Origin of the sequence: Amycolatopsis jiangsuensis (genome assembly GCF_014204865.1) — a bacterium.
Taxonomy (GTDB): domain Bacteria; phylum Actinomycetota; class Actinomycetes; order Mycobacteriales; family Pseudonocardiaceae; genus Amycolatopsis; species Amycolatopsis jiangsuensis.
Genome location: NZ_JACHMG010000001.1, coordinates 7,099,553 through 7,329,411, shown reverse-complemented (window position 1 = coordinate 7,329,411; position 229,859 = coordinate 7,099,553). Strand labels below are relative to the sequence as shown.

Below are 229,859 nucleotides of genomic sequence, written 5' to 3'. Positions count from 1 at the left end.
GCTCCTGACCGGTGGCCGAAAGTGCCTTGCCATACACCGAATGCGCGTGTGCCGCGCCCACGACCTCCGGCCGGGCCTGATGCACCGTCGAATGGATGACGAACGCCGCCTCGTTGAGCAGGTACTCACCCTGCACGACCTGCCCGTCCTGGTCGACCAGCAGCAGGTTGCTCACCTTGACGTGCTTGAACGGCACCCCGAACGGGTTGACCCAGAAGTAGTCCGGGAACTCCGGATCGCGCGCGGTGATGTGCCCGGCCACGCCCTCTTCGAAGCCGAACCGGCCGAAGATCCGCAACGCGGCGGCCAGCCTTTCCTTGCGGTGCCTGCGTTCCGCGGCCGGATCGTCGAACTGCGGTGGCACCGTGGAACGGTAGTGCCCGACGCGCTGCGCCTCCGGGATCGGCACGAGGTCCTCGTGCCGCAGCGGTTCGGCCGGGCTCATGCCGCGGAGCCGGCCGGTTCGCTGTCGGCAGGCGCGTCCTGCGACGCCGGGCCCGCCGGCTGGGCCGGCACACTCAGGCCCGGGACGCTGAGCCCTTCGACCCCGCGGACCGCCTCGAACGCCGCCTCGATCGACTCGGCGAGCGTCGGCGAGACCTCGTCGTCGATGTCGAGCTTCGCCACCGCGACCGCGGCGTCGGTCGGGAGCGTGTCGTCGCCGAAGGACACGTCGGCCCGGATGGCACCCTTGAGCGCCACCGTTTCCTCGTCGGTCAGCTCGCGGTTCAGGACCAGGGAGAACTTGTACCCCATCGCTGCCCACCTCAATTCCGTCACTGCTGGACAATGGTCGTTCGGCCGGCGGTCACGGACGCTAACCACCGGCCCCGCGGCGGCGCAAGCAGCGCGTTCAGCCGGGCCGGGTCCGCAGCTGAACACGGGTACGTTTGGCGGGAAAACCCCTTCCCGGAACGGAGAAACCATGTCCGCACCCCGATTCGAGGACGGCCTGTGGTGCCGCCGGTACCGCGAGCGCCCGGACGCCGTGGCGCGGCTGGTCTGCTTCCCGCACGCGGGCGGCACCGCCCCCTTCTACCGCCCGGTCCCCTTCGCGCTGCGCTCGGCCGTCGACGTCGTCGCGATCCAGTATCCGGGCCGCCAGGACCGCCGCGGTGAACCGCCGATCGACGACCTCGGGGTGCTCGCCGACCGTCTGCACGAGGTGCTGCGCGCCGAACCCGAGCTGCCGCTGACCCTGTTCGGGCACAGCATGGGCGCGGCCGTCGCGTTCGAGGTGGCCCGGCGGTTCGAGGCCGAGGGCACCCCGGTCGCCGGGTTGTTCGTCTCCGGCCGCCGCGGCCCGGCGACCGGTCGCGAGGAGGTCGTGCACCGAGGCGGGGACGAGGCGATCCTCGCCGAGATCAAGCGGCTCGACGGTTCGGCCTCGCTCGTCCTCGACGACGAGGACCTGATGCGGGCGGCGCTGCCGGCCCTGCGCGCGGACTACCGCGCCGTGGAGACCTACCGCTGTGCGCCCGGGGACACCGTGTCCTGCCCGATCGTGGCGCTCACCGGCGACGCCGATCCGAAAACGCCGGTCGCCGAGGCGCGGGAATGGGAACACCACACCACCGGCGGTTTCACCATGCAGGTGTACGCCGGCGGACATTTCTTCCTGACCACCGAAATGCCGAAGATCATCGCATTGCTGGACAACCATTTCTCCGGAGCGCCGGCAGTTCCCTGACCGGGGTGTCCACCTGCGGCGCGGCCGCGGCTGAACGCCTCTCGCGCCCACGCCGGGCGCGAGAGGCGCCGCTCCTACTCCGCCGCCTTCGTCCGCATCGTCCAGCGGAAAACCGGCTCGGTGCGCGGTCCGGGGATCCGCTCGAAGTGCTCGTAGCCACCGAGGTGCGCCACCTTGACCTTGTCCTGCGACGCGGTCACCGCGCAGACCCGGGCGGCGCCGGGAATGCTGTCCGGACCCCCTTCGAGCGTGCCGGCGACCGTGCTTTCCACCGCGTTCTCATAGCCGATGTCCGTCATGACGAAAACTCCTCGGATAGGTTTCTCCACCCAGTGCGGAACAATTCCCCCCAGGCCGCGAGAATATCGCACAGATCACACCGAACCGGCCGCTCCGGCTGAACGTCCCGCACCGCTGCTGCGTTCGGCTCATGACAAAAGTCATGGCCGCAACGATGCGGCTGCTCACTACAGGACGCCGCCCCGCCCGGGCACGATGGGATCCGGAGCAGACCCGAGGGAGTGAAGTGCCCGACGAAGACGAGGTGCGCGCGCAGCGCCGGCCCGGCGGTTCGACGCCGCGGTGGGCGCAGGGATGGCGACGGCTCGCGCTCGCCTCGGGCATGCTCATCTACCCCGTCGTGGCCGCCGTCGCGGTGGCCCAGCACGCCCGGCGTCCCCAGGACGAAGCACTCGGACTGCTGATCGTGGCCTGCTTCTGCGTCTGCTACGTGCTCGCCGCGATCGCCGCCACGCAGCTGGCCTGGCGGCGGTTCCGGTGGCTGCAGGCCGGGACCGCGGCGCTCTTCCTCGCGGCGCTGCCCTTCGCCCAGGCCGAAGCCTTCTTCCTCGGTGCGGTCGTCGTGGCCGTCGCCACGTACTTCCGGGGCAAGCGCGCGCTGCCGTACGCCGCGGTGGCGACCGTGGCCGCGGTCGTCGTCCCGTGGGCGGTCCGTCCGTGGCACAGCGATCCGGGCTGGCTCGAGGGCATCATGATGGCCAGCACCGTGCTGATCGTGTACGCGTTCTCCGAGACGGTGCGTGCCAACGGCGCGCTGCTGGAGGCCCGCGCCGAGGTCGCCCGGCTCGCGTCCGTGTCCGAACGGACCAGGATCGCCAGGGACCTGCACGACCTGCTGGGTCATTCGCTGACCGCCATCGCCATCAAGACCGACCTCGCGCACCGCATCGCGGCCAAGGAGGAATCCGGCGCGGTCGCGGAGATCGCGGAGATCGGCAAGCTCTCGCGGCAGGCGCTGACCGACGTGCGCGCGGCCGTGTCCGGCTACCGCGACGTGACGCTGACGACGGAGCTGGCCCGTGGCAAGGAACTGCTGCGTGCCTCCGGTATCGCGGCCGACCTGCCCACCGCGAGCGAAGTGCTCGACACCGCCCAGCAGGAGCTCTTCGGCTGGGCGGTACGCGAGGGCCTGACCAACGTCGTCCGCCACGCGCACGCGAGCCGGTGCACGGTCGTGCTGTCGTCGTCGGCGGTCGAGGTCGTCGACGACGGCGGCGGGATCGGCGCGCCCGAACCGGGCAACGGGCTGGCGATGCTGCGCGAACGCGTGGCGCTCGCCGGCGGCACCGTGCACGCGGGACCGACGGGAAACGGCTGGCGCCTGCGGGTGTCGCTGGAACGGAAGGCGGCCACCCCGGCATGACCACCAGACTGCTGCTCGCCGACGACCAGGAACTGGTCCGGGAGGCGCTGTGCTCGCTGCTGAGCCAGGAGGACGATTTCGAGGTCGTCGCCGCGGTCGGCCGCGGCGACGAGGTCGCGTCCGCGGCGTCCGCGCACGAGCCGGACGTGGCGCTGCTGGACATCGAGATGCCCGGCCTGGACGGGCTGGCCGCGGCCGCGGTGCTGCACGAGCAGCGGCCGGACTGCCGGATCATCATGCTCACCACGTTCGGCCGCGCGGGCTACCTGCGCCGGGCGATCGAGGCGGGCGCGGTCGGGTTCGTGGTCAAGGACTCCCCCGCCGACGTGCTCGCCGACGCCATCCGCCGGGTACGCGCCGGGGAACGCGTCGTCGATCCGGCGCTGGCCGTGGCCACCCTCGCGGCGGGCGAGTCCCCGCTGACCGCGCGGGAGCGCGACGTGCTCATCGCGGCCCGCTCGGGCGCGAGCATCGCGCAGATCGCCTCGCGCCTGTACCTGTCCGACGGCACGGTGCGCAACTACGTTTCGGCGGCCACCACCAAAACGGGGACGCGCAACCGCATCGAGGCCCTGCGGGTCGCCGAGGAACGGGGCTGGCTGTGACCGAGACCACGCATTTCCACACCATCACAACCGCGGTGCAAAACGGACATATTGGAGATAGTTTGACATACCAAGGGTGTGCCTCGTAAACCCTTGACACGACTGGGTGAATCAGTAATTCTGAATTCGCGAGCGGCAGCACTGCCGACCCTTCTGGCCAACTGTTCTGGGGGACATATGGCTGAGCGGTTTTTCGCGGCCGGTACGGCCGCGCCACGGGCTTCGGGCCCGTATTCGTCACCACCACGCCGGGCCCGATCGTGCCCGGCTTTCCGTGCGACATCGTCGACTCCTCTTCGGGTTCTCACCCGCGTCACCGTCCCTTGCGGACGGTTCGGGCAACGTCCGGGGCTCGTGCGCCACAGGGCGCACGAGCCGGGTCCGGTTCCGGCCGGGAAGCCTTAGCCGTTTCCCCGTTGTTCGTTTTTCGCACCACTTGTTCTGCCGCCTGTCCCGGGGCGAAGTGGTGATGTCTTCCTGCCCGCGGCGCGGCGGGCAGACCCGATCCGACCTTTTCTGGGGAGTTGAATCGCTTGACCAGCGCTCATGATTTCGCCCTGCCCGAACATCCGCGGCCGGTCCACCTGACCGATGTCACCGCCACTGTCACCGCCACCCGCGCGCAGGTGCCCGTCGCCACCCTGCTGCCCGCCGACTCGCCACGCCGTGGCGGCGCGGACCCCGAGCACGTCGCACGGCTCGCGGCGATCGACGGACCGCTGCCGCCGATCCTGGTGGACCGCCACACGATGCGCGTCATCGACGGCACGCACCGCCTGCTCGCCGCGGCCGCCAACGGGCACGCCACGATCGCGGTCGAGTACTTCGACGGCACCGCCGAGGACGCGTTCCTGCGTGCGGTGCGGGCCAACGTGACCCATGGCCTCCCGCTGTCCCAGGAGGACCGTCGCACGGCCGCGCGGCGCATCGTGTCGACCCATCCGCACCTGTCCGACCGGGCCATCGCCGACGTCGCGGGACTGAGCGCGAAGACGGTCGCGATCGTGCGGCGCGGACTCGGCGACGCCACCAGCCAGCCGGCCGCCCGCGTCGGCCGCGACGGCAAGCTGCACCCGCTGGACAAGGCCGCGGGCCGCAACCGCGCCGCCGCCCTGATCGGCGAGCACCCCGACGCTTCCCTGCGCGAGATCGCGCGCCGGGCCGGCGTGTCCCCGGCGACGGTGAGCGACGTGCGCAAACGCTTGGCCTGCGGTGCTCCGCCCGCTGGTACCACCGCGCCCGTACCTCCCGCAACCGCACATCCCGCCGGGGACACCGCAGCTGTGCCCGCACCAGCTCCCGCGGTACCGGCGCCCGCCCCGGTGGCAGTGCCGGAGCTCCGGCGTCCGGACCCCGGCCCGCTGCTGGCGAAGCTGGTGCGCGATCCGTCCCTGCGCGGCAAGGAGGACGGCCGCCAGCTGCTGCGGTTGCTGCACCGCGGTGCCGCGGCCAAGAACGAGCTGTCCACTCTCGCCACCGCGGTGCCCTCGCACTGCGCCGAGGTGGTCCACGGGCTGGCGCGGCACTACGCGGAGATGTGGCTGGAGTTCGCCCAGCAGCTCGGCTGATCCCTTCCCCTCCCGGCCCCGAGGAGCCGTCATGGCACAGGCCAGTTTCCAGCGTCCCGTCTCCCCCACCGAATGGTGGTTCCTTGGCCACCCGCCGGAGCTGTCCGCCGCCGTGCAGATCGTGGTGGAGGGCGCCGGCGAGCTGACCGTGGCGCGGCTCGGCGAGGCCGTGGCGGTCGCCTCGGCGGCCTGCCCCGGCTCCCGGCTGGTGCGGGACGGCCGGCAGTGGGCCGACAGCGGGATGGCCCCTCCGGTGCGGGAGGCCGGCCACGCGGAGCTGCTGGCACCGTTGTCCGGCAGCACCTGCGAGGTGCTCGTGGTGGAGGGCGATCCGCGGTCCATCGTGTTCCGCGCCGACCACGCGGTGATGGACGCCAAGGGGGTGCTGACCTGGGCGGCCGACGTGTTCCGCGTGCTGCGCGGCGAGGATCCGCTCGGCGCGCCGGATCCGGTGAGCGACAAGGAGGTCTTCGACGGACTCCCGGAGACCGACGACCTCGCGATCCCGGAGTACGCGTGTGCTCCGGTGCTCGGCGCGCTCGAGCCGACCGACCACTCGCGCGCGGTCACCGGCCGCCGCAGTGTGCAGGGCACCCACCCCGGCCTCGCGGCGAAGCTGGCGACAGTGCTGGTTTCGGCCGCAGGTCGGGAGTCGGGCGTGTTCCACATCCCGGTCGATCTGCGCCATCTCGCCCCCGGCACGCGCAGCACGGCGAACCTCTCGACCGGTTTCACCCTGGAAGTCCGCGCGGACGAGGACGCCGAGAGTGTCCACTCGCGACTGCTCGCCGAACTCGCCGCGGGCGCCGCGGTGCGCAAGGCACCGCCGGCGAGCCTGCTGGAGATGCCGCTGGAGCAGCTCAACGAAGTGCTCACGACGATCGACCGGCGGGCCCGTGAGCGGGACGCTTTTCCCAGCCACGCCTCCCTTTCCCACGCCGGCCGGGTCGGCGCGGACACCTGGCACAGCCCGGGGTTCACCGGTCGCACCGCCTACCTGATGTCCCGGCCGAACCCCGGCGGCGCACCGGACTTCAACATCCTGGAAGTCGGTGACCGGACCGAGATCACGCTGTCCTGGTGGGACGGACCGGACACCGCGGACCGGATCGAGGGCCTGCTGGACCGTGTCGTCGAAGGGCTTTCGCCGGACCGGCACTGGCCCGGCAACGAAACCGCGGTGGTGCAGGACGTGCAAACCGATGTGGTGACCCGCGTCCTGCGTCAGGCCGAGCTGACGCCGGACGCGATCGCCGTGTCCGGACCGGACGGCGACCTCGGCTACCGCGAATTCACCCACCGCGCCGAGGTGATCGCCGCCGCGCTGCGCGATCGGGGCGTGGGCCAGGAGACGCTCGTCGGGGTCGTCGGCGACCGATCGAGCGCCGCGGTCACCGCACTGTGGGGCGTACTGCGTGCCGGAGCGGCGTACCTGCCGATCGACGCGCACCACCCCGACGGCCGGATCCGTGCCGTCCTCGAGGATTCCGGCGCGCCGGTGTGTCTCGTCGAACGCTCCCGTGACCATGGTTTCGCGCCCCCGGGCTGTGCCACCGTGGTCATCGAGGACCTCGACTACACCGCGGACCCGGACGTTCCCGAACCGGCGCCCGCCGACGACCAGCTGGCCTACGTCATCTACACCTCCGGCTCCACCGGGAAACCCAAGGGCGTCGAGATCGACCACGGGGCGCTGCGGAACTACGCGCACTGGGCCGTGCGCGAGTTCGCGCTGGACGCGACCACCCGGGCCCCGCTGCTCGTGTCGCTCGGCTTCGATCTGGCCGGCAACACGCTTTTCCCGCCGCTGCTGGCCGGTGGCGCGATCGTCACCTGCCCCGGCGAGATCAGCAACGAGCTGCTGGAACGGCTGCTGACCACGTCCGGGGCCACCACGCTCTCGCTGACCCCGTCCCATCTGGCGCTGATCAACCGGCTGGGCGTCACGGCGTCCGGTTTCCGCACCCTCGTGGTGATCGGCGAACAGCTCACGACCGCCGTCGCCCGGCGCGCGCAGGAGGTGTTCGGCCCGGAGTGCGTGGTCATCAACAGCTACGGCCCCACCGAAGCGACGGTCATGATGACCGTGCACCGCTTCGACGCGGTCACGGACACCGACGCGGCAGTGCCGATCGGCGTGCCGGTCGACAACAACACGGTGGTGCTGCTCGATCCGCACGGACGGCCGTCGCGCTCCGGCGAGCTGCTGATCGGCGGACGGCAGCTGGCCCGCCGTTACCGAGGCCGTCCGGACCTGACCGCCGAACGCTTCGTCACCCTTGCCGACGGCCGGCGCTACTACCGCACCGGCGACCTGGCCCGCATTCTACCCAGCGGTGAGCTGGAGTTCCTGGCCCGCACGGACGACCAGGTGAAGGTGCTGGGCCACCGCATCGAACCGGCCGAGATCGTGGCGGCGCTGGAAACCCATCCCGCGGTGCGCCAGGCCGTGGTGGTGCCGCGGGCCAGCGGTGAGCAGAAGGTGCTGTGCGCCTACGTCGTCGGCGATCCGGTCGGCACCGACACGGTGCTGGCCCATCTCGCCGACCGACTGCCCCGCTACATGCTCCCCGCCGCGACGGTGTTCGTCGACGACATCCCCCGCACGCTCAACGGCAAGGCCGATCCGAGCGCGCTGCCGAACCCGTTCCCCGGCACCACCGAGGCGGTCACCCACCATCCGCTGACCGCACGGGTCGCCGGGATCTGGGCCGGACTGCTGGGCATCCCCGCCGAGCGCATCGCACCCACCGCGGATTTCCATGAGCTGGGCGGCAATTCCCTGCTGTTCCTCGCCATGCTGGCCGCGCTGACCCGCGATCTGCTCGGCGAGACCCGGCACGACCTGATCACAGCCGAGCTGCCGCGCCTGGTCCGCGATCCCACCCTCGACGCCGTCACCGCGGTGGCGAAGGACCTGCTGGCCGCACCGCCCGTCGACGGCCTCCCGGAAACCTCCGGCCCGCGCCAGGAACACGCCGTGCCGGGATGATCCGCAACAGCACCGGTCGGCCCGCCGGCGGGAGCTGGAGTCACGACCGAGACAGTGCGACTCAGCCCTGATCGTGCGAGCGCAACTCCTGCGCCAGCGCGCCGCGACGTTCGGGCTCAGCACCGGGATCGCCATGGCCGACTGGGCGATCAGGCAACCATCCGGGAGCCCGGGGTCGGCGATGCGCTTCAGAGTGACGTCGAAGAACGCGCGAACCGCGGCGAGAGGATCCGAAGCCGCACACGAGAGGGCGGCTTCGTACCTGTCGCCATAGCGTGTGGCGTAGCGGTCCAGGCAACGCTGGAAGAGGGTGTCCTTGTCACCGAGCGAGGAGTAGAGCGAGCTGCGATTCAGGCCGGTCGCGCGGGACAGGTCGTCCACCGAGGTGTCGGCGTAACCGGCGCGCCAGAGCACTCGGCAGGACCTCGGCAGCAACCCGGTTCGCGAGCTGCTCCTGCGCGACCTCGCGGGGTTCACGCACCACTGGGTCGACGCGGACGGCGTCCGGCTCCACGCCGTCGAAGGCGGCCGGCCGGACGGCCCGGCTGTCGTCCTGCTCGCCGGATTCCCGCAGAACTGGTGGGCCTGGCGGAAGGTGCTGCCCCGCCTCGCCGGTCGGTTCCACGTCCTCGCGATCGACCTGCCGGGGCAGGGCCACTCCGAACGCCCGGAACGCGGCTACGACACGCATACCGTCGCGGCGCACGTCCAGGCCGCCGTCGAAGCCCTCGACGTGCCGAATTACTGGTTGGTCGCCCACGACATCGGCGCCTGGGTCGCGTTCTCCCTCGCCCTCGGTTTCCCGAGCCGGCTGCGCGGAGTCGCGCTGCTCGACGCCGGAATCCCCGGCATCACGCTCCCCGAGACAGTCCCCACCGACCCGGACCGGGCGTGGAAGACCTGGCACTTCGCGTTCCACGTCGTGCCCGGCCTGCCCGAGACGTTGCTCGCCGGCCGCGAACGCGAGTACGTCGACTGGTTCCTGAACGCGAAGACTCTCTCCCCCGGCAGCTTCGACGAAGCCGACATCGACCACTACGCGGCGGCCCTCGCCGCCGATGGTGGCCTCCGCGCCGCTCTCGCCTACTACCGCGACGCCGCCGAGTCAGCGCGCAAGAACCGTGCGGCGCTCGAACGGCAGCACCTGACCGTGCCGGTCCTCGGGATCTCCGGCAGTCACGGCTCCATTCCGGACATGGCGGCCGCCCTCAGTCCCTGGGCCGAGCACACGACCGGAGTCGTCGTGTCCGGCGCCGGGCACTTCATCCCCGACGAGCAACCCGAAGCCGTCGCCGCCGCGATAGCCGATTTCGCCGAGGGCGCCTGAAGGAAGCCGCGGCCCGGGACAGGGCCGCGACTTCGGAACGGAAAACGGTCAGGCGAACTGGATCCCGCCGTCGATCATGACCGACTGGCCGGTCATGTAGTCCGAATCGGGGGAAGCGAGGTAGGACACGTAACTCGCGACGTCCTCCGGCACGGAGACCCGGCCGAGGTGGATCAGGTCCGAGTACTTCGCGATGGCCTGCCCCTTCCGCAGTCCTTCGGATTCGGCCAGCTTCTCGTCGATGAGGTCCCACATCGCGGTGCCGACGATGCCGGGGCAGTAGGCGTTGACGGTGATGCCGTGCTTGGCCCACTCCATCGCCGCGGCCTGGGTGAGCCCGCGGACCGCCCACTTGGACGCCGAATAGTGCCCGAGCATCGCGAACGGCCGGTGCGCCACGATCGACGCCGCGCCGATGATCTTGCCACCACCGCCCTGTTCGATCATCCGCTTCGCGGCGGCCTGGTAGCACAGGAACATGCCGCGGGCGTTGACCGCCAGCATGCGGTCCCAGTCCTCCGGAGTGATCTCGAGCAGCGGCAGCACCTGCGCGATACCGGCGTTGGCGACCATCACGTCCAGCGAACCGAGCGCGCCGGCGGCCTCGCCCACCATGCGGGTCACCGCCTCGGGCTCCGACACGTCCGCGGTCACCGTGCCCGAACGCCGTCCCGCGCCCCGGATCTCGTCGGCCACCGCGGTCAGTTCGGCTTCGTTCGCGGCGATGTCGTTGACCACCACGTCGTGCCCGTCCTTGGCCAGCCGCAGCGCGATCGCCTTCCCGATCCCTCGTGCGGCCCCGGTGACGAGGACGTTCTTGCTCATGCGATGACTCCTTTGTGGTCGCAGGGCTTTCCCCGGAACATAGGGGTGCCCGGCCGCGACCGGAGCCGCCTCGCTGTCTCAGTTTGAGACAGCGAGTTCAGCCTCTCTCCTCTGCTTCCAGTTCCTCGAGGAAATCACCGAGCTGGGCCATGGTCGGGTACGACGCCCGGGCTCCGGGCCGGGTCGCCGCCAGCGCGCCGGCTCCGGAGGCCAGTCTGGTCGCGGCCAGGAGATCCAGTCCACGCGCGAGACCGTAGCCGACCGCGCCGGCGAACGCGTCGCCACTGCCGGTGGTGTCCACCGCGTTCACGCGCACAGCGGGCACCCGGGTGTGCTCCCCGGCCTCGAACAGCACGGATCCCTGGGCTCCCAGTGTCACGATCGCGCGGCGGATCCCGGCGCGGTCGAGGGCAGCCGCCGTCTCCGCCCAGCCGTCCGGGACGTCCCGGCACAGCTGCGCCAGTTCGTGGCGGTTGACGATGACGACGAAACAGTCGCGGAGAAGTTCGTCCGGCACCGCCCGGTAGGGCGACAGGTTGAGCACCACCTTCGCGCCGCTCGCCGCCGCGTGCCGGGCACACGTCGTGACCGTGTCGAGGGGCACTTCGAGGGCCAGCAGGACCACGTCCGCCTCGACGACCGCGGCACTGACCTCGTCGGTGGCGGTCAGCCGCGCATTGGCGCCCGGGACGACGACGATCGCGTTCTCGCCGGTGGCATCGACGCTGATGAACGCAGATCCGGTCGGTTCGTCCCGGCACACCAGCACGCGGTCCGAGACGATTCCGAGGTCCCGGAGGTCCGTCCGGACCGTGCGCGCCGCGTCGTCGTCGCCGGTCATCGCGACGAGTTCGACCTCGCCGCCGAGCAGGCGCGCGGCGGCCGCCTGGTTGAAGGACTTGCCGCCGGTTCCGGCACGGGCCGAATCGGCCAGCACGGTCTCACCCGGTTTCGCGATCGCCGGGACGCGCAGCGAATGATCGAGGTTCACCGAACCGACGCTGACGATACGACCTGTGCTCACGAGGAACTCCTGACCGGGGCGGCCTTCGCCTCCGCGGAAACGGGGCGCGGGATCGCGAACGACGCGGCGAAGGCGGCGAGCAGGAAGACCGCGCTGCCGATCGCGGCACCGGTGTATCCGGCCGCGGGAGCCGAAGCGGACGGGGTCGCCGCCGCCTGGACCGCGTAGATGACCAGGAAACTGAGGCCGGCGCCGATGTTGAACGCCCCGGTGTTCAGCCCGGGAAGGGAACCCGGCCGGTCCGCCGGGCTGAGGACGACCCCGAGCCCGTTGAGCATGATGTTCGCCATGCCCGCGTACAGCACGCCGACCCAGACGGCGATGACGAACAGGAACACCGTGGAGCTGCCGCGCACGCCGAAGGCCAGCGCGATCATGCCCACGACCGTGCCGAGAATCCCGATGCGGAGCATGCTCTTGTAGCCGAAGCCGGCGGCGAGCCTGCCGGCGAACGGTCCCATCACCAGCCCCGCGACGGCGTACGGCGTCAGGACGAGAGCAGAAACCGTTTCGGCGTCGAGCCGGAAGCCGAGTGCACCGTCCTGGGCGAGGGCCGGGAGGACGCCGTTCATGATCGCGAAAACGCCACCCAGGGTGAGCGTGGTCGTGCCGATCAGGGCCCAGGTGGACCGTTCCCGCAGCTGGGCGATCGGGACCAGCGGAGCCGCGCTGCGTCCCTCGGCCAGCCAGAACACCGCGAAAGCCACGGCTGCCAGCACCGCGGTGCCGATCGCGATCCACCAGTTCGCGTCGCCGAGCTTGCCCATCTCGTTGACCGCGACGAGAGCCGCGCCGACGGCGACGACCAGAAGAACCGTGCCGGCGACGTCGAGACGACGGCGGTCCTCGGCGAAGGACTCCTCGCTCAGGAAACGCACCAGAACCGCCGCGGCGACGGCCACCGCCGCCATGGTCCAGAAGATGGCGTGGAATCCGTGATGGGTCACCAGATAACCACCGAGGAGTGCGTCGAATCCCGCGATTCCGCCGTTGACCGCGGTCACCACTCCCATGAGCGTTCCGTATTTCTTCGGCTCACGTACCTCGGCACGCAACATCACCAGCGCGATCGGAATCACCGGTCCGGAGGCACCCTGGATCACCCGGCCGGCGAAAAGCACCTCGATATTCGGCGCGAGCGCTGCGAGCACACATCCCGCCGCCGTGATCAGCAGCGCGGCACACAGAACCCGGCGCCGGCCGGCGATGTCGGCCAGCCGGGGCAGGAAAAGCGCGAACATCGCGGCGGCGGTGAAGAACGCGGTCTGCGTGGTGGCCACGGCGCCCGCACTCACCTGCAATTGCTCCTGAATGGACACGAGTGCCGGGCTGAGCATGCTCGCGTTCAACTGGAAAGCCAGACATGCGGAAAGCAATGCCACCATCAGTATCGTGGCCGGCGATCCGGTCCGGGTTCGGTTCACTGACATCATTGTCGGTACTTTCGTTTTCGCTGAAAGAGATGCTAGACTTGTCCTGACTCGGTAAATGGATTCGACGGTGAGGTAATGGCGGTTTCACTTCGGGATGTTGCCGACGCCGCGGGCGTCTCGATCGCGACCGCCTCGCGCGCGCTCGGTGGCAAGGGGCGGGTGTCGGAGGCCTCGATGCGCCTCGTGCGCGAGACCGCGGACCGTCTCGGCTATCGGGTCAACGCGCTGGGCAAGGCGCTGCGCGAAGGGTCCGACGGGGTCGTCGGCATCGTGGTTCCCATGGTCAGCAATCCGTTCTACGCCTCCCTGGTGCACGAATTCGAGGACCAGCTCTCGAGCCGTAACCTGAAATTGCTCATCGCGGACTCGCACGGCGAACTCGACCGCGAGGTCGAACGGCTCGAAGCGCTGGCGGGCCGCCGGGTCCGCGGAATCTTCGTCGTCCCGGCGTACTTCGACCGGTCCCGCCCCACCATCACGAAGATCGCCCGGCAGCTGCCGCTGGTGCAGGTCGACCGGCGGGTCGAGGACGACGCGACGCTGACTTTCGTCGGCGTGGACAACGCGGACGGCGTCGAGCAGATCCTGCGGCACGTTTCCGGGCAAGGAGCCGGCACGGTCGTCTTCGTCGGCGCCGATGACCGGACCTCGGTGGGCCGGGAGCGCGCCCGGGCTTTCTCGCGGGGCGTGGAGCAGTTCGGCCTCACCGCGCAGCGGCCGGTGATCGACCGGTACCTGTTCGAATTCGGCCTTTCGGCGGCGAACCGGCTGCTGCGCCGGTCGAAGCTGCCGGACGCGGTGATCGCGGGCGACGACCTCATCGCGACCGGACTGCTCGCCGGGTTCGCCCGCCACGGCGTCGCGGTCCCGGACGAGCTGCTGATCACCGGTTTCGACGGCACGATCCTCGCCGACATCTGCAATCCGACCCTGACCACGGTGGCGCAGCCGATGGCGAAAATCGCCGAGGTCGCGGTCGCGCACCTGATGCAGCAGATCGACGACGCCGGCGCCGCCGGGCCGCACGTCCGGCTGCGCGCGACCCTGCGGCCGGGCGGTTCGACCGGGCGCCGCCCGGCGCGGCCCGCTGCACACAGCGCTACTTGAGGTTCGCGACGGCATCGCGGACCAGCTGCCAGAACTTCGGCACGTCCAGCGTGATCGCGATATCGGCGTTCGGCTCCTTGCCCAGCATATCGTGCAGGTCGACCGCGGTGGCCCCGGAGGTGAACTCGCCCCGGGTCTCCACGTCGACATGGCTGCGCCGGATGCTCGCCACGGCGCGGTCGATCGCGATCGCGACCGTGATCGGGTCGTGCAGCGGCCCCTCCGGCATTCCTTCGACCGCTTCGTAGGTGCTGCAGAAGAACCGGAGCAGTTCGACACCGAACGCGCCGGTCTCGTTCCCGATCGCGCCGATCGAATCGATCACCTCGCGCGTGATCAGGGCCTGGTGGGAAATGTTCAGCCCGACCATCGTCAGCGGCAGGCCGGATGTGAACACCAGATCGGCCGCCTCCGGGTCGACCCAGGCGTTGAACTCGGGGTAGGCGCCGACGTTGCCACGCCCCGTCGAGCCGCCCATCCAGATGATCTCCTTGATCTTCCCGCGGAGATCGGACCGCTGCTGCAGCAACGTCGCGATGTTGGTGAGCGGTCCCGTCGGGATGAGGGTGACCGGTTCCGCCGCGTTTTCGAGGAGGTCCGCGATCAGCTCGACCGCGCTGCGCTCGTCCAGCGGAACCGTGGGAGTCGGCAGGACGGGACCACCGAGTGCGTTGGCACCGTGGATCCAGGTCGCCGGAGTGAGCTCTCGCCGCAGCGGTTTGTCGGCGCCGGCGGCAATGGGCACCCCCTCGACACCCGCCACGGTGAGCGCGACGCGCGCGTTGTGCGTGGTGTGTTCCAGGCGGCCGTTCCCGCCCACGGTGGTGACGCCGAGCAGGTCGATCGCCGGAGTGCCGGCGGCGAGCCAGAGGGCGAAGACATCGTCATGACCGGGGTCGCAGTCGATGATGACCGGAGTGGGCATGCTGCTCCTCTGCAGTGTGTAAACGTTTCCATCGATGTGGAAACGATTACACTCGTGACGGGACTTGTCAAGGGACGGAAGAGCGCCCGCGGCGGTCCTGGCTGCCGGTTAGAGTGCGTTGTGCACCTTCGGACCCTGCGCTCCTTCGTGGTGCTCGCCGAGGAGCTGAACTTCACCCGCGCAGCCGAGCGGCTGCACGTCGCGCAGCCCGCGTTGAGTCAGCAGATCCGCGGACTGGAAAGGGAACTGGGCGCGCAGCTCGTGGACCGGGGGCAGCGGCCGCTGCGACTGACCGAGGCCGGCAGCTACCTGCACACCGAAGCGTTGCGCATCCTGGCCACCTGTGAACAGGTCGCGCTCGGGACGCAGCAGATCGGGGCCGGCGAACGGGGCTGGCTCGCGATCGGGTTCACCCGCTCGTCGATGTACAGCGTCCTGCCACCGGCGCTGAAAGCGTTCCACCACGCGTTTCCCCAGGTCGAGCTGAAACTGTTCGAAATGGTCACCGAGGAGCACGCGGACGCGCTGCGGGAAGGACGGATCCACATCGGGATCGGCAGGCAGCCCGCCCCGATTCCCGGGTGCGCGACCCGGCTGCTGCTGCGCGAGCGCCTTTCGGTCGTCCTCGCCCCGGACCATCCGGTCGCCGACGCCGGCGAGATCCGGCTCGCCGACCTCGCCGAAACCCCGCTGATCCTCTATCCGCAGCACCCTTCCGCGCAGTTCGCGCGGTCGGTCGAAGCACTGTTCCGCGACGCCGGGTTCGTCCCGTTCGTCGCGCACCGGACGTTCGAGATCCAGACCGCGATCGCACTGGTCGCCGCCGGGCTCGGGATGACCTTCGTCGGTGATTCGGTGGCCGCGCACGGCCGTCCGGACGTCGTCTGCCGGCACGTGGCCGGGCTGGGCACGGTCAAAGGGACCAGCACGCTGGCCGCGACGTACCGCTCCGCCGATCCGTCCCCGCACCTGCGGGCGTTCCTGGACTGCCTGCCCGACGTGGGCACCATAAGTTCCGGCGAATAGTACGAGACGATCCTGGTCTTGGACCGTACCGGCGGCGTCTTCCTACCATCGGAGCACCTTCCCCGCCGATGATCGCTGAGGTCGACGATGACTGATCGGATCGAGAAGACGACGATCAAGAAGCTGTACCTGCGCTTGATCCCGCTGCTGTTCGTGATGACCTTCGTCAACTACCTCGACCGCATCAACATCGGTTTCGCCCAGTTGGAAATGGGCGAGCAGCTGAAAATCGACCCGGCCGCGTTCGGTTTCGCCGGGAGCATCTTCTTCCTCGGATACATGGTGCTCGAAGTGCCGAGCAACCTGGTCCTGCACCGGGTCGGTGCCCGCCGCTGGATCGCGCGGATCCTGCTGACGTGGGGCGTCGTGTCGGCGCTGACGGCGTTCGTCTTCGACGACACGAGCCTGTACGTGATGCGGTTCCTGCTCGGCGTGATGGAGGCGGGTTTCCTGCCCGGCGTCGCGGTGTACGTGGCGCAGTGGTTTCCCGTGCGACATCGGGCCCGGGCAGTCGGCGGGTACATCATCGGCAGTTCCGTCGCTGCGGTGGTCGGCGGGCCGCTGTCCACGGCACTGATGACCTACGCCGACGATCTGCTCCGGCTGGCCGGCTGGCAGTGGATGTTCCTGCTGGAGGGCGGCGCCGCCGTCGTGCTGGGACTGTGCGCCCTGCGCTGGATGACCGACAAACCGGCCGACGCGCGATGGCTCGACTCGCGGCAGCGGGCGTGGCTGGAAACGACGCTCGAGGGCGAGCGAGGTGACCAGACGCGGGTCCCGGTGCGGCGGGTCGTCGGCGACAGCCGGGTCTGGAGTCTCGCGATCCTGTTCGGCTGCGCGCTGGTCGGCATCTACGGATTGCTGCTGTGGCTGCCGCAGATCATCAAGAGCCTCGGCGACCTGAGCACCCTGCAGGTCGGTTTCCTCTCGGCGATCCCGCCGTTGCTCGGGGTCCTGGGCACGTTCGTCGTCAGCCGCAGCTCCGACCGCACCGGCGACCGCAAGAAGCATCTCGCGTTCGTGTACGGGATGAGCGCGGTCGCGATCGCCGCCAGCGCGTACGTGCCGAACCCGGTCCTCGCGTACTCCTTGTTGTGTGTGACCGGGCTGTTCATCTACGCGGGGAACCCCCTCTTCTGGAGCCTGGCGTCCTCGTTCCGCACCGGTGCCGCCGGTGCGGCGACGGTCGCGCTGATCAACACGATCGCGCAGTTCGGCGGGCTGGTCGGCCCCTGGAGCATCGGGCTCGTGCGCGACGCGACCGGCAGTTTCCGCCTGGCTCTGCTCACCATCGCCGTCTTCCTCGTCGTCGCCACGGTGCTCGCGCTGCTGATGCGCGTGCGAGGCAAGGACGGCAGCACGCCCACCTCGAAGCTGGAACACGGAGAACTCCCGGCATGATCATCGACTGTCACGGCCACTACACGACCGCGCCGGCGGAACTGCACGCCTGGCGCAGGCAGCAGATCGACGGTGGCGCGCCACCGCCCCCGGTGTTCTCCGACGACCTGATCCGCGAGACGATCGAGCCCCACCAGATGCGCAGGCAAGACGAACGCGGCATCGACCTGACGATCTTCTCGCCGCGGGCGGCGAGCATGGGACACCACCTCGCCCCGGTGGACGAGAACGAGCAGTGGTCGCGCGTGTGCAACGACCTGGTCCACCGCGTGTGCGAACTCTTTCCCGGCCGCTTCGCCGGGGTCTGCCAGCTCCCGCAGGCACCCGGGGCCGGTCCCGCGGACTGCGTGCCCGAACTCCGGCGCTGCGTGGACGAACTCGGCTTCGTCGGCTGCAACCTGAACCCGGATCCCTCCGGCGGCGACTGGACGGGGCCGCCACTGACCGACCGTGCGTGGTACCCGCTTTACGAAGCCCTCGTCGAGCTCGACGTGCCCGCGATGGTGCATGTGTCCTCTTCGGACAATCCCAACGCGCACACCACCGGCGCGCACTACCTCAACGCCGACACCGCCGTGTTCATGCAGCTGCTGTCGGGCGACCTGTTCCGGGATTTCCCGGATCTGCGCCTGGTCCTGCCGCACGGCGGCGGCGCGGTGCCGTACCACTGGGGCCGCTACCGCGGTCTCGCGCAGAACCTGGGCCGGCCACCGCTGGCGGAGCACCTGCTTCGCAACGTCTTCTTCGACACCTGCGTCTACCACCAGGCCGGCATCGACCTGCTGACCCGCGTGCTGCCGGCCGGGAGCATCCTGTTCGCCTCGGAAACCTTCGGCGCGGTCGAGGGCACCGACCCGGAGACGGGACACTCGTACGACGACACCCGCAGATACGTCGAGGCGGCACCGTCGCTCGGACCGGCCGAACGCGACCGCGTCTTCGAGCGCAACGCGCGGTCGGTGTACCCGCGGCTGCCCGCCCAGCTCGAACTTTCCCACTCCGCATGAACCGAGGAGCACCGTTGACCATCGGCTGGCGTCGCCGCCCCTCCCCCGAACCGGTCGCGTCGGACGTCGTCGCTTCCGCCGCGGGACTGGCCGTTTCCCTGCTCAGTGACAACATGGCGCGCGTCTCGGGCGCCGTCGGACTGCGGCACCGGCACGACGGCACACCGATGGCGGGCACGGCGGTCACGGTCCGCACCCGCGCGGGCGACAACCTCGCCGTCTACCGCGCGTTCGACCACTGCCGTCCCGGGGACGTCCTGGTTGTCGACGGCGGTGGCGCCCTCGACCAGGCACTGATGGGCGACATCATGACCAGCTTCGCCGAGCGCCGTGGGCTGGCCGGAGTCGTGGTCGACGGCGCGATCCGCGACGTCGCGGCGATCCGGCAACGGCCGTTTCCGGTCTTCTCCCGCGGGGTGACGCACCGCGGGCCGCACAAGAACGGTCCCGGTGAGGTCAACGTGCCGGTCTCGATCGGCGGGATGGTGGTGCACCCCGGCGACCTCGTCGTCGGCGACGAGGACGGCGTGCTGGCGATCCCGGTCGCCGACGCGGCCACCGTGATCGCGGGCGCCCGTGCGCAAGCGGCCAAGGAGGCGGGAGCGCTGGCGGCCATTGCCGAGGACCGCTACGACCTGTCGTGGGTGACCGCTCGCGAGCAGCTGATGCGGGACGGCTGAAGCCGCCCGTCAGCTGGTGACCCACGCCTCCGGTTGGCCCCGCGCGCCACGGGTAACCGGGACGGGTGAAGGGCACCGAAGATCGGCTCCCCACGATCCGGGATTTCCCCGAGCTCGTGGACACGTTCCGGCAGGCCGGCGAGAAGGGGCTGTTCGTCCGGTGGTCGCGGGGGCCGGAGGCGGACCTGCGGTCCGGGCAGGAAAGCCGTGACGGGCTCACCGGAGCGGCGTTGCCCGGCCTCTCGGCCAACTCGCTGAAGCGGGAACCGTGGTGGCGCGACCGTTCGGCCCGGCTGTGGCTGGCCCGCCGGCTCTACGACTATCAGCATCTGCGTGATCTGCGCGGCCCGGGTGTGCGGCCGTGGCTGCTGCGGGGCCGGGAACTGGCCCGTGGCCCGGACAACGAGCCACTGGTCGTGTGCGAGGAGCCGATCGCCTGGATCGCGGACGACGTACTGCGGGAAGCGCGACGGCTGGTGCGTGACCAGGGTGCCCGCGAATGGGGACCGATGGACCGGCGACCGTGAGCACATCACGGTCCCCCTCACCACCGCGCCACGCGCACCACGGTCCCCCTCACCACCGCGCCACGCGCACACCACGGTCCCCCTCACCCGCTCGTGCCGCTCACTTCCAGTACTGCCCAGACGACTTTGCCGCCGGTCCATCTCGGGCTGCATCCCCACACCCGGGACAGCTGAGCGACCAGTTTCAGGCCCAGGCCGCCTCCGGCGTTCGCCAGTCGCTCCCGCAGGACCGCCGGGCGGGGATCGTCGTCGGTCACCGCGACTGTGCATCGGTTCCGGCGCAGTTCCAGCCTCAGCCTCGGGGTCGAATCGGTGTGCTGCAAGGCGTTCTCGACGAGTTCGGTCACCACTGACTTCGCGTCGTCGATGAGGCCCGGCACGGCCCAGTCCTCGCAGATCTCCCGCACGGACTCGCGGGCGCGCACCGCCGCGCCCGTCGAGCGCGGGATCTCCCGCTGCACCCGCAACTGGGGCGGCCGGTCGAGCACCGCGGCGGCCCCGTCCACCGAGGCCTCGACACGAGTCAACCGGTCGACCGTACGGTTGCGCAGCAGCGCGCGATGGTCCGGGCGCTCCGACACCACCGCGAACGGGACCGCCGGCCAGTCCCCGATCCGCAGGGCGACCAGGGCGAACACACTCGTCAGCGCCGGGTCGTCGATCTCCAGCTCCGAGATGTCGGCGATCAGCGCGTCCGCGTCGACGGCGCTCTTGAGCAGACCGTCGCGCAGGTCAGGGTAGGACCGCAGGTCCAGGTGGCCGGCCGCGCGAGCGAGAACGAACTCGCCCTGCTGGGTGCGGCTGACCCGCAGCCGCGGCGCACTCATTCGGACTCCTCTTCGATCGCAAGGAGAAACCTCCGCAACGTGTCCGCCGCGTCCGTCCACTCGCGTTCCGAGTCGGCGACCCGCTCGGCCAGCCCCGGACCACCGGTCCGCAGGTGCTGTCGCATCCGGCGGCTCAGTGTGGCGCGTTCGTCGAGAGACCGCAGCGCCGTACCGAGAGCCCGGCGCAGTTCCTGGTCCTGCGCGAAGAGCAACGCCTTCGCCGACCAGGCATGGCCGATGTGACACCGGTACTGGCCGGGCCCGAGTTCGGTCAACGTCCCACCGCAGTCCGGGCAGGTGAACTCACTCGGCGTCGTCTCCGGTGGCAGGGCCCCCAGCTGCACGCCCGCCCGGGCGATCCGGTCGTCGAGCAGCAGGTGCGGAGGCGGTTGCGGGAGCACGCCCGGATCGACGGGCACCCGGCTGAGCTTGTCGAGCGCGGGGGCGATCTCTCCGGCAGGCAGCACCTGGTCGGTGTCGACCAGCTCCAGCGCGGCCCGCGGCATGCCGGGGTACATCGCGTCGGCGGGATCCTGGACGATCGCGAGCCCACCGAGCGCGGTCACCGCGTGGAGACCGGCGGCGCCGTCGTCGAGAGCGCCGGAAAGGATCACTCCGAGCACTCGAGGACCGGCGGCGATCGCGGCGGAGCGGAAGGTGGCGTTGACGGACGGCCGGTGCCCGCTCTCGGTGGGCCCGTCGGTGAGCACGACGGCGTCATCCTCGACCAGCAGGTGCCGCCCTGGCGGGGCGACGAGCACGGTGCCCGGGCGGATCGGCTCGCCGTGGGACGCGCTGCGCGCCGGCAACGGGCCCGCCCTGTCCAGGATCGAGGCCAGCGCGCTCGGACCGTCCGCACGCACGTGCAGCACGACCAGCACGGCGGCCGGGAAGTTCGCGGGCAAGCCTGCCATCAGGGCTTTCAGCGGCGTCACGCCACCCGCGGAGGCTCCGATCACCACGAGATCGCGGCGGACCCTCGACACGGCATTCACCTCTTCGTCGTCCGCTGGCGCAAAGCTTCATCCTGTGTTCCCGGTGTCCGCGAACGACAAACACAGCCGGGACTCACGCCCGTTCCGTTCAGGCGTCCGGCACTTCCTCCATCACCAGCAGAGCTCCCTGACTGGTGCCGTTGGGCGCGTGCAGTGCGCCGCACTGGAGCCGGATCTTCGTCGCACGACCGCGCCGGTTGACCGCGTCGAGGACGATCTGCGCCCGGTAGTCGAGGTCAGCGAGTGCTTCGCGCACGACCGGACGCAGGTCGGTGACCGGCAGACCGATGTCCAGGTTCAGCAGGTGGGTGCCCTCGGCCTCGTCGCGGCGTACGCCCCACAGGTCCTCCGCGCCGCGGTTCCAGGCCTTGATCCGCATCTCCCGGTCGATCACGACGAGGCCGCCGGGAATCGAGGTCAGCACCGACTCCAGGAACTCGTTGACCTCGTCGAGTTCCAGGCTGCGTTCCCGCATCGCGTCGTTGATCGTCTGCAGCTCGTCGTTGGTCGACTGCAGTTCCTCGTTCATCGTCTCGAGTTCTTCGTTGGTGGACTGGAGTTCCTCGTTGGTGGTCTCCAGTTCCTCCACCGTCGACTGCAGTTCCTCGTTGGTGGTCTCGAGTTCTTCGTTGGTGGACTGCAGCTCCTCGTAGGCCGACTCCAGCTGCCGGTTCGCGTGCTCCAGATCCGCGCGCAGCTGGCGGGCCCAGCTGACGTCGTGGAAGACGACCGAAACGCCCAGCATCCGCTTGTCGTCGCTCAGGAGCGGGTTGACGTGCACCTCGTACCAGACGGTCTCGCCGCCGCGGCGCCACTCCACGTCCTTGATCCGCAGCGACCGGCGTTCCAGCCGCGCCTGCTCCACGTGCACCCGCAGCGCCACCGGCCGGTAGGAGACGTCCAGATCACGCAGCGGCCTGCCGACGTCCCGCTCGGACAGTCCGAAGGCGGCTTCGGCCTGCTGGTTGATCAGCGCGGTCACCTCGCCCTCGGTCACCACGATCTGCGGGACCGGGCTGGCCGAGAACGCGCTCTCCCGCAGCTCCTGCCAGCCGCTGTCGTCGTGCGCCCGGCGCTGCGGCAGCGGCGGCGAGACGAAATGGTGGTAGCCGACCGGGGAATGCAGCGCCTTGCGGAAGACGCGGCGCTTGAGGTCCAGCGGCTCGAAAATCCGCGTGTGCGAGAGCAGCATCTCCGCCTTGCCCAGGAACAGCACTCCCCGCGGGGTCAGCGCGAAGTGGAACCGCTCCAGGATCTTCGTCTGGGTCTCGGCGTTGAAGTACATCAGCGTGTTGCGGCACACCAGCAGGTCGATCCGGGAGATCGGCGCGTCCTGGACCAGATCGTTGCGGCCGAAGATCACCGAGCGGCGCAGATCCTTGCGGAAGCAGTAACGGCTGCCCTGCAGCTCGAAGTACTGCTCCAGCTGCCGTTCACTCAGACCTTCCACGTCGGCCGGGGTGTAGGCGGCCTGTCTCGCCTGGGCCAGTGCTTCTTCGTCCACATCGGTGGCATAGATCTTCACCCGCTGGCGGAACGCTTCCGGGCCGATCGCGTCCGCGAACAGCATGGCGAGGCTGTAGGCCTCCTGACCGCCGGCGCAGCCCGCGCTCCACACCCGGATCGGCTCCTCCGGACCGCGTTCGGCGAGAATCGCCGGCAGGACGTCCTCGCGCAGGTGGTCCCACGCGTCCGAGTCGCGGAAGAAGCCGGTGACGTTGATCAGGATGGTGTTGAACAGCGCGGCGAACTCCTCGGCGTTCACCTGCAGCTGATCGATGTACTCGCCGTAAGAGGCGACTCCGGTCTGAGCCATCCGGCGGCGTACCCGGCGCATCAGGCTGCTGCGTTTGTACCCGGTGAAATCGAACCCGCGGGACTCCTTGAGGTAGGCGAGCACCGACTCGAACTCGCCGTCGGATTCGGGACTCAGCTCCGTCACGCTCCGATACGCTACCCGCGGCGGTACCGCCACGCGGGGCGGGCCGTCACGGCGCTCACCCGCCGGCAGGACCCGCCTCGACCGCATTCGCTTCGACCGCATCCGCGATGAACCGGCGCAGCGTGTCCGCGGTGCGCCGGGCCTCGGCGTTCCGAGCCGCGTAACGTTCGGTGACCGCCGGGTGCCCGTGCTGCCGCGAGCGGTCTTCGAGCGCGGCGGCGAGGCTCGCCTTCTCGTCGAGTGCGCGGAGCGCGACCTCCAGCGCCCGCCGGTACTCGTCCTGCTGCGCTCGCACGAGTGCTTCGGCGGTCCAGCTGTGGCCGATGCGGCACCGGAAACGGTTCCCCGCCGAGTTCGTCCACACCATCGCTCCCTCGCAGTCGGGACAGCTCAGGCCCGCGCTGTGCGTGTGTGCACCGGTGATCCCCGGCCCGGGGACCTGGCGGGCGATCCGGTCCTCCAGCAGCAGTTCGGGTGCGGGAGGCGGCACCGGCGGAGGCTCCCAGGGCTCCCGCGTCAGCGCGTCGACCGCCGGGCCGATCGCCTCGGCGCGCAGCACCCGCGCACCGGGCACCCGGGACAGCGCGCGCTCCGGCAAGCCGGCATAGACCGCGTCCGCCGGGTCTTGCACCAGCGCGACACCGTGCCGCTCGGCGAGAGCGCGCAGTCCGGCGGCTCCGTCGTCCAGGACCCCGGAGAGCACGACGCCGATCGCGCGGGGACCGGCGGTGATCGCCGCTGACCGGAACGTGGCGTCGACCGCGGGACGATGGCCGTTCTCGGCCGGGCCGGCGCTCAGGACCAGCGTCCGGTCCGCCAGGAGCAGGTGTCGGCCCGCCGGAGCGACCTGGATGGTTCCGGGCGTGACCGGCGCGCCGTGCTCGGCGGTCACCGCGGGCAGCGGGCCCGCCCGGTCCAGGATCGCCGCCAGGACGTTCCCGCCACCGTGCGCGACCGGCATCGTCACCAGCACCGCGGCCGGCAGATCGGCGGGCAGGCCGGCCACCACGGAACGCAGCGCCGCCACCCCTCCCGCGGAAGCCCCGAGAACGACCAGATCGCGCCGAACGCCCACCTGGCGTACCTCCTCGTCCGGACCGGTCCTCCCGTTCGTGCCCGGCTACCCGCTGAGGACGGGAGGAAGCGCCGGTCACGCGGAAAATCTGCGGATATATCGCTTCACGATATATACTGGCTCGCATGCCACCCCGTACGATGTCCGAGCAGGCGTTCTACATCCTCACGGCGCTGGTCGACGAGCCGCGGCACGGCTACGGCATCGTCGAAGAAGTCGCCGTCCTGTCCGGGAACCGGCTCAAACTCCCGGTCGGCACGCTCTACGGCGTCCTGGACCGGCTGGCTGCCGATGGTCTCGTCGAGCCGGATCGCGACGAAGTGGCCAACGGCCGGCTCCGGCACTACTACCGGCTGAGCCAGGACGGCCGCCGCGTCCTGATCGGTGAGGCTCAGCGGCAGGCCGCGAACGCCCGGGTCGCGCATCGCCGCCTGGGCCTGAGCGGGGAGGCCGGATCATGACCGTGCTGGCAGGCCGCTACCGCAACCTCCTGCGGGTGCTGCCGGCCCACTACCGGGATCGCTGGGAAGACGACATGGTCGCCACCTTCCTCGAAACGGTCGACCGCACCGGCGAGGACCCCGACTTCGAAGACGACTGCGGCCGCCCCGATTTCCGCGAGACCGCGAGCGTCCTGGCTCTCGCGGTCCGTCTCCGCATCGGCGAGGGCGGTGAGAGTGCCGGAGGCCGCCCACGGCGCTACGTCGTCGCCGCCGACGCGGTCCGCCGGTTCGCCTTGCTCAGCACCATGTTCCACGCCGCGCTCGCGGTGGTCATGGGCATCCTGCGGCTCACCTGGCCGACGGACATCGTGCGGACCACCCCGACACCCGCCCTGCTCGCCGGATTGCTCTGGCTGCCGGCGTTCCTCGCCCTGCTGGCCGGCAAGCGGACCTGGGCCGTCGCGCTTCCCGCGCTCGCCACCGGGGTCACCGTGGCCCGCCTCGTGGAGTTTCCCACCCTCACCACGGTGGCACCCTCGTGCTCCAGGCCGCGACCGTCACCGTCGTGGCACTGTCCTCCCGGCGCGCGAGCGTCCACATCGGACAGTGGCTCGGCGCACTGGCCGCGACCGCGGTCCTCACGTTCGTGATCCTGTGGGCACTCACCCTGCCGACCGCCGGGATCGCCGGAATCCTCACCGGCCTCGCCGCGCCGGCTTTGGCGGCCCCGAAGCTGCGACCGGCCTGGCTCACCGTCGCCGGCATCACGCTCGCCGCCTGCCTGCTGTCGATCCCCGCACTGACCCAAACCCACGCCGGCCTCTACCTCGGCAGCTGAACCGGCTCACGGCTTCGCGTTCGATCCCGTTCCCGGATTTCGGTCAGTGGCCACCACCGGCCAGGGACCGGGCGATGACATTGCGCTGCACCTCGCTCGTTCCTTCGCCGATCTCGAGAATCTTGGCATCGGAATAGAAGCGGGATATCGTCGATTCGCGCATGAAGCCATATCCTCCATGGATTTGCACACTTTCGCTGGCCGCACGGTTCGCGACTTCCGAGGCGTAGAGCTTGGCCATCGCCGCCACAGTGCCGAACGGACGTCCCTGGTCGGCCAGCCAGGCCGCGTTGTAGACCAGCCAGCGTGCCGCGGCGATTTCGGTGGCCATGTCGGCCAGCTTGTGCCCGACTGCCTGGAAGCGATGCAACGGCCGGCCGAACTGCTCGCGCTGGCCGGCATGACGCACGGCGAGGTCGAGCGCTTTCTGCGCCAGGGAAAGGGACAACGCGGCAACGCTGATGCGACCTCCGTCCAGCACCTCGAGAAACTGCCGCAGTCCGTTGCCCTCCTCGCCGATGAGGTGGTCGTCGCTGACGAAACAGTTGTCGAAAACCAGTTCGCGGGTGTCGAGGGCGTGCCAGCCGATCTTCTTCAGCGGCTTTCCTTTGGTGTACCCTTCCGCGCCCTCGGGCACGAAGAAGGTTCCGTAACGCTTCGAGCCGTTGCCGTTTTCACCGGTGACCGCGAGCACGGTGACGCCGAGACTCATCTCGGTGCCCGCGTTGCTGATGAACATCTTGGTGCCGTTGAGCACCCAGCCGTCGCCGTCACGGCGGGCCCGGGTCCGGATCCCGGCCGCGTCGGAGCCCGCGGTGGGTTCGGTCAGGCCGAACGCACCGATCGCTTCACCGGCCGCGAGCGGTCGCAGCCAGCGTTCCTTCTGCTCGTGCGTACCGAAGGTCGAGAGCGGGAGCATGGCGATGGTGGAATGCGCGTTCCAGGCGGAGGCGATCGACTGGTCGGCGGCGCCGAGTTCTTCCATGGCCGCGACGTAGGAGACGAACCCGGCGCCCGCGCCGCCGTATTTCTCGTCCACGAGCATGCCCATGAGACCGAGCTCGCCGAGCCGGCGGAACACCTCCGTCGGAAAGTGCGAGCGTTCGGACCACTCCGCCGCGTGCGGAGCGATTTCCCTGGCGGCGAAGTCGTGGCAGAGCTGCTTGAGCGCCACGGTTTCTTCGGGCAGATCGAAGTCCATCAGTCCTCCGTGCGGTGGCGGGCTGCCCGGGAGGGCCGCCGCGTGCGGGTGGTGGGTGGCCGGTGGCGTCCCGATGGCGTGCTGGGGTGCCGGCGCATCAGGACCGTCCGGGCTCGAGGAGGATCTTGAGGTGGCTGCCGCGGTCCGCGGCGAGTTCGGCGAACGCGTCCTGCCCGGCCGACAGTGGCCGGACGCCGGTGAGCAGGGGTGCCGGGTCGAGCCGGCCGGTCGCCATCAGGTCCAGTACCCGGGGAATGTCGTGGTTGTAGCCGAGCGAGCCGAGGATGGTCCGCTCGAACGGGACGATCTGGGTGATGGGGACCGTGGCGCTGGCGCCGCTGATGCCGCAGAGGACGACGCGCCCGCCGCGGCGGGCGGTCGTGATGGCGAGTTCGACCAGCTCGGGCCGTCCGGTGGCCTCCACGACGACGTCCGGGCCGATCCGGCCGGTGCGCAGGAAGACCTCGCGGCGGACGTCGCTGCGGGCCGGATCGTAGACCTCGGTCGCACCGAGTCCGCTCGCCGTGCGCGCACGTGCGGCGACGGGTTCGCTCACGTAGATCGCGGCCGCCCCGGCGAGCTTGGCCGAAAGCAACGCGGCGACACCGATCGGGCCCGCGCCGAGCAGCAGCACGTTGTCACCGGGCTGCACGCCGGCGCGGCGGACGGCGTGCAGGCCGACGGCGAGTGGTTCGGCGAGCGCCGCCATCCGGTCGGTGACGCCGTCGGGAATCGGCACCAGGCCTTCGACCGGCACGCTCACGTGCGAGGCGAAGCCGCCGTCCGCGGCCAAGCCGACCGACCCGCCCTTCGCGCAGATGTGGTACTCGCCATGAAGACACCATCGGCAGACCCCGCAGCGCAGACAGGGATCGACCGCAACTCTGGTCCCGACCTCGACACCGGGGGACGGTGAGCCGAGCGCGGTCACGGTGCCGCTCATCTCGTGCCCGAGAGTGATCGGCGGGGTGACGCCGGTGAGCGGGTGCGCACCGGCGCGGATGAGGTTCGGACCATCGGCGACCTCGTGCAGGTCGGTGCCGCAAATGCCGCAGAAGGACACTTCGAGCACCGCCTGGCCCGGTGCGGGCGGCGCCGGCTCACGCACGTCGTCGAGGCGCAGCTCGCCTTTGCCGTGCCATCGCAGGGCCCGCACGTGCACCACCTCCGGAGTGGAGTTGTTTTTTCGACCAATCGGTACAAGAATCGTGGTTTCCGGCCCGATGTCAAGGGGCCGGGCTGAACTCGATGAGCGACAAGGGCAGGAGCGCGATGACTTCCACCCGGGTGAGCGACCTGGCAACGGCTTTCGACGACGAGCCAAGCACACTGGTGGGGATGTACCGGCGGATGCGGTTGATCCGGCAGTTCGAGGACCGTGCCTCCCGCCTGTACCGCACCAACGAGATCCCCGGTTTCCTGCACCTGTCCATCGGCCAGGAAGCCTCGGCGGTCGGCGCCTGCCTGCCGCTGGACGAGCGCGACGTGATCACCTCGACCCACCGCGGGCACGGGCACTGCATTGCCAAAGGCATTGACGTCGAGGGCATGTTCGCCGAACTCATGGGCAAGGAGACCGGCACCTGCCGCGGACGCGGCGGATCGATGCACATCGCCGATCCGCGGCGCGGCGTGTTCGGGGCGAACGGCATCGTCGCGGCCGGGCTGCCGATCGCCGTCGGTGCCGCGACCGCCGCGCAGCTGCGCGGATCCGGCGGTGTGGTGCTGGCCTTCTTCGGCGACGGCGCGGTGGCCCAGGGCATGTTCCACGAGGCCGCGAACCTGGCCTCGGTGTGGCAACTGCCGGTGATCTTCTTCTGCGAGAACAACAAATACGCCGAGTTCTCACCGATCGCGACGCAGACCCGGGCCTCGCTAGCCGACCGCGCGCCGGGTTACGCGATGGATTTCCACCAGGTCGACGGCAACGACGCCGTGGCGGTCGCGGATCTCGTCGGACGACTGGCGCGTGACCTGCGCGAAGGGGCCGGACCAGTGCTGGTGGAGGCCGAGACCTACCGCTGGCACGGGCACTACGAGGGCGATCCGCTCAAGTACCGCGATCCCGCAGAGCTCGCCGAATGGAAGGAACGCGATCCGATCGTCCGGCTCGCCGGCCGGCTGCGTGCGCTCGGGGAGGATCCGGCCGCGATCGACGAGTCGGTGGACGCCGAGATCGACGCGGCCGTCGAGAAGGCGCGCGCCGCGCCCGAGCCGGCCCCGGAAACACTGCACCACTTCGTCGGCGTCCCCCGCGAGCCCGCACCCGAGCCCGCGACCGCCACCGGCGAGGTCTTCCGCACCATGGACGCGGTCCACCGCGCACTCGAACGGGAACTGGAGACCGACGACTCGGTCTTCCTCGCCGGGATCGACGTCGGTGCCGGGGGCAATGTGTTCGGGCTGACCAGGGGGCTGGCCCAACGGTTCCCCGGCCGGGTCCGCGACACGCCGATCTCGGAGAGCGCCATCGCCGGCGCTGCTGTCGGGGCGGCCATGGCCGGGCTGCGTCCGGTCGTGGAGATCATGTACTTCGACTTCATCGGCGTCTGTCTCGACCAGCTGATGAACCAGGCCGCCAAACTGCGGTTCATGACCGGCGGCGCGGTCAGCCTGCCGCTGGTGATCCGCACTCAGTTCGGCGCGGGGAAGTCCTCGGGCAGCCAGCATTCCCAGAGCCTGGAGGCGATGCTGGCGCACGTGCCCGGGCTGACCGTCGTCATGCCTTCGACCCCCGCCGACACCTACGGGCTGCTGCGGGCCGCGATCCGTGATCCCAATCCGGTCGTGTTCGTCGAGAACCGCCTGATGTACGGGCGAAAAGGGCCACAGCCCCCGAGCACGCACCTGGTTCCGCTCGGCAAGGCCGCGATCCGGCGCACCGGCACGGACGTCACCCTGGTGTCCTACTCCAAACTGGTGCACGACTGCGCCGACGTCGCCGAACAGCTCGCCGGGGAAGGCATCAGCGTCGAGGTGATCGACCTGCGCACCATCGCGCCGCTGGACACCGAGACGGTGCTGCGGTCGCTGGCCACGACCGGCCGTCTCGTCGTCGCCCACCAAGCCGTGGGCGAATTCGGCGTCGGTGCCGAGCTCGCCGCAGTCGCCGCGCGGGAGGGGTTCTGGACCCTCGACGCCCCGGTCATCCGGGTCGGCGCCGAGCGCACACCGGCGCCCTACAGCCCTTCGCTGGAGCGGGTCTGGCTGCCCTCGAAGGAGACCATCGCCGCGGCGGTCCGCGAGGCCGCCACTGCGTGAACCAGCGGTTCAGTGGCAGGCGTGGGAGCGGAAATCCGCCAGCCGCTTCTCCAGCCCTGCCACGTCGTAACCGTCGGCGCAGAACCCCGCGATGAGCGTCGCGCAGTACTCCCGGGAAAGGAAGGCCGCGTCCCAGCCTCCGCCGGGCCGCGCCCACTGGTAGGTGTGGTTGTGCAGGTTGAGGAATTGCAGCATCGCCAGCCGCGGGTCGAGCTGCCGCAACGCGCCGGTCTCCATCGCCGCGACCAGCAGGTCCAGGACGATCTTCTCGAACTCGCGGCGCTGCCTCAGCAACCGCGAGCGGTTCGCCCCGCGCAGGTGCCGGTAGTCGTGCTCGTAGACCCAGATGTGGTCCAGCCGTTCGAGGATGTTGCCCAGCAATGTCTCCGACAGCAACCGCAGCCGCAGTACCGGGTCCTCGTCCAGCGCGGCGATCCGGCGGGCCGAGGTCAGCAGGGGCCCGAGCACCCGGTCCTGGATCTCGACCAGCAGGTTCTCCTTGGACCCGATGTAGTAGTAGAGCGCGCCTTTGGCCAGCCCCACCACCTCGCCGAGTTCGGCGATGCCGGTCGCGGCGTAGCCCTGCTTGGCGAACAGCGCCGCGGCCTTGTCGATGATCTCCTGGCGCTTGACCTCGTAACCGGGCCCGTGCCCCGGTGGTCTCGGCATCGCTCCCCCTCGCTGGGTTTTCCGAGCTTCACTCTAGGCAGGGTCGCCGAAGCTCGCCTTGCCCGGCCCGTGCCGCAGGAACGAGGCCATGCCGGCGTCCCGGTCGGCGGTGGCGAACAGGCCGGCGATCAGCGACCGCTCCAGGGCGAGCCCGTCGGCCAGCGGGCTGTCGATCCCCTGGTCGACCGCTTCCTTGATCGCCTGGAGCGCGAAGCGCGGCCCCTGCGCGAGCGCACCGGCGAACTCGAGCGCCGCGGCGTACGGGTCTTCGGCGAGCCGGTTCACGATGCCCAGCTCGGCCGCCTCGGCGGCGGCGATCCGGCGGCCGGTCATCATCAGCTCCTTGGCCCGGGACGGGCCGACCAGCCGGGCGAGGCGCTGGGTGCCGCCCGAACCCGGCATGATGCCCAGCAGTACCTCGGGCAGCCCGAGCACGGCGTCCTGCGCAGCGATCCGGAAGTCCGCGGCCAGCGCCAGTTCCATCCCGCCACCCAAGGCGTACCCGGTGATCGCGGCGACGACCGGAATCGGCAGCTGGGCGAAAGCCGTGACGGTCTCCTGCATCGCCCGGTTCCAGCCGGCGATCTCCTCGAAGCCGAAGGCCGCGAGCTGCCGGATGTCCGCGCCCGCGGCGAAACAGCGCTCGCCACCGTAGAGGACCACGGCGCGGACGGCGCTGTCGTCCGCGATCAGCCGGGCCGCCTCGGCCAGCTCGCGCCGCATTTCCGTATCGAAAGCGTTCAACGGCGGCGCGTCCAGCCGGACCGTGGTCACCCGCTCCGCCGTGTCGAGCCGCACCCGTGTCCGCATCCTCGCCTCGCTCCTTCTCTCACCCGGTTCGGGCTTGTCAGGCCGCTGACGGAGACCTACAGTGCTCCCCATCACGGTTTCTTAGACCGATTGGTACACGAAACTCGGCAGCGGCACAACACACCGGAGTGATGGCCATGGACGCAGTCGAAACATCTGTCCCGGAAGGACTTTCGGTAGCCCGGGACGAGGTCACCGCCGATGAGCTGAAGGCGCTCGGCGTCGACCTCGAGCGTGATTTCCCCGGATCCTCGGCGGCCGACTTCCGCCGCTACCCGGTGCTGAGCGAGGGCGGCTGGTTCACCGTCGTCAAGCACCAGAAGACGCTTCGGTCGGTCAGCCGCGAACGCGGCCCGCTGCTCGGACCGATCGTGCTGACCTCCGACGGCCTCGACGTCGACTGACCACAGATTCGGGAAAGGCGGGAAGATCCATGATCGGAGTAGACGTCGGCGGCACGTTCACCGACGTGGTGGCCATCAGCGGCGGGGAGATCCGCACCGTGAAGGTCGCCACCGACGTGCGCACCACCGAACGCGGGGTGCTGCGCGGTGCCGAGGAGATCGGAGTCGGCGACTCGGCGGTCTTCAACCACGCGAGCACTCACGGCCTCAACGCGATCATCACCCGGCGGCTGCCCAAGATCGCGTTCCTGACCACGCTGGGCCACCGCGACATCCTCGACGTCGGACGCACCTGGCGCCCGGTGGAGGGGCTGACCAATCCGGCCTGGCGCCGTTCCTACGGCGACGCGAACCGGCCGCTGGTGCCCCGGTACCTCCGGCGCGGCATCCGCGAGCGGCTGACCGCCGACGGCGGCGTACTGATCCAGCTCGACGAGGACCACGCCCGCCAGGAGCTGCGGATCCTGGGCAGGTGCGGCGTCGAAGGCGTCGCGATCTGCCTGCTCAACGCCTACGTCAACAGCCACCACGAGGACCGTCTCCGCGAACTGGTGCACGAGGAACTCGGGGACATCCCGGTGTCGATCTCGAGTGACGTTTCCCCGCTGGCGAAGGAATTCGCGCGGGCCTCCACCACCGTCGTCGACGTCTTCATGCGCCTGACCTACGACGCCTACACCCAGCGCCTCGACACCGGGTTGCGGGACCTCGGCTTCGACGGTGACCTCAACTTCGCCGACTGCGCCGCCCAGCTGGTGCGCTCGGACGTCGCGATGGAACACCCCTTCCGGATCGTGTTCGCCGGCCCCGCGGCGGGAACCGTGTCCAGCGCGCACTTCGGCACCCTGATCGGCGCGGGCGACCTGCTGTGCGCCGACGTCGGCGGCACCTCCTGCGACATCAGCATGGTCACCGACGGAAAACCGTTCGTGAACACCACTTTCGAACTCGAACACGACCTGATCGTGAACGCCCTGTCGAACGAGATCTCCAGCATCGGGGCGGGTGGCGGCAGCCTGGTGACGATCAACGCCGCGGGCGAGCTCAAGGTGGGACCCGGCAGCGCCGGCGCCGACCCCGGCCCCGCCTGCTACGGCCTCGGCGGTACCCAGCCCACGACGACCGACACCTGCCTGCTGATGGGCATCATCGACCCGGACGGTTTCGCCGGCGGGCGGATGAAGCTCGATCCGGAACTCTCGAGGCAGGCGTTCGAGGCACTCGATTCGAAGCTGTCGCTGGAACAGCGGATCAGCTACGCCTTCAACATCGGCATCAACAACATCGCCGAAGGCGTGGTCAACATCGCCATCCAGCACGGCGTCGACCCGCGTGACTACAGCCTGGTCGCCTACGGCGCGGCCGGGCCGATGTTGCTGCCCGCGGTGCTCGACCTGGTGCACGCGGCCGAGGTGATCGTGCCCCCGCATCCCGGCCTGTTCTCCGCACTCGGCCTGGTCAGCTCCGACCTGGTCTACGCCGACAGCCGCAGTGCCTACACGCTGCTCACCGCCGAGGCCGCCGAGCAGATCGACAAGGTCTACCACTCGATGGAGCAGCGGCTGCGCGAGCGGTTGAAGGAGAAGGACCGCCACAACGTGCGGTTCGTCCGCAGCTTCGACGGCCGCCTGGCCGGGCAGACGTGGGAGACCCCGTTCGTCGGCGTACCGGACGGCGAGATCGACGCGGCCGCGGTCGCCGAGATGGTGGCGAACTTCCACGAGGCCTACGGCGAACGCTCGGGAAACACGTTCGAAGCGCTCCCGGTGCAGGGCGTCACCTACCGCGTTCAGGCTGTCGTCGAAGCGGACAAGGTCGAGTACCCGACCCTGCCGGAACGTCCCGAAGGCGAGACTGCTCAGCCCACGCGCACCCTGCAGATCCGCCATCTCACCGACGACGTCCTCGAAGCCGGCGAGTACCAGCGGACCGACCTGCGCGCCGGTGACCGGATCCCCGGCCCCGCGGTCATCCGCGAGCCCCTGTCCACCACCTTCCTCGTCCCCGGCCAGACCGCCACGGTCGGCACCCACGGCGAGCTGCGCATCCGGAAGGCGTGAGCCATGACCTCCCTCAAAGACCTCGACGACGCCCAGTTCACCGAGCTCTACGGCGCCGACCGGTTCACCGCCTCGGTGCTGGCGAGCCGGATGCGCTACATCGTCCAGCACATGTGCACCGGCCTGCTGAACAATGCCTTCTCCCTGATCCTGCGGGACTGGTACGACTTCGCCGCGACGATCTCCGGCCCGCCCGAGCAGAACTACCCGATGTCGTCGGTGAGCAACAGCCTCGCGATGTTCCTCGGCACGATGTCCGAGGCGGTGCGCAACACCATCGAGGAGTACGGGCCGGAGAATCTCGTTCCCGGCGACGTGGTCATCTGCAACGACCCCTACCGGGCGGGCAACCATGTCAACGACATCTGCTTCATCCGTCCGGTGTTCCACGGCGGCAAGCTGATCTCGTTCGTCACCCTGCGCGCGCACCAGCTCGACATGGGTGGCGTGGTCCCGGCCGGATTCAGCGGCACCAAGCGCAACGTCTACGAGAACGGCCTCGTGATCGCGCCGATGCTGCTCTACCGCGATGACAAACCGGTCAAGGCGTCGTTCAACCTGATCTTCGACAACGCCCGGTTCTGCGCTTTGCTGCTGCCCGACATCAAGACGATCTACCAGAACCTCCTGCTCGGCGAGCAGCTGATCCTGGAAAGCGTCGAACGCTACGGGACGGCGGCCTACCTCGGCGCGATCCGCTACGCCACCGACGTCTCGGCGGAATCGATGAGCACCGCGCTGGCCGCACTGCCGGACGGGGTCTACGAGGCGCAGGAGGGCATCGACTGCGACGGCGTCGACGATTCCATCGAGTACCGGATCAAACTGAAGATCACCAAGGCCGCCGACCGGATGGAGCTGGACTTCAGCGGCACCTCGCCGCAGGCGCGCACCAGTATCAACGCCGGCATCCTCGACACCAAGACGGCGGTCGGCGTAGCGCTGAAGTTCCTGATCGACCCCGCCACGCCGTTCACCTCCGGCGCCTACCGGCCGATCGACATCGTGCTGCCCGCCGGGACGTTCATCAGCGCCACCCCACCGGACGGAGCGGTGTTCCTGTACTGGGAGAGCACCGGTCCGGTGCTGCTGGCGGTGTTTCGCGCGCTGGAGAAGGCGCTGGGCCGCAAGGCGGTCGGTGGCGACTACGGTTCGCTGAACATCCACAACGCCAACGGTGTCCTCGCCGACGGCACTCCCTGGGTCACCACCGCCCAGTGCGGTGGCGAGCACGGTCCGTGGGGTGCGACCGAAGCCGGTGACGCCGACAGCTACTCGGTGGTCTACCAGGCCAACAACCTGGATCCGGCCACCGAAGCGGTCGAGTCGGAGCTACCCGCTGTCGTGCTGCGCAAGGAATACGCGCCCGACAGCTGTGGCGCGGGGGAAAACCGCGGAGGCGCGGCCGTGCTCAAGGACACCCTCTACCTCACCGAAGCCGAGCACTGGTCGAGTCCCCTGCACACGAAGTCCGCGAGCGGGGTGGGTGTGTACGGCGGGCAGGCGGGCGCACTCGGCGCGACCTGGGTCTTCCATCCGGAGTACCGGAACGTGCCGCGGGACAAGGACCTCATCGCCACCACCCCGGACGTCTACGCCGGTGCCACTCCGGTCGCCGGCATGCTCGACCCGGAGACCAGGACGATCGACCCGGACGGCGAGTACTTCTACTTCGCCAGCACCCCGGTGTGGCACACGAAGCCGAACGCGGTCTTCCGCTACCTGACCAACGGTGGCGGTGGCTGGGGTTCCCCGTTGCAGCGCAGCCCGGAACGGGTCTGCCGGGACGTCCGGGACGAGTACGTCACCATCGAGGGCGCCTACCGCGACTACGGCGTCGTCATCAGCGGGGATCCGCACGGCGATCCCGAGGGCCTGAAGATCGACCACGACGCGACCACGAAGCGACGCGCCGAACTCGCCGCGCGGTAAGGAGCAACGATGTCCGACACCAGCACTGCCGTCGAGCGCCAGAACGAGCTGCGGGAGACCTTCATTCGCGAGCGCGGCTACTGGAACACTTTCTGGGAGGGGCTGCTGGGCCTCGATCCGGACTTCTTCCAGGCCTACCTCGACTTCTCCGCGGTGCCGTGGCGCAAGGGGGTACTCGAGCCGAAGGTCAAGGAACTGATCTACACCGCGATCGACGCGTCCACCACGCACCTCTACGAGCCCGGGCTGCGCCAGCACATCCGCAACGCGCTCGGCTACGGCGCGACGAAGGAGGAGATCATGGAGGTGCTGGAACTCACGAGCGTGCTCGGCATCCACACCTGCACGCTCGGCGTCCCGGTGCTCATGGAGGAGCTCGCCGCCCACGAGCGGCAGCAGGAACCGGCGCCGTGACCTCCGGTGTCCTCGATCCGCGCGGCCCGGCCTCCCTGGCCGGGCAGCGCGTGGTCGTCACCGGGGCCGCCCGCGGCATCGGGAGCCGCGTCGCCGTCGAACTCGCGCTGGCCGGCGCGCACGTCACCGTGCTCGATGTGCGTGCTACCACCGGGACTGTCGACGAGATCGGCAGGCTGGGTGGGTCGGCAACCGGGATCGAGGCCGACATCACCGACCGCGACGCCGTCGCCGCGGCGATGGCGGAAGCAGCCGGTGCGCGACGGCGGCTGGACGCGCTGGTGACCTGCGCGGCGATCTACGGCGAGACCGTCGCGCTCGGCGAACTCGGCGAGGACGAGGTCGACCGGGTGCTCGGCGTGAACGTCAAGGGCACGTTGTGGTGCATCGGCGGCGCCCTTCCGTTCCTGCGGGGCAACAGTTCGCGCGTTGTGTGCCTCGGCTCCGTGGCGGGCAAGGTCGGTGGCGTGCTTGCCGGCCCGCACTACGTGGCCAGCAAGGGTGCCGTGCACGCAGTGGTCAAGTGGCTGGCCAAAACCGAAGCACGCAACGGAATCATCGCCAACGCCGTCGCACCGGGCGTCGTCGACACCCCGATGGTCGAAGGCAAGGGTTACTCCGCGGACTACAACCCGCTGGGGCGGCTGGCCCGGCCGGAGGAGATCGCCCGGGTCGCGGCATTTCTCGCCTCGCCGGCCGCGAGCTACCTGACCGGCGCGGTGATCGACGTCAACGGCGGCTACGCAATGGGCTGAGGCCCGGACGAACAGGAGATGCGCAGTGGACACAGCGGGATGCGCGATCGTCACCGGCGCGGGTTCCGGGATCGGCCGCGCCTGCGCCCGGCGGCTGGGCGCTGCCGGGCTCGCGGTCGCGGCACTGGACGCGAACGGCGAAGCCGCGGCGGAGACGGCGGCCGCAGTGCCCGGCGCGGCGGCGTTCACCGCAGACGTCACCGACGAGACGCAGGTCGCGACCGCCGTCGGCGAGGCCACCGCCCGCTTCGGCTCGCCGAAAGTGCTGGTCAACGCGGCCGGGATCATCGTCCGCAAGACCCTGCGAGAGTCCACTGTGGAGGAATGGCGGCGGGTGCTCGACGTGAACCTCACCGGCTACTTCGTGGTGCTCCGGGAGGTGATCCCGCGGATGGCCGCGGGTGGCGGCGGATCGATCGTGCAGATCGCCTCGATCGCCGGGCACACCGGCTACGGCTTCTCCTCCTACACCGCGGCGAAGGGCGGCGTACTGGCACTGACCCGGCAGCTCGCCGCCGAACTGGCCGTGGACGGGATCCGGATCAACTCGGTGAGCCCCGGCGTGGTCCACAGCGGACTCAACCGGGACACCCTGAGCACCCCGGAGATCCACGCCGCCACCGTCGCCAACACCCCGGTCGGGCGGATCGGCGAACCGGACGACATCGCCGCCGCGGTCGCCTTCCTCGCCGGTCCCGACGCCGGTTACATCACCGGCACCGACCTCGTCGCCGACGGCGGCATGATCAGCACCATCCACTGGGGCGAGGCCGGCGCCCAGCTGCACAGCTTTCACGCCAGGGAGCAGTGATGCCGAACTTCGCAGCCATCCTCGACCACAACACCGGCCGTGCTCCCGAGCGCGTCGTGCTCAGCCAGGGAGAGCGCGAGCTGACCAACCGCGAGCTTCTCGATCGGGTCGAGGCCCTCGCAGCCGGGTTGGCCGATCTCGGGATCGGCCGCGGCGACGTCGTCGCGATCCTGCTCTACAACCACCTCGAATTCCTCGAAACCGCCTTCGCCGTCAACCGGATCGGTGCGGCGTTCCTGCCGCTGAACTACCGGCTCTCCCCGCAGGAATGGCGCTACATCATCGACCACTCCGGTGCCTGCGCGGTACTCAGCGAACCGGAGTTCCAGCCGGCGCTGGACAGCGTCCCCCTCCGGGCGGTCGAGCACCGGCTGCTGCTGAACGGCACCGCCGAGGGCTGGATCGGATACGCCGATCTGCTCGGCGCCGGCCACGGCCGCCGGGTCGCACCGGCCGCCGCCGGGCCGGACGATCTGCAGCGACTGATGTACACCTCCGGGACGACGTCGCGGCCCAAGGGCGTCGCGATCACCCACGGCAACCTCGCCTGGAAGAACCTGGCGCACATCGTCGAATTCGGCATCACCGCCGCCGACACGACGCTGGTCTGCGGCCCGCTCTACCACGTCGGCGGCTTCGATCTGCCCGGCGTCGGTACCCTGCACGCCGGTGGGTCGCTCATCGTGCTCCGGAAGTTCGACGCGGAGGAAGTGATCGCGACCATCGAGCGACAGCGCCCGACGAACGTGTGGCTGGCGCCGGCGATGATGAACGCGATCCTCCGGCTGCCGGACCTCGGGCAGCGGGACACCTCCTCGATCCGGTTCATCATCGGCGGTGGGGAGCAGATGCCGGTCCCGCTGGTGGAACGGATCCTCGCGGCCTTCCCGCACGCGTGGTTCGCCGATGCCTACGGACTCACCGAAACCGTGTCCGGGGACACCTTCAACGACTACGACCACATGCTCGCGAAGATCGGCTCGGTCGGCCGCCCAGTGGTGCATCTCGAGGTGCGCATCGTCGATGACACCGATGTGGAGCTGCCGGTGGGTGAACTGGGCGAGATCACCGTGCGCGGTCCGAAGGTCAGTGCCGGGTACTGGCGGGACGAGGCAGCCACCGCCGCGGCGTTCCGGGACGGCTGGTTCCACACCGGGGACATCGGCCGGGTGGATGCCGAGGGCTACCTCTACGTCGAGGACCGCAAGAAGGACATGATCGTCTCCGGGGGCGAGAACATCGCCACCCCCGAGGTCGAGCGCGTGCTCTACGAGCACCCGGACGTGGTCGAGGCGGCGGTCGTGGGCCTCGGTCACCCCCGCTGGGGTGAGGTACCGCAGGCGTTCGTGGTCCTGCGGCCCGGCGCGTCGCCGGACCCGGACACGCTGATCGGGTTCTGCCGGGCCCGGCTGGCGAAGTTCAAGGTCCCGGCCGACCTGGTGTTCCTGGACGCCCTGCCGCGTACCCCGTCGGGCAAGGTCCTGAAGCGGAATCTGCGAGCATGAGTACCTTCGACCTCACCGGCAAAGTCGCCTGGGTCACCGGCGCGGGCAAGGGCCTCGGGCGGGCCATCGCCGCGGCGCTCGCCGACGCGGGGGCGACCCTGGCGCTCACCTCGCGCACGCGCGCGGACCTCGACGAGCTCGCCGCGGCCGCCGGCTCCGCGCTGGTGCTGCCCGGTTCGGTGTCGGAGCCGGGCTTCGCCGACAGCTGCGTCACCGCGATCGCCGACCGGTTCGGCCGGCTCGACGTGGCGGTGACCGCGGCCGGGATCAGCCCGTCCTTCCGGCGCAGCGAGGACAGCACCGACGCCGACTGGGCGCACATCCTGGACGTGAACCTGACGGGTACGTACTTCTGCGCTCGTGCCGCCGGCCGCCGGATGCTCGAGCAGGGATCCGGGTCGATCATCACCGTGTCCTCGGTGCACGCGCGCAGCGGATTCGACCGGATCGCGGCCTATGCGGCGAGCAAGGGCGGTGTCGAAGCCCTTTCGCGGGTGCTCGCGGTCGAATGGGCGCCCCGCGGCGTCCGGGTGAACGTACTCGCACCAGGCTACTTCCACACCGGTCTGTCCGAAGGTCTGGTCAGCAGCAAATGGAACGAGCGCATCCACACGAACATCCCCCAGGGGCGCATCGCCGGCCCGCCCGAACTCGGTGGGGCCGCGGTCTACCTGGCTTCCGACGCTGCGACCTACACCACGGGCAGCACGCTGACCGTGGACGGCGGCTGGACCGCCTGACCTCGAGACGTTCGGGGAAGGCTCGCGCCTCAGTGGTGCCCGGCCGGTTCGCCGGTGCTCTCGGTTTCGGTGTGCTGCGCCTGTTCCGCTCGCATGCGGGCGTCGGCGTCGCGGAGCATGTGGTGTCCCGTCGTGAGGGCCGCGATGCCGAGGACCACCGCTGCCGCGCCGACGACGAACGGGACGTGGATGTTCCACGCGTCGACCATCAGCCCGGCGACGAACGGGGCCAGGCCGCCGCCGATGAAGCGGACGAAGCCGTACGCGGCCGAGGCGACCGGGCGTTCCACCGGGGAGACCAGCATGACCGCCTGCGTGGTCAGCGTGTTGTTGATCCCGACGACGATGCCCGAGGCGACGACGCAGACGATCAGCAGCACCCGGTTGCCGGTGAACAGGCCGATGAGCAGCAGCAGGAGCGCGAAAAAGCCCAGCGCGCCGTAGAGCGACGGTGCGGTGCCGAACCGGCGCTGCAGCTGCGGCGCGCCGACGACGGCGAAGAACGCGACGAGCAGGCCCCAGCCGAAGAAGACGAAACCGAGCTGGATCGCGTTGAGTTCCATCGGATAGGGCGCGTAGCCCAGCATGGTGAAGAAGCCCCAGTTGTAGAACACCGCGGTGAGGCTCATGGTCAGCAGGCTGCGGTGGCGCAGAGCCAGCAGCGGCGCGGCGATCGACGTCTTGTGCGCCGGCCGGGGAGTCTTGTCCAGCAGGGTGATCGTCGCCAGCAGTGCGACCGCCATCAGGACCGCGACGCCGAAGAACGGGCCACGCCAGCTGAGGTTGCCGAGCAGCCCGCCGACCAGCGGGCCGGCCGCGATGCCCAGCCCCAGCGCCGCCTCGTAGAGCACGATCGCGCCCGCGAAACCGCCGGTGGCCGACGCGACGATCACCGCGAGCGAGGTCGCGATGAACAACGCGTTGCCCAGCCCCCAGCCCGCCCGGAAGCCGACGATGCCGCCGATCGAGTCCGACGAGCCGGCCGCGGCGGCGAACACCACGATCAGCACCAGCCCGGCGATCAGTGTCCACTTGGGACCGATCCGGCTGGACACCCAGCCGGTGCCGAGCATGGCGACCGCGGTCACCACGAGGTAGCTGGTGAACAGCAGGCTCACCTGGCTGGGCGTCGCGTGCAGCTGTTCGGACAACGCCGGCAGGATCGGGTCGACCAGCCCGATGCCCATGAAGCTGACGACGCAGGCGAAGGCGACGGCGAACACGGCCTTCGGCTGCTTGAACAGGCCGGCACCGTGGGCACCACTCATCGGGGTCCTCCGAACGGGAGCACGACAGTTACATAGGGCACCTATCTACTATCAGGTTTTCGGACACAGCGTCAAGACTGCAGGATTCCGGCAGGAAAGGGTGAATTCACCACATCGGGCCCAGCGGGAAAGCGTCCCACTGGTTGCCTGCATAACGGCACGATATAGTTTCGTGCATGGGCGAGATCGTGGACACCCTTGACCAGATGACCAGCCTGGTGATCCGCGGCCTGGTCGTCCACCGCCAGGCCGCCCGGGCGGGCCTGTCGATGACGGCCACCGCCTGCCTCGCCCGCCTCGAGGAGGACGGCCCGCTGCGCACGACGACGCTCGCCGCCGCGGAGGGCGTCAGCCAGCCGTCGATGAGCCAGCTGGTCCAGCGCCTGGAGCGGCAGGAGTTCGTCGTCCGCGTCAGCGATCCCGAGGACGGCCGGGCGTCCCTGGTCGCCCTCACCGAGTCCGGCCGGGCCGTACTGGCGCAGCGCCGCGCCCACCGCCGGAAGCGGATCGCGGACCTCGTCGCGAGCCTGCCGGAGCAGGAGGCGGCAGCGCTGGAGCTGGCGATCAACGTCGCACTGCCGGCGCTGCGCCGCCTCGCCGACACGGCCCGCGAGACCGACCTGGACGCCGTGCAGGCCTGACCGACGCCGGCCCGCTCTCGTCCGCCACGCAACTGTGCGCGGGATTTCCGGCTGCCGTCACGATTTTCCGTGGTTCCCGACAGCCGGATGACCCGTTCCGCAGCGCTCGCGGGCGGAACGGGGTCCCGGGCCGGGCGGTCACCGCCCGTAGGCCTCCAGCAGCCGCAGCCACACCTCGCTGACCGTGGGGAAGGCCGGGACCGCGTGCCACAGCCGGTCCAGCGGGACCTCCCCGGCCACCGCGATCGTCGCCGCGTGCAGCAGTTCCGCGACGTCCGGCCCGGCCAGGGTGAACCCGACGATCACCTTCCGGTCCTCGTCGACGACCATCCGCGCGTCGCCGCGGTAGCCCTCGGCGTGCAGTGCCGAACCGGCGGTGGCGGACAGGTCGTAGTCGACGACGCGGATCCGCAGCCCGGCCGCCTCGGCAGCGGCCGCGGTCAGTCCCACCGAGGCGACCTCCGGTTCGGTGAAGATCACTTGCGGCACCGCGCGTTCGTCCGCGGTCGCCGCGTGCCGGCCCCAGCGGCCGCCCTCGACCGGCTCGCCCTCCGCGCGTGCCACGATCACGTCACCGACGGCGCGTGCCTGGTACTTGCCCTGGTGGGTCAGCAGCACACGGTGGTTGACGTCGCCCGCGGCGTACAGCCATCCGCCGCCGACCGGTGCTCCGTCCTCCCCGACGACCCGCAGCGTGTCGTCGACCGTGAGCCAGGCGCCCGGCTTCAGGCCGACCGCGTCCAGGCCGAGGTCTTCGGTGTTCGGCGTCCGGCCGATCGCGACGAGGAGTTCGTCGGCCTCGACCTGCTCGCCGTCGGTGAGCGTGATGCGCACTGTTCCGTCCGCGTCGCGTTCCACGGCTGCAGCCTCGGCACCGAGGCGCACCGTCGCACCCGCGTCCCGCAACGCCTCGGTGACCAGCTCGCCGACGAACGGCTCCGCGGTGGGCAGCACCCCGTCCCGGGCGAGCACCGTCACCGAGGACCCGAGCCCGGTGAACGCGGTCGCCATCTCCGAGGCCACCACGCCACCGCCGATGATCGCCAGCCGCGCGGGAACGGTACTCGCGGACGCTGCCGCACGGCTGGTCCACGGCGCGGACTCACGCAGACCGGGCAGGTCCGGGACGAGCGCGCCGCTCCCGGTGGCCACGACGACCGCGTGCCGAGCGGTCAGCGTCGTCGTGGTTCCGTCCTCACCGGTCACCTCGACGACCCGGGCGGAGCTGATCCGGCCCTGGCCGCGGTGCAACCGGATCCCGGCCTGGCCGAGCCAGGACACCTGGCCGTCGTCCTTCCAGTCCGAGGCGAAGGAGTCGCGGCGACGCAGCACGGCCGCCACGTCCAGCTCGCCCGTGACCGCCTCCCGGGCTCCGGGCAGCTGACGGGCCGCCCGGAGCGCCGCACCGCTGCGCAGCAATACCTTGGTGGGCATGCACGCCCAGTAGGAGCATTCGCCACCGACCAGCTCCCGCTCCACGATGGCAGCGGTCAATCCGCCCTGCACCACCCGGTCGGCGATGTTCTCCCCGACCGGACCCGCGCCGATGACGACGACGTCGTAGGTGATCGCGGCCATGTCAGCGCGCCTTGGCGGCGCGGCCGAGACGCAGCGCCGAGACGAGGAAGAAGATGCCGCCGAGGACCGCGTAACCGGCCACAGTGGACAGCGACGGTTCCGCCGCGGAGGCGCCGATGATGAAGTTGGCGCCGGCCAGCACGGAGATGCCCCCGCTGAGGATCATCGGCCACTGGCCGCCCATCGTGCGGCGGGTGATGGCCACGACCAGCTGCACCAGCCCGGCGATGATCGCCCAGGCACCCCAGACCCGCAGGACCGCGGGCACCCCGGAGGCACTGCCGATGGCGATGCCGATGGCGGCGAGCGAGCTGATCGCGATGTTCACGTACAGTCCGCGAGCCGATCCGGTGGCACGCGACGAACGGGAGTCCACGATCGCGGCCGCCACGTCGAACAGCGGGTACAGCACGACCAGCGCGATGCCGATCGGCGGCAGCCCGGACTTGGTCGTGAGGAACAGCAGGGCCGCCCACACGATCGCGAAGACGAACCGGACGAAGTACAGCCGGCGCAGCGCCGGGGCGAACCCGCCGACGACGGGTGAGTCCACGGTGGTCATGACGATCCTTTCGGAGTTTTCGGAAGTTCCGAGTTTTCGGAGTTCTGGGGGTTTCGGGATTTTCGGTGCGGGGAAATTCAGCGAGTGCCGTGGTCGGCTTCGATGATCAGGTGCGCGACCACGCCGGGGCGGCTCACCATGACCGCGTGCGAAGCGTGCACCTCTTCGGTGTGTGCCTTCGCCCGCGCGGCGAGATAACGCTCCTCGTCCGGCGCGATGACACGGTCCTGTGTGGACACCAAGTACCAGGAGGGGATGGTTCGCCATGCCGTGGCCTCGGTCTTCTCGGCCGAAGCACTCGCCGCGAGCGGCCGCTGGGTGAGCGCCATGGTCGCCGCGGTCACCGGATCGACGTCCGCGGCGAACGTCGCCCGGAACGCGTCGCACGCCAGGTACCGGTCGACGCCCTTCGTCCCGTCCACGGCGACCGTCGGCACCTCCCGGACCGGCGCCGGCGGTATCGGGTGCGCGATGGGCTGCGCCGACAGGTCGGCGAGGCTCTCCCCCGCGTCGGGAGCGAGCGCGGCCACGTACACGAGAGCCTTGACGTCGCGGTCACCCGCCGCGGCATTGGTGATCACCGCACCGCCGTAGGAATGTCCGACCAGGACGATCGGGCCCTCGATGCCGCGCAGCACGTCCTTGACCGCGGCCGTGTCGATGGCCAAGCCGCGCAACGGATTTCCCGCGGCCACCACCGGGTAGCCCGCCTTGGTCAGCCGGGTGATCACCCCGGCCCAGCCGGACGAGTCCGCCCACGCGCCATGCACCAGCACAACGGTCGGCTTGGGCTCGGCCGGCTTCGCCGAGGCAGCGCCCGCGACCGTGGACACGGTCGTCGTGGCCACGGCCTGCGTTGCCGCGGACGGCACGGCCGCCGAGACGCCGACCGTGGCGAGCACCGCCGCGCCCGCGGACAGCAGCGCGGTACGAAGTCGAATCCGTCGAATCACCACAAGAGCCCCTCCAGGTCTCAGCAAGACCGAACGTTCTACCTTGTATCAGCATGGCCGCACTCCGACCTGTTGTCAAGACCGAACGTTCTATCCGTTGTGGTGAATCTCGGACCGCAGCTCCCTCAGGCCCAGTGCCGGTAGTCGTCGAGCGGGAGCGGGTGTTCGACGGGCACGACGCGGGAGTTGACGGCAGTCAGGCAGCCGGGGCAGAACAGTTGTCGGAACACGACTTCCGCGTCCACGTACACTGACGGGTCGGCCCAGATGTGCGGGCCGGCGTCCGCGGGTGCCGCGTCGCGACGGGCCAGCGCCGCCACGAACGCTCCCTCCGCCAGCGGTCCGATCCGGGTGCCGCAATGCGTGCAGACGACGGTCCGCCCCTCCGCCGACTCGACGACGGCAAGGTTGTCGTCGAGCCGGCGCGCGGCGGCCGGTTCCGAAGCATCGGCCGGCCCCGGCGGACGGTCGGGCAACCCGGCACTCGCCACGCCAACCGACTCCCAGCCACCGACCGACACCGCCGGACCGTCCGGCAACCCGGCACCGGCCGCGCGCTCGGCGCGGAGCCGGGTACGTGCTTCGTCCGTGCCGGTCTGGTCCACCTCGCCGTCTCCCGAAAGCACGACGCCGTAGACCTCGCGTGCGGCCGACGGCGAGACGCGGGCCTGGCGCACGTCGTCACGCACACTCTCCACCGCACGGAGCAACGGGTCGCCGTAGCCGCCGCCTGCCTGCCAGTGCAGGTAGAGCGCGTCGCCGGGGCCGAGGCCGGATTCCCCTTCGCACGGCAGCACTTCGGTGGCGCCGCCGAGTTCGTCCAGGCCGCCGGGAATGGTGGTGGCACCGGCGAGCTGAGGCCGGTCGATCCCGCGCACCACGAGGTCCAGCTGCGAGTTGCCCGGATAGCCACCGGCAAGGCCGACGTTCTGGTTCGCGACCTTCCCGGTACCCGACACGACCAGCGACATGGCCCCGTCCTGGTCGGGATGCTGGACGTAGCAGACCGATCCGCTCATCCCGCCGCGCCGGCGGCCGGGCCCGCCGGAATCGGTCTGCTCGCGGCGCCACAGCGCGACGAGCGGGTAGAGGTATTCGGTCATCTCGACGTCCGGTGCCCGCGCGGAGGGGATGATCAGCCGTCCGCCGGTGTCGACGCCGTCGTGGTACACCTGTGCGCCGTAGCCGCCGGCCATGACGTCGAACACCGGTGACACGAAGCCCTTGCTGCCGCCGCCGCGAGTGTCCACTCCGGACACGACGCACAGATCGGTGGTGCCGTTGCAGATCGACTGCACGTCGCCGCGGTGGCCGGGTTCGGCGTCCAGCATCCTCGCGAGCACTTCGGCGACGAGGTTGCCCGATCCCCAAGCCGGCCCGAACGGCCCCTTCCCGACCGCGGCCGGGAACGAGGCGTTGGTGAGGGTGTCCTCTTCGGTGATGATCTCGAAGCAGCGCATCAATCCGCCTGCCGCCCACGGAATGTCCCCGGCCAGCAACGGAAGCATCGTGAAGACGATCCCCGCGCGCAGTCCCGGGTAGGGGCAGTTGATGATGCCGGTCTGCCCCGCGGTGCCGCGGAAGTCGAAGACGAGCCGGTCGGCCTCCTTGGTCATCGCGACCTTGATCGGGTGCAGCCCGCGGTCGCCGGTTCGCGACTGCTCCTGGTAGCCGACCGCGGTCCACGTCCCGTCCGGCAGGGTCTCGAGTTTGGCACGCAGGCGCTGTTCGGCGTCGTCCATCATCCGGTGCATCACGGCCTTGACGGTGTCCGCGCCGTATTTCGTGATCAGCCGCAGGATCTGCTCGGCCGCGTTCTTGTTCGCCGCGATCTTCGCGCGCAGGTCGAGCCCGACCAGGTGCGGGAGCCGGGACCGGCGAACCCAGGCGTCGGCGACATCGCGCTGCAGCACCCCGTCCCGCACGACCTTCATCGGCGGGGTCGGGACCGCTTCGCCGAACACGTCCTGTGCCGACGGGCTGAACGAACCGGGCCGCGGGCCGCCGAGGTCGACCTGGTGCGCGATCGCCGTCGTCCAGCCGAACAGCTTGCCCTCGTGGAAGATCGGCGCCAGGACCGCGGCGTCGTTCTGGTGCAGCCCGCCGCCGATCCACGGGTCGTTGCACAGGAACATGTCGCCCTCGGCGATCCCCGGATTGTCGCTGCGATGACGCAGCGTCCAGGTGATGGCGAGGTCCATCGAGCCGATCAGGCCGATGTTGTACATGCCGACCTGGACCTGCTCGCCGAGTTCGTCGCAGATGGAGAAGTTGAAGTCGTTGGACTCGGTGACCACGTGGGAGCCGGACATCCGCCGCAGCGTTTCCCCCATCTCCTGGGTGATCGCCCAGAGCCGGTGCCGGATCACCTCGTAGGTCAGCGCGTCGACGCCGGCGTCGCCGACCTGGTGCAGGGACAGGGAAGGCGAGATCTGCCGCAGCAGCTCTTCGCGGGGCATCGGGCGGCTGGTGAACTCGTCCGCGCCGGGGATCCTGGCAGTCATGGAAGCGGTCCTCACTGGTAGCCGAGCACGAGGTTGCCGAGCCGGTCGACGCGGCCGGTGACGCCGGCGGGGACGACGACCACCGTGGTCGGCACCTCCACGATCGCCGGCCCGGTCAGCTCGTGACCCGCGCGCAGCCGGGCGTAGTCGTAGACGGGCGTGCGTACGAAGCCGAGCTGCGAATCGAGGCAGACGGACCGCTGCCCGACCAGCGCCTCGTCAGGGTCCGCACTCGCGGCTCGCGGGACTTCCGGGAGCTGGACGGGGAAGCCGAGGCTCGCTTTCGCCCGCACGCGGTAGGTGATCGCCTGCACGCCTGCCTCGCGGTAGCCGGCGCCACTGCCGTTGATGCGCTCGTACTGTTCCTCGAAGCGGTCGAGGATCTCCTCGCCGGTGCGCTCGGTGAACTTCGTGTCCGGAACGGCGGTGGCGAGTTCGGTGACCTGCATCGAATACCGCAGGTCGAGTTCCCGCTGCACGGTCACGTCGTGGAACTTCACCTGCTGCCGGTCGAGTGCCCGCTGCAGTTCGGCTTCCAGCCTGCCGTAGTGGGCTTCGAACACGGCCGGCCCGACCGGGAAGGAGGACGGATCGGACAGTTCGGCGCTCACCACGACGTCCGAGGCGGCGAGCCCGTAGGCCGAGAAGGCGGAGGCGACCGGGCCGAGCGGCACGACGACCTCGCGGACCCCGAGGTCCTGGCAGTACCCGGCGCAGTGCGCGGGCCCGGCGCCGCCGAAGGCGTAGGCGACGAAATCGCGGGGGTCGTAACCGGCCTGTACGACGGCCCGCCGCAGCAGATCCGCGGCCTGCGCGTTCTGCACCTCGTGGATGGCGATCGCCGCCTCCTCGACGGTGAGCCCGAGCGGCTCGGCCACGTGTTCGCGGATCGCTTCCCTCGCCAGATCCATCCGCAAGCGTTTGCGGCCGCCGAGCAGCCCGCGTTCGCTCAGGATTCCGAGCACCAGGTTGGCGTCGGTGTTCGTGGGCCGGGTCCCGCCGTTGCCGTAGCAGGCGGGACCGGGCACGGCCTCGGCGCTCTGCGGGCCGAGCCGCAGGTTCCCGCCCGCGTCCACCGAAGCCAGCGCGCCGCCGCCGGAACCGATGGTGTGCACGCGGATGGTCGCGGCGTTGATCGGGTACTGGTTCACCACCGATCCCGGCGCCATGATCGGCTCGCCGTCGACGATCAGCCCGGCCAGGAAGGTCGTGCCGCCGACGTCGGTGGTGATCACGTTGCGGTGCCCGAGCTGCCCGGCCAGGCGCAGCCCGCCGATCACGCCACCGGAGAGCACCGAACCGACCGTGGTGATGGCGTGTTCCGGGGCGCGGTCGGCGGTGATCGTGCCGCCCTCGCTCTGCATCACCAGCAGCGGACCGGTGAGACCGCCTGCCTCGAGCTGCTTGCGCAGCGGCGCCAGGTACGTGCGCAGCCGGGGCCCCACCTGGGCGTTCATGATGGTCGTGGACGTCCGTGCGAACTCGCGGATGCGCGGGCTGACCTCGCTGGAGAGCGTGACGTACAGGTCCGGGGCGATCTCGTGGACCAGCTCCCGGATCCGTCGTTCGTGCGCGCCGTTCTTGAACGACCACAGCAGGCTCACCGCGATCGCCTCGACCCCCTGGTCCACCAGCTCGCGCGCGACGCGGCGGACCTCGTCCTCGTCGAGCGGCACCAGCACCTGACCGGCGTGGTCGATCCGTTCGGTGACCTCCAATGCCCGGTACTTCGGGATCAGCGGCTCGGGTTTGCGCTGGCGCAGGGTGTCCTGGACCTCGTGCGCCGACCGGCCGAGGGTGCGGCCCTCGGCGTTCATGATGTAGATCGCGTCCCGGTGGCCCTTGGTCGCGATCAGCCCGACGTCGGCCACCCGGCCCTGGACGAGCGCGTTGATCGACGCGGTCGTGCCGTGCGCGATGTAGTCGGTCCGCGACAGCAGTTCGCCGAACCCGATGCCCAGCTCGGCGGCGAGCTCCTCGATGGCACGCAGGACGCCGGCCTCCCGGTTCGGCGGGGTCGTCGGCGTCTTGGCCGACACGATCCGGCCGGCGCCGTCGGAGGCGACCGCGTCGGTGAACGTGCCGCCCACGTCGATGCCCAGTGCGTATGGCATGTGCGTTCTCCTGGTGATCGGGTTACCTGGGGTGGACGGCGACGCGCCCGGTGACGGTCCGCAGCACCTCGCGGGGACGGGCCTGCGCGCCGCCCATCCACGCGATGTGCTGATCCGGGCGGACGAGCAGCAGCGGGGCCGGGTAGCGGCCGGGTGCCTCGGCGACGGTGAGCGGGACCCCGAGCGCGCGGGCCGCGCCGAGCCACGGCAGGACGTCGGCCGCGGGATCGGTCCGCAGCACGGTGAAGTCCGGCCCGAGCACGTCGAGCACCGGCTGACCGTCGTCCAGCCAGACATGCGGCAGCCGGAACCCCACCTGTGGCGTGTCCCGGTGGCCGCCGAGGGTGATCTCGGGCTGCTCCTGGCCGCCGACGACCAGTGGGGAACCCGCGTAGTGGTAGCCGAAGCTGAACCCGTCGGGCGAGTACCGGTGCGGCTCGGTGACGGCGAGCCGTTCGGCGAGCTCGGTGCGGGCCCGTTCTCCTGCCGGGCCCGGCAGATGGATGTCCGGCGGAACCTCCGCGAGCGACCGGTGCGCGGCCGCATTCACCGCGTCGGCGAACTGCTCCCCCACCGGTTTGCGTTCGAGTTCGTAGGCATCCAGCAGATTCGGTGGTGCCCACCCGTGGTGCACCGCCGCGAGCATCCAGCCGAGCGTCGCCGCGTCCTGGATCCCCGCGTTCATCCCGAATCCGCCGACCGGGATCCACAGGTGCGCGGCGTCCCCGGCCAGGAACACGCGGCCTTCCCGGTACCGCTGCGCCACCAGCCGGCGCCCGGTCCAGCGCACCACGCCGAGCACTTCGTGCTCGACAGGACCGCCCACGGCTTCGGTCAGCAGCTGTTCGGGGTCTTCTCCCGCGGTGTCGTGGTCCGGGCCGAAAGCCACGTGATTGAGCCACAGTTCGCCGCCGTCGATCGCGATCAGCGAAGCCTGACCGCGGCCGTAGGTCCAGTACGTCCACGCCCGGTCGCGCGCGGCCAGCCGCCCCAGCTCGGGAGAACGGACGAAGGTCGAGACGAACTGCCGGATCGCGTCGACGCCCTCGTAGCGGATCCCGAGGCCCCGGCGGACCACGCTGTGCGGCCCGTCGCACCCGACGACGTAGGCGCACCGCAGGCTCCGGCGCACGCCCGCGGTCTCCACCACGGCCTCGGCGTGGTCCTCGAACTGCCGCACCTCGACCAGACGGGTCCCGCGCTCCACCGTCAGTCCCGGCAGCCGGTTCGCGTGCCGCTCGAGGATGGGTTCCAGGTACAGCTGCGAAATCCGGTGCTGTGGCTCCGGGGTGGGCCACTCCTGCCGGCCGGCACCGGCCAGCACCTCCCCCGCGGAGGGCAGGTCGATGCGGAAGATCTCCTCGCCCCGCAACGTCGTCCGGTACTGGACGGACGTCGGGTGGTCCGCGGGCAGACCGGCCCGCCGGATGTCGCCGGCCAGCCCGAGCCGCCGGTAGATCTCCATCGACCGGGCGGAAGTGGTGTTGCAGCGCGGATTGCCGGCCGGCTCCCGCGCGGCCTCCACGACGTGGCACGGCACGCCGCGGCGGGCGAGGTCGATGGCGAGGGTCAGTCCGGTGGGCCCGGCGCCGGCGATCACCACCGCGGCCGGGTCCGCGGGGCTGCTGGGTCGCGGTGTCATGCGTTCAGGAACTCCCCTGTCAGGCGGCAGAATTCGGCCGGCCGGTCGACGTGGATCCAGTGCCCGGCTCCCGCCACCACCTCGAGGCGGCCCTCGGGCAGCGCGCCGGCCAGCCGACGGGAAACCTCGACCGGCGAGACCCGGTCCCGTTCTCCGTGCAGGGCCAGGACCGGCGTGCGGACGGTCGCCGGATCGACCGGCTCTGTGCCGTCGGTGAACATCGACCGGAACGCCGTCTCCGCGCCCGGCCGCAAAGCCTGCCCCAGCCGGAGATCCGTGAGTTCGTCGAGGAGCCCGGCGTGCGCGCTCTCGTCCGCGACCAGCCGCCCCAGGGTGGCTCGCATGGATTCCCGGGTCGGCTCGTCGTAGAAGGGGACGGCGCGGGGCGGCGGGCCGGTACCCGCGCCGCCCATGAGGACCGCACGCTCGACTCGTTCGGGCGCGGCGGCCAGCAGCGCCAACGCCGCCGCCCCTCCCGCGGCCGAGTTGCCCAGCACGTGCACCCGCTCCAGCTCGTGACGATCGAGCAGTTCCAGGACCTGCTGTGCGCGAGCCCGCGCCCACGCCCGCGGCCCACGGAGCCCTTCGGTGCCCGCGGCGGCGATCTGCGTGCCGAAGCCGAGCAGATCCGGGGCGAGGCAGCGAAACCCGGCGGAGAACCGGGAAAACACCGGAGCCCAGTTGCTCGCGGCGTCCACTCCCGGCCCGCCGCCGTGGAGCAGCACGAGAACCGGACCGGCGCCCTTCTGAGCTGTGGCCGACACCTGCTGCCTCCTCATCGGATCCTCCGTCGCGTCACGGCAACCGGGCGAGGAACTCGTCGGTGCCGGACAGCTGCGACGAAGTCAGCGACATCACCCGCAACGCGGCCCGGTGCATTTCGGTGGCGGACATCGGACCGGCGCCCAGATCGGGGTAGTCACACGAGGCGCAGGCGTCCGAGAGGACGACGGAACGGAATCCGCGTTCCAGGGCCCCGCGTGCCGTTCCGAGTACACAGCACTCGGTCGTCATTCCGGTGAGCACCACAGTTTCCACGCCGAGCCCACGCAGGATGATCTCCAGATCGGTGGCGTAGAACGAGTTGTAGCGGTGCTTTTTGATCACCGGCTCGCCCGGCCGCGGCGTGAGCGAGGGATGGATGTCCGCTCCGCGTCCGCCGTCCACGAGCGCCTCTCCCGCCGCGACCGGCGGATACAGCTCACGGTGGATGCCCATGTCCGCCCCGCCGTGACGGTGGACGTGCGCGGCGTAGACCACCGGCAGGTCCCGGGCACGCGCGGCTTCGAGAACCTGCTGGATGGCCGGAATGACGCCCCGGCCTTCGGGAAACTCCAGCGGCGCCCCCTCTTCGACGAAGTCGTTCTGCATGTCGATGACGAGGAGCGCGGTGCGCTCCACGTCGATCACGGAACTGCTCATGCCCACCTGCCTTCCGCCGCCGTGTTCACGACGCGCTCCATCCCCCGTCGAGAGTCAACTCGGTACCCGTGACCCACGCCGCGGCCGGCGAGCACAGGTACGCCACCGCTTCGGCCACTTCCGCCGGTTCGATCAGACGCTTCACCGCCGATCGCGCGAGCAGTACGTCGGCAAGCACTTCGCGGTACTCACCCCGTGCACTGCGGCTTGGTCGGCCAGCTGGTTCTCGACCAGCGGCGTGCGAACGTAGCCCGGGCACACGCAGTTGCTGGTGACGCCGCGGGCCGCACCTTCCACCGCGAGGACCTTCGAGAGCCCCAGGAGTCCGTGTTCGGCACTGACGTAGGCGGATTTGTACGCGCTGGCGCGCAGACCGTGGATGCCGGTCGGCCAGCTCGGCGGTTTCGCTGAGGTCGATGGCCAGCGGCTCGCCGCCGATCCGCTCGGCCGTACGCGCCGCGCCTGCTTCGTCGATGTCGCACACCACCACGTGCGCGCCGAGTTCCGCGAGCCGGGTCGCGACGGCGGCGCCGATTCCGCTCGCCGCGCCGGTGACCATGGCGCGGCAGCCGCTCAGGCGCGGGTCGAAGCTGGTCACGATTTCGGCGAGGCGAACGGGTTGGCTTCGGCGTGGTGGTGGCCCCATCGGAAACCCCGAAGTCGTGCGGGATCCAGTCCGGGCCGACCTCGATCCCGCCGCATCCGATCTCGAGGTGGAACCCGCTGGGGTTGCGCAGGTAGAACGAGATGGCCTTGTCGTTCATGTGCCGGCCGAGGCTGATCGAGATCGGCGCGCCGTCGGCCTTGGCCCGGTCGTAGGCGCGCCCGACGTCGTCGATCGAACCGTGCTCGAACTCGAGGTGGTGGATGGACGGCGTCTCCGCGTTCGCGAGCGCGATGCTGTGGTGCGCGGCGTTGCAGCGGAAGAAGAACAGGCCGGGGGCGCGGTAGTCGGTCAGCTCGAATTCGAGCACGGACTCGTACAGCTCACGCAGTTCGGCGAGCTTCGGGCTCGCCAGGACGAGGTGGCCGAGACCGGTGGTCCCGGACGGCCGGGCCACGCCGGTACCGGCCTTGGCCTGACCGACCGCCAGCTCCACGCGGTAGCCGACGGGATCGGTGAACCAGCGCAGCCGGGTGGCCCCGCGCAGCTCCCGCTCGTCCGGAGTTGCCTCCGCGACGGTGAAGCCGGCTTCGGTGAGCCGCCCGGTCAGCCGGTCGAGCTCCCGTGGCGAGTCGACGATCCACCCCACCTCACGCGGAGCGTCCACTGTGGAGGAATAGAGGGCGACGCGGTACTTGAACTCGTCGAGTTCGGCCAGCACCACCTCACCGGCGGCGGACGAGACGCGGGTGACGCCGATGCCCAGCGTGCGGCCGAGCAGCTCGGTCCAGGCGCCGACGTCGGTGACGTTCAGGCCGACGTACCCCAGCTTCCGGATACCCATGTGGTCATCCCTCCGATGCCGCGGCCGCGCCGCCGCGCAGGAACTCGCGGACGAGGTGGTTGAACTCGGGCGCCCGCTCGTACTGGACCCAGTGCCGGCAGTGCGGGAGCACGCGCAGTTCGGCGTTCGGGATACCGGCGAGAAGCTTCGGCGCCCAGGTGAGCGGAACGGTCTGGTCCTCCCGCCCCCACACCAGCAGCGTGGGCGCGTCGATCCGGGACAGGTCCGGGGTCAGGTCACCGAAGTTCGGCGGAATCGGCAACTCGGGATGCACCCGGAGGCTGGATTCGTAGCGCTCGTCGATGAGCTCCGCGGTCGCCAGCGTCTCGTCGTAGACCATGAGCCGCACGAATTCCGCCATCGCCTCGCGCGAGGGCTCGTCCGCGGCCATGTAGCCGAAGAGCCGCTCGAGCCCGACCGGCCAGGGCGGCGCGTCCGCGGGCAGGACTCCTCCTGGCGCCATGAGCACCAGCCGGTCCACCCGCTCCGGGTACCGGGTGGCGATCCGCATCGCCACCCCACCGCCGTAGGAGTTGCCGACCAGATGGGCCCGCTCGATCCCGAGCGAGGTCATCGTCCGGCACACCTGTTCGGCTGCGTGGAAGATCAGCGGTTCCGCGGTCTCCGGGCGCGGGGAGGCACCCCAGCCCGGCAGGTCGACCACGATGTTGCGGTGGTCGCCGAACGCGGCCAGGTTCCCGCCGAAGTTGCTCATCCCGGTGGCACCCGGCCCCGAGCCGTGCAGCCACACGACCGGCGCGCCCGTCCCGGTCTCGGTGTAGGCCAGCCGCGTGTCCCCGACATCTCCGGTGTTCGTCACGGTGCCTTCCCATCCTCTGTATGTAGCGCTCACTCTACAACGCTGCCGAGGATAAGCAAGGTGCACGACCGGCCGGCCACCGGCATCAGGCGACGGTCACCTCGAGCGTCACCGGGATGTTGCCGCGGGTCGCATTCGAATAGGGACAGACCCCGTGCGCCGCTTCGACGAGCTTGTCGGCCGCGGCCTGGTCGAGGCCGGACAGCTCGACGTGCAGAGCCGCGCCGAGGCTGAACCCGCCCTCCGGCGTCGGGTGGACCTGAACCTCGGCCACGACCGCGGAGTCGGCGAACTGCACCTTTTCCTGTGCGGCAACAGCTTTCAGCGCCGAGTGGAAGCAAGAAGCCCAGCCCGCCGCGAACAGCTGTTCCGGGTTGGTCGCGCCGCCGGGGCCGCCCATCTCCTTCGGGATCGCGAGGGAGAGGTCGAGCAGGCCGTCGTCACTCCGAGCCCGACCACCCGCCCTGCCGTCCCCGGTGGAGGTGGCGATACCGAGATACAGAGGCTTGTTCACAGTCGATTCCTTCCGTACGCACTGGAATCTTCCCAGGTGCAAGACCGAACGTTCTCTCTTCCTCAGCATGGCAAGTCGGTGCCGGGAAGTCAAGACCGAACGTTCTAGCTTCCTCAACCGCTTCGGACCAGCACCACGAGGAAAGAAGCCTGAACTGTCGACCGGACAGAACACCGGGCAAGGATTGACATCGGCATGGCACGGGCCAACAGTCGATCTTGGCTGTCACCGAAGGTCCAAAGGAGGGCCGATGCGGAGAAAACTCACGCCGTGGCTGATCGCGGCACTGACTGCCACCGGGTTCGGGCTCGTGCACGCCACTGCGGCAGGCGCGGCCGAAACCGGACCGGCCGACTACGTTTCGCTCGGCAGTTCGTTCGCCGCGGGGCCGGGGATCCCCGACCTCCAGCCGGGTTCTCCGTCCGCGTGCGGACGCTCGACCAACAACTACGCCAGCGTGCTGGCCCGCGACCGCGGCCTGGGGCACACCGACGCCAGCTGCAGCGGCGCCACCACGGCCAACGTAGTCACCACCGGGCAGGCCGGCCAGCCCCCACAGGTGGACGCGGTCACCGCGGACACGACCCTCGTCACGGTCACCATCGGCGGGAACGACGTCAACTATTTGGGCAGCATCAACACCTACTCGTGCCAGACCAGCGGCGGCTCCGACTGCGGCAGCGTCGACACCGCGGCCATCGACCAGGCCTTCGGCGAGCTTCCCGGCCGGATGCGCGACGTGGTGAACCGCATCCGGGAGAAGGCGCCCTCGGCCAGGATCCTCGTGGTCAGCTACTTCAGCCTGCTTCCGCCATCGGGCGCGTGCGACGGGGTGCCGCTCACCGACGATCAGCTCGGCTACGAACACAGCATCGCCGACCGGCTGGCCACCGTCACCGCCGACGCGGCCGGCGCGACCGGTGCGGAGCTGGTCGACCTCGCCGGGGCCAGCCGCGACCACAGTGCGTGCGCGGCCGAACCGTGGGTCGAGAAGTACACCGCGCCCGCGGGCCGGGTCACGTATCACCCCAACGAAGCCGGCATGCTCGGCGCCGCGCAGCTGATCGAATCCGTGCTGTGAAAGGTGAGACCGGGGGTGACCACAGCTGTGGTCACCCCCGGTTTCGCGCGGTACGCGCGGTCAGTGCCGGACGCTCCACTGGTCGTTCTCGTGCAGGACTGTGCGGCTCAGGCCCGGGCAGAGGAAATCCTCGGCCGAGGAGTTCGATCGCACCGAGGTGTTCCCGCCGTCGGCCGCGTGCCAGCCGCCGTCGAGTTTGATCTGGTAGCCGGTGCTTTCGATCGCCCGGCCGCCGAGCGCCGAACAGTATTCGGCGGTCTGGTCGCCACTGGCGTAGATCTCGAAGATGTTCCAGCTGCGGTCCTCGTGCGACTGGTCGGTACCGGACTGGGAGTAGAAGGAATCCCAGCTGCCGGTGCGGTAGTTGAACAACGAGGCGGTCCAGGTGTTGTTCGACGAGTCGGTCTGCTCGACCTTGCCCCGGTAGGAATCGTGGCCGTTGACCGAGGTGCCGTAGTTGTCCCGGAAACTTCCGTCGACGGTCACCGATTTGGCCACCTTGACGCCGTCGCACCAGTCCCACGCCCACACCTGTGCGGCGCCACTGAAGTAGGCCGTGACGAGCTCGACACACGAACCGGGCGCCTTCATCGTGGGCGCGTACAGGGTGTCGTTCGAAATCGCGAGGTCACTGTAGACCGACTGCACGGCGTCCTGTCCGGTCACCGCGGTACCACTGGTGTAGACACCCCAGTCGTCGTGGATGTCGCCCTCGATCGAGGAACCGGAGACTTCCGCGGTGCGGATCTCCCGGAACCGGTCGGCGGCCGCGACGGCCGTGGTGCCGTCGACCGCGCCGATCACGCCGTGTTCCGACTGTGCCGGGGACTGGGCGACGGCGGTGGCCGGGAGCACTGCCAATCCTGCTGCCGCCAGGGAAAAAGCGAGAAAAGACTTACGCATGGGGACCTCCGGGGACCAGGGAGTCAACTGGTCCCCGATTCTGCGGAGGCACGCGGACAATGGTCTAGACTTTTCTGGCAGGCTGTCCGGTTGCTGTCCGGTTCCGCTCGCGGCCGGATCCACGCCGCACCAGCAGGATCACTCCGGACCGCTGCGCGAAAGTACTCGCACGCCAGTACTTTCGGGACATCTCAGGCGGTCAGAGCCCGTTCGCGGCGACGAAAGACTTGTTGTGCCGCAGGATACTCACGGCCGCAAGGCTCACGAGGCCGCGGGACCGCTTCCCGCCCGCCGGCACCGGCGCGCATCGGCGGCACCGACCCCGCCCAGTACGGCGTCCGTGACCTTCTCGGCGAATCCGGGTCCCATTTCGGCGTGCCGGAACAGCGCCCGGAAGACAATCGGCGCGGCGAACAGGTCGATGACGAAGTCGGCGTCGGCGAGGCTCACCTCGCCGCGCTGCTGCGCTGTGCGCAGGGTGACCAGGCAGGCCTGTCGCCGCGGTTCCCACACCACGGCAAGGAATTCCGCACGCAGCTGCGGGTCGTCGGCGAGGTCGGCCAGCAGGCCCGGTAGTACTCGGCTGAGGGCCGGATCGTCCATGCCCTCCCGCAGTGCTTCCAGGTGCGCGACGAGGTCGCAGTGCACACAGCCGGTGTCGATCTCCACGACGCCGATCCGGTCGTGGGCCATGGCCGCGACCACCAGCTGCTGCTGGTTCTTCCACCGGCGGCGGATCGCGGGCTTGGTGGTGCCCGCGCGAGCGGCGATGGCTTCCATGGTCAGCGCCGAGTAGCCCACCTCGCGCAGCAGCGCGGACACCGCGGCCAGCACGGCCTGGTCGATGCGCTCGTCTCGCCGGCGTGCCATCACGCCTCCCAGCTTAACCAGGCAGCAGTACCACCTTGCCGAACGGCGCCCCGCGCTCCAGCAAGCCCAGCACCTGCTCGGCTTCGGCGAGCGGCACGCTGAGGTCCAGTACCGGCGCGAGCAGTCCCTTCCCCCACCAGTCGGTCACCGCACGCCACGAGCGCCGCAGGCCGGCAGGGGTCACCGAATTCAGGCTGAACGCAAAGACCGTGGGTGATTTGTGGTAGTCGCGCAGCATTACTTCGAAGAAGTCCGGCGCAGGCGGGCCATCCGCGGAACCACAGAGCACGTAACGACCGTTGTCCCGCAGCCGCTTCAGATACCTGCCCATCTCCGCGCCCGCGACCGGGTCCACGACCACGTCGAAGTCCTCACCGGGGACGGCGGCGGTCCGGTCGACGATCCGTGCCGCGCGGAGGTCAAGCAACCGGTCGCCACGGGAGGGCGAGGACGTGACCGCGGTGACCTCGGCGCCCCGCGCATGCGCGATCTGCGTGGCCAGTACACCGATTCCGCCACCCGCGCCGCGGACCACGACCCGATCGCCCGCGGCGACTCCCACCCGGTCCACCGCACTCTCGGCGACGAGGGCGTTCAGGCCGAGCGCGACCACCTCGGCCGCGTCCGCACCCTCCGGCACGGGCAGGACCCGGCCGGCGATATTCCCCGGTACTCGCCTCGCCGGAGCATGAGGTCCACGTATCCCGCACCGGCCACCTCGACCTCGACCAGCACCTCACCGGGACCGGGCGCCGGTTCCGCCACCTCGGCGACCCGCACTTCCCCGGACGACTGCACCACCGCTGCCCGCACGGTCAAGAAGTCCGGCGCGTGCGTCCGTGTTCTCGCAGCGGCGGCACGATGCCCGGCGCTCAGGCCGCGGCGCGCTGGGCGGCCGGACGGCGGCGCAGGTCCGGATCGTCCAGCGCCGGCGGGCGGTAATCCTGGTCCAGCGGGCTCACGTCGGTACCCGGCGGCACGATCTCGTCGATCCGGTCGAGCACGTCGTCGGTGAGCGTGACCTCGGCGCCTGCCAGCAGGTCGTCGAACTGCTCCATGGTGCGCGGGCCGAGCAGCGCGCTGGTCACCCCGGGATGGGCGATCACGAACGACATGGCCAGATGCGTCAGCGACAGGCCGGCTTCGGCGGCCAGCGGGATCAGCCGCTCCACCGCGTCAATGCGGCGATCGTCGCTGAGGTGCCGGAGCAGGTGCGTGCGGCGCAGGTCGTTCTCCCGCCCCCGGCTGACGCGCCCGGTCAGCATACCCTGGCCGAGCGGTCCCCAGATCATCGTGCCCATGCCGAAGCGCTGCGCGGCCGGCAGCACCTCGCGTTCGGGCCCGCGAGTGAGAAGGGAGTACGCGACCTGCTCGCTGCGGAACCGGGCCAGTCCGCGCCGCTCGGCCGTCCACTGGGCATCGACGATGTCCGAGGCAAGCGTCTGGGACGTGCCGATCGCCCGTACCTTGCCGCTGGCGAGCAGGTCTGTCAACGCGGACAGCGTCTCCTCGATGTCCGTGGTGGGATCGGCACGGTGCACCTGGTACAGGTCGAGATAGTCGGTCCGCAGCCGGCGCAGCGAACCCTCCACGGCGGCGAAGATGTGCCGGCGCGAGGCTCCCCGGCGGTTGGGGTCCTCACCGATCGGGCGGGCGAACTTCGTGGCGAGCACGACGTCGTCCCTGCGGCCGCGCAAGGCGTTGCCGACCACCTCCTCGGAGTCACCGTAGGCGTCGGCGGTGTCGATGAAGTTGATGCCGGCGTCGAGTGCCTTGTGGATGATCCGCGCCGAGTCCTCGGGATCGGGATTGCCGAAGCGGGTGGCGAACATCATCGCGCCGAGCGCGTAGGGACTGACCTTGATCCCGGTCCGGCCGAGTGTGCGGTACCGCATGGGTTCGCTCCTGGTGTACTGGCGGGCGCGGTGCGGGCGACGTACCGTGACCCTAAGTGGAATGCTTTTCCGGAACTATACGGAAAGTCTTTCCGGTTATGCAACCCGGCCGGTCCCGCGGCCGAGACGAGGATGGTCCCGTGGCCCAGCACCCGACTCCGCCGTCCGGTACCGGCGAGCACCCGCCGCGCCGGCGACGGGCGGACGCGCAACGCAACCTCGACGCACTGGTCGAGGCCGCGCGGACGGTTTTCGCGACGTCCGGCGTGGACGCTCCGGCGAAGGAGATCACCGACCTGGCCGGGGTCGGCGTCGGCACCCTCTACCGGCATTTCCCGCTGCGTTCGGACCTGGTCAAAGCCGTGGTGCAGACCGGGATCGACGCGGTCGCCGCCGCCGGGACCGAACTGGCCGCGACCCGCGCACCGATGCCGGCCCTGACCGGCTGGATCGACCGGTTCGTCGAACTGCTCGGCACCAAACGGGGTCTCGCCTCGGCACTGCACTCAGGCGATCCGGCGTTCGCGGACCTACCGGGCTACTTCCTGGACCGGCTCGCCCCCACTCTCGCCGCCCTGCTCGACGCGGCAGCCCGCGAGGGCGCGATCCGGAAGGACTTCGAAGCCGAAGAGCTGATCCACGCGATCGCCCTGCTGTGCCGGCCACTTCCGGGACAGGAACCCGGATACGGCAGGCGCATGACCGGCCTGCTCATCGACGGCCTGCGTTTGCGCAGCGAAGCACGCGAGTGACAGCGGCGTCCGTCAGCGACATTCGCGGCGCTGTCCGGGGCGACCGGCCGGCTTGCTGCTCAACCGCCCGGCCGCCACGTGCGGGCTACCCGTCTCCCGGCGGCTAACCCTGTGGATCCGGCCGCTTCAGAGGTTTGCGCGGTGCTCGACCAGCCAGCCGGCCACGTCGCGCAGCTTCATGTTGCTGTGCTGGGACGCTTCGGTGAGCATCCGGAACGCGTGCACCGCGTCGATGTCGTGGCGGTGCATCAGGATGCCCTTGGCCATGCCGATCAGGTCCCGGTGTTCGAGCGCCGCGTGCAGCTGGGCCTCGGTCTGGGCGCCGACCAGCGCGATCGCGGCGTGCGTGGCGAACATCCGGCCGTTCTGTTCGGTCTCCTCGGTGAACGCGTCCGGCCGGATGGAGTACATGTTCAGGGCACCGAGAGTGGTGGCGGAGACGAACAGCCGGTAGGACAGCATCGACCGAACCCCCATCCCGGTCGCCGCGGGCGCGAACCGGGGCCAGCGGCTCTCGGTGGCCAGATCGCTGGTGCGGTGGGTCTCGTGCTCGGCGATCGAGTCCACGCACGGGCCCTCATGGTAGAGGTACTGCAGCTTGTCGATCTGGATGACCAGCTCGTCCGTCGGCACGACAGTGCGGATGCGGCCCTTGCGTTCCACGAGCGAGATCCCGGCGTACTCGGCCCCATCGACGTGGCTGACAGCGGACTTCACGATCGCACCGAGCGTGGTCTCGACATCCGGCTCGGCCTGCAACGTCCGGGCGATGTCGCTGAGCACCTCGGCCAGACCGGCGGCGTCGCCGGCGCGCTCGGAGTAGCTCATGGTGGTGCTCCCCTTCTCAACACTCACCATGTCGGGTACCCGCAGGTCCGCGAGTTTACAACGAGCCGTTCCGCTGAGGTCCGTTCGTGCATCCGGGCTTCAGAGCCCGGTGGCGGTTTCCCGGTCGCGCGCGTGCCGTTCCTCGATGTGCTCGAGGCTGCGGTTCTTCGTTTCCGGGATCATGAACAGGGTCCAGGCGAAGGCCAGGACACCCATCGCGGCGAAGCCGAAGAAGACGGTCGGCGCACCCGCCTCGAGCAGGGACGGGAAGACCAGGCTGACCACCACGCTGGCGAGTTCGGTCAGGAAGGTGGCGATCCCCATCGCCAGCCCCCGCACCGCCAGCGGGAACATCTCCCCCAGCACGATCCAGACGATGCCGCCCCAGCTCAGGGCGAACGCGATCTGGAAGACGGCCAGCCCGCCCACGGCCAGGTACCCGGCGGCGCCGGACACCCGGCCGTCCCCGGTGCCGAGGAAGACCACCGCGAGGACCACCATGCTCAGCGCCATCGCGAGCGCTCCCCACAGCAGCGGGATGCGGCGGCCGACCCGGTCGGCCACGAAGTAGGCCATCACCACGGTGGCGAGCAGCCCGAGCAGGGACAGCCCGACGTTGGCGGTGACCGCGGCGGTGTCGCTGAACCCGATGCCCTTCAACACGGTGGGGGCGTAGTAGGTGATCGCGTTGATGCCGATCAGCTGCTGCAGGATGCCGAGCACGGAGCCGATCACCAGCAACCGCACCGTTTTCCGGGAGCGGAGCCGGGTGGTGGTCCGCTTGGCGCGCCGCCGTTGCCCGGTGCTGACCGCGCGGATCTCCGCGATCTCACGCTGCACTTCGTCCGGTGACCGCGACCCGGCCAGCACGGCACGGGCTTCGTCCTCCCGGCCGTGTTCGACCAGCCATCGCGGGCTTTCCGGCAGCCGCAGGGAACCGAGGAGCATGACGATCGAGGGCACCACACCGAGCCCGAACATCCAGCGCCAGCCGCCACTCGGGGTGAAGGCGAGGCCGATCAGGCTCGCCGCCAGCACCCCGATGGTGATCATGACCTGGAACAGCCCGGCGAAGGTGCCCCGCCGCGGCGCCGGCGCGATTTCGCTGAGGTAGACCGGAATCATCGCGGTGGCGATCCCGACCGCCAGCCCGAGCACGATGCGGGAGACGATCAGCACCCCCGCGGTGGGCGCGAACGCGGCGACGAGGATGCCGGCGCTGTAGAGGACGGCGCCCAGCGCGAGCATCGCCCGCCTGCCGAACCGGTCGGCGAGCGGACCGGCGCCCAGCGAACCGAACAGGGACCCGATCAGCGCGGAGCTGACGATCCAGCCCGTGGTCACCGCGTCCAGGCCGAGCACGGGCTTGGCCGCCAGCAGCGCCGCCGACACCACGCCGAGCTCGTATCCCCGGATCGCACCGCCGAGCGCGCCCATGACATGGCTGCCCCGGCCGATCCTCGGCCCGCCGGAGCCGGTACGTGAAGCCTCCACCGTGCGCCCCCTTCCCGGGGATTCAGAAGCTGGCGGTCCGTGCGGGCAGCGGGTCCACGGTCCAGGCCATCCGGTCGGTGAGTCGGACCAGCAGCTCGGTCTTGACGGCGTGGTGCTCCGGGGAGTCCCACAGGTTGACGTGCTCCCCGGGGTCGGCCCGCAGGTCGTAGAGCTCACCGGTGCCCAGTCCGTGGAAGGCCACCAGTTTGTGGTCCACGGTGCGGATCATCGTGGCCTGCGGCGCCGGATCGGCGTGCCACGGCATGGCGTTGTAGTACTCGCAGTACACGTCCTCGCGCGGCGGGGCACTGCCTTCACCGGTGAGCAGGGGCCAGAGCGATTGTCCTTGCATGCCCTCGGTACGCGGCAGTCCCGCGGCGTCCAGCAGCGTGGGCGCGAGATCGACCAGCTCCACCAGCGCGCTCTCCCGCTGTCCTGCCCGGACCCGGCCGGGACAGGAGATGATCAGCGGGACGCGCACCGCCTCCTCGTAGAAGTACGGGCCCTTCAGGTAGATCCCGTGGTCGCCGAGCATCTCGCCGTGATCGGTGGAGAAGACGACGATGGTGTTCTCCCGCTGGCCGGTACGGTCCAGCGCGTCGAGCATCCGGCCCACCTGCACGTCGATCAGATCGCACATCGCCCAGTAGGCGGCGCGGATCAGCCGGTGGTCGCGCTCGGTCATCTCCGGGTAACCGAAGTCCTCGTTGCCGCCGTAGGCCCCGGCGTGGTCGATCCGCTGGAACACCGGCTTGTCCGCCAGCTCGCCCTCGACGTAGTCGGGCAGCGGGATCTCGTCGAGCCGGTCGAGGTAGGGCCGCAGGTACTCCTCGGGCGGATCGAAGGGGTGGTGCGGGTCGAAGATGTTGACCGAGAACAGCCAGGGATTGGCGAACTCCTCGTGCGCCTCGATGAAGTCGACGGCCTTCGTGGCGCACCAGGTCGTCTGGTGGTGCTCCTCCGGCATGCCCCGCAGCACGTACCGGGAGCCTTCCCGCGGCGGCGTGCGGTAGGTCGCGCCGCGTTCGCGCAGCCAGTGCACGTACTCGTTCGTCGGCCAGTCCGGGTCCGGATGGTGCGACCAGTGGAACTCGGAGTAGCCATCGGGCAGGCGGGGCTCGGTGCCCGGGGAGACCGACCAATGCGCGGCGGAGAGGTGCAGTTTCCCGGCGAGCCCGCAGACGTACCCGGATTCGGCCAGCGTGCGGGTGACCAGGGCCTCGTGCCCGGGCAGCGACTGGCCGTTCTGGCGCGCACCGGTGGTGCGCGGGTAGCGACCGGTGAGGAAACTCGCCCGCGACGGCGTGCACACCGGACTCTGGGTGTAGGCCGCCTCGAACACCGTGCCGCCCGCGGCCAGTGCGTCCAGGTTCGGCGTGCTGGTCCAGCTGCTGCCCGCCGAGCCGAGGGTGTCCCACCGCTGCTGGTCGGTGCAGATCCAGAGAATGTTGGGCCTGCTCATGCTGCTCACTTTCCGTCGAGGCCGCGGGCGGCGGCCACCACCGCGCGGTTCGCCGCGATCACGCGGGCGCGGTCGGCGGCCTTGAACACCCGCCGGTCATAGCTGTAGAGACCGTTGACCTGGAGTTCCGCGTCCTCGAAGAGGTTGTAGTTCGCCGCGCTGAGGCCCTCGTCGCGGACGAAACCGGCGACGATGCCGAGCGCTTCGACGTAACAGTCGGTCAGTTCCCGCGCGCCGGAGACCTTCTGGTTGGGCTGGCTGCCGCCGGCCACCCACTCGTGTCCCGCCGGCGCGTATCCGAAGGCACCGAACTCGCCGATCACGGCCACCCGGCCGTCGTCCGGGTGCGGTGCCGGCCCGGGATAGTGCTGTCCGAGGTTGTGCAGGTCGGCGACCTGGCCGCCGCCCTCGGCGTAGTCGGCCACGTTCGTGCCGCTCATCTCGTTGACCACCCTGGTCGGATCCCAGCCACGGACCCGCTCGGCGACCCGCGCCAGATCGTAGGCACCCCAGCCCTCGTTGAACGGGATCCACATGACGATCGAGGTGAACGACCGCAGCTGCCGCACCACCCGTTCCAGCTCATGTTCGAACCGCGCCTTGCCGGCCGCGGGCGGATCCGAGGGTTCGTCCTGGTTCGGTGGCTGCCTGCCGGTCGCGGTGGCGGGCATGTCCTGCCACACCAGGACGCCGAGCCGGTCCGCCCAGTCGTACCAGCGGTCGGGCTCGGTCTTCATGTGCTTGCGGATGGTGGTGAACCCGAGCTTCTTCGCCTCCTCGACGTCGAAGCGCAGGGCGTCGTCGGTGGCGGCGGTGTAGAGGCCGTCGGGCCAGTAACCCTGCTGCAGACAGCTGATCTGCGGCACGAACTCCCCGTTGAGCAGCAGCCGCGGCACCCCGCCTGCCTGCCCGATCCGGACCGACCGCATGCCGAACAGGTGGCTGACCCGGTCGCCGCCGTCGACCTCGGCCTCGAGCCGGTAGCGGAACGGATTGTCCGGCGACCACAGGGTCGGCCGGTGGACCGGCAGTTCCAGCTCGGTGCCGGCCGGCCCGGAAGCGGACGCCACGCGGCGGTCGCCGTGGTACAGGCTCAGCCGCACCTGCGCGCCGGCGTCCCCGGCCACGTGCGCGGTCACCGTCGCCGTGCCCGCGTCGATGTCCGGCACCACGACCAGGTCTTCGACATACGCCCGGGGCACCGGTTCGAGCCACACGGGCTGCCAGATCCCCGAGCACGGCTGGTAGTACAGGTTGTTGTGCGGCGCCTCCGGATCGAGGGCCGCGACCCGCTGTTTGCCGAGCGGCTGGTCGCCGTTCTCGGTCGGATCGTCCACCACGACCACGAGTTCCTGCTCGGTTCTGGCCCCAGGAAGCAGTGCCTCGGTCACGTCCACCGAGAACCGGTCGTAGGCGCCTTCGTGGACCCCGAGCGAGTGGCCGTTGACGAGCACCTCGGCACGGTGATCGACGCCGTCCAGATGCAGCAGCAACCGGTTGGCGTGCGAACCGATCCGCCACGAACGCGGGACCACGAACCGCCGGCGGTAGAACATCCGCGGTTCGTGGCGCATGATCCCGGACAACGCCGACTCGACCGGATACGGGACGAGAATGCGCTCGTCCAGGGTCTGGCCCGGCACCGGCCGCTCGTCCGCCCCGGCCGCGGCGAACTGCCAGACGCCGTTGAGGCTGACCCACCGCTCGCGCCGCAGCTGCGGACGCGGGTACTCGAACCGGGCGTTCCGCGGGGAAACCTGGTCGGTCCACGGCGTGCTCAGCCTTGGCTTCTTCGGTGACCAGCCGGATTCCGCGGGCTGCCCGCTCCCCGGACCGGGCGCGGCCGGATTCCCGGCCGGAGCCGCCGAGGCCGCGCCGGGCGACCCCATCGCCCACAGCGCGCCCAGACCGGCCGCACCGGCCGCGCCCCGCAGGAATGTCGCTCTGCTGATCTCGTCCCGCTCCATCGCCGGCTCCCGTCGCATCGCTGGTGCGCACACCGTAGGAGGGATGTTGCAACGTTGCAAGACCTCCGCCGGATTTCCCGTCCGACGGGATCGCGGGCCGGGTTTGATCGGTCGCTGGGCCGGAGGGGGCTTGTCAGATGCGGCGGTGGTGAGGTGCATCCCCCGCAGGCGGATTCTGCTCGCAGTCATCGTGAGTCACGCCGGAACCGCGTCCCCAAAAGTCGCCCACCGAGGCCGAGGTTCACCCGGCGCCGGTCGACTCCCGCACCATCAGGCGGTGTCCGACGAGCAGGTGCTCGGCCGGGCGGGTGGGATCGGCCTGGCGGGCGAGGATCGCGTCGATCGCCTGTTGTGCCAGTCCGGTCATGTCGTGAGCGATCGAGGTCAGCGGCGGCGCGGTGTAGCGCACCTCGGGTGCGTCGTCCCAGCCGAGCAGTGCGATGTCGGCGGGGACCGCGACTCCTGCTTCGCGCAACGCCGAGAGTGCGCCGACCGCGAGCAGGTCGGCCGCGCAGATCAGCGCGTCACAGTCCGAGCGGCGCCGCACGAGTTCGCGGGCGACGCGGGCGCCTTCCTCCCGGCTGTGGTCCGCGACGTCGAAAACGAGGTCCGCGTCGACGTCGACGCCGGTGGCGCGCAACGCTTCCCGGACTCCGCGCAGGCGCTCGTAGGCCGGTCCCGCCTGCCGGTCCAGGCGCATCCCGGCGAACGCCGGCCGCCGTCGGCCACGCGAGAGCAGGTGCTCGGTCGCCTCGACCGCGGAACGTCTGCTGTTGATCGCGATGTGGTCGAACGATCCCCCCGGTACGTACTCCCCGAGCAGGACCGTCGGGACGTCGCTCTTGAGCCGCTCCAGTTCCGCGGGCGCGAGCTCGACCGGGCAGAACAGCACGCCGGTGACGCCGCGGCTGAGGTACCCCTCGGCGATCGTGCGTTCCTGCGCCGCGCCACCACCCGTCTCGTCGATGAACAGGGTGAGCGAACGACGTCGCGCCTCGTCGATCACCACATGTGCCAGGTGCGCGAAATACGGTGAGGTGATGTCCGGTACCGCGAGCGCCAGGACCTGCGATCGCCCCGCCCGCAGCTGACGGCTCACCAGCGACGGCGCGTACCCGAGCCGCTCGATCGCGTCGGTCACCCGCTGCCGCTTCTCCTCGGTCACGTACGGGTGATCGTGGAGCACGTTGGACACTGTGCTCGCCGAAACCCCGGCCGCCCGAGCGACATCCTTGACCGTGGGGCGGCGCCCCGGATCCACCATCGTGTCGCAGTCTCCTCGCCGAACCGCTGCCCGGCACCACTGTCCGTGCCTTCGGGTGCACGGTATCCGCCCCTCGCCCGGCCGCGCCGCAGCGGCACGATCCTAACGCGCCCGGCTCCCGCCGCCCGCCCGTGTCGGGCGGTCCGGCCTTCGTCGGAGAGCGTGAAAAAGCGGGGCACCGGGAGTGCTCCCGATGCCCCGCTTCGTGCTCGCCGCGTACTGGATCAGACGGCGTGCGCGACGGTGTTCCAGCCGGTGGCGAGGACGCCGGCGTCGCCGCCGTTGCCCGCGTCGCCGGAGGCGCCACCGTCGGTGCTGCTGATGTTCCCGGCGTCACCGGTCGAGCCGGTGGTGCCGGTGGCACCGGAGTCGCCCGAGGTCACCGAAGTGGCCGACGACGCGTCTCCGTTGTCCCGGCCGTGGTGGCCCTGCTGCCCGGACCCGCGGGTCGACTGGACGGCGGTGTTGCCGCCGGTCGAACCCGAGTCGCCCGAGTCGCCGGACGTACCGGTCACGGCCTCGTTGCCACTGGTGGCGTTCCCGGCGTCACCGGAATCGCCACCGTCACCACCGGTCGCAGTACCGGTCACGGTGCCCAGAACTCCGGTACGGCCACTCTGGCCGTCCCGGTTCCCGTCGTGGCGGTTCCAGCCCCGGTGATCCCGGTTCCAGCCCTGCTCGTGACGGTTCCAGCCCTCGCTCCAGCCCTGCTCGTGACGGCTCTCGCCCTGCGCACCGCTGGCCGAGTTGCTGCCACCGCCGACCGCAGTACCGTCACCACCGTTGCCCGCGGTACCGGAAGTACCGCCGGTCGTGGTGCCGGCGTTCGCCGCGTCACCCGTCGTGCCGGTGACACCGGTGCTGCCGGAATCACCCGACGACACCGAGGTGGCGCATTCGGCCAGCACACACAGGCCGTAGGCGCTGTTGCCGCCCGTGGCACCGGAGTTGCCGGAGCCGCCCGAGTCGCCGGTCACCGCGGAGTTGCCGCTGGTGGCGTTGCCGGCGTCGCCGGAATCGCCACCGTTGCCGCCCTTCGCCGTGCCGGTCACCGAACCCAGCGCACCGAGCACGCCGCCCCGCGAGGAGTGGCCGCCCTGTGCGCCGGCGGTGGTGCCGGTCGACGCCGCGGTGCCGTTGCCGCCGTTTCCGGCGGTGCTGGTGCCGGTCGACACCGCGGTACCGGAGCCGCCGTTTCCGGCGTTGCCGGAAGCACCGCCGGTGGTGGTGCTGGTGTTCGCGGCGTTCCCGGTGGAACCGGTCGCGCCGGTGTTCCCGGAATCGCCCGAAGACACCGAAGTGGTGCACTTCGCGAGCACGCAGGCGCCGTAAGCGCTGTTGTGCCCGGTGGCCCCGGAGTTGCCCGAGTCGCCGGAGTTCCCGCTCACCGCGGTGTTACCGCTGCTCGCGTTTCCGCCGGAGCCCGAGGTTCCGCCGTCGCCACCTTCGCCGGTGCCCGACGAGCTGCCGGACACCACCGACTGCACGGTGTCGCCGAGCCCGCCCTGACTTCCGGTGTCCGCATTGGCCACCGCGCTGCCCAGCAGGACGAACCCGCCGGAGATGACCGCGGCGGTCAAACTGCGTCGCACGTACTTGTGCATGACTTCCCTTTCCTCACCATCGTGTCCATTGTGGATTTGTGAAGGTCGGAAAGGGCGGGTCAGCTCGGATGGTCGTTTCCGTAGGAGACCAGCCAGTACAGCGACGGAGGGCCGCCCGGCGGTGCCCGCCAGGCACGGCTCGTACCGATCTCCTGCGAGCCCGAAGGCGCCACGGCGTACTCGCCACCGTGCGCACCACCGCCACTCGCCGGCACGGCACCGCTGACCCCGGTCGAACCCACCGGCACGCCACCGCCGCCACCGGAACCGGACATCGGTTCCGGCACGAACGCCGGCTCCGCACCCGCCGAGGCGGACTCGTGCCGGGACACCACGGATGCCGCACCGGTGTGATGCCGTTGCACCTTGTCCACCAGCGCCACGGTTCGATCGGCTGAACCTGCCACCGCCTGATCCGGACGTGACTGCGGCGCCGGCGGAGCCGTTTGGCCACCGCCCTCGTCCGCACCCAGCACCGGACCGGTCACCGGATCCGTGACCCGCAGTATCGGCCGGGTCACCGGATCGAGCGAGCCCACTACGGGACGGGTCACCGGCCGCAAGGCCGACAGCACCGGCTCGGCCGACTGCGTCACCGGCTTGACCACCGGTTCGGCAACCCGCGTCACCGGCCCGGCAGCCTTCGCCACCGGATCGGCAACCTTCGCCACCGGCTTGACCACCGGCCCCACGGCCTCCGCCACCGACTCGACCGCCGGCTCGGCAATTCGCGCCACCGGCTTCGCCGCTGCCGCCACTCGGGACGACACTGCGTGCGCCGGCTCTGCGGCTGAGCGTGTTGCCTGCTCGCCGGGTTCGAGCACGTCGTGCAGTGCTTGTCCGGTGCCGGCGAGTGCACCGGGGCGATCCGGCGGCCGTGGCCGTTCGGAGGCGTCCGCGGTGTGCGACGCGAGCAGCGCCAGCAGGGTGAAACCGAACAACGTTCCGGCTACCACCAGCATCCGGAGCAGTACCGGATGCCGGGCCGGTCCGTCGTCCGACAGGGAAGTATCCATTCATCTCACCCCCTTTCGGGTGTGGTCTTCACCGTCGGTTGTCATTCGGGACAACCTGGCTCACCGGATTGGGCGTAATTCCAGGTTTTTTCTTTCCGCAGAACGTGTTTACTACCTGTGGGTAACGGGTAGACCAGCCGGTTTTCACTCCGGCAGCGGATTTACCCGGGCTCGAAAAACCGCGACCGGATCGGGGAAACGACCCATCCGGAACGGCGTCGGCACCGAATGCGCACTGTCCACGAAGAATCCGCCCCGCCGTCGGGGAGCCCGGCGAGCGGGTGACGCCCGCCGTACGCGTGCGGGCGGGAAGGAGAACGTCGGTGTTTGGCAAACGCTATGCCGCGTCGATGATCAACCGGAGCGCGGAGAACGACCAGGACCGCCGCCGCTTTCTGCGGGCGGCGGGGATGACCGGCCTCGGGGCGGTGGGTGCCGGAGCACTGGGCACCGGCGCGCTCGGCGCGGGTACGGCGTCCGCGTCGGTCCGCTCGGCCGCCCCGATGGCCACCGGCACCCAGGAAGCCGAGGCCGCCGAGGTCAGCGACGGCGCCGTGCTCAACTTCGCGCTCAACCTCGAATACCTCGAAGCCGAGTTCTACCTGCACGCGGTCACCGGCCACGGGCTGTCCGACTCGATGGCCACCGGCACCGGCACGCAAGGTGGCGTCACCGGCGGCCGTGCGGTGCGGTTCGAGACCAAAGCCGCGCGCCAGTACGCCAAGGAGATCGCCGGCGACGAACAAGCCCACGTCGCCTTCCTGCGCAGCGCGCTCGGTTCGGCCGCCGTGGCCCGCCCGCAGATCGACCTGCAGTCCAGCTTCACCGCCGCCGCGCAGGCCGCGGGCATCGTGAAGAAGGGACACAGCTTCGACGCGTTCGCCTGCGAGGAGAACTTCCTGCTCGCGGCGTACCTGTTCGAGGACGTGGGGGTGACCGCCTACAAGGGCGCGGCCCCGTTGATCAGCAACAAGACCTACCTCGAAGCCGCGGCCGGGATCCTCGCCGTGGAGGCCTACCACGCCGGCAACATCCGCAGCGCCCTCTACCAGCGCGGCGGCGGGCTGCTCGGCAGCGGGCTGTTCAGCTCCGACCTGCGCAAGGCCTCGGTCAAGCTGTCCGACGCCCGCGACAGCCTCGACGGTGCGGCCGACGACGACCAGGGCGTGATCGACGAGCACGGCAACGCCAACATCGTGCCCTCGGACGAGAACGGCATCGCCTACAGCCGCAGTCCCGGTCAGGTGCTCAACATCGTCTACCTGACCAACAAGGCCGCGACCTCCGGCGGGTTCTTCCCGAAGGGCGTGAACGGCGACGTGAACACCAGCGCCGCCGGCTGACCGGCACCGTCCACGGCACCGCGAGCCGGTGCCGTGGACGTGCTCACGCCGACAGCGGTTTCGCGATCGCCTCCAGCGATCGTCGTTCCGCGGCCACCCCGAGGAAGACCTCCGCAAGGCCGCCGACGATCATCACGGCCGCGCCGATGTAGTAGCCGGTGGCGACATTGCCCGCATTGCCCGTCTCGACCAGGGAACTGAACAGCAGCGGTCCGATGATGCCGCCGAGTCCGGTGCCCACCGCGTAGAACACCGCGATCGCCAGCGCCCGCACCTCCAGCGGGAACACCTCCGACGCGGTGAGGTACGCCGAGCTCGCCCCCGCCGAGGCGAAGAAGAACACCGCGCACCAGGCGATCGTCAGGGTCACCGCGGAGAAAGCACCGCCCTCGAAGAGTATTCCGGTGCCGACCAGCAGGACTCCGGAGCCGAGGAAGCTGGTGATGATCATCGGCCGCCTGCCGACCGAATCGAAGAACCGCGCGAGCACGACCGGTCCGAGGAAACTGCCGAGGGCGAGCGGGATCAGGTAGGCACCGGTCATCGAGCTGGGCACGCCGAAGAACCGGCCGAGTACGAGCCCCTGGGTGAAGTACACCGCGTTGTACAGGAACGCCTGCCCCACGAAAAGCGCCAGGCTGAGCGTCGTGCGGCGCGGATAGGTCGTGGCGAGCGTGCGGGCCACCTCCAGCAGACTGGTGCGGTCACGCCGCCGCACGCGCAGGCTGTCGCCCGGTTCGTCCAGTTCCTGCCCGGTTTTCTCCCGGACCTGGTTCTCGATGCCGGTGACGACCGCGTCGGCCTCTTCGGTGCGGCCGTGGGTGAACAACCAGCGCGGGCTTTCCGGGACCCTCCGGCGGACGACGAAGATCAGCAGCCCGAGCACCGCGCCGAGGCCGAACGCGAGCCGCCAGCCGAGCCAGGCGGGCAGCAGGCCGGGATTCAGCAGCACCAGGCTCAGCGCCGCTCCCCCGGCGGCGCCGAGCCAGTAGGACCCGTTCACCGAAAGGCTCACCGTGGCGCGGACGCGGGCAGGTACCAGTTCGTCGATCGCGGAGTTGATCGCCGCGTACTCGCCGCCGATGCCGGCGCCGGTCAGGAACCGGAGCACGAAGAACCACCAGGGAGCGAACGAGAACGCGGTGAGCACGGTCGCGAGCAGGTACAGGCCGAGGGTGACCAGGAAGAGCCGTTTGCGGCCCCAGCGGTCGGTCAGGTAGCCGAAGAGCAGCGCGCCGAGCACCGAGCCCGCGACGTAGCAGGAGGTGGCCAAGCCGATCTCGGTGTCGGACAGCGACAATCCGCTGCCCGGTTCGGTGAGCCGCTCGGACAGTGCGCTCACGATGGTGACCTCGAGCCCGTCGAGGATCCAGACCGTGCCGAGCCCCACCAGCACCATCCAGTGCCAGGACGACCACGGAAGCCGGTCGAGGCGGGCGGGGACCGACGTTTCCACCATCTCGCTCATGCACCACGGGTAACCCGCGCGACGGCGATTATCCGCCGGCGTTGCGGGTAACCGGACCCCCGAACCCGACGAAGGAGACCGACCGTGGCGCAGCAGCAACCGCCGCAGCAGCAGGAGCCCCCGGGCACGACCGGCCGGATGCAGCCCCGTCCGCGTGACACGATGGACGACTACGAGGGACGTGGGCTGCTCGAAGGCAAGCGCGCGCTGATCACCGGTGGCGACTCCGGCATCGGCCGCGCGACGGCGATCGCTTTCGCCAAGGAAGGCGCCGACGTCGCCATCGCCTACCTCGAGGAACACAACGACGCCGAGTACACCCGGGAACAGGTCGAAGCGGCCGGCCGGAAGTGTGTGCTGCTGCCTGGCGACCTCGCGAAGGCGCAGCACTGCAAGGACGTCGTCAGCGAGACCGTGCAGCACCTCGGCGGGCTCGACCTGCTGGTGAACAACGCGGCGACGCAGTGGCCGGTCGACCGGCCGGAGGACCTGACCGAAGAGCAGTGGATGCACACCTTCGACGTGAACATGCACAGCTACTTCCGGGTCACCCAGGCCGCGCTTACCCATCTCGGCGAAGGTGCCGCGATCATCAACACCGGTTCGGTGAACGGGTTGCGCGGCAACAAGTCTTTGATCGACTACTCCGCGACCAAGGGTGCCATCCACGCCTGGACCTACTCCATGGCGCAGGCGCTGGCCGAGCGCGGTGTACGGATCAACTGCGTGGCACCGGGTCCGGTGTGGACACCGCTGATCCCGTCGACGTTCCCGCCGGAGAAGGTGGAGAAGTTCGGTCTGCAGGTGCCGTTCGAACGAGCCGCGCACCCGGACGACCTCGCACCGTCCTATGTGTTCCTGGCGGCCAACCGGCTCTCGTCGTACTACAGCGGTGAAGTCATCGCGCCACTCGGCGGCGAGACGACACCGGGTTAGAACGGAGGACATCATGACCCAAGAAGTCGAGCACCGGCCGGACGCCGCCACGGCGAATCCGTGGCGCACCCGGCTCGACCAGGGCGATCCGACCGACCAGAACTGGCAGGAGGTCGGTGACGAGATCCGGATCGCCGCGCAGCGCGCCGGACGCGAGCAGCAGCGGCCGGAAACGGACTGAATGGCCGCGCGCCGGGAACCGGGAGCGGAACCACCGGACACCACGGACCTGACCGCGTTGCGGGAGGCCGCACGCGAATGCCGCGGGTGCGGGCTGTACCGCGACGCGACGGACACGGTGTTCGGTGCCGGCCCGCGCGAAGCGCGGATTTTTGCCCTCGGCGAGCAACCCGGCGACCATGAGGACCGTCAGGGTGAACCGTTCGTCGGACCGGCCGGGCGGCTGCTCGATCGCGCACTCGGCGACGCGGGCCTCGACCGGGACTCGCTGTACCTGACCAACGCGGTCAAGCACTTCAAGTTCAAGCTGCGCGGTAAGCGCCGCATCCACGACAAACCCGCGCGGTCCGAGGTCGTCGCCTGCCGTCCGTGGCTGCTGTCCGAACTCCAGGCAGTCGGTCCCCGTCAGATACTGCTGTTGGGTGCCACGGCAGCCCAGTCGCTGTACGGCACGGGTTTCCGGCTGACCCAGCGTCGCGGTGAACCGTTGGATCCGCCCGAGGACTTCGCCGGGCTGTTCACGTCCGCCGTGGCGACCGTGCACCCGTCCGCGGTGCTGCGGGCGCCGGAGCGGGACACGGCGTACGACGCTTTCGTCGCCGACCTGCGCGTCCTCGGCTGACCTCGGCACGTTTGCCCGGACGCTCACGGGGAAACCCGGCCGCCATGAAGGCAGTGACGTGGCACGGCAAGCGGGACGTTCGCGTCGACACCGTCCCGGACCCGACGATCGAAGAGCCCACCGACGCCATCGTGCGGATCACCTCCAGCGGGATCTGCGGATCGGACTTGCACCTCTACGAGGTGCTGGGACCGTTCCTGTCCGAAGGCGACGTCCTCGGGCACGAGCCGATGGGCGTGGTCGAGGAGGTCGGCAAGGGCGTCACCTCGCTCAAGCCGGGTGACCGCGTGGTGGTGCCGTTCACCATCGCCTGCGGCCACTGCTGGATGTGCGATCGCGGGCTCCAGTCGCAATGCGAGACCACGCAGGTGAAGGAGCAGGGCAAGGGCGCGGCGCTGTTCGGCTACACGAAGCTCTACGGCCAGGTTCCCGGCGGCCAGGCCGAATACCTGCGCGTGCCGCAGGCGCAGTACGGACCGATCAAGGTGCCCGATGGGCCACCCGACGAACGGTTCGTCTACCTCTCCGACGTGGTTCCGACGTCGTGGCAGGCGGTTTCCTACGCGGACATCCCCGAGGGCGGTTCCGTGGTCGTCTTCGGGCTCGGCCCGATCGGCCAGATGTCCGCCCGGATCGCGCAGCACCGCGGCGCGGGCAAGGTGATCGGCGTCGACCTCGTGCCGGAACGGCTGGCCCGGGCACGCGCACACGGGGCGACCACTGTGGACCTGCGGGACCACGACAAGATCGGCGACGCGATCCGGGACCTCACCGAAGGCCGCGGAGCGGACTCGGTGATCGACGCCGTGGGGATGGAAGCCCATGGCGCGCCCGGCGGCAAGCTCGCGCACACCCTGGTCGGCCTTCTCCCGCAACAGCTCGGCCAGATGGCGATGCAGAAGTCCGGGATCGACCGGATGAGCGTGCTGTACGCGGCGATCGACAGCGTGCGCCGCGGCGGAACGATCTCGCTGTCGGGGGTGTACGGCGGGATGGTCGACCCGATGCCGATGCTGGAGCTGTTCGACAAGCAGATCCGGCTCCACATGGGACAGGCGAACGTACGCCACTGGCTGGACGACATCATGCCGGTGCTCACCGCGGACGGCGATCCCCTGGGCGTGGAAGGCTTCGCGACGCACAAGATGCCGCTGGCCCAAGCACCGCACGCTTACGAGATCTTCCAGAAGAAGCTCGACGGCGCCCAGAAAATCCTGTTGGAGCCTTCCGCATGACGGCAGCGAGGACGGCGACAGTCACCGAGACGGCCAAGGTCGCCGGCGGCGTCCTGCTGCCCACGCTGGCCGGCGGCGTCATCAAACGCCGTCCGGCGGTCATGCAACTGGCGCAGCGGCTGCAGCTCGACCGGCCGTCGGTCCGGGTCGTCACGCAGCTGCGGGACAAGTACGACGGACGACCGTTGCGGCTGCGGGTCCCCGGGCGGTCGGTCGCGCTCGCGCTGTCGGCCGACGACGTGGGGACGGTGCTCGCCGGCGCGCCGATACCGTTCAGCCCGTCCACTGTGGAGAAGCGAGCCGCACTCGGGCACTTCCAGCCGCACGGGGTGCTCGTCTCCCCTCCGGAGCAACGGGAGCAGCGACGCCGCTTCAACGAAGAGGTGCTGGAGCCGGGGCACGCACTGCACGAACTGGCCGGTCCGTTCGCCGAGGCCGTCGCCGAGGAGGCCGGCCGGCTTCGGGAAAGCCCGGTGCTGGACTGGGATCGGTTCGCCCGGTCCTGGTGGCGGCTGGTCCGGCGGCAGGTGCTGGGCGCGTCGGCGCGTGACGACGACCGGGTCACCGATCTGCTCGCGCGGCTTCGCCTCGACGCGAACTGGGCGTACCTGCATCCTCGCCGCGACGATGCCCGGCGGGAATTCACCCAGCGCCTGCAAGCACACCTGGACCGAGCGGAACCCGGCAGTCTCGCCGCGACGATCGCCGAGGTGGACGGCACCACTCCCGCTGCCGATCAAGTGGCGCACTGGCTTTTCGCTTACGACGCCGCGGCTATCGTCACTTTCCGCACCCTCGCGCTGCTGGCGAGCCATCCGGAGGCGGCCCGCACGGCGCGGGCCGACCAGTCCCCTGAGCTGCAGTTCCTCCGTGCGTGCGCGCTCGAGTCGGTGCGGCTGTGGCCGACCACGCCGATGCTGCTGCGCGAAACGACGGAACAGACCGAATGGGGCCGGGCCGGTACGACGATTCTCGTGTTCACCCCGTTCTTCCACCGCGATCCCACCCGGATGTCCTATGCGGACAGTTTCGTGCCGTCGATCTGGCTCGACGGGCGGGCGGCCGCGCAACCCGCGCTCGTGCCCTTCTCCGCTGGCCCGGCGATCTGCCCCGGACGCGATCTGGTGCTGTTCACCGTCAGCACGCTGCTGGCCGAGCTGCTGCGGGACCGGGACTACCGGCTTTCCGGAGCAGAGCTTTCCGGAGCAGAGCTTTCCGGGGCCGGGCTTTCCGGGGCAGGACCGTTGCCGGCCAGCCTCGATCCCTTCCACCTGCGCTTCACCACGCACACTCCCGAACAGGAAGGACCACCACCGTGACAGACCGGCGAGAAGACGCCAAGCACCGCCAGCTGGACGAGGTCCGGGTCGATCCCGCGAACACCGAACTGACCACGCAGCAGGGCGTGCGCGTCGGACACGACGATGATTCCCTCAGCGCCGGCGCACGCGGGCCGACGTTGCTGGAGGACTTCCACACGCGGGAGAAGATCACCCACTTCGACCACGAGCGTATTCCCGAACGCGTGGTGCACGCCCGCGGTGCCGGCGCGTACGGCTACTTCGAGGCCTACGACGACTCGCTTTCCCGCTACACCACGGCCGAATTCCTCACCAGCGGCGAGCGTATCCCGGTGTTCGTGCGATTCTCCACCGTCGCCGGTTCGCGGGGATCCGCGGACACCGTGCGGGACGTACGAGGCTTCGCGACGAAGTTCTACACCCGCCAGGGCAACTACGATCTCGTCGGCAACAACATGCCGGTGTTCTTCATCCAGGACGGCATCAAGTTCCCCGATTTCGTGCACGCGGTGAAACCCGAACCGCACAACGAGATCCCGCAGGCCCAGTCCGCGCACGACACGCTGTGGGACTTCGTCGGCCAGCAGCCGGAAACCATGCACATGATGCTGTGGCTGATGTCCGACCGCGCCATCCCGCGTAGCTACCGGATGATGCAGGGCTTCGGCGTGCACACGTTCCGGCTGGTGAACGGCGAGGGCAAGGGCACCTTCGTGAAGTTCCACTGGAAGCCGGTCGCCGGCAGCCATTCCCTGGTGTGGGACGAGGCGCAGAAGATCGCCGGCAAGGACCCCGACTTCAACCGCCGCGACCTGTGGGACTCGATCGAGGCGGGCCGGTACCCGGAGTGGGAGCTGGGGGTGCAGCTGGTCGACGAGTCCGCGGAGCACGACTTCGGCTACGACCTGCTCGACGCGACGAAGATCATCCCGGAGGAGGACGTGCCGGTGCTGCCGGTCGGGCGGCTCGTGCTCGACCGCAACCCGGAGAACTTCTTCGCCGAGACCGAGCAGATCGCGTTCCACACCGCCAACGTGGTGCCGGGCATCGATTTCACCAACGATCCGCTGCTGCAGGCCCGCAACTTCTCCTATCTGGACACCCAGCTGATCCGGCTCGGCGGCCCGAACTTCTCGCAGCTGCCGGTCAACCGGCCGATCGCCCGCGTGGCCACCAACCAGCGGGACGGCTACGGGCAGCAGGACATCCACCAGGGACACACCAGCTACTTCCGCAACACCCTCGGCGGTGGTTGCCCCGCGCTGGCGGACTCGGGTGCGTTCCACAACTACACCGAAGCCGTGTCCGGGAAGAAGATCCGGGAGCGCAGCGAGAGCTTCCAGGACCACTACAGCCAGGCCACGCTCTTCTGGAACAGCATGAGCGACGTGGAGCGCGAGCACATCGTGGCGGCGTTCCGGTTCGAGCTGGGCAAGGTGGAGGCGCATCCGGTGCGGGAGACCGTGGTGGGGCACCTGAACCAGGTCGACCACGACCTGGCGGTGCGGGTCGCCGCCGGGGTCGGCGTCACCGAACCGCCGGCCGGCCCGCCGAACCACGGGCGGCGTTCGGCGGCCCTTTCGCAGCTGAACCAGCCGAATCTCACCCCGCACGGCCGGAAGGTCGCGATCCTCGCCGCGGACGGCGTCGACGCGGTCGGTGTGCAGCGGCTGGTGTCCGCCCTCGACGCGGCCGAGGTCGACGTCGAGGTGCTGGCGCCCGCGGACGGCACCCTGCGGCCGGGTTCGGACGGCGAGCCGGTCAAGGTGGACAAGCAGCTCAACACCATGGCGTCGGTGCTCTACGACGCGGTCGTCGTGCCGTGCGGACCGGACAGCGCCCGCACGTTGGAGCAGGACGGGTACGCGGTGCACTTCGTGGCGGAGGCATACAAGCACGCCAAGCCGGTCGCGGCTTTCGGCTCCGGCCGGGACGTGCTGCGCCGGGCCGGGGTGCAGGAACAGCTCGCGGAGGGCACCGAAACGGAGTTCAGCCAGGGCGTGGTGACCACCGGCGCCTCGGCCGGTGATCTGCCGGAGGAATTCGGCGCGTCACTGCTGGCCGCGCTGGCCGATCACCGTGCATGGGAACGCAGGACCGACTCCGTACCCGCGTGACGACACAGGACGGGCCCCGCCGGGAAAGGCGGGGTCCGTTCGGTGCGCGCGGTCAGGGGCGACGCCAGCTGTCGTCCGGAAAAGCGGTACCGGCCTGAGCGCCCATCTGGATCAACCCGCCGTCGACCACCAGCGACGCTCCGGTGATGTATCCGGCCGCCGGAGTCGCGAGGAACGCCACCGCGGCGGCCACCTCGCGGGCGTCGCCGGTGCGCCCCAGCGGGACACCGGGACGGCGCTGCTCTCGCGGGTCGGCGTCGGTCTGGCCGGTCATCGGGGTCGAGATCTCGCCAGGGGCGACGGAATTGACCGTGATGCCGTGCTCGGCCAGCTCCAGGGCGAGCACCTTGGTGAGCGCGCCTGCGCCGGCCTTGGCCGCGCAGTACGGCGCGGCGCCGACCCGCGGCACGTGCTCGTGCACGCTGGTGATGGTGATGATGCGGCCGCCGCGGCCTGCGGCGATCATCCGCCGCGCCGCCCGCTGGGCGCACAGGAACACCCCGTGCAGGTCGACGTCGACGACCTGGCGCCAGGTGTCGAAGTCCATGTCCATGACGAGTTCGGAGCTGCCGGTCCCGGCGCAGTTGACGAGCACGTCCACGCCGCCGAGTTCGCCGGCGAGCTCGTCGATCGCACCGGTGGCGGTGGGCAGGTCGGTGAGGTCGAGCTTCCGTACGCATGCGGACACCCCCGCCTCGCGTGCTTCGGCGGCGGTGTCCTCGGCGCCCTGTTCGTCGGAGTGGTAGGTGATGCCCACGTCGAGGCCCCCGCCGGCGAGTGCGACGGCGACCGCCCGCCCGATCCCGGAATCGGCACCGGTCACGATCGCGGTGCGGGGTCCGTCGGTTTCCCCGGGCAGCGGTGCTGGATCGGCCACGGTCGTACTCCTCTTCCTGTGCGGTCAGCGGCGGGCCCGCGCGGTGGCGCGGTTGTTCTCCTTCTGCAGCGCGGTGATCAGTTCACTCTTCGACATCCGGGACCGGCCGCGGACGCCGAGCTGCCGGGCCCGCCCGTAGAGGTGCGCCCAGCTGGCGTTGGCGTCCACTCCCCCGGCCGTCTCGGTCACCGGCTGCCCGGCACCGCGCTCGGCCTGAGCATCCGACGGTCCGCGCTCGGGCTTCTCCTCCCAGTGGTCCCCGACCTTTTCGAAGGTGTGTTTGAGCGCCGAGTACGCGGTCTGCTGCGCGCGGCGGCCGGGGCCGTAGGTCTCCAGCGCGGAATCGTGCGCGGCGACCCAGGTGTCCTGCGCCTTGCGGGGTGAACGCCGCAGAGTGGCGGGCAGATCTTCACGTCCGGGCATCGGTCCTCCACGGTCCTCGCTGGCCCCCGGCTTCCGGCCTACCCGGCGAGAGGGTCCGGAAACGCGGGAACAAGGGACGTATACCCCTGTACGGGTGATGACGGACGTCGCGTGGGTAACCCGTACGGCCCTGGGTAGCCGTACCCGGAGTATCCGAGATCCACAGCACGAAGGAGTAGCCGCCGTGAGCACCCGCATCCAGCTCGATCCGAAAAGCGCCACTGTGCCGTGCGAACGCTGTGGCCGGTCGACCCTGCACGTCGCCCGGCTCGTCCGGGAAGACGGCACTCCGGTCAGTCACACCATGGTGTGCACGACCTGCACTCCGCGCCGGCACCAGAGCACCGTGCCGAGCCCGCGCCCGGCGGCCTGACCCGCGTCACTCCTGCCGTGGGCGCAGCCGCCGCGGCACCAGCAGCCAGAGCGAACCGAACAGCAGCAGGGAGAAGACGCCGACCACCGCCATGGCCGTCGCCCCGTAGACGACTTTCGCGATCAGCGACACGGTCAGCGTGATGGCGAGCGCGAGGCACGCCAACCCGGCGACAACGACCCGGTTACCCGCTTGGAGGATCCGGTCGCGGGCGCCAGTGCGAAACAGCAGCCGGTGCCAGGCCGCGGGCGCGGTGAGCAGGGCGGTGGAGGCGACCGCCAGCAGCACCGCGGACAGGTGCAGTCCCTTCTCGAAGCCGCTGGCCTCGCGGAACTGGCTGGTGAAGACCACCGAGAGCAGGAAGCCGAACAGGATCTGCACCCCGGCCTGCGCGACGCGCATTTCCTGCAGCAGTTCCCCCACGTTCCGGGTGAGCTGCTGGTTGCGCGTCTCGCCCGTTCGCTCGGCCACTGCCCGAGTGTAATCAGCCACGGTAGTGGTACGGCAGTGTCAGATCCGCCGAAACCGGGTAAGTTCACCGGTAGCGCGGTTGAGACTGCAGCCGGTCGCCCATTGCCCTTCCCGGGCCGGTGTGACGAGCTGCCGCGAGGTGGTCCTCGTCCTCCGGTTCCGCAACTGGAGGCCAGTCATGATCGACGTCACCGAATCCAGCAGCCATTCCGTCGCGGGATTCGAGGTGGTGACCCGCGCCGAGGGCACCGTCCTGCGGGTCTCCGGCGAACTCGACCGGCCCGCAGCCGCACGGCTCATCGGGCAGCTGCAGGTCGAAGTGGACCTGCAACCCACGGCACTGCTGGTCGACCTGGAGGACGTCGGCTTCTGCTGCGCCCCCGGGTTCGCCGCCCTCCTCGACGCGGGCGGCCACGCACACGAATGCGGGGTGCCGTTCGCCATCGTGTCGTCGCAGCGGGCCGTCCTCCGTCCGTTCGAGAAGCTCGGCCTCGGCCGGGTGCTCCGGCTGCACCGCGACCGCGAGCAGGCCTGGAGGTGGCTGACGGAGGTCGCCGAGCCGGCACGCTCCTAGCTCCTAGCCGGCGCGGAGCCCGGCCACCGCCTCCACGACCTCCGCCGGCTCGATGCCGTCGAGACACGGATGCCGGGGCACCGGGCAGGTGCGGGCCCGGCTACCGCGGCAGGGCGCGTGCTGGTCTCCGAGGAGGGCCGCGGGCACGCCGAAGGGGGCCCATCGTGCGGCAGGCACCACGGGCGCGAACAGCGAAACCACCGGCGTGCCGACCGCCACGGCCAGGTGCGCCGGGCCGGTGTTGGGAGCGACCACCACGTCCGCACCGGCCAGCACCGCGGCCAGCTCGGCAGGCCCGGTGCGGCCACCGAGATCGGTGGCGACCTCCCCGGACACCTCGGCCGTCACCTGCTTGTCGGCCGGGGAACCGGTGACCACGACGTGATGTCCAGCCGCCACGAGCGCTTGCACGATGCGTCCGGTGTGGACAGTCGAGGGCTGGCGGGCCGGTACCGACGCCATCGGATGCACCACCACGTAGCGGCCGGCGCCGACGAGGCCGGAGACCTCAGGCAGCGGACGGCGGACCGCCAGCCGGCCGTCGTCACCCGGAGGCAGGGGGTATCCAGCGGCTTCGGCGAGCGAAAGCATCCGCAGCGCCTCCGGCGGATCGCCGTCGACGCGGTGACGCAGGTCGAGCAGGCTACCCGGGTAGTCGTCGCACACCGCGCCGATCCAGGGCACGCCGGCCATCCGCAGCACGAGGGCCAGCGGAAGCGGCGACTGGTGGAAGGAGGTGAGCACGAGCGCGGCGTCGAACCCGCGCAGGCTCGCCGCCAGCTCCAGCACACTGTCCCCGGTCACCGGCGGCGGTTCCGGGTCGATCCACGGCGCACACCAGGTCCGTACCTCGTCGACCCCCGGAAGCAGCTCGGCGGCCGCGCGGCCCCGTGGCCCGGCCAGGAAGGTGACGTGCTCGACGTGAGCCGCGACCGCACGCACACACGGACCGGAGAGCAACACGTCCCCGAGGTTGTCCTGGCGAGCGACCAGAACCCGCGTCATGCCGCAACCGCCTTCGAGGACAGCGGGCCGGCGGGTCTGGCCTGGCCGAGTGCGGCTGACACCGCGGACCCAACGGAACCAGCCACCACGTCCGCGACCCCTGCGGCGCCAGCCGCCGTGACCACAGGCCCAGCGCAACCACCCGCCACAAACACCACAGCCTCACCGGAACCACCCGCCGCGAACACCGCAGGCCCGCGGGCACCAGCCGGCATGACCACCGTCCTTCCGGCAACCCGGCCCGTGCCTACCTCCTCGCGATTCCCGTTGCACCCCAACCAAACCCGCGTCATCCGGTCACCCCTGCCAACCGGACTGCCTCGGTGAGGTCGGCCGCTACCAGTGCCGTCTCTCGCGCGCGGACGACTTCCTCCGGGCGGGTCCGCGCAGTCGGCACCAGCACGGCGCGCGCGCCGGCGGCGAGTGCTGCGTCGAGGTCCGCTCCGGTGTCTCCGATGACGACGCAGTCGCGTGGGTGCACGGAAAGCTCCTCCGCGGCTCTGAACACCAGACCGGGAGCGGGTTTGCGGCACGTGCAGCCGTCACCGTCGTCGTGCGGGCAGACCTGCCAGGTCGCGAACGGGCCGAACAGCTCGTCGACGCGGGCGTTCACCGCGGCCAGCCGGTCCGGCGCGATGAGTCCTTTCGCGACACCGGACTGGTTGCTGACCACCCCCACGCGGACACCCCGGCCACGCAACGCCGCCACCAGGTCCACCGCGCCGTCGATCGGCCGCACCTGCGCCGGATCCGCCAGGTACGGCACGTCGTGGATGAGGGTGTCGTCGCGGTCGAAAAGCACCGCCCGTACCGGACGGCGACGCGCGCTGATCTCGCCACGGAGCCGGTGGAAACAGGCCGCGGGCGGGATGAGCACACTCGTCACGGCCATCCGGGCCAGCTCCCCCGGCGCCGCGGGACCGGCCGCGATCCGGCGGGCAGCGAACTCCCCGGTCAGGCCTGCCCACACCGCGGCGGCTGCCAACGCAGGCCGGCGTTTCCCCACCGCCGACGCACCGAGCGCCACCACCCCGGCGGCCACGGTGAGTGCGTGCTTGCCGAGCCGCCCTTGCCCGGCACCAGTCCGCTGCCGCCACAACACTCCGTGCTTGTACCGCATCAACGCGTTGTCGGCGTTGCCGCGCTGCGCACGCACGCTCGCGAAGAACCCGGACCGCCGCGCGGGGTGCACGGTGACCCGCTCGCCGCGGTCGATGCGGTGCCCCTCGAGCGTCACTCGCAGCGCGAGGTCGGCGTCTTCCCGGAACGCGCGGGGGAACCGTTCGTCGAAACCGCCCGATTCCACCAGCGCGGACCGGCGGTAGGCCATGTCCGCGGTGATCCACCGCGCGGTTTCCAGCCCGGCGGTGCCCCGTTCGTCGTCCGTCGGCTTCCGGCCGCCGGGCAGCGGCACGGTGATGCGGGCCTGGGACGCGGCCACTTCCGAAGGCAGTCGTGCCAAATCCGCGGCCAGTCGCGCGGGCCAGTCCTGCGCCAGCACCACGTCGTCGTCCACGAACGCGATCCACTCGGTGTCCGCGGCACGCCAGCCGACGTTGCGCGCGGCGGCCGGCCCCCTGCCGTGCGAGCGCAGCACCCGGACTCCGGGTGGCACGTCGAGCCCGTCCGGCTCCGGGCGGTCGTCGACGACCACCACCGGCACGGACGAACTCACCAGCGTCTCCAGCAATGGAAACAGTGCGGGGCGGCCGGTCGTGGGAATGACGACCGTGTAAGCGGGCGAAGTACTCACCCGGCCCGGATTACCCTTCCGCGGGCGTGGCAAACGGCACGTATGCCCGGCGGCATACGGGGTAACCGGATTTCCGAGTGAACTCGAGGAGGTGCGGATGACCGCGGTGGACCAGACAGCCGTGCTCGAAATCGTCAGTCCGGTGGACGGCCGCCCGGTGGGCTCGGTCCCGGTCTCGAGCCGGGACGAGATCAGTGCCGCCTTCACTTTCGCCCACCGCGCCCAGCCGGTCTGGGCACGGACCCCGGCGGGCGAGCGGGGTTCGATGCTGCGCAACGCGGCCGTGCGGTTGCGCGCCCACGCCGACGAACTGGCCGATCTCAACCGCAGTGAGACCGGCAAGCCACGCGAAGAGGCCAGGGAAGGTGCGCTGGCCGGCGCTGCGACGCTCGAGCAGTACGCCGAGCTGGGGCCGGTGCACCGCGGGCGCAGCCTGCTCGGCGACTTCGCGGCGACCGACCTGATGGTGCCGGAGCCGCGCGGGGTGGTGGTCGCGCTGACGCCGTGGAACGACCCGGTCGCCGTGGCGTGCGGGCTGCTGGGCGCCGCGGTGGTCACCGGGAACACGGTGGTGTACAAGCCCAGCGAACGCTGCCCGCGGACCGGCGGGCTGCTCGGCGAGGTGCTCGCCGGCACGTTCCCCGACGGCGTTCTCCAGACCCTGCACGGTGACGGCCGGGTCGGCGCGGCGCTGGCCGCGCGAGACGACTTCGACCTCATCGCGCACGTCGGCAGTACCGCGACCGGGCGATCGATTGCCGCGAGCGCGGCGGCGACCGGGGCGAAAGTGCTGCTGGAGAACGGTGGCAACGATCCGCTCGTCGTGGACGAAGGGGTGGATCCGCGCTGGGCCGCGGAGCAGGCCGCCCTCGGCTCGTTCGCCAACGCGGGCCAGATCTGCGTTGCGGTGGAACGGATCTACGTGCACCAGGCAGTCGCGGAACCGTTCATCGAGGCGCTGGTGGAGCAGGCACGCAGCCACGACACTCCGCCGCTGGTCGACACCCGCCACCGTAGCGACGTCCATTCCCAGGTCGAGGACGCAGTGTCCCGTGGCGCGACAGCGCGGACCGGGGGCGAAATCCCGTCCGGCCCGGGCGCGCACTACCCGGCGACGGTGCTCACCGGCTGCGCCAAAGGAATGCGGGTGCTGCACGAGGAGACCTTCGGCCCGGTAGCGCCGGTGCGGGTGGTGGACACCTTCGAACAGGGACTCGCCGAAGCGGCCGACGATGAATACGGGCTCGCCGCGACGGTGCTCACCCCGTCGATGACGCACGCCCAGCACGCCTGGCGCGAACTGGCGGTCGGCACGGTGAAGATCAACGCGGTGTTCGGCGGCGCTCCCGGTGGGGCGGCGCATCCGCGGCGGCGCAGCGGTACGGGCTACGGCTACGGCCCGGAACTGCTCGACGAGATGACCCAGACGAAACTCGTCCACCTCTCGCCACCGGGCCCCGCGTGAATTCTCGGCTGGACCGGACACCGATCGGCTGGATCGCCCGTGCGTTGCGCACCCCCGGCCGGGAACGCCGCACCCTGGTGCAGACGGCCAAGGCGACCTTCGCCGCCGTGGCGTCCTGGTTGCTCGCCACGCAGGTCATCGGCCTGCCGCAACCGTTCCTGGCGCCCTACGCGGCGGTGTTCCTGGTCGAATCGACGGTGTACCGGAGTCTGTACGGCTGGGTGCAGCAGGTCGGCGCGGTCGCCACCGGGGTGGTGCTGGCCGCGCTCGCCACGCTGGTAATCCCGGAGCAGACGGTGGTGCTCGCCGTCGTGCTGTTCGCCGGCCTGCTGATCGGCTCCTGGTACCGCTTCGGAAGCTCGGGAGTGTGGGCCGGGGTGACCGGCATGCTGCTGATCACCTACGGCAACGCGGGCAACTCCGAACTGCTCGGTGACCGGCTGCTGGAGACCGCGCTGGGAGCGGCGATCGGGCTGGCGGTCAACATGCTCATCGTCCCGCCGCTCTACGGCGAACGGCTCGCCGTGGCCGGCGACCGGCTGGCTGCGAAGATGGCCGGGCTGCTGGAGGACACCGCCGAACTGGTCCGCACCGACGAACCGGAGGCGGAGATCGAGGACTGGCTGCGCAGCATCCGCGACGTGCGCAGCATGGCCCGCGAAGCCGAGGAAGCGGACAGGATGACCCGCGAAGGGCGGTTCCTGAACCTGCGACGCCGCAGCAGGCACACCGGCCTGCGCCACGACCGTCCGCTCCGGGCTCTGCGTGGGCTGTGGCCGCCGGTCGAGCAGCTGGTGAATTCCGTGCGCACGGCGTCGCAGGGCCGGGAGCCGTTCCGGTATCCGTGGCCGCAGGCCCGCGACGCCCTCGCGGAGCTGCTGCTCGAATTCGCCACCGCCATCCGGAGCGCGGGCACACCGGGCACGACCCTTGACCTCGACCGCTGCCGCGAGCTGCTGGACCAGGTGGAAGACCACCTCGTCTCGTCCGACCGCGGCGTCACCGCCACGCTGGGTCTCGGCGCGATGGCCCTGCCTGCCCGGCGGCTGCTCCAGCAACTCGACGACGGTTGAGCCGACCCACGGCGGGTAGCCCGGCGGCATGAACGCGCAACGGATCGTCGTGACCGGCGCGACCGGCAACATCGGCACCGCCGTGGTCCGCGCACTCGCCGCGGATCCCGCCGTCGGCGCCATCACCGGGCTGGTCCGGCGCCCGGCCGGGGATCCGCCACCGAAGACCGAGTACGTCCGGGCGGACGTGGCCCGCGACTCCCTCACCGCCGCTCTGCGCGGTGCCGACGCCGTCGTGCACCTCGCGTGGCTCTTCCAGCCGACGCACCGGCCCGACCGCACCTGGGAGGCGAACGCGCTCGGGTCCATCCGGGTGTTCGAGGCGGCCGCGGAGGCCGGCGTGCCCGCGGTCGTCTACGCGTCGTCGGTCGGCGCGTACTCGCCGGCCGCCGGTGACCGTCCGGTCGCCGAGGACTGGCCGACCCACGGCTGGCCCGGTGCCGCCTACACCCGGGAAAAGGCTTACGTGGAGCGGTGTCTCGACGCCTTCGAACGCGCCCATCCGGCCATGCGGGTGGTCCGGGTGCGGCCGGGTTTCGTGTTCCAACGGAGTGCGGCGACCGAACAGCGGCGGCTCTTCGGCGGACCGCTGATCCCCGGCAGTCTCGTCCGCCCCGGCTTGCTTCCGGTGTTCCCGGACATCCCGGGCCTGCGGTTCCAGGTGGTGCACAGCAACGATCTCGCCGACGCGATCCGCCGGTGCGTACTGCGGCCGGTCTTCGGCGCGTTCAACGTGGCCACCGACCCGGTGGTCGATTCCGGCACACTCGCCGGACTACTGCACGCGCGCCGGGTGCCGGTACCGCCGAGCCTGGTGAAGCCGCTGCTGGCCACGGCCTGGCGCATGCACCTGGTCCCCGCGACGCCCGGATTGTTCGACGCAGTGTTGCGGCTGCCGGTGATGGACACCTCCCGCGCCCAGTCCGAACTGGACTGGCGGTCCACGCTGACCGCGCAGGAAACCCTGAGCGAGTTCCTGCGCGGGCTGCGCCGCGGCGCGGGCGGCGGCACCCCACCACTGGCCCCGGACGAGCACCGCGCACACGAGATCGCCACTGGTGTCGGCCAACGGCCCTGATCGTGGACATCGACGCGCTGCTACAGAGCCTCACCCGGGTGGTGACGGCGCTGTCCGCCACTGACCTCCGGTTCGCCGTGGCAGGTGGGCTCGCGGTGTACGCCCGCGGCGGACCGCCGTCGGAACACGACGTGGACCTGTTCCTGAAACCGCGCGACGCGCTGCGTGCCCGGCAGGTCCTCACCGAGGCGGGCATGCGGCCGGTCGATCCGCCGGAGGACTGGCTGACCAAGGTCTACGACGGCGATCGGCTGGTGGACCTGGTGTTCCGGCCGAACCACCGTCCGGTCACCGACGCGCTGCTCGACCGGGCGGAGCGGATGCGGATCGGCCCGACCGCCGCCGCGGTGGTGTCCGGCACCGACCTGATGACCGACAAACTGCTGGTGCTCGACGCGCACCGCTGCGACCTCGGCCCGCTCCTGGCCACCGCGCGGGATCTGCGTGAGCAGGTCGACTGGCCCGAGGTGGCCACGCAGACCGCCGGATCGCCCTACGCACGGGCGTTCCTGGCGTTGCTGACCGGACTGTCCGTGATCGACGGCAAGGAGACTGCCATGCTCGAAGCACCCCAGTACCTGGTCGCCCGGCTCGGCCGGGCACTCGCGGAGGATCCGCGGACCGCGGAACTCGGCGTGCACGTGACCGTGCGCGGTGATCAGGTGCACCTGATCGGCGAGGTCGCCTGCGCGGCACGGCGCGCCGAGCTGGACCGGGTGGTGGCCGAGCACCTGCACGGCGAACTGGTGCGCAACGACGTACGCGTGGCAGACCTGCGGGAACCCGTGCACGCGGAGGAGCTGGACCGATGAGGATCGCCGCGGTCGGCGACATCCACCTCGGCGAGGATTCCCAGGGGATGCTCCGGCCCGCCCTGCTGCGCCTCGCCGAGCACGCCGACGTGCTGCTGCTCGCCGGTGATCTGACCCGGCACGGCAGCCTGTCCGAGGCCCGGGTGGTCGCGGACGAGTTCTCCGGGCTGCCGGTGCCGGTCGCCGCGGTGCTGGGCAACCACGATCACCACAGCGACCGCCAGGACGACATCGCCGCACTGCTCACCGACACCGGCGTGACCGTGCTGGAGGGCGGTTCGGCCACTTTCGAGCTGCCCGGCGGCACCCTGGGCGTGGCGGGGGTCAAGGGCTTCGGCGGCGGCTTCGCGGGCAAATGCGCCAGCCGCTTCGGCGAACGCGAGATGAAGGATTTCGTGGAGCACACGATGGCCTCCGCCGACCGGCTGCGCGAGGCGCTGGCCGAGCTGGACACCGACGTCGTGGTGGCACTGACGCACTACTCACCCATCGCCGGCACCCTGCACGGCGAACCACCGGAGATCCACCCGTTCCTGGGTTCCTACCTGTTGTGCGAGCCCATCGACGCCCTTCCTGCCGACCTCGCGCTGCACGGCCACGCGCACTTCGGCTGCGAGCACGGCGTGACCCCGGGCGGGGTGCGCGTGCGCAATGTGGCGCAACCGGTCATCCGAGCGGCCTACGCGACGTACTCCCTCGCCCCGCAGCCGGCGGGAGCGCCGGGCTGAACCGGCGCCCCCAGCCGATCACGACGCCGGGTACTGCGCGCGGCTCAGTACCTCCGCCAGATGCACCGCGTTCCGCACCAGCGTGGCGTTCGTCGAGGCGACCGGCTCCGGGGTCTCGTCGAGGTCCTGGTAGTCGCCACCCTGCATGGCCTCGCCGTTCCAGTACGTGGCGCCCTGCGCCGGAATGCTGAACCCGGTGTCGTTGAGGGCCTGGAAGAGGTCGGCGATGATCTTGTGCGCGCCGTCCTCGTTGCCGACCACCGCGGCGACCGCGACCTTGCCGAACAGCCCGGGGCGGCCTTCGTCGTCGGTTTCGGACAGCTCCGCGTCCAGCCGCTCCAGCACCCGTTGCGCCACGCTGGACGGATGCCCCACCCAGGTGGGCGTGGTGATCAGCAGGATGTCCGCGTCGTGGACCTTGCGGCGGATGTCCGGCCACTGGTCCCCCTCACCCATGTCGGCTTCGACGCCAGGCCGCACGTCGTGGTCCACCACGCGCACGACCTCGCCGGTCACCTTCCGTTCGGCGAACTGGTCGAGCAGCTGCCGTGCGATCAGGTCACTGCTGGAACGCGCCGGGGACGGTTTCAAGGTGCACACGAGCGCGAGAACACGCATTCAGGGCCTCCTGGGAGTCGTGCCCACGCCGATCCGGGTGAACCCGGCGCCGGCGAGGGACTGCGGGTCGAGCAGGTTGCGGGCGTCCACGACCACCCGCCGGTCGACGGACGCGGCGAGCCGCCGCCAGTCCAGTTCGCGGAATTCCGGCCATTCGGTGAGCACCACGCAGGCCGCGGCGTCCTTCGCGACCAGGTACGGATCGTCCACGACCTGCACTCCGTCCACACCGGACCGCACCGCAGGGTCGTAGGCGGTCACTTCGGCGCCGTGGCGAGCCAGGGCGGTGGCGACCGCGACCGCGGGCGAATCACGCAGGTCGCCGGTACCGGCCTTGAAAGCCAGGCCCAGCACACCGATCCGCACGCCGGACAGCTCGCCGTCCGGACGGCCGGTGGCCGCGAGCCGCACCGCGCGGACCATCCGCGTCCGCTGCCGGTCGTTCACCCGGACCGCCTCGCGGAGGAGGGCGAAGTCGACGCCCGCCTCCTCGGCGGCATACGCGAGTGCACTGGTGTCCTTGGGCAGGCACGAGCCGCCCCAGCCCGGTCCGGGGGCGAGGAAGGCCGAGCCGATCCGCTCGTCCATCCCCATCACCGCGGTGACGTCGTGGACGTCGGCGCCGCAGTGTTCGCACAGCTCCGCGAGAACGTTCACATAGGACGCCTTCACCGCGAGGAACCCGTTGCTGGCGTACTTCGCCAGCTCGGCACTCGCGGTTCCGGTCCGCACGACGGGTGCGCCGGTCGGTGCGTACAGGTTTGCGACGCGGTGGGCGGCCGGGGAATCCGGTGGGTCGGCACCGAGCACGATCCGGTCCGGGTGCAGGAAGTCCCGTACCGCACGGCCTTCCCGCAGGAACTCCGGATTGCTCACCACGGCGATGTCCGGACGTCCGAGGTAGCCGGGGATCCGCGGCGCGGTGCCCACCGGCACGGTCGACTTGGTCACGACGACCGCGTCCGGAGCCAGCACCGGGCCCAGCCGGGCGAGCGACGACCGGAGCATGTCCAGGTCCGGCTCCCCGTTCACGCCGGGTGGGGTCGGCAGGCAAAGCACCACCAGCTCCGCGTCGGCGAGGACTTCGGGATCCGTGCCGAACGCGAGCGTGCCCGCGGCGAGCCCTTCCGCGACGAGCTCGGCCAGGTCCGGCTCGGCGAGGTCCACCTCGCCGGCGCGGAGCCGCCCGACCTTGGCCGCGTCGGTGTCCACACAGGACACGCGATGGCCCAGCCGGGCCAGGCAGGCGGCACTGGTCAGGCCGACGTACCCGGCTCCGACCACTCCGATCCGCTCACCCATGCCGTACCTCCTCCCGCAACCCCGAACGCACCGCCGACAGAACGTTTTCCTCGCCGAGCAACAGCAGTCCGGCGTCCGGTTCCGCACCGTGCGGGTCGCCCACGTCGCCGACCCACAGGACCACGTGTTGCGAAGCGTCCGGCGGCGGGCCCCAGCGTCGCGGTGGGGTCGGTCCGAACAGCAGTACCGACGGCGTGCCGAACGCGGTGGCGAGGTGGCCCAGTCCCGTATCTCCACAAAGGACCAACGCGGCTCCGGACACCAGCGCGGCCAGGTCCGCGAGTCCCGTTGTCCCGGCGAGCACCGTGTCGGCGCCGAGTCCCGCCGCCGCGGCGACCTCCTGTGCCAAGTCCTTCTCGGACTCACCACCGGTCAGCACGACGCGATGGCCTTCGGCCGCGAGTGCCTTCGCCACCGCGGCGAACCGTTCCGGCGGCCAGCGCCGTGCCGGATAGGCCGCGCCGGGGTGGATGACGACGGCACCCGGCGCCGGGCTCGGACCGGGCGGCGGCGGCAGATGCAGGTCACCGCGGCCCGCTGCGACGTGCCCGTATTCGAGAAGACGGCACCAGCGGTCGACCTCGTGCCGGTCGGGATCCCAGTCCGGGCCCGGTACTTCGGGCACGGCCGGGTGCCGATGGGTGAGCAGCCCGGCCGGCCGGGTGGCCCGCAGATCGCGGATGCTCTCCGGTCCGCGGCCGTGCAGGTTCACCGCGAGCCGGGGCGGCGGACCGGGCCAGCGCAACGCGCCGAGTCCCGGCGTGGGCAGCAGCTCGTCCACCGCGTCGACCAGCTCCACCAGGTCCCGCAGCCATTCCGGCGCGGCGAGCACGAGGCGTTCGTCCGGATACGCCTGGCGCAGGCCGCGCAAGGCGGGGACCGCGGTGAGCAGATCGCCGATACCGAGCGCCCGCAGCACCAGCACGCCGCTGCTCATGGCCAGGACCCTTCTTCCGACGCACACACGACCAGCTCCCGCACCTCCGCGCCGAGCGGCTGCGAAAGGGCGAACACCACGGTGTCCGCGACATGTTCGGGCTGGTTGAGTTTCGCGTCGGCTGGTGGCCGGTACTGTTCGGTGCGGTCGTCGAAGAAGTGCGTCCACATGCCGCCGGGCACGAGCATCGTCACGCCGACGCGTCCGGCCAGTTCCGCGGCCAGTGCACGCGAGAAGCCGACCACGCCGAACTTCGAAGCGCAGTAAGCCGTCGCGTCGCCCACTGCTTTGATGCCCAGGGTGGAGGCGACCGTGACCACGGTGCCCTGACTGCGTTCCAGGTAGGGCAACGCCGCGCGCACTACCGCGGCCGTGCCGAGCAGGTTGACGTGTACGACGCGTTCCCAGTCTTTGGCCGGAACCTCGCCGAGTGGACCGCAGGAGTCGATTCCGGCGGCAGTCACCACTCCGTCGAGTCCGCCGGCGCGTTCGGCGAGGGTACGCACCGCTTCTTCGGCGGCCGAGGAATCGGCGAGGTCGGCCTGGGCGAACTCGACGTCGGCCGCGGGCCGCGCCAGGTCGAGGACGTACGGCGTGCCACCGGCAGCGCGGACCGCGTCGACGGTCGCGGCGCCGAGGCCGGAAGCTCCGCCGGTGATCAGGATGTTGCCGAGGGTTCGCATCGGTCTCCTTCGTCGGGGGGTTCGTGTGGGGGGTCGTGTGGTTTCACTGCCCGGCGGCCGCGGCGACCAGCCGGGTCGTGGAGTAGCCGGGCAGGGTCGGGACCAGGACGACCTCGCCGCCGTGGCGTGCCACCACTTCCCGTTCGGGCATGGCCACGTCGGCGTAGTCACCGCCCTTGACCCAGACCTGGGGCCGCAGCCGTTCCAGCATCGCGGCCGGGGACGGTTCGTCGAACACCGCCACAGCGTCCACACAGCACAGTTCACTGAGCAGCCGGGCCCGGTCCTCGGCGGCCAGCAGCGGCCGGCCCGGGCCTTTCAACCGGCTCACCGAGCGGTCGGAGTTGAGGCACACCACCAACGCGTCGCCGAGCGCACGAGCCTGGCGCAGCAAGCTGATGTGCCCGGGATGCAACAGGTCGAAACAACCGCCTGTCGCCACGAGCTGACCACCCGAGGCCCGCACCTGCGCGGCGAGGGCGAAAGCGTCACCGGCCGGCATCGGCACGCGGACGTCCTCGACGGACAACGCTCCGGCACCGCCAGCGGCGACGAAGCGCGCCGCGGCCTCCACAGCGGCACGCACTGCCTCGTCGGCGGTCGCACCATCCAGCAACGTGGCCGCGGCGGCCGCTGCGAAGCGGTCCCCGGCACCACACGTGTCCGGGGTGGCCTTTCCGGTGACCCGCGCGGTTTCCGGTACCGGGATGACCCGTCCGCCGGATCCGTCGTCGTGCAGCGCCGCGCCCTGGTGGCCGAGGGTCACCGCGACCGCCTCGGAACTCCAGTGCCCCCGCAACTTCCGCGCCAGCTCGACCGGTTCACCTGCCTCGGGCACGATGGTCTCGGCCTCGCTCGAGTTCGGCGTCACCAACCGGACGCCCGGGACCGGTGCGGCGCCGCGGGGATGCGGGTCCCATACGATCGGGACTTCCCCGGCCAGTTCGGTCAGCAGCGCGCGCAAGCTCGGATTGCGGGTGAGCCCGCGGCCGTAGTCGGCAACCAAGATCGCGCCCGCACCACGCAACGTCCGCTTCACCCGGCTCGGCAGCGGTGCCGCCGAAGCGATGCCGTCTCCGGAATCCATGCGCAGCAAGGACTGTCCGGCGGCACGGACCCGGGTCTTCGAGACGGTGCCGCCCTCCAGCGGAAGTGCCGCCACCGTCGCTTCACAGCCGAGCAGTTCGGCGAGCGTCCGCCCGGCCGGATCGTCGCCGAGGGCGGTCACCAGCACGACGTCCGAAGTGGACCGCGCGGCGAGCACCGCGGCCAGGCCCGCGCCGCCCGGCCTGAGCCACTGCCGGGTCACATCCACCACCGGCACCGGCGCGTCCGGGCACAGCCGGTCCGCGGTGCCTTCCGCGTCCACGTCGAGGAACGTGTCCCCGACCACGACCAGCGGCTTCACGCCGGCACCCCCAGCGCGTCGTCGAGTGCTTCGCACAACGCGTGCACGAGGGCGAGGTGCAGTTCCTGCACGGTGGCGACGCTCGCCTCATCGACCGCCACGGCGTCGTCGCACAGCGCGGCGAGCGGGTTCGGCGCGGGGCCGGTGAGCGCCCAGGTCCGGACCCCCAGCTCGTGCGCGGCCTTCGCCGCGGCGACCACGTTCTGGCTGGTGCCACTGGTGGACAGGCAGATCAGGACGTCGCCGGGGCGGCCGTGCGCGTGGACCTGGCGGGCGAACAGTTCGTGCGCGCCGTAGTCGTTGCCGATCGCGGTCAGCGCCGAGGTGTCGGCGTGCAGGGCGATCGCCGAGAGCGGGCGGCGTTCGCGCCGGAACCGGCCGACGAGCTCGCCGGTCAGGTGCTGAGCTTCCGCGGCGCTTCCTCCGTTGCCGCAGGAAAGCACGCGGCCGCCGGCCGCGAAGACTCCGGCGAGCCGCTCGCCCCACGCGGTGATCCGCGGGACGGCGAAGCGCAGACGTTCGGCGGCCAGGCTGAGTTCGGCGAAATGATCTGCCATGACGGCACCTCCTCGGTGAATCGGCCAGGACGGGTCAGCAGCGGTGGCGCCGGAGCACGAACGGCCCGAGCGCCAGCAGGTCCACCGGCGCCGAACCGAAGCATTCGAGCGCGTCGCGCGGCGAATCGGCCATCGGGCGGCCCGCGGTGTTGAAACTCGTGTTGACCACGACCGGGAGCCCGGTGCGGCCGGCGAATCCGGACAGCATCCGGGCGGTGCGGGGATCGGTGGCGGGATCGACGGTCTGCACGCGGGCGGTACCGTCCACATGGGTCACCACCGGCAGCCGGTCCCGCCACCGCGGCGCGACGTCGTGCACGAACAGCATGTACGGGCTGGGCAACGGGCCACGGGTGAAGATCTCCCCGGCTCGTCCGGCGAGCACCATCGGCGCGACCGGGCGGAACTGCTCCCGGCCCTTGACGTCGTTCAGCCGCTCCAGATTCCGGGCGCGCCCCGGGTGCGCGAGCAGCGAACGATGGCCGAGGGCGCGCGGGCCGAACTCGGCGCGGCCCTGGAACCAGGCCACGATCCGGTCTTCGGCCAGCGCCTCCGCCACCACGTCCGCGACGTCCTCGGGACGTTCGTAGGACAGATCCGCCTCGCGCAGCACGGTTTCCAGCTCTTCGTCGGTCCACTCGCGACCCAGCCCGGCGTCGCCCATCGGCTCGACCTGGTCACCGGCGTCGGCCGCCAGCTGCAGTGCGGCGCCGAGTGCGGTACCGGCGTCTCCGGCCGCGGGCTGCACCCAGACCCGGTCGAACGGCCCTTCGTCGTGCAGGCGGGTGTTGGCCACGCAGTTCAACGCGATCCCACCGGCCAGAGCGAGGTTCTGCTGGCCGGTGCGTTCGTGCAGCCAGCCGGCGAGGTCCAGCAGCACGTTCTCCACGACCCGCTGCACACTCGCCGCCAGGTCGGCGTGCCGACGGGTCAGTTCCTCGCCGGCGGGCCGGTGCGGGGCGAGCGCGGCCCAGTCGATCGGCTCGGTGCGGAAACCGCCGTCACCCGTGGCATGCACGCGTTCGGTCAGGTAGTCCAGGTAGACCGGCGCGCCGTAGGAGGCCAGCGCCATGATCTTGTACTCGTCGCTGGAGCGGGCGAATCCCAGGTGCTCGGTGAGGTCCTCGTAGAACAACCCCAGTGAATACGGAAGCCGTTGTGCGGCAAGTTCTTTGAACCGGCCTTCGCGGTATTCGCCGGCCAGGTACGACGTGCTCTCGCCGCGGCCGTCGGCCACCAGGACCGCGCAGTCGCCGAACGGTGCCGCCAAGGCCGCCGAAGCCGCGTGCGCGACGTGGTGCCGGACGAACCGCACCGAGGACGGGTCGAGTCCGGGAAGTTCGCTCCGCAGGAACAGCGGTGCCCGGCGGGCGAAATCCGTCCGCAGCTGCTCACCGCTCGGGTCGTGCCCGGCCAGCCCGGGCTCCACCAGATCGGGATCGTAGGAGAACCCGACAGCATCGACGTCGGCCGCGGTCAGCCCGGCTTGCGCCAGGCACCAGCGTGCCGCCTGCGCGGGTTGTTCCCACGTGGAAAAGGGCACTGCCTGCTTGCCGTGCTTGCGGCGGCTGAATCGCTCCTCCTCGGCCGCTGCCACGATCCGCCCGTCGACCACGAGTGCCGCCGCGGGGTCGTGGAACACCGCGTTGATGCCCAGGAAACGCACCGCTCACCTCTTCTCGCCCGTGCGGGCCACTGCGGCCCGCCGTCGGAGAAGCGCTACCCGGCGAAGTCACGGATAAACGGATTGGGCCGGAAACCCCAGGACGTCGCTACTCACCGCAGCGGCGAACCAGTCCGCGGTGCGGCGCAAGCCTTCCCCGGCCGCCACCGTGGGTGCCCAGCCGAGCACGCGGCGCGCCAGCGTGATGTCCGGGCAACGCCGGTGCGGATCGTCGACGGCCGCCGCGACGTGCACGATCGACGACCTGGATCCGGTGAGCGCGATGACGTACTCGGCGATCTCCCGGACGGACATTTCGTGTGGATTGCCGAGATTGACCGGGCCGGAATGCGCCGAGGACGCCAGCGCCAGCAAACCACGCACAGTGTCGTCGACGTAGCACAACGACCGCGTCTGCGCCCCGGTACCGGCCACGGTCAGCGGCTGCCCGCTCAGCGCCTGGGTCAGGAACGCCGGGATCATCCGGCCGTCCCCGGGACGCATGCCGGGGCCGTAAGTGTTGAAGATGCGGGCGACGCCGGTGTTCGCGCCCCGGCTGCGGCGCATCGCGAACGTCAGCGCTTCGGCGTAGCGCTTCGCCTCGTCGTACACGCTGCGCGGACCGATCGGATTGACGTTGCCCCAGTACGTTTCGCGCTGCGGATGTTCCAGCGGATCGCCGTAGACCTCGCTCGTGGAGGCGAGCACGAACCGGGCTCCGGCCGCGAGAGCGAGCGCGTGCTCGGTGCCGAGCGCCCCGGCACGCAGCGTTTCCACCGGCCGGTCGAGGTAGTCCCGCGGGGACGCCGGTGACGCCAGGTGGAAGACCACGTCCGGGGCGTCCGCGACGGGAATCGGTTCGGTCACGTCGTGTTCCAGCACCGTGAATCCGGAACGCCCGGCCAGTTCGTCCAGCGCACCGGGCAGAGCGGTGACGAAGTTGTCCACGGCGGTCACCGCACATCCTTCGTCGAGCAATTGCGCGCACAGCCGCGCACCCACGAATCCAGCACCGCCTGTGACGACCGCGTGGGAGAAGACCATGCGACAGCGAGTACCCGCCTACCCGGCAGTTAACCGGGGGCCTGCCCGGGTAACCGGTTGTCATGCGAGTACTGCTGACCGGCTGGGCCGGATTCACCCGCGGTGAAGCCTCCGCGGGCGACGTGCTGAGCCTGCACGCGGTGAGCGACACCCTCACCGAGGCCGGGATCGCCCACGTGACCGCGTGGAGTCCCGGATTCCTCCCCGGCGAACCGTCGCTCGACGACTGTCCCCCGGAGGACTTCACCCACCTCGTGTTCGCCTGCGGGCCCCTGCACGGCGACCAGGTCCGGGAGCTGCACGAACGGTACGCGGGCTGCGCCCGAATCGCCGTCGGCGTCTCCGTACCGGATCCGGCCGACCCCGCGGCGACCGGTTTCGACGCGGTGTTCCCCCGCGACGACGGCGACGCCCGCAGCGCCGACCTCTCCCTGGCCGGCCGGGTCGGCTCGCCGCCCGTGGTGGCCGTGGTCCTCGCGCCGGACCAGCCGGAATACGGCGACGCACGCCGGCATTCGGCGGTGCACGACACACTCACCGAGTGGCTGCGTTCGGTCGACTGCGGACGGATCCCGCTCGACACCCGGCTGGCCACCGACGACTGGCGGCACTGCGCGACACCGGACCAGTTCGTCGCCGTGCTGTCCCGGGTGGACGTGGTGGTCAGCACGCGGCTGCACGGCCTCGTCCTCGGACTCAAGGCGGGCATCCCGGTGCTCGCCGTCGACCCGATCGCAGGTGGCGGGAAGGTGAGTGCGCAAGGAGCCGTGCTCGACTGGCCGGTGCTGCCCGCCGACTCCACCCCGGACGATCTCACCGCCCGGCTCGACTGGTGCTGCTGCGCCGAAGCCCGGGCAAGGGCTGCCGGGGAGCACCCGTTTCCGGGACCGCTGGGCGAACTCGTCGGCGAGCTGAAAGGACTGTCGTGAGCCGCACCACCGTCGTCGTCGCCACCCGTAACCGGGCCGGCGAACTGGATCGCACCCTGCATCGACTGACCACAATGGACCCGAAGCCACCGGTCATCGTGCTCGACAACGGTTCTGTCGACGAGACCGCCCGGGTCGCCGCTTCATACGAAGGCGAAGGCGTCCGGGTGATCCGCAGCCCCCGCAACCACGGCGCCGCCGCCCGTACGCAGGGGGTCATCGCAGCCCGGACACCGTACGTGGCGTTCAGCGACGACGACTCGTGGTGGGCCGCGGACGCGTTGCCACGGGCGGAGAACCTGTTCGACGCCCATCCCGGACTCGCGCTGATCGCCGGCCGTACGCTCGTCGGTCCGGACGAGCGCGAGGATCCCGTGACCCCGGCACTCGAACACAGTCCACTCGGGACTCCGGCGGACGCGCCCGGCCCCCTGGTGCTCGGGTTCCTCGCCTGTTCGGCGGTCGTGCGCCGCACCGCGTTCCTGCAAGCCGGCGGATTCAGTTCGATGCTGCATTTCGGGGCCGAGGAACAACTTCTGGCCTACGACCTGGCCGCCGCGGGCTGGCAGCTGTGCTACGTGCCGGACGTGGTCGCGCACCACCATCCGTCGCCGTCCCGCCCGTCGGCGAGCTGGCGACACCGGGCGGAGGCCCGCAACCAGCTGCTGATCGGCTGGCTGCGCCGGCCCGGCGCGGTATGTGCCACCCAGCTCCGGCACTTCGCGCGAAGCGCCGGACACGAGCCCTCGTTGCTCGGCGCCTTGCCCACGGCGTTGCTCCGGCTCCCACGCGCACTCGCCCGACGACGGGTACTGCCCGACTCCGTGGAACAGCAAGCCCGGACGCTGGAGGGATGAACGTGCACCGCGCCTCGTTCGTGATGATCACGCACAACCGGCGAGAGCAGCTGCGGGAAACGCTCACGCAGCTCACCGCGCTTCCCGAACAGCCGCCGATCTTCGTGGTGGACAATGCTTCCGAGGACGGTACAGCGGACCTGGTCGCCCGCGAGTTTCCCGCTGTGCGGCTGCTGCGTTCGTCGCGCAACCTCGGTGCGGTGGGCCGCAATCTGGCGGTCCAGGAGGTGACCACGCCGTACGTGGCGTTCTGCGACGACGACACCCGTTGGCAGCCCGGCGCGCTCACCCGCGCCTCCGACGTCCTCGACGCGAATCCCGAACTGGCCTCCGTCACCGGACGCTGCCTCGTCGAACCCGAGCTGCGGGAGGACCCGATCACCCCGGAGATGCGGTATTCGCCCGTGCCCGCGCCGGACTGGCTGCCCGGTCCGGCGTTGCTGGGCATCATGGCCGGGCTGAGCACCTTCCGGGTGAGCGCGTTCCGGGAAGTGGGCGGGTTCTCGCCGCGGTTCTGGCTGGGCGGCGAAGAAGAACTGCTGGCGCTGGACCTGGCCGCGCGCGGCTGGTGGATGTGCTGGCGGGAGGACGTCGTGATTCACCACGCCCCGTCGCGCGTGCGCGATGCCCGACGACGCCGGGCGCTGGGCATCCGGAACACCTTGTGGACGCTGATGCTGCGGCGGCCGTGGCCGTCGGTCCTCCGCCGGGCCGCCGCCGTTCTCGCCAGCGCACCCCGGGACCGCACGACGCTGGCCGCGGTGGCCGAAAGCCTGCGCGGCCTGCCTTGGGTGCTGCGGGAACGTTCCGTCGTACCGGCCGAGGTCGAACGCGGGTTACGGCTTCTCGAAGAACCCCAGCGGAACTCGGCCGCCCGCCGCTACGTCGGCTGACCGGGTCCGGGTAACGGCGTACGTACGCCGTTACCCGGACCCGGTCAGCGTCCGCCGACGTGGCTCAGCTCCCCGGTGGGGAGCACCGCTTGGTAGGCCCGCAAGGTCTCCTCCGCGACGCGGTCCCAGGAGTACCGTGCGTGCACGCGTTCCTGCCCCGCCGCGCCGAAGGCTTCCACCTCGGCCGGTTCGGCGAGCAGCTCCCGCAGGCACGTGGCCAGCTTCTTCGGTGACCGGGGCGGGACCAGCCGGCCGGTCACCCCGTCGACCACGGTGTCGGTGAGACCGCCGACCGCGGTCGCCACCACGGGCACGCTGCAGGCCATCGCCTCCAGCGGCACGATGCCGAACGGTTCGTACCACGGCGTGCACACCACCGCGTCCGCGGAACGCAGCAGGGCCGGCATGTCGTCGCGGGCCACCTGCCCCACCAGGTGCACCCGGTCGGCCACCCCCAGCCGCTCGGCCAGCCGGCGCAGCCGCTGCACCTCGGGATCCGCCTCGAAGGCGTCCGAGTCCGGTCCGCCCGCGATCACCAGTTCGGTGTTCTGCACCAAGGGCAGTGCGGCGATCGCGAGGTCGAATCCCTTGCGCGGCACCAGCCGTCCGACCGCGACCAGCCGCCGCGCCGCGGTCCGCGGCGCGGCAGGGCCGTCCACGTCGAACCGGCTCAGATCGACACCACACGGCACGATCGACATCCGGTGCCGCGGCACCCCCTGGTGGGCCAGTTCGAGCACCTCCTCCGAACAGGTCGCGACGATCCGGCCGGCCTGCCTGCCGATCATCCGCTCGAGCCGGATCCGGTCCGCCGGGCTGGTGTCGGCCTTGCCCTGGTAGCGGCGCTTCACCACGCCGAGGGCGTGGAACGTCTGCACGGTCGGGATTCCGTGCTCGCCGGCGGCCAGCGCGGTGGCCAGACCGGACATCCAGAAGTGCGCGTGCGCGAGATCCGGCGGAGCGTCCACCCAGTCGTCGCGCAGCCGGCTGCCGAACTCCCCCATGTGCGGCAGCAGTTCGTCCTTCGGCAGCACGCGCGGCGGACCGGCGGGCACGTGCCGCACCCGGTAGCCCGCTGGGGTCTGCACCTGCGCAGGGGCCCTCTTGTCGTCCCGTCGCGTGTAGACGGTCACGTCGTGCCCGAGCCGGGTCAACGCCGCGGACAGCTCGGCGACGTGCACGTTCTGGCCGCCCGCGTCCGCACCGCCGAGTGCGGCGAGCGGACTGGCGTGCTCGGACACCATGGCGATCTTCATCGGGCTCCTTCCAGGGCAGGGACGGTCTCGTCGAGCAGGTGGTCCCACCGCGCCAGGAAGGCACCGAGACCGTGGTGACGCAGCACGTGTTCGCGAGCGGCTTTCCCTGCCAGCACGGCGAAATCCGGTTCGTGGATCAGTTCGCGGAACCGGCGCGCGAGTACGGACACGTCCGCGGACACGACGCCGGCCTCGGGCGGGACCGTCGACGGCGCCTCGGTGGCCGCCGCGACCACCACCGGCATGCCCAGGTGCATGGCTTCCAGCAGGGACAGCCCGAGCGAGGTCCAGCGCGCCGGATGCAGGTAGACCCGCCGCCGCGCCAGCTCGTCGTGCAGCCGGGGCGGCGGCACGTCCCCCTGGCCGCCGGGCAGCTGCCCCGTTCCCATGCCGAAAACGTGCACCGGCGCGATCTCCCGGAACCCGGGCAGCAGGTCGGCCCCGGTGACCCGGGCGCGGCGCACCGGCTCGTTGATCATCGTCGCGCCTGCCGCGAGTTCGCCGGTGTAGCGCTCCCCGGGGTCCGGGATGCCGTGCGGAACCACTTCCACCGGTGCGATCCCGTTGTCCCACATGAGCGCGTTGAAGTGCGTGACGTGCACCAGGCGCACCACGTCCTGTCCGGCCAGCGGATGACGTGATCCCGCGGCGGTGTCCCGGGGCGCATTGTGCTCGACGTACACCGCGGGCACCCGGGAACCCAGCTGCCGCCGGACGATCGGGATCTCCTCCGGCCGTTGCAGCACCACCACGTCCGGCTGGGCCGAGGCCAGCCGCTCGAGCGGAACTTCCGTCACCGACGGCCACGGCCTCCCCGCCCGGCCCAGTCCCCACGGCGCGCCCTCGGCGCTCACCGGGACGAAGTACTCGTGCCGGCCGCGGACGAAGGCGTCGGTCCACGCGCCGTGCACGTGCCAGAGCAGGATCCTCATGCCTGATTCATAGCCCGTGGATTCGCCGTTAAACCTGGCCACAGAACGGGTACCCAGCCGTCCTGGGCCGCTTGATCAGGCCACGTCGAGCACGGTCTTGAGCCAGCCCTCTTCCCTGCGGTCGAACGTCTCGTACGCCTCGATCGCCGACGTCGGCGCCTCGTGCTGGGTCACGAACGTCAGCGGGTCCACCACGCCGGTGTGCACCAGGTCGAGCAGTTCCGGCAGGTACCGCCGGTGGTTGCAGTTGCCCATGTGCAGCGTCAGGTTCTTGTTCATCGCGGCGCCGAACGGGAAGGCGTCGAACGTCGGCGGGTACACCCCGATCACGCCGATCGTGCCCGCCTTGGCCACCGCATCCACCGCCCAGCGCGCGGCCTGGCTCGGCGCGTTGCCGGGCACCCAGGTGTCGCTGTCCGGTGCCTCGGCCACCCGCTCCTGTTCGAACTGGGCGGCCTGCTCCGCCGACTTTCCGGCGGCGGGCCCCGAAGACGGCCGCTGCGCGTCGACGCCGACCGCGTCGATGACCCGGTCCACACCGATCCCGCCGGTCAGCTCCCGCACCAGCGCGACCGGATCGTCCTCGTCGAAGTTCACCGGTTCGGCCTGCTGCGCACGCGCCTTCTCCAGCCGGGACGCGAGCCGGTCGACCACGAACACCCGGCCGGCCCCCTGCCGTTTCGCCGAGGCGATCGCGAACTGACCCACCACGCCGGCGCCGAGAACGAGCACGCTGTCCCCCTCGCCGACCTCCGCCAGCCGCGCACCGAACCACGCCGTCGGAAAGATGTCGGACAGCAAGATCGCCTGGTCGTCGGTCACCTCGTCGGGGATCCGCACCAGCGAGGTCATCGCGAACGGCACCCGCGCGTACTCCGCCTGCAGCCCGTCGACCGGTCCGGTGCCCTCTGGGCCGCCGAAGAAGCAGGTTCCCGCCGACGGGCCGTTCGGATTCGCTCGGTCGCACTGCGCGTAGTACCCGGCACGGCAGTAGGAACAGGTGCCGCAGCCGATCGTGGACGGGATCACCACCCGGTCGCCTGGTGCGAAGCCCCGCACCGCGGGGCCGACGTCCTGGACGACGCCCACCGCTTCGTGACCGAGTACCGTTCCCTGCACCATGCCGGGCATCGTGCCCCGGACGAGATGCAGATCGGTCCCGCAGATCGCACTGCGGGTGATCGCGACGATGGCGTCGCTCGGTTCGAGAATCTTCGGATCGGGCACCTCGTCGAGCCGGATGTCGCCGACTCCGTGCCACACCACTGCTTTCACCGGTTCTCCTCCTGTTTTCGGGGATCTTCACCGGGATTCACGGTGGGAGCGGCACTCCGCGCGGGCTGGCCCGGTAGTCGTCGCGGCTGACGACTTCGCCGTTCTCGCCGCGGACGCAATGGACGACGTGGCGGGCCTTCGCCATGTGCCGCCCGGTCCGCACGGCCTCTTCGCGGGTCTTTGCCACGTTCGAAGCGCGCTGGTGACCGTCCACCCGGTTCTTCCACAGCCCGTTCTCGTACACCGTCTCGACGTCGCCCTCCATCGGGCGCCCTCCTCTCCCGGAAAGCCCGGCCTACCCGTCCGGTGGTGCGCCGAAACCCCCTGCGCCTGGGGCGACATCGGGATCGGTCGTGGTGTGCGGCACCGCGACCAGGGTCAGGACCTGGTGCGCGACGCTGCCGAGCGGGGCATAGAGGCACAGCGGCGGACGGCGGTGGCCGTCGCCGGGCGCGCTGACGGGCGAGAGCAGTTTGACCGCGGTACTCGCCAGGTGGGTGACCGCGGTGAGGTCGACGGTCAGGTCGTGGGTGCCGCCGAGGGTGAACCGATCGAGTTCGGCGGCGACGTGGTCGATGTTCGTCGCGTCGAGCGGGCCGTACACGGCGATCCGGTTGCCCGGGGCGTGTGGCTGGTCGAGGACCAGAGTCAGCTCGCGGAGTTCGTCGGGGCCCCGGACCGGGACGCCGTCGCTGAGCTGCCCGGTCGTGAGCAGGCGCGCCGGACGGGACAACCGGTGACGCAGGATCGCAGTGGTGCCGCTCTCGTCGTGGTCGAGGTCGAGGGCGTCGACGAACCTGGCGGTCATCGCGAGCCCGAGACCGTGGTCGCGGCGGAAGGATTCGTCACCGGGACGGCTGCGTTCGCGCCACTGCCCGTCGTCGGCGACCACGACGCGGACCACACCACCGGCGTCCAGGTCGGCGCTGATCGTGATGGTGCCGGCGGTGCTGTCGGGATGACCGTGCTCGACGGCGTTGGTGACCAGTTCGGACACCGCGTGCGCGAGCGCGGACCGGTCCTCGTCGCCGGCTTCCTGGTTGCGCAGCCAGGAATCCAGGTCCCGCCGTGCGGTGCCGATCGCGTCCGGTCCGGTGGGCATGCACAGGCGCAGCGGAGCGGAAGGGGTACGGCGCTGCGCGGCGAGCAACGTGATGTCGTCGGTGTGCCCGGTCAGGCGGACCAGGAGTTCCAGGGTGTGCGTGCAGGCCCGGTCGACCGCGGACAGCTCGTGGTCGGCGAGACCCCGTCCGGCGACGGCGTCGGCCACCGTCCTGGCCAGTTCGGCGGTCGCGGCGGCGGGCTCGCGACCGGGCCGTTCGAGGATCCCGTCGCTGTAGAGCAGGACCACCTGGCCGAGATCGAGCCGGTCGGTCACGACGCTGTAGTCGGAGCCGGTGCCCAGCGGCCCGTTGCCGGAGGCGGGCAGGTACCGGGCGGAGTCCGCGCCGGCCAGGAGCGGCGGCGGATGCCCGGCGCTGCAGCAGGTCACCGTACCGTCGGCGAGGTCGACGAGCGCGGCGCAGACGGTCGCCGCGCTCGCCTCGGCAACGCGGTCCGCCACCCGGTCGGCCGCACGGACCGCGGTGAGCACATCACCGGTCTCGTCGAGGCGGTCCTGCAGGACCGCGCGCAGCTGCCCCATCGCCGCGGACGCGGCCACCCCGTGCCCGACGACATCACCGACGACCAGCGCGACGCGGTCGGCGGACACCGGGATCGCGTCGAACCAGTCGCCGCCGGCCGCGTTCTCGACGTCCACGAGGAGGTAGCTGCCGGCGACCTGTGCGGACGGCAGCACCGGCAGTCCCGAGGGCAGCAGCCGCCGCTGCAGTTCGGTGACGACTTCACGGGCCTGTTCGTAGCGCTGTTCGGCATGTGTGGCGCGGTGCTGTTCTTCCTGGCGGCGACGGACCTGCTCGCTCACGTCGATGCAGTAGCCGTTGACGCCCACGACAGTGCCGTCAGTGTCCCGGTAGGGCTCGGCGAAGTAGTCCACGAAGCACTCGCGCACTTGCCCGGTGTCCTCGCGTTCGACCTGGATGCGCCATTCCCGGCCGATCCGGCTTTCCCCGGTGCGCAGAACGTGCTCGGGAACCTGGATCAGCTGTTGTCCCTCCCATTCCGGGAACAGCTCCCGGATGGTGTGCCCGACCAGGTGCTGGTTGCCGGCGAACGCGCGGAACGCCGCATTGGCCGCGACGACGCGAAGTTCCGGTCCGTGATAGGAGATCGCCATCAGCCCCAGTGACTCGAACCGGTCCCGGACGGTCCGCGCGTCACCGATTCGTTCGTCCGCCTCGTCGGCCACGTCCGCCTCACCACCCTCCGGCGAATCGGCCGGGCTGCCCGTCGAGGGCGGCTACCCCGTATTCCCCGGACCACACCTGCCGCGGTGCGGCCGAACGGATGGGTCAGGAAGGCGTTCCGGCAGCCAGAGCGGCGTGCAGGTCGGACACGGCGGTGCGGACGCGCCGGTCGTCGTCCCACTGGGCCCAGCGGCTCACTGCCTCGGCGATCCGGTCGAGCTCGTCGGCCTGGGCGTAGGTGAGGCCACGTCCGGCACGACCGTCCACAAGGGACAGGACCGCACGGCAGGACCGGCCTTCCCCGTCGACGACCGGTGTGCTGCACGCGAACAGAATGCCTTCCGCGCGCAGCATGTCCAGCGCGGGCGTCCCGGCGAGCGGCACGTCCTCGCGGACGTCGCCGACGGTCACCCTGGTTCCGCCGCGGGCCGCACGGGCGCAGGGGGTCGACTCGTGCCCCGGCTGTCCGAGGTAACGCCGCAGGTCCCGGCCGATCCCGTGGGCGCTGGCCATCCGCAGGAAACCGCCTGCCACGAGCTGGGCGTAGCCGGCCGGAGTCTCCGTCGCGCGCAGGGCAGCTCTCAGCGCGTGGTCGAGCACCGTCACGAATTTCGGCGCGGCGACGGCGCCCACCGGGAACGGGAGGATCGGTTCGGCCGCCTCCCCGGCGGCCGGCTGCCCCGGGAACGCCGGGCCGGCCGCGGCGGCCGCGAGCCGGTGGACCCGGATCCGGTGCTCACGCGCCACCGACTGGAGCAGGCTGACCGCGGGCCCGGCGTCGGACAGCCCGTACTGCTCCTGCAGCTGCCGCACCGCTTCCCGGATCACGAACCAGCTGTCCGGCAGGGACGCCGGCCGATCGGGTGCCGACAGCGCGGCGGCCACGGACTCGTGCACGGTCAGCACCACCCTGGCTTCCGCGATCTCGACGACCCGGGCGACCACCGGGTTGGCGCCCACCACGATCCGCGTCCGGCGACCGGCCGCACCCCACTGCTCGGCGAGGTGAGCCAGCACCCGGCCACCGGAGGCGGTCAGCAAAGTCAGGCCGGAGAGGTCGATCAGGACGTCCGAACCGGACGACGCGGCCAGCTCACGCAGCCGGTGTCCCCAGTCGGCACAGTTCGCCCCGTCGATGTCCCCGCGGACCACGATCAGCACGGGCCGGGGCATCCGCTCGCCGGCCACCGGCTCGGCGCGTGCCTCCCATCGCCGCATCTCGCTCCCCCGTCCGGACCGTCCGAAGATCCACAGTGCCCCTGCGCGCGGCTGTCGGCTATCCGCAAAACGACCAGCTCAGGGCTGATCAGCTCGCCAGCGTGCGGCCGGGATGCCTGCCGTAGGCGGTGCGGTAGTCGGCGGCGAAGCGGCTCAGGTGCGCGAAGCCCCAGCCGGAGGCGATCCGCGTGACGGTGTCTCCCCGGTCCGGGTCCGCATTCACCAGGTCCCGGTGTGCCGCGGCGAGCCGGATCCGTTTCAGGCAGGCCATCGGCGTGGTGCCGAGATGCCGGCGGAAGGCGTGCTGCAAGCCGCGCGGGGTCATCCCGACCGCGAAGGCGAGCTCAGTGAGGCTGACGGGTTCGTGGGCATGCTCTTCGAGGTAAGCCATCGCGCGGCGCACTGTCACCGGATTCACGTCGTGCCGTTCCGTGACCGAAGGTTCTTCGACTGCGGTGTGCGGGAAGGTGGCCAGGAAAAGCTCGGTCACGAAGCGAGTGGCGTTGCCGACCACGAGCGGGCTGGCAGTCGCGTTCTCGTCCGCGAGCACGGCCTGCAGGTACTGCACCCCGCGCCGCCACGAACGGCGGTCCGCGGCGGTGCGCGGCTGCATGCCGGTCAGCCGGGGCCGGGGCACGCCGTCGGGGCGGGCCAGCTCCGCGGTCGAGGGGGCGAGCCCGACCAGCTTCACCTGGGCGTCCTCGGACCGGCAGCTGTGCGGCAGGTCGGGCTCGGCGAGCAGGAACACGTCACCGGGACCGTACTGTTCGGTGACCCCCTCCGTCGAACGCTCGAACCGGCCGGCCGACACCTGCGCCACGAGCAGGTGCCCGAGCGGCTCGGTGCGGTAGGCGACGTCCATGGTGTTGCGGTAGTCGTCGAGCCACACAGTGCCGGCGGAATACCGCACCTGCCGCAGCCGGAACCGCTGCGGTACACCCCGCACGCGCATCGCGTTGTCGGCGTAGGCCTCGGCGAGGAACTGCCCGGCGAGCTGAGGATCTTCCGTCTGGAAGCTGCTCCGGGTGACCAGATCGCCCGCTTGGTGTGCCACAGGATCACCTCATCGAACGCGCGAGCAGCGCGCGGCGGATACCCGCTCTGCCCGGGGTCAATCACCGAAGTTCTTCTCGCCCGCACGGAAGGGTGAAACGCGCGTTTCCGGTGTAGCTGTCCGGTCAGGGGGTAGCCGGAGTCGACCGCAGCGAGACCGAGCCCGGTGAGGAGGACGCCATGCACACCCCGAAGTGGCCTGGCTGTGTGCTCGCCGCCACGGACCGGGTCGCGGCTCGGCGGTGAACGGGCAGCCGGGCGGGCGCGCAGGTGGAAGTCATCGCGCTGCGACCGCCCACGCGGAGGGTGGCTCGGACCGGGACGGCCGGGATCCCGACCCTGTCGCCGGAAGATCGGGACGGGCCACCCTCACCTCTCTGCCTCCGCCCGCCTCAGGCGGGTTCGATCGCCGTGGCGAACTGCATCGGGAACATCCGGATCACGCGGCGGACGGTCGGGGCCGCGGGCGGGCGGACGCTGACCCGGACGCCACGCTCCCGGCCCAGCAGGTACGCCAATTCGAGCGCGCGCAGCCCGGCCGAGCCCAGGAAGGACACGTCCGTCAGGTCGATCACCAGCGTGCTGATCGTGCCGTGCAACCGGTCCTGGAGCTGCTGGTGCAGCCGCGGCGTGCTCGCGTAGTCCACGTCGCCACCGACCCGGAGGACGACCGTGTCGGACGTGGGACGGTCAGTGCCCATGTGGAGTGGATGGGGTTGCCCGAGGGTGCTGGAATGAAGTTCGTCTACGGCGTTTCTCACGGTGGCGCCTTTCGTCAGCCGCACCCGGGCCCGGGCTGAAGCGCGATCGCGCGATAGCGGCGCGCGACGACTGACACCCGGATGCAGGAAGATCAGGTGCAGCCTGCTGCTTGACCGCACTATGACCGTAGCCGCCCTGTCCGCCGAACGCCAGCGGTTCGGCGCGGAGAAGCCCTGACCGGGTGCTGTCCGAACTCGTCGGTAATCCACAGTGGACGGTGCTGCGCCGGGTCGCGCCGCGCCGGTTACCCGGTTCCGCGGTGGGTACCGGGCAGGGATGGAATCCTTCCGGCAACCGCCGCCCGGTGTCGCGCTGGCCGAAGAGGCGCACGCCGCACTGCGCCGGCTTCGTCACGAAACCGGTGGCCGCGACCTCGAGTCCCCCGCAGAGCTGTACCGGACGCTCGGCCTGCTGCACCAGCTCGCCGACGACCTCTCCCAGGTGCTGCCGTCGCTGCACGACCAGCTGGAACGCGCACTGCTGGCCGGGCGGCTCCAGCACACCGCGCTGGCCGCGACGGCGCGGGAAACCATCGACGCGGTGGCGTCGGCCGGGCACAGCATGTCGGTCGCCCACTACACCGGGCTGCTCGTCAGTCAGGAACTGCGCAAGGCCCACGCGGCGGTACGAGATCTCGCGGCCCCCTGAACCTCCGATCAGGCGACAACTCCCCCTCGCCGCTTCGCCTCTCCGCTCCCCCTCGCCGCTCCGCCTTGCTGCTCCCCCTCGCCGCTGCACCTCGCCGCTCCACCTCGCTACTCCCCCGACCCCGCCGGAAACTTCCGCCGTAGTCCGGGACGCGATTCGGATCGTGCGCAATTCGGCTGTCCACCACCGGTTTGCGGTAAACCCGGCCGTTGCGTTTCTCCGTGCCGGACCGGGGTAGCCGGAACGACACCCACCCGAGAGGAGAGTGCCGTGGCGAGCGCGCACATCGAGGAGATCCTGCCGGGCAGAGCCACCACGAGGCTCGTGCCCGCGGTGCCGGCTTTCCCGCGCGGCGACGCGCTGCCCGTACGCGGGCTGCTGCGGTTGCCCGGGGTGTACCGGCCGCAGGCCGACAGCTGCCTGCTGGCTTCGGTCATTCGCGCCACGACTGTGCCCGCTCGGGCGTCCGCGCTCGATCTGTGCACCGGGACGGGCGTGCTGGCGCTCGTACTGGCGCGGACCGGTGCGGAATCCGTGCTGGCAGTCGACCTTTCCCGGCTCGCGCTGTGTTCGGCGCGGATGAACGGCGCGGTGCGCCGGCTGCCGGTGCGCACGCGCCGGGGCGGTCTGCCCACGGCGGTCACGAACGGGCCCTACGATCTCGTGGCCGCCAACCCGCCGTACGTACCGTGCCCACCCGTCACCGACCGCACCCTGATGAGCTGCGACGCCGGTCCGGACGGACGTGCGGTGCTCGATCCGCTGTGCGAACAGGCACCCGCGCTCCTGGCCCCGGAGGGACAGCTTCTGCTGGTGCACTCCACGATGTCCGATGTGGACCGTTCCCGCGAGCTGCTGGAAGCCGGCGGGCTGCGCACCTCGATCGCCGCGAAGGCGGTGGTGCCGTTCGGGCCGGTGGTGTCCGGCCGGCTCGAGTTCCTGGTGGAACACGGCTTCGTGGCACCCGACGCCCGCGACGAGGAACTGGTGGTACTCCGTGCCCAGCGCTGACATGCCCAGCGATGACGCCGCGCGCCAGGTGACCGTGGTTCCCGGCGGGCCGATACTGGTCGAAGGACCGGTCGAACTGCGCACACCCGACGGCGAAGTCGTCCGGTCCGACCGCTTCGTCGTCGCGGTGTGTGCCTGCCGCCGCAGCAAGCGATTCCCCCTCTGCGACACCAGTCACCGGCGCCGCACCCGTCGTCAGTCCAGCGACTGACGCAACGAGGTCTTCCCGCTCCGCCAGGCGCCCAGCAGGTGCTCCTCGAGCCGTCCCTCCAGGTACCCGGTGGCCTGGATGCCGAAGACCACGTCGGCGGCCAGTTCCGGCTCCTCGGACAGCAGGCCGCCCACCACGTCGGTGCGCATGACCTGCTCGTGCACCGCGTCGGCTTCCACGTGCTCGGTGTAGAAGAAGCGGCATTCCGCGGGCCCGCCGAGGCGTTCGAGGGCTTGGTCCAGCCGCTGCGCGGACGGCGCCGTGGTGATCTCCGCCGCGGCGAAGTGGCCCACCAGCGCACCGCGCAACCGCCGGTGCAGACCGAACAGCGACATCATGTTGACGATCGCCAGCATCGGCGCCGGCACCCGGTCCAGCAGCGCCAGGTAGTCCGCCGGCAGACCGGCGGCCCGCAACAGGTCGGCGAACAGCTGCGCGTGCACGCGTTCGGCCCGGCCGCCGCCGAACTCGTCGAACTCCACCGCCACGAGCGCGGCCTTGGCCCGGCCGTGGAGCCGGGGGATGACCCACGCGTGCGGATCGGCCTCCTTGAGGTGGTAGATCGAGCGATGCGCGAACATTTCCCGCAGCTGCCACCACTGTCCCTCGTCCCGCAGGAAGTGCGACACCCCGGTGCCGTCGACCGGTTCGCTCAGCAGGCCGGTGAACTCCTGTTCCACGTCGTCGCCGCCCGGTACCGCGGCCCGCAACGCGTCCAGGAACCGGGCTTCCAGTACCGCCCGCCAGGCCAGCAGCGATGCGTCCCACTCCCGGTCCTCGGGGACGCCGGCCAGTCCGCGGTAGTGCAGTTCGTAGCACAGGTGCAGAGCGAGCTGGACATCGTCGCCGAGCGGGTCCGCGTCGGCGACACCGGCCGCGGACAACGGAGCGTCCGCCGGACCGGCGAACGCGGCGAGAACGGTGTCCGAGACCGGACCGCGTGCGTTCGGCAATGCTGCGGAAAGTTCCAGTGTCATACCACCGGGCTACCCGGCAGGGGCCGGTTCACGCCTCGCCGAGGGGACCGTGCGTTCCATCAGCGACCGGACGACCGCGGGCAGCCCGTCGGCCGCCGTCGCGAGCTGGGTGACCGAACCCGTGCCCCGCCACAGCACCTCCCGCACCAGGGAGCCGGCGAGCGCTTCGTCCCCGCACGCGGCCAGTGCCGGCCGGACGTGCGCGAGCAGTGCTGCGACCAGCTCGCCTGCCGGTCTGCGCCGCTGGGCCAGCGGATCGACGAGGGCCCCGGTCAGCCCGTACCGCGACGCGGCCCACACCGCCGCCGCGCACACCTGTGGCGACAGTGGCTCCGCCTCGATCCCGCACGCAAGGTCCGTCAGCGCGGTGTCCACCAATGCCCGCGCCAGCACGGCTTGCAGCACCGAACCTTCCACAGTGGACGATACGTCCGCCACCCGCAGCTCCACCGTCGGCAGCCGTGGGGAGACCCGGGCCAGCCAGAACGTCTGGTCCGGATCGACGAGCGCGCCGCAGTCCACGAGCGCGCCGACCGAACGCTGCCACTCGTCGTGACTGCGGAACTGCGGCGCCAGCCCCGATCCGGGAAACCGGGACTGCAGCACCATCCGCCAGCTGTGGTAGCCGGTGTCGTGGCCGCGGTCGAACGGCGAGTTCGCCGACAGCGCCAGCAGCACCGGCAGCCACCGCCCCAGGTGGTTCACCACGGCCACCGCGGTGTCCCGATCCTCGACGCCGACGTGCACGTGACAGCCGCACGCTTCGTAATCGCCGACGAGTCCGCCGAAGGTGTCGTCGATCCCCCGATACCGCCCGGATTCCTGGCCCGGCGCCGCCGACCCCGGCGCCAGCGGCGGAGTGCCGGAGGCGATCAGCGCGCAGTCCTCCGCCGCCGCGGCCGCGGCGAGCAGCCGCCGCCCGGCGACGAGCTGGTCCCAGATCTCCGCGGCATCGCCGCACACCCCGGTCGCCAGCTCGATCTGCGAAGGCCGCAGCTCCCGCTGCACGGTCGCGCCGTCCGGCAGCCGCGCGTGCCGGACCCGCGCGAGCACGCGCTCCGCGCACGGAGAGGTCGTTCCGGTGCACGGATGCAGCAGCAAGAACTCCTCTTCGACACCGAGCGTGCGGGCGGCGGACGGGCTGCTCACACGAAGGCGCTCATCCCGGTGATCGAGCGGCCGACGATGAGCTGGTTGATCTCCCGCGTCCCCTCGTAGGAATAGAGTGCCTCGGCGTCGGCGAAGTAGCGGGCGACGTCGTTCTCCAGCAGGATCCCGTTGCCGCCGAACACCTCGCGGGCCAGTGCCACGGTTTCCCGCATGCGGGTGGTGACCACGGATTTGGCGAGTGCCGAATGCTCGTCCTGGTTGATCCCGGCGTCCTGCAGCCGCGCGAGCCCGGTCACCAGCGCCAGCGACGAGGTGACGTGCCCGGCCATGGTGGCGAGATGGTCTTGCACCAGCTGGAACTTCGCGATGGGACGGCCGAACTGCTCGCGTTCGCGGGCGTAGACCAGCGCCAGTTCGTAGGCGGCCATCATGCAGCCGACCGAACCCCAGGCCACGCCGCCGCGGGTCAGCCGCAGCACGTCGCTGGTGTCGCGGAAGGTGTTCGCGTTCTGCAGCCGGTTCTCCTCGGGCACCACGCAGTCCTGGAGCAGGATGTCGGCGTTCTCCACCGCGCGCAGGGCGATCTTGCCCTCGATCTTGTGCGGGACGAACCCGGGCGTGCCCTTGTCGACGACGAAGCCCTTCACGTGATGGTCGGCCTCGTCGCGGGCCCAGACGACGACCAGATCGGCGAAGGTCGCGTTGCCGATCCACTTCTTGTGCCCGTTCAGGATCCATCGGTCGCCGTCGCGGCGGGCGGTGGTCTCCAGCCCGCCCGCCACGTCCGACCCGCCGTGGGGTTCGGTGAGCGCGAACGCGCCGATCTTCGTCATCCGCGCCATGTGCGGCAGCCAGCGGTCCCGCTGCTCAGCGGAGCCGCACCGCTGGATGCTGCCCATCGCGAGACCGCTGTGCACCCCGTAGAAGGTGTTGACCGATGGGTCGGCCCGGCAGATCTCCAGCGCGAGGAACCCGGTCAGCAGCCGGCTGCCGCGGTGCGCGGCCAGTCCGTCGTAGGGGAGCCCGGCGATGTCGAGGCGGGCGAACCCGTCGATGAGCCGGTGCGGAAACTCCCCGCGGGACCACTGCTCGTTCGCGATCGGTTCGACCTCGGTGCGCAGGAACTCGCGCACCCGCATCACGATGGCCCGTTCCGCCTCGTCGAGCTGGTTCTCGTACCCGAAGAAGTCGCCGGTCAACGTCTCGAACGGCCGGTGCTGGGCGGTGGTCACTGGTTTTCTCCCGTCCGTATGACGCCCTGGTCCGCGAGCGCGGCGATCCGGTCGGCGGGCAGGCCGAGCTCTTCGAGGAGTTCGGTGGTGTGCTCCCCGAGGTGCGGGGTGTGCCTGCGGACCGTGGCCGGGGTACCGGACAGCCGGACCGGGCTGCCCACCAGTCGGTACTCGCCCTCGGTCGGGTGCCGGGCGGTGCTGACCACGCCGCCCTCGCGGAAGTACTCGTCGGACGGCGCGTCATCGAGATCCAGTACCGGGGCGAACGGGATGCTGTGCTCGGCGCACAGTTCCGCCCACTCCGCGGTGGTGCGCTGCGGGCTCAGCCCTTCGATCAGGGCGTAGAGGTCCGCGTAGTGGCGCGAGAGCGAGCCCGCGTCGGCGAAGCGCTGGTCTTCGGCGAACTCCTCGCGGTCGACCGCGAGGAAGAAGTCGTGGATGTTGCGCGGGGTGTAGGGCAGGATGCACGCCCAGCCGTCCGCGGTCGGGACGGCGCGGTGCCCGGTCGAGAGCGAACGCGGGAACCCGACCGGCCCCTGCGGTGGTTCGAAGGTCTGCCCCGACAGGTGCTCCACGAGGTTGAACGCCAGCATGGTGTCGGTCATCGGCACCTCGACGTGCTGGCCCTGCCCGGTCGCACGCTGGTGCACCACCGCCGCGAGCACCGAGTAGACGATGGTCAGCGCGCACACCTTGTCCGCGAGGATCGTGGGGACGTAGGCCGGCTGCCCGGTGGCCCGGCGCATCAGGTCGGCGAGCCCGGAGGCGGACTGCACGATCTCATCGTAGGCGGCCAGGTCGGCGCGTCCGGAATCGCTGCGGAAGCCCTGAGCGGTGCAGAAGACCAGCCTCGGGTTCACCTCGGCCAGCGACTCGGGGTCGAGGCCGAGCCGGCGCAACCCGCCGGGCCGCGTGTTGGTGATCAGCACGTCGGCCGAACGGACCAGCTCGAGGAAGGCCTCCCGACCCTCGGGCGCCTTGAGGTCGAGCGCGATGCTGCGCTTGTTGCGGTTGACGTTGAGCGCGAGCGCACCCATGCCGGGATGCCGCCGCGGATGTGTGTGCCGGGTCAGGTCGCCCGCGGGTGGTTCGACCTTGATCACGTCGGCGCCGAGGTCCCCGAGGATCTGTGCCGCGTACGGGCCCATCACCACGGCCGCCATGTCGATGACGCGCAACCCGTCCAGCGCGCCCGCGGGATCACTCACTTCGGCTCCTTTCGGCTGTCCACCGGGCCTACCCGCGGTGCGGGCGGGCAAACCCGCACGGGGTTTAGCTGCGGGCCCGCCCGGCAAACCTCAGTGCGTACAAGGACGGCGTACGAGGAGGAGGTGAGCCGACGTGACCGCTCCAGGGCCGGAACCGGACGAGGTGCCGGGCCTCGAACCGGGTGGCTCCGTGCGGCCCGGCGACACCCCGCCGGACGCGGGACAGACCTCGGGCCTGTCGCATCCGCAGCCCATGCCGTCCCGGAAGCTTCCGATCGGCTGGCTCATCGTGATCGTGGTCCTGGTGCTCGCGGTGGCGGCGTTCTTCGTGCTCAAGGCCACGGATTTCCTCTGATGCGGTCGATGGTCAGCACCGGGGCGCAGCTCTACGTCGCGCAGCTGCGGCTGAGCAACCAGAAAGCCTTCTATGCCAACGCTCATACGCTGCACCGGAAACTCGACAAACATCAACGGCCGGCGCAGGCCCGGCCACCGCGGCGGTACAAGCACGTGGTCGAACGCTCGGTGGTCGACGGCTTTCCGATTTGGACCGTCCTGCCGCGCGGGCGGATCGAGCAGCATGTGTTCCACCTGCACGGCGGCGGATACGTCGAAGAGATCGAAAGCCACCATTGGCGCTTCGCGGCCCGGCTGGCCGACCGGATCGGCGCGGCGGTGACGCTGCCGATCTATCCGCTGGTCCCCCGACACGGGCACACCGAGACGTTGCCGATGGTGCAGCACAGTTTCGACCAGGTACTGGGCGATGTCCCGGCCGAGGACATCGTGCTCTCCGGCGACTCGGCAGGCGGAGCGCTGGTACTGGCGATCGCGCAACGCCTGCGCGAAGAAGGCAGGGCCCAGCCGTCGCGGACGCTGCTGTTCTCCCCCTGGCTCGACGTGACCCTTCCCGATCCCCTGTCGGAGCTGATCGACGAGCACGACCCCATGCTCGGCCTCGCAGGTCTGCGTGAGGCGGGCCGCATGTACGCCGAGGGCGGTGACCGCGCCGATCCGCGAATCAGCCCGCTGCACGCCGACCTGACCGGGCTCGGCCCGTTCAGCCTGTTCATCGGCACCCGGGACCTGCTCCTGCCCGACGCCCGCCGGTTCACCGCGCGGGCCGAGGACGCGGGCGTGCCGGTCGACTACTACGAACACCGCGGGATGTTCCACAACTGGGTCATGCAGCGGATCCCCGAAGGCCGGGAAGCGATGAACCACGTCGAGCGGATCCTGCGGCGCCCACCGTCGGCTCCGTGACCACGGCCGGGCAGCCGGTGGACACCGAATCGCCGGAGGAGGATCGTCGTCTGCGGCGCGAACACGGAGGGGACCCGGGCAGGCAGATGACGCAGGTCGAGATAGGCCATCGCCACGTCGACGACGTACTGGTGCTGACCCTGCCCGGCATTCTGCCCGGCGGGGTGCCCGGCGACATCGCCGCCGCGCTTCTTTCCGTCGCCGCCGAAAGCACCGCGGGAATCGTCCTCGACCTCGCGGAGGTACGCGTGCTGCCCGTGGACGCGGCACGCACGGTGATCGCCTTCGCCCGCGCGCGAGCGAAGGCGGGTCAGCAGTGCGTGCTGGTCACGCCACCGACCGGGACTTCGGCCGGAGTGGTGCTCGGGCAGGTCGATCCACGCCGTTCGGTGCCCCGCTACGCCACCGTGGACCTGGCGGTGGCGGGTCGCTCGTCGCCGGACGCCGGCCTGGAGTTCGACACCTCCGACCTGCGGCGGGCGGAGGACTTCCTGAGCCGCGCGTACGGCCCGATGCGGATCCACAGCCCGAGTGGGCGGGCCGACCTGCGCATGCACCGGGTGGCCGCCGACCGCGTGGTCACCGACCGGGTCGAGGTGGGGGTGGAGCTGAGCTACGAGATCGAGCCGCTGGGCCGGATCTGGCTGCGCGACCTCGACGCCGGCAGCGTCGAACACCACCAGGCGGTCGGGCAGCCCGGCGCGGAGTCGTACCGGCCGGGTGAGCTGTTCGTCCCGGCGCCGCCGGACCAGCCGTGCCGAGGGCGGCTGGTCCGGGCCCGCTACCGCGACACCCTGGTGTCGCCCGCGGTGCTGACGGAGGTCGCCGGGGAGCCGGTCCGGTTGCTGGGATGGCGGCCGCTGACCCGTACCGGACAGCGGCACGTGCAGGCAGCCGTCCGGCATTTGCGAGGGGAAGTCCTCAGCCGGCCGGAATTCCGTGCCGAACCGCTGATCGTGTCGGCCGCGGCGCGGTACCTGGCCGCGGCAGTGCTGAACTCGTTCGACCACACCACGGTCGCCGCCGCCAGGGACGCCGGCGGGAACGACGCGCATCCGCGGGCGCTGCGCCGGGCGATCGCGTTCATCGAGTCCCACGCCGACCGGGACATCAGCGCGGTCGACATCGCCCGTGCCGCCTCGGTCTCGGCCCGGTCGGTGCAGCTGGCGTTTCGCCGGCACCTCGGCATGACGCCGATGGCGTACCTGAGACAAGTCCGGCTCGATCACGCGCACACCCAACTTCGGTCGGCGTCCCCCGCGGACACCACCGTCACCGAGATCGCGGCACGCTGGGGTTACAGCCGGCCAAGTGTCTTCGCCGCGCGTTACCGAGCTCAGTTCGGTGAAACACCGTCGCACACGCTGGATGCCGATTGACTTTTCGTTTTCACGGCCACGGCTTCGTGATCACTGCTAGCCGATCGTATGGACCAGGCGCTGGAGTAGTGCATCTTGCAGTACCAGTCCGGAGGGGGAAGGGGCCCGAGCGTCGTCATGCACAGCTTCGAGGAGGAGCTCACCGGCAACACCCGCGCCAGCGTGGAACCGTTCGAGACCCTGACCCGGCTGCTCGTCGAAACGAAGACCGTGGCCGAAGCACTTCAGCTGGTCGTGGACGCCGCCGGGCACGTCGTACCCAACGCTGCACTGGTCAGCGTCACGCTCTGCACTCCGGGCGGCGAGTTCTACACGCCGGTCCGGACCGACGCCGTCGCTGTCGCCCTCGACGAGGTCCAGTACCGCAGCGGATCGGGCCCGTGCCTCGACGCGGCCCGAACCGACGGGCCGGGGTACGTGGACAGCACAGACCTGGCCGTCGAGAACCGCTGGCCGCAGTTCGCCGTCGCGGCGGTCCAGCACGGGTACGGCTCGATCCTGTCGACCGAACTGGTCCCGTCCGGCGAGGCCGGACGGCTGTCCGGGGCACTGAACCTCTACTCACGCTCGCCCGGCGGTTTCACCGAAGGTGAGCGCTACACCGCCCTTTTGCTGTCCACGCACGCTTCGCTGGCGCTCGCCCACGCCCGTGGTGTCGAAATCGCCGAGCTGGAGCGCGCGCAGCTGCAGCACGCGATCAGCACGCGCGACCTCATCGGCCAGGCGAAGGGCATCCTGATGCAGCGCCAGGGCATCAGCGCCGACGAAGCTTTCGCCACGCTGCAACGGACTTCCCAGGACCTGAACGTGAAGCTGGTCGACCTCGCCCGCACGGTCACCGAACGCCACAGCGAGCTCGAGAGCTGACTGTTGCGGGTCATCGGAGCCAGAGCACGATGGCGGCGATGGTGAGTTCGGCCGGGTCGTGAGCGGAACGTGATCCGCCGGTGCCTGGCCCGGGGTGAGCAGGAACCGAGCGGTCGCCTGGTTCGCGGAGAGACCAACGGCAAAGCATCGAAAGCTTCCAGCGCACCCTGACCGACGGGCGGGCCTACGCCCCGCTTCTACACCAGCGAACACGACCGCAGGTCAGCGCTACGGAGGCGGCTGCACTTCGACGACCGACCCCACTCACCCCTCGGAGGCAAACCACCCATCACCCGGCTGACCAACCTCCCTGGACACCACACCTAGCCACCCGGCGGTTCCTGCGCGAGCAGCTGCCCGGATTCCAGCAGCAGGGCGTGCACGAACGCCTGGGGCAGGTTGCCCCGTAGCTGCCGCTGCCGGACGTCGTACTCCTCGGTCAGCAGGCCCGGCGGGCCGCAGGCGGCGCGGGTGCGTTCGAACCACCGGAACGCCTCCACCCGGCGGCCCTGGTGCCACTGCGCGAGCGCCATCACGAACCCGCACAGCAGGAACGCTCCCTCGGCATCACCGAGGGGACGCTCGTCCGCGGCGAAGCGGTAGAGGTACCCGTCTTGACTCAGCTCGGCGTCGACGGCGACGAGGGTGGCGACGGTACGGGGGTCGGTGGGCGAAAGCGCGCCACGGACCGGGGGCAGCAGCAGGGCGGCGTCCGTTCCCTGGAGAGCCGGGGCACGCTGCCAGGCGCCACCCGGTCCGATGCACCGGCGGGCGGTTTCGGCGAGCAGCTTGTCGGCCAGTCCGGACAGCTCCGCGGCGCGATGCGGTTGGCTCTGCCCGGCGAGCGCGCGGAGGCCGGCGACGCAGGAGAGCCGCGAATGGCTCCACCAGTCGTCGTGCAGTTCCCACACGCCCGCGTCGAGCTCGTTCCAGCGCCGGGCGATCAGGTCGACACACAGGTCGGCGGCACGGGCGGCGTCGGCGGTGAGGTGGTCGTACCGGGCCGCGGCCGCGTACAGCTGCAGCAGCTCACCGGGGGTGTCCAGCTGGAACTGGGCGTTGACGTGGTTGCCGGCGACCGGGTTGCCGCCGGGGTAACCCGGCAGGTCGATGACCGTTTCGTCCGGCAGTACCGAGCCGTCGGTGCGGTAGGCGGGCAGCAGCTTGTCGCCGTGGGCGAGGACCCGCGCGGTGGCGAAGCCGACCGCGTCGTCCAGCAGCGGATCCGGTCCGGCCACGGACGCGGCCAGCCCGGCGTAGCACTGATCGCGCAGCCACACGTAGCGGTAGTCGTAGTTGCGGCCCGCTTCGGCCCGCTCGGGCAAGCCGAGAGTGGCGGCCGCGACCATCCCGCCGCCGTTGGTGGTCAACCCGCGCAGTACGGCGTAGGCGTGCCGGGCGTCGCGCGGAGCGACTGTGTCGCACAGCGAGGGCACGGCTTCATGCCAGGTGTGTTCGGTCGCCCGCCACAGGTCGTCGGCACGAACCGGCTGCGGCAGTGCTTGGTCACTGATCTCCAGGACCAGGTCGTGCCGTTCGCCCGCGGGAACGGTCAGCTCGAGCATCAGGCGGCCGTCGTCGTCGGCCCGGGCATCCGCGGCGCCGGTCCACCGCATCGACAGGTTTCCCGTTCGCGCGGTCCAGACGCCGTCGTTCCGGGCAAGCTCACGCAGGGGTTCGGCACCGAAGGACGCACGCAGGTCGAGCTGGACGTGCATGGCGACGTCACGTTCGGGCGCTTCCAGCCGCCGCAGCAGCACCGCGCGCCGGGGATCGGCGGGGTAGGCCAGCGCGTCCCGGCATTCCGTGACGGTGCCGGTGCCGACCCACCGGTTGTGCCAGATCAGCGTGCCCGGTTCGTAGTAGCCACCCCAGACCGACGTTCCGGCGGGGCTGACGGAGTACACCCCGCGTCCGCCGATAAGCGAGGACAGCACGGCGTCATCCGCCCAGCCCGGGACGCACAGCCAGGCCAGATCGCCACGCGGCCCGCACAACGCCCCGCGTTCGCCGTCCGCCAGCAACGCGTACTCGCGCAGCACGTGCGGTGGAAAGTCGTGCCAGCCCTTCACCGGCGGGTGCGCCACAACGTCAGCGCGGCCGCGGTGAGCGCGCCACCGCAGGCCGCCAGCACGCCGTGGTGCCGGCTGGCCCACAGCTGCGGACTGCGCGACGAGGACGTGCTGTCGAACTCCCCGTGTGCACCGAAGTCGTCACCGCCGCGGCCGTCCGCCGGCTGCCACAGGTTCGCCGGCTGGTCGGCGGGAGTCGGCTGCTTGGTCTGCTGGGACTTGATGCCGGTCTTCGCCAGATAGCGGTCCAGCACCCCGGGCGCGACGGCGTTGGCGATCAACGTGCCCACGGTGCTGCCGCCGACCCAGTACTCCCGGCGACGAGGGTGGGCTGCGGCGTGCAGCACCGCTTCGGCAGCGACTTCGGGCTGGTAGATCGGCGGGACCGGCTGGGCGTGGCGCGGCAGCCGCGAGAGCACCCAGGAGAACTGCGGGGTGTTGACGGCGGGCATCTGCACCATGGTGACGTGCACCTTGCTGCGCTCGGCGAGCAGCTCGCACCGCAGCGCCTCGTTGAAGCCCTGGATGGCGTGTTTCGACCCGCAGTAAGCGCTTTGCAGCGGAATCCCGCGATAGGCCAGCGCCGAGCCGACCTGTACGACGGTGCCGCTGTCGCGGGGCCGCATCCTCTTGAGCGCGGCCAGCGTGCCGTGCACGTAGCCGAGGTAGGTGACCTCGGTGATGCGGCGGAACTCCTCCGGCCGGATGTCCCAGGCGCGGGCGAAAACCGAGGTGAACGCGACGTTCACCCACGTGTCGATCGGGCCGAGTTCACGTTCGACACGGTCCGCCGCCGCTTCCACCTGGCTGTGGTCGGCCACGTCGGTCGGGATGGGCAACGCCGTGCCGCCGGCCCGGCGGATCTCGTCCGCGGCCGCGTTCAGCCCCGCTTCGCCGCGGGCGAGCAACGCGACGCGGTGATGCTGCGCGCCGAACGCGCGAGCCACGGCGCGGCCGATGCCGCCGCTCGCACCGGTCACGACGACGACCTGGTCACGGCTGCCGGAGACGGTCATGCTTGCTCCTTCGCGGCGGGGGCATCCAGTCCCCTTGCCAGCAGTTCGGCGAGGTGGACACCGTCGCGGCCGTTGCTGTCGAGTTCGTGGATCTGCGTGCGGCAGCTGAACCCGTCCGCCAGCACGACAGTGTCCTCGCCTGCTTCTCGGACCCGCGGCAGCAGCACCCGTTCCGCGCAGGCTTCGCTGACTTCCTTGTGGCCCTTCTCGAAACCGAAGTTTCCGGCGAGGCCGCAGCAGCCGGAGTCGAGCTGTTCGGCGTCCACCCCGGCCTCGTGCAGCAAACTCCGGTCGGCGTCCCAGCCCAGCACCGCGTGCTGGTGACAGTGCACCTGCGCGATCGCCTCCGCGGCCACCTTCGGTGGTTGATAACCCGGTGAATGCTCGGTGAGCAGTTCGGCGAGCGTGACCGTCTGCCCGCGCAGCCGGCGGACGTCCTGGTCGCCGGGGAACAACTCCGGCGCGTCGGAACGGAACACCGCGGTACAGCTGGGTTCCAGGCCCAGCACGAGCCCGCCTTCGCGGACGTGCGGGGCCAGCTCGCGCACGGTACGCGAGAGAATCCGCTTGGCCACGCCGAGCTGTCCGGTCGAGATCCAGGTGAGCCCGCAGCAGAGCGGCTTCTCCGGCATGGTGACCCGCCAGCCGGCGTCTTCGAGCACCCGGACCGCCGCCTGGCCGATGCGCGGGTGGAAGTAGCCGGTGAAGGTGTCCGGCCACAGCATGACTGTCCCGCGTGCGCCGCTGCCGGCCGGACCGCGCCGGGCGAACCATTGTTGCAGGGTTTCCCCGGCGAACCGCGGGATTTCGCGGTCCTCGACCCCGGCCGCGCGGGTGGCCAGCCGGGACAGACCCGGCATGTGGGTCAGCGCGTTGATCACCGGCCCGGCGTGCAGCCGGCCGACGAGCCGGGCGATCGCGGGCAGCCAGCCCATCGTGAAGTCCGACCGCGGCCGCTGCCACGGCCGCCCCGCGTAATGGTGCGCGAGGAACTCCGCCTTGTACGTCGCCATGTCCACATTGGCCGGACAGTCGGTCTTGCATCCCTTGCACGCCAGACACAAGTCCAGCGCGTCCTTGACCGCCTCCGATCGCCAGCCGTCGGTGAGCGGACCGTCGCCGTGCCCGCCGAGCATTTCGAACAGCAGCCGCGCCCGGCCGCGCGTGGAGTGCTCCTCCTCACCGGTCACCTGGTAGGAGGGGCACATCACCTGGCCGCCCTCGGTGCTGTGCTGGCGGCACCGGCCGACCCCGACGCAGCGGTTGGCGGCCTGGGCGAACGACCCGCCGTCGTTCGGGAACCGGAAATGCAGCCCCTGCGGATCGGCGGGCGACCAGTCCCCGCCGAGCCGCAGGTTCTCGTCGAGCCGGTACGGGGCCACGATCTTGCCCGGGTTCATCCGGTCGTCCGGATCGAACACGGCCTTGAGCCTGCCGAACGCGGTGACCAGCTCCGTGCCGAACATCCGGGACAGCAGCTCACCGCGCGACTGCCCGTCGCCGTGCTCACCGGAGAACGACCCGCCCATGCCGGCGACGAGGTCCGCGGCGCTTTCCATGAACCGCCGGTAGTGGGCGACGCCCTCGGCGGTGTAGAGGTCGAACGGAATCCGGGTGTGCACGCAGCCCTGTCCGAAGTGGCCGTACAGGCTCGGGCCGGTGTCGCTGGCGTACCCGAACTCCCGGTACAGCTCGCTCAGCTTCCGCAGGTACTCGCCGAGGCGGTGCGGGGACACCGCCGAGTCTTCCCAGCCTTCGAAGGTGTCGGCCTTGCCGGGCACGTGCGCGGTGGCACCCAGCCCGGCTTCGCGGACCTGCCACAGCTCGTTCTCCCGGTCGGGATCGTCGAGGAAGGCGACGTCGGCTTCGTTGTCGGTGTCGCGCAGGGCGTCCAGCAGCCCGTGCGCGCGACGTTCGACCTCTTCGGCAGTCTCGGCACCGAACTGGACCATCAGGAACGCCCGGCCTTCGGGCAGTTCGGCCAGCGCACGCGGATTGAGACTCTTGATCTGCTGGTCGCGGATCAGCTTGTGGTCGACTCCTTCGAGCGCGATCGGCTCGTGCGGGAGGATCGCGGGCACCGCGTCGGCCGCGGTGGCGATGTCGGGGTAGCCGAGCACGACCAGCGTCCGCTCGGGCAGCACCGGAACCAGCTTCAGCTCCGCACGCAGCACGGTGACCAAAGTGGACTCCGAGCCGACCAGCAGGCCGGCGACGTCGAACCGGTGCTCGGGCAGCAACGAGTCGAGGTTGTAGCCCGACACCCGCCGGGGAATGTCCGGGAACCGGCGGCGGACCTCGTCGGCGTACTCGTCGCGCAGCCGGCGCAGCTGCCGGTACACCGCGGCCCGCGGGTCACCGCGGTGCTCGATCCGCTCGTACTCCTCGTCGCTGGTTTCCCCGCACCAGAACCGGGTCCCGTCCGGCAGCAGCACCTCGAGCCGGGCGATGTTGTCCACCACCTTGCCGGTGCGCTGGGCGGTGGCGCCGCAGGAGTTGTTGCCGATCATGCCGCCTAGCGTGCAGTTCATGTGGGTGGCCGGTTCCGGCCCGAACCGCAGGCCGGTGTCGGCGAGCTGCCGGTTCAGCTCGTCCAGCACGATCCCGGGCTGCACCACGCAGGTGCGCGCGTCCGCGTCGACTGACTCCAGCTTCGTGCAGTACTTCGACCAGTCGAGCACGACCGCGGTGTTCGTGCACTGCCCGGCGAGGCTGGTGCCACCGCCGCGGGAGAGCACCGGCGCGCCGAACTCCCGCGCCACGTCGAGCGCGTCGGCCGCGTCGTCCGGCGACCGGGGCACGACCACGCCGAGCGGCACCTGGCGGAAGTTCGAGGCGTCGGTCGAGTACGCGGCGCGCGTGCCGCTGTCGAACCGCACTTCCCCGCGCACCCGGTCCCGCAGGGCGGTGGCCATCGCCTCCACATCGACGTCGGGATGGGGACGGTGCACCAGCGGGTCCGGAAGGTCGACGGCGGTCATCCGGGTTTCCTCCTTCAGGCCAGGTATTCGGCGGCGGCGTCGGGCTGGAACGTCAACCCGTGGCCGGGCTCGGACAGGGACGGGGTGACGGTGCCGCCGCCGGGGTCGAGGCAGCCTTCGAAGAAGTGCCGCTCGATGCGGTCGTGGTCGGCGAACCACTCGATGTGGCGGAAGTTCTGGGTCGCCACGGCGATGTGCGCGGACAGGTTGGGCGCGCAATGCGCGGACACCTCACGGTTGGCCGCCGCGGCGAGCGCCGCGCACCGCTGCCACTCGGTGTAGCCACCACAGCGGGTCACATCGATTTGCAGACAGTCCACCGCGGGCACCATGCGGGCGAAGTAGGGCAGATCGTAGCCGTACTCGCCGGCGGCGATGTCCGGCCCACCGGACGACCGCAGCCGGGCCAGTCCGTCCAGGTCGTCGCTGGAAACCGGCTCCTCGAACCAGGTCACGCCCAGCTCCCGCAACGGCTCGAGCAACCGCGCCGCCTGCCCGACCGAATAAGCGCCGTTGGCATCCACGTACAGGTCGGCGTCCTCGCCCACCACTTGCCGTGCCAACCGGATCCGCGCGAGGTCGCGCTCCACTTCGGTGCCCCAGGACTCGCCGATCTTGATCTTGACCCGCGGAATGTCCTGCTCGTGCACCCACTGCCGCAGCTGCAGGCTGAACTCGTCGTCCGGCATCGTGGTGAAGCCGCCGCTGCCGTACAGCGCCACCCGCTCGTACACCCGGCCGAGCAGCCGGCTCACCGGCAGCTCCAGCCACCGCGCCGCGGCGTCCCACAGCGCGATGTCGATCGCCGACAGCGCGCAGGAAACCAGGCCGGGACGGCCGAGGTTCCGGATGGCCCGCTGCATCGCCGTCCAGCACCCCGGCACGTCGGCCAGCGGACGCCCGGTGACCACCGGCGCCAGCTTGCCCTCGATCAACGGAACGCACGACGCGTCGGCGTAGGTCCAACCCAGCCCGGTCACCGGTCCCGCCGCCACCTGCGTGACGATGATCGTGGTGCTGTCCCATGCGAGCGTGCCGTCGCCCTCCGGTGCGGGCGTGGGCACCCGGTACGCGTCCGCCGTCACCCGGTCGAGGACCGGGGACCGCTGGGTCACTTCTCCCGCCGCCCGGGGACGAACTCCTGGAGCTTGGTCTTCACACCCTGGGCCACCAGGTGCAGTGCGTTCGGGTCGCCCTTCAGCACCGCCTGTGCCGCGGACTTCATCTGCTCGAACGTCGCGTGCGGCGGGATCGGCGGCACCTCCGGGTCACAGCGCACGTCCAGCACCGAAGGCCCGTCCGCGGAGAGCGCCGCGTCCCAGGCCTCGCCGAGCTGCTCGGGCCGGTCGACGTTGCGCGCGGTCAGGCCGAGGGACCGGGCGAACCCGGCGTAGTCGACGTCGGGCAGGCTCTGGGACTCCTCGAACTTCGGGGCGCCGCCCATTGCCCGCAGCTCCCAGGTGACCTGGTTGAGGTCGTTGTTGTGGAACACGCAGATCACGCACCGCGGGTCGGTCCACAGGCTCCGGTAGCGGGCGATGGTGATCAGCTCGGCGAGGCCGTTCATCTGCATCGCGCCGTCGCCGACGAGCGCGATCACCGGCCGGTCCGGATGCGCGAACTTCGCCCCGATCGCATACGGCACACCGGGACCCATGGTGGCCAGGGTGCCCGAGAGCGAACCCCGGATCCCCCCGCGGATCCGCAGGTTCCTGGCGTACCAGTTGGTCGAGGAGCCGGAGTCCGCGGTCACGATCGCGTTGTCCGGGATGCGACGGGAAAGCTGCGACACGATCGCCATCGGGTTCACCGGCTCGGCGGCCACGTCGGCTTCCCGGTCGACGGTGTCCCACCAGGACGCGACGTTCTTCTCGATCGTCTCCCGCCACGACCGCTCGTCCTTGCGGCGCAGCTTCGGCAGCAGCGCGCGCAACGTGGCCGCGCTGTCGCCGACGAGGTTCACCTCGGTCGGATAGCGCATGCCGATGAACCGGCCGTCGAGGTCGATCTGCACGGCGCGGGCCTGTCCGAACTCGGGCAGGAACTGGCTGTACGGGAAGTTCGAGCCGACGATGAGCAGGGTGTCGCAGTCCCGCATCAGCTCGTAGCTCGGCCGCGTGCCCAGCAGCCCGATCGCGCCGGTCACGTACGGCAGATCGTCCGGCAGGACGTCCTTGCCCAGCAACGCCTTCGCCACGCCGGCGCCGGTGACGTCGGCGACTTCGCGCACCTCGGCGGCGCCGGCTCGCGCGCCCTGGCCGACGAGGATCGCGACCTTCTCGCCCGCGTTGAGCACTTCCGCCGCCCCGTCGAGGTCGCCGTCGGCGGGCACCGGGCGCGGCCACGCGGTCCCCGGGGTGCTCGACGGTACCTGCTTGAACGTGTGCTGCGGCGGCGAGTACTCCTCCTCCTGCAGGTCCGCCGGGATGATCAGCGCTGCCGGGCCACGGCTGGCCTGCGCGCTGCGGATGGCGCGGTCGAGCGCGTTCGGCAGCTGCTGGGCCACGTTGACCTCGACCAGGTACTCGCCGGCGACGTCCTTGTACAGCGCCTGAAGGTCCACTTCCTGCTGGTAGCTGCCGCCCATCGCGCTGCGCGCGGTCTGGCCGACGATCGCCACCACCGGAACGTGGTCGAGTTTGGCGTCGTAGAGCCCGTTCAGCAGGTGGATCGCCCCCGGCCCGGAAGTGGCCATGCAAATCCCGACCTCGCCGCTGAACTTCGCGAAACCGACTGCCTCGAACGCCGCCATCTCTTCGTGCCGGGCCTGCACGAACCGTGGCTCGTTGCCGGCCTTGCCGAACGAGGCGACGATGCCGTTGATCCCGTCCCCGGGATACCCGAAGACCTGCTCGACACCCCACTCCCGCAACCGCTGCAGCAGGTAGTCGCCGACTGTCTCAGCCATGAAACCTCCTCACCCCGTTCGGAATACCCGGTCACGCCACCGGTACACAGCCGGTGCTCACCCGATGCGCTGGTCCGATATGGACACTGTGGACGATGCAGGCGCCTTGGACACTGCGGACGTCGTGGACGTTGCCGTCGCCTGCAGCACCTGCCGGACGCGGCGGGCCACCACGACCGGATCCGGGGACAGCGGCCGTGGCCACTGCGCGACCACCACCGGCGCTTCCGCCCCGGCCGGTTCGAGCGCGAGGCACCAGCCGGCGTCGCTGCTCCACTGCACCATCAGCAGTCGCCCCGGGTGACACCGCGAGGTCGCGGCGAGTGCGATGTAGGCCGTGGACGGACTGCTGTGCTCACTCCAGCACGCGCCCGGTTCGACTCCCAGCAACCCGGCCACGGCCTGCACGTACTTCCGCAGGGCCGCCGCCCGGTCGTGCCCGGGTTCCGGCTTCACCGGCGCACCTCCTTCGCCACCCCTGCAGCGGTACCCGTTTTCCTCGCCGTCACACCTGACGATTGCCCGTCGCCCTGCCCGGGTACGCGGGGACGATGACACTCGCAGACACCATCGACACCGCGCTGGATCGCACCGTCGTGCTCGGCTACGGAAACGTCGGCTTGCGGGTGCGGCGGCAGCTGCCCGGCTGGCCCGCCGATCCGCCGCCGATGCCAGGGAAGGTCGTGCTCGTGACCGGCGCCGGGTCGGGCATCGGACAGGCCGCCGCGGTCGGGTTCGCCCGGCTGGGCGCCTCGCTGCGCGTGCTCGGACGCTCCGACGAGCGGGCCGCGGAAGCCGCCGACGCCGTCCGGAAGCGGGTGCCCGACGCCGACGTCCGGCCGGTGACCTGCGACCTCAGCGGCGTCGCGGACATCCGGGCGTTCCTGAGCCGCTTCACCGCCGCCGAGGAACGCCTGGACGTGCTGGTCAACAACGCGGGCGTGATGCCGGACGAACGTGAGCACTCCGCCGACGGCGTCGAGCTGACCTTCGCCACGCACGTACTGGCGCCGTGGATCCTCATCGACGGATTGGGCCCGCTGCTGGCCCGGTCGGCGCCGTCGCGGGTGATCAACGTGACCTCCGGCGGGCAGTACGACCAGAAGATCCCCGGCGACGACCTCGAATCCGAGAACACCTCCTACGGTCCGAAGAAGATCTACGCCCGGACGAAACGGGAACAGCTCGTGCTGACCGAACAGTGGGCGGTCCGCCTCGCCGACCAGCACGTCCACGTGCACGCGATGCATCCGGGATGGGCCGACACCCAGGGCGTCCGCGGCTGGATGCCGCTGTTCCGGAAGCTGACGCTGCCGATCATCCGCGACCCGGAGGAGGGCGCCGACACCGTGGTGTGGCTCGGCGGTTCGCCGGAGGCGATCGAGAGCACCGGCCGGCTGTGGCACGACCGCCGGCCGCGGCCGGTGACCTACTGGCTCGGTGCGGGCGCGGACGACGGCCTCGCCCGGGCCCGGCTCTGGGACCACGTGTCCGCGCTGGCGAGCACGCGCGGCTGACCGGGTGGACATCCACGAGCAGGTGCGCACGGTCGTGGTGACCGGCTCACCGGACACCGCCGACGTGCCCGGCTTCGCCGACCGGCTGGCCGAACTGGCCGGCGACAGCGCGGGGGACGTGGTCATCGACGTGTCCCGCTGCGGCGCGTTCTGCTCAGCCGGGGTACAGGCTGTGCTCGCGTTCGCCCGCGTCGCGAAGCCGGCCGGACGGCGTGTCCGCCTCGTGACCGGTGAGGACCTGATCACCCGCGTGGTGTGGGCCTCGCACGCCGGCGAACTGCTCGAACTGCACGAAACGCTGCGTTCGGCCTACCACGCGGTGGCCACCGGATCTCCCGTCGCCGAACACGGTTGACCGCCGCGAACCCGGGTAAGCGGACGATTCAGCGGACCCGGGAGCGAGGAGCGAGGAGATGACCCCAGCGCAGGCTGTCACGGACGACCTGGTGACCGCGACCCGCGGTGGCGACTTCGGCGAGGTCGCGCACCTGCTCAGCGAACTGGCCGCCGGCGCCGGGAGCAGACGGGCCTCGGTGCTGCGCGATCTGGTGCACCGCTGCGCAGCCACCGTGTGCGACCGGTTCGGCCCGCAACCGGAAGAGGTCGTGTTCACCGCGGTGGCCGTCGACGAGACGGCGCTGCCGGCCGACGTCGACGAACTCGAACCGGGCGTGCGAGCCGCGCTGCGCGCAGTGCTGGCGGAGCTGAACGGGGACCTGCCGGGACTGAACTGCCAGCTGGAACTGGCCGCACGCGGCAGCGGGCTCGCCGCGATCGTGCACTGCCTGCTGTGGACCGTGGAACTCGCCGGGTGAACCTCGCGCGGGTTTGCGCGGCCGGGCACGGGCTACTCGGTGGACTGCGCCTCGGAACCTCCGGGGCGTGCTGACTCCCCAGGAGGCCCGGCCATGACCACCACCGCGGTCCGGCGTACGCCGCGCCAGCTGGTCGCCGCCGTCGTCGGAGTGGTGTTCCTGCTCGTCGGCGTGCTCGGCTTCGTCCCCGGCGTCACCACGGACTACGACCTGCTCGCCGGCGCGGGCCACCATTCCGGTGCCCTGCTGTTCGGCCTGTTCGGCGTCTCGGTCCTGCACAACCTCGTGCACCTCGCGTTCGGCGTCGCCGGGCTCGCGCTGGCGCGCACTCCGGCCGGAGCTCGGAACTTCCTGCTCGTCGGTGGCGTGATCTACCTGCTGCTGTGGCTGTACGGGCTGATCATCGACCAGGACAGCGCCGCCAACTTCGTCCCGGTCAACAGCGCCGACAACTGGCTGCACCTGGGCCTGGCCGTCGGCATGATCCTGCTCGGCGTGCTCCCGATGGGCGCCCGTCATCCGGAGGCACGATGACCACCACCGCCGAACAGTCACTGTGGCTCGACACCGCCCGTGGCACGCCGCGAGAGCCGTTGAGCGGCCGGGAACGCGCCGGTGTCGTGGTCATCGGCGGCGGGATCGCGGGACTGACCACCGCGCTGCTGCTCGCCCGCCGCGGCGAGGACGTGGCCGTGGTCGAAGCCGGCCGGGTGGCCGAGGGAGCCAGCGGCAACAACACCGCCAAGGTCACCGCACTCCAGTCCACTGTGTACTCGACGCTGGAGCGCGAGCACGGGACCTCGACCGCCGCCGGTTACGCGGCTGCCGCGCGAGCCGGCGTCGAACTGCTGGCGACCCTCGCCGAGCCGATCGACTGCGGGCTGCGCCGGGCATCCGCCGCGACCTTCGCGCTCACCACCTCGGAACGGGAAACGGTGCGTGCCGAGTACCAGGCGGCGCAGCGCGCCGGTCTGCCGGTCGAGTGGAGTGCGACGCTGGACCTGCCGGTACCCGTGCACGGCGCGGTCCGGCTGCCCGGGCAGATCGAGCTGCATCCGGTCGACTACGTCCGCGGCCTCGCCGACGCCGTCGTGGCCGAGGGCGGCCGGGTCTACGAGAACAGCCGGGTCCGGCACGTCGGTGCCACCTCGCCGTACCGAGTCCGCACCGACCACGGCGTGCTCTCGGCCGGCACCGTGGTCGTCGCGACCCACTATCCTCTCCTCGACCGCGGATTGTTCTTCCCACGCCTGGAAGTGCAGCGCTCCTACTGCATCGCCGCCGCGCTGCGGTCCGGCTCGCCGCCGGGGGAACTCGCGATCAGCGCGGGAAGTCCGGTGTGGTCGTTCGCCGCCCACGGGGGCAAGCTGATCCTGGGCGGGCAGGGGCATCCGGCCGGTGATCGGATCGGGTTCGAGCGCTACACGGAGCTGAGCGAGTTCGCCGCGCGGCACTTCGACATCGGCGAAGTCACGCACCGGTGGTCGGCACAGGACCCGAAGAGTTACGACAGCGTCCCGGTGGCCGGACCGTACTTCCCGGGCGCGCAGCGGATGTGGGTCGCGACCGGATTCGGCAAATGGGGCCTGGCGATGGGCACCGTGGCGGCGACGGTGATCGCCGACGGAATCACCGGCTCACTCAACCCGCACCGCGAACTCTTCTCACCGCAGCGGTTCTCGCCTCGGTCGGCGCCCAGCCTGCTCCGGCAGAACGCGAAGGTCGCCAAGGACCTCGTCGGCGACCGGCTCGCCCCGGCCGAGGCGAAGACCACCGACGACATCGCGGTCGACCAGGCACGGGTACTGCCGGACGGCCGAGGCCGCAAGGGGGTGTACCGGGACCGTGAAGGTGGCCTGCACGCGGTGTCGATGCGCTGCACTCACCTCGGCTGCTTCGTGCGGTTCAACGCCGCCGAACGCAGCTGGGACTGCCCCTGCCACGGATCCCGGTTCGACGTGGACGGCGCCGTGCTGGAAGGGCCCGCGACCGAACCGCTGCCCCGGCGGCAACCGTGATTTTCAGCCCTCGGAGCGCGGGAAGTCGCCGCGCCGGCGGCGCACCGCGACCGTCAGCGAGATGACCGCGACGATGGCCAGCAGGATGCCGACGATCAAGGAATCGGTGCGCAGCGCGTCGCGGTGGCCCTCTTTCGGGTAACCGAAGGCGAACGGGGAGACGATCAGCCAGGCGGCGATCAGGACGTTCACCACGCCCAGCAGGCGTGCGCGGTCGGGCTGGACGAGCCGGATCAGCGCCACGGCCGCGACGACCACGCCGCAGACGAGGGTGTTCCAGAACCCGGTGTCGCCGGCCAGGGTGAAGGCGTAGGTGAACACGAACGCGGCGACGATCAGCCAGGCTCCGGCCAGCAGTTCCGCACCGAGGGTCAGCCGGCTCTCGCGTAGTTTCCGGTCACCGGGATCGAGCCCGGCGGCCACGGCCCTCTTCATCCGGGTTTCCTCCTTCGACGGGTGGGGTTCGCGTGATACCCGCAGGCGGGGCCGGGAAACCTCGTTTCCGCACCGGCCGGCCGGGTAAACCGACCGGATGAGCCGTGCCAGGCAGCTCGCGACCGCGGCGGGACACCGCATGCTCGGCGCCCGCTGGGCGGTGGTGCAGACCGCGGTCGCGGTGAGCGCTTCGTGGTACGTCACGCACGATCTGCTCGGGCATCCGCAGCCGTTCTTCGCCCCGATCGCGGCCGCTGTCTCGTTGTCGGCCAGCGACGTGCTGCGCGGACAGCGGGCAGTGCAGTTGATGACCGGCGTGGCGCTGGGCATCGGCATCGGCACCCTCGTGGAGGCGGTCGCGGGGACCGGCGCGCTGGCGTTCGCCGTCGCGGCACTGGTCGCGATGTACGTGGCGCTCGCGGTGGGCGGAGGGATGTTCGGGCAGGGACTGATGTTCGTCAACCAGACGACCGCGTCCGCTGTGTTGATCCTGGCACTGCACAAACCCGGGTCCGGGACCGAACGGCTCGTCGACGCACTGATCGGCGGCGGCGTCACCGTGGTGATCGGGGTACTGCTGCTGCCCGCCGATCCACGACGGCTGCTGCGTGAAGCGGTGCGGCGGCTGTTCACCGGGCTGCGCGACGCGCTGGCCGACCTCGCCGAACAGCTCACCACCGACCGTCCGCTCCGCAGCGAGGATTGGGAACTCGAGGTGGGACACCGGATTCACGGCGATCTGGCGTCGCTGACCCAAGCCCGCACGACCGCCCGGCAGGTGGTCGTGTTCGCGCCGCGGAGATGGCCGCTGCGCGAGCGCGTGCGCCGTTCGGCCGGCCACAGCGAGCAGCTGACCTTGCAGGCGAACGCGGTACTGAGCTTGGTGCGCATCACCGGTGCCGCGCTCGACCGTCACGACCGTTTGCCGCCGGCGCTGCACGACGCCGTCACCGCACTGGCCGACGCGTGCGCCGCACTGGCGAACAGCGACGACGGGCGGGCCGCCGGCGCGGCGGCCGAACACGCTCTGCAGGTACTGGAACCGGTTGGCGAGCCCACCCCGGGTTACCCGGGCGCAGCGGTGTACGCCGCCCGCGCCTGCGCACGAGATCTGCTGATCGCAGTCGGATATTCGGAATCAAGGAGGACCTCATGAGCAAGGAATTCCACCGCGGTGACCGCGTCCGCTGGGACGCCGGAAACCAGAGTTCCACCGGTATCGTGGAAAAGAAGATCACCAGTGACACCGAAGCGGGTGGCCGGCACGTCAAGGCCTCCGCCGACGCTCCCCAGTACCTCGTCCGCAGCGACAAGTCCGGCGCCACCGCCGTGCACCATCCGGACAAGATTCATCCGCTCTGAGCGGAAAAGCGCCCCGCCGGGCCGCATCACCTGGACCCGGCGGGACTTTGAGACGCGCTTCTGCATGCCGAAGAACATCTCCACCCGAAGCATTCCCGGCACCATCCGGGACGAAACCTCAGCCGACTTCCAGAACGGTTTTCCCGCGGCCGTGCCCGGAATCGAGCTGTTCGTGAGACTCGCGGACCCGGTCGAGCGGCAGGACTCCGGTCACCACGGGCCGGGCCTGCCCCCGTTCGAACACCGGGGTCATCTCGTCCAGCCGGGCACGTTCGCGGGTCAGCATGATCCCGTGCAGGACCTGGTTGCGCTGGTACAGATCGGGAAGTTCACCGGACGGCGGCAGGACGGTCGCGATCCGCCCGAAGTCCCGCGCGGCCCGGCAGCTGGTCGCCAGGTTCTCGCCGCCCACGAGGTCGAGGACGGCGTCCGCGCCGTGTCCACCGGTCTCGTCGCGGGTCACCTGCGCCGGGTCGTCGCGGTGGTAGTCGATCGCCACCGCACCCAGCTCGCTGAGCAGGTCCTGGTTCTTCGGGCCCGCGGTGGCGAGCACCCTGCCCCCCGCCGCGACGGCGAACTGCACCGCGAACGTCCCGACCCCGCCGGAACCTCCTTGCACCAGAACGGTTTCCCCGGGCCGGACCGCCAGCCGCCGCACGATCGCCTCCCAGGCGGTACCGCCGGCGAGCGGGATCGCGGCCGCCTCGCGATGGCCGAGGGAACGCGGTTTCGGTGCCGCGATCGACGCGGAAACCACGCAGTACTCGGCATAACCCGCCTGCCGGGCGGTGAGCTCCGGCGTGCAATAGACCTCGTCTCCCACGGCCGGATCCGCCACGCCGGGGCCGACCGCGTCGACCACCCCCGACACGTCGCCGCCGAGGATCGCCGGGAGCGGGAGATCCGGCATCGCGACGCCCTGGCGGATCTTGGCCTCGACCGGGTTGGTGGCCGCGGCGACCACCCGGATCCGCACCTGGCCCGGGCCAGGCTCGGGCACCTCCACCTCGGTGGGGGTGAGCACTTCCGGACCGCCGAATTCGCGGATCACCACTGCTCGCATAGTCATCTGCCCCGGCTACCCGGCCGCACCCGGCGAAAACCGCGGGGCGGGTTTCCGCCCGCACCCCCCGGGTAACCGCCGGAGACTGGCCCCGACTCCCCTGCTTGGAGGCAAGCATGTCCCCCGCAACGGCCGCCGAGCTCGCAGCTGCGTCGCGGCACCGGCTCACCGCGGACTTCGTGCACGACCACACCTGGTCACGCCTCTTCCGGAGCGGGCTCCGGCTGACCGCGGAGGGCCTGCGGGTCCGGTTCGGCCCCTGGCTGGTCACCACGCCACTGACGAACCTCGCCGGCGCCGAGGTGACCGGCCCGCTGCGCGCGGTCCGCGCACTCGGCGTGCGGCTGTCCCTGAGCGACCGCGGCCTCACCTTCGGCACCAGCACGGAAAACGCGGTGTGTCTGCGATTTCGGGAGCCGGTACCGGGAATCGAACCCTGGGGACTGCTGAAACACCCCAACCTGACCGTGACGTGCGCCCGCCCGGAACTGGTCGCCCTCGCGGTGCAGCGAATCACCGAAGGCTGACGTTCCCAGCTCGGTACGCCGAGGCGCGCACGAATACCGACTTCGCCGAAGCGCGGTGGGTCGCGGCGACATCGCCGGAGCTTCAGGGGCCGAACCCGGGACACCGCCGCGACATCGCAGTGCCATCCCGGGCCGTCACGGGTCATCCCCGGGCCGTCCCGCGTACCTGTCTCCCGGGCCGCCTGAGGCCGTCCCGACTCTTCCCGCGTGCCTGCCCCACGGAATCACTTGCCACAACGAACCGCCGGCCAGCCCCACCGAGTCACGTGCCGCAACGGACCGCCCGCCAGCCGGCCCCACGAGATCACTTGCCGCGACGGACCGCCAGCCAGCTGAGTACGACGGCCACCGCGTCTTCCACCAGCGCGCCGGGGAGGTCCTTCCCGCAGCGTTTCCGCGCCACTGCCCGGAACCGGATCCCGGCCATCGCACTGCCGATCGCGGCCGCGGCGCCGACCAGGGCCGGCAGGTCCGGATCCTCGCCGTAACGGGCCGCGACGGCACCACCGGACGTGGCGGCCAGCCCGGCTCGCGGCAGCAAGCCCGGCGGCTCGGTGCGGTCGGGTGTCGTGGGTTGCTTGTCCAGCACCGTTTCTCCGGCCGCGACCACCACACTGCCCGTCTTGGCCCACGGCCCGGCGATCCTCGACGAAACACCGGCATCGTCGCGGCGGGCGCTCAACGACAGCGCGCTCATTCCGATGCTGCTCCGCAGTCCGGTCGCGGCGCCGAGTGCGCCCGCCCGAATCAGCGTGCGACAGCGCGCTGCGGGTGGGGGACGCTCCTCGTCCTTCGAAAGCGAGGCGATGGTCCGGTGGGTGACCACGCCGTACGCGAGATGCGGCACGATGTCGGCCAGCCAGTCGTCGGTGCTCCATTCGGCCGGGCGCGAAACCTTCGTCAGCGCGACAGGCCCATCGGTGGCGACCATCGCGGCCAGCCCCAGCACCGGTCCGCCCAGCCCGGCCGGCAGCCGCAGGCCCACCGCGCGCAGACCGCCCGCGAGACCGCCGATTCCCACGCCGTTGCCTATGCCGGCCAGCGGTCCGAGTGCCGCGACCCGGTTCTTCCTGACCTTTCCCCTGCCGGGGATGGCGTCCTTCGCCACGCGTTCCACCAGCTGCTCCGGCACCGTGCTGGCCGGCCGTGCGCGGACCACCGAGTCGAGACCGCTCGCGGCGTTCAATGCTGTCGTTCCGGCCGCTCCGGCGGTCACACCGCGGGCCACGCCGCGCATCAGGTTCACCATGGACGGTGACTACCCGCTGAGGGCCCCGGCACACCGCTCACGCCGGTGGTTTCAGCGGATCGTGGCCCAGCGACATCAGGCGCCGCCGCCAGTGCGCTTCGCCCGCGACCGGCTCCAGATCGTCGCGGCGAGTTTCGCGGACCCGTTCCACTACGCGGCGCATCAGCGCTTCGTCGTGCTCGTCCACATCCGACTTGCGCTTGCCCAGTACCGCAAGCACCTGGTGCCCGGTCGGGCTTCCCGCCTGATCCGGCAGCGGCTCCTCGTCGGTCCCGGCCTCCCGGGTACGCAGCCAGTCGGCCAGTTCCCGCGAGGTCATGTTCACCACGCGGTGAAAATCCGCCCAGAGTTCCTCGTCCACGTCCCAGCTCCTTCCTTCTACCCCCGCCCTGCTCGCCGACTACCCGTCCGGTCCGGCGGCTACCCGCGTAACCGGTGGCTGCGGGGGTAGCCGGTCGGCCTCACCGACGTCAGGAGATCCCATGCTGGACGACCAAGACCTGCGTGCCCTGCGACGGCTGGAGGACGGGCTGCCGCCCGCACCGGCTCGGCACCTGCTCGCTGCCCGGGCCGAACGCATTCCCTGGCGCGCCGTCATCCTGCTGGCCGACCTCACCGCCGTGCTCACCTTCGTGACCGGCGTGGTGGCCGCCGACGGCGCGCTCGGATTCTTCGGCTTTCTCGCGCTGTGCGCGCTCGTGCTCGTGCATTCCCGGTGCATGAAGGGATTCCCCCACCGCGCCCGAGGACACACCACCTGACTGCGCGCACGCCGAAGGCCGGTCTCCGTGCGGGAGACCGGCCGACGACGTGTCAGATCAGCGGGTCAGAGCAGACCACCCAGCAGGCCGCCGCCACCGTTGCCGGTGTCGGAGTCCGTGCCCGAGTCCGATCCGCCGGTGCTCGAGCCGGTGTGACTGGAGGTCGCACCGTCCGGGCCCGCCCAGTTGCTGCCCTGCTCGTAGCTGGCGCCACCGTTGCCGTCGGCGGCGGCGTGGGTGTAGTCGTTCCCCGCGCCGTCCGGGCCCGCGGACGAGTTGTTCTGGTCGTAGTTGGCGCCGTTGCCGCCGTCGTCGCGTGCCCCCGAGGTGCCCGTGCTGGCGTGCGTCGAGCTGGTGGTCACGCCGTCCGGACCGGCCGACACGGTCGAGCTGTCGTAGCTGTCGGCCGAGGCGATGCCCGCGGCACCGAGCGTCAGCGGCAGTGCCAGTGCGCCGGCGGCGACGATACGACGAACGTTGCGGTGCATGGAATTCTCCTTCCGATCGGGCGAAGGACGTCTCCGCCACGTGGGCTCACGGTTGCCCGCGATCGGACGCACTACGCATACCACCCGACGTGATCTGGATCACTCTGACGTCCTGCCCGGAGTCCGTGGAGTGATCACAGCAGGTCACGCGGGACGGTGCGGTGCCAGTTTCGCGAGACGATCCGCCGCCCGTCCTCGTACCCGTCGAGCGTCGCGTCGATCACGAACTCGGCCGGGGTGCAGCTGACCCGCGTCCGGGTCTCGCTGCGGGTGCTCCAGTCCCCCCGCCGGAACATCACCGTCCACGCGGTTTCCGCGGTGGCGGAGCAGAAGTCGTCGGCCACCCAGGCGTAGCGCTCGCGTACGTCCCGGCTGATGTCCAGGTCGATGTCGTCGTAGTGGATGGTGCCGGAGTTCTTCACCACGTCCAGTGCCGAGTGGTAGCCGATCAGGTCCCGCGACACCGTCCAGCGCTGTTCGGGCGCGCTGACCTGCCTCGTGCTCAGCGGCGGGGTGCCCTCCGGTTCGGCGAACCCGTGATCCTGCTCCTCGACGGCGGGCCGCACCGGCAGGGTCAGCCCGCTGCGTCCGGTGTGGACGGTCAACGTGACCGGCTCGGGCGGCGGCCAGGCCAGCGGCCAGTACGAGCTGGACAGCGAGAGCCGGATCCGGTGCCCGGCCGGAAAGGCCTGCGCCACCCCGTTCAGCTCGAGTTCGACCGAGTACTCCTCGCCGGGGACCAGCGGCTGTGGTTCGCGGTGCCCCTCGCGGTGGGTCAGGTTGAGCAGGCCGTAGGTCACACGGGTCGCGCGGCCATCGGGAGCCACGTCGGAGAGCCGGGCGGCGACCATCGCGATCGGCCGATCCGCGGACACCGCGAGTCGTAGCGTCGGCGCGCCGAGGATTTCACAGCGCTCGGTGAGCACGTCGGTGTCGAAGACGAGCGATCCGCCATCCTCCTCACGCTGGTCGTAGGGCAGGTCCGGAGGGGCGCTGTAGGAGGCCCATTTCCCGGCGAACTGCCCGACCGACAACGGGGACGACACGGTCAGCCGTTCGTCGGGCACCTCCTCGCCGGGGTCGGCCAGCCGGTACCGCGCGAGCGGGTGCACGAGTGGTTCGACGCGGGGCGAAGGCCAGTCCGGTTCGCCGATCCACCGGCCGGGCCGGTCCTCGTAGGACGTCGAGGGCGGCACGCTCTCCTGCATCCACGTCCGCAGCACCGGCCCGTCCATCGCGCCGTTGTCCGCGTCCTTCAGCCAGTGGTCCCACCACCGCACGACTTCCTGCAGGTAGCCGATGGCCGGTCCGGGCTCGCCCAGATGCGGGTACTTGTGCGACCACGGGCCGATCAGCCCGCGCCGCGGCACGTCCAGGTTCGCGAGCAGCCGGGTGACGGCGTTGGAGTAGCCGTCCGCCCAGCCGCTGGAGGCGAGCACCGGACACTGCACCGAGCTGTAGTCCTCGGACACCGAGGCGTGGCGCCAGTAGCTGTCGCGGCGCTGGTGCCACAGCCACTGTTCGGCCCACAGGCTGCAGTTCTCCAGCCGCTCCAGCCACATCTCCCGCCACCGCGGCCCGACCAGCGCCGGGTCGGGCGGCAGCGTCGCCTCGCCGAACATCGTGCCGGACTCGGCGATGTTGTCCGAGAGCAGGCACCCGCCCATGTAGTGCATGTCATCGGCGAACCGGTCGTCGGTGAACGACGAGATCACGATCGCACCGAGGCTCGGCGGTCGCCGCGCGGCGACCTGCAGCGCGGCGAACCCGCCCCAGGAAATGCCCATCATCCCGGTGCGTCCGGTGCACCACGGCTGCCGCGCGAGCCACTCGAGGACTTCTTCGGCGTCCTGTTGCTCGCGTTCCAGGTACTCGTCGGCGAGCACTCCTTCCGATTCGCCGGTGCCGCGGATGTCCACCCGTACGCAGGCATAACCGTGCCCGGCGAGATAGGGATGGTGGATCGAGTCGCGCACGGAGGTCAGGTCGCGTTTGCGGTACGGGATGTACTCGAGGATTCCGGGCACCGGCAGTGATTCCGAGCCGGCCGGGCGCCAGATGCGCGCGGCGAGACGGACCCCGTCGGAAAGCGGGATCCGCACGTCCTCATCCTCGATGATCTCATACGGCAGGGAAGCCAGCGCACGCGTGATCATGGCAAACCGGATACCCGATCCGGCCGCCCGTCATGCTCAGCCTTCCGCGAGCTTCTTCGCGCTGTCGTAGAGCAGATGCGCCACGTCGGCTCCGGCGAGCGCGGTCAGCACGGTGAGTGCCATCCGGGTCACCCGGGGTGCGGTGACCAGACCCGCCGCGAGGACGGTGCCGACCCACACGTCGAGGCAGAACGGGCAGGACACCAGCTCGCCCACCGCGTGCCGGGGGCCGGGATCCGGCACCGACTCGTTCAGCTCGTCCTCCCCGGCCGAGCCTTCGAAGCGGGTGAACGGCGCGCGCAGCGGACTCGTCACCGCGTCTTTCGCCAGCGTGCGGGAGCCCTTGAAAGTGGCCGCGGCCAGCAGCAGCGTGTCCCCCGCGCTCCAGCGCCGGGGCAGCGAGGCCCCCGAAGCACGGCCGATCAGGGTGAGCACGCCGACCAGCCCGGTGTAGGTGCCCATGGCACCGAGGTAACCCACCAACGGGCGGTCCTGGTCACCCTCGTAGTGCTCGCGGACGCGGCGCAGTACCGGTTTCCTCACGACTCCCCCGATCCGGGCTCCATCATGCGTCCCTGCGCCTTCGCCTTCACCTTGTCCGGCAGCACCCGGCTGCCGACGGCTTGCAGCTTGTTCTTCACCGCACCGGGAACGACCTTGTCCTCGCCGGACATCAGTGCGGCATATCCGGCTTCGGCAATTGTCTCGGCGGTGTCCTTCGGGCCTTGGCCGATCTTGGTGTCGGTCATGTCCGCGCGCTCGAAGAACTCCGTGTCGACCGGGCCGGGCAGCACTGTCGTAACGGCGACGCCGCGCTCGGCGACCTCGCCGCGGACCGCTTCGGCGAACGAGGACAGGAACGCCTTCGAAGCCGAGTACACCGCCTGGTACGGACCCGGCGCGGTGGCCGCGGTCGACGAGGTGACCAGCACCCGGCCGCTGCCGCGGTCCACCATGCCCGGCAGCAGCCGTTTGGCGAGGTGGACCGGGGACCGGACGTTGAGGTCCACGACCTTCAGCTGGTCCTCCAGCGTGGTGGCACCGGCGAACTCGCCGTCGATGCCGACCCCCGCGTTCAACACCAGGACGTCGACCGGGCGGTCGCCGATCCGGCGCACCAGCTCCTCGACGCCCGCGGCCCCGGCGAGATCGACCCGGACCGCGGTGACCCGCGTCCCGCGACCGCGGACCCGGGCGGCGGCTCCTTCGAGCTCGTCGTCCTCCGCGGCGAGAACCAGGTCGAAACCCTTGCCGGCGAGCTTTCCGGCCAGCGCCAGTCCGATCCCGCTGGAGGCACCGGTGACGACGGCGAACGGATTGTCCATGCGATTGCTCCTCTCCTCCTTCCCGCGAGGTACCCGTGGTCGCGCCGGGTAACCGGAGTTTGCCCGTCCCGGGCGGGGGAAACCGGCTCCGGAGACGAGGAGGCACGCGATGATCGAGGTCAGCCGGACCATGCCGGTGCCGGCGGAAGCGGTGTACGAGGTCCTGTCGGACGGCTGGTCCTATGCCGGCTGGGTGGTGGGCAGCTGCCACATCCGTGACGTCGACGAGCGCTGGCCCGCGGCAGGCGCGCGTATCCACCACAGCGTCGGAATGTGGCCGTTGCAGCTCGAGGACACCACGACGGTGCGCGCGGTCGACCCCGGGAAGTCACTCGAACTGGAAGCGCAGGGCGGCGCGCTCGGCACCGCCGACATCGTGGTCACGCTCACCCCGTACGGAACGGAGGAAACCGTGGTGCGCATGGCCGAGGCAGCCCGCGGCGGGATCGGTGGCTTCATCCCGGAGAGCATGCAGGCCCTGCTGCTCAAACCGCGCAACGAGGAATCGCTCGCACGGCTTTCGGCGCTCGCGCTCGGCCGCGCTCGATGAGCGGGCGGTCTTGGCGGCGGCTCTGTCCGTGTAGAAACCCAGTCCGAGCAGGGATTCCGGCGGCGCTCAGCCGTACACCGCCCGGTTCGCCGCCCTGATCACCGCCGCGTAGCCGCTGCCCAGCAGGTGGTCTCGTGCCAGCGCCGCGCGTGCCGCGTTCGCGCCGGGCCCGCCGTGCACCGCACCACCCGGATGCGCTGTCGCACCGGCGAGGAACAGCCGGTCCACCGGCGTGTCCGAGCGGCCGAGCCCCGGGACCGGGCGGAAGAACAGCTCCTGATGAATGGCCGTGGTTCCGGCGTTGATGGCGCCGCCGACCAGATTCGCGTCGTGTCCGGCCAGCTCTTCCGGGCCCTGCACGTGTCGGGCGAGAATCAGGTCGCGAAACCCTGGCGCGTTGTGCTCGACGGCCGCCTCGACGCGTTCGGCCTGCCGCTGCACTGTCGCGCGATCACGCCCGCGGGGGACGTGGGTGTAGGCCCAGACCGCTTCGGTCCCCGCCGGCGACCGGGACGCGTCCGCGGTGGTCATCTGCCCCAGTAGCAGGAAGGGCTGCTCCGGCACCTCGTCACGCGCCAGCGCCGCGCCGAAGGCCGACAGCCCGGTCTCGTCACAGCCGAGGTGCACGGTGCCCGCGCCGTGTGCCTCCTGCGCGGTCCAGGGAATCGGCCCGGACAACGCCCAGTCGACCTTCACCGTCGCGCTGTCCCACTCGAAGACCTTCAGATCCGCCAGCAACCGCGAAGGCAGCCACTCCGGCGCGACGAGTTCGCCGTACAGTGCCGGGGCCGGCACATCGGCCAGTACCGCCTTGCGCGCCCGGATCGGCTCCCCGTCCGCGCACCGCACGCCGACTGCCTTGCCGGCGGCGACCAGCACCTCGGTCACTGGTACTCCACAGTGGACAGATCCACCCTTGGACTCCAGCCGGCGCACCAGCACGGCCACCAGCTCGCCGGCTCCTCCCTCGGGCACCGGGAACCCGACGTCCTGCGCGAGCATCCCGAGCAGCCAGCCGAAAACGGCACTGCCCGCGTTGTCGACGGACAGATCGCTGTGCGCGGCGTTCCCGGACAGCAACAGGCGCGCTCCCTCGCCGTCGAAGCGTTCGCGCGCGAAGCGGCGGGCGGGCAACGTGAGCATCCGGGCGAGCCGCACCGCCTCCGCGGTCCCGGTGCGCCGCAGGAGCCGCGTGCCGGCCCGCACCGGCGGGAACGGGGTGAACAACGCATCGAGGAATTCCTCGCGAAGTCCTTGCCACTGCTGGAAAAGACCGCGCCACGACTGCTCGTCGCCGGGCGCGAACCGGGCGACCGATTCGGCGGTGCGGTCGAGGTCCCGCGAGAGCACCGCGCAGCGGTCGTCCGGGAACACGTGCGCCAGCGCGTCGGGAGCATGCAGCCAGCGCAGGCCGTGCTCGGCCAGGTCGAGCCCATCGAGCACCGGAGAAGCGGCGCCGAGCGGGAAGAACGCGGCACACAGGTCGGAGCGGAACCCGGGTGCGGTGATCTCTTCGGTGCGCAGGGCACCGCCGGGGCCGGGTTGCTCCTCGAGCACGACGACGTCCCAGCCCTCGTCGGCCAGCAGGTTCGCGGCGACCAGCCCGTTGTGCCCGGCCCCGATGACGATCGCGTCGGCGGTGTGCACGGGATCAGGCCTGGGACTGGTGCGTCGGGCGGCCGCGGGTCAGCGCCCGGGCGCGACGGAGGAGACCGAGCCGGGAGGACGCCAGCGGGGCCGAGGATTCGCCCTCGCCGCGGCGCAGCCCCTCGATCAGGTCCTGAAGGGCTTCGGCCGTGCTGTACCGCGGCTGCCAGCCGAGCAGGCTCCGCGCCCGGGTGGTGTCCACGAGCGCGGCCTGGTCGGCCAGTTCGAGCCAGCCCGGATGCAGTGGCTGGAGCCCGGCCAACCATGCCACCTGGGCCACCGTCCGTGCGACGGGCTTGGTCATCGGCAGCCGTGTGCCGCCGAGGACGTGCGCCAGCTCGGAAGCGTGGAGCACGTCGTCGGCGGCGAGGTTGAACGGGCCCACCACCTGCCGGTCGAGGATCGACCGGATCGCTTCGGCGACGTCGTCGGCGTGCACCGCCTGCGCGCGCAGGCTGTCCCACAGCGGCATCGGTAGGAACCGGCCCCCGATCAGCCCAGGCGGCAGCAGTGGTTCGAGCAGCCACCGCGTGAACTCGCCCGCCGCGGGCCGCTGCAGCACCGCACACGGGCGGATCCGCGCCACGGCGACCCCGGGATGCGCCGACGAGAACAGGTCCAGCGCCGTCTCCAGAAGAGCTTTGCTCCGGCTGTAGGCGCTGGATTCGATGCCGCTGCACGGCCAGTCCTCGGTGACCTTCTCCCCCGGCGGCCCCGGCGCGTACGCGGCGACCGACGACGCGCACACCAGGCGTTCCACTCCGGCGCTGGTGACGGCCTGCAGGACGTTGCGGGTGCCGTCCTGGTTGGTGCGGGTCATCGGCGGATCACCCCACGCGGGCGAGATGGCCCACGCGAGGTGCACGACCGCGTCGGCACCGGCGAACGCCTGCGTCAGCTCCTGGTCGGCACCCGGCTCGCCGATGTCGAGCGAGCACCACTGCGCCCGCGAGTAGGGCTCGGCGTGGCGATCCGGCATCCGGCGCGCCACCGCAGTGATCTCGTGACCGGGGTCCAGGGCACGCAGCAGCGCCGTGCCGATGTTGCCGCTCGCCCCGGTGATCGCGATCCGCATGCTCGCGGCATACCCGTTGCGCGGGCGCGGAAACCCGTTTACCGGTCCCGGTACCGGGTATGCGAAACGAGACTTCCGACTTCGATTCGCCCGGGATGGTGCACCCACGATGACCGGTTTCTTCCCGCCCGGCCAGGGAAACGGCCCGCTCGACCAGTTTCTCGCGCAGTTCTTCGGCCAGTCCGGACCCGGCCGCCGCGCGTACTCGGTCGATGTGTCGCGGCTGCTCAACGACGCGGCACGCGGGCTCGTCGCCGAAGCGGCCGACCGGGCGGGTGCCTGGGGTGGGCGGCACGTGGACACCCAGCACCTGCTGTGGGCCGCGGCGAACCTGTCCACCACCGCGCAGGCGCTGACCCGCGCGGGCGTGGACCCGGCGAAGCTCGCCGGGCGGATCGAACACGACCACGCGGGACCCGGGGAGGTGACGGCCACCGCGCTGGCGCCCGGTGCGAAGCGGACGCTGATCGACGCCCACCAGCTAGCCCGCGGTCTCGGCTCGTCCTACATCGGGCCCGAGCACCTGCTGCTGGCGCTGGCCGCCAACGAGGAGTCCGAAGCGGGCCGCCTCCTGCGCGAAGAGGGCGTGACCGTGGACCGGCTCCAGCAGGCCTACACCACCGAGGGGCCGGCCACCACCGGTGGATCGGCGCTCGCCGACACGCCCACCCTCGACCAGTACGGCGAGGACCTCACCCGGCGTGCCCAGGACGGCCGGATCGATCCGGTGATCGGCCGGGACGAGGAGATCGAGCAGACCGTCGAGGTGCTTTCGCGGCGTACGAAGAACAATCCGGTGCTGATCGGCGAGGCCGGGGTCGGCAAGACCGCGATCGTCGAAGGGCTGGCGCAGCGGCTGGCCGACGACGACGTGCCGGACATCCTCAGCGGCCGCCACGTCGTGCAGCTGGACCTGACCGCGATGGTCGCCGGCACCCGCTACCGCGGCGACTTCGAGGAACGGATGTCCGCGCTGCTCAAGGAGATCCGCGACAACCGCGACCGGCTCATCGTGTTCATCGACGAACTGCACACGATCGTCGGCGCCGGTTCGACCGAAAGCGGCGGCGGACAGGGCGCGGGCAACATGCTGAAGCCGGCGCTCGCCCGCGGTGAGCTGCACGTGGTCGGCGCGACGACGCTCGACGAGTACCGCACCGGCATCGAACGCGACCCCGCGCTCGAACGCCGCTTCCAGCCGATCCTGGTGCCGGAGCCGACCGTCGAGGACGCGGTCTCGATCCTGCACGGCCTGCGCGACCGCTACGAGGCGCACCACCAGGTGCACTACACCGACGAGGCACTGCGGGCCGCGGTGGACCTGTCCGACCGCTACCTGACCGAGCGGTTCCTGCCGGACAAGGCCATCGACCTGATCGACCAGGCCGGCGCGCGGGTGCGGCTGCGTTCGAGGACCCGGACCGACGGTGCCCGCGAGCTGCAGGCCCGGCTGGAGCAGTTGCAGCGGGAGAAGGACCAGGCCGTGGCCGAGGAGGATTTCGAACGCGCGTCCTCGCTGCGCGACCAGACCGCGGAGCTGAAGCAGCAGCTCGAAAAGCCGGCCGAGCGGCCGGGCGGGCCAGTGGAGGTCACCGAGGCCGACATCGCCGAGGTCGTCTCGCGGCTCACCGGCGTGCCCGCGGCGCGGCTCACCGAGAGCGAACGCGAACGGCTGCTGGGGCTCGAGGACCACCTGCACGACCGTGTGGTCGGGCAGGACGAGGCTGTCCAGGCGGTGGCCGAGGCCGTCCGGCGCTCGCGTGCGGGGCTGGCCGAACCGGACCGGCCGTTCGGGAGCTTCCTGTTCCTCGGGCCCACCGGCGTCGGCAAGACCGAACTGGCGCGGGCGCTGGCCGAGGCGCTGTTCGGGGACCAGGACAGCATGGTGCGCATCGACATGAGCGAGTACTCCGAGCGGCACACCATCAGCAGGCTCATCGGCTCCCCGCCCGGCTACGTCGGGTACGAGGACGCCGGGCAGCTGACCGAAGCCGTGCGGCGGCGTCCGTACTCGGTCGTCCTGCTCGACGAGGTCGAGAAGGCGCACCCGGACCTGTTCAACGTCCTCCTGCAGGTACTCGACGACGGCCGCCTCACCGACGGCCGCGGCCGCACGGTGAACTTCGCCAACACGGTGCTGATCATGACCAGTAACCTCGGCTCGGATCTGGTCGGCAGCTCGACCCACGGCGCGCTCGGCTTCGTGCAGCCCTCCGACGGCGACGGCGACCAGCTGCGGGAACGGCTCATGCGCCGGCTGCGGGAGTCGTTCCGGCCCGAGTTCCTCAACCGCATCGACGAGATCGTGGTGTTCCGCCGGCTCGAGGCCGACCAGCTCGACCGCATCACCGAAATGCTGCTGGAACGCACGAAACGCCGGGCGGACGCGCAGGGACTGACCGTGGAGTTCACCCCGGAGGCCGTGCGGCGGATCAGCGAACTGGGGTACGAACCGCAGTTCGGCGCCCGTCCGCTGCGCCGGGCGATCCAGCGGTACGTGGACAATCCGCTGTCGAGCCGCCTGCTCGCCGGCGACGTCGCCCCGGGCACGGTGGTCCGGGTCGACGCGGGCGAGGACGGGTTGCGGTTCGACCCGTCGGTCACCGCCTGAGTGGCCGGGCTGCCGGTCCTGCTGGGTATCGCGGGACTTCTCGCCCTCGCCGCCGCGGTCCTGCCGAAACTGGTCGCCGACCGGCCGTTCTCCACACCGCTGGTGATGCTGATCGCCGGGGTGCTGCTCGGGTTGCTGCCGCTGCCCTACATCGGTGACTGGACCGATCCGGTGGCGCACGCCGGTACCGTCGAATCGTTCACCCAGCTCGGGATCCTGCTCGCGCTGGCCGGTGCGGGCCTGTCGGTCGACCGTCCGTTCGGCCTGCGCCGGTGGATGTCGACCTGGCGGCTGCTGCTCATCGCGATGCCGGTGTCGATCGCCGCGGTGGCGCTGCTCGGATCGTGGTGGCTCGGTCTCGCACCGGCCTTCGCACTGCTGCTGGGTGCCGCCCTCGCCCCGACCGACCCGGTGCTGGCCGGCGACGTCGGGGTCCCGGCGCCGGGCGCGGACCCGGATCTCGCGCGAGGCAACGAGATCCGCTTCACCCTCACCACCGAGGCCGGGCTCAACGACGGCCTGGCGATGCCGTTCGTCCTGGTGGCTCTCTCCCTGGCCGGGGAACACGAATCGATCACGCTGGACGTCCTGCTGCCGCTGCCGATCGGGATCGTCGTGGGCCTGGTCACCGGCCGGCTGCTCGCCTGGGCGATTTTCCGCATTCCGTCGTCGCGGTTGCGGCTGGCCGAGTACTCCGACGGACTGGTCCTGCTCGCACTCGCGTTCCTGCCGTTCGCGGTCTCAGAACTCTTGCACGGCAACGGTTTCCTTGCCGTCTTCACCGCCGCGGTGTGTGTGCGCACCAGCGAGCGGTCGCATGACTACCACGACGTCCTGCACACCTTCGGCCGCCAGCTGGAACGGCTCTTCGTGGCCATCATGCTGCTCGGCATCGGGCTGGCCCTCGGCGACGGCCTGCTGGGCGGCCTCACCATCGGCGAGACCGCCCTGGCAGTGGTCGCGGTCTTCGTCGTCCGCCCGATAGCCGGATTCGGCTCACTGTTCCGCTCCACCGCGGGACCACGGGCAGCCGCCGCCATCGCGTTCTTCGGCGTACGCGGGATCGGAACGCTGTACTACCTGGCCTACGGCCTGCACATGCTGAAGCAGCCGGACACCGCGCCACTGTGGCGAGTGGGCGCGCTGGCCGTGGCCCTTTCCGTGGCGGTGCACGGAATCCTGGCGGAACCGGTCATGCGGCGGGTCGAAGAACGCGGGGCGCACGTCCCCCGCCCATGACCGGACGCGGGTGAAGCTATTCGCGGGAGGCTTCCTTGTTGACCCCGCTCGGGCCGTCGTAGGTACGGTCGGGCAGGCCCCGCAGCACCTGGAGCGTGTCGGAGTTCGCGCCGTTGCGTTCGGCGGCGGCCACCAAATCGTCGCGCTTGGCCGGGTAGTCGACGCCGGCGAGGTCCTTCTGCAGCTGGATCGGATTGATGTCACTCATGCCATCCGTGCTACCCGTGGCCACCGCGGACAAACGCCTCACCGCACGGTCGTCGCCACGAAGCAGACCGCGGCGGACACCGCGGCGGCGGCCGGGAAAGTCAGGAGCCAGCCCAGGACGATGTCCCGCGCCGTCCCCCATCGCACGGCCGACAGCCGCCGGGTCGCGCCGACGCCCATGATGCCGGCCGTGATCACGTGCGTGGTCGAGATGGGTGCCTTCGCGGCGAAAGCCGTGACGTACAGGACCGAAGACGCCACCGATTCCGCGACGAAACCGTGCGGCGGATCCAGCGGGAACACGCGCCGCCCGAGGGTGCGCATGATCCGCAACCCGCCCGAGCAGGTGCCCAGCGACAACGCACCCGCACACGCGAGCGTCGCCCACAGCGGGATCTCGAACGACGCCTGCCGGCCGGTCACGACCAGCGCCAGCGCGATCACGCCCATGCCTTTCTGCGCGTCCTGCAGACCGTGCCCGAGTGCGAGCGCGGCGGCGGAGCCGATCTGGCAGCGGCGGAACACCCGGCCGGTGCGATGCGGATTGGCCCGCTGCAGCAGCCACAACGCCGCCGTCATCGCGAGGTAGCCGAGGACGAATCCGAGCAGCGGCGAGGCGACCATCGGGATCAGCACCTTCTCCACGATGCCGCCCCAGTGCACCGTGCCCGCCGCCACGAGCGCGGCGCCGACCATCCCGCCGACCAGCGAATGCGAGGACGACGAGGGCAGGCCGAAGTACCAGGTCACGAGGTTCCAGCCGACCGCACCGGCGAGTGCGGAGAACACCACCGCGAGGGCGTCCGGCCCCGCCGGGACGTCGATGATCCCTTTCGCGACCGTCGAGGCGACGCCAGTGGACAGCAGCGCCCCTGCCAGGTTCATGACCGCGGCCAGCACCAGCGCCGTGCGCAGCGTCAGCGCACGCGTGGAGACGGCGCTGGCGATCGCGTTCGAGGCGTCGTGAAACCCATTGGTGTAGTCGAAGACCAGCGTCAACGCCACGACCGCGATCAAGCCGGCCGTCACTACGATTCCTTCACCGCGATCGTCTGCACCGCGTCCGCCAGGTGCTCGAAGGCGTCCGCCGCGCGTTCCATCTCCTCGACGACTTCCTTGGCCTTCAACACTTCCAGCGCGTCCGCGCCCGGGGTGAACAGCCCGGCGAGAATACGCCGGTGGATCCGGTCGGCCTCGTTCTCCAGCTCGTTGACCTCGATCCAGAACGGCTCCAGCTCACCGACCTTCGACAGCCCGGGCATCGAGGCGGCGGTCAGCTCCGAGGCCTGGCACAGCACCTGCACCATGGTCAGCGTGCCATCGGGGAATTCGCCGAGCTGGTAGAGCACCGCGAGGTCGGCGGCCGCGTCGAGATGGTCGAGCACGTCGTCGATCCGGCCCGCGAGCGCCTGGATGTCCTCCCGGTCGAACGGGGTGACGAAGGAGCTGTTCAGCTCGATCATGATCGAATGTGTGGCGTCGTCGCCGCGGTGCTCGATCTCGTGCAACCGCAGGGCCAGCGGTTCGCGAGCGTCCGGCGCGGCCTCGACCAGCTCACGCAGCAGCCCTGTGGCGGTGACCAGGTTCTCCGCGGCACCGGTCAGCAGCCGGAAGAACCGGTCACCGCGCGGCGTGATCCGCACGGATCAGCCGTAGGACAGCGCTTCGACCAGGCTCCCGGCGGCCGGGTTCGACAGCGCTCGCGCCACGTCGGCCTGCGCCACGACGCCGACGAGATCGTGCCCGTCGATCACCGGCAACCTCCGCACCTGGTGGTCGGTCATCGTGCGCATGGCTTGTTCCACGTCGTCGTCGGCGCCGATCGTCACCGCCTCGCCCTGCGCCAGCTCCCCGGCATGCAGTGCCCTCGGGTCCTTGTCCTCGGCGAGCACCTTCACCACGATGTCCCGGTCGGTCAGCATGCCCTTGAGCCGGTTGTCCTCTCCGCAGATCGGTACCGCCCCGACGCCCAGCTCAGCGAGCAGGCGTGCGGCGTCGAGCACCGTGTCGGACTCCCGGACGCACTTCGCGTCCGTCGTCATGATGTCCCGTGCCGTCGTCACCACAACCTCCTTCTCCCGTCGTGTCCCGCTGCCTGGCTTACCCGTCCCGCGGTGAACTAGTCCTCCGGCCGGTTCAGCTGGTCAGGATCTGCGGGGAAAGGATCTTCAGCATCGCGTTCGTCCACTTCATCTGCCGCAGGGTCTGCGGATGACAGCCCGAGGCCAGCTCGAGCAGCCGCGCGTCCTTCGCCGCCTGCGCGCCCTGGGCGAGCAGTTCCCAGTCCAGCGAAACGCCGACCGCGCCGCGGTGCAGCCGTCTCAGGTCGGCGAGCAGGACCAGTCCTGGCTCCGGACGGCAGCCGGTCACCTCGGAGAGGCTTTCCCGAAGCGGCGTCAGCGGAGTGTTTTCCGCGACCTCGTCACTGAGGTGCAGGCCGTAGTCGCGGCCACACAACGCCAGGGCACGCACGTGCTCGGCCGACCAGCCGGCCAGATCGCGGGCGACGTGGTGCACCTCGTGCTCCACCGTGTGCCGTTCGGAGGTCCGGCGGAGATCCCGGGCGAGCGATTTCTCCGAGCGGTGCAGTTCACGCAGGACGAGGTCGAGTTTCATCGGCCGGCCCCCGAGGTGACGACCTGCTCCTCGACCGGCGAAGGCACCGGCAGGCGCGGTGGCTCCGGCGTGGCTTCGACCTTGTGCAGCGCGGCCGCCGCGGTCTTGAACAGGGGCTGCTTGGACACCGGATCCCAGTCGGTGAAGGTCAGTTCGTTGGCCGCGCGGTCGCCGTCCTTGTCCGCGGGCTGGTCGAGATCCCAATAGCCGTAATGGAACGGCAGGAAGAGCACCCCTTGGCGGATGCCGCCGACGCGGACGCGGGCCAGCACACTGCCCCGCGCGGTCCGCACTTCGGCGAGGTCCCCCTCGACCAGCCCGGCACTCCCGGCGTCCGCTTCGGACACTTCCAGCCACACTTCCGGCGCGGCCGCCTCCAGCTGCGGTGCGCGGGCGGTTTTCGTACGGGTGTGGAACTGGTAAATGGTGCGGCCGTTGATCAGGAAGTACGGGAACTGCTCACCCGGCTCCTCATGCGGCGGGAAATATCCCGCGGACCGCAACATCGCCTTTCCCTCCGGGTTCATCGCCCGGTACTCCATCGGCTCCGTCGGGGCGCCGGTGACCAGGTCCCGGCCATAGCTTTCGCAGTAATCCGGCTGGGCGAAGAACTTCCCGTCGGTGTAAAGGCGTTCAGTCCCTTCGGGGTGCTCATCGTTGCACGGCCACTGGATCCCGTTGTGAGCACGCAGCTTGCGGTAGCTGAGGCCGCGATAGTCACAGGGCCGTCCGGCGGACGCGCGCTTCCAGGCTTCGAAGGCGCTTTCGGCGTCGTGCCACGACGGGAACGGCTCTGCGTCCTGATCACGCAAGTCCATCCGACGGGCGTAGTCCAGGAAGATGTCCAAATCGGACCGTGCCTGGCCGGGTGGGTCGATCGCCTTCTCCGACAGGTGCACGGTCCGGTCGGCATTGGTGAACGTCCCGGTCTTCTCACCCCACATCGCCGCGGGCAGCACCACGTCGGCGAGTTCCGCGGTCTCGGTACGGAAGGCGTCCTGCACGACGAGGAACAGCCGCTGCTGACTCAGGATCGAGCGGATGCGGTGCAGTTCGGGCAGGGATACCGCGGGGTTGGTCGCCGAAACCCACAGCATGCGCAGGGTTCCGTTTTCGGCGTAGCGCAGGATCTGCATGAGGTGGGTCGGCGGACCGTAGTGCGGGATCTGCTTCTGCTCGACGTTCCACAGCCGCGCCAGCTCGGCGACGTGCGCGTCGTTGGCCCAGTTGCGGAACCCGGTGAGGTCGCCGTCCGCACCACATTCGCGGGTGTTCTCCGCGGTGGGCTGGCCGTTCATCTGCAGCACACCGGCGCCCGGCTTTCCGAGCATCCCGCGCACCAGCACGAGATTGTTGACCTGGACGGAAGCCGCGGTCGCCTGGTGGGACTGGTAGAAGCCCTGCAGCACCGTGCACAGCAGCCGCTTCGCCGTACCGAGCAGCCGCGCGGCCTCGCGGATCTCCGACGCGTCGAGGCCGCAGATCTCGGCAGCACGCTCGGGCGGGTAGTCCGCGACCGTCGCCACCAGTTCGTCGTAACCGACGGTGCAGCGCTCCACGAAGTCCTGGTCCACCCAGCCGTGTTCCACGATCTCGTGCAGCAGGCCGTTCATCAGTGCGACATTGGTGCCCGGCCGGGGCGCCAAGTGCAGGGTGGCCGCGCGGGAGACCGGCGTCTCCCGCGGGTCCACGCACAGCAGCACCGGCGGCGACGGACCGGCCAGCCGGTCGAGGACGCGGGTCCACAGGACGGTTTGGGTCTCGGCCATGTTGTGGCCGAACAGGGCGATCGTGTCCGCGTGGTCGATGTCGGTGTAGGAGGAGGGTTGGCCGTCGCAGCCGAACGTTTCCTTCAACGCGGCCGCGGCCGTGGACGTGCACAACCGCGTGTTGCCGTCCAGGTGGTGACAGCCGAGGCCACCGCGGACGACCGCCGCGAGCGTGTAGTACTCCTCCGCGAAGAGCTGACCGCTGGTGTGGAACCCCAGCGCTCCCGGCCCTTGCTCTTCGAGCAGTTCCTTGGTGCGGCTGACGATCAGGTCCATCGCCTCGTCCCATGTCGCCTCGACGAGCACCCCGCCGCGGCGCACCAGCGGCGTCCGCAGCCGGTCCGGGGACGCGTTGGCCTGCCAGCCGAACAGATCCTTCGGATCGAGCCTGCCGTGGTTCACGCGATCCCGTGCCTGCCCGCGGACCCCGACGATCTCGCCCCCGGCCACGGCGATGTCGAGCCCGTCGCCGTTCGAGTGCAGCACCGCCGCGCTGGGCACCCATCGCTCGACGTCGGACGGTTCGAGCCCATCCGCGAGATGACTGTCGACTCGCACCGGCCAGGCTTCACCAGGGGCGTACGGGGTCCTGCGTCCCCAGGGATCGCCGATGCCGTCACGCCGAGTCACCCGGCCACCTCCCGATCATTGTCCGCCCGAGCCGTCGGCTACCCGCTCATCACGTGGGTAAACCCGCGAGGTGCTCGCGAAACCACGCGCTCGCCGGCCCCGCGACCGGACCACCGGCCAGCACCAGCACCGGAGCCCGCACGGCGTTCCTGCCCAGCCCGGGATACGCGGACCGGCAGACCACGGCGTGCACCCGCTCCGGGTGTCGTCCGGCAGCGGTGAGCACGGTGCCCGCGCCCTCACCCCAGCCCAGCAGGCCGTATCGGCCCTGCGTTTCGAGCGTTTCGAGCAGTCCGTCGCCGGACCCATCGGCGAACAGGGTCGCGAAACCGGCTCGCCGCAAGGCTTCCGACACTTCGTCCGGAATGACCTCTTCGGACTCGGCGACGAGAATGACCGTCCCGGCTGCCCCGTGGTGCCGCGCCAGCACGCGGACGACGGCGTGCCCGGCCGCGACCAGCGGCACCGCGAAGATCGCGCCCGGGATACCGGCTTCGGTGCCACCGACGGCGATCCCGAGCAGCACCACCAGCGGGTGCAGACGAACGTTGGTGCCGGTGAGCAACGGCTGCAGCACCTGTCCTTCCAGCTGCTGCACGCCGAGGACCACGGCCAGCATGATGAGCGCCGTCACCCACCCGTTGCCGAGCAACGCCACCAGGACCGAGAGCGTGCCGCTGACGAACGCGCCCACGTAGGGCACGAACGCGCCGAGGAAGACGAGCACGGCCAGCGGCAGCGCCAGCGGAACCCGGAGTACCGCGAGCCCGATGCCGATGCCCAGCGCGTCGAGCAGGGCGATGAGGGCCGTGGTGCGGACGTAGTGCACGACGCCGCGGAAGGCCAGCCGCGCCGCCTCGTCGACCAGTCCGGCGGTAGCGGGCCGCAGCGCCCGCAGGGCGAACGACCACATCCGCGGACCGCCCGAGAGCGTCAGCGCCAGTGTCACGATCGCCAGCAGCGCGCCGGCGAGCAGTTCGGTCACCGTGCCGAACAGGCCGATCGTGCCGGACACCAGTGCCTGCTGATGTTCGGTGAGCCAGGTCTGCCCGCGATGCAGCAGACCTTCCAGCTGCCGGTCGCCGACGTGCCACGGCCCGTCCCGCAACCACGTCCGGGCGCTGTCCACGGTGTGCCCGAGCTGGTCGCCGAACCGTGGCAGCTGGTTCGCCACGGTGAACGCGACCAGCGTGAGCAGCCCGCCGACCAGCACGACGCCGAGCAGGATGGCGAGCGCGGCCGCGAGCCGCCGCGGCAGCCCGATCCGGACCAGCCGGCTCACCACCGGCTGCAGAAACGCCGCGAGCAGGATCGCGAACCCCACCGGAACCACGACGAAACTCAGCTCGGCGACGGCCGCCCGCACCGCCCACAAGGCGAGCAGGACGAGCAGCACCTCCCCGGAGACGACCGCAGCCCGCCGCAGCCCGCCGGCACTGAGCCGCGGCCCCGATCCGTGCGCTGGTGCGTCGGCCATACCCGGTGGTTAGCCGAACTCCGGCCGCCCAACCACCGGGTATGCCGGACCACCCGGCACCGCGGACCGCTCAGCACCGCAGGACCGCCCGGCACGCCGGACCGCCTGGCACCGCGGACCGCTCAGCACCGCAGGACCGCCCGGCACCCCGACACCCCGGCAACCCGGCAACCCGGGAGCAGCCTGCACCGCCTGACCACGACAGACGCCCCGGCAACCGCGTACTGCCTGCGCGCCCACCGCGCACCGGTCACCCCGCCCCCGGCACCCGCGCTGCGCCCTCCCGCGCCGCGATAGTTCGTCTCCGGTACGGGTACCCGGGCCGGATGCGGACCCGGACCGGACGAGCGGACTCGTGAGCCCCTGGTGGCCGGCGATACCCGCGGCGGTGGCCGGGTCGATCGCGTTCGGCGCGACCGGGGCGCTGCAGCACCGGGCGGCGCGGCGGACCGGGGAACGCGGCGCCGTCCGCGTCGGAATCCTGCGGTCGCTGGCCGCGCAGCCGATGTGGGTCGCCTCGCTGGCGGTCAACGCGGCGGGTGTCGTGCTGCAATGGATCGCGCTGAGCACCGCGCCCCTGGTGCTGGTGCAGCCGTTGCTCGCGCTCGGGCTGGTGTTCGCCGTGCTGGTCAGCGGTGTGCTCGCCCGGCGGCGTCCGGATCGCGTCGTGGTCGCCGGAACCGGGCTGACTGTCGCAGGGATCGCCGCGTTCCTGGTGCTGGCCCGGCCCACTGCGGGCAGCGACCGGCCGACGCTGGCTGTGATCGCGCCGTCCGCCGCGGTGCTCGGCGTGGTTCTCGCGCTGTGCGTGGCGATCGCCGTCCGCCATCGCGGCCAGCCGCGTGCGCTGGCCCTCGGGACGGCGACCGGCGTGCTGTTCGGGGTGACCGCGTGTCTGGCCAAACTCGCCGCCGCGGACTTCACCCACGGCCTCGGCACCGCGCTGAGCGGCTGGCCCCTCTACGCGGTCGCCGGCTGCGGAATCACCGGATTCCTCATGAGCCAGAACGCTTTTCGCGCCGAGATCGCGATGGCGCCGGCACTCGCCCTGATGCTCTCGCTCGACCCGCTGGTCAGCGTGCTGGTCGGGGCGTTGTGGCTGGGCGAAGGGTTCCGCCACGATCTGCCCGCGCTCGCCGGGGAGGCGAGTGCCCTGGTCGTGCTGCTCGCCGGGATCGCGGTGCTGAGCACCCGCGCGCCCCAGGCCGTGCGCGCGCAGCGGTGATTACCGGACGGCGTAACGGGTAGCCGCGACGGAACCCCGTTCCCGGGCGCAGAGGAGACGCCATGACGACGCAGACCGAGGCTGATCTGGTCACCGTGATCACCGAGGACCACCGCGCGGTGGAACGCGTGTTCACCGAGCTGGAGAACGAACCGCGAGCAGGCAATCGCAAGGAGGTCACCGACCACGTGATCGCCGAGCTGGTCCGGCATTCGGTGGCCGAGGAGCAGTACATGTACCCGGCCGCGCGCAAGTACCTCGACGACGGCGACAGCATCGCCGACCACGAGGTCGAGGAGCACGCGGAGGCCGAGAAGCTGATGAAGCAGCTCGAACGCAAGGAACCGGGCGACCCCGAGTTCGAGCCGCTGCTGCGCAAGCTGATCGGCGACATCCGCCACCACATCGAGGACGAGGAGGGCGATCTGCTGCCGCAGCTGCGCAAGGCCTGCTCCCCCGAGGAACTGCACCGGCTCGGCGAACAGGTGCTGGCGGCGAAGAAGATCGCGCCGACCCGCCCGCATCCGGCGGCACCGAACAAGCCGCCGGCGAACCTGGTGCTCGGTCCCGGCGCCGCGTTCGTGGACAAGATCCGGGACACACTCAGCGGACGGCCGAGCTGATCGCACTGTCCACAGCAGACGGAGAGAAACACTGATGACCCACGACGTCTTCGTGCTCGGACTGGACGAGGAGAACGAGAGCGTGCTGCGCCGGCTGCCGTCGGCAGCCACCTGCCGGTTCCACGGACTGCTCAGCCCGGACGAACTGCAGCACGGCGAGATCGACTTCGAGGGGCTGCTGGCGAAGGCCGAGCAGCAGCTGGACGACTTCGACGGGAAACCGGCCGCGATCGTCACCCACTGGGATTTCCCGGCGGCGAGCCTGGTGCCCCTGCTCGCGCAGCGGTACGGCCTGCCACACGTGCCGCTCGAAGCGGTGCTCAAGTGCGAGCACAAGTACTGGAGCCGGTTGGAACAGCAGCAGGTGATCGACGAGCTCCCCGCGTTCGGCGTCGTGGACCTGGACACGTCCGACCCCCGTCCGCCCGAGGGCGTGGACTTCCCGATGTGGCTCAAGCCGGTGAAGTCGTTCTCCTCGGAGCTGGCTTTCCAGGTACGTGACGAGCAGTCGTTCGGCGCGGCCGTGGCGGAGATCCGCGAGGGCGTCGGCCGGGTCGGTAGTCCGTTCGAGGCGGTGCTGAGCCGGGTCGAGCTGCCGCCGGAAATCGCCGAGGTGGGCGGCGCGGCGTGCCTGGCCGAAGCAGCGATGCACGGCATCCAGGCAGCGGTCGAAGGCTACGTGTGGAAGGGCGACGTGCGGCTCTACGGGGCGCTGGACTCGCTCGACTACCCCGAACGCTCGTCGTTCCTCTGCCACCGCTACCCGTCCCAGCTGCCCCCCGAGACGATCGGGCGGATGGAGGAGGCCGCCCGCCGGGTGATGCGCCGGATCGGTTTCGACAACGCGGCGTTCAGCATCGAGTTCTTCTGCGATCCGCAGTCGGGGCAGGTGGGCCTGCTGGAGATCAACCCGCGGCATTCCCAGTCGCACGCCGAACTGTTCGAGCTCGTGCACGGAACGGCCAACCACGAGATCATGGTCAAACTGGGGCTGGGCGAGGAACCCGAGCGCCGGGCCCCGCAGGGTCCCTACCGGGTCGCCGGCCGCTGGTACCTGCGCCGGTTCTCCGGTGACGCGACGGTGACCAGGGTCCCCACCGAAGCCGAGGTGGCTGATCTGTGCGCCGAGCTGCCCGGTACGACGATCTCGGTCACCCCGCAGCAGGGCCAGCGGCTGTCGGACCTTCCGGAGCAGGACAGCTACTCCTTCGAACTGGCCGAACTCGTGATCGGCGCCGAAAGCCCCGAGGAAATGGAGTCGAAATACCGCCGCTGCGCCGAGCAGCTGCACTTCGAATTCGAGGAATGACCTGCGAATACGCTGTACGGCACAGTGTGCTGATATCCTGGCCCCATGGTGGGCAACGCGGACAAACGCCAGCACATCCTCGACGTCGCGACGCGGCTGGCCGGCACCGACGGGCTCCGCGGCCTGAGCGTGCGGTCGGTCGCGTCCGCGGCGGGGATCGGTGCGACGACGTTGCGGGCCTACTTCCCGTCGCAGGCGTTGCTCTATCAGGCGGTCGCGGAGCAGCTGGTCTCGTTCGCGCTCAGCGACGACCCGATCCACGACACCTCCAAGCCGCCGGTGGACCGGTTGTACGCGAGCCTGCGGCAGTTTCTCCCCGTGCCGGCCAACCGGCGTGGCTCCCTGCTGCTGTGGCTGGAACTGCTCACCCTGGCGCTCGGCCCGGACGCCAACGACGAAGTGCTGCAGATGATGCTGTCCGGGCGCGAGGAGTCCGTCGCGATCGCGCGGCGCTGGTTCACCGCGCTGGCCGAGGACGGCTGCACGCTTCGGGACACGCCGGAGGCGCTGGCCGGCCGGTTCTCGACCCTCGTGGACGGGCTGCAGCTCGGACTCCTGTTCGACCAGGAAGAAGCGGCGCTCGACCGGGCCGAGGACATGCTCCGGTGGTTCGCGGAGCAGTCCCTCGTCACGCCCGCGGACGAGAACGCAGGTCAGCGGTAAGCCGCGGGCCGGGCGCCGACCACCTGCTCGGCGAACCAGCGCAGCACTCTGCCCGCGGTCTCCCGGTCACCGGAGCCCGGAGACAGCAGTGCGTGCACGCGGAGCCCGTCGAGCAGTGTCAACGCGGTGGCCACCTGGCCGTCGACCTCCTCGATCGCGAGATGCCCCCGTCCGGCCAGAACGGTCAGCCATCGGCGCAGCCGTTCGGCCGTTGACCGTCGCGCGCTCTCGACGATGACGCGCGCGCCGGGAACGGCGTCCGCTCCCGCCGACATCCGCTGCAGCTCGAACCAGCCCTGGACCGCGGGCGTCCGGCCGTCCGCGGGAGCGAACTGGACCAGGCATTCGGACAGCCGCTCCGCCGGATCACGCTCGTCATCGGCGATCGACAGGTCCTCGACCGGCCCGTGGACCAGCCGCTCCGCCACGGCCAGATGCAACTGCGCCTGCGTCGGAAAATGATGCCGCAGGGTCGTCGCACCCACGCCTGCCTCGGCCGCGACTCGGCGGACGCTCAGCGAACCCATCCCCCGCGCCGCCACCAGCCGGAGTGCGGCCAGCACGATCTCTTCCCTGGTGACCATGCGCCCTAGCGTACCCGCACGCTGTGCGGTACAGTGTGCCGTACAGCGTGCCGGAGCGGTCCGGCTCCCCGCGGAAAGGGAAGAGCACCATGATCGAGAACCTGCAACACTTCGTCGGAGCATGGCCGGGCGCCTTGCAGTGGATCGGCGTCGCGCTGGTCGCGTTCGTCCCGTTCGTGGAGAGCTACCTCGGCAGCGTCATCGGCGTCGTGATCGGCGTCCATCCGATCGCCGCGGTGATCTGCGCCGTACTCGGCAACATCGCCGTGATGGTCGCCATCGCCTTCATCACCGACTCCCTGCGCAAACGCGCGACGCGGGACAAGGACCGCGAGCCCCGGCCGGGCCGGGCTCGCGCCCGCAAGCTGTTCGACCGTTTCGGCGTACCGGGCGTGGCACTGCTCGGGCACCCGACGCAGATCTCGACTGCCGCACTCATCGCGTTCGGCGCTCCCCGCACCAAGGTGATCGTCTGGGAGCTGATCTCGATCGTGCTCTGGGGTGCGGTCACCACGACGTTCGCCGCCTTCGGCATCTCCGCGCTGGCCTGAACCGATCCCCACTCCCTTCCGGAAGGAACTCCCATGCGTCCCACCTCTGCCCCGGCCGAACTGCCCGACGTGACCAAGCGGCGTCCCGGCTGGCCGGAAACGCTCGCCGCCGCCGTGGTCTACGTCCTGTGCTACCTCGTGGGCCCGCCGGTCATCAGCGCACTCACCCAGGACGCGCCGGTGCCGAGCGGCCTCGCCTTCGCGGCACTGTCCGGGGTGATGGGCCTGCTCGCGTTCTTCGCGGCCTTCTTCCTGCGAATCCGCTCGTGGGCGGCGTTCAACGTCCGCGCCATCCCCGCCCGGTGGGTCTTCTTCTCGATCGGGTTCGGGCTACTCGCCTTCCTGCTGGTCCGGCTGGTGGCCACGATCGTCGTGGCGATCACCGGGAGCACCAGCGGTGATCCGCAGGGCGGCTACCAGGCCGCGGCCAACGGCGGCCCGCTCGCGCTGATCCTGCAGCTGCTGTTCATCGCCGTGCTCACGCCGCTGGGCGAGGAGTTCGCGTTCCGCGGGGTGCTTTCCACCGCGCTGACCCGGTTCGGCCCGTGGGTCAGCGTGCTGGGCAGCACGGTGATCTTCGCGCTCGCCCACGGCATCAACCTGGCACTGATCCCCGCGCTCGTGGTCGGCGCGATCAACGGAATCCTGCTGGTGCGCACCAAGTCGGTGTGGCCGGGGGTCATCGTGCACGCGGTCAGCAACGGGGTGGGCGCGCTGCTGAGCGCGGTGCTCGGCTGAATGTCCGGCTCACGACCCGAACGAGACGCTGCTCGCGACGTTCTTGAGCAGCCGCCGGAAGTCCGGCCAGTCCGCGTCGTCCCGGCCGGTGACGCCGAGCAGGACGATCCGCTGGCCGTCCGGGAAGGCGAAGATCACCTGCGCCTGTCGTCCGCGTTCGATCGGTTCCTCGACCAGGAGCGCTTCACCCGCCGGGAACTCCTCCACGGTGATCCGGCGGGTATCGCACTGCGCGGCCAGCGCTTCGGCGAGCGAGTCCAGCGCACCGTCCCCGGAGGCACCGGCTTCCTGGACGAGGACGGCGAAGCCGGCGGTGGCGAGCGACTCCGGATCCGCCGCCGAGCGCGCGAAACAGGTGCCGCGCCGCACGACACCGGCGCGGGCCAGTTCACCACGGCGGGCCGGGTCCTGCTCCGGCGGAAGTTCGGCGAACTGCTCGGGCATCGACATCGTGAGCTTGACCGGCGTCATCAGCGCACCGCCTTGATCGCGCCGAACACATTGGAGGCGAGCGACCCCATTTGCGTTTCCTTCTCGTGTGCGGCGACCTCCGGGCTGTCGCTGTACTCCGCGATGAGGCCCGGCGCCTGCAGGCCGATGTCCACCGTGCTCTTGATCGCGTCCACGGTGGTGGCCAGCTCCGGCACCGCCTTGACCACACCACCGACGGCTTTGACGCCGGGGACGAGGCCCAAGGCGTCGCTGCCGACGTCGACCCATTTCCCGCCGTTCGTCGGGTCCTGGCTCGCGATGATGCCGTGCGCGACGAGTGCCACCCCGCCGGTCAACGCCGCGACCGGGGCCGCGAACGGCGTCAAGGGCGGGAAGAGCGCGGCGAAGCCGGCGACCGCGGAGGCTGCTCCGGCCCATTTGGCGACCGAGCCCAGCACGCCGTCGTCCTTGTCCTTTCCGGGCGGCGGCGGGGGCGTGGCACCGCCCAGTTCGGCGGCCTTGGCCTCGACCATCGCCCGCAGCGCGGCGGCGATCTCGGCCACCATCGCCCGCTGCTGCGCCGCACCCGCCTGACCGGCCAGCGGACTGCCGAGCTGCAGGAAAGTGGGCAGGTTGGCCGCGATCGTCTTGGTGATCGCGGTCTTGATCTCGACGAGCACCTGCGCGTAACGGATCGCCGAGGCGGCCAGCTGGGCCGAGGACTGACCGATCTGCTGCAACGACATCACGCCGCCGGAAAGCCGCGCGCCGAAGCCCGCGCCGGCCTCGTCCCGCCACATCGAAGCCAGTCCCTGCTGGAGGGCACTGACCTGGGTGCTCGCCTTGGTCGCGGAATCGCCGACGGTCTGCCAGGCCGCACCGAGTTGCTGTGCGAATTCCTCGTTGTCCGGTGGCCACGGGTTCGCCATGGCCTTCACCGCGGCGTACAGCTCGTTCGCAGGTTCGGGAATCATCGGCCGCTCTTCGGCATCGCGGCAGCGGCACCGTGGTCGCCCGCCTCGTAGTCGGTGGTGGCGCCGACACCGGCCTCCGCGGCAGACTTCAACCCGGCCGAAATCCGGGTCGCGGCTTGGGAAAGCTTCTCGGCCGCGGGCCGGTAGCCCTTCATGAACGCCTGCCCCAGCAGACCCTGCCCGAGCCCGCCGGACAGGCCCGTGACCGTGCCCTGCGCGGCCGCCCACGCGCCGCCGAAGTCACTGCCCGCCGCGGCGATGCCGTTCGCCGCGCTGCGGGTACCACTCGGGTCCATCTCCATCGACGTCATCGCGAGGCCTCCCGGGCGAGCCCGTACAGCACCGGGTCGAACGCGAGATCGGTCTCGCCGGGCACCGCGTCCGGCGGCAGCACCGACACCGAGGCGTCGAACGCCTGCCGCTGCGCGGAATCCGCGGCCGCGCGACAGGTGCGTACGATCACCTCGGCCAGCGCGGCCGAGTCGGGACTGCGATAGATCCGCGGGTCGAGCCACACCTCGGTCACCGCACCACGCACGTCGACGGTCACGCTGACCAGCCCGTCGTCGGACTCGGCAGTGCCGGTGATCCCGGCCAGTCCACCCTGGACCCGCCGGATCCGCTCGGCCAGCCGCTCGCCGTCGGCGGCCTCGGCCGCCAGCTCCGCCTGTACCCGGTCCACCATCGCCCTCCTTCGTCGGTGGACCCACTTTCCGCCCGGCGGCGCCTCCGGTGGAGCGGGTGACCGCTTCCGGCCACCCGCCGCAGCGGGAACTCGCAAAGGGTCCCGAGCCGACTTCCGCCACGATGCGGGCCGCCACCGGGCGACGACGCGTCGGAAGGACCAAGCCGCGCCAGCCAGTCCACAGAGGACACGAGCGCTCAGACGAGACCGAGCAGCAGGATCGGCGCGGTGGTCGGCTGGGGCGATCCGGTGGCCGGTTCGGCGGTCACCGCGATCCGGTCGGTGTCCGGCGGAAGCGCCGCGCTGACCGTCCCTTCGCTCGCGTGCACCAGACCCGCCGACTGCGAGCCGCGCGGGCCGATCAGCCACAGCTGGTAGGCCTGCCCGCCGGCGAGCTCCGGCAGGCGCTGGACCTCGACGGTCACCAGACCCATTCGCCGGGACAACGTCGCACCGGCGGCACCGCCGGCGCCGTCGGCGTGCACCGTCGTCGCGTCCGGCGCCGACCGGACGTCGGCGGGAGCGGCTACCTGCGTCGTGCCGGAATCGTTCTCCTGCATACCGATGCTGATGCCGCCGGCCAGCAATGCCGTCGCGGCGGCCACCGCCGCGATCCCGCCCCCGGCGCGCTTGCGCCAGGAACGCGGTCCGCGCTCGGCGAACGCCGGGGCGGCATCCACTTCGGGCGGGAGCTGCCGGGTCGCGGTGACCGCGGAGACCACCCGGGCACGAAGCCCGTCCGGCACCGGATCCGTGGCGGCAGCGCCCAGCACCGCCGCCGTCTCGCGGAATTCGGCGACCTCGTGCGCGCAGGTGAGACATTCGTCGAGGTGCCGGGCGAAGGCGGCGCGCTCGCGATCGGTGACCGCGTCCAGTACGTAAGCACCCGCGAGGGTGTGCAGGTCGGCGGTGCTCATGAGCGTGTTACCCCCGCGCCCCGCAGTCGGACCAGCCCAGCCGGCAGGCGGGTGGCAGTCGCCGTCCGTACACAGTCCACAGTAGACAGGACAGTGCCGGACACGTCGTCGTACGGGCGACACGACTCGAGAAGCCCGGCCCCCGACACTGGTTCGGAACGGACGCGGTCGATCGCCCGCGAACGCACGGCGGCGAGCGGGGTGGTGCGGGCGACGGGCATGCGGCTTTCCTTTTCCGGGCGACTGGTCACCGGTGATTCGGTGACCAGCGGATCCGGTATTGGTGCCGTCGCCCGATCCGTGATCCGCATCACCCGATCGGGGGTACTTGCACTTTCCACCCATCCACCCCGGCGGCGGCGCCGAATCACGGTCACCAAGCAGTTCCACAGTGGACTGCGAAGCCGCTTTGGAGGAGTGAACCCCCGTGAACAAGATCCGTGTCGCCGGTATCGGCCTCACCGCGGTCACCGCGATCGCCCTGTCCGCCTGCAGCAGCGGCGACGAGGCCTCGTCCGGTGACAGCTCCAGCAGCAGCGCGCCCGCCCCGTCGTCCTCGGCCCCGGCCTCCAGCAGCGCCGCCGGCGGCGACGGTGTGACCACCAACGCCGACGTGTTCGGACCGGCCTGCTCGAAGCTGCCGCAGGGCAACGAGCCGGGTTCGCTGGACTCGATGGGCCCGCAGCCGGTCGCCAGCGCCGCGTCGACGAACCCGCTGCTGACGAAGCTGGTCGCCGCGGTCAAGGCCACCAGCCTGGTCGACACCCTCAACAGCCAGCCCGCGATCACCGTGTTCGCCCCGGCCGACGCCGCCTTCGACGAGCTCGGCGACGCGAAGTTCAACGAGCTGGCCAAGGCCCCCGACCAGCTCGCGCCGATCCTGCAGTACCACGTCCTCGGCAAGCGCTACGACGCCAAGGGCCTGTCCGCCGCCGGTTCGGTGGACTCGCTCAACACCGCGGGCGGCCCGGTCAAGATCGAGGGCAGCGGCGAGAACATGACCGTCAACGGCGCGAAGGTCCTCTGCGGCAACATCCCCACCAAGAACGCCACGGTCTTCGTGATCGACAAGGTCCTCACCCCCGGCACCAACAAGTAATCCCTGCCCCGGGCCACCAACCTCCCCTTGCGGGTGGTCCGGCAGCCGGCGGGCGAGGTGGCTCCGCACTCATCCGGAGTCACCTCGCCCGCCTTCCACTGTCCACATCCGCTGCCCGCCGACTGCCTGCCTTCCGCAGTCCGCCGGCGGGCAGCACCCGGTCTGTCGGCGGGTAGCAGGGGATCCGCCTTCAGGGGACGCGACAGCGGCAGCGTCCCGCCGGTCGCCGGCATGCGTCCACGATGGTGGCGGCGACCGGCCCCTTTCCGCGCCGTCCCGGCGCCGGCGCTTTCAGCCGGCGAAGATCACCCGGTTGCCGTCCGGATCCGTCAGCGGCAGGATGCGCGCACCGCCGCCCGGCTGCGGCCCGTCGTGGGCGATGCCGGCCTCGCTGGCGTGTGCCGCGGCGGCGTCGAGATCGGTCTCCTCCAGCACCACCGTGCAGTGCCCGGCCCGTTCCGGCTCCGCCCACACCTGCAGGCCGAACGTCTCCCCCGGATACCACTCGAGCAGCCCCGCCATCGGCCGGGCGTCCGGCCCACGGCCGAAGAGCCGGGTGTACCAGTCTTCGGCCCGGCCGAGGTCGGTGACGGTGCTCTGTGCCAGTACCCGGCGGATCATCGGGAACCTCCTGAACGAGTGCGAAACCGTACCCGGTGAGGAAACCACCGATGGCCGTCGATTTCACCAGTTCGCGCGAAGACAGGCCCGGACGACGGGAATCCGGCCGGACAGTCTGAGGTACCAGACGGATCTCGCGCGGCGGCTCTGTGTTCTCCGGATCGCGTCGCCTTCAATGGCGGCATCGCAGACGGGAACAGGAGCAGACCGTGATGGCCGAGCAGGATGGCGCGCTCACCGTGGAGCGACGCTCCATCGACTTCGTCCCGGAAGCCGAGCGGCACGGCCGCGCCCGCGGGCTGTTCGCGGTGTGGTTCGCGGCCAACATGCAGGTCACCACGATGGTGACCGGGGCGTTGGGCGTGCTGCTGGGGCTTTCGCTGCCCTGGGCGGTGCTGGCGCTGGTGCTGGGCAACCTGGCCGGCGCGCTGCTGATGGCACTGCATTCCGCACAGGGGCCGAAGCTGGGCGTTCCACAGATGATCCAGAGCCGGGCGCAGTTCGGGTTCCACGGCGCGATACTGCCGCTGCTGCTGGTGATCGTCATGTACATCGGGTTCTTCGCGACCAGCGCGGTGCTCGGCGGGCAGGCGCTGGCCGGGGCGACCGGAATGAACACCGACCTCGCGATCGTGGTGGTGGCCGCGGTCTGCACGGTGCTGGCGGTCTTCGGTTACCGGCTGATCCACCGGGTGGACCGCTGGATCAGCCTGATCAGCGCGCTCGGGTTCGTCTACCTGACCGTGCGGCTGCTGCAGACCGGCCACGTCGCACAGGCCTGGCACGGCGGCGGGGCGGCACCGGGGACGTTCCTGCTGGTGGTCTCGGTCGCGGCGACCTGGCAGATCACTTTCGCACCCTACGTCGCCGACTACTCCCGCTACTTGCCCAAGGCGACCTCGGTCTCCGCGGCGTTCTGGTGGACCTACGCCGGTGCGGTGCTGGGCACCATCTGGATGATGCTCTTCGGCGCGGTGGCGGTCGCGGTCGCGGGGCAGGCGTTCGACGGCGGCTCCATCCAGTTCGTGGTCGATCTGGCGCCCGGCGCGCACGGGCTCTTCGCGGTGATCGTCATCCTCGGCATCATCGCGATCAACGTGCTGAACCTCTACGGCTGCTTCATGTCCACCGCGACCACGCTGACCGCGGTGCGCCGGCACGGGATCGGCCCGCGCGGCCGGATCGCCTACCTCGTCACGGCCGCGGTGGTGTCCACCGCGATCGCCATCGCCGGGCGCGGGAACTTCCTGGCCAACTACGAGAACTTCATCCTGTTCCTGGCCTACTTCCTGATCCCGTGGACCGCGATCAACCTCGTCGACTTCTACGCCGTGCGCAAGGAGCGCTACGACGTGTCCGCGCTCTTCGATCCGGACGGGCAGTACGGCCGGGTGAACTGGCGGGCGCTGCTGCCCTACCTGGCCGCGATCATCGTGGAAGTCCCCTTCATGAGCACCACGTTCTACACCGGGCCGATGGTCGCCCACGTCGGCGGCGCGGACATCTCGTGGATACTGGGCACGGTCGTGGCCGGTGGCCTGTACTACGTGGCCATGCGGTACTCGCCGGAGTTCCGTGGACTGTCCACGCGAGAAGAGGACACTGTCTGACCGCTTCGCCCGGCAGGGTCGGTACGCGTGAGAGACTCCGCGGAACTCGACGCGAAGGAGCGGACGGCGTGACCACTGTGGACACCCGCGCGCTGAACCGCGCGACCCTGGCAAGGCAGCTCCTGCTCGATCGCGGCGATCTGCCCGTCCACGACGCCATCGCGCACCTGTGCGGAGTGCAGGCGCAGGAACCGCAGGAGCCGTTCGTCGGGCTCTGGTCGCGGTTGCCCGCGTTCGACCCCGGCTCGCTCGACGACCTGCTCACCGGACGCCACGTCGTGCGGACGCATCTCATGCGCCGCACCGTGCACCTGCTGACCGCGGACGACGCGCTGGCGTGGCGGACCCGGCACGACGCGATGTTGCGCCAGCGGGTGCTCGGCACCTACCGGCGCGAGCTCGACGGCGTGGACCTCGAAGAGCTCGCCGCGGCGGGCCGGGCGGTGCTGGCGGACGGCGAACCCCGTTCGATGCCCGAGCTCGCCCGGGCGCTCGCCGGGCAGTGGCCCGCGCCGGGTACCCGCGCGCTGGGGGAAATGCTGGTGGCTGCTCTCATCCCGATGGTCCAGCTACCGCCGCGCGGGCTGTGGCGCACGAAGGCGGGGGCGCGGAACGTGCCGATGCGCACCTGGCTGGGCCGCGATCCCGGTCCCGCGGACGCCGCCGGTCCCGCCCTCGTCCGGCGTTACCTGGCCGCGTTCGGGCCCGCCGCGTCGGCCGACCTGCGGGCCTGGTGCGGGCTGGCCGGGCTGCCCGCCGCGGTGGCCGCGGTCCGCGAGGAACTGGTGAGCTTCCGCGACGAACGAGGCCGTGAACTGCTCGACCTGCCCGGCGCACCCCGGCCGGATCCGGAGACCCCGGCACCGGTGCGTTTCCTGCCCGCGTTCGACAACGCCATCCTGGGCTACCACGACCGGACCCGGATCATCGACGACGAGCACCGCGGCCTCTCGGTGGCCGGCGCGCGCGTGGTGCTGGTCGACGGCCGGGTCACCGCGACCTGGACGGTCGAGGAAGGCACCGTGTCCGTCGCCCCGCTGCGCCGCCTCTCCCGTGCCGAACGCGCCGAAGTCACCGCGGAAGGCCAGCACCTGGCGTCCTTCCTCTCCGACGGCGACCACGATCGCGCCCGGATCACCTGACATGCCGGCCTGACCGGCAGGCGAGAACGGCTCGGCGGGAGTGCCGGCGAACGTACCGACGACGTTGTGGATGGTGGCGAGCCCGGCCGGGTCCCGGCCCGCCTCGGCTGCGGCCCGGTCGATCACGACCCGGCCTTCGGCGAACGCGGCACCGCGCCAGTCCTGCGCCGAGGGGGCATCCACGACCCGGTGAGCGCCCTGATCAGCGTGATGCTCTCGGCCAGCAGCCGCACCGCTGCGCCCGGGGTACGGCGTTCGACGCCGAGCCGCACGATCTCGTCCCGGAAAGCCCCGGCGCCGGCGCCGAGCGCGATCCGGCCACCGACAGCGCCGACAGCGCACTGACCGTCCTGGCCAGCATGGGTGCGGGCCGGCACGGCAGGTTGTCACGGTGACCACGTCCAGTCCGGCACGGTCGGCGGCCTGCGCGTCGGCGATCAGCCGCGCGGGATCACCGGGCGTGACCTCCATCCCGTTGAACCCGGAATCCAGCCTTACACCGAAAATCGTCACTGGTCACCCCTGAGGAAGCCCGGCAGTGTGGTCACGACGACCGACGTACCGGGCTTCCCGCGCCGAGGAGCGTCAGACGATCCGCGCCGGCGCCTTGACCACCTTCTGCACCGCCGGGTTCCGCTCGATGCCGGCCTGCGCGCCGCCGCCGACACCGGAGTCGAACGCCGCGGTGATGATCAGGTTCCGTTCGGCAGGCGAGAGCACCCCGCCGTCGAGCAGCTCCTGCGTCACCGCCCGGACGTAGGCCACGAACTGGTCGTTCGACGCGTACGCCGACTCGTCGTCGATCACGTCGTTGATCGTGCAACCGTTGCCGGTGTCGCGGTTTTCGACCTGGCTGTCCGCGAGGCCGAGAACCACCGTCTCCCGGGTGTCGGAGTCCGGGCAGACGTCCGGGCCCGGCGGTGCCGCAACGATGGTGAACGCGCCGCCTTCCTCCGCCGAGACGTTGCCCGCCTTGTCGGTGGCGCGGTGGAGCACGGTGTGCTTGCCGAGCCCGGTCACCTTGACCGGGTCGGTGTAGACAGTCCACTCGCCACCGTCCACTTGGTACTCGACCTTGGCCACCCCGGACCCCGTGTCCATGGCCTCCACGGTGACGGTCGCTTCTTCGATGTAGGACCAGTTGGCGTCCAGGTCGCCGCTGACCGTCATGGCGACGGTCGGCGCGGTGCTGTCGTCCCCTTCGACCACGGTGAACGTCGCCGCTTCTTCCGTCGAAGCGTTGCCCGCCTTGTCCGTCGCCCGGTAATGAACCGTATGGGCACCCGCAGTGGACACGACGACCGGCTCCGCATACGCGGTCCACTCGCCCTCGTCCACCTTGTACTCGGTCTTGTCCACACCGGATTCGTCGTCGGCGGCCTTCACGGTCACGGTCGCTTTGCCGACATAGTTGCCGTCGGCGTCCTGGTTACCCGCGACCTCCGCGGTGACCGTCGGCGCGGTCGTGTCGCTGCTGACCACGGTGAAGTGCGCCATGCCCTCCTCGGAAGCGTTGCCCGCCTTGTCGGAGGCACGGTAGTGCAGCATGTGCATACCCGGCGCGGAAACCGCGACCGGATCCGCGTACGCGGTCCATTCGCCTTCGTCCAGCGCGTACTCCACCTTGTCCACGCCGGAATCGGCGTCGGTGGCGGTCAGCTTCACCGTGGCGGTGTCGAGGTAGTTGCCGTCGGCGTCCTGCTCCCCCGTCACCTCCGCGGTCACCGTCGGCGGAGTGTCGTCCCCGGGCTGCCCGGCCACGACGCTGAACGACGACATTCCTTCCTCGGAAGCGTTGCCCTCCTTGTCGGTCGCCTTGTAGTGCACCATGTGCGCGCCGACGGAATCGACGACGACCGGGGCGGAGTACGCGGTCCACTCGCCTTCGTCCAGTTTGTACTCGACTTTGTCCACTCCGGACTGACTGTCGGTGGCGTCCAGCTTCACGGTCGCGGAACCGACGTAGTTGCCGTCGGTGTCCTTGTTCCCGTCGACCGTCGCGGTCACCGTCGGCGGGGTGGTGTCCGAACCGCCACCGCCGTCGGTCACAATCAGTTCACCCTGCATCTGGGTGTGGCCCTGAACCGTGCAGTGGTAACGGTATTTGCCGGGGGTGAGCGTGACGGTCGCTTCGTGCTCGCCGCCCTGGTCGTCGTAGGGGTTGGCGAGGATGTTCAGGTCGACGTCGTGGTTGTACCCCTCGGTCGTGGTGTCGAAGGTGAGCGTGTGCGACATCGTCGAGCCGAGGGCTTCGGTGTTCTGGAACAGGATCAGCGTTTCGCCGGCCACCGCGGTGGTCGGCGCGGACAGGTAGTGGTCGGTGCTGTTGCCCGCGGTCCAGGTCAGAGTCTGGACCGGCGCGGCGGCGGCACTGCTCGAGGCCGCCGCGGAGCCCGGCAGCGTCAGGCCCAGCAGGGCGAGCGCTGCGGCCAGCACCGCCACGACGAGGGTTCTCGGGGACATCGCGGGGAAACCTTCCGTGCGAGGGACCGGCCGGGGACGGGCGGAGCGCCCGCCCCCGGCCGGGTTCCGGATTACAGCTGCCGCACCCGGATGTTGCGGAACTCCATCAGGTCGTTGTCACTGTGGTTCTGCAGGCCGATGTACCCGCTGACGAACTGCCGGAGATCGGTCGGCGGATCACCCGCGCGCGAGGAGGTCTGGCCCGGGGTGTTGTCGAACTCGTTGATCACCGCGCCGTTGCGGATCATCGTGAAGTGCTGCCCGACGACCTTGATCTCGTAGTCGTTCCAGGTCCCCTTCGGCCGCACGCCCGCCTGGTCCAGCGTGCGCGAGTCGAAGTTGTACACCGACCCGGTCTTCTGCGGTTCGCCGGTGGCCCCGTCGTAGATCTGGATCTCGTGTCCGCAGAAGATCGCGGCCCAGGCCGGATCGGTGCGTGCCGCGCCGACCGTGCCGCAGCTGCCCGGCGGACGCTGGTCCAATGGGGTCCGCAGGTCCGGGAACCGGATGAACACGCCGCTGTTCGCGCTGCCCTCCGGTGCCACGTCCTTGAACTGCAGCTTCACCGAGAAATCGCCGTACTGCCGGGCGGAGTACCACAGCATGCCCAGCCCACCGGACGGTTTCAGCGAGCCGTCCGGCTGCATGGCGAACTGCCCGGACGGCGCCTGTGTCCAGTTGCGGAACGACTCGGCCGTACCGTCGTAGATCGCGTCGTAGCCGGTGACCCCCTTGGTGCCGATCGGTGACGCGTCGGCCGCGGCGGTGATCTTGCCCGCTTCGTCGTCGCTCAGCACCCCGCGGTCACTCAGCCGGCCCACCGCCTGGTCGACCTGGTTGACGAAGCCGGCGTGGGAGGTCCACGTGCTTTCGTCGTCGATCAGGTCGTCGACGGTGCAACCACCACCCGCGTTCCGGTTCTGCACCCCGGTATCGGTGTCGCCGAGCGTCACTGTCGCACTGGGATCAGCGAGGAAGCAGCCGACGTTCACCGAGTTCCGCGTCGTGACCGTCTCACCATCGGCGTAGGTCACGGTCAGCTTCGCGGTGTAGAGCCCGGTATTCGCGTAGGTGTGCCGTGGATCGGCCTGTGTGGAAACCGTGCCGTCGCCGAAATCCCACTTGTAGGAGACGCCACCGGCCTTCGATCCGGTGAAGGCCGCGGTGAGCGGTTTGTTCTGCACCATGGCCGACGACACCGTCGCGGCCGGGGTGGGCCCTCCCCCGGTGTAGCTGATCTTCAGCAGCTTCTGGTTGCTGTCCAGGCTGAAGAAGCCGCTGCCGTAGTCGAGCACGTACAGTGCGCCGTCCGGACCGAACTTGGCGTCCATCCAGCTCTGCAGCTTCTCGTCCCCGCCACCGGAGGGAATGATCTGGCGCAGTGTTTCGGCGAACAACGGCGGATCCTGGTTCGCCACCCCTTCGGCGTCCACAGTGGCCGCGATGCGGTTCTGCCCGTTGCTCTCGTCACCGATGAACCACTTGTCGTTCCAGTACTCCGGCCACGCGACCCCGCTGTTGGCGTTCACCAGATCGCGGTGGTAGGTCGGTCCGTCCATCACCGCCTGGCCGCCACCCCGCAGGTACGGTTCGGTGTAGGTGGCGTCCGCCGCGTTGTAGGTCGGCACGGAACTGCCGGGACGGTTCGGGAACACCGGACCGCCGCCGTCGGGCGAGTACCAGATCATATTCTTCTTCACCGGCGGCAGGTTCACCAGACCGGTGTTGCGCGGCGAGGTGTTCACCGGGTTGTCGCAGTCGTACCAACCGGTGAGCACGGCCGCGTCGGTGCTGCTGCGATCGCGGTAGGGCTGCTTGTTGCCCATGCAGTACGGCCAGCCCTGGTTGCCCGCCTCGGTGATGATTGTCGCGGTCTCGTACTTTGCCGGCCCGAGTTCCGGGCTCGGCGAGGACGCGTCCGGGCCGACCCACGCGGCGTGCAGCCAGTTGGTCTTCTTGTCGATGTGCAGCCGGGAAATGTTGCGCACGCCCATCACGTAGATCTCCGGGAGGGTCTTGTCCCCCGGGTCCTTGTCCTCGGGGAACAGGTTCCCCTCCGGAATAGTGTAGGTGCCGTCGGCCTCCGGATGGATGCGCAGGATCTTGCCGGCCAGGTTGTTGGTGTTGCCCGCGGTACGGCGGGCATCCTGGAACGAAATGCCCTTGTAGTCCGCGGTCCAGTTGTTGCCGGAGTACCCGTTCGAACCCTCGGAGGAGTTGTTGTCACCGGAACCGATGTAGAGGTTGCCGTCCTTGTCGAAGTCCATGCCGCCGCCGGCGTGGCAGCAGCTGTGGATCTGCACCTCCCAGGACAGCAGGTCCTTACGGGTGGCCTGGTCCAGTGTCTGGTTCTTCAGGTCGTAGGTGAACCGCGAAACCGTGCGCCGCCCGACCTGCTTGTCCCGGTCGATCGAGTCGTGCGGCATCCAGTAGGCGTACATCCAGCCGTTTTCGCTGAACTTCGGGTCCAGGGTGAGACCGAGCAGGCCCTCCTCGTTCTTGACCAGCTCGTCCCCGCTGCCGCGATTGCCCATCACCTGCAACGTCGTCAGCAGCTTGGGCTTCTTCGTCACCGGGTCCCACTGGTGGATCGTGCCGCAGCCGAGGCCGACGTTCGGGTCGTCCCAGCTGACCACCGGACCGGTCGGGCAGGCCGCCTTGCCGATGTAGAAGACCTTGCCGTCCGGCGCGATGGTGAGCCCGTGCGGTTCACCGATCTGGTCCAGCTGGCCGGGCTGGTTCTTCCCGGTCAGCCGTTCCACCTTGTAGTTCGACGCGATGCCCGCCTTGCAGTCGCCGCGCACCATCCCGGTGGTCCACTTCAGCGCGCCGAGGATGTGCTGCCGGAACTCGGCCTCGCCGTAGCTGGCCTCAGTGCGGCCCATTCCGCTGTAGAACGAGCGGCCGCCGTCGTAGTCGCGGCACCAGGAGATCGGGTGGAACGGCCCGTTCGCCCCGGCGCCCGGGGTGTAACCGGCCTCCTCGACCTGCGCGACGGTGTGCACGGTGCCGACCGGGTTGACGTCCCAGTTGAGCCACCGGTCGGTGCGGACCCACTTCTGCGGCAGGCCGGCAGTGGCCGGGTTCAGCTTGTCGAGTACATCGACGGTGGCCTTCGCCGGATCGCCTTCCGGCGGTGGGGTGGACTGGTCGGTGTCCAGCCGGAAATCGGCCAGCTGCAGCAGCGGTTCCCCGGCGTTCGCGGTGATGTTCAGCCGGTAGTGGGCGTAGGCCTTGGCACCGGTGACCGGGAACGTGCGGGTCTGCTGGCGATCGGCGAACGTCTCGCCGGTCCGAGTGTCCAGGTCCGTCCACGTGGTGCCGTCGTCGGAACCCTGCAGGGTCCAGTCCTTCGGGTCACGGCCGGCGTAGTCGTTGCCGGAGACCAGGGTGTAGCTGTTCACCGTGATCGGCGCGGACATCTGGTAGGCGACCCACCCGGTCGGCTCCTTGCTCAGCCACTTGGTGCTCGGGTCGTTGTCGGCCAGCTTCTCCTTGGTCTCGTTCGGCGGGTTCTCGCCGCTCGCGGTGATCGCCTGCGGCGTCGGCCTGCTGCCCACCGGGCGCGCCCCGATCAGCCCGGAAAACCACTGCGAACCGTCCTGTGCCTTGGCCGCGTCGGACAGGCCGAGGAAACCGCCGCCGTCCTTCATGTAGTTCTGCAGCGACGTTTCCTGGTCCCGGTCGAGCTCGGTGCCCTGCGAGGAAAGGAAGACGACCCCGCGGTACTTGGCCAGCGTCGCCGGAGTGAACACCGCGGGGTCCGAAGAGGACGTCACGGTGATGCCGTTTGCCTGCCCCAGGCTCGCGATCGCGTCGGTGGCCCGCAGGACCGGGTCCTTCTGGTCCCCTGCGGCTCCGTGGAACACCAGGACGTTGATGGGGACGTTCGTCGCGGCTTCGGCGGCCGGCGTGACCACGAGCGGGAGTCCCGCGCCCACCACCGCCCCGGCCGCGAGGGCCGACAGCGACCTGCGGCGCAGGCCGAACCGGAAAGCACGTCGTCTCATCTGCTTCGCTCCTTCCTGGTGACGGGCGGCCTAGTGGTGCATGTGCGCGCTGGCTGCGGCATCGGTACTGCCCTCCGGTTTCGCGGTCGGATGGTGGTGGCCCTTGAAGTGGTCGATCGCGTCCTGCGCACCGGGCGGCATCCCGCCGTCGGCCTCGCGGACCAGGAACAGCCCGGACATGCCGTCGTCCGAGTGCTGCTGCACGTGGCAGTGGTACATCCACGCGCCCGGGCCGACGCCGGACCCGGCGATCACCTGGAAGCCGAAGGAGCACCCGGGATCGAGCGTCTTGTTGTCGACGATCGAGGCGTTGTCCGTCGCGCTGGTGAGCATGCCGGTGCGGGTGTCGGCCCAGCGGTGCGCGTGCAGGTGGAAGGTGTGCATCAGGTTGCCGTGCCCGATGCAGATGAACTCGACCCGCTCCCCCAGGTTCGCCTCGAAGATCGGGGTGTCCGGCGCCATCTGGTGGTTGATCCACATCTCGGTGAACACCACGGTGAACTGCTTGCTGGGCAGCAGATCGCCGCGTTTGCGCACGATCAGCCCGCCGTAGAGGCCCTTCATCAGGCCCGCGGTTCCGTGGTCACCGCCGAGCGCGTGGTCGTGGTAGTGCCAGTAGCCGGCGCTGCCGGGCATCCAGAAACCGTTGGCCGCCTGGCTCGCGGTCCGCGTTTTCCAGGTGTAGGTCTTGGTCTCGTACGGTTCGTTGAACGAGTTGTTGAGCGGCGAACCGTCCGAAGTGGTCTCGTAGTTGACCCCGTGCGGATGGATCGAGAGCCGCTGGTCGGTCCGGTTGACCAGCTCGATCACCAGCGTGTCGCCCTCGTAGCATTCCAGCAGCGGACCGGGGATGGTCGGCTTGCCGGGCTCCAGCCCGTACCCGACGCGGGTCGTGCCGGCCACCGTGTCGGCGTAAAGGGTGATGTTGCGGGCCTGTCCCGCGGCGGCGGCCGGCGTCGCACCGGCACCGGCCACCACGACCGGGGCCAGCACCCCTGCCGCGGTCCCCGCGAGCATCGATCTCCGGGACAGCCCGCTCTTGGTCTTCCTGTCCATAGTGGACCTTTCCGGTCAGAAACGGACGGTGTGCAGGTAGCGGAACCCGGCCTGCGCGGTGGCGAGCGGGTCGGTCGGCATGTCGTGCTCGACGATGTACTCGTGCAGGTTGGGCAGGGTGCTGCGGAAGATCCGCGGGAAGTCGATGACCCCGGCACCCGGGTCGACCATCTGCCCGTCGGCGGTGCGGTCCTTCACGTGGTACTGCGGCACGCGCGGGAAGTTCTGCCAGTACAGCTTGATCGGATCGGCCCCGCCCTCGACCGCCCAGAACAGGTCGATCTCCAGGTGCACGTACCGGCCGCTGGTGTTCGCGGCCAGCACGTCGTACGGGCGGACTCCGTCGATCGGCTCGAACTCGTGTGCGTGGTTGTGGTAGCCGAGCGGGATACCGGCCCGCCGGAAGGCCCGTCCGGCGTCCTCGAGCTGCCCGGCGAACTGCTTCCAGCCATCGATGGTGTCGAAGGCCGCGAACGGCACGTTCGCCCGGGTGTTGCCGAGGGTGCGTGCGTCGGCGATGGTCTGGTCCAGATCACCGTCGATGCCGACGTGCGTGGAGGTCGCCTTGATCCGGTATTTGTCCAGCAGACGGCGGAATTCCTTCGCCGTGCGCCCGTAGGTCCCGGCGAGTTCGACCTTGCGGTAGCCGATGTCGGCCAGCGCGGACAGGGTGCCCTCCAGGTCCGCCTCCAGCGCGGTACGCAGGGAGTAGAGCTGGATGCTGATCTTGTCGACCGGAACCCGCAGGTGGCCGTGCCCGAAACCGGCAGGCTGGGCCGCGGTCGTGGTCGCGGCGCCGGCCACGCCCGGCAGGGTCACCGCGGCACCGGCCGCCACCGCCGCCGTCGCGGCGCCACGGAGGATGGCACGCCGGGAGTGGAACTTCTCAGCTTCTTCACCGCACATGGAACCGCCCTCACTTCTGGTTGCTGAAAGCCGCGTCGAAGGCCGCCGACGGCTTGTCGAACAGGAGTTTCCGCAGGTAGGTCACCGCCTCGGCGGCGCCGCGGAGCCGGTCCATCCCGGCGTCCTCCCACTCCACCGAGACCGGACCGGCGTAGCCGATCGAGTTGAGTGCCCGGAAGCAGTCCTCCCAGGGCACGTCGCCGTGCCCGGTCGAGACGAAGTCCCAGCCACGCCGGGGATCGCCCCAGGGCAGGTGCGAGCCCAGCCGGCCGTTGCGCCCGTCGAACCGCTTGCGGGTGTCCTTGCAGTCCACGTGGTAGATCCGGTCGGCGAAATCGAGGATGAAGCCGACCGGATCGAGGTCCTGCCAGACGAAGTGCGACGGGTCCCAGTTCAGCCCGAAGGCCGCCCGGTTGCCCACGGCCTCGAGCGCGCGTTTCGTGGTCCAGTAGTCGTAGGCGATCTCCGACGGGTGCACCTCGTGTGCGAACCGCACGCCCACCTCGTCGAACACGTCGAGGATCGGGTTCCACCGGTCGGCGAAGTCCTGGTAGCCCTCGTCGATCACCGCCTGCGAGACCGGCGGGAACATCGCCACGTACTTCCAGGTCTTCGAACCGGTGAAGCCGATCACCGTCGACACCCCGAGTTTCGCCGCCGCCCGTGCGGTGTCGGCCATCTCCTGCGCGGCCCGCTGCCGGACGCCCTCGGGTTCACCGTCACCCCACACCCGGGAGGGGATGATGGCCTGGTGGCGTTCGTCGATGGGGTCGTCGCACACGGCCTGACCCACGAGGTGGTTGGAAATGGCCCAGACCTTCAGGCCGTGCTCTTCCAAAAGCCGCAGCCTGCCGGGCACGTAGTCCTTTTCGGACAGTGCGCGGTCGACCTCGAAGTGGTCGCCGGAGCAGGCGATCTCGAGGCCGTCATAGCCCCATTCGCCGGCGAGCTTGCACACCTCGGTGAACGGGAGATCCGCCCACTGCCCGGTGAACAGGGTGATCGGCCGGCTCACCGGGGCTCCTCGATACTGCGTCGGTGCGGGGACAGGGTCATGGGCGATCCTTTCGATGAGCGACGGCGATCAAGGAAACGGGACGCGGGTCGTGCGGGTGGGTTACTTGAGTCCTTGCAGCGAAAGCAGCAGCGGGTGCACGCCGGTCGCCGCGATCCGGCCGGAGGGTTCGCCGGCCGGGTCCGAGCAGAGCAGCACCGGGCCGTCGGCAGAGGAATCCGGCAGCCTGCCGTGCGAACCACGCACCCACCGGGGATCGGTCGGGACGACGTCCATCGCGTAACGCAGTCCGGCGAACTTCTTGCCCAGGTTGAGCCCGGCCCGCGCCTTGGCGAACCGGTCCTGGGGATCGAAGAACAGCTCGGCCGGGTCGTAGCCGGGCTTGCGGTGGATCTCGACGCCGCGGGCGAAGTCGGGTTTGCGCGCGTCGTCGAGCCAGTAGTAGTAAGTGAACCAGGAGTCGGGCTCGGCGACAGCGACGAGTTCACCGGCGCGCTCGTGGTCGATTCCGTACTTCGCCTGGGCTTCGCGGTCCAGTACCTCGTCCACTCCGGACAGTTCGTGCGCGATCGCGCGTACTCGATCCACATCGGACTCGTCGCGGACGTAGAGGTGCGCGACCTGGTGATCGGCGACGGCGAACGCGCGTGAGGCCCAGGGATCCAGGTACTCCATACCGGCCTGGGTGTAGACCTCCAGCAGTCCTTCCCGGCGCAGCGCCCGGTTGAGATCCACCGGCCGGTGCACGTCGGTGATGCCGTACTCGCTGAGCACGACCACCGTCGCGCCGGCGTTGCGGGCATCGTCCAGCAGTGGCGCGAGTGCCTTGTCCAGCTCCCGTGCGGCCTTTGCCGCCTGTGGTGCGTCGGGACCGAAGCGCTGCAGGTCGTAGTCCAGGTGCGGGACGTAGGTCAGCAGCAGATCCGGACGGCGCTCGCGCAGGATCTGCCGCGACGCGCCGATCACCCACTTGCTCGACTTGAGCGACGCGGTGGGGCCCCAGTACTGGAAAAGCGGGAACTCCCCGAGCTCGCCGGTGAGCCGGTCGTGCAGCTCGGGCGGGCGCACGTAGGCGTCCGGCGACTTGCGTCCGTCGGCGTGGTAGATCGGCCGCGGCGTCACCGTGACGTCGGTGGACATCCCCATCGCGTACCACCAGCAGACGTTCGCCGAGGTGTAGCCGGGGTGTGCGGCCCGCGCGGTCTCCCACAGCTTTTCGCCGCCGACGAGCCGGTTGTGCTGGCGCCACAGGAAGATCTCACCCAGCTCGCGGAAGTACCAGCCATTGCCCACGATGCCGTGCTGCGCGGGCAGCAACCCGGTGAGGAACGTCGACTGCGCACTGCAGGTGACCGCGGGCAGCACCGTGCCCAGTTCGGCCTGCCAGCCGTCGCGGGCGATCTCCGACAGCTTCGGCATGTGCCGCAGGGCCTTCGGGGTCAGTCCGACGACGTCGAGAACCACCAACGGCTTCACGCGGCGCTCCCTTCCCCGATCAGGTTCGCCTGTGCCCAGGCGAGTTCCGCGGCGATCCCGCCGACCAGGTCGCCCGCGCCCAGCAACACGCTCCAGGTGTAGGTCTCGACCTCGAGGTGCGGCCGGCCGGGCAGCCCGGCGGCCACCGTGCGCAGCACGTCCGTGGTCGTGGCCAGCGGCGCGGCCGGAGCCTGGTGCAGTGGCAGGTGGAAGTGCACCCGCCACGGCCCCTCTCCGGGCAGCTCCTCCCAGGCGCCGGGAAGATCGTCGGCCCGGTGCACCACCCCGACCGCGTCGAGTTCGCGAACCTGGTGCAGGTAACGGGGTTCGGCGAACGTCGCCAAGGCATCGCGCGCCTCGGCCGGCTTCGGCACGTGCAACGCCGCGGACGCCTGCACCTTGACGACGTCCACTTCGGACGCCGCGATGGCGGCCAGCGTTTCCGCCGGGTCGGCGAAGGAAACCGCGAGGTGGCAGGTGTCCAGGCACAGACCGACGTAGGCCGGATCGACCCGGCCGGACAGCCAGCCCAGCGCATCGTCCACGGTGTCGAGGACACATCCGGGTTCGGGCTCCACGGCCAGCCGGATCGGCCGGTCCCCGGCCGCGGCGAAGATCCGGATCACCCGAACGACCTGGTCGATCGCCTCCGACGCACACCGGTCGTCGTAGGCCGTCCACGGGTCACGCCAGCCCAGCGGAAGGGTGGAAATGCTGCCGTACGAAGCGTCTTCAGCCAGCAGATCGGCCAAGACGGTCACGCAGTCGATCGTGTAGGCCACCCGCTCGCGGTCCGTCCATCGGGGACGGTAGACCGCGTGCTTCACGACTTCGTCGTGAAAACCACCGTAGGGAAAGGCGTTCAGCGTGTAGACCGCCAGGCCGCGTGCGTCCAGCTCCGCACGCAACGCTTTGCGCGCAGCCACATCGTCGGCGAGCCCACGGGCGACCGGGGCGGAAAGCCACAGTCCGACACCGAGCCGGTCCGCGCCGAGCCGCTCACGCACCGGCAACGCGTACCGTTCCAGTTGCGCGACGATACCGGCGACGTCCTCCGCGGGATGCACGTTCGTGCAGTAGGAGATCATTTGCGGGCACCCCGCAGCACCGAGTTGCCGGCGAACTCCTGCGGCTCGCCGCTGAACCCGGGCAGTGGATCGAGCGTGAGCCGTCCGCTCTGGCCGTAGAACTCGACCGGGTTCTGCCACAGCACCCGGTCCACGTCGGCCTCGGTGAAGCCGTCGTCGAGCATTGCCTGCCCGGTTTTCGCGGTCTTCAGCGGATCCGAGCGGCCCCAGTCCGCGGCCGAGTTGACGATCATCTGCTCCAGGCCGTACTGACGCAGCAGCGCGACCATCCGGTGTTCGTCCATTTTGGTGTCCGGGTAGATGGAGAACCCCATCCAGGATCCGGAGTCCTTCACGAGCTTGACGGTGACCTCGTTGAGGTGGTCCACGGTCACCCGCTCCGGCGGGATCCCGGACTCCCGGACCACGTCGAGGGTCCGCTTGGTGCCTTCCAGCTTGTCCCGGTGCGGAGTGTGCACCAGCACCGGCAGCTCGTGCTCCACGGCCAGCTCCAGCTGCCGCGCGAAGACCTCGTCCTCCTCCCGGGTCATCGAGTCGTAGCCGACCTCGCCGACCGCGACCACCCCGTCCTTGGCCAGGTACCTCGGCAGCACCCCGAGTACTTCGCGGCAGCGGGGATCGTTGGCCTCCTTGGGGTTCAGCGCGATGGTGCAGTGGTGCCGGATGCCGAACTGGCCGGCACGGAAGCGTTCCCAGCCGATCAGCCCGTCGAAGTAGTCGGTGAACGAGCCGACCCCGGTGCGCGGTTGCCCGAGCCAGAACGCGGGTTCGACGAGCGCGCGGACACCCGCCGCGTACATCGCCTCGTAGTCGTCGGTGGTCCGGGACGTCATGTGGATGTGGGGATCGAAGATGCGCACCGCTGGTCACCTTCCTTGAGCAGGTCCAGAGCGTCGGCGGAGACAGTGCGACCGGCCGCCCGGCGTTCGTCGGCGAAATCGGCGAGCATCCGCAGCAGCTCGTCGTCCGCGCGAGTTTTCAGGTCCGCGACCGCGGCCAGCGGCACGCCGGTGAACACGCATTTCAGCACCCCGTGCCGCCAGGCGTGGTCGTCGAGGAACCGGGCGCCGAAGCTGCCCATCGCCGCCGCGACGAGCCGGGTGTCGTTGGCTCGCAGAGCGTCCCCGACCAGCTCCAGCCCGGCGCGGGTGACTTCGGCGCCAGGGGACTCCGTCGCGTTGAGCGCACGCAGAACCCCGCGCCGCTCGGCATCGTCGCCGTAGCGGTACAGGTCACGAAGCTCCGCGGCCAGCGCCGGGTCGTCGAGGACCTCGGCCAGCGCCGCGACCAGCCGGACCCGGACCCGGTCGTCGGCCGTGCCGTGCACGAGACCCTGCGGGTCGGTCGCCGGCTCCAGTGCGTCGCGTCCGGCCACCCGGCCGACCGCCGGGAAAAGCGTGCCGATGGCCGAAGGCTTCGCACGGATGCGGTGTTCCGCCTGCACCGGCCACGGCATCGCGGCGCTCAGCGCGGTGAACGCACGCCGGGCGGTGTCCGGCGCGGCGTGGCTGTGCCGGGGCAGCTCCACCGCGGCCAGCCCGGTGTAGCCGATGTCCGCCAGCGCCGCGAGCGTGCCCGCGAGATCCAGCTGTCCGTCGCCGAATTCCAGGTGCTCGTGGACGTTCGGCAGCATGTCGTCGAGCTGCACGTTCCACAGCAGCGGACCGGCGAGACGTACGCACTCCGCCGCGTCGGCCGGTTCCACGGCAACGCAGTGCCCGACGTCGAGGGTGACGCCGAACAGCTCCGGTTCACCGAGTTCCTTGCGCAGGTCCAGCACCTGGCTCAAGTGCCGCACGAGATGCCCGGGTTCGGGTTCCATGGCGAGCCGGACACCGTGTCGCTCCGCCTGCCCCAGCACCGCGGCGACCCCGGAGCGCAATCGGGACCACGCGAGGTCGTCTTCCACAGTGGACACACCGGACCAGAAGGAGACACAGTCGGCGCCGAGGTCCCCGGCGATCTCCAGCGCCTTGCTCAGGAACGCGATTCGCGGCGCCGGATCGTCGGACAGCAGGGTCGGCGAATGCTTGTGCCACGGATCCAGCAGGTACCGGGCACCGGTCTCGATCACCACCCGGTGCAGGCCGAGCGAGGAAAGCCGCGACGCGAGCCGACCGACCCGGCGGGGCAGCTCACCGGAGAACGGGTCGAGGTGGTCGTGGTCCAGCGTCAGCGCCACCCCGGTGTAGCCGAGGTCGGCGATGACCGCGAGCGCGTCGTCGAGCCGGTGGTTGGCGAACCCGTTGGTGCCGTAACCGAGGTGGAAGCTCATGTCGGGCTCACCTTCCTGGACAGTTTCCGGGCCAGCGGGAGGGCGGCGCTCACGAGTGCGGCGCCCAGCACCGTGTGCTTGGCCGCGACAGCCGCCTGCAGGGGGACCATGCCGTGGATGCCGGTCACCGTCGCCGTGCGCACAGCCGGCGCCGACGGATCACGGACCGCGGCCGCCTGTGCCCGCCCGACCAGGCCGGCGTACCCCGAGGCAGCCGTCATCGAGACGAGCCGGCGCCAGCCGCCACGAGCAGGTCCGGTCAATGCCAACGTTGTCGCCGCACAGCTGGTAGCCAGGGCAACACGGGCAGTCGTCGCGTCAGCGCCGTGTACCTCCCCTGTCGACAGCGCGGTGACGCCGAGGGTATGCACGCCGACCGCCGCCGCGGCTCCGGCCGCTTTACCGGGCTGGTCACCGGCGCCGAGCAGCACGTCGAGGGTGCGGCAGACCGCCATCGCGACCGGTCCGGCCGGCGTCGGCTTGAACACGGTGTCGTAGGCCCACACCGCCGCGGCCAGCGGAACCGCCACCTGTACCGTCTTCCGGCCGCCACCGAGCGCGGCGAGGCCGAGCCCGGCAGCGGTCAGCGCGGTCCCGGTGGCCAGCGCGGAACCGGCGCTCACCCGCCCGGACGGAATGGGCCGCTCCGGACGTTCCACCGCGTCGAGCTTCCGGTCCGCCCAGTCGTTGAGCGCCATCCCGGCCCAGTAGAAGGCGGCCGAGGACAACGGCAGCAGCAACCGTCGTCCGGTCATCCGCAGACCCGCCGCGGCCGATCCGGCGACCGGGTCACCGAGCGCGGTCAGCGCGGCCGGCGCCCGCACCAGCTCCACGTAGGCCTTCACAGCGACCCGGCCCAGGAGAGCAGGCGCGCGGTCTGCTCGGCGAACCGGTGCTCGTCACTGCCGAGCGGGTCCTTGAAGAAGAACCCGAGCTCGGTCAGGGCACCACGCGCTCCCGCGGCGTGCGCGGCCGCCACCAGCCGGGCCAGGTCCAGCACGAGCGGCGCGGCGAGCGCGGAGTCGTAGCCGGTCCAGGTGAACTGCAGATTCATCCGTGCGCCGAGGAATCCCTCGAAGGACACGTGATCCCAGGCGGTCTTGACCTCGCCGAGGTCGGGCACGTTGTCGATGTGCAGGGGCGCGGTGACGTCGTCGCCGAGCAACGCCGCGAGTCCACGCGCTTTGGACTCCAGCTTGCTGGCCACTGTCACCGGATCCGCCAGCGTCTCGCCGTCCCCGCCACCCAGCAGGTTGGTGCCCGCCCACGACCGCACCTTCAGCGCCCGCGCGCCGAACATCGGGGCCAGCACCGTGCGCAGCAACGTCTCCCCGGTCTTGCCGTCGCACCCCGCGTACGGCAGGCCTTCCCGCTCGGCGAGCTGCTGCAACGCCGGCAACGTGACGCCCGCGGACGGCGTGAACTCGACATACGGACAGCCCGCCCGCAAAGCCGCGTACGCCGCCAGCGAACTGGGCGGCAGCACCGCCCGTGCGGGGTCGGCCAGCGCCGTTTCGAGCGCACCGAGGTCGTCGTGCTCCGGCAAACGCGGGCACGGGGCCTCGGTGGAGGAGACGTTGACCACCACGACGCGGGCGAGACCGTTCCGCTCGGCGAAGTCCCGGATGTCGGCGGAAAGCCGTTCGGCGGCCGGGGCCTGCGCGCCGGTATGCGCCGCGGGATGGTAGCCGTCACGGATTTCGGCGTCCACTTCGGACAGTCCGGAGCGGACGGCGGCGAAGACCGACTGCCCGAACACCCCGGCGTGCGCCAGCTGCTCGGCCCGCTTCTCCAGCGGGGTGTGCACCACGTCGTGCCCGCCGAGCACGAGGTCGTCCCAGCCGGGCAGGCCGGCACCGGCGAACGCGGGCAGCTCGGTGACACAGCCGGTCGGCCCGGCGATCCGGGCCCGCAGGGCGAGCAGCCCCACCGCCGCGGTCGTGGCGACCGACCCCCGGGCTCCGATCAACCAGAGGCCAGTGCGTTGCTGAGCGGGCATGTGTCCACCTTTCGGCCGGATTCGCTGGTCAGTTGTGCCGGTCGGCGACACCGGCCGGCACCGCGGTCCACCCGGCTTCGCCGGCCGCGCTGCGCTCGACGGCGTCGAGGACCCGCTGGACCCGCAGACCGTCCTCGAAGGACGGTTCCGGGTCCCTGCCGTCGCCGATCGCGGTGAGCAGATCGGCGACCTCGTGGGTGAAGGTGTGTTCGTAGCCGAGCAGATGGCCGGGCGGCCACCACGCCCCGACGTAGGGGTGCCCGGGTTCGGTGACCAGGATCCGGCGGAACCCGGCCTCGGTCGCCGGGTCCTCGCCGGCGAACCAGGACAGCTCGTTCATCGACTCGAAGTCGAACGCCAGGCTCGCCTTCGACCCGTTGACCTCCAGCCGCATCGAGTTCTTGCGGCCCAGCGCGTACCGGGTGGCCTCGAAGCTCGCCACGCCACCGCCGGAAAGCCGGCCGAGGAACAACGCGGCGTCGTCGACGGTCACCTGCCCGGTGCCACCGTTGCCGTCCGGACGTTCCTTGACGAAGGTGTCGGTCAGCGCGGAGACCCCGGTGACGGTCTCGCCGGTGACGAACTGGGCGGCGTCGACGATGTGCGCGCCGAGGTCGCCCAACGCCCCCGAGCCCGCCTTGTCCTTGTGCAGCCGCCAGGTCATCGGCGAGGCAGGATCCGACAGCCAGTCCTGCAGATACACCGTCCGCACGTGCCGGATCTCGCCGAGCGCTCCGTTCGCGACCAGGTTCCGGGCGTGCGCGAGCGCGGGCACCCGGCGGTAGTTGAACGCCACCATGGACCGGACGCCGTTCTCCCGCGCCTTCTCCGCCGCACGCGCCATCGCCTCGGCTTCGGCGAGACTGTTGGCCAGCGGCTTCTCACACAGGACGTGCTTGCCGGCTTCGAGCGCGGCGATCGCGATCTCCGCGTGGTGCTCACCCGGGGTGCAGATGTCGACCAGGTCGACGTCGTCGCGGGCGATCAGCGCCCGCCAGTCCGTTTCGGTTTCCGCCCAGCCGAACCGCTCGGCGGCGGCCTTGGTCCGAGCCTCGTCCCGTCCGCCGAGCACGGCGAGTCTCGGGATCAGCGGCGGGGTGAAGAACCGGTGGACACTGCGCCAGGCATGCGAATGCACCGCACCCATGAACGCATGGCCCACCATGCCGATCCCGATGGTTTCCCTTGCCGTGCTCATACCCCTCCTCGTTCGGTGTACTGATCCCGTGGTCCCGGCGGTCAGGAGTCGAAGCCGACGTCCAGGTACTGGGCGACGTTCTCCTTGGTGACCACCGCGGAGTACGTGGTGATCTCGGCCGGGATCTCGTGCTCGGCGAAGTCGCCGACCCCCTTTTCCTGCCCCAGCAGCCGGGCCAGCGAGATCGCGGTGGACGCCATCGACGGGCTGTAGAGCACGGTCGCCTTGAGCGGCCCGGAGTCGGCCTTGATCAGGTCCATCGCGTTGCGCGAGCCGGCGCCGCCGACCATCAGGAACTCCTTGCGGCCGGCGTTGTCGATCGCGGCCACCACGCCGACACCCTGGTCGTCGTCGTGGTTCCACAGCGCGTCCAGCTTGGCCGCCGACTGCAGCAGGTTGGAGGTCTGCTGCTCGCCGGACTCCGGCGTGAACTGGGCGGACACCCGTGGCCCGACAGCGAAACCGTGCCGCGCCAGTGCGTCCTTGAAGCCCTTGCTGCGTTCCTGCGTCAGCGGCAGCGAATCGATGCCGGCCACCTCGCCGATCACCGGGTTGGCCACGTTCTTCGCCTTCAGCTGCGCGGCGATGTAGTCACCGGCGTTGACGCCCATCCGGTAGTTGTCGCCGCCGATCCAGGTGCGGTAGGCGAGCGGGGTGTCGAAGACCCGGTCCAGGTTGATCACCGGGATCCCGGCGTCCATCGCCTGCTGGCCGGTGGCGGTCAGCGCCTTGCCGTCGAAGGGCAGGATCACCAGCACGTCCACCTTGGCGTTGATCAGCGTCTCCACCTGGGAAATCTGCTGGTTCACGTCGTTGGTGCCCTCGGTGGCGTCCAGCTTGACCTCACTGAACTTCTCCGCCTGCGCACGGGCGTTCTTGGTCATCGCGGCCATCCAGCCGTGGTCCGCGGCGGGCGCGGAGAAGCCGATGTTGACCGGCTTTCCCGGCTTGGTGTCGCTGCCGGCGTTGGCCACGTTGGCACTGGCGTCGCTCGCCGGTGCCTCGTTCGAGGTGCACGCGCTCAGCAGCACCCCTGCCCCGGCGGCGGCGCCCCCGAGCAGGAATCTGCGACGGTGCAAAGAGTGTTCGGTCATGACGGCTCTCCATCCACGGTGACTACGAACTCGTCCTGGTCTTCTTGCGGGAGCGGAACTGCAGCAGCGCGGCCAGCACGATGATCACGCCCTTGGCGATGTTCTGGATGTCGGTGTCCAGGTTGTTGAGCGTGAAGATGTTGGACAGCACGGTGAAGATCAGCACGCCGATCAACGTGCCGGACAGCGAGCCGCGGCCACCGGTGAGCAGGGTCCCGCCGATCACCACGGCGGCGATCGCGTCGAGTTCGTAGAGCATGCCGTTGGTCGAGGCGCCCGCGGTGGTGCGGGCGACGACCATCAGCGCGGCGATCCCGCAGCACAGCCCGGCGACGGCGTAGACGAGTGCGGTGTGCCGCTTGACGTTGATGCCCGCCAGCCGCGACGCCTCGGCGTTGCCGCCGACCGCGAACGTGCGGCGGCCGAAGGTGGTCCGGTTCAGCAGCACCCAGCCGACCACGAACACCAGCGCGAACATCCAGATCAGCACCGGGATGCCGAGCAGGTCGCCGCGGAAGAAGTCGAGGAAGCCGGCATCGGAGACGACCTGGGTGCGGCGGCCGCTGATCCGCTCGGCGAGCCCGCGTGCCGCGACGTACATCGCCAGCGTCGCGATGAACGGCACCACTTTCCCGTAGGCGACGAGCACCCCGTTGATCAGCCCGCAGACGGCGCCGACCACGAGCCCGCACACGACCATCACGAACGGGCCGTAGGACTGGGTCGCCAGCGTGGTCAGCCAGACACTGGACAGCGCGACGATGGACCCGACCGAGAGATCGATGCCACCGGCGATGATCACGAACGTCACGCCGACGCTGACCACGCCGATCGCCGCGGCCAGCCGCAGGATGGTCGAGAGGTTGCCCTCGGTGAAGAACTGGTCGGGCCGGGTGAGCTGGCCGATCACGCACAGCAGCACCAGCACCCCGACCAGTCCGAGCAGCCGCGGGTCGGCGGTGAACCGGAACCGCTTCTGCTTGGCGTCCTCCTGGTGCGGCGCGGGTTCGGCCATCTTCGCCGGACGCACCGACTCGGCTTGGTCAGTCACGCCGCGCTCCCTTCGAGAATCACGTCGAGCACCTGTCCCTCGGTCAGTTCCGCGGCCGGCCGGTCGGCCAGCACCCGTCCTTCACGCAGCACCAGCACCCGGTCGGACAGGCCGAGCACCTCCGGGATCTCGCTGGAGACCAGCACGATCGCCACCCCGGTCGCGGCGAGTTCGGCGATCAGCCGGTACAGCTCGGCCCGTGCGCCGACGTCGACCCCGCGGGTCGGTTCGTCCAGCAGCAGCACACGGCAGCCGCGCACCAGCCAGCGGGCCAGCACTGCCTTCTGCTGGTTGCCGCCGGAGAGCGTGCGGACGATCCGCCGCGGGTCGGCGGGCCGGAGATCGAGGCGCCGCAGGCTTTCCCCGGCGTCGCCGATTTCCCGGCCCTGCTCGGTGAACCCGAACCGCGCGTACTTGCCGAGGCTGGCCAGGGTCACGTTGTGCACGACCGGCGCGTCCAGCAGCAGGCCCTGGCTCTTGCGTTCCTCCGGCGCCAGGCCGATCCCGGCCTTCACCGCCGCGGAGACACTGCCGGGACGGACCGGTTTCCCGTCGACCGCGACCGTGCCGGCATCGGGTTTGCGTGCGCCGAAGACCGTCTCCAGCAGCTCGCTGCGTCCGGAGCCGACCAGGCCCGCGATCCCGACGACCTCGCCGGCGTGCACGGTGAAACTCACGTCCTCGAACTCGCCCGCGGTGCTCAGCCCCCGCACTTCGAGCACCTTCGTGCCGTGGTCGACGTGGTCCTCGTGCCGCGGGCCGAAGACGGTTTCGACCTTGCGCCCGGCCATCAGCGCGACCAGGTCGGCGGTCGGGGTTTCCTTCGCGTCGAGCCCGGTGGCGACGGTCTTGCCGTCCTTGAGCACGGTGACGCGATGGCCGATCCGGCGCAGTTCCTCGAGCCGGTGGGAGATGTAGACGATCGCCACGCCCTCGGCGGTCAGCTCGCCGACGATGCGGAACAGGTTGTCGACCTCTTCCCCTGCCAGCGCCGCGGTCGGTTCGTCCATCACCAGCAGCTTCGCGTCGTAGGCCAGTGCCCGCGCCATCGAGACCAGCTGCTGGCCCGCCGCGGGCAGCCGGCCCACCTCGGTCGACGGGGTGATCTCGGGGTGGCCGAGCCGGGCCATCAGCGCGGCGGCCCTGCTCCGGGCCTCGCCGACCCGGGTGAAGCCGAACCTGGCGCGTTCGCGGCCGAGGAAGATGTTGTCCGCCACGGAAAGCCCGGGCACCAGGTCGAGTTCCTGGTACATGGTGGCGATGCCGATCCGCAGCGCGGCCACCGGCGACGGCAGCGTCACCGGCGCGTCCTGCCAGCTGATCTCGCCCTCGTCCGGACGGTGCGCTCCGGCGAGCGTCTTGATCAAGGTGGACTTGCCCGCGCCGTTCTGCCCGAGCAGACAGTGCACCTCGCCGGGTTCGACGTCGAAGTCGACCCCGTCGAGAGCGCGGACGCCGGGGAAGGTCTTCACGATCCCGCGGACGGAAAGCAAGGTCATGCCGGTGCCTCCGCAGTGTTCTCCAGGATTTCGGGGACGAGCGTGGGGTCGGCGAAAAGGCGTTCGAGGGCCAGGTGCGCCGCGCCCCGAAGGGCGGCGGCCGTGCCGAGCGCGGAAACCTCGATGCGGCAGACCGACTCCTGTCCGAGGATGCGCGCGGACAGCTCGTGCCGGACCGGTTCGACCAGCCACTCGCCGAGTTCGGCGAACCAGCCACCGAGGACGACCGCGTCCGGGTCGAGCACATCGACCACAGTGGACACTGCCACGCCGAGCGCGATCCCGAGCTCCGCGACAGCCGCCACCGCGCGCTGGTCGCCGGCCCGTACACGATGTTTGAGCAACGTCACCCGGCCTTCGATCCCGAGCGCCGGATCGTGCAACGGGTCCCCCGGCGCGGCGGCGTTGCGCAGCACGGCATTCAGCCCGGCCTTGGTCTCCAGGCACCCGGGCCGTCCGCACGAACACTGCTCGCCGGACGGGTCGACCGTGAGGTGTCCGACCTCGCCGGCGAAACCCCGTGCGCCGCGTAGGATGGTGCCGCCGACGACGAGTCCGCCGCCGACGCCCATACCGCCGCTGAGGTAGAAGAGTTCGCGCACCCCGATACCGGCGCCCGAGACCGCTTCGCCGATCGCGCCGAGGTTGGCTTCGTTGTCGACCGTGATGGCGTCGGCGGGCAACCCGAGCCGCGCGGCGAGCAGGTCGGCGATCTCCGCGTCACGCCAGCGCAGCGCGGGCGCGAACCGCAGCACCGAGGCCGCCGGATCGACCAGCCCGGGCACCGAAACCGTGACCCCGACCGGACGGTCCGCGCGCACCACCTCTCCGGCGAGAAGGGCGAGTTCGTCCATGCTGCGGGGCAATCCGAGCGAGGCGACGTCGGCGGTCTCGGAACGCTCCGCGATGACCCGGCCGCCGAGGTCCGTCGCCACCGCGGCGAACCCGTCGGCCTCGACGGCGAGCGCCAGCCCGTACGCGCTGTCCCCGGCGAGCTCGACCAGCCGGCTGGGCCGTCCGTTGCCCGCGTTCAGCATCCCCGCGGGCCGGACGAGCCCACGCTCGGACAGCTCGGTGAGCAGTCCGGACACGGTGGCCTTGGTCAGCTCGCACCGAGCCGCGAGCTGCGTACGGGAAAGCGGCCCGGCACGCAACGCCCGCAGCAGCGCGGCGAGGTTCGCCGTGCGTGGTCCGACCGGGTCCGGGAACCCGGGTTCAGTCACGGCCACACTGCCCTCACTCATCCGTCGACGATCGGCGACTTTGTCACTCAGAAAGCGAAAGTAGGGAGACCAGCGTCACTCGTCAAGGTGACAACAAGCCAGAAATGGCGGCGTTCACCCGAATAGACGTTCGTTTCTGATCTTACTTTTGTACTTGTCGTGCAAAAGTGTGTTCGATCTTAGCATTACCGTCCGGACTCGATCGATTGCGGAACGTGCCGAAAGACTCGCGGCAGCCTGCGGTCGAAGGCGGTGGCGGAGTCGGGTGCGAGACGCGGAAGCAGCCGACGAAGCAAGCAGCAACCGCAGCGTGCGGCAGCCGCCGACCGGTACCCGGCGCAGCGATCGACAAGCCGCGCCAACAGCCACCGCCAGGCATCGCCAGGCATCGCCAGGCATCGCCAGGCATCGCCAGCAGCCGATCGGCAGCCCGAGACCGACAGGCAGGAGACCGGCAGCCGTCAGCTGGTCAGGGTGAAGGCCCGGTCCGTGGCCGACCAGGCCGCGCCGATGACGCCGGCCGTGTCGCCCAGTTCGGAGAGCACGATCGGCAGGTTGCCGGTCGCCAGCGGGAGCGAACGACGGTAGACCGAGCTGCGGATTTCGGCCAGCAGCGAGTGGCCCAGCTGGGCCACCCCGCCGCCGATGACGACCATGCCGGGGTTCACGAAGCTGACCAGCGAGGCGACGACCTGGCCGAGCCGCCGTCCGCCGTCGCGGATCAGGTTGACTGCGCCGAAATCGCCGGCGGCGGCGGCACGGCCGACGTCCTGCGCGGTGATCGCCCCGCGGTCGGCGACGACGTCGGCGAGAAAACCCGAGCGGCCGCTGCGTGCGAGCGTCAGGCCGTCGCGGGCCAGCGCCGCGCCGCCGAAGTACGCCTCGAGACAGCCGGTCTCTCCGCAGACGCAGGTCGGCCCGTAGTCGTCGAGCCGGATGTGCCCGATGTCGCCCGCCGTGCCGGCGACTCCGCGGTAGACCTTGCCGCCGAGCACGATGCCGCAGCCGATGCCGGTACCGATCTTGACGAACACCAGGTCGTCGGTGGAGCGGGCGACCCCGGCGTGCCGTTCGCCGAGTGCCATCGCGTTCACGTCGTTGTCCACGGTGATCGGGCAGCCCAGCAGCCCGCCCAGGTGGTCGCGGACCGAGAACCGGTCCCAGCCGGGCATGATCGGCGGCGCGACCGCCATGCCCTCGGCGAAGCTCACCGGCCCTGGCAGCCCGATGCCCGCGGCGATCAACCGGCCGGGAGCCTCGTCACGGATCGTCTCCGCCAGCTCGCCGACCCGCTTGAGCACCACATGCGGCCCCTGCCGCACGTCGCATCCCTCGACGGTGTGCGCCAGCACCTCGCACGAGCCGTCGGTGAGCGCGACCCCGACCGACGTGGCGCCGACGTCGACCGCCAGCACACGGAGGTCACCGGCCAGCCGCACCAGGGTCGACCGCCGGCCACCCCGGCTCGCCGACGGGCCCGCCGTCTCCACGAGCCCGACCTCGGCCAGCCGCGCGACCTCGGCACCCACGCGGGCCCGCGGCAGGTCCAGCCGCTCCCCCAGTTCGACCCGGGACATCGGTCCCTCGTCGCGCAACTGGGTGAGCAGCCGGGTCTGGTGCCGCGTTTCGACCATCGGAGGTTCCGCGGTGGATGCCGTGCTCATTCATCCGAGCCTACGGCGTCCCGCCCCGGCGCTCGACGAGACGCGGGCCCCGGCTACCGGGCGAAGGTCGGCTCCGGCGGATCGGTGGACAGCGCGTCCTGGTTGAACGTGACCGCGACGCCGTGTCCCCGCAGCCGGGAAGCACGCTGGTCCAGCTTCCAGCCGTCGATGCGCACCCCGACGCTCCCGATGCGGGCCTCCAGCGGTACCCGCACAGTGCGCGATTCACCCGGTGCCAGATTCAGGTAGTTGTCGCTGAACGTCGCGGGCAGCACACGTTCACCGGTTCGCGTGTCATACAGTTGCAGATGCAGCATCAAGGCCATGGATTCGCCGATGTTGGCCACGTCCACCGCCACTTCACGACCGCGCCGCACGCTGGCGACAGCGGAAATCGCGGCCGGATCGATTTCGTCCAGCCCGGCGAACCCGCCGGCACGGGAAGGGTTCTCGAGCCAGTAGAAATTGCGAACCAGCTCTTTACCGTGCGAATCGGTGAAGACGAGCCGTGCGAAGGCGATATCAGACGGCGCGGTTTTCAGCTGTGCGGCGACGTTGCCCGATACGGTGTGCCCGGCAGCCGACGCTTCCGGCACCCGCAAGGTGTTGCTGGAGAAGGGTTTTCCGTCCAGGTCGAAGAGCGTGACGGCGATCGTGCCCCGTAGCGGTGCCCGGGTGTGGTTGGCCACCACGACATCGAAGGTCGCGGCATCGAGTATCACGTTGACCCGCCGACATGCGTGCTGCACCGCGTAGAAGGACGAATGCGCTTCCAGGTCATGACTGTACATCTGCCAGACGAAACTGGGCTGCGCGGGATTCGTCATCCACATGATCACGCCGGTGCGCGGATACGGCTTTCCGGCCGAGGCACCCACCATGCGCGCGGCATGCGATTCGAAGATGGATTTGATGCACTCGTAATTCATCAGCTGCGATTTGCGGGCGAAGTCGGCGAGATTGCGCACTTCGCCGTACCGCTGCGCGGTGAGGTCGAGGTAGCCCGCGCCGCCGTCGTTGCCCCCGTTGCCGTTGACGTCGCGGTCGGCCCAGAAGTCGTCCGGATGCTCCCACGACGATTCGGGGAGCATTTTCCGGATGAACTCCAGCGTCGGGATCGAGTACGAGCCGACCTCGTTGTGGAACGGCGGCCAGTGCGTCCCGTCGTTGGTGCCGAAATGCGTGGCCGGGGTGACCCAGTGGTACGGGCCGCCCGAGGTGTAGCCCGCGATCACGTTCTTTCCGGTGTCGTAGGCGGAACTGGTCAGCACAGCGCGTTTCGGATCCAGTTCCGCGGCCAGCGCGTCCAGGCCGTCGATCAGCTCCTGCGGTGGCGGGCCTTCGTTGCCGCCGCACCACAGCAGGATCGACGGGTGGTTGCGGAACCGCACGATGCATTCGCGGATGTTGGCCAGGTCCCGTGTCGTGTTCTCCGGTCCGGGGCCCTCGGTCGAACTGAAGAAGTCCTGCCAGACGAGGATGCCGTTCTCGTCGCAGGCCTCGAAGAAGTCCTCGCTGCTGCTCTGGCCGTTCCAGTTCCGGATCAGGTTGAGGTTGGCCTCCCGGTGCAGCCGCACCTGGTCGACGAGGCGTTCGCGGGGACTGCGCTTGAGCGCCTCGTCCAGCCCCCAGTTCCCGCCCATCACCAGGATCGGCTGGTTGTTCACGGTGATCGACAGGCAGTCGGCCGGATCGCCGGACGGCGACTCCAGCCGCTGGGTGTACTCGATCCGCCGGACCCCGAAGTCCACCGTCCGCTCGTCGCTGACCTGCCCGCCGGATTCGGCGGCGACCGTGAGCCGGTAGCGGTACGGGTCGCCGTATCCGTTGGGCCACCACAGTTCCGGCCGGTCGAGCCGCAGCTCGGGGACGTCGTCGGCGGTCAGCGTGATCGTCCCGGTTCCGGCCGGCACCGAGACCGTGCGGGTGAACTCGCGTCCGGCCAGCGTCCCCCGCAGCACCATTTTCCGGGCGGATCCGGACGCGTTGTCCAGGGTGAGACCGAGCGATACGTCCGCGGTGCGCAGATCCGCCGACAGCGTCGGGTCGACGTGCACGTCGGCCAGCCGGACCGGGCCGGTGGTGGACCACGTGACCGGCCGCCAGATGCCCAGGTCCCGGTCCGGGATTGTGGGCAGCCAGTCCCAGCCCGCGGTGCAGAAGAACGTCGGCCCGTTCTTGAGGGTGACGCCGGTCGGGCCGCCGTTGCGCCCGCCACGCGTGACGCCGCTGGCGTAGCTCGGCTTCAGCGGGCCTTCGGAGTAGTCCAGCTTGCCGATCAGCACCGCGAGGGCGGCCTTGCCGTGCGCCTTCGCGACGATGTCGGTGACGTCGAAGTCGCCACGCGTGAACGCGCCCTCGATGGTGCCCACTTCGCTGCCGTTGAGCCAGATCGTTGCCAGGTAGTTGATGCCGTCGAAGTGCAGCCAGAACCGCTGGCCCGGGATCAGCCGCGGCACGTCGAACGCGACGCGGTACCAGTAGCCGGTGTCCTTCAGGGTGTCCGGGACCGTGTCGGTGACGATGTGGCGGTACACCGGATCCGGGTACTCGCCGGCCGCGGTCATGCTCGTGAGCGGGGTTCCCGGAACGACGGCCGGTTTCAGCCCGGCGGCGAGCCGGTCGCCGGACAGCGCCGCGCCACCGGCCATCGGGCCACCGGACAACGCCGTGCCGCCGGCCGCGGCGTAGGACCAGCCACTCGCGATTTCCGTACCACCGGCGCAGAGCGACCGGCCGGCCGCGGCTGTGCTCGAAACAGTTGTGCCCGATGCGGACGCGGTGCCGGAAAGCCCGAAGGCCCCGAGCGCACCACCTCCGGCGATCGCGATGCCGCCGGACAGGAACCGTCTGCGGTTCACCTGGGTCACCGTCACCCCCGAGCTGGTTCTGACAACGTTGTCACCACCCGCGGGCATCCCGCGGCGGCGCATCACTCTCGCACGCCGGGCCCGGATCCCACCAGCCCGCTGTTAACCTCGCGACGTGCAGCTCCAGCTCCGCCCCGCCACCGAGGACGACGTCGACGCGCTGCTCTCGATCCTCAACACGGCGATCCCCTGGCTCACTGAGCGCGGCCTGGATCAGTGGTACGGAGTGCCGTGGCGCGCCGAGGAACTCACCCCCGGAATCGCCGCGGGGATCGTGCACCTCGTGAGCGACGGGGCCACCCCCGTCGCGACGATGACCCTCAACCCCGACGCCGACCCGGCATTCTGGCAACCGGCCGACGAGCCGCGGTGCGCGCTGTACCTCACCCACTTCGGTGTGGACCGCTCTCGCGGCGGACAGGGCATCGGAACGTGGATGATCGATCAGGCAGCACATCGGGCCGCCGGCGACGGCAAGCAGTGGTTACGTTTGGACGCTTGGAAAAGCAACACCGCCTTGCACGCCTACTACCGACGCCAGGGCTTCCGCCACCTCCGCACGGTCGACGTCCCCGGCCGCGGCACCGGCGCCCTGTTCCAGCGCCCGACGGACTGAACCCACCCGAACGCCACGCCGCCGCGTCCACTGTGGACGTCGGCGGCCCAGTGCCGAGTCCGGACTGGTATTCGCCGCCGCTGTCCGCTAGCGTATATCGCTACAAGGCGTAGCGTATTCGGAGGAGCTGCCGTGGCCGGTCGTCCACGAGATCCCGATCTCGAGAAACGGTTGCTCGCGGCCGCCTGGGCGCGGCTGGCGGACGAGGGGTACGACTCGCTGAGCCTGGCGCGGGTGGCGGCCGACGCGGGCGCCCACCGGACCGACGTCTACCGGCGGTGGCCTGCCAAGGCCCGGCTCGTGACCGCGGCGCTCGCCGAGCATCTGCCGCCGATCCCCGACGTCGACACCGGTTCGCTGTACTCCGATCTGCGTGCCTGCCTCGACGGGCTGGCGGCCGCCTGGTCCGCCCCGTGGATCGACGGCCTGATCGGCCTGCTCGCCGACCTGCGCCACGATTCCGTTGCCGCGGAAGCCTTCCACGAGATGGCGCAACGCCGTGGCCGTCCGATGTGGACGGCGATCACGCGTGCCGTGGAGCGCGGCGAGATCGCCGGGACACCCGAGCGGCCGCTGGCCGCGGATCTGCTGGAAGGACCCTTGATGCACCGTCAGATGCTGACGCGACAGCCGATCACCTCCGAGGACCTCGACCTGATCGCCCAGTCCGTGCACCGGCTGCTCACCGGAACGCTGGTGACCGGATGAGCGAGCTGCACGAGCTGTCCGCCGGGCAGCAGCTGCGAGCCCTGCGCGCCCGCGAAGTCTCCTCGGCCGAGCTGACCCGGCACTACCTGAGTCGCATCGATCGGCTCGGCGGCGAACTCGGCGCGTTCGTCACGGTCACGCACGAGCGAGCACTCGAAGCAGCCACCGAGGCCGACGAACGGTTGTCGCGCGGTGCACAGGCGCCCCTGCTCGGCCTCCCGATCGGCATCAAGGACCTGCACGCGACCGCCGGGATTCCCACCAGCTCGGGCTCGGCCGCGCTGGCCGGCCACGTCCCGGCGGACGACGCCTGGACGGTGGGCCTGCTCCGGAAGGCCGGCGCGGTCGTGGCCGGCAAGACGAACGCGCCCGAGTTCGGCGCGACCTGTTACACCGAAAACGACGTGACACCGCGGCCGGCGGTCACGCCGTACGCACCGGGCCGCTATTCGAGTGGTTCCAGTGGCGGCGCGGCCTCCGCGGTCGCGGCCGGGCTCCTGCCGGTGGCCCACGCCAGCGACGGCGCGGGCTCGACCCGGACCCCGGCGTCGACCTGCCATCTCGTGGGGGTGAAGCCGAGCAGGGGTCTGGTGAGCCTGGCCCCGGCGACGGGATTCTTCAGCACCGGCATCGAAGGCCCGATCGCCCGTACGGTGGGGGACGCCGCGCTGCTCCTCGACGTCATGGCCCGGCCGTGGCCCGGCGACCTGTACGGCTGGCGACCCGAGACCAGCTTCACCGCCGCCGTCGACCAGCGCCCGGAGCGTCCGTTGAAGATCGCGATGTGGAGCGCGACGGGATTCGACGGGGAAGAGCCCCATCCGGAAGCGGTGCGGGCAGTGCAGCGCACCGCGGCCGTACTCACCGGACTCGGGCACGACGTACGGGAAATCGCGATCCCGGCCGCGTACGAAGACCCAGTGCTGCAAGCGATCGAGCGCTGGTTCGGGTTCGCGATCGCCACCGGGGTGCCGGCAGCCGTTCCCGTGGAACGACGAGAGCTGCTCACGCCCTACACCCGGCATCTTCTCGCGCTCGGCGAAAGCCTCTCCGGCGTCGATGCGATGCTGACCCAGACGATTCTCGCCCGCTACGCCAGCACGTTCCTCGCCGCACTCGACGAGTTCGACGTCGCCTTGACCCCCACCACCAACGGTCCCGCCGTCCCGTTGGGACATTTCCTCGAGCGTGGTGTCGAATCCGTGGCGCGCCGGATGCTGGCCTGGTCGTGCTACACCCCGTGGGCCAATCTCACCGGCTCGCCGGCGATCACGCTTCCGGCGCATCTGGACGATGAGGGCGTGCCTGTCGGCGTGCAGCTCGCGGGCCGTCCCCGCCGCGACGCCGAGCTGCTCGCGCTCAGCGCGCAGCTCGAAGAGGCGAAGCTCTGGGACGAAGTCCATCCACCCTGCTGGAACCGCTGAAAGGGCCGAGACCATGGCAGTACTGAATCCGGGCGACGGCCTGACCGAGCGGATCGTCGCCCTCCCCGGCGGACGCCGAATTCGCACCATCGTGGCAGGCGAGGGACCCGGCCCGTTGGTCGTCTTCGAGGCCGGGATGAGTGCGCCCGCCGCCGAGTGGGTCCACACGCAGCGGGAGGTCAGCGCGCGGGCACGCACACTCAGCTACGACCGCGCCGGCTACGGTGGCAGCGACCCCGATCCCGCGGCCCGTTCCCTGGAGCGCATTGTCGAAGACTTGGCCGCACTGCTCGACGCCGTAGGCGAAACCGCGCCGGTCGTGCTCGCCGGGCACAGCTGGGGCGGGCCGATCATCCGGCTGTTCGCCGAGCGTTATCCGGAACGCGTCGCCGGGCTCGTCTTCGTCGACTCCACGCTGGCCGAGCTGATGTCGCCCCGGCAGGTCCGGATCCTCGCGGTCGTGTTCCGCGTCATGGCCGTCCTGGCCAGGATCGGCGCGACCGGACCGATCGAGCGCTTCACCTTTCCCCGCGGCTTCGCCCCGGAAATCGGCGAACCCGATCGGGCGATCATGCTGCGGGACCACGCGTCCGTGCGGGCCATGCGGGCCGGGATCCGGGAGTCGACACAGATCATGTCCGCGATCCCGGTCATGCGCCGTCTGCAGGACGCGGGAACACCCGACGTGCCCACCGTCTGCCTGCAGGGTGGCCGGGTGGACCGTGGGATGGCGAAGATGCGGCCACTGTTCAACCGGACCGCGGACGAGCTGATGTCCGCTGCGAAGCAGGGCCGGATGGTCGTGGTCGAGGACGCCGGCCACCTCATCCCGCAGGAGTCGCCCGCCATCGTGCGCGAGACGATTTTCGAGGTGCTCGACGCGGCCGGCTGAGCCGAGCTGGACCGGCTCCAGGTTTACGCTGAAGTCCATGCGATTCGCCATCAAGACTTCGCCGCAGGACACCGTCTGGGCGGACATGCTTTCGGTCTGGCAGGCCGCCGACGAGATCGAGCTGTTCGAGTCCGCGTGGACGTTCGACCACTTCTACCCCATTTTCTCGGACCCGACCGGCCCGTGCCTGGAAGGCTGGGTCACGCTCACCGCGCTCGCCCAGGCCACCCGGCGGCTGCGGCTCGGCACGCTGGTCAGCGGAATCCACTACCGGCACCCGGCACTGCTCGCGAACATGGCCGCGACGCTCGACATCGTCTCCGGCGGGCGGCTGGAGATCGGGATCGGCGCCGGCTGGAACGAGGAGGAATCCGGTGCCTACGGGCTGCGGCTCGGCCCGGTCAAGGAGCGCAGTGACCGGTTCGAGGAGGCCTGCGAGGTGCTCGTCGGGCTGCTGACCCGGGAGACCACCACCTTCCAGGGCGAGTACTACCAGCTGACCGACGCGCGCTGCGAACCGAAGGCGCTCCAGACCCCGCATCCGCCGCTGTGCATCGGCGGCAGCGGCGAGAAGCGCACCCTGCGCACCACCGCGAAGTACGCCCAGCACTGGAATTTCGTCGGTGGCACGCCGGAGGAGTTCGCCCGCAAGCGCGACGTGCTGCACCGGCACTGCGCCGATGTCGGCCGCGATCCGGCCGAGATCACGTTGTCGGCACACGTGCGGCTCTCCCCCGAGGCCGACTACGCGAAGGTCGCCGCGGAGGCCGAAGCACTCGGCGAAGCGGGCCTGGACCTGGCGATCGTCTACCTCCCGCCGCCGCACACGCCGGCCGTGCTGGAGCCGCTGGCCAAGGCACTCGAACCGCTGCGCTGAGCACCGGCGCGCAGCTGGAGGTCGCCGGGTCGTGCGGCCGGGACGGTACCCCGGCGACCTCCGCGGAAACACCGACCCCTGGCGATCCGGTCCGGCGGCGAGGCTTCCGCGCTGGCCGCACTTCCCCACATGCGTCGCCGTGCAGCGGACCAGGAAGCCGGCCGCGGCGGCAATCCCCGATTCCCGTCACCGTGGCGTCAGCACGATCCGGCCGAACACCTCGCCGTCGGCCATTTTCCGGTGCGCTGCAACGGCTTCGTGCAGTGGCAGCACCTCGTGCACCACCGCCTGCAGTGCACCACGGGCAGCGGCCTCGAACTGTCCGGCCCGCACCACTCGTTGCTCGGTCCCGGGCACGGTGGCCGCGCTGAACGTGGCGAACGACAGCGACCTCTGGAACGCAGCCATCAGTTTCGTGCCGAAGTCCGCCGGTGGCCGGCCGGCGACCGCGCCGACCACCACGAGCCGTCCGTTCGGGTTGAGCCGGTCGAAGAACACCGGCAGACCGGGCCCCGCCACCACGTCGATGATGACGTCGTACCCGGTGCCGCGTTCGCCGTCCCGGCCGAGAACCCGGCTCGCCCTCAGCTCCCGCAACCGCGCACCACGTTCGGCCGACGACGTGGTGACCGCCACCGCCCCCGCCCCGCCGCGGGCGGCGAGCTGCACCGTCATGATCCCGAGGCTGCCCGACGCACCGCGCACCAGGACCGACTCGCCGGGTGTGAGACGGCCCGCGACCTCGCTGCCGGGGACGAACCCTTCGGTGAAGCCGTACGACGCGAGCGCGCCGCTCCGGATCACCGCGTCGACCCCGCCGACGCCGATCGCCTCGGCGGCGACGAGCAGAGGCCCGCGTTCCGAAAGTCCTTGCGGTCCTGTCGTCTTGCCGGAATGAAGACGTCCGCGCCGGCCCGTCGGGAGGGTCCGCGCCATCACTCCGCACGGGCGAGAACAGCCTCAGCGCGCAGGACCACCGGCCGGTCGACCATCTGGCCCTCGTACACCGCGACCGACCCTTCCGACGCCGCGGCGAGCACTCCCCGGGCCCACTCCACGTCCGCGGCCGAGGGTGCGAAACCGCGGCGCACCGCCTCGACCTGACGGGGATGGATGCACAACTTCGCGGTAAAGCCCAGAAGTACTGCTTCGGCGATGTCCGCCGACAGGGCGGCCGCGTCGTCCACCGCGGTGGTCACCCCGTCGATCGGTCCCGGCCGTCCCGCGGCGGCCGCGGCCAGCACCACCGCGGAGCGCGCGTGCCGCAGCGCCTCGTGCGAGCGGTGGTCGACTCCGAGCTGTGCGGCCAGGTCCACGCTGCCGAACGCCGGCCGGACCACTGCCGGCGCCGCACACACGGAGTTCGCCCGGGCGATGCCCAACGCGGTTTCCAGCAGCGGGATGACCGGTACGCCCTGCGGAAGCGCGGACGGGTCCTCGGCTTTGGGAACCATCACCGCCACGGCTTGTGAGCCGACCGCGGTGACGTCGTCCGCGAACCACGGCGTGCCGGGAGCGTTGACCCGCACGATCGCCGGGTGCCCCTCGGCCAGCCACGCGCGCACGTGCTCGCGTGCCTCCGCCTTGTGCCCGGCACCGACGGCGTCCTCGAGATCGAGCACCACCCCGTCGGCGCCGCCGGCTTCGGCCTTGGCGAACCGGTCCGGCCGGTCCCCGGGCACGAACAGCAGCGAACGCGCTGCCTCGAGGTTCACGAGCCCGCCCTCCGCATCTCGGCGGTCGCCGTGCGGCGGCCGTAGCGGTCCCGCACCCCAGCGGTGACCAGGTTGCCTTCGGCGACGGCCCGCACCACCATGCCCTGGTCGTCGAACAACGGCGAGACCAGACGGTAGTCGAACAGCACGTCGCCTGTGCAGCCGCGGGCACGGGCGGCCTCGGCCATCGCGAGCGCTTGCAGAGGACCGTGCGTCAGCAGGCCCGGGTAGCCCTCGACGGCGCGCGCGTAGTCGCGGTCGTAATGAATGCGGTGGGCGTTGTAGGTCAGCGCGGAGAAGCGGAACAACAGAGCCGGCGTCACCTCGATCGGCCACTCGTCGTCCGCCGCGGGGACCACCGGCCCGGCGTCCGGCACTGTCACCGCGCCGGACGCGTCGCGGTACACGATGTCCTGGCGTTCCTCGACGACGAGCCGCCCGCCCTGTCGGATCCGATGCCCCACCGACACGAACGTCAGCGGTCCGGATCGGCCGTGCTTCTCCTGTACGGAAAGCACTTCCGCGGTCCGCGTCGCGGGCTCGCCGCACCGCAGCGGCCCGCGGGTGCGGACCTGGCCACCCGCCCACATCCGCCGCCTGCCGGGGCCGGGTGGTTCGGGCAGCACGCCCCGCTCGGCGTGCCCGTCCGGACCGAGGTCTGCCTGCGCCGGCCGGTCGAGCAGGTAGATCCAATGCCACAGCGGCGGCAGGCCTTCCTGGCCGAGGTCGGGCACCGGCACGTCCAGCAACGCACCCAACGCCTGCGCGGGGCCGGACACCAGCAGCTCGGTGCGTTCAAGCACGCCTTCGCCTCCCTTCGCTGCGGACCGACCGTACGATCATGCTGCCACGCGCGGCCGGCGAACGGCGTGTCCTGGCTCAGGCGCCGAACTGTTCCAGCAGGCCACGCGGCGCGTCCTCGGCGAAGCAGGTCAGCAGGCTCTGCGCCGCACTGTTCGCCGATTCCTTGCTACGGGGGAACAGCTCCGTCTCGTACTCGGCCAGCGCGCGTTCGGTGTCACCGGGATGGCGGGCCAGGGCCAGGGCGAGCTCGGCGCCGTCGAGCATGGCGAGGTTGGCGCCCTCCCCGGCGAAGGGGGACATCAGGTGCGCGGCGTCGCCGAGCAGGGTGACGCCCGGCACCCGCGCCCACGAGTGGCCGACCGGCAACGCGTGGATCCGCCGGGGGACCAGCTCGCCCTCCGCTTCGGTGACGAGCGCACGGAGCCGGTCGGACCAGCCGTCGAAGTGACTCAGCATCTCGGTTTTCGCCGCTGCACGGTCGGTGAAGTCCACGGTGTCGGTCCAGGTTTCGGGCACCCGCAGCGCGACGTAGACGTGCAGACTGCCGTCCGGCTCACGGTGGCTCAGCATCCCGCGACCGTCGCCGAGTGCGAAGGTCATCCCGCCGCCGAGCAGGTCGGCGCTGTCCGGGTGTTTCGCGTCCGCGTCGTGGAGATCGAGCTCCACGAACGAGATCCCGGTGTAGCCCGGCCTGGCGTCCGACAGCAGTGGCCGGACCCGCGACCACGCCCCGTCCGCGCCGATCAGCACGTCGGTGGTGAACGAGCTGCCGTCCGCGAGGGTGAGCTCGTGCCGCCCGTCCCCGAGCGCCCGGGCGGCGGTGACTTTCGCGCCCCAGCGCACGGTGCCTTCCCGCAGGGAGCCGAGGAGCAGGTCACGCAACCGCCCGCGTTCGACCTCCGGCCGATCGCCACCGCCATCGTCGTCCGGATCGGCCATTTTCAGCACCGCATGCCGGTCGTAGACGCGCGTTTCCTGACCACCGGTCTGGATCAGGGTACGAAATTCGTCGTACAGCCCGGCCGCCCGCAAGGCGACCTGCCCGGAGTCGGCGTGGATGTCGAGCATCCCGCCCTGCGCCCGAGCGGACGGCGAAGCGTCGAGATCGAGCACGGTGGCGTCGATGCCCCGCACCTGAAGAACACGAGCGAGCGTCAGCCCGCCCAATCCCGCGCCAACGATGGTGATCGTCATGGTGGTCACTCCCTTTGTCCGGAGGGTCCTGGCCGGACCCGGTGGTGATGGAGTCAGCTTAACGAACGCGTTCGTTACGAACAAGTTCGTTGAAGCGTGGGATGACGGAGGTCACGGTTCGGCTCCGGACGTGGTTTCGCGGACAGGCCGGGCCGGAGAGACCTGGCCGACTGGGGCGGCCGGTGATAAACCGGCGCGGGAGTCAAGTCGCGCATGGTATTTCGCGTTTCCGGAAGCCGGAACTTGCGAGTGGACGTCATACCTGCGTTGATCACCGGCTGTTTCAGTCAGCGGCACCGGCTTCACCCATTCGTGGCATAACCGATGATGATCTTCGACCGCTAGTGTTCCCGGTAACCCGCTCGCCGGTGACATTCCCCCCGACCAGGCGGCGGGCCAGGCCCCCTGGTAGTCACCCCTTCCGCGCCCAGGGGGCCACCATTTTCCCCGCCGCTCGGTGGGGCGGGGAGGGAGCGCCAGGGGGTCGGCGACTCGGTGGCGTCACCCGGATGGTCGCGACCCAGATCACCGTGTGCGACCGGAACATCCGGCGCGGCAGATCGTTGTACTGGGTGTCGGTACGCGGGTGCCCCCGGGCCTCACCCCTTGCCCTCCAGGAATACCGGTCCGGCCGGAGCCTGGTCGAGCCTTCCGCCGCGAGGCGGCCCCCGTACCGGCGCACAACCACCCGTCGCGCGCGAACCTCCCCCCAGCGCGCGGCGGGATCCGGTGCTCCTGCTCGCCGTCGCCCGAAACCCCCAGCGGCGCGACGGAGAGCGGGAGCACACCTCCACCACAGCAGCGATTCCCCGGCCCCAGCCCGGGCGCAAACGCGAGATTTCTTCACTCCGACCGAGGGGACCGAACGCGAGGCCCTCCGTCCCGAAGAACGAACGCGAAGAGCCTCCGGCTCCGGGAACGGACACGAGAACCCTCTGACCCCGGGGACCAACGCCGGAATCCTCCGACTCCGGGACCGAACGCGACTCCGAGCACCAACGCCGGAAACCTCCGACTCCGAGACCGAACGCAAGAACCCTCCGCCCGGGGACCAACACCAGCCCCCGTCCCCGTCCCAGGAACCCGACAACCTCCGACTCCCGTGGGCGAACCCGAAAAGCTCTCGCCTTCGGCCGCCGGGCACGGCCGCGGGAATTTTCCGAAGCCACGTCCGGTTGAACAGGAGTGCCGGTGTGGTGCTGTCCCCGGGCCGCACCCACTGCCTTCCGGGAACACCGGTCCGTCCGGAGCCCGGTAGCGCCATTCGCCGCGAGGCGACCACCACACCGGCCTTACCGCCACCCCGTCCGCCGCGGCAGCCTCCCCTATCTGCCCGCGGGCGGGAACATGTGCCCCGCGTCCCGGGCCCGCACCCGGGCCGGGGCACCCGCCGCCCGGTCCGCCGCGCCGCGACCCCGACGCCCGCGCGGACCGGGAACCGTGCTCCCGCCCGGCCGCGCACACCACCGCCGTGGCCGGGCGGGAGCACCGGCGGACCCGCACCGCGTCAAGAATATCCACTGTGGACGGACACTCCCGTGAACCACCACGCGGCACGGCTGTCCCCCAGGAGTGAACGGGCGAGCCCCCGACTGCCAGCGCCTCACAGTGTCGACGCCCCCGGGTACCGACGCATCAAACTCCCGGCGCCCCCGCGACTTACGCCTACTTGCAGTCCCCGAGGGCCGCCTCACCGACGTAAAGCCCCCGACGGCCCCCTCACGCCCCACTCTCCGGTACCACGCCGGCGGGCCAGGCGACGGCATCCCGCAGCAGCCCGAGCATTCCGGACACCAGCCGCATCTGGTCCACCGTCCGGATGTCCGCCTCGAGCAGGCCGGGAGAGCACACCAGCACCGCGACCGACTGGGCGCGGGACAGGGCGACGTTCAGCCGGTTGCGGGAGAGCAGGAAGTCCAGTCCGCGCGGGAGATCCACCGCCGACGACGACGTCATGGTGGTCACCACCACCGGGGCTTCCTGCCCCTGGAACCGGTCCACGGTGCCCACCCGCACGTCGCCGAACCCGGCATCGGCCAGGGCCCGCGTCACCACCCTGGCCTGCAGATTGTACGGCGCCACCACGAGGAAATCCGCGTCGGCCAGCGGGCGGCCCTGCCAGCTGCGCCCGTGCAGTGCCGAGATCACCGACACCACCTCCGCCGCTTCCTCCACCGAGCGTGTCGTGTTCCCGCGATGCTCCACCGACGCCAGGTACAGCCCGGAGGCGAACCCGTCGATCGAACGGTCCGCCGACGGATGCGCGTGCAGCAGCCCGGCGTAGGACAGCCGGGAGACCGGGGCGCAGACCGCCGGATGCATCCGCCGGGTCTGGTCCAGGAAATAGCCCAGTTCCGGCGGGATGATGTCCGCCTCGCCGATCAGGTGCCCGAGCGCCGAGGCCTCCGCGCCCGCCGGGTGCGTGCCCTGCACCACCTGCGGCAGCTGTTGCGGATCGCCCAGCAGCACCAGGTTCTTCGCGCACGTCGACACCGCCAGCGCGTCGGCGAGGGCGAACTGGCCGGCCTCGTCGATCACCAGCACGTCGAACGGCTCCTCGCGCACCGCGGCGTTCGCGAACGTCCACGCGGTGCCGCCGACGAGGTGCCCGGCGTTGCGCTCTTCCCGCCAGCGCACCAACGCCGTGGTGGTCTTCGGCTGCTCCCACGGCGCCGACGGGTCCGGCGTCCGCTTCGCACGCTTGGCGCACTCCAGCGAAGGCGCGTTGCCCAGCGCCGCGGACAGCACGTTCTCCACGGCCTTGTGACTGTTGGAGGTGACCCCGACCGTCCGGCCCGACCGGACCAGGTGCGCGATCAGTTTCCCGGCCAGGTAGGTCTTTCCGGCGCCCGGCGGCCCCTGTACGGCGAGCACCGAACCGTCCAGTTCGTCGACCGCCCCGATGACCGTGGCCACGACGTCCTCGCCCACCGCGGGCAGACCGTTGCGGAGCCGGGGCGTGCGGCGCAGCAGATCGAGCCCGGGGTGAGCAGGCAGAGTGGGCAGCGCCTCCCCGGCCAGCCGCGCCAGGTCAGCGACAGCCTCGTCCTTCGGTGACGGCCGCACCGGGCTGCCCGGCAGCACCGCCGCCGGCCGGTCATTCGCGGTGCGGTCGGGCGCGCAGCTCTCCTCGACGGTGATTTCCACCGCCGACGCGGACACCACCTTCGCGTCGCGGGCATCGGGGCCGTAACGCAACCGCACGGCGTCCCCCGGCGCGAACGGATGCGGCCGGTCCGGATCGCAGGTGATCACGAGCGTGCGCTTCGCCGTGCGCAGCCGGCCCGACGGGGGGACCCACTCGCCGGCGCTGACCGACACCGGTACCGCGCAGGTGGTGTCCACCTCCAGATCACCGACCGGAGCGGCGAGCTGGCGGAAGAACTCCCACCACGCCGGGTTCGTCTCGCGCCGGTGGTATCCGACGGACGCGGCCAGCAGCGCGCGGGCCCGGTCGTCGGGGGTGAACTCCGCCGGATCGTCGGGCAGTCCCTCCAGCAGTGGATCGACCAGCGCGGCCATCGCCGCCGCACGTTCGGTCCGTCGCGCCGCCGCTTCGTCCTCCTCGGTACGCCGCAGCAGTGCGTCCACTTCGGACTCCGGCTCCGGTTCGGCGAGTTCGATGCCCGCTTCGGCCCGTACCCGGTGAAGGAACTCCAGCAGCCGCCACGTGGACACGCAGTCGTACTCGTTGTAGTCGGCGATGCCTTGCAGCACTTCGGCGGCGTGCTCGGCGTTTCCGGCCGAGGACAGCGTCAGGTACTCCTCGTACGCCTCGATGCTCGACACGGCCGTCTGCACGTCACCGTCCCGCGCATCCGGCATGTACAGCGGTTCGAGGTACTTGATGGAGTACGACCGCTGCCCCACCCGCAATGCTTTGCGCACCACGGCGTACAGGTCGACCATCGCGCCACTGCGGACCAGCTCGTCGACTTGTTCCTCGCGAGTACCGTGCACCGCGGCGAGCCGCTTGATGGCCGTCACCTCGTACGGTGCGTAGTGGTAGATGTGCGCAGCGGGGCTTTCCTCGAGGCGGGCCACAGCGAAGTCGATGAAGTCCTCGAAGGCGCGCTTCTCCTGCGCGCGCGAGTGCGCCCAGAACGGCGTGAACCGCTGATCCGGCGTCACCGCACCGAAGAGGTACTCCAGCCCGGTGCCGGCGAGCGCGTACGGATCACCTTCCATGTCGAAGAAGACGTCACCCGGATCGGCAGGCGGCAGCTCGGCCAGCGCCGCCGGATCGATGATCTCGTAGGCCGGCTCACCGGTTTCGTCCTGCCGCACCTGAATCGCCGCCTGCGCCCGCAGCGTGCCGAACGTACCCGCGGACATGTCGCGTGGCCGGTCCTCCTCCGCCGCCACGGCGAGCGCGTCGATCGTGGCGAGCCCCGCGGTCACGAGCTTGCGCCGCTGCTCCCCGCGCATGCCGGCGACCAGCGACAGGTCACGGTCGGCTTCGCGGGCGGACGCGCAGTGCCGCGCGAACCCGCATCCGGTGCACGCCGGACGTTCGTCGGCCCAGATCCGCTGCGGCAACCGGGCCGGACGGGCGAGCAACCGGCTGCGCAGGCGGTCGAACAGCGGCAGGAAGTCATCGACTCGCAGGCTGTGCATGCTGCCGTCGCCGAGCAGCAGGTGCATGTCCGGGCCGGACGGCCAGCCCGCGCGGCGCAGCGCGTCGGCGTACGCGGTGAGCTGCACGACCGCGGCCGGCTTCGCGTGCCGGGCGAGTTTGGTGTCGTAGACCTCGTACCGGCCCTGTTCGTCGCGCAGCAGGAAATCGGCGCGGCCGGAGAACTCGCCGTCGTGGAACACCGCCTGATACACCACCGGCGCGCCACCGCGCAACGCCTCCGCGGTCGCCTTCGCCGCGATGACCGGGTCCTGCTCGTCGATCTCCACCACGTGCCGTCGTTCGGCACGCAACCGGCCGAGCGTGGCCGCCTCGTGCGCCCGGCCGTGCTTCACCGCCAGCTGGTCCGGCCCGGATCCGGGCCGCGGCGCACCGGGCAGCCCCGCGGCCAGTGCCTGCTTGAGGACGCTCCGGTGCTCGCATTCGAGCAGGTCGGCGAGATCGGACGGCGTGTACATCGCCCGGCAGTCTGGCACGTGCCCGCGCCCGGCCCGCCGAGGCGCATCCCGACACGCCGCCCCGCCCCGGGCAACGGCGGGTCGGACAACACCGAGCCGGAAGCCGGGATGGCGTGCGGGAGGAATTCATCGGAAAAAGGCGGCGGCCATCCGGTTGATTTCGGATGGCCGCCACCGGCGGAATCGCATTCTGGATTCGTCCGATCACGGTCGGCGAATTCGATCTTCCGTTCCGAGTGTTTTCCGGTACCAGCCGGCCGCCTCGGCGAGCCGCACCGGCAGGCCCGGTCCGGGCGGCACCCCGGTGACCGCCCAGACCCGGTCGCTGGCGTACCAGTGATCGCGGGTGAGCAGGGACCACTGGTGCTCGGTCAGCCACGGCAGTGCCGCCCGGGTCCGCGCGCGGTGCTCGTCGAGCGACAGATCCTTGGCGGGCAACGGCAGCCCCAGCAGCCCGCACACGGCACCGGTGAGCGTGCGCATGCGAACCGGCCGCGGATCGGCCACGTGGAACACCTCCCCCGGCCGCCCGGCCCCGGCGTCCAGCGCGAACGCCGTGATCACCGAGGCCAGGTCGGGCAGCGCGACGATCGACGTCCGCGCCACGCCGCCGCCGGCCCACGCCGGCACCGCCCGCAACCACCGCACCAGGGCCGGGACGACGTGCTGATCCCCCTCGCCGTACACCAGGTGCGGCCGCAGCACGATCCCGCCGGACGAAAGCACCAGGCGTTCCCCGGCGAGCCGGCTCCGGCTGGCAGCCGATTCCGGGCCGACCTCGAGAGCCGCCCGCTTCCCGGGCCCGCCGGAGACGTCCGCGACCGGGCAGGCTGCCCTCGCCACGCCCGGCGCCGCCCCGCCACGAACCTTCTGACCTGCAGTTCCACCAGCCGGCGCCGAGATGCTCGCGGCACCGGGCGCGGCCGGCACCCTCGCGCCCGGCCGGCCGGAAAACCATGCCGGTGCGCGGGGTTCCGGGGCCGCCCGGTGTTCGCCGTCCCGGTAGACCGCGCAGGTGCTCTGGTGCACGATGCGCCGGGTACCGGCCCGGTGCGCCTCGGCGAGCAGACGGGCCGTGCCGTGCTCGTTCACCGCGGCGCAGTCCCCCGCCGTCCCGGTGATGCGGACCGCCAGGTGCACCAGCGTCGAAACGCCGGTGCACAGGCCGGTCAGCCCGGACGCGTCGGCGAGGTCGCCCTGGTGGACGCGCACTCCCGCGGCACGCGCCCACTCCGGCACCGGCCCGCGGGCCAGCACCCGGACCCGGGGACCGGCGCCGCGCGCGAGCAGGGCGCGCAGCACCGCCGTACCGGTGAATCCGGTGGCCCCGGTGACCAGGATGTCGCCACCACCGGGCGTCATGACACCCGCATCGCCAGCGTGCCGGTGGCCGCGGCCCGGCCGTTCTGCTCGAGCGCCACCCGCACCACCCTGGCCCCGTCCGAATCCGGTTCGAGTTCGTCCGTGACCACGCGGCATTCCGCGTCGAACTCCAGGTAGGACGAGAACGAGAACTCCGCGCGCACCGGCAGCGCGTGTGGCTCGCCGATCGTCAGCAGGGCCGCCTGCCGGGCCGCTTCCAGCACCACCATGCCCGGCAGGTGGTCCACCGAGTGGTCGAACAGCACCGGATGCTCCGGGTCGGCCCGCACCAGCCAGGTGCCCGGCTCCGGCGTGGCCGCGAGCAGCACGTCCTCCCGGCGATCCCGGCCGACCAGCTGCGGTTCGACCGTGGACAGCCGCGGCGCCTGGAACGGCGTGGCCGCGAAGTGGTCCCCGCGCAGCCGCCGGTAGACCGCGGGAGACACGATCCGGCCGGACTCCGACGCGGTGCCGATCAGCACGCCGTCGCGGAAGCAGCCGAACTCCAGCCGCGTCCCGCCCAGGTGCTTGCCCCGGTAGGTGACGTCGTGCGCCGTGGCCTGCAGGACCACTTCCACCGGCGAACCCTCCGTCGCCATTCCGGCCGCGTCGAGCGTGTAGCTCTTGCTGTCGGAGATGAAACTGTGGCTCAGCGGAACGCCGTAAGCGCGGTGCGTGATGAGGATCGCCGCCTGGCGGATGGTTTCCAGGTACAGCAACGGATCGTGCACCGAGCCGGTGCGCGGGCCGAAGAACCCGTGCCAGCGCGGCCACTGCGCGCCGACCTCGAACCGGCCCGAGGAGACGATGTTCAGATCGGTGACGAAGACTTCCGAGACCGCCGCGCGGTGCACCAGACTGCGCGGGATGGTCCGCTGGAAGTCGACCGAGCACGCGCCCGGCACCTCGTCCCGGGTGGTGGTGAAATTTCTTCCTGCCGATTCATGAAGCAAACTACCGACCATGTCGGTCCCTCCCAGAAAATTCTTCCCCAGTTTTCCCCAGTACCCCCAGACACTTTCTAGCGGAATTCCCGCGACAAAACCATACCTACCTACCGGTTTTTTTCTCTGGCCTCACGGCGGGTCGCCGGGTAGACTCAGCCGGTGGCGAAGGTCCGCACCGGGCCGGCCGGTGGAAAGGAGCGTGTGGTGCCTCGGCAGGAACGCGCGGAGCAGACCCGCAAGGCCATCCTCGACGCGGCGGCCTCGCGGTTCGACGAGGTCGGTTTCCTCGGCGCGAGCCTCTCGGACATCCTCGCCGAGGCCGGCGTCACCAAGGGAGCGCTGTACTTCCACTTCCGATCCAAGGAGGAGCTGGCCGACGCGCTGATCCAGGAGCAGTTCGACCTGTCGGGCACCGGTGGTCTCCTGCAGGCGCCCGGGCTGCAGTCCGCGATCGACTGGTCCCACGGCATGGCCCGCGGCCTGCGCACCGACGTGCGGGTGCGCGCCAGCATCCGGCTCGTCATCGAGCAGGGTTCGTTCATCACCCCGGCAGGCAACGCCTACAAGGAGTGGATCGACGTCGCGGACGCCTGCTTCATCGCCGGGAAGGCCGCGGGCGACCTGCGCAAGGAGGTCGTCACGAACGAGCTGGCGCAGTTCGTCGTCTCGTCCTTCACCGGGATCCAGCTGAGCTCGCAGGTGCTCACCGGCCGCACCGACCTGGCCGAGCGCGTCACGTTCATGTGGTCGCTGCTGCTGCCCTCGATCGTGCCGCCGCGCCGGGTGCACCGCTTCGACCCGGCCGGAACCCAGCACCCAGCGGACTGACCGGAGGTCCGGCGCCTGCGGACCGGACCGGGCTTCGGTGACCGGCGCACTGGACCGGTCTTCGGTGACCGGCGGGTTGGCCCGACGTGCGGCGACCTGCGGACTGACCCGATCGCCGCGCCAGCAGACTGTCCCGGCAGTCGGCGACCAACGGCACCGCTCGCCAGCACCCGGCAGACGGACCCGAGGTCCAGCGACCTGCGGACTGACCACCGGCACCCAGCGAACTGGCCCGACACTCAGCGATCTGCGGACGGGCCAGGTCTTCAGTGACCGGCGGACCGACCCCGGCCACCAGCGACCAGCATCCCCCCTCACCGCCACCCGCCGGACCGACCCCGGCCGTCAGCGACCTGCACACTCCCCCGGCTCCAGCGACCGGCGGACCGACCCGGCCACCAGCGACCAGCATCCCCACTCACCGCCACCCGCCGGACCGACCCCGGCCGTCAGCGACCGGCGGACCCGTGCGCCCGTGCCCCTGTTCGTGACTGTGCCTGCGCTGTTTCGGCCGGTTCGATCACCCGCCACAGTTCGGCCAGTGCGCGTACCAGGTCCGTCTCCGGCGGGATCGTGCCGCCGGCCGCTGCGGTTTCCAGGCCCAGGCAGGTCACCACCACCAGCAGTGCGGCCGTTTCCGGGCGCACGCGCGCGCCCAGTTCGCCGGCCGCGTGCGCGGCGGCCACGTGCCCGCGCACCTGCTGCAGCCAGGCCCGGGTGAAGGCGGCGAACCGCGGATCCTTCGAGCCCATCTCCCGCGCGAGCCGGAAACCCGCGCCCACCTTGGCATCCGAGTGCAGCCAGCCCATCAACGCACGGCTGAGCTCGGCGAGCCGGCGCAGATGCGGTGCCGGACCGCGCGCCGCGGCACGGGCGACGTGCGCGCGCAGCACCGCGACCGCTGCCTCCTGCACCTCGTCGCAGATCTCGTCCTTCGAGGAGAAGTGGAAGTACAGGCCACCCTTGGTGACGCCTGCTTCACGCGCGATGTCCACCATGCTCGTGGCCGCGTAACCGTCCCGGTGCAGCAGTACGGCCGCGGCGTCCAGCAGCAGGAGCCGCGTCTGCTCCGCACGTGCCTGTCTGGTCACGGTCGTTCTCCATCTGCTCAGGCCGCCGAGGACATGATTCGGCCCCTGCGTCCATTCGATCTTTACATACCAACCGCCCGGTTTACAAGAGATTTCCGGGCTTCACCAGCCCCGGAACGGTATTTCAAGATCGAAACAGACCAACCTCCCGGTTTTTGCTTGAAAACCGACCTCCCGGTTTGGTACGTTGCCGTAGTGGACCCGGGCACGTAGACGGGCGGCGGCGACTGGGGGCGCCGCCCGCGCCGAGTCCGGCGAGAGACACCGGAGGTCACGGCATGTTGAACTACGAAATCCTCGGGCAGCTCAGGATCAGTGGCCGGCCCGGGGTCTGCGCTCCTCGGGCCCGCAAGGTCGAAACGCTGCTCTCGGTGCTGCTGGCGAAGAGCAACCAGGTGGTCACCACCGAACATCTGATCGGCGAGATCTGGGGTGAACATCCGCCGGCGCGGGCCAGCGCGGCGCTCTACGTGTACGTCTCGCAGCTGCGGAAGCTGCTGCGGGGCAGCACCGAGAACACCGGAGACGCCACGGAGAACTCCGCAGAGAGTCCCGTGGTCACCAGCCCGCGCGGCTACTCGCTGCACGTCAGCGTCGACGAGCTGGACGCCGACCGCTTCACCCGCCTCTACGAGCAGGGCCGCGCCCTGCATCACGACCGCAGCTACGGCCAGGCGGCGAACGTCCTGCGCGAGGCCACGAGCCTGTGGCGCGGCCCGGTGTTCGGCGGCTTCACCGACTCCCCCGACGTCCAGGCCTACGCCGCCCTGCTGGAGGAGACGCGGCTGGAGTGCCTGGAACTGCTGATGGAGACCGAACTGCTGATCGGCAGGCACCGCGAGGTGGTGGGCCAGCTGTCGGCGCTCGCGAAGGAGCACACCCTGCGCGAGACCTTCTACGAGTACCTGATGACCGCGCTGCTGCGGTCGAACCGCCGAGCCGAGGCACTGGAGACGTTCGCGTCCGCCCGCCAGAACCTGGTCCGGCAGCTGGGCATCGAACCCGGCAGCTCGCTGCGCAAGCTGCACCACAGCATCCTCGTCGGCGAGATGTCGGACGCGGTCTGACCCGGCCCGCGTCCCCGTCGGACGGCCCGGCTCCGCCACCCGTGGAGCCGGGCCGTCCTTCGTCGTGCGGACAAGACGGCGCCACGGCAGCGGCCCGGCTTCCGCGGAAGCCGGGCCGCTGCTGTCACAGAGCAACCGAAGTCAGCTCCGGTACACCGACACCACCGGGCTGCCGCAGGACACCGGTTCGCCGTACCAGCCGCCCCACCGGCTGTCGAGGGCGAGGCCGGCCAGTTCGGCCATCAGGTCGAGCTCCGCGGGCCACACGTAACGCAGCGGGAGCGATCCGCCGGCCAGCTGGACGATCTGGCGGACGCAGTCCACCGACTCCACGCGGCGGTCCGCGGTCCAGCACGCCGGATCCGGATGCCGGCCCTGCACCACCAGTGCCCCGCCGGGGCGCAGCAGCCGGCTGTAGCGGCCGATGGCTCGCAGCTGGTCGCGCTGGTCGGGCAACCGCGACAGGACGTCGGCGCCGAGATAGCCGGCGTCGAAGCGCGGTCCGGGTTCCAGGTGCACCTCGTAGCCTTCGCCGGCCAGCGCGTCGGCGACCGGGCCACCGCCCGGGACGAGCACCCGGCCGCCGGCGCGGCGGGCGACCCGGTCGGTGACCTCGGACAGGAAGGCGACCGCGCCGGCCGGATCGTCGGCCAGCGGGGCGAGCCACGCGTCGAGCGCGTCGGCCGGCTTCTCCAGGATCCAGGTCGGCATCACGCCACCTCTTCTCACGCAGTGATCCGGTTTCTCCACGCAGAGTGCCGGAACGATCTAAAGCCGACCTTGCGGAACAGGGGTTGTCCCCAGGCCGGTGAACGCGTGAAGGCCTCCTGCAGGGATTCCCCGCAGGAGGCCTTCACCGACGACGGGCAGCGGTGCGAAGCCGAGGGGTCAGCCCTTGGCCCGCCGCCGGAACTTGCGCGTGGCGAGGACCGCGGCGATGGCGGTGAGCGCACCCCACCAGACCAGCGCGAGCCAGGCCGTGCCGCCGACCGGGGTGCCGTTCATCAGCGCACGCTCCGCGTCCATCAGCACCGTGAAGGGCTGGTTGTCCACGATCACCCGCAGCACACCGGGCATCTGCTCGGTGGGCACGAGCGCACTCGAGGCGTACGGCACGAACACCAGGATCATGCCGAGACCGCCCGCGCCTTCCACGGTCTTGGCGACCGAGCCGAGCAGGACCGCGAGCCAGAACACGCCGGCGGAGAACAGCACCAGCAGGCCGATCGCGCCGAGCCAGCCGAGCAGCCCGCCCGCCGGGCGGAAGCCGATCGCGAAACCGAGCGCCACCATGATCACGAACGAGACGCAGCTGCGCAGCATCCCGGCCGCCACGTGCCCGACCAGCACCGCCGGGGCGGACATCGGCATCGAGCGGAACCGTTCCACGAGGCCGTTGGTGAGGTCGGCGGCGACCCCGACCACCGTCGTGGTGGAGTTGAAGCCGATGCTGACCGCCAGCAGGCCGGGCAGCAGGTAGTCGATGTAGGTCAGGCCGCCGGTCACGTTGATCGCCGGGCCGAACATGAACCGGAACAGCAGCAGCAGCACGACCGGCAGTGACACCGCCTGCAGCAGCATCTCCGGATTGCGCGTGATGTGCTTGATGTTGCGCCCGATCAGCACGCGGTAGTCGGACAGCACCAGGGAAAGCGAGGCACGCGAGGGCGGTTCGGGGAGCCGGGTCCCCTCGGTCTCCCTCGACAGGGTCTGGGTCATCAGTGGTCTCCCGCGGTCGAAGTCAGGGTGTGGAACACGTCGTCGAGGGTGGGTTCGGACAGCTCGAGGCCGGTGGTCTCCAGTCCGCCGTCGGCGACCTGGTTGAGCACTCGCCGCACCTGGGCCGGGTGGTCGATCGCGACGCTGACCGTCTCCGCGTCCAGGAGCCCGCCGGTGATCCGCTGCGCCCGCGCGGCCTCGGCGCCGGTGGCGAAGGTGAGCTTGAGCCGTTCGGTGCCGACCTGCCGTTTCAGCTCCCCCCCGGTGCCCTCGGCCACCACGTGTCCCTTGTCGATGACCGCGATCCGGTCGGCGAGCTGGTCGGCCTCGTCCAGGTACTGCGTGGTGAGCAGAATCGTGGTGCCGCCGTCGAGCAGCGCCCGGATCGCGTCCCACATCGCCGCGCGGCTGCGCGGGTCGAGACCGGTGGTGGGCTCGTCCAGGAACAGCACCGACGGCGAGGTGATCAGGCTGATCGCCAGGTCCAGCCTGCGGCGCATCCCGCCGGAGTACGTCTTCACCGGGCGGTCGGCGGCCTCGACGAGTTCGAACTGCTCGAGCAGTTCGCCGGCACGCACCTTGGCCCGTCCCACCGGCAGGTGGAACAGCCGGGCCATCATCACCAGGTTCTCGCGGCCGGTGAGCAGCTCGTCGACCGCGGTGTCCTGGCCGGTGAGGCCGATCTGCTCGCGGACCTGGCGGGTGCGCCGGGCGACGTCGTGGCCGTTCACCGTGACCGTGCCGCCGTCGGCTTCCAGGAGGGTGCTGAGGATCCGCACCGTCGTGGTCTTGCCGGCACCGTTGGGGCCGAGCAGCGCGAACATGGTGCCCCGCTCGACGTTCAGGTCGACGCCCTCCAGGACGTCCACGTCGCCGTAGGACTTGCGCAGCCCCCGCGCTTCGATTGCGTAGCCGGTGACCATCGGGTTACCTCTCCTCGTTCGGGTCGAGCGGGAGGGCGGGCGCCACGCGTCGGGGAGCCGGCCCGGGAAACTTTCTTTTACCAGTGGGCCACAGCGCCCGCGCGGGCGGCAATAGTGGCCGGGTGCGGCGGGAACATAGGGGTGGGGTCCCCTCCGCACCGGGTGCTCTAGTCATCGTCCCCGCCGCCGATCGCCATGGAGATCAACGCTTCCGCGTCGAGTTCGTCGATCGTGCCGGCGTCCACAGCGGACGGTTCGAACTCGTCGGCGGCCTGCTCCGGCAGGCGGACACCGGCCAGCTCCAGCAGGCCGTCGAGCAGTCCGGCGGAGCGCAGCCGCTCGAGCGGGATCTCCGAGAGCGCGTGCCGGACGTCCTGTTCGGACAGTTTCGTCTCGGGTTCCGCGGTCTCTTCCGGAGCCAGCTCGGCCACCAGGTGCTGCGCCAGTACCCGCGGGGTCGGGTAGTCGAAGATCAGGCTCACCGGCAGTTTCAGGCCGGTGACGAGACTGAGCTTGTTGCGGAACCCGGTGGCCGACAGCGAATCGAAGCCGACCTCGTTGAACGAGCGGTCCGGCTCCACCGCTTCCGGACCGGCGTGCCCGAGCAGTGCCGCCGCGTGGGTGCGCACCAGGGTGAGCACGGTCGGCACCCGTTTGCCCGGCGGCAGGCCGGTGAGCTTCTGCGCCAGCGACTCGGTGTCTTCCACGGAGTCCTGTGCCGCACGACGGCCGGGGCTGCCGGCAAGCGCGCGCAGTACCGCCGGAAGGTCGTCGTCGCCCGAGGAGGCGAGCACACCCGTGTCCAGCGCGATCGGCACCAGCAGTGGTTCGGCCGCACCGGCCGTCGAATCCAGCAACCGGAGACCATCCTCAGTAGACAGTGCGGTGATGCCGGTTTCGCTGATGCGATGCGCGTCCGCACCTTCGATCGCCGAGCCCATACCGCCACCCCACAGGCCCCAGGCCAGTGACGTGCCGGGCAGGCCTTCCTGCCGTCGGCGGGCCGCCAGCGCGTCGAGGTAGGCGTTCGCCGCGGCATAGCTGCCCTGTCCCGGCGCGCCGAGCACGCCGGCAGCCGAGGAGAACAGAACGAACGCCGTGAGGTCGAGTTCCCGGGTCAGTTCGTGCAGCGTCACGGCGGCGTCGACCTTCGGACGCAACACGGCGTCCAGCCGCTCCGGGGTGAGCGACGTCAGGATTCCGTCGTCGAGCACGCCGGCTGCGTGCACCACAGCACGCAGCGGTACCCGGATATCCCGCAACAGCGCGGAAACCGCGTCACGGTCGGCCACATCGCAAGCCGCGACAGTGACTTCGGCACCGAGTCCGGTCAGCTCGTCCCGCAGCTCGACCGCACCCGGCGCGTCGATTCCGCGACGGCTGACGAGCAGCAGGTGCCGCACGTCGTGTGCGGTCACCAGATGCCGGGCGACCGCACCGCCCAGCGCACCTGTCGCGCCGGTGACGAGCACTGTGCCGTCCGCATCCCACACCGGTGCGGTGACCGCGTCGGCCGCGCGCTGGAGCCGGGGAACCAGCACCGCACCCGCCCGCAGCGCGACCTGCGGTTCGTCCGCCACCGCGATGGCGGCCAGGGTACGGCCGGTCGGGACGCCGGTGCCCAGGTCGACCAGCGTGATCCGGCCCGGGTGCTCGGCCTGCGCCGACCGCACCAGGCCGGCCACCGCGGCTCCCACCGGATCCGGGTTCTCCCCGGCTTCGACCGCCACCGCACCCCGGGTGAGCACCAGGAGCGATCCCTCGGGCCGGGCCAGGAACCCTTGCAGCTGACCGAGTACGCGGTGGAGTTCGGCATGCACGTCGTCGCCGACCGCGGGCAGCACGAGCAGGCCGGACGCGTCGCCGAGTTCGGTCACCGCGGCCGCGCCGAGCGATTCGGTGAGACCGAACGGGTCATCCCCGGCCACGGACCACTCCGTCACCTCGGCGACCGCGTCGAAGTCGGTCTGCTCCCATCCCAGCCGGAACAGCGACTCGGCACCGCCGGGCTCGGCGGCTTGCGGGACGGCGGACATCGGGCGCAGCAGCAACGAGTCCACCGAAACCACCGGTGCACCGGCACCATCGGCCACAGTCAGGGAGACCGCGCCGGAGCCGACCGGTGTGACGTGCACCCGCAAGGTCGTGGCGCCGACCGCGTGCAGCCGCACCCCTTCCCAGGCGAACGGCAGAGCCGGCTCGTCCCCGGCCGCGCCGGACACCCCGATCGCGTGCAAAGCAGCGTCCAAGACCGCCGGATGAATGCCGTAGCGGTCCACATCGGACACCGGAGCCGGTAGCCGGACTTCCGCGAAAGCCTCGTCACCCTTGCGCCATGCGGAGACGAGACCCCGGAACGCCGGTCCGTAGACCAATCCTTCCGCGGCCAGCTCCTCGTAGGTGCCCTGCAACGGCAGTTGTTCGGCACCGGCGGGCGGCCACGCGGTGAGACCTGCCTTCTCCGCCTTGCCCGCCTTCGCGAGCCGGCCGGTCGCGTGCCGCGTCCACGCCACGCCCTCGGCCGCGCCTTCCGGTCGCGAGTGGACGGTGAAGCCGCGGCTGCCGTCCTCGGCCGCGTCGAGGGCGAACTGGACTCGCACGCCGGTGCGTTCCGGCACCACGAGCGGGTACTCCAGGGTCAGCTCGTCCAGCCGCGGGCAGCCCGCCTCGTCTCCGGCCCGGATCGCCATCTCGACGAACCCGGTCCCGGGGAAGAGGATCGAACCGCCGACGACGTGGTCGGCCAGCCACGGCTGGCTGCCCACCGAAATCCGGCCGCTGAACAGTATCCCGCCGGTGCCGGCGAGGTGCACCGCGGTGCCGAGCAGCGGGTGACCTTCCTGCCCCGGCGAGGAGGCGGTGCTCTCCAGCCAGTACCGCTGCCGCTGGAACGGATACGTCGGCACAGCCACCGGACGGGCACCAGTGGGCTCGTAGACCGCCGCCCAGTCGACGTCGACGCCGCTGACGTGCAGCTGAGCGACGCCGGTGAGCGCGGCCATCGCCTCGTCCTGCTCCTTGTGCAGCAAGGCGGCGAGCACGAGACCCTCCGGACGTTCATCCACACAGGACTCGGCCATCGCGGTGAGCGTGGTGTCCGGTCCCAGCTCCAGGAATCGGCTGACGCCCTCGGCCATGGTGTAAACGATCGCGTCCCGGAACCGCACTCCTTCCCGGACCTGACGCACCCAGTACTCCGCCGAGGACAGGTCCTCGGCCCGCGCACCGGTGACCGTGGAGACGATCGGAATCCGCGGTTCGGCGTAGGTCAGTCCTTCCGCGACAGTGCGGAAGGAGGCCAGCATCGGCTCCATCAGCCGGGAATGGAACGCGTGCGAGACCCGCAGCTGCTTGGTCCGCTCGAACTTCGCCGAGACCGTCGCGACCGCTTCGGCCGGGCCGGAGATGACGACTGCCTGCGGTCCGTTCACCGCGGCGATGTCCACAGTGCCGTCGGCCGCTTCCGCGACAGCTTCCGCGGTCGCGTCGATCGCGGCCATCGCGCCACCGGCGGGGAGCGCCTGCATCAGCGCGCCACGGGCGACGACCAGCTTCGCGGCATCGGCCAGCGAGAGCACCCCGGCGCAGTGCGCCGCGGCGAGCTCGCCGATCGAATGCCCGGTCAGCACGTCCGGTTTCACACCCCACGATCGCACCAGCCGGAAGAGCGCGACTTCCAGCGCGAACAACGCGGGCTGCGTCCAGCGGGTTTCGTCGAGACCGTCGCCACTGTCGATCACCTCGCGCAGCCGGCGGCCGGGTTGCGGGTCAGCGTCGAGTTCCGGGTGGCCGCCAAGGTGGCGGTCCAGCTCGGCGCACACCTCGTCGTAGGCCGCGGCGAACACCGGATACCGCGCGGCCAGCTGCGCACCCATCCCGGCCCGCTGCGAACCCTGGCCGGAGAACAGGAAAGCGGTCCGTCCGGCCGCGGTGGCGATGCCGCTGACCACTCCGCGGGCTTCCTCCTCGTCGACCAGCGCCGCGAGCCCCCGCACGAACTGTGGCGACCGGCTGCCGATCAGCACCGCGCGCCGTTCGAACGCACTGCGCGTGGTCGCCAGCGACAGGCCGATGTCGGCGAGGCTTCCTTCCGGCTCCTCGTCCACGTAGGACATGAGCTGTTCGGCACGTGCGCGCAGGGCCGCCGAGCCGCGCCCGGACACCGGCCAAGCGACCGGGCCGTCGAACTCCGGGCCGCCCGTGGCGGCCACGTCCCGGCGATCGCCCTCTTCCAGGATCACGTGCGCGTTCGTGCCGCTGACCCCGAAGGAGGAGACACCGGCCCGCCGGGTGTGCCCGTTCGGCAGCCACTTCACCGGCTCGGCGAGCACCCGCACCGCGCCCGAGGACCAGTCGATCTCCGTCGACGGCTTGCCGACGTGCAGGGTCGCGGGCAGTTCACCGTGCCGCATCGCCTGCACCATCTTGATCACCCCGGCCGCGCCTGCGGCGGCCTGGGTGTGCCCGATGTTCGACTTGACCGAGCCGATCCACAGCGGACGGTCTGCTTCGGCCTGCGCACCGTAGGTCGCCAGCAGCGCCTGCACTTCGATCGGGTCGCCCAGTCTGGTCCCGGTGCCGTGCGCCTCCACCGCGTCCACATCGGACGGAGTCAGCCCGGCGTCGGCCAGCGCGGCGCGGATCACCCGTTGCTGCGCGGGACCGTTCGGCGCGGTGAGGCCGTTGGACGTGCCGTCGGAGTTGACCGCGCTGCCCTTCAGCACGGCGAGCACCGGGTGACCGTTGCTGCGCGCGTCGGAAAGCCGTTCCAGCACGAGAATCCCGACGCCTTCGGACCACGTGGTGCCGTCGGCGTCGTCGGAGAAGACCTTGCACCGACCGTCCGCGGCCAGCCCCTGCTGACGGCTGAACTCGACGAACGTCTCCGGTGTCGCCATCACCGTGACACCGCCGGCGAGCGCGAGCGAGCAGTCCCCGCCCCGCAGCGCCTGCGCCGCCATGTGCATGGCGACCAGCGAAGACGAGCACGCGGTGTCCACGCTGACAGCGGGACCTTCCAGCCCGAGGGTGTAGGCGACGCGGCCGGTGACGATCGATCCGGCGCTGTTCGCGCCGACGTAGTCGTGGTACTGCACCCCCGCGTAGACCCCGGTTGGACTGCCCTTGAGCGAGACCGGGTCGATCCCCGCCCGTTCCAGCGCCTCCCAGGAGGCCTCGAGCAGCAGCCGCTGCTGCGGGTCGATCATCGGCGCTTCCTTCGGCGAAACCCCGAAGAACGCCGGATCGAAGTCACCCGCGTCGTAGACGAACCCGCCTCGCGCGACGTAGGTCGTGCCGGGGCGGCGGCCGGCCGGGTCGAGCAGACCGTCGAGGTCCCAGCCGCGGTCGGCCGGGAAGTCCCCGATGCCGTCACGTCCCTCGGCGACCAGCTCCCACAGGTGTTCGGGCGAGGTGACGCCACCGGGCAGCCGGCAGGCCATGCCGACGATCGCGATCGGCTCGTCGGAGGCCGCCGCGGTCACGGTGACCGTCTCGGTGGCGGTCCCGGCCAGCTCGCCGAGCAGGTGCGCGGCCAGCGCGGACGGGGTGGGGTGGTCGAAGATCAGCGTCGCGGGCAGCCGCTGCCCGGTGGCCGCGGTCAGGCCGTTGCGCAGCTCGATGGCGGTCAGCGAATCGAACCCGAGCGACTGGAACTGGGCGCTCGGCTCGATCTCGTGCGCACCGCTGTAGCCCAGGACGGTGGCGGCGTGGCCACGCACCAGATCCAGCACCGCGTCCTGGCGGTCCTCCTCGGGCAACGCGATCAGCCGGGCGGCGAACGAATCGGCCGGGGCGCTCGCGGCACCCGCGGCCACCCGCCGTGGTGTCCGGCCGACGAGCTGGTCCAGCGTCCGCGGCAGCCGGTCGAGCGTGCGCAGGACCGGCAGGTCGAGCTTCGCCGGCACCGCGGTCGGCTGACGAACAGCCAGCGCGCGATCGAACAGCTCGAGTCCTTCCGCGGTGGACAGTGGGACTATCCCGCTCGAGCCCAGCCGGTGCACCTCTTCGTCGGTGAGCGTGCCACCCATTCCGCCGACCTCGCCCCAAAGACCCCAGTCGAGCGACAGGCCGGGCAGGCCGTGCGCGACCCGGTGCGAGGCGAGCGCGTCGAGGAACGCGTTGGCAGCCGCGTAACTTCCCTGTCCGGGTGCGCCGAGCACACCGGACACCGAGGAGAACAGCACGAACGCGGACAGCGCGGTGTCCCGGGTCAGTTCGTGCAGGTTCAGTGCGCCGTCGACCTTCGGGGCGAGCACACGCCCGACCCGCTCCGGCGTGAGTGCGGTGACCACACCGTCGTCGAGCACACCCGCGGCGTGCACCACCGCGGTCAGCGGGTTCTCCGCCGGAATCGCGGCGAGGACTTCGGCGAGCGCGGCCCGGTCGGCGACGTCGCACCGCGCGAGCCGCACGTCGACCTCACGCGCCCGCAGGTCTTCGGCCAGCTGTTCCAGTTCGGGGGTGCTGCGGCGGCTGACCAGGACCAGGCGGCGCACGTCGTGCTCGGTGACCAGGTGCCGCGCGAGCTTTCCGCCCAGCGCACCGGAGGCACCCGTCACCAGCACGGTGCCGTGCGGGCAGAAGTACGGCCGGTCCAGCTCCGGGGTGGTCCGGACCAGCCGTGGCACGAGCAGTTCACCGAGCCGTACCGCGACCTGCGCCTCGCCGGAGGCCAGCACCTTCGGCAGCACGGCCTCGACGCCGGCCTCGCCGTCGAGATCCACGAGCACGAAGGCGTCCGGGTTCTCCTCCTGCGCCGAACGGACAAGACCCCAGGCCGCCGCGGCCGCGAGGTCGGTGACGTCGCCACCGGCCGGGACCGCACCGCGGGTCACGACTACCAGCCGCGCGTCCTCGGGGTGGTCCTCGGCAAGCCAGTTCTGGAGTGCGGCGAGAACGTGGTTGGTGATGCGGTGGGTCTCCGCCGCGGTTCCGGATTCACCGGTGACGTCGAGGATCTCGGCACCGGACACGTCGGCCTCGGCGGCCGGCGCGGTGACTCGCTGCCATTCGACGCGGTACAGCGGCGCGGTGTGGTCCGCCGCGACCGGTGTCGTGAACGCGCGGAACACTGTCTCGGCGACGGTGGCCACCGGAGCGCCGGACGGGTCGGCGAGGGTGATCTCGAAGCCGTCCTCCGTGGTCGGCGCGAACCGTACCCGCAAGGCGGACGCACCGGTGGCGTGCAGTTCGACGCCAGTCCAGCAGAACGGGACGCGGCCGACCCCACCGTCCCCGCCTCCGGCGACCCGAAGGGCGTGCGTGCAGGCGTCGAGCGCGGCCGGGTGCAGGCCGAACCGCTCGGCGTCGCTGTCCTCGGGCAACTCGACCTCGGCGAACACCTCGCGGCCACGGCTCCACACCGCACGCAACGAGCGGAACAGCGGACCGTAGGTCAGTCCGGTGTCCGCGAAGTCGTCGTACAGGCCGTCGATCGCGACCGGTTCGGCATCGGCGGGCGGCCATTCCGTCAGCCCCACGCCACCGGCCCGCGACTGTGGAGCGACGCTGCCGCTGGCGTGCAGAGTCCAGTCCGCATCCGCTTCCTCGGGTCGCGAGTGGACAGACACCGGACGGACGTCGCGATCCCCCGCCGCACCCACCGTGACCTGCAGCTGGATTCCGCCCCGGGCCGGCAGCACGAGCGGGCTGCCCAGGGTCAGTTCCTCGATCCGGCCGGCGCCGGCCTGGTCACCGGCGCGGACCACCAGCTCGAGGAACGCGGTGCCCGGCACCGTCACGACGTCGCCGAGCCGGTGTTCGGCCAGCCACGGGTGGGTTTCCACGGACAGCCGGCCGGTCAGCACGACACCATCGGTGCCGGCGAGCGCGACAGCCGCGCCGAGCAGCGGATGCCCTGCGGAGGTCAAGCCGGCGGCCGCCACCTCGTCCCGGTTGGCGCGGGCGTCGAGCCAGTACCGGTTGCGCTGGAAGGCATACGGCGGCAGATCGACCCGCCGTGCGCCGCGGCCGGCGAAAACTGCGGCCCAGTCCGGCACGAGACCACTCACGAACAGTTCAGCGAGTGCCGTCAGCGCCGTGTCCGGTTCCGCGCGGTCCTTGCGCAGCACCGGAACCACCAGCGCGTCGGAATCCTGCCGGACCAGCGCGGACAGCACCGCGTCCGGCCCGACCTCCACGAAACGGGCGACGCCATGGCCAGCGAGAGTGCGGATGCCGTCGTGGAACCGCACCGCGGCGCGGACTTGACCGACCCAATAGTCTGCTGTGGACAGATCGCCATCCGCTGTGGACACCACTGGGATCTCGGGCTGGTGATACGTCAGTCCGCGGGCCACCGCCGCGAACTCGGCCAGCATCGGCTCCATCAGCGGTGAATGAAACGCGTGCGAGACCTTCAGCTTGCTGGATTTGCGGTCCGCGAACCGCGCCACCATCGCGTCGACCGCACTCCGGACGCCGGACAGCACCAGCGAAGCCGGGCCGTTGATCGCGGCGATGCTCACCTCGTCGGTGAGGTGCGGCGCGACCTCGTCCTCCGTCGCCTGCAGAGCGACCATCGCCCCACCCGAGGGCAGTGCCTGCATCAAGCGGGCCCGCGCGCCGACCAGAGCGGCAGCGTCCGGAAGGGACAACACCCCGGCGACGTGCGCCGCGGCCAGTTCTCCGATCGAATGCCCCAGCAGATAGTCCGGCTTGATTCCCCACGACGCCAGCAACCGGAACAACGCCACTTCGACCGCGAACAACGCAGGCTGGGTATAACCGGTCTGGTTGATCAGACGCGGTTTTTCGAGGATGACTGTCTTCAGGGGACGGTCGAGATGGCGGTCCAGTTCGGCGCACACCTGATCCAAGGCGTCGGCGAACACTGGGAACGCGGCGGCCAGCTCGGCACCCATACCCGCTCGCTGCGCGCCCTGTCCGGAGAACAGGAACGCGGTCAGCCCTTCCACGGGTGCGCCGGTGATCAGGCCGGGTGCCGACGTCCCTTCGGCCAGCGCGGCGCGCGCCAGCTCGACGTCGTCGGTCAAGACGACCGCGCGGTGCGAAAGCGGCGACCGTGAAGTAGCGAGCGAAAACCCCAAGTCCAGTGTGGAGTGCGCGCCGACAGGCAGCTGAGCGGCCTGGGCACGCAGCGCTCCGCTGCCGTGCCCGGACAACGGCAGCGGCACCGGAACGTTCTCGGGCCAGCTCGGTGGCACGGCTTCGGTCGCCTCGGGTTCTGGTGCCTCCTCGAGGATGAGGTGTGCGTTGGTGCCGCTCACCCCGAACGACGAGACTCCGGCACGGCGGGGACGCTCCCCCGCCGGCCACGGACGTTCGGCACGCAGCAGCTCGACCGCACCGGAGTCCCAGTCGACCTCAGTGGACGGTTCGGTGACGTGGAGGGTCTTCGGCAGCAGGCCGTGCCGCAGCGCCTCGACCATTTTGATCACTCCGCCGACCCCGGCGGCGGCCTGGGCATGACCGATGTTGGATTTCAGCGAGCCCAGCCACAGCGGGCTCCCGCCACACCGGTCCTGTCCGTAGGTGGCGAGCACCGCCTGCGCTTCGATCGGGTCGCCGAGCGTGGTCCCGGTTCCGTGCCCTTCCACAGCGTCCACTTCGGACGCCGACAGCCGCGCGTTGGCCAGCGCCTGCCGGATCACGCGTTGCTGCGAAGGACCGTTCGGCGCGGTGAGACCGTTCGACGCGCCATCGGAGTTGACCGCCGACCCGCGCACCACCGCGAGCACCGGGTGACCGTTGCGCCGGGCGTCGGAAAGGCGCTCCAGCAGGACGGTACCGGCACCTTCGGCCCAGCCGGTGCCGTCCGCGCTGTCGGAGAAGGCCTTGCACCGCCCGTCCGAGGCCAGGCCACGCTGGCGGCTGAACGCCAGGAACGGGCCCGGTCGCGACATCACCATCACGCCGCCGGCCAGGGCGAGCGAGCAGTCCCGCTGCCGCAGGGACTGCACCGCGAGGTGGATCGCGACCAGCGAGGACGAGCACGCCGAGTCGATCGTCACGGCCGGGCCCTCCAAGCCCAGCGCGTACGCGATCCGCCCGGAGATCACCGAGCCGGCATTGCCCGTGCTGAGGTAGTCCTCGACTTCGCCGGCCAGCACCGAGGGCGGCAGCTCGTCGTAGTAGTCCTGGCCGCCGCTGCCGACGAAGACGCCGACCGGCTGCTTCGCCAGCGAATGCGGGGCGATCCCGGCCCGCTCCAGGGTCTCCCAGGCCAGCTCCAGCACGATCCGCTGCTGCGGGTCCATGGCCAGCGCCTCGCGCGGCGAAATGCCGAAGAACGGCGCGTCGAACTCACCGGCTTCGTGCACGAAGCCGCCCTCGCTGACGTAGCTCGTGCCGGGACTGTCCGGATCGGCGTCGAAGAGCCGGTCCAGCGCCCAGCCGCGGTCGGACGGGAACGGCCCGATCGCGTCGCCACCGCCGGCGACCAGCCGCCACAGGTCCCCGGCCGAACGCACGTCACCCGGGTACCGGCAGCCCATCGCCACGATCGCGATCGGCTCGGACTCCGCGGCCTCGACCGCCCGCAGCCGCGCCCGGGTCTCCTGGAGGTTGGCGGTCACCCGCTTCAGGTAGTCGACCAGCTTGCTCTCGTCGGTCATCTTCTTCTCGTCAGACATGAGAACCTCTTGTCGCAGGATCAGGAGCGGGTCAGGCGCCGAGCTCGTCGTCGATCAGGGCGAACAGTTCGTCGGTGCTCGCGCCGGCCAGCGCGTCGGCACCACCCGGGGAGCCGGACAGGGTCTGGTGCAGGGAGGCGACCACCGCCTGCAGCCGGGCCACGATCCGGGTGCGATCGATCTCCGCGGCGTCGAGGCTCGCCGCGACCGCCTCGACGCGGTCGAGTTCGACCTCCACCGGGACCTCGCCGTCGTCCTCGCGGAGCAGAGTCCCCAGGTGCTCGGCCAGCGCCTGCGGGTTCACGTGGTCGAACGCCACGGTCGCGGGCAGTTTCAGGCCGGTCACCGAGCCGAGCCGGTTGCGCAGGTCGACCGCGGTCACCGAGTCGAAGCCGAGCTCCTTGAACGCGCGCGCCGGCTCGACCGCACCGCCCTCGTCGTAGCCGGCGACGGCGGCGACCTCACCACGCACCAGGTCCAGCAGCATCCGCCGCTGCTCGGCCGGTGCCGCCGCGGCCAGCCGGCCGGCGAGGTCACCCGCGCCGGCCGGTCCGGTCTCGGCGGGTTCGGCCGTGGCCTCCGGCAGCGCACGCAGCAGCGGCCGCGGGCGGGTGAGCTGGTAGACCGGCGCGAACGCGGCCCAGTCGATGTCCGCGACCACGAGCTGTGTCTCGTCCTGGTCGAGGGCCTGGCCGAGCGCGTCCACGGCGAGCCGTGGCTCCATCTCCGCCAACCCCATGCGGCGCAGCACCTCGCTCGCCTCGGCGTCGACCATGCCTCCGCCACCCCACGAGCCCCAGGCCACCGCGGTGGCTGTGCGGCCGGCCGCGCGCCGACTACGGGCGAGAGCGTCGAGGTAGGCGTTGCCGGCCGCGTACGCGGGCTGACCCGAGGTGCCCCAGACAGCGG

The 229,859-nt window shown here is 70.8% G+C and carries 202 protein-coding genes and 6 pseudogenes (2 of these 208 running past the window's edge); 80 read left to right on the top strand and 128 right to left on the bottom strand.

The window, feature by feature from the left end; all coding sequences use genetic code 11:
• Both BJY18_RS33220 and BJY18_RS33215 read right to left on the bottom strand, forming a co-directional pair.
• Nucleotides 1–445: the 5' portion of a class II aldolase/adducin family protein gene (locus BJY18_RS33220; RefSeq protein WP_184783806.1), read on the bottom strand. Its footprint begins 377 nt before the window's first position; the window shows 445 of its 822 coding nt (coding positions 1–445); its start codon is at nt 443–445; the stop codon falls past the left edge of the window.
• Nucleotides 442–756, bottom strand: coding sequence for a hypothetical protein (locus BJY18_RS33215; RefSeq protein WP_184783805.1), 315 nt, complete (start codon nt 754–756; stop codon nt 442–444). Before BJY18_RS33215 ends, BJY18_RS33220 begins: the two co-directional genes overlap by 4 nt.
• A gap of 169 nt (nt 757–925) precedes the next feature.
• Here BJY18_RS33215 and BJY18_RS33210 point away from each other — a divergent pair, with 169 nt between their 5' ends.
• The gene (locus tag BJY18_RS33210) at nt 926–1,690 is read left to right on the top strand and encodes a thioesterase II family protein (protein WP_184783804.1); all 765 of its coding nucleotides are present in this window, start codon (nt 926–928) and stop codon (nt 1,688–1,690) included.
• Nucleotides 1,691–1,764: 74 nt separating this feature from the next.
• On the opposite strand, the gene BJY18_RS33205 is transcribed toward BJY18_RS33210, so the two are convergent.
• Entirely contained in the window at nt 1,765–1,989 is a 225-nt protein-coding gene (locus BJY18_RS33205; RefSeq protein ID WP_184783803.1) for a DUF5988 family protein, read from the bottom strand.
• A gap of 227 nt (nt 1,990–2,216) precedes the next feature.
• Between BJY18_RS33205 and BJY18_RS33200 the strand changes: the two genes are divergently transcribed.
• The 4 genes from BJY18_RS33200 (at nt 2,217) to BJY18_RS33185 (ending at nt 8,518) form a co-directional block, all read left to right on the top strand.
• The gene (locus BJY18_RS33200; RefSeq protein WP_312874046.1) at nt 2,217–3,353 is read left to right on the top strand and encodes a sensor histidine kinase; all 1,137 of its coding nucleotides are present in this window, start codon (nt 2,217–2,219) and stop codon (nt 3,351–3,353) included.
• Nucleotides 3,350–3,958: a response regulator transcription factor gene (locus BJY18_RS33195; RefSeq protein WP_184783801.1), complete on the top strand. Its 609-nt coding sequence runs from the start codon at nt 3,350–3,352 to the stop codon at nt 3,956–3,958. Before BJY18_RS33200 ends, BJY18_RS33195 begins: the two co-directional genes overlap by 4 nt.
• A 533-nt stretch (nt 3,959–4,491) precedes the next feature.
• Nucleotides 4,492–5,526 (top strand): ParB/RepB/Spo0J family partition protein, encoded by a 1,035-nt coding sequence (locus BJY18_RS33190; protein WP_246459044.1) that lies wholly within the window; start codon nt 4,492–4,494, stop codon nt 5,524–5,526.
• Nucleotides 5,527–5,557: 31 nt separating this feature from the next.
• Nucleotides 5,558–8,518: a non-ribosomal peptide synthetase gene (locus BJY18_RS33185; protein WP_184783800.1), complete on the top strand. Its 2,961-nt coding sequence runs from the start codon at nt 5,558–5,560 to the stop codon at nt 8,516–8,518.
• Nucleotides 8,519–8,827: 309 nt separating this feature from the next.
• On the opposite strand, the pseudogene BJY18_RS37595 reads toward BJY18_RS33185, so the two are convergent.
• Nucleotides 8,828–8,932 (bottom strand): annotated as a pseudogene (locus BJY18_RS37595) (TetR/AcrR family transcriptional regulator); the annotation flags it as partial.
• Between the two features lie 34 nt (nt 8,933–8,966).
• Between BJY18_RS37595 and BJY18_RS33175 the strand changes: the two are divergent.
• Nucleotides 8,967–9,845 (top strand): alpha/beta fold hydrolase, encoded by an 879-nt coding sequence (locus BJY18_RS33175; protein ID WP_184785003.1) that lies wholly within the window; start codon nt 8,967–8,969, stop codon nt 9,843–9,845.
• 48 nt (nt 9,846–9,893) lie between these two features.
• Here BJY18_RS33175 and BJY18_RS33170 read toward each other — a convergent pair whose 3' ends face one another.
• The 3 genes from BJY18_RS33170 to BJY18_RS33160 form a co-directional block, all read right to left on the bottom strand.
• The gene (locus tag BJY18_RS33170; RefSeq protein ID WP_184783799.1) at nt 9,894–10,670 is read right to left on the bottom strand and encodes an acetoin reductase; all 777 of its coding nucleotides are present in this window, start codon (nt 10,668–10,670) and stop codon (nt 9,894–9,896) included.
• Nucleotides 10,671–10,767: 97 nt separating this feature from the next.
• Nucleotides 10,768–11,694, bottom strand: coding sequence for a ribokinase (locus tag BJY18_RS33165; RefSeq protein WP_184783798.1), 927 nt, complete (start codon nt 11,692–11,694; stop codon nt 10,768–10,770).
• Complete coding sequence (locus BJY18_RS33160; RefSeq protein WP_376774776.1) at nt 11,691–13,079, bottom strand: MFS transporter; 1,389 nt, start codon at nt 13,077–13,079, stop codon at nt 11,691–11,693. The genes BJY18_RS33165 and BJY18_RS33160 overlap by 4 nt, the downstream gene beginning before the upstream one ends.
• A 123-nt stretch (nt 13,080–13,202) precedes the next feature.
• Between BJY18_RS33160 and BJY18_RS33155 the strand changes: the two genes are divergently transcribed.
• Nucleotides 13,203–14,234, top strand: a complete 1,032-nt coding sequence (locus tag BJY18_RS33155) for a LacI family DNA-binding transcriptional regulator (protein WP_184783796.1) — start codon at nt 13,203–13,205, stop codon at nt 14,232–14,234.
• On the opposite strand, the gene BJY18_RS33150 is transcribed toward BJY18_RS33155, so the two are convergent.
• Complete coding sequence (locus BJY18_RS33150) at nt 14,227–15,159, bottom strand: nucleoside hydrolase (protein ID WP_184783795.1); 933 nt, start codon at nt 15,157–15,159, stop codon at nt 14,227–14,229. The genes BJY18_RS33155 and BJY18_RS33150 overlap by 8 nt on opposite strands.
• A 120-nt stretch (nt 15,160–15,279) precedes the next feature.
• Here BJY18_RS33150 and BJY18_RS33145 point away from each other — a divergent pair, with 120 nt between their 5' ends.
• The 5 genes from BJY18_RS33145 (at nt 15,280) to BJY18_RS33125 (ending at nt 19,800) form a co-directional block, all read left to right on the top strand.
• Nucleotides 15,280–16,185 (top strand): LysR family transcriptional regulator, encoded by a 906-nt coding sequence (locus BJY18_RS33145; protein ID WP_184783794.1) that lies wholly within the window; start codon nt 15,280–15,282, stop codon nt 16,183–16,185.
• Nucleotides 16,186–16,272: 87 nt separating this feature from the next.
• Entirely contained in the window at nt 16,273–17,586 is a 1,314-nt protein-coding gene (locus tag BJY18_RS33140; protein WP_184783793.1) for an MFS transporter, read from the top strand.
• Nucleotides 17,583–18,593 carry an amidohydrolase family protein gene (locus tag BJY18_RS33135; protein WP_184783792.1) on the top strand — a complete coding sequence of 337 codons (1,011 nt, stop codon included), beginning with the start codon at nt 17,583–17,585 and terminating at the stop codon, nt 18,591–18,593. The genes BJY18_RS33140 and BJY18_RS33135 overlap by 4 nt, the downstream gene beginning before the upstream one ends.
• A gap of 14 nt (nt 18,594–18,607) precedes the next feature.
• Nucleotides 18,608–19,273, top strand: coding sequence for an RraA family protein (locus BJY18_RS33130; protein WP_221458070.1), 666 nt, complete (start codon nt 18,608–18,610; stop codon nt 19,271–19,273).
• A 65-nt stretch (nt 19,274–19,338) separates the two neighbouring features.
• Nucleotides 19,339–19,800, top strand: a complete 462-nt coding sequence (locus BJY18_RS33125) for a DUF6098 family protein (protein ID WP_312874045.1) — start codon at nt 19,339–19,341, stop codon at nt 19,798–19,800.
• Nucleotides 19,801–19,883: 83 nt separating this feature from the next.
• Here the strand turns inward: BJY18_RS33125 and BJY18_RS33120 are convergent, their stop codons facing one another.
• The 4 genes from BJY18_RS33120 to BJY18_RS33105 all read right to left on the bottom strand — a co-directional run bounded on the left by BJY18_RS33120 (nt 19,884) and on the right by BJY18_RS33105 (nt 24,639).
• Nucleotides 19,884–20,627, bottom strand: a complete 744-nt coding sequence (locus BJY18_RS33120) for an ATP-binding protein (RefSeq protein ID WP_246459041.1) — start codon at nt 20,625–20,627, stop codon at nt 19,884–19,886.
• A complete protein-coding gene (locus BJY18_RS33115; protein ID WP_312874044.1) occupies nt 20,624–21,613 on the bottom strand; it encodes a chemotaxis protein CheB in 990 nt (329 codons plus the stop codon). Before BJY18_RS33115 ends, BJY18_RS33120 begins: the two co-directional genes overlap by 4 nt.
• Nucleotides 21,614–21,710: 97 nt before the next feature.
• Nucleotides 21,711–23,564: a CheR family methyltransferase gene (locus BJY18_RS33110; RefSeq protein WP_184783789.1), complete on the bottom strand. Its 1,854-nt coding sequence runs from the start codon at nt 23,562–23,564 to the stop codon at nt 21,711–21,713.
• Nucleotides 23,565–23,619: 55 nt separating this feature from the next.
• Nucleotides 23,620–24,639 carry a chemotaxis protein CheB gene (locus BJY18_RS33105; RefSeq protein ID WP_184783788.1) on the bottom strand — a complete coding sequence of 340 codons (1,020 nt, stop codon included), beginning with the start codon at nt 24,637–24,639 and terminating at the stop codon, nt 23,620–23,622.
• 125 nt (nt 24,640–24,764) lie between these two features.
• Here BJY18_RS33105 and BJY18_RS33100 point away from each other — a divergent pair, with 125 nt between their 5' ends.
• The 3 genes from BJY18_RS33100 to BJY18_RS33090 are packed head-to-tail and all read left to right on the top strand — an operon-like array spanning nt 24,765 to nt 25,920.
• On the top strand, nt 24,765–25,100 hold the full coding sequence (locus tag BJY18_RS33100) for a PadR family transcriptional regulator (protein ID WP_246459040.1): 336 nt from the start codon (nt 24,765–24,767) through the stop codon (nt 25,098–25,100).
• Nucleotides 25,097–25,732, top strand: a complete 636-nt coding sequence (locus BJY18_RS33095) for a hypothetical protein (RefSeq protein ID WP_184783787.1) — start codon at nt 25,097–25,099, stop codon at nt 25,730–25,732. The genes BJY18_RS33100 and BJY18_RS33095 overlap by 4 nt, the downstream gene beginning before the upstream one ends.
• Nucleotides 25,729–25,920: a hypothetical protein gene (locus BJY18_RS33090; protein ID WP_184783786.1), complete on the top strand. Its 192-nt coding sequence runs from the start codon at nt 25,729–25,731 to the stop codon at nt 25,918–25,920. The genes BJY18_RS33095 and BJY18_RS33090 overlap by 4 nt, the downstream gene beginning before the upstream one ends.
• Nucleotides 25,921–25,963: 43 nt before the next feature.
• On the opposite strand, the gene BJY18_RS33085 is transcribed toward BJY18_RS33090, so the two are convergent.
• Both BJY18_RS33085 and BJY18_RS33080 read right to left on the bottom strand, forming a co-directional pair.
• The gene (locus BJY18_RS33085; RefSeq protein ID WP_184783785.1) at nt 25,964–27,121 is read right to left on the bottom strand and encodes an acyl-CoA dehydrogenase family protein; all 1,158 of its coding nucleotides are present in this window, start codon (nt 27,119–27,121) and stop codon (nt 25,964–25,966) included.
• 97 nt (nt 27,122–27,218) lie between these two features.
• Nucleotides 27,219–28,277: a zinc-binding dehydrogenase gene (locus tag BJY18_RS33080; protein WP_312874043.1), complete on the bottom strand. Its 1,059-nt coding sequence runs from the start codon at nt 28,275–28,277 to the stop codon at nt 27,219–27,221.
• A 116-nt stretch (nt 28,278–28,393) separates the two neighbouring features.
• Between BJY18_RS33080 and BJY18_RS33075 the strand changes: the two genes are divergently transcribed.
• Nucleotides 28,394–30,382, top strand: a complete 1,989-nt coding sequence (locus BJY18_RS33075; protein ID WP_184783784.1) for an alpha-ketoacid dehydrogenase subunit alpha/beta — start codon at nt 28,394–28,396, stop codon at nt 30,380–30,382.
• Between the two features lie 9 nt (nt 30,383–30,391).
• On the opposite strand, the gene BJY18_RS33070 is transcribed toward BJY18_RS33075, so the two are convergent.
• On the bottom strand, nt 30,392–31,051 hold the full coding sequence (locus BJY18_RS33070; RefSeq protein WP_184783783.1) for a TetR/AcrR family transcriptional regulator: 660 nt from the start codon (nt 31,049–31,051) through the stop codon (nt 30,392–30,394).
• 33 nt (nt 31,052–31,084) lie between these two features.
• Entirely contained in the window at nt 31,085–31,861 is a 777-nt protein-coding gene (locus BJY18_RS33065; protein WP_184783782.1) for an enoyl-CoA hydratase/isomerase family protein, read from the bottom strand.
• Nucleotides 31,862–31,998: 137 nt separating this feature from the next.
• Between BJY18_RS33065 and BJY18_RS33060 the strand changes: the two genes are divergently transcribed.
• The 8 genes from BJY18_RS33060 to BJY18_RS33025 are packed head-to-tail and all read left to right on the top strand — an operon-like array spanning nt 31,999 to nt 40,482.
• Nucleotides 31,999–32,265, top strand: a complete 267-nt coding sequence (locus tag BJY18_RS33060) for a hypothetical protein (RefSeq protein WP_184783781.1) — start codon at nt 31,999–32,001, stop codon at nt 32,263–32,265.
• Between the two features lie 29 nt (nt 32,266–32,294).
• Complete coding sequence (locus BJY18_RS33055; RefSeq protein WP_184783780.1) at nt 32,295–34,325, top strand: hydantoinase/oxoprolinase family protein; 2,031 nt, start codon at nt 32,295–32,297, stop codon at nt 34,323–34,325.
• A 3-nt stretch (nt 34,326–34,328) separates the two neighbouring features.
• On the top strand, nt 34,329–36,257 hold the full coding sequence (locus BJY18_RS33050; protein WP_184783779.1) for a hydantoinase B/oxoprolinase family protein: 1,929 nt from the start codon (nt 34,329–34,331) through the stop codon (nt 36,255–36,257).
• A 9-nt stretch (nt 36,258–36,266) separates the two neighbouring features.
• The gene (locus BJY18_RS33045) at nt 36,267–36,671 is read left to right on the top strand and encodes a carboxymuconolactone decarboxylase family protein (protein ID WP_184783778.1); all 405 of its coding nucleotides are present in this window, start codon (nt 36,267–36,269) and stop codon (nt 36,669–36,671) included.
• Nucleotides 36,668–37,426, top strand: coding sequence for an SDR family NAD(P)-dependent oxidoreductase (locus tag BJY18_RS33040; protein WP_312874042.1), 759 nt, complete (start codon nt 36,668–36,670; stop codon nt 37,424–37,426). Before BJY18_RS33045 ends, BJY18_RS33040 begins: the two co-directional genes overlap by 4 nt.
• A gap of 25 nt (nt 37,427–37,451) precedes the next feature.
• Nucleotides 37,452–38,237, top strand: coding sequence for an SDR family NAD(P)-dependent oxidoreductase (locus BJY18_RS33035; protein ID WP_184783777.1), 786 nt, complete (start codon nt 37,452–37,454; stop codon nt 38,235–38,237).
• Nucleotides 38,237–39,742: an acyl-CoA synthetase gene (locus tag BJY18_RS33030; protein ID WP_184783776.1), complete on the top strand. Its 1,506-nt coding sequence runs from the start codon at nt 38,237–38,239 to the stop codon at nt 39,740–39,742. Before BJY18_RS33035 ends, BJY18_RS33030 begins: the two co-directional genes overlap by 1 nt.
• Complete coding sequence (locus BJY18_RS33025; protein WP_184783775.1) at nt 39,739–40,482, top strand: SDR family NAD(P)-dependent oxidoreductase; 744 nt, start codon at nt 39,739–39,741, stop codon at nt 40,480–40,482. The genes BJY18_RS33030 and BJY18_RS33025 overlap by 4 nt, the downstream gene beginning before the upstream one ends.
• A gap of 29 nt (nt 40,483–40,511) precedes the next feature.
• Here BJY18_RS33025 and BJY18_RS33020 read toward each other — a convergent pair whose 3' ends face one another.
• Nucleotides 40,512–41,750 (bottom strand): MFS transporter, encoded by a 1,239-nt coding sequence (locus BJY18_RS33020; RefSeq protein ID WP_184783774.1) that lies wholly within the window; start codon nt 41,748–41,750, stop codon nt 40,512–40,514.
• A gap of 176 nt (nt 41,751–41,926) precedes the next feature.
• Here BJY18_RS33020 and BJY18_RS33015 point away from each other — a divergent pair, with 176 nt between their 5' ends.
• A complete protein-coding gene (locus BJY18_RS33015; RefSeq protein ID WP_184783773.1) occupies nt 41,927–42,391 on the top strand; it encodes a MarR family winged helix-turn-helix transcriptional regulator in 465 nt (154 codons plus the stop codon).
• Nucleotides 42,392–42,529: 138 nt separating this feature from the next.
• On the opposite strand, the gene BJY18_RS33010 is transcribed toward BJY18_RS33015, so the two are convergent.
• From BJY18_RS33010 to BJY18_RS32955, 12 genes and pseudogenes are all read right to left on the bottom strand, one after another.
• Nucleotides 42,530–43,969: a dihydrolipoyl dehydrogenase family protein gene (locus BJY18_RS33010; protein WP_184783772.1), complete on the bottom strand. Its 1,440-nt coding sequence runs from the start codon at nt 43,967–43,969 to the stop codon at nt 42,530–42,532.
• Nucleotide 43,970: 1 nt separating this feature from the next.
• Complete coding sequence (locus BJY18_RS33005) at nt 43,971–44,531, bottom strand: hypothetical protein (protein ID WP_184783771.1); 561 nt, start codon at nt 44,529–44,531, stop codon at nt 43,971–43,973.
• Nucleotides 44,532–44,608: 77 nt separating this feature from the next.
• Nucleotides 44,609–45,484: an alpha/beta fold hydrolase gene (locus BJY18_RS33000; protein ID WP_312874041.1), complete on the bottom strand. Its 876-nt coding sequence runs from the start codon at nt 45,482–45,484 to the stop codon at nt 44,609–44,611.
• A gap of 125 nt (nt 45,485–45,609) precedes the next feature.
• Nucleotides 45,610–47,988: a hydantoinase B/oxoprolinase family protein gene (locus tag BJY18_RS32995; RefSeq protein ID WP_184783770.1), complete on the bottom strand. Its 2,379-nt coding sequence runs from the start codon at nt 47,986–47,988 to the stop codon at nt 45,610–45,612.
• 11 nt (nt 47,989–47,999) lie between these two features.
• Nucleotides 48,000–50,102 (bottom strand): hydantoinase/oxoprolinase family protein, encoded by a 2,103-nt coding sequence (locus tag BJY18_RS32990; RefSeq protein WP_184783769.1) that lies wholly within the window; start codon nt 50,100–50,102, stop codon nt 48,000–48,002.
• A gap of 22 nt (nt 50,103–50,124) precedes the next feature.
• Entirely contained in the window at nt 50,125–51,744 is a 1,620-nt protein-coding gene (locus BJY18_RS32985; protein ID WP_184783768.1) for an FAD-dependent monooxygenase, read from the bottom strand.
• Nucleotides 51,741–52,508, bottom strand: a complete 768-nt coding sequence (locus tag BJY18_RS32980) for an alpha/beta fold hydrolase (protein ID WP_184783767.1) — start codon at nt 52,506–52,508, stop codon at nt 51,741–51,743. Before BJY18_RS32980 ends, BJY18_RS32985 begins: the two co-directional genes overlap by 4 nt.
• 31 nt (nt 52,509–52,539) lie before the next feature.
• Nucleotides 52,540–53,166 carry a cysteine hydrolase family protein gene (locus BJY18_RS32975; RefSeq protein WP_184783766.1) on the bottom strand — a complete coding sequence of 209 codons (627 nt, stop codon included), beginning with the start codon at nt 53,164–53,166 and terminating at the stop codon, nt 52,540–52,542.
• A gap of 25 nt (nt 53,167–53,191) precedes the next feature.
• Nucleotides 53,192–53,725: pseudogene (locus tag BJY18_RS32970) on the bottom strand (SDR family oxidoreductase).
• Nucleotides 53,726–53,930: 205 nt separating this feature from the next.
• Nucleotides 53,931–54,614 (bottom strand): annotated as a pseudogene (locus BJY18_RS32965) (VOC family protein); the annotation flags it as partial.
• Nucleotides 54,615–54,618: 4 nt separating this feature from the next.
• A complete protein-coding gene (locus tag BJY18_RS32960; RefSeq protein WP_184783765.1) occupies nt 54,619–55,434 on the bottom strand; it encodes an alpha/beta fold hydrolase in 816 nt (271 codons plus the stop codon).
• 85 nt (nt 55,435–55,519) lie between these two features.
• On the bottom strand, nt 55,520–55,948 hold the full coding sequence (locus tag BJY18_RS32955) for an organic hydroperoxide resistance protein (protein WP_184783764.1): 429 nt from the start codon (nt 55,946–55,948) through the stop codon (nt 55,520–55,522).
• A 250-nt stretch (nt 55,949–56,198) separates the two neighbouring features.
• Here BJY18_RS32955 and BJY18_RS32950 point away from each other — a divergent pair, with 250 nt between their 5' ends.
• Nucleotides 56,199–57,029, top strand: a complete 831-nt coding sequence (locus BJY18_RS32950) for an SGNH/GDSL hydrolase family protein (RefSeq protein WP_184783763.1) — start codon at nt 56,199–56,201, stop codon at nt 57,027–57,029.
• A 60-nt stretch (nt 57,030–57,089) separates the two neighbouring features.
• Here the strand turns inward: BJY18_RS32950 and BJY18_RS32945 are convergent, their stop codons facing one another.
• The 4 genes from BJY18_RS32945 to BJY18_RS32930 all read right to left on the bottom strand — a co-directional run bounded on the left by BJY18_RS32945 (nt 57,090) and on the right by BJY18_RS32930 (nt 60,697).
• Nucleotides 57,090–57,932: a carbohydrate-binding protein gene (locus BJY18_RS32945; protein WP_184783762.1), complete on the bottom strand. Its 843-nt coding sequence runs from the start codon at nt 57,930–57,932 to the stop codon at nt 57,090–57,092.
• A gap of 261 nt (nt 57,933–58,193) precedes the next feature.
• A complete protein-coding gene (locus tag BJY18_RS32940; RefSeq protein ID WP_184783761.1) occupies nt 58,194–58,802 on the bottom strand; it encodes a TetR/AcrR family transcriptional regulator in 609 nt (202 codons plus the stop codon).
• Nucleotides 58,803–58,815: 13 nt separating this feature from the next.
• Nucleotides 58,816–59,442, bottom strand: a complete 627-nt coding sequence (locus BJY18_RS32935) for a quinone oxidoreductase family protein (protein WP_184783760.1) — start codon at nt 59,440–59,442, stop codon at nt 58,816–58,818.
• A gap of 232 nt (nt 59,443–59,674) precedes the next feature.
• The gene (locus BJY18_RS32930) at nt 59,675–60,697 is read right to left on the bottom strand and encodes an aldo/keto reductase (RefSeq protein WP_184783759.1); all 1,023 of its coding nucleotides are present in this window, start codon (nt 60,695–60,697) and stop codon (nt 59,675–59,677) included.
• 140 nt (nt 60,698–60,837) lie between these two features.
• On the opposite strand from BJY18_RS32930, the gene BJY18_RS32925 reads away from it, so the two are divergent.
• Nucleotides 60,838–61,449: a TetR/AcrR family transcriptional regulator gene (locus BJY18_RS32925; protein ID WP_312874040.1), complete on the top strand. Its 612-nt coding sequence runs from the start codon at nt 60,838–60,840 to the stop codon at nt 61,447–61,449.
• A 126-nt stretch (nt 61,450–61,575) separates the two neighbouring features.
• Here BJY18_RS32925 and BJY18_RS32920 read toward each other — a convergent pair whose 3' ends face one another.
• The 7 genes from BJY18_RS32920 to BJY18_RS32890 form a co-directional block, all read right to left on the bottom strand.
• A complete protein-coding gene (locus tag BJY18_RS32920) occupies nt 61,576–62,277 on the bottom strand; it encodes a GAF and ANTAR domain-containing protein (protein ID WP_184783757.1) in 702 nt (233 codons plus the stop codon).
• Nucleotides 62,278–62,376: 99 nt separating this feature from the next.
• Nucleotides 62,377–63,771 carry a sugar porter family MFS transporter gene (locus BJY18_RS32915; protein ID WP_184783756.1) on the bottom strand — a complete coding sequence of 465 codons (1,395 nt, stop codon included), beginning with the start codon at nt 63,769–63,771 and terminating at the stop codon, nt 62,377–62,379.
• Between the two features lie 22 nt (nt 63,772–63,793).
• Nucleotides 63,794–65,233: a sulfatase family protein gene (locus BJY18_RS32910; protein WP_184783755.1), complete on the bottom strand. Its 1,440-nt coding sequence runs from the start codon at nt 65,231–65,233 to the stop codon at nt 63,794–63,796.
• A gap of 5 nt (nt 65,234–65,238) precedes the next feature.
• On the bottom strand, nt 65,239–67,218 hold the full coding sequence (locus tag BJY18_RS32905; RefSeq protein ID WP_184783754.1) for a glycoside hydrolase family 2 protein: 1,980 nt from the start codon (nt 67,216–67,218) through the stop codon (nt 65,239–65,241).
• A 223-nt stretch (nt 67,219–67,441) separates the two neighbouring features.
• Nucleotides 67,442–68,464 carry a LacI family DNA-binding transcriptional regulator gene (locus tag BJY18_RS32900; RefSeq protein ID WP_184783753.1) on the bottom strand — a complete coding sequence of 341 codons (1,023 nt, stop codon included), beginning with the start codon at nt 68,462–68,464 and terminating at the stop codon, nt 67,442–67,444.
• 224 nt (nt 68,465–68,688) lie between these two features.
• Nucleotides 68,689–70,068, bottom strand: a complete 1,380-nt coding sequence (locus tag BJY18_RS32895) for a hypothetical protein (RefSeq protein WP_184783752.1) — start codon at nt 70,066–70,068, stop codon at nt 68,689–68,691.
• A gap of 59 nt (nt 70,069–70,127) precedes the next feature.
• On the bottom strand, nt 70,128–71,084 hold the full coding sequence (locus BJY18_RS32890; protein WP_184783751.1) for a hypothetical protein: 957 nt from the start codon (nt 71,082–71,084) through the stop codon (nt 70,128–70,130).
• A gap of 323 nt (nt 71,085–71,407) precedes the next feature.
• Between BJY18_RS32890 and BJY18_RS32885 the strand changes: the two genes are divergently transcribed.
• A complete protein-coding gene (locus tag BJY18_RS32885) occupies nt 71,408–72,427 on the top strand; it encodes a ferritin-like domain-containing protein (RefSeq protein ID WP_184783750.1) in 1,020 nt (339 codons plus the stop codon).
• Between the two features lie 43 nt (nt 72,428–72,470).
• Here the strand turns inward: BJY18_RS32885 and BJY18_RS32880 are convergent, their stop codons facing one another.
• Entirely contained in the window at nt 72,471–73,895 is a 1,425-nt protein-coding gene (locus tag BJY18_RS32880) for an MFS transporter (protein WP_184783749.1), read from the bottom strand.
• Between the two features lie 138 nt (nt 73,896–74,033).
• On the opposite strand from BJY18_RS32880, the gene BJY18_RS32875 reads away from it, so the two are divergent.
• Genes BJY18_RS32875 through BJY18_RS32850 form a run of 6 tightly spaced genes read left to right on the top strand, consistent with a single transcriptional unit; the run spans nt 74,034 to nt 80,286 of the window.
• Nucleotides 74,034–74,831, top strand: a complete 798-nt coding sequence (locus BJY18_RS32875) for an SDR family oxidoreductase (protein ID WP_184784996.1) — start codon at nt 74,034–74,036, stop codon at nt 74,829–74,831.
• 13 nt (nt 74,832–74,844) lie between these two features.
• On the top strand, nt 74,845–75,012 hold the full coding sequence (locus BJY18_RS32870; RefSeq protein ID WP_184783748.1) for a hypothetical protein: 168 nt from the start codon (nt 74,845–74,847) through the stop codon (nt 75,010–75,012).
• On the top strand, nt 75,013–75,633 hold the full coding sequence (locus BJY18_RS32865; protein WP_184783747.1) for a UdgX family uracil-DNA binding protein: 621 nt from the start codon (nt 75,013–75,015) through the stop codon (nt 75,631–75,633).
• Between the two features lie 44 nt (nt 75,634–75,677).
• Nucleotides 75,678–76,868 (top strand): zinc-dependent alcohol dehydrogenase, encoded by a 1,191-nt coding sequence (locus tag BJY18_RS32860; RefSeq protein ID WP_184783746.1) that lies wholly within the window; start codon nt 75,678–75,680, stop codon nt 76,866–76,868.
• Nucleotides 76,865–78,187, top strand: coding sequence for a cytochrome P450 (locus tag BJY18_RS32855; RefSeq protein WP_184783745.1), 1,323 nt, complete (start codon nt 76,865–76,867; stop codon nt 78,185–78,187). Before BJY18_RS32860 ends, BJY18_RS32855 begins: the two co-directional genes overlap by 4 nt.
• Complete coding sequence (locus BJY18_RS32850; protein ID WP_184783744.1) at nt 78,184–80,286, top strand: catalase; 2,103 nt, start codon at nt 78,184–78,186, stop codon at nt 80,284–80,286. The genes BJY18_RS32855 and BJY18_RS32850 overlap by 4 nt, the downstream gene beginning before the upstream one ends.
• Before the next feature lie 52 nt (nt 80,287–80,338).
• Here BJY18_RS32850 and BJY18_RS32845 read toward each other — a convergent pair whose 3' ends face one another.
• Both BJY18_RS32845 and BJY18_RS32840 read right to left on the bottom strand, forming a co-directional pair.
• Complete coding sequence (locus BJY18_RS32845) at nt 80,339–81,163, bottom strand: SDR family oxidoreductase (protein WP_184783743.1); 825 nt, start codon at nt 81,161–81,163, stop codon at nt 80,339–80,341.
• 24 nt (nt 81,164–81,187) lie between these two features.
• Entirely contained in the window at nt 81,188–81,586 is a 399-nt protein-coding gene (locus tag BJY18_RS32840) for a ChaB family protein (protein ID WP_184783742.1), read from the bottom strand.
• Between the two features lie 184 nt (nt 81,587–81,770).
• Between BJY18_RS32840 and BJY18_RS32835 the strand changes: the two genes are divergently transcribed.
• The gene (locus tag BJY18_RS32835) at nt 81,771–81,959 is read left to right on the top strand and encodes a hypothetical protein (RefSeq protein ID WP_184783741.1); all 189 of its coding nucleotides are present in this window, start codon (nt 81,771–81,773) and stop codon (nt 81,957–81,959) included.
• A gap of 6 nt (nt 81,960–81,965) precedes the next feature.
• Here BJY18_RS32835 and BJY18_RS32830 read toward each other — a convergent pair whose 3' ends face one another.
• A complete protein-coding gene (locus BJY18_RS32830) occupies nt 81,966–82,430 on the bottom strand; it encodes a DUF6328 family protein (RefSeq protein ID WP_184783740.1) in 465 nt (154 codons plus the stop codon).
• A gap of 178 nt (nt 82,431–82,608) precedes the next feature.
• Here BJY18_RS32830 and BJY18_RS32825 point away from each other — a divergent pair, with 178 nt between their 5' ends.
• Nucleotides 82,609–83,004 (top strand): STAS domain-containing protein, encoded by a 396-nt coding sequence (locus BJY18_RS32825; protein ID WP_184783739.1) that lies wholly within the window; start codon nt 82,609–82,611, stop codon nt 83,002–83,004.
• A gap of 3 nt (nt 83,005–83,007) precedes the next feature.
• On the opposite strand, the gene BJY18_RS32820 is transcribed toward BJY18_RS32825, so the two are convergent.
• The gene (locus BJY18_RS32820; RefSeq protein ID WP_184783738.1) at nt 83,008–84,009 is read right to left on the bottom strand and encodes a glycosyltransferase family 9 protein; all 1,002 of its coding nucleotides are present in this window, start codon (nt 84,007–84,009) and stop codon (nt 83,008–83,010) included.
• A 289-nt stretch (nt 84,010–84,298) separates the two neighbouring features.
• Entirely contained in the window at nt 84,299–85,762 is a 1,464-nt protein-coding gene (locus tag BJY18_RS32815) for an HAD-IIIA family hydrolase (protein WP_184783737.1), read from the bottom strand.
• Nucleotides 85,763–85,859: 97 nt separating this feature from the next.
• On the opposite strand from BJY18_RS32815, the gene BJY18_RS32810 reads away from it, so the two are divergent.
• The 5 genes from BJY18_RS32810 to BJY18_RS32790 are packed head-to-tail and all read left to right on the top strand — an operon-like array spanning nt 85,860 to nt 90,918.
• Nucleotides 85,860–87,227, top strand: coding sequence for an aldehyde dehydrogenase family protein (locus BJY18_RS32810; RefSeq protein WP_184783736.1), 1,368 nt, complete (start codon nt 85,860–85,862; stop codon nt 87,225–87,227).
• On the top strand, nt 87,224–88,300 hold the full coding sequence (locus tag BJY18_RS32805; RefSeq protein ID WP_184783735.1) for an FUSC family protein: 1,077 nt from the start codon (nt 87,224–87,226) through the stop codon (nt 88,298–88,300). Before BJY18_RS32810 ends, BJY18_RS32805 begins: the two co-directional genes overlap by 4 nt.
• A gap of 28 nt (nt 88,301–88,328) precedes the next feature.
• The gene (locus BJY18_RS32800) at nt 88,329–89,378 is read left to right on the top strand and encodes an NAD-dependent epimerase/dehydratase family protein (protein WP_184783734.1); all 1,050 of its coding nucleotides are present in this window, start codon (nt 88,329–88,331) and stop codon (nt 89,376–89,378) included.
• 2 nt (nt 89,379–89,380) lie between these two features.
• Entirely contained in the window at nt 89,381–90,190 is an 810-nt protein-coding gene (locus tag BJY18_RS32795; protein WP_184783733.1) for a hypothetical protein, read from the top strand.
• Nucleotides 90,187–90,918, top strand: coding sequence for a metallophosphoesterase family protein (locus tag BJY18_RS32790; protein ID WP_184783732.1), 732 nt, complete (start codon nt 90,187–90,189; stop codon nt 90,916–90,918). Before BJY18_RS32795 ends, BJY18_RS32790 begins: the two co-directional genes overlap by 4 nt.
• An 18-nt stretch (nt 90,919–90,936) precedes the next feature.
• Here BJY18_RS32790 and BJY18_RS32785 read toward each other — a convergent pair whose 3' ends face one another.
• The 8 genes from BJY18_RS32785 to BJY18_RS32750 form a co-directional block, all read right to left on the bottom strand.
• Entirely contained in the window at nt 90,937–91,536 is a 600-nt protein-coding gene (locus BJY18_RS32785; protein ID WP_184783731.1) for a flavodoxin family protein, read from the bottom strand.
• The gene (locus tag BJY18_RS32780) at nt 91,537–92,838 is read right to left on the bottom strand and encodes a UDP-glucose dehydrogenase family protein (protein ID WP_184783730.1); all 1,302 of its coding nucleotides are present in this window, start codon (nt 92,836–92,838) and stop codon (nt 91,537–91,539) included.
• Complete coding sequence (locus tag BJY18_RS32775; protein ID WP_184783729.1) at nt 92,831–93,775, bottom strand: glycosyltransferase family 9 protein; 945 nt, start codon at nt 93,773–93,775, stop codon at nt 92,831–92,833. The genes BJY18_RS32780 and BJY18_RS32775 overlap by 8 nt, the downstream gene beginning before the upstream one ends.
• A complete protein-coding gene (locus BJY18_RS32770) occupies nt 93,772–94,458 on the bottom strand; it encodes an SDR family oxidoreductase (protein ID WP_184783728.1) in 687 nt (228 codons plus the stop codon). The genes BJY18_RS32775 and BJY18_RS32770 overlap by 4 nt, the downstream gene beginning before the upstream one ends.
• 43 nt (nt 94,459–94,501) lie before the next feature.
• Nucleotides 94,502–95,866 (bottom strand): PfkB family carbohydrate kinase, encoded by a 1,365-nt coding sequence (locus tag BJY18_RS32765; protein WP_184783727.1) that lies wholly within the window; start codon nt 95,864–95,866, stop codon nt 94,502–94,504.
• The gene (locus BJY18_RS32760) at nt 95,863–96,423 is read right to left on the bottom strand and encodes a D-sedoheptulose-7-phosphate isomerase (RefSeq protein WP_184783726.1); all 561 of its coding nucleotides are present in this window, start codon (nt 96,421–96,423) and stop codon (nt 95,863–95,865) included. Before BJY18_RS32760 ends, BJY18_RS32765 begins: the two co-directional genes overlap by 4 nt.
• Before the next feature lie 34 nt (nt 96,424–96,457).
• The gene (locus tag BJY18_RS32755) at nt 96,458–98,089 is read right to left on the bottom strand and encodes a carbamoyltransferase family protein (protein ID WP_184783725.1); all 1,632 of its coding nucleotides are present in this window, start codon (nt 98,087–98,089) and stop codon (nt 96,458–96,460) included.
• Nucleotides 98,090–98,155: 66 nt separating this feature from the next.
• The gene (locus BJY18_RS32750) at nt 98,156–99,130 is read right to left on the bottom strand and encodes an NAD-dependent epimerase/dehydratase family protein (RefSeq protein WP_184783724.1); all 975 of its coding nucleotides are present in this window, start codon (nt 99,128–99,130) and stop codon (nt 98,156–98,158) included.
• Between the two features lie 62 nt (nt 99,131–99,192).
• On the opposite strand from BJY18_RS32750, the gene BJY18_RS32745 reads away from it, so the two are divergent.
• From BJY18_RS32745 to BJY18_RS32735, 3 genes are read left to right on the top strand one after another with little or no spacing between them, the layout of a single operon-like run.
• Nucleotides 99,193–100,059 carry a polysaccharide pyruvyl transferase family protein gene (locus BJY18_RS32745; RefSeq protein WP_184783723.1) on the top strand — a complete coding sequence of 289 codons (867 nt, stop codon included), beginning with the start codon at nt 99,193–99,195 and terminating at the stop codon, nt 100,057–100,059.
• Complete coding sequence (locus tag BJY18_RS32740; RefSeq protein ID WP_184783722.1) at nt 100,056–100,916, top strand: glycosyltransferase family 2 protein; 861 nt, start codon at nt 100,056–100,058, stop codon at nt 100,914–100,916. The genes BJY18_RS32745 and BJY18_RS32740 overlap by 4 nt, the downstream gene beginning before the upstream one ends.
• Nucleotides 100,917–100,918: 2 nt before the next feature.
• Nucleotides 100,919–101,809, top strand: a complete 891-nt coding sequence (locus BJY18_RS32735; protein WP_184784995.1) for a glycosyltransferase family 2 protein — start codon at nt 100,919–100,921, stop codon at nt 101,807–101,809.
• A gap of 44 nt (nt 101,810–101,853) precedes the next feature.
• Here BJY18_RS32735 and BJY18_RS32730 read toward each other — a convergent pair whose 3' ends face one another.
• From BJY18_RS32730 to BJY18_RS32695, 8 genes are all read right to left on the bottom strand, one after another.
• Nucleotides 101,854–103,065, bottom strand: coding sequence for a glycosyltransferase (locus BJY18_RS32730; RefSeq protein WP_184783721.1), 1,212 nt, complete (start codon nt 103,063–103,065; stop codon nt 101,854–101,856).
• The gene (locus BJY18_RS32725; protein WP_184783720.1) at nt 103,062–103,997 is read right to left on the bottom strand and encodes a glycosyltransferase; all 936 of its coding nucleotides are present in this window, start codon (nt 103,995–103,997) and stop codon (nt 103,062–103,064) included. The genes BJY18_RS32730 and BJY18_RS32725 overlap by 4 nt, the downstream gene beginning before the upstream one ends.
• A 75-nt stretch (nt 103,998–104,072) precedes the next feature.
• Nucleotides 104,073–105,272 (bottom strand): zinc-dependent alcohol dehydrogenase, encoded by a 1,200-nt coding sequence (locus tag BJY18_RS37870; RefSeq protein WP_184783719.1) that lies wholly within the window; start codon nt 105,270–105,272, stop codon nt 104,073–104,075.
• Between the two features lie 37 nt (nt 105,273–105,309).
• Nucleotides 105,310–105,537, bottom strand: a complete 228-nt coding sequence (locus BJY18_RS32715) for a DUF2188 domain-containing protein (RefSeq protein WP_184783718.1) — start codon at nt 105,535–105,537, stop codon at nt 105,310–105,312.
• 30 nt (nt 105,538–105,567) lie between these two features.
• Nucleotides 105,568–107,583 (bottom strand): SpoIIE family protein phosphatase, encoded by a 2,016-nt coding sequence (locus BJY18_RS32710; RefSeq protein ID WP_221458062.1) that lies wholly within the window; start codon nt 107,581–107,583, stop codon nt 105,568–105,570.
• A 103-nt stretch (nt 107,584–107,686) separates the two neighbouring features.
• Nucleotides 107,687–108,799, bottom strand: coding sequence for an STAS domain-containing protein (locus tag BJY18_RS32705; RefSeq protein WP_184783717.1), 1,113 nt, complete (start codon nt 108,797–108,799; stop codon nt 107,687–107,689).
• An 88-nt stretch (nt 108,800–108,887) separates the two neighbouring features.
• Nucleotides 108,888–109,853 (bottom strand): helix-turn-helix domain-containing protein, encoded by a 966-nt coding sequence (locus tag BJY18_RS37865; protein WP_184783716.1) that lies wholly within the window; start codon nt 109,851–109,853, stop codon nt 108,888–108,890.
• Between the two features lie 391 nt (nt 109,854–110,244).
• Nucleotides 110,245–110,553 carry an STAS domain-containing protein gene (locus tag BJY18_RS32695; RefSeq protein ID WP_184783715.1) on the bottom strand — a complete coding sequence of 103 codons (309 nt, stop codon included), beginning with the start codon at nt 110,551–110,553 and terminating at the stop codon, nt 110,245–110,247.
• Nucleotides 110,554–110,890: 337 nt separating this feature from the next.
• Between BJY18_RS32695 and BJY18_RS32690 the strand changes: the two genes are divergently transcribed.
• The 3 genes from BJY18_RS32690 to BJY18_RS32680 all read left to right on the top strand — a co-directional run bounded on the left by BJY18_RS32690 (nt 110,891) and on the right by BJY18_RS32680 (nt 112,484).
• Nucleotides 110,891–111,262, top strand: a complete 372-nt coding sequence (locus BJY18_RS32690; protein ID WP_184783714.1) for a hypothetical protein — start codon at nt 110,891–110,893, stop codon at nt 111,260–111,262.
• 270 nt (nt 111,263–111,532) lie between these two features.
• Entirely contained in the window at nt 111,533–112,273 is a 741-nt protein-coding gene (locus tag BJY18_RS32685) for a methyltransferase (protein WP_376774743.1), read from the top strand.
• Nucleotide 112,274: 1 nt separating this feature from the next.
• On the top strand, nt 112,275–112,484 hold the full coding sequence (locus BJY18_RS32680) for a CDGSH iron-sulfur domain-containing protein (RefSeq protein WP_184784992.1): 210 nt from the start codon (nt 112,275–112,277) through the stop codon (nt 112,482–112,484).
• Here the strand turns inward: BJY18_RS32680 and BJY18_RS32675 are convergent.
• The 4 genes from BJY18_RS32675 to BJY18_RS32660 are packed head-to-tail and all read right to left on the bottom strand — an operon-like array spanning nt 112,469 to nt 117,011.
• Nucleotides 112,469–113,461, bottom strand: a complete 993-nt coding sequence (locus tag BJY18_RS32675; RefSeq protein ID WP_184783713.1) for an iron-containing redox enzyme family protein — start codon at nt 113,459–113,461, stop codon at nt 112,469–112,471. The two genes, BJY18_RS32680 and BJY18_RS32675, sit on opposite strands and share 16 nt — an antisense overlap.
• A gap of 9 nt (nt 113,462–113,470) precedes the next feature.
• On the bottom strand, nt 113,471–114,610 hold the full coding sequence (locus BJY18_RS32670) for a carboxylate-amine ligase (RefSeq protein WP_184783712.1): 1,140 nt from the start codon (nt 114,608–114,610) through the stop codon (nt 113,471–113,473).
• On the bottom strand, nt 114,607–115,770 hold the full coding sequence (locus BJY18_RS32665; protein WP_184784991.1) for an acyl-CoA dehydrogenase family protein: 1,164 nt from the start codon (nt 115,768–115,770) through the stop codon (nt 114,607–114,609). Before BJY18_RS32665 ends, BJY18_RS32670 begins: the two co-directional genes overlap by 4 nt.
• A 29-nt stretch (nt 115,771–115,799) precedes the next feature.
• Complete coding sequence (locus BJY18_RS32660) at nt 115,800–117,011, bottom strand: CaiB/BaiF CoA transferase family protein (RefSeq protein ID WP_312874039.1); 1,212 nt, start codon at nt 117,009–117,011, stop codon at nt 115,800–115,802.
• 133 nt (nt 117,012–117,144) lie between these two features.
• Between BJY18_RS32660 and BJY18_RS32655 the strand changes: the two genes are divergently transcribed.
• From BJY18_RS32655 to BJY18_RS37185, 5 genes and pseudogenes are all read left to right on the top strand, one after another.
• Nucleotides 117,145–117,366 (top strand): DUF6480 family protein, encoded by a 222-nt coding sequence (locus BJY18_RS32655; protein WP_184783711.1) that lies wholly within the window; start codon nt 117,145–117,147, stop codon nt 117,364–117,366.
• 8 nt (nt 117,367–117,374) lie between these two features.
• Nucleotides 117,375–118,274 carry an alpha/beta hydrolase fold domain-containing protein gene (locus BJY18_RS32650; RefSeq protein ID WP_184783710.1) on the top strand — a complete coding sequence of 300 codons (900 nt, stop codon included), beginning with the start codon at nt 117,375–117,377 and terminating at the stop codon, nt 118,272–118,274.
• Complete coding sequence (locus tag BJY18_RS37860) at nt 118,271–119,653, top strand: helix-turn-helix domain-containing protein (protein WP_221458059.1); 1,383 nt, start codon at nt 118,271–118,273, stop codon at nt 119,651–119,653. Before BJY18_RS32650 ends, BJY18_RS37860 begins: the two co-directional genes overlap by 4 nt.
• Before the next feature lie 117 nt (nt 119,654–119,770).
• On the top strand, nt 119,771–120,520 hold the full coding sequence (locus tag BJY18_RS32640) for a GAF and ANTAR domain-containing protein (protein WP_184783709.1): 750 nt from the start codon (nt 119,771–119,773) through the stop codon (nt 120,518–120,520).
• Nucleotides 120,521–120,634: 114 nt separating this feature from the next.
• Nucleotides 120,635–120,847: pseudogene (locus BJY18_RS37185) on the top strand (integrase core domain-containing protein); the annotation flags it as partial.
• Here BJY18_RS37185 and BJY18_RS32635 read toward each other — a convergent pair.
• The 6 genes from BJY18_RS32635 to BJY18_RS32610 are packed head-to-tail and all read right to left on the bottom strand — an operon-like array spanning nt 120,844 to nt 129,953.
• Nucleotides 120,844–122,607, bottom strand: coding sequence for a glycoside hydrolase family 15 protein (locus BJY18_RS32635; protein ID WP_184783708.1), 1,764 nt, complete (start codon nt 122,605–122,607; stop codon nt 120,844–120,846). The pseudogene BJY18_RS37185 and the gene BJY18_RS32635 overlap by 4 nt on opposite strands.
• Nucleotides 122,589–123,608 (bottom strand): SDR family oxidoreductase, encoded by a 1,020-nt coding sequence (locus BJY18_RS32630; RefSeq protein ID WP_184783707.1) that lies wholly within the window; start codon nt 123,606–123,608, stop codon nt 122,589–122,591. Before BJY18_RS32630 ends, BJY18_RS32635 begins: the two co-directional genes overlap by 19 nt.
• Nucleotides 123,605–126,589, bottom strand: coding sequence for an FAD-binding and (Fe-S)-binding domain-containing protein (locus tag BJY18_RS32625; protein WP_184783706.1), 2,985 nt, complete (start codon nt 126,587–126,589; stop codon nt 123,605–123,607). Before BJY18_RS32625 ends, BJY18_RS32630 begins: the two co-directional genes overlap by 4 nt.
• A gap of 14 nt (nt 126,590–126,603) precedes the next feature.
• Complete coding sequence (locus BJY18_RS37855; protein ID WP_184783705.1) at nt 126,604–127,704, bottom strand: enolase C-terminal domain-like protein; 1,101 nt, start codon at nt 127,702–127,704, stop codon at nt 126,604–126,606.
• A complete protein-coding gene (locus BJY18_RS32615; RefSeq protein WP_184783704.1) occupies nt 127,701–129,497 on the bottom strand; it encodes a thiamine pyrophosphate-requiring protein in 1,797 nt (598 codons plus the stop codon). Before BJY18_RS32615 ends, BJY18_RS37855 begins: the two co-directional genes overlap by 4 nt.
• A 57-nt stretch (nt 129,498–129,554) precedes the next feature.
• Nucleotides 129,555–129,953 carry a DUF6292 family protein gene (locus tag BJY18_RS32610; RefSeq protein ID WP_184783703.1) on the bottom strand — a complete coding sequence of 133 codons (399 nt, stop codon included), beginning with the start codon at nt 129,951–129,953 and terminating at the stop codon, nt 129,555–129,557.
• A gap of 95 nt (nt 129,954–130,048) precedes the next feature.
• Between BJY18_RS32610 and BJY18_RS32605 the strand changes: the two genes are divergently transcribed.
• From BJY18_RS32605 to BJY18_RS32585, 5 genes are all read left to right on the top strand, one after another.
• On the top strand, nt 130,049–131,014 hold the full coding sequence (locus BJY18_RS32605; RefSeq protein ID WP_184783702.1) for an SDR family NAD(P)-dependent oxidoreductase: 966 nt from the start codon (nt 130,049–130,051) through the stop codon (nt 131,012–131,014).
• A 4-nt stretch (nt 131,015–131,018) separates the two neighbouring features.
• The gene (locus BJY18_RS32600) at nt 131,019–131,369 is read left to right on the top strand and encodes an STAS domain-containing protein (protein WP_184783701.1); all 351 of its coding nucleotides are present in this window, start codon (nt 131,019–131,021) and stop codon (nt 131,367–131,369) included.
• Between the two features lie 58 nt (nt 131,370–131,427).
• Complete coding sequence (locus BJY18_RS32595) at nt 131,428–131,829, top strand: hypothetical protein (RefSeq protein WP_184783700.1); 402 nt, start codon at nt 131,428–131,430, stop codon at nt 131,827–131,829.
• Nucleotides 131,830–131,922: 93 nt separating this feature from the next.
• Entirely contained in the window at nt 131,923–132,363 is a 441-nt protein-coding gene (locus BJY18_RS32590; RefSeq protein ID WP_184783699.1) for a DUF4383 domain-containing protein, read from the top strand.
• Nucleotides 132,360–133,847 carry an FAD-dependent oxidoreductase gene (locus BJY18_RS32585; RefSeq protein ID WP_184783698.1) on the top strand — a complete coding sequence of 496 codons (1,488 nt, stop codon included), beginning with the start codon at nt 132,360–132,362 and terminating at the stop codon, nt 133,845–133,847. The genes BJY18_RS32590 and BJY18_RS32585 overlap by 4 nt, the downstream gene beginning before the upstream one ends.
• 3 nt (nt 133,848–133,850) lie before the next feature.
• Here BJY18_RS32585 and BJY18_RS32580 read toward each other — a convergent pair whose 3' ends face one another.
• Nucleotides 133,851–134,282 carry an SPW repeat domain-containing protein gene (locus BJY18_RS32580; protein ID WP_184783697.1) on the bottom strand — a complete coding sequence of 144 codons (432 nt, stop codon included), beginning with the start codon at nt 134,280–134,282 and terminating at the stop codon, nt 133,851–133,853.
• Nucleotides 134,283–134,379: 97 nt separating this feature from the next.
• Here BJY18_RS32580 and BJY18_RS32575 point away from each other — a divergent pair, with 97 nt between their 5' ends.
• A complete protein-coding gene (locus BJY18_RS32575) occupies nt 134,380–135,438 on the top strand; it encodes an FUSC family protein (RefSeq protein ID WP_246459038.1) in 1,059 nt (352 codons plus the stop codon).
• Complete coding sequence (locus BJY18_RS32570; protein ID WP_184783696.1) at nt 135,435–135,644, top strand: hypervirulence associated TUDOR domain-containing protein; 210 nt, start codon at nt 135,435–135,437, stop codon at nt 135,642–135,644. The genes BJY18_RS32575 and BJY18_RS32570 overlap by 4 nt, the downstream gene beginning before the upstream one ends.
• A 118-nt stretch (nt 135,645–135,762) precedes the next feature.
• Here the strand turns inward: BJY18_RS32570 and BJY18_RS32565 are convergent, their stop codons facing one another.
• Entirely contained in the window at nt 135,763–136,713 is a 951-nt protein-coding gene (locus tag BJY18_RS32565) for a zinc-binding dehydrogenase (protein WP_246459035.1), read from the bottom strand.
• Between the two features lie 110 nt (nt 136,714–136,823).
• Between BJY18_RS32565 and BJY18_RS32560 the strand changes: the two genes are divergently transcribed.
• Complete coding sequence (locus tag BJY18_RS32560; protein WP_246459034.1) at nt 136,824–137,234, top strand: hypothetical protein; 411 nt, start codon at nt 136,824–136,826, stop codon at nt 137,232–137,234.
• Between the two features lie 304 nt (nt 137,235–137,538).
• Here the strand turns inward: BJY18_RS32560 and BJY18_RS32555 are convergent, their stop codons facing one another.
• Complete coding sequence (locus tag BJY18_RS32555) at nt 137,539–138,483, bottom strand: hypothetical protein (RefSeq protein WP_184783695.1); 945 nt, start codon at nt 138,481–138,483, stop codon at nt 137,539–137,541.
• 37 nt (nt 138,484–138,520) lie between these two features.
• Complete coding sequence (locus BJY18_RS32550) at nt 138,521–138,844, bottom strand: DUF3140 domain-containing protein (RefSeq protein WP_184783694.1); 324 nt, start codon at nt 138,842–138,844, stop codon at nt 138,521–138,523.
• Nucleotides 138,845–138,965: 121 nt separating this feature from the next.
• Here BJY18_RS32550 and BJY18_RS32545 point away from each other — a divergent pair, with 121 nt between their 5' ends.
• A complete protein-coding gene (locus BJY18_RS32545) occupies nt 138,966–139,244 on the top strand; it encodes a DUF3040 domain-containing protein (protein WP_184783693.1) in 279 nt (92 codons plus the stop codon).
• A gap of 65 nt (nt 139,245–139,309) precedes the next feature.
• On the opposite strand, the gene BJY18_RS32540 is transcribed toward BJY18_RS32545, so the two are convergent.
• The 4 genes from BJY18_RS32540 to BJY18_RS32525 all read right to left on the bottom strand — a co-directional run bounded on the left by BJY18_RS32540 (nt 139,310) and on the right by BJY18_RS32525 (nt 143,213).
• Nucleotides 139,310–139,732 carry a hypothetical protein gene (locus BJY18_RS32540; RefSeq protein WP_184783692.1) on the bottom strand — a complete coding sequence of 141 codons (423 nt, stop codon included), beginning with the start codon at nt 139,730–139,732 and terminating at the stop codon, nt 139,310–139,312.
• A gap of 134 nt (nt 139,733–139,866) precedes the next feature.
• Nucleotides 139,867–141,888 carry a CocE/NonD family hydrolase gene (locus BJY18_RS32535; protein WP_184783691.1) on the bottom strand — a complete coding sequence of 674 codons (2,022 nt, stop codon included), beginning with the start codon at nt 141,886–141,888 and terminating at the stop codon, nt 139,867–139,869.
• 36 nt (nt 141,889–141,924) lie between these two features.
• The gene (locus tag BJY18_RS32530; protein ID WP_312874038.1) at nt 141,925–142,431 is read right to left on the bottom strand and encodes a DUF1360 domain-containing protein; all 507 of its coding nucleotides are present in this window, start codon (nt 142,429–142,431) and stop codon (nt 141,925–141,927) included.
• Nucleotides 142,428–143,213 (bottom strand): SDR family NAD(P)-dependent oxidoreductase, encoded by a 786-nt coding sequence (locus BJY18_RS32525; RefSeq protein ID WP_184783690.1) that lies wholly within the window; start codon nt 143,211–143,213, stop codon nt 142,428–142,430. The genes BJY18_RS32530 and BJY18_RS32525 overlap by 4 nt, the downstream gene beginning before the upstream one ends.
• 109 nt (nt 143,214–143,322) lie before the next feature.
• Between BJY18_RS32525 and BJY18_RS32520 the strand changes: the two genes are divergently transcribed.
• Nucleotides 143,323–143,763, top strand: coding sequence for an SRPBCC family protein (locus BJY18_RS32520; RefSeq protein ID WP_184783689.1), 441 nt, complete (start codon nt 143,323–143,325; stop codon nt 143,761–143,763).
• 66 nt (nt 143,764–143,829) lie between these two features.
• Here BJY18_RS32520 and BJY18_RS32515 read toward each other — a convergent pair whose 3' ends face one another.
• Both BJY18_RS32515 and BJY18_RS32510 read right to left on the bottom strand, forming a co-directional pair.
• On the bottom strand, nt 143,830–145,410 hold the full coding sequence (locus BJY18_RS32515; protein ID WP_184783688.1) for a phytoene desaturase family protein: 1,581 nt from the start codon (nt 145,408–145,410) through the stop codon (nt 143,830–143,832).
• 4 nt (nt 145,411–145,414) lie between these two features.
• A complete protein-coding gene (locus tag BJY18_RS32510; protein WP_184783687.1) occupies nt 145,415–146,485 on the bottom strand; it encodes an NAD-dependent epimerase/dehydratase family protein in 1,071 nt (356 codons plus the stop codon).
• Between the two features lie 109 nt (nt 146,486–146,594).
• Between BJY18_RS32510 and BJY18_RS32505 the strand changes: the two genes are divergently transcribed.
• Together BJY18_RS32505 and BJY18_RS32500 are read left to right on the top strand one after the other, a co-directional pair.
• Complete coding sequence (locus BJY18_RS32505; protein WP_184783686.1) at nt 146,595–149,096, top strand: ATP-dependent Clp protease ATP-binding subunit; 2,502 nt, start codon at nt 146,595–146,597, stop codon at nt 149,094–149,096.
• Nucleotides 149,097–150,335: a cation:proton antiporter domain-containing protein gene (locus BJY18_RS32500; RefSeq protein WP_184783685.1), complete on the top strand. Its 1,239-nt coding sequence runs from the start codon at nt 149,097–149,099 to the stop codon at nt 150,333–150,335.
• Between the two features lie 16 nt (nt 150,336–150,351).
• Here the strand turns inward: BJY18_RS32500 and BJY18_RS32495 are convergent, their stop codons facing one another.
• The 7 genes from BJY18_RS32495 to BJY18_RS32465 all read right to left on the bottom strand — a co-directional run bounded on the left by BJY18_RS32495 (nt 150,352) and on the right by BJY18_RS32465 (nt 157,034).
• Nucleotides 150,352–150,543, bottom strand: a complete 192-nt coding sequence (locus BJY18_RS32495; protein ID WP_184783684.1) for a DUF2795 domain-containing protein — start codon at nt 150,541–150,543, stop codon at nt 150,352–150,354.
• Between the two features lie 38 nt (nt 150,544–150,581).
• Nucleotides 150,582–151,571, bottom strand: a complete 990-nt coding sequence (locus BJY18_RS32490; RefSeq protein WP_446680354.1) for an inorganic phosphate transporter — start codon at nt 151,569–151,571, stop codon at nt 150,582–150,584.
• Nucleotides 151,571–152,185, bottom strand: a complete 615-nt coding sequence (locus BJY18_RS32485; RefSeq protein WP_312874037.1) for a DUF47 domain-containing protein — start codon at nt 152,183–152,185, stop codon at nt 151,571–151,573. Before BJY18_RS32485 ends, BJY18_RS32490 begins: the two co-directional genes overlap by 1 nt.
• A gap of 3 nt (nt 152,186–152,188) precedes the next feature.
• Entirely contained in the window at nt 152,189–152,605 is a 417-nt protein-coding gene (locus BJY18_RS32480; RefSeq protein WP_184783683.1) for a CBS domain-containing protein, read from the bottom strand.
• Nucleotides 152,606–152,678: 73 nt separating this feature from the next.
• On the bottom strand, nt 152,679–153,158 hold the full coding sequence (locus BJY18_RS32475; protein ID WP_184783682.1) for a hypothetical protein: 480 nt from the start codon (nt 153,156–153,158) through the stop codon (nt 152,679–152,681).
• A complete protein-coding gene (locus tag BJY18_RS32470; RefSeq protein ID WP_184783681.1) occupies nt 153,155–155,557 on the bottom strand; it encodes a molybdopterin oxidoreductase family protein in 2,403 nt (800 codons plus the stop codon). Before BJY18_RS32470 ends, BJY18_RS32475 begins: the two co-directional genes overlap by 4 nt.
• Before the next feature lie 49 nt (nt 155,558–155,606).
• Nucleotides 155,607–157,034 carry an AI-2E family transporter gene (locus BJY18_RS32465; RefSeq protein ID WP_184783680.1) on the bottom strand — a complete coding sequence of 476 codons (1,428 nt, stop codon included), beginning with the start codon at nt 157,032–157,034 and terminating at the stop codon, nt 155,607–155,609.
• A gap of 355 nt (nt 157,035–157,389) precedes the next feature.
• Here BJY18_RS32465 and BJY18_RS32460 point away from each other — a divergent pair, with 355 nt between their 5' ends.
• The 4 genes from BJY18_RS32460 to BJY18_RS32445 all read left to right on the top strand — a co-directional run bounded on the left by BJY18_RS32460 (nt 157,390) and on the right by BJY18_RS32445 (nt 160,854).
• Nucleotides 157,390–158,259, top strand: coding sequence for a DMT family transporter (locus tag BJY18_RS32460; RefSeq protein WP_184783679.1), 870 nt, complete (start codon nt 157,390–157,392; stop codon nt 158,257–158,259).
• Nucleotides 158,260–158,321: 62 nt separating this feature from the next.
• The gene (locus BJY18_RS32455; RefSeq protein WP_184783678.1) at nt 158,322–158,882 is read left to right on the top strand and encodes a hemerythrin domain-containing protein; all 561 of its coding nucleotides are present in this window, start codon (nt 158,322–158,324) and stop codon (nt 158,880–158,882) included.
• A gap of 34 nt (nt 158,883–158,916) precedes the next feature.
• A complete protein-coding gene (locus tag BJY18_RS32450; RefSeq protein WP_184783677.1) occupies nt 158,917–160,191 on the top strand; it encodes an ATP-grasp domain-containing protein in 1,275 nt (424 codons plus the stop codon).
• Nucleotides 160,192–160,236: 45 nt separating this feature from the next.
• The gene (locus BJY18_RS32445) at nt 160,237–160,854 is read left to right on the top strand and encodes a TetR/AcrR family transcriptional regulator (protein WP_184783676.1); all 618 of its coding nucleotides are present in this window, start codon (nt 160,237–160,239) and stop codon (nt 160,852–160,854) included.
• Here BJY18_RS32445 and BJY18_RS32440 read toward each other — a convergent pair.
• Nucleotides 160,845–161,438, bottom strand: coding sequence for a TetR/AcrR family transcriptional regulator (locus BJY18_RS32440; protein WP_184783675.1), 594 nt, complete (start codon nt 161,436–161,438; stop codon nt 160,845–160,847). The genes BJY18_RS32445 and BJY18_RS32440 overlap by 10 nt on opposite strands.
• A gap of 89 nt (nt 161,439–161,527) precedes the next feature.
• On the opposite strand from BJY18_RS32440, the gene BJY18_RS32435 reads away from it, so the two are divergent.
• Together BJY18_RS32435 and BJY18_RS32430 are read left to right on the top strand one after the other, a co-directional pair.
• The gene (locus BJY18_RS32435) at nt 161,528–161,989 is read left to right on the top strand and encodes a small multi-drug export protein (RefSeq protein ID WP_184783674.1); all 462 of its coding nucleotides are present in this window, start codon (nt 161,528–161,530) and stop codon (nt 161,987–161,989) included.
• Between the two features lie 33 nt (nt 161,990–162,022).
• On the top strand, nt 162,023–162,727 hold the full coding sequence (locus BJY18_RS32430) for a CPBP family intramembrane glutamic endopeptidase (RefSeq protein ID WP_184783673.1): 705 nt from the start codon (nt 162,023–162,025) through the stop codon (nt 162,725–162,727).
• A gap of 9 nt (nt 162,728–162,736) precedes the next feature.
• On the opposite strand, the gene BJY18_RS32425 is transcribed toward BJY18_RS32430, so the two are convergent.
• From BJY18_RS32425 to BJY18_RS32405, 5 genes are all read right to left on the bottom strand, one after another.
• A complete protein-coding gene (locus BJY18_RS32425) occupies nt 162,737–163,198 on the bottom strand; it encodes a hypothetical protein (RefSeq protein WP_184783672.1) in 462 nt (153 codons plus the stop codon).
• Nucleotides 163,198–164,133, bottom strand: coding sequence for a WXG100-like domain-containing protein (locus tag BJY18_RS32420; protein WP_184783671.1), 936 nt, complete (start codon nt 164,131–164,133; stop codon nt 163,198–163,200). Before BJY18_RS32420 ends, BJY18_RS32425 begins: the two co-directional genes overlap by 1 nt.
• On the bottom strand, nt 164,130–164,444 hold the full coding sequence (locus BJY18_RS32415) for a hypothetical protein (protein ID WP_184783670.1): 315 nt from the start codon (nt 164,442–164,444) through the stop codon (nt 164,130–164,132). The genes BJY18_RS32420 and BJY18_RS32415 overlap by 4 nt, the downstream gene beginning before the upstream one ends.
• Complete coding sequence (locus BJY18_RS32410; RefSeq protein WP_184783669.1) at nt 164,441–164,818, bottom strand: YbaB/EbfC family nucleoid-associated protein; 378 nt, start codon at nt 164,816–164,818, stop codon at nt 164,441–164,443. Before BJY18_RS32410 ends, BJY18_RS32415 begins: the two co-directional genes overlap by 4 nt.
• A gap of 197 nt (nt 164,819–165,015) precedes the next feature.
• Nucleotides 165,016–165,735 (bottom strand): anti-sigma factor, encoded by a 720-nt coding sequence (locus BJY18_RS32405; RefSeq protein ID WP_184783668.1) that lies wholly within the window; start codon nt 165,733–165,735, stop codon nt 165,016–165,018.
• Between the two features lie 427 nt (nt 165,736–166,162).
• Here BJY18_RS32405 and BJY18_RS32400 point away from each other — a divergent pair, with 427 nt between their 5' ends.
• Entirely contained in the window at nt 166,163–166,834 is a 672-nt protein-coding gene (locus tag BJY18_RS32400) for a fasciclin domain-containing protein (RefSeq protein ID WP_184783667.1), read from the top strand.
• A 291-nt stretch (nt 166,835–167,125) separates the two neighbouring features.
• Here the strand turns inward: BJY18_RS32400 and BJY18_RS32395 are convergent, their stop codons facing one another.
• A complete protein-coding gene (locus BJY18_RS32395) occupies nt 167,126–167,455 on the bottom strand; it encodes a VOC family protein (protein WP_184783666.1) in 330 nt (109 codons plus the stop codon).
• 212 nt (nt 167,456–167,667) lie between these two features.
• Between BJY18_RS32395 and BJY18_RS32390 the strand changes: the two genes are divergently transcribed.
• Complete coding sequence (locus BJY18_RS32390) at nt 167,668–169,065, top strand: purine-cytosine permease family protein (RefSeq protein ID WP_184783665.1); 1,398 nt, start codon at nt 167,668–167,670, stop codon at nt 169,063–169,065.
• 68 nt (nt 169,066–169,133) lie between these two features.
• Complete coding sequence (locus BJY18_RS32385; protein WP_184783664.1) at nt 169,134–170,207, top strand: winged helix DNA-binding domain-containing protein; 1,074 nt, start codon at nt 169,134–169,136, stop codon at nt 170,205–170,207.
• A 122-nt stretch (nt 170,208–170,329) separates the two neighbouring features.
• Here the strand turns inward: BJY18_RS32385 and BJY18_RS32380 are convergent, their stop codons facing one another.
• The 19 genes from BJY18_RS32380 to BJY18_RS32290 form a co-directional block, all read right to left on the bottom strand.
• Nucleotides 170,330–170,584: a hypothetical protein gene (locus BJY18_RS32380; RefSeq protein WP_184783663.1), complete on the bottom strand. Its 255-nt coding sequence runs from the start codon at nt 170,582–170,584 to the stop codon at nt 170,330–170,332.
• Nucleotides 170,585–170,792: 208 nt separating this feature from the next.
• Entirely contained in the window at nt 170,793–172,670 is a 1,878-nt protein-coding gene (locus BJY18_RS32375) for an OmpL47-type beta-barrel domain-containing protein (RefSeq protein WP_184783662.1), read from the bottom strand.
• A gap of 71 nt (nt 172,671–172,741) precedes the next feature.
• Nucleotides 172,742–176,680, bottom strand: coding sequence for a ThuA domain-containing protein (locus tag BJY18_RS32370; RefSeq protein ID WP_184783661.1), 3,939 nt, complete (start codon nt 176,678–176,680; stop codon nt 172,742–172,744).
• Nucleotides 176,681–176,710: 30 nt separating this feature from the next.
• On the bottom strand, nt 176,711–177,736 hold the full coding sequence (locus BJY18_RS32365; RefSeq protein WP_184783660.1) for a multicopper oxidase domain-containing protein: 1,026 nt from the start codon (nt 177,734–177,736) through the stop codon (nt 176,711–176,713).
• A gap of 15 nt (nt 177,737–177,751) precedes the next feature.
• Entirely contained in the window at nt 177,752–178,642 is an 891-nt protein-coding gene (locus BJY18_RS32360; RefSeq protein ID WP_184783659.1) for a sugar phosphate isomerase/epimerase family protein, read from the bottom strand.
• Nucleotides 178,643–178,652: 10 nt separating this feature from the next.
• Nucleotides 178,653–179,657, bottom strand: coding sequence for a sugar phosphate isomerase/epimerase family protein (locus BJY18_RS32355; RefSeq protein ID WP_184783658.1), 1,005 nt, complete (start codon nt 179,655–179,657; stop codon nt 178,653–178,655).
• Between the two features lie 102 nt (nt 179,658–179,759).
• Entirely contained in the window at nt 179,760–181,133 is a 1,374-nt protein-coding gene (locus BJY18_RS32350) for an alkaline phosphatase family protein (protein ID WP_184783657.1), read from the bottom strand.
• Nucleotides 181,130–182,221 (bottom strand): metabolite traffic protein EboE, encoded by a 1,092-nt coding sequence (eboE, locus tag BJY18_RS32345; RefSeq protein WP_184783656.1) that lies wholly within the window; start codon nt 182,219–182,221, stop codon nt 181,130–181,132. The genes BJY18_RS32350 and eboE overlap by 4 nt, the downstream gene beginning before the upstream one ends.
• A complete protein-coding gene (locus BJY18_RS32340; protein ID WP_184783655.1) occupies nt 182,218–183,081 on the bottom strand; it encodes a TatD family hydrolase in 864 nt (287 codons plus the stop codon). The genes eboE and BJY18_RS32340 overlap by 4 nt, the downstream gene beginning before the upstream one ends.
• Nucleotides 183,051–184,496, bottom strand: coding sequence for an EboA domain-containing protein (locus tag BJY18_RS32335; RefSeq protein ID WP_184783654.1), 1,446 nt, complete (start codon nt 184,494–184,496; stop codon nt 183,051–183,053). The genes BJY18_RS32340 and BJY18_RS32335 overlap by 31 nt, the downstream gene beginning before the upstream one ends.
• Nucleotides 184,493–185,341, bottom strand: a complete 849-nt coding sequence (locus BJY18_RS32330) for an SCO3242 family prenyltransferase (RefSeq protein WP_184783653.1) — start codon at nt 185,339–185,341, stop codon at nt 184,493–184,495. Before BJY18_RS32330 ends, BJY18_RS32335 begins: the two co-directional genes overlap by 4 nt.
• Nucleotides 185,338–186,495 carry an inositol-3-phosphate synthase gene (locus tag BJY18_RS32325; protein ID WP_184783652.1) on the bottom strand — a complete coding sequence of 386 codons (1,158 nt, stop codon included), beginning with the start codon at nt 186,493–186,495 and terminating at the stop codon, nt 185,338–185,340. Before BJY18_RS32325 ends, BJY18_RS32330 begins: the two co-directional genes overlap by 4 nt.
• 28 nt (nt 186,496–186,523) lie before the next feature.
• Complete coding sequence (locus BJY18_RS32320; protein WP_184783651.1) at nt 186,524–187,693, bottom strand: Gfo/Idh/MocA family protein; 1,170 nt, start codon at nt 187,691–187,693, stop codon at nt 186,524–186,526.
• 41 nt (nt 187,694–187,734) lie between these two features.
• Complete coding sequence (locus BJY18_RS32315; protein ID WP_184783650.1) at nt 187,735–188,787, bottom strand: substrate-binding domain-containing protein; 1,053 nt, start codon at nt 188,785–188,787, stop codon at nt 187,735–187,737.
• Between the two features lie 22 nt (nt 188,788–188,809).
• Nucleotides 188,810–189,802: an ABC transporter permease gene (locus tag BJY18_RS32310; protein WP_184784983.1), complete on the bottom strand. Its 993-nt coding sequence runs from the start codon at nt 189,800–189,802 to the stop codon at nt 188,810–188,812.
• Nucleotides 189,803–189,834: 32 nt separating this feature from the next.
• Nucleotides 189,835–191,337: a sugar ABC transporter ATP-binding protein gene (locus BJY18_RS32305; RefSeq protein WP_184783649.1), complete on the bottom strand. Its 1,503-nt coding sequence runs from the start codon at nt 191,335–191,337 to the stop codon at nt 189,835–189,837.
• Nucleotides 191,334–192,581: an ROK family transcriptional regulator gene (locus BJY18_RS32300; protein ID WP_221458058.1), complete on the bottom strand. Its 1,248-nt coding sequence runs from the start codon at nt 192,579–192,581 to the stop codon at nt 191,334–191,336. Before BJY18_RS32300 ends, BJY18_RS32305 begins: the two co-directional genes overlap by 4 nt.
• Nucleotides 192,582–193,021: 440 nt before the next feature.
• On the bottom strand, nt 193,022–194,224 hold the full coding sequence (locus BJY18_RS32295; protein ID WP_184783648.1) for an ROK family transcriptional regulator: 1,203 nt from the start codon (nt 194,222–194,224) through the stop codon (nt 193,022–193,024).
• A gap of 53 nt (nt 194,225–194,277) precedes the next feature.
• Complete coding sequence (locus BJY18_RS32290) at nt 194,278–197,085, bottom strand: glycoside hydrolase family 2 protein (RefSeq protein WP_312874035.1); 2,808 nt, start codon at nt 197,083–197,085, stop codon at nt 194,278–194,280.
• Nucleotides 197,086–197,209: 124 nt separating this feature from the next.
• Here BJY18_RS32290 and BJY18_RS37180 point away from each other — a divergent pair, with 124 nt between their 5' ends.
• The 5 genes from BJY18_RS37180 to BJY18_RS32265 all read left to right on the top strand — a co-directional run bounded on the left by BJY18_RS37180 (nt 197,210) and on the right by BJY18_RS32265 (nt 201,611).
• Nucleotides 197,210–197,710, top strand: coding sequence for a GNAT family N-acetyltransferase (locus BJY18_RS37180; RefSeq protein WP_184783646.1), 501 nt, complete (start codon nt 197,210–197,212; stop codon nt 197,708–197,710).
• A gap of 132 nt (nt 197,711–197,842) precedes the next feature.
• Nucleotides 197,843–198,418, top strand: a complete 576-nt coding sequence (locus BJY18_RS32280; RefSeq protein WP_184783645.1) for a TetR-like C-terminal domain-containing protein — start codon at nt 197,843–197,845, stop codon at nt 198,416–198,418.
• On the top strand, nt 198,415–199,842 hold the full coding sequence (locus BJY18_RS32275; RefSeq protein ID WP_184783644.1) for an amidase: 1,428 nt from the start codon (nt 198,415–198,417) through the stop codon (nt 199,840–199,842). The genes BJY18_RS32280 and BJY18_RS32275 overlap by 4 nt, the downstream gene beginning before the upstream one ends.
• Nucleotides 199,843–199,855: 13 nt before the next feature.
• A complete protein-coding gene (locus tag BJY18_RS32270) occupies nt 199,856–200,734 on the top strand; it encodes an alpha/beta fold hydrolase (RefSeq protein WP_184783643.1) in 879 nt (292 codons plus the stop codon).
• Between the two features lie 37 nt (nt 200,735–200,771).
• On the top strand, nt 200,772–201,611 hold the full coding sequence (locus BJY18_RS32265; RefSeq protein WP_184783642.1) for an LLM class F420-dependent oxidoreductase: 840 nt from the start codon (nt 200,772–200,774) through the stop codon (nt 201,609–201,611).
• 186 nt (nt 201,612–201,797) lie between these two features.
• On the opposite strand, the gene BJY18_RS32260 is transcribed toward BJY18_RS32265, so the two are convergent.
• The 7 genes from BJY18_RS32260 to BJY18_RS32230 form a co-directional block, all read right to left on the bottom strand.
• Nucleotides 201,798–202,547 (bottom strand): zinc-binding dehydrogenase, encoded by a 750-nt coding sequence (locus BJY18_RS32260; protein WP_184783641.1) that lies wholly within the window; start codon nt 202,545–202,547, stop codon nt 201,798–201,800.
• A complete protein-coding gene (locus BJY18_RS32255) occupies nt 202,547–203,326 on the bottom strand; it encodes an HpcH/HpaI aldolase/citrate lyase family protein (protein WP_184783640.1) in 780 nt (259 codons plus the stop codon). The genes BJY18_RS32260 and BJY18_RS32255 overlap by 1 nt, the downstream gene beginning before the upstream one ends.
• On the bottom strand, nt 203,323–204,129 hold the full coding sequence (locus BJY18_RS32250; RefSeq protein WP_184783639.1) for an HTD2 family dehydratase: 807 nt from the start codon (nt 204,127–204,129) through the stop codon (nt 203,323–203,325). The genes BJY18_RS32255 and BJY18_RS32250 overlap by 4 nt, the downstream gene beginning before the upstream one ends.
• Nucleotides 204,130–204,205: 76 nt before the next feature.
• A complete protein-coding gene (locus BJY18_RS32245) occupies nt 204,206–205,324 on the bottom strand; it encodes an FAD-dependent oxidoreductase (protein WP_184783638.1) in 1,119 nt (372 codons plus the stop codon).
• Nucleotides 205,325–207,043: 1,719 nt separating this feature from the next.
• Nucleotides 207,044–210,418: a TM0106 family RecB-like putative nuclease gene (locus BJY18_RS32240; protein ID WP_184783637.1), complete on the bottom strand. Its 3,375-nt coding sequence runs from the start codon at nt 210,416–210,418 to the stop codon at nt 207,044–207,046.
• A gap of 204 nt (nt 210,419–210,622) precedes the next feature.
• Nucleotides 210,623–211,780, bottom strand: coding sequence for an NAD-dependent epimerase/dehydratase family protein (locus tag BJY18_RS32235; protein WP_184783636.1), 1,158 nt, complete (start codon nt 211,778–211,780; stop codon nt 210,623–210,625).
• Nucleotides 211,777–212,745: a ScbA/BarX family gamma-butyrolactone biosynthesis protein gene (locus tag BJY18_RS32230; RefSeq protein ID WP_184783635.1), complete on the bottom strand. Its 969-nt coding sequence runs from the start codon at nt 212,743–212,745 to the stop codon at nt 211,777–211,779. The genes BJY18_RS32235 and BJY18_RS32230 overlap by 4 nt, the downstream gene beginning before the upstream one ends.
• Nucleotides 212,746–212,931: 186 nt before the next feature.
• Here BJY18_RS32230 and BJY18_RS32225 point away from each other — a divergent pair, with 186 nt between their 5' ends.
• Nucleotides 212,932–213,555 (top strand): ScbR family autoregulator-binding transcription factor, encoded by a 624-nt coding sequence (locus tag BJY18_RS32225; protein WP_184783634.1) that lies wholly within the window; start codon nt 212,932–212,934, stop codon nt 213,553–213,555.
• Between the two features lie 449 nt (nt 213,556–214,004).
• On the opposite strand, the gene BJY18_RS32220 is transcribed toward BJY18_RS32225, so the two are convergent.
• Complete coding sequence (locus tag BJY18_RS32220) at nt 214,005–214,646, bottom strand: ScbR family autoregulator-binding transcription factor (RefSeq protein WP_312874034.1); 642 nt, start codon at nt 214,644–214,646, stop codon at nt 214,005–214,007.
• 278 nt (nt 214,647–214,924) lie between these two features.
• Here BJY18_RS32220 and BJY18_RS32215 point away from each other — a divergent pair, with 278 nt between their 5' ends.
• A complete protein-coding gene (locus BJY18_RS32215; RefSeq protein ID WP_184783633.1) occupies nt 214,925–215,713 on the top strand; it encodes an AfsR/SARP family transcriptional regulator in 789 nt (262 codons plus the stop codon).
• A 141-nt stretch (nt 215,714–215,854) separates the two neighbouring features.
• On the opposite strand, the gene BJY18_RS36460 is transcribed toward BJY18_RS32215, so the two are convergent.
• The 5 genes and pseudogenes from BJY18_RS36460 to BJY18_RS32190 all read right to left on the bottom strand — a co-directional run.
• On the bottom strand, nt 215,855–216,424 hold the full coding sequence (locus BJY18_RS36460) for a class I SAM-dependent methyltransferase (protein WP_221458057.1): 570 nt from the start codon (nt 216,422–216,424) through the stop codon (nt 215,855–215,857).
• A 177-nt stretch (nt 216,425–216,601) separates the two neighbouring features.
• A complete protein-coding gene (locus BJY18_RS32205) occupies nt 216,602–217,432 on the bottom strand; it encodes an ABC transporter permease (RefSeq protein WP_184783632.1) in 831 nt (276 codons plus the stop codon).
• Nucleotides 217,432–218,355 (bottom strand): ATP-binding cassette domain-containing protein, encoded by a 924-nt coding sequence (locus tag BJY18_RS32200; RefSeq protein WP_184783631.1) that lies wholly within the window; start codon nt 218,353–218,355, stop codon nt 217,432–217,434. Before BJY18_RS32200 ends, BJY18_RS32205 begins: the two co-directional genes overlap by 1 nt.
• Before the next feature lie 167 nt (nt 218,356–218,522).
• Nucleotides 218,523–228,929, bottom strand: a pseudogene (locus tag BJY18_RS32195) (SDR family NAD(P)-dependent oxidoreductase); the annotation flags it as partial.
• A 52-nt stretch (nt 228,930–228,981) separates the two neighbouring features.
• Nucleotides 228,982–229,859 (bottom strand): annotated as a pseudogene (locus tag BJY18_RS32190) (type I polyketide synthase); its annotated part runs 3,865 nt beyond the window's last position; the annotation flags it as partial.

Bases quoted from the DNA above. Each gene is read 5' to 3' on its own strand.
- BJY18_RS32680 (WP_184784992.1), top strand. From the start codon at position 112,275: ATGCCCAGCGATGACGCCGCGCGCCAGGTGACCGTGGTTCCCGGCGGG.
- BJY18_RS32335 (WP_184783654.1), bottom strand. From the start codon at position 184,496: ATGAGCTTCCACCTCGGTTACGGCACCAACGGGTTCGCCAACCACCGG.
- BJY18_RS32565 (WP_246459035.1), bottom strand. From the start codon at position 136,713: ATGACTATGCGAGCAGTGGTGATCCGCGAATTCGGCGGTCCGGAAGTG.
- BJY18_RS32440 (WP_184783675.1), bottom strand. From the start codon at position 161,438: ATGGTCACCAGGGAAGAGATCGTGCTGGCCGCACTCCGGCTGGTGGCG.
- BJY18_RS32950 (WP_184783763.1), top strand. From the start codon at position 56,199: ATGCGGAGAAAACTCACGCCGTGGCTGATCGCGGCACTGACTGCCACC.
- BJY18_RS33150 (WP_184783795.1), bottom strand. From the start codon at position 15,159: ATGCCCACTCCGGTCATCATCGACTGCGACCCCGGTCATGACGATGTC.
- BJY18_RS32715 (WP_184783718.1), bottom strand. From the start codon at position 105,537: ATGGAGGGCGACGTCGAGACGGTGTACGAGAACGGGCTGTGGAAGAAC.
- BJY18_RS32525 (WP_184783690.1), bottom strand. From the start codon at position 143,213: ATGGACAATCCGTTCGCCGTCGTCACCGGTGCCTCCAGCGGGATCGGA.
- BJY18_RS32245 (WP_184783638.1), bottom strand. From the start codon at position 205,324: ATGACGATCACCATCGTTGGCGCGGGATTGGGCGGGCTGACGCTCGCT.
- BJY18_RS32615 (WP_184783704.1), bottom strand. From the start codon at position 129,497: ATGGCTGAGACAGTCGGCGACTACCTGCTGCAGCGGTTGCGGGAGTGG.
- BJY18_RS32880 (WP_184783749.1), bottom strand. From the start codon at position 73,895: ATGAGCGAGATGGTGGAAACGTCGGTCCCCGCCCGCCTCGACCGGCTT.
- BJY18_RS32790 (WP_184783732.1), top strand. From the start codon at position 90,187: ATGAGGATCGCCGCGGTCGGCGACATCCACCTCGGCGAGGATTCCCAG.
- BJY18_RS32870 (WP_184783748.1), top strand. From the start codon at position 74,845: ATGACCCAAGAAGTCGAGCACCGGCCGGACGCCGCCACGGCGAATCCG.
- BJY18_RS32800 (WP_184783734.1), top strand. From the start codon at position 88,329: ATGAACGCGCAACGGATCGTCGTGACCGGCGCGACCGGCAACATCGGC.
- BJY18_RS33170 (WP_184783799.1), bottom strand. From the start codon at position 10,670: ATGAGCAAGAACGTCCTCGTCACCGGGGCCGCACGAGGGATCGGGAAG.
- BJY18_RS32420 (WP_184783671.1), bottom strand. From the start codon at position 164,133: ATGATTCCCGAACCTGCGAACGAGCTGTACGCCGCGGTGAAGGCCATG.
- BJY18_RS32235 (WP_184783636.1), bottom strand. From the start codon at position 211,780: ATGACGCCCGGTGGTGGCGACATCCTGGTCACCGGGGCCACCGGATTC.
- BJY18_RS32840 (WP_184783742.1), bottom strand. From the start codon at position 81,586: ATGCCCGGACGTGAAGATCTGCCCGCCACTCTGCGGCGTTCACCCCGC.
- BJY18_RS33195 (WP_184783801.1), top strand. From the start codon at position 3,350: ATGACCACCAGACTGCTGCTCGCCGACGACCAGGAACTGGTCCGGGAG.
- BJY18_RS32370 (WP_184783661.1), bottom strand. From the start codon at position 176,680: ATGAGACGACGTGCTTTCCGGTTCGGCCTGCGCCGCAGGTCGCTGTCG.
- BJY18_RS32430 (WP_184783673.1), top strand. From the start codon at position 162,023: ATGCGTCCCACCTCTGCCCCGGCCGAACTGCCCGACGTGACCAAGCGG.
- BJY18_RS32410 (WP_184783669.1), bottom strand. From the start codon at position 164,818: ATGGTGGACCGGGTACAGGCGGAGCTGGCGGCCGAGGCCGCCGACGGC.
- BJY18_RS32975 (WP_184783766.1), bottom strand. From the start codon at position 53,166: ATGAGCAGTTCCGTGATCGACGTGGAGCGCACCGCGCTCCTCGTCATC.
- BJY18_RS32560 (WP_246459034.1), top strand. From the start codon at position 136,824: ATGTCCCCCGCAACGGCCGCCGAGCTCGCAGCTGCGTCGCGGCACCGG.
- BJY18_RS32375 (WP_184783662.1), bottom strand. From the start codon at position 172,670: ATGTCCCCGAGAACCCTCGTCGTGGCGGTGCTGGCCGCAGCGCTCGCC.
- BJY18_RS33210 (WP_184783804.1), top strand. From the start codon at position 926: ATGTCCGCACCCCGATTCGAGGACGGCCTGTGGTGCCGCCGGTACCGC.
- BJY18_RS32240 (WP_184783637.1), bottom strand. From the start codon at position 210,418: ATGTACACGCCGTCCGATCTCGCCGACCTGCTCGAATGCGAGCACCGG.
- BJY18_RS33120 (WP_246459041.1), bottom strand. From the start codon at position 20,627: ATGAGTGCGCCGCGGCTGCGGGTCAGCCGCACCCAGCAGGGCGAGTTC.
- BJY18_RS33185 (WP_184783800.1), top strand. From the start codon at position 5,558: ATGGCACAGGCCAGTTTCCAGCGTCCCGTCTCCCCCACCGAATGGTGG.
- BJY18_RS32275 (WP_184783644.1), top strand. From the start codon at position 198,415: ATGAGCGAGCTGCACGAGCTGTCCGCCGGGCAGCAGCTGCGAGCCCTG.
- BJY18_RS32580 (WP_184783697.1), bottom strand. From the start codon at position 134,282: ATGAAGAGGGCCGTGGCCGCCGGGCTCGATCCCGGTGACCGGAAACTA.
- BJY18_RS33055 (WP_184783780.1), top strand. From the start codon at position 32,295: ATGATCGGAGTAGACGTCGGCGGCACGTTCACCGACGTGGTGGCCATC.
- BJY18_RS33005 (WP_184783771.1), bottom strand. From the start codon at position 44,531: ATGACCACCGTGGACTCACCCGTCGTCGGCGGGTTCGCCCCGGCGCTG.
- BJY18_RS32230 (WP_184783635.1), bottom strand. From the start codon at position 212,745: ATGGTCGGTAGTTTGCTTCATGAATCGGCAGGAAGAAATTTCACCACC.
- BJY18_RS32920 (WP_184783757.1), bottom strand. From the start codon at position 62,277: ATGAGCTACTCCGAGCGCGCCGGCGACGCCGCCGGTCTGGCCGAGGTG.
- BJY18_RS33050 (WP_184783779.1), top strand. From the start codon at position 34,329: ATGACCTCCCTCAAAGACCTCGACGACGCCCAGTTCACCGAGCTCTAC.
- BJY18_RS32695 (WP_184783715.1), bottom strand. From the start codon at position 110,553: ATGGGCACTGACCGTCCCACGTCCGACACGGTCGTCCTCCGGGTCGGT.
- BJY18_RS32945 (WP_184783762.1), bottom strand. From the start codon at position 57,932: ATGCGTAAGTCTTTTCTCGCTTTTTCCCTGGCGGCAGCAGGATTGGCA.
- BJY18_RS32575 (WP_246459038.1), top strand. From the start codon at position 134,380: ATGAGCCGTGCCAGGCAGCTCGCGACCGCGGCGGGACACCGCATGCTC.
- BJY18_RS32595 (WP_184783700.1), top strand. From the start codon at position 131,428: ATGACCCCAGCGCAGGCTGTCACGGACGACCTGGTGACCGCGACCCGC.
- BJY18_RS32725 (WP_184783720.1), bottom strand. From the start codon at position 103,997: ATGAGGATCCTGCTCTGGCACGTGCACGGCGCGTGGACCGACGCCTTC.
- BJY18_RS33135 (WP_184783792.1), top strand. From the start codon at position 17,583: ATGATCATCGACTGTCACGGCCACTACACGACCGCGCCGGCGGAACTG.
- BJY18_RS33095 (WP_184783787.1), top strand. From the start codon at position 25,097: ATGACCGTGCTGGCAGGCCGCTACCGCAACCTCCTGCGGGTGCTGCCG.
- BJY18_RS32305 (WP_184783649.1), bottom strand. From the start codon at position 191,337: ATGACCTTGCTTTCCGTCCGCGGGATCGTGAAGACCTTCCCCGGCGTC.
- BJY18_RS32465 (WP_184783680.1), bottom strand. From the start codon at position 157,034: ATGGCCGACGCACCAGCGCACGGATCGGGGCCGCGGCTCAGTGCCGGC.
- BJY18_RS32640 (WP_184783709.1), top strand. From the start codon at position 119,771: ATGCACAGCTTCGAGGAGGAGCTCACCGGCAACACCCGCGCCAGCGTG.
- BJY18_RS32455 (WP_184783678.1), top strand. From the start codon at position 158,322: ATGACGACGCAGACCGAGGCTGATCTGGTCACCGTGATCACCGAGGAC.
- BJY18_RS33025 (WP_184783775.1), top strand. From the start codon at position 39,739: ATGAGTACCTTCGACCTCACCGGCAAAGTCGCCTGGGTCACCGGCGCG.
- BJY18_RS33070 (WP_184783783.1), bottom strand. From the start codon at position 31,051: ATGCCGAGACCACCGGGGCACGGGCCCGGTTACGAGGTCAAGCGCCAG.
- BJY18_RS32940 (WP_184783761.1), bottom strand. From the start codon at position 58,802: ATGGCACGCCGGCGAGACGAGCGCATCGACCAGGCCGTGCTGGCCGCG.
- BJY18_RS32425 (WP_184783672.1), bottom strand. From the start codon at position 163,198: ATGACGCCGGTCAAGCTCACGATGTCGATGCCCGAGCAGTTCGCCGAA.
- BJY18_RS32705 (WP_184783717.1), bottom strand. From the start codon at position 108,799: ATGCGGCGATGGGAGGCACGCGCCGAGCCGGTGGCCGGCGAGCGGATG.
- BJY18_RS32630 (WP_184783707.1), bottom strand. From the start codon at position 123,608: ATGACCGTCTCCGGCAGCCGTGACCAGGTCGTCGTCGTGACCGGTGCG.
- BJY18_RS32590 (WP_184783699.1), top strand. From the start codon at position 131,923: ATGACCACCACCGCGGTCCGGCGTACGCCGCGCCAGCTGGTCGCCGCC.
- BJY18_RS32675 (WP_184783713.1), bottom strand. From the start codon at position 113,461: ATGACACTGGAACTTTCCGCAGCATTGCCGAACGCACGCGGTCCGGTC.
- BJY18_RS32555 (WP_184783695.1), bottom strand. From the start codon at position 138,483: ATGGTGAACCTGATGCGCGGCGTGGCCCGCGGTGTGACCGCCGGAGCG.
- BJY18_RS32405 (WP_184783668.1), bottom strand. From the start codon at position 165,735: ATGAGCACCGCCGACCTGCACACCCTCGCGGGTGCTTACGTACTGGAC.
- BJY18_RS33160 (WP_376774776.1), bottom strand. From the start codon at position 13,079: ATGGTGGCATTGCTTTCCGCATGTCTGGCTTTCCAGTTGAACGCGAGC.
- BJY18_RS32435 (WP_184783674.1), top strand. From the start codon at position 161,528: ATGATCGAGAACCTGCAACACTTCGTCGGAGCATGGCCGGGCGCCTTG.
- BJY18_RS32295 (WP_184783648.1), bottom strand. From the start codon at position 194,224: ATGAGCACGGCATCCACCGCGGAACCTCCGATGGTCGAAACGCGGCAC.
- BJY18_RS32205 (WP_184783632.1), bottom strand. From the start codon at position 217,432: ATGACCCAGACCCTGTCGAGGGAGACCGAGGGGACCCGGCTCCCCGAA.
- BJY18_RS33015 (WP_184783773.1), top strand. From the start codon at position 41,927: ATGGGCGAGATCGTGGACACCCTTGACCAGATGACCAGCCTGGTGATC.
- BJY18_RS32760 (WP_184783726.1), bottom strand. From the start codon at position 96,423: ATGGCAGATCATTTCGCCGAACTCAGCCTGGCCGCCGAACGTCTGCGC.
- BJY18_RS32300 (WP_221458058.1), bottom strand. From the start codon at position 192,581: ATGAGTGAGGGCAGTGTGGCCGTGACTGAACCCGGGTTCCCGGACCCG.
- BJY18_RS33140 (WP_184783793.1), top strand. From the start codon at position 16,273: ATGACTGATCGGATCGAGAAGACGACGATCAAGAAGCTGTACCTGCGC.
- BJY18_RS32900 (WP_184783753.1), bottom strand. From the start codon at position 68,464: ATGGTGGATCCGGGGCGCCGCCCCACGGTCAAGGATGTCGCTCGGGCG.
- BJY18_RS32690 (WP_184783714.1), top strand. From the start codon at position 110,891: ATGGAATCCTTCCGGCAACCGCCGCCCGGTGTCGCGCTGGCCGAAGAG.
- BJY18_RS32875 (WP_184784996.1), top strand. From the start codon at position 74,034: ATGCAGCCCCGTCCGCGTGACACGATGGACGACTACGAGGGACGTGGG.
- BJY18_RS32750 (WP_184783724.1), bottom strand. From the start codon at position 99,130: ATGGTCTTCTCCCACGCGGTCGTCACAGGCGGTGCTGGATTCGTGGGT.
- BJY18_RS32985 (WP_184783768.1), bottom strand. From the start codon at position 51,744: ATGACACCGCGACCCAGCAGCCCCGCGGACCCGGCCGCGGTGGTGATC.
- BJY18_RS33075 (WP_184783784.1), top strand. From the start codon at position 28,394: ATGACTTCCACCCGGGTGAGCGACCTGGCAACGGCTTTCGACGACGAG.
- BJY18_RS32770 (WP_184783728.1), bottom strand. From the start codon at position 94,458: ATGCGAACCCTCGGCAACATCCTGATCACCGGCGGAGCTTCCGGCCTC.
- BJY18_RS32540 (WP_184783692.1), bottom strand. From the start codon at position 139,732: ATGCACCGCAACGTTCGTCGTATCGTCGCCGCCGGCGCACTGGCACTG.
- BJY18_RS32545 (WP_184783693.1), top strand. From the start codon at position 138,966: ATGCTGGACGACCAAGACCTGCGTGCCCTGCGACGGCTGGAGGACGGG.
- BJY18_RS32860 (WP_184783746.1), top strand. From the start codon at position 75,678: ATGAAGGCAGTGACGTGGCACGGCAAGCGGGACGTTCGCGTCGACACC.
- BJY18_RS33060 (WP_184783781.1), top strand. From the start codon at position 31,999: ATGGACGCAGTCGAAACATCTGTCCCGGAAGGACTTTCGGTAGCCCGG.
- BJY18_RS32265 (WP_184783642.1), top strand. From the start codon at position 200,772: ATGCGATTCGCCATCAAGACTTCGCCGCAGGACACCGTCTGGGCGGAC.
- BJY18_RS32505 (WP_184783686.1), top strand. From the start codon at position 146,595: ATGACCGGTTTCTTCCCGCCCGGCCAGGGAAACGGCCCGCTCGACCAG.
- BJY18_RS32745 (WP_184783723.1), top strand. From the start codon at position 99,193: ATGCGAGTACTGCTGACCGGCTGGGCCGGATTCACCCGCGGTGAAGCC.
- BJY18_RS32395 (WP_184783666.1), bottom strand. From the start codon at position 167,455: ATGATCCGCCGGGTACTGGCACAGAGCACCGTCACCGACCTCGGCCGG.
- BJY18_RS32890 (WP_184783751.1), bottom strand. From the start codon at position 71,084: ATGGATACTTCCCTGTCGGACGACGGACCGGCCCGGCATCCGGTACTG.
- BJY18_RS32820 (WP_184783738.1), bottom strand. From the start codon at position 84,009: ATGACGCGGGTTCTGGTCGCTCGCCAGGACAACCTCGGGGACGTGTTG.
- BJY18_RS32605 (WP_184783702.1), top strand. From the start codon at position 130,049: ATGACACTCGCAGACACCATCGACACCGCGCTGGATCGCACCGTCGTG.
- BJY18_RS36460 (WP_221458057.1), bottom strand. From the start codon at position 216,424: ATGCCGACCTGGATCCTGGAGAAGCCGGCCGACGCGCTCGACGCGTGG.
- BJY18_RS32215 (WP_184783633.1), top strand. From the start codon at position 214,925: ATGTTGAACTACGAAATCCTCGGGCAGCTCAGGATCAGTGGCCGGCCC.
- BJY18_RS33030 (WP_184783776.1), top strand. From the start codon at position 38,237: ATGCCGAACTTCGCAGCCATCCTCGACCACAACACCGGCCGTGCTCCC.
- BJY18_RS32585 (WP_184783698.1), top strand. From the start codon at position 132,360: ATGACCACCACCGCCGAACAGTCACTGTGGCTCGACACCGCCCGTGGC.
- BJY18_RS32510 (WP_184783687.1), bottom strand. From the start codon at position 146,485: ATGCGGATCGCGATCACCGGGGCGAGCGGCAACATCGGCACGGCGCTG.
- BJY18_RS32990 (WP_184783769.1), bottom strand. From the start codon at position 50,102: ATGCCATACGCACTGGGCATCGACGTGGGCGGCACGTTCACCGACGCG.
- BJY18_RS32365 (WP_184783660.1), bottom strand. From the start codon at position 177,736: ATGGACAGGAAGACCAAGAGCGGGCTGTCCCGGAGATCGATGCTCGCG.
- BJY18_RS32895 (WP_184783752.1), bottom strand. From the start codon at position 70,068: ATGCACAAGTACGTGCGACGCAGTTTGACCGCCGCGGTCATCTCCGGC.
- BJY18_RS32625 (WP_184783706.1), bottom strand. From the start codon at position 126,589: ATGACCGCCGTCGACCTTCCGGACCCGCTGGTGCACCGTCCCCATCCC.
- BJY18_RS32320 (WP_184783651.1), bottom strand. From the start codon at position 187,693: ATGAGCACGGCAAGGGAAACCATCGGGATCGGCATGGTGGGCCATGCG.
- BJY18_RS32825 (WP_184783739.1), top strand. From the start codon at position 82,609: ATGATCGACGTCACCGAATCCAGCAGCCATTCCGTCGCGGGATTCGAG.
- BJY18_RS32450 (WP_184783677.1), top strand. From the start codon at position 158,917: ATGACCCACGACGTCTTCGTGCTCGGACTGGACGAGGAGAACGAGAGC.
- BJY18_RS33020 (WP_184783774.1), bottom strand. From the start codon at position 41,750: ATGAGTGGTGCCCACGGTGCCGGCCTGTTCAAGCAGCCGAAGGCCGTG.
- BJY18_RS33100 (WP_246459040.1), top strand. From the start codon at position 24,765: ATGCCACCCCGTACGATGTCCGAGCAGGCGTTCTACATCCTCACGGCG.
- BJY18_RS32650 (WP_184783710.1), top strand. From the start codon at position 117,375: ATGGTCAGCACCGGGGCGCAGCTCTACGTCGCGCAGCTGCGGCTGAGC.
- BJY18_RS32325 (WP_184783652.1), bottom strand. From the start codon at position 186,495: ATGCCCGCTCAGCAACGCACTGGCCTCTGGTTGATCGGAGCCCGGGGG.
- BJY18_RS32730 (WP_184783721.1), bottom strand. From the start codon at position 103,065: ATGAAGATCGCCATGGTGTCCGAGCACGCCAGTCCGCTCGCCGCACTC.
- BJY18_RS32260 (WP_184783641.1), bottom strand. From the start codon at position 202,547: ATGGCGCGGACCCTCCCGACGGGCCGGCGCGGACGTCTTCATTCCGGC.
- BJY18_RS32310 (WP_184784983.1), bottom strand. From the start codon at position 189,802: ATGGCCGAACCCGCGCCGCACCAGGAGGACGCCAAGCAGAAGCGGTTC.
- BJY18_RS32995 (WP_184783770.1), bottom strand. From the start codon at position 47,988: ATGACTGCCAGGATCCCCGGCGCGGACGAGTTCACCAGCCGCCCGATG.
- BJY18_RS32495 (WP_184783684.1), bottom strand. From the start codon at position 150,543: ATGAGTGACATCAATCCGATCCAGCTGCAGAAGGACCTCGCCGGCGTC.
- BJY18_RS32855 (WP_184783745.1), top strand. From the start codon at position 76,865: ATGACGGCAGCGAGGACGGCGACAGTCACCGAGACGGCCAAGGTCGCC.
- BJY18_RS32415 (WP_184783670.1), bottom strand. From the start codon at position 164,444: ATGACGTCGATGGAGATGGACCCGAGTGGTACCCGCAGCGCGGCGAAC.
- BJY18_RS32535 (WP_184783691.1), bottom strand. From the start codon at position 141,888: ATGATCACGCGTGCGCTGGCTTCCCTGCCGTATGAGATCATCGAGGAT.
- BJY18_RS32475 (WP_184783682.1), bottom strand. From the start codon at position 153,158: ATGAAACTCGACCTCGTCCTGCGTGAACTGCACCGCTCGGAGAAATCG.
- BJY18_RS33045 (WP_184783778.1), top strand. From the start codon at position 36,267: ATGTCCGACACCAGCACTGCCGTCGAGCGCCAGAACGAGCTGCGGGAG.
- BJY18_RS33155 (WP_184783796.1), top strand. From the start codon at position 13,203: ATGGCGGTTTCACTTCGGGATGTTGCCGACGCCGCGGGCGTCTCGATC.
- BJY18_RS32785 (WP_184783731.1), bottom strand. From the start codon at position 91,536: ATGCGTGTTCTCGCGCTCGTGTGCACCTTGAAACCGTCCCCGGCGCGT.
- BJY18_RS32390 (WP_184783665.1), top strand. From the start codon at position 167,668: ATGGCCGAGCAGGATGGCGCGCTCACCGTGGAGCGACGCTCCATCGAC.
- BJY18_RS33065 (WP_184783782.1), bottom strand. From the start codon at position 31,861: ATGCGGACACGGGTGCGGCTCGACACGGCGGAGCGGGTGACCACGGTC.
- BJY18_RS32360 (WP_184783659.1), bottom strand. From the start codon at position 178,642: ATGTGCGGTGAAGAAGCTGAGAAGTTCCACTCCCGGCGTGCCATCCTC.
- BJY18_RS32810 (WP_184783736.1), top strand. From the start codon at position 85,860: ATGACCGCGGTGGACCAGACAGCCGTGCTCGAAATCGTCAGTCCGGTG.
- BJY18_RS32775 (WP_184783729.1), bottom strand. From the start codon at position 93,775: ATGAGCAGCGGCGTGCTGGTGCTGCGGGCGCTCGGTATCGGCGATCTG.
- BJY18_RS32270 (WP_184783643.1), top strand. From the start codon at position 199,856: ATGGCAGTACTGAATCCGGGCGACGGCCTGACCGAGCGGATCGTCGCC.
- BJY18_RS33010 (WP_184783772.1), bottom strand. From the start codon at position 43,969: ATGGCCGCGATCACCTACGACGTCGTCGTCATCGGCGCGGGTCCGGTC.
- BJY18_RS32200 (WP_184783631.1), bottom strand. From the start codon at position 218,355: ATGGTCACCGGCTACGCAATCGAAGCGCGGGGGCTGCGCAAGTCCTAC.
- BJY18_RS32315 (WP_184783650.1), bottom strand. From the start codon at position 188,787: ATGACCGAACACTCTTTGCACCGTCGCAGATTCCTGCTCGGGGGCGCC.
- BJY18_RS33085 (WP_184783785.1), bottom strand. From the start codon at position 27,121: ATGGACTTCGATCTGCCCGAAGAAACCGTGGCGCTCAAGCAGCTCTGC.
- BJY18_RS32445 (WP_184783676.1), top strand. From the start codon at position 160,237: ATGGTGGGCAACGCGGACAAACGCCAGCACATCCTCGACGTCGCGACG.
- BJY18_RS33215 (WP_184783805.1), bottom strand. From the start codon at position 756: ATGGGGTACAAGTTCTCCCTGGTCCTGAACCGCGAGCTGACCGACGAG.
- BJY18_RS32905 (WP_184783754.1), bottom strand. From the start codon at position 67,218: ATGCGACGGGAGCCGGCGATGGAGCGGGACGAGATCAGCAGAGCGACA.
- BJY18_RS32780 (WP_184783730.1), bottom strand. From the start codon at position 92,838: ATGGGTGAGCGGATCGGAGTGGTCGGAGCCGGGTACGTCGGCCTGACC.
- BJY18_RS32520 (WP_184783689.1), top strand. From the start codon at position 143,323: ATGATCGAGGTCAGCCGGACCATGCCGGTGCCGGCGGAAGCGGTGTAC.
- BJY18_RS32910 (WP_184783755.1), bottom strand. From the start codon at position 65,233: ATGAGCAGGCCCAACATTCTCTGGATCTGCACCGACCAGCAGCGGTGG.
- BJY18_RS32930 (WP_184783759.1), bottom strand. From the start codon at position 60,697: ATGCGGTACCGCACACTCGGCCGGACCGGGATCAAGGTCAGTCCCTAC.
- BJY18_RS32865 (WP_184783747.1), top strand. From the start codon at position 75,013: ATGGCCGCGCGCCGGGAACCGGGAGCGGAACCACCGGACACCACGGAC.
- BJY18_RS32570 (WP_184783696.1), top strand. From the start codon at position 135,435: ATGAGCAAGGAATTCCACCGCGGTGACCGCGTCCGCTGGGACGCCGGA.
- eboE (WP_184783656.1), bottom strand. From the start codon at position 182,221: ATGATCTCCTACTGCACGAACGTGCATCCCGCGGAGGACGTCGCCGGT.
- BJY18_RS33205 (WP_184783803.1), bottom strand. From the start codon at position 1,989: ATGACGGACATCGGCTATGAGAACGCGGTGGAAAGCACGGTCGCCGGC.